This is a genomic window from Stenotrophomonas sp. ZAC14D1_NAIMI4_1 (genome assembly GCF_003086775.1).
GTDB lineage: Bacteria > Pseudomonadota > Gammaproteobacteria > Xanthomonadales > Xanthomonadaceae > Stenotrophomonas.
Genome location: NZ_CP026001.1, coordinates 1486724 through 1715950, shown reverse-complemented (window position 1 = coordinate 1715950; position 229227 = coordinate 1486724). Strand labels below are relative to the sequence as shown.

The following is a 229227-nucleotide window of genomic DNA, read 5'->3' as shown; positions in this document are numbered from 1 at the left end:
TCGTCCATTCCGCCCGCATTTCGGATACCGGCATCAGATCAGGCCTAAGCATACCCTTGGCGACATAGGCAAGGTACTGCTCCTTGTAACTAACTCCCTTTACCAATGGGAACCGCGACCCATCGGTGTAGCCTTTAGTCAAGTTCAGGACCGCTTCCATATAACCTATGAAAAGTCTCTCATCGATGATTGCAAGATCCAAATCAGACTGTCCCGCGACGAAGGCGCGAGCTTTGTGTATGCTAACTCCCAGCTTCGCGGATCCGCACACATGGATACTAGTAATGGGCACAGCCCATTGCTCTGCGACTTCGTTGAGGATCTCATACTGCAGTTCTTCGTTGCCGACAAATGCCTGAGTCGGATACGTTAGAAATACTTTCCTTGCGATTTTGTCGTGGGCGACTCTGCCCGAGAGCCCGAGGTCAATTGCAGCCAGGTGGTCCATCTATCGACAGTGTCCTTGTCTACTCGTAGATGGATACTGCTTCAATGAGTCCACTCAAGCAACCGCCCCGCCAACGGACGCAACTGAAGTCGTGTGCTGACCACCAGCATCGGCCTTTCATGCCAAAGCGCAAGCGATTAGCTCAACTGACGTAATCGCACTTCTATCATGTTTACGTGAGTTTGCCACGTTAGAACAGCTGGCAGAGCGTCAATTTTGGGCCCGAAACACGCGTTTCTCCACCGCGCGAGATATTTCGAGCAAAGAAAAACCCCTGATAAATCAGGGGTTTGATTGGAGGCCTCAAGCGGAATCGAACCGCTGTAAACGGATTTGCAATCCGGTGCATAGCCACTCTGCCATGAGGCCAACGTACCGCGGCCAGGAACGATGCCCCTGACATGACAAAACCCCGCGATGGGGCTTGTCGAAACATGGAGCGGGAAACGAGACTCGAACTCGCGACCTCAACCTTGGCAAGGTTGCGCTCTACCAACTGAGCTATTCCCGCGTAAGCCGCCATGGTACCGGAAATCCGGAACACACACCAGCGATTTCACCTTTCTGACTGCGCGCAAAGCCTTGTGGCCCAACGTGCCCCGCCTTGCCGTGGCGGGAGAAAAACAAGGCCCCTACCGGGGCCCTGTAGAATCTGGAGCGGGAAACGAGACTCGAACTCGCGACCTCAACCTTGGCAAGGTTGCGCTCTACCAACTGAGCTATTCCCGCAGATTCCGTTCGACCTGCGTCGAAGGAGCGCTATTGTGTCCAAATTCCTTCACGCCGTCAACAGTCTTCACACACGGTGATCCGGGCCTGGTGCGGTGGGGTACCCTGCCCCGCCCGGACGCCAGCGCCCATGTTCCTGCACGGCAAGCCTTTGCTGATCTCCCTGCTGCTGCACCTGCTGGTGGCCGCGCTCTATTGGACGCTGATGCCACTGGGCATGACCTGGTACGGCAACCATGTCGGTTTCAGCTCGCACGGCAATGTCGGCCTGGGCCTCGCGCAGTACTACGCGTTCGTGCTGTTCCTCGGCGCGCAGCCGCTGGTCGCCATACTGCGGCCGCTTGCAGCCAAGCTGATGGTGCTGGCCATCCCGCTCGCATTCGCAGGCTGGACGCTGATGCACAACAATCCGCTGCGCATGCTGTACTTCACCGTCGGCCCGGGTGTGCTCGCATTGGCCGCGATCGCCGCCAGCGCACGCTTCGCCGCGCGCGCCACGGCCTGCAGCACGAGCAAGGAGTCCATGCATGATTGATCGCAACACCCGGTGGTACTACCTGGCGGCAGCCACGATCTGGCTGGTGGTGATGGCCGCGCTGATTCATGCCGGCACGCAGACCGACTACTGGATGCAGCGCTGGCTGGAACCCGGCGAAGTGCAGCCCTACCCCATCCGCGCAGTCGCGCTCTTCGCCGTGATGAGCACGGTCGAAATCGCTGTTGTCACGCTGATCGTGCGCCCATGGCGATGGCGTCGGCTCTGGCTGCGCCTGCTGATCGCCTTCGCGCTGCTGCTGGCGTGGTCGTTACCGTTGGCGATGGGCGCGATGCATCAATCCCCGGTCTACGGCACGCACCTGCTGTGGTTGCTGCTGCTGGATCTGAGCCTGTTCCTGGCCCTGTGCGTGGTGTCCTCGATCACCCTCTGGCAGGCGCTTCGCGGCCGCGCTTCCACCGCACCCGAAGCCCCTTCACCGTGAGCGCGGCACGACGCCATGCGGCCACCGCCATAGGCCTGGTACTGGCCGCATGCGCGCTCGCAGCCTGCCTTTCGACCCAGCTGATATCGAACGCAATGATGCTGATGATGGACAGGAGCAACTTCATTCCCGAACCGTCGTCGATCTTCTTCTTCGAACCGTACGTGATCAGTGATGGCTCCTCCAATGCCTGGCTGTACGGCAAGGACCAGACCTACTACTACCACTTCACCTACCGGGCCGACGCCCCGTACGTGTACATCGCACAGAAGAACGCGTGCCGGGGCTTCGACCGCACGGACGTACGCACGTGGTGCAGCGTGCGCACGGGAGCGCCCCGTGCAGCCGCCGGCAAAAAGATCTGACGCAAACGAAAAACGCCCCCTTGCGGGAGCGTTCTTCCTGATCTGGAGCGGGAAACGAGACTCGAACTCGCGACCTCAACCTTGGCAAGGTTGCGCTCTACCAACTGAGCTATTCCCGCAGATTCCGTTCGACCTGCGTCGAAGGAGCGCCATTCTGCCGAGATTGGACGGGACCGTCAACCTCTTTCTCCGCCAAACCTGAACATGGGTCCATCACGGGCGGGCCAGCCCCCTGCCAGGTGTTACGGTATCGCCCCGGAGGGCGAGGCGCGGTGATGCCCGCCCCCCTGTTTTCATTGACCCCCGCCAAGGAGGCCTCGGTCATGCAACCCGATTTCGAGATGTACCAGACACTGCCCGACGGCGGTGCCGCATTGATGGCTCTGGAAGAAGCCGCCGAAGCCCACTATTTCCGTGGCCGTCTCGACGAGGCGCGCACTGGATTCCTGGCGGTGTGGGAACAGTTTCCTGAGAACTGGCAGCAATGGCAGATGCCCGGGCTGTTCGTCACCGATCGCCTGCGCGCCATCGCGTTCCGGCAGGGCGACTACCCGCTGGCACTGGCCTGGAGCGAGCAGGTGCTCAAGGTCGGCTCGCCGAAGTCACACAAGGTGCTCAGCGATGTTGGCGAGGCGCACTACGAGATGGGCGACCTTGAACAGGCCTTCGAATGGTTCGCGCGCGCCGAAGCACGGGGCGGGAACCGGACGTTCAAGGAGATGGAACGCCGGTATGTGACCTTCTACAAGGAAGAAAAGGCGCGGCGCAGCAGGCCTGCAGGCTGAGCGTCCGCAGCATCACGATCATGATCATCATCAGATACACCTACCCTGCCATGCTTGCGCGCAGCAAGAACGCAGACTACCGCCGCCTCGTCACCCAGATGACCGAAGTCCTGATGCGTTTTCTGGTGGACAACGAGCTGCTGCTGGAATCCCCCTACAACGCCGATGGATCGTTGAACGAGACCTTCCAGGTCACGAATGACAACCTCACCGATGACGGCAACCGGCTGTTCCGTGAGTACTTCGCGCGCTGGTCCGACCGCCTGGATCGCGGCGGCGACCCCGAGAACATCAAGTCGCTGGTCAAGGGCCTGGCAAAGATCAGGGCGACACCACCCACCGCCTGAGCGTCGCCCAGCGTGTCAGTCAGCCCGCACCCCGCGCTGGTGGAAGTAGATCTGCTCGGCGACGCGCCGCATCGTTGCCGTGCGCAGCAGCGCGTCGACCGGCCAGTCCTGCTGCAGGTGGTCCATCGCCCAGCGCAGCACGCGCTTGCGGCGGAAGGTGGGTGCCACCCGGCGTGCCACCTGTTCGGCGGGCGGTCCTTTGCCACGCAGGTGCCGGCCGATGGCATCACCGACCGCCCAGCCGTGACGCCACGATGAATGGATGCCGCCGGCCGACAGCGGCGAGACGATGCCGGCCGCATCTCCGGTCAGGACCAGACGGGGGCCGGTGATCGGTCCATCCGGCAGGCCGCAGGGCACCAGCCCGGCGCGGGTGGACGACGGCTTCAAGGACGGCGCGATGCCGACGATGTCGCGCACGTGTTCGATGAAGCCATCGATCTCCGGCACCCGCGCCTGCATCGGCTGATGGCGCAGGGCGAGACCCACCTGTACACCGGCAGGGTTCTGTGCGACCCAACCGATGTAGCCCGGCGCATAGCGCCTGCTGACGAAACAATGCAGCGCATCGCCCCGCGCCAGCTGCAGCCCGTCGAATTCACGCTCGACGCCATGGAGGTGGTCGCGCACCTGGCCCAGGCCGGTGCGCCGGGCCACGCGCGAACGGGCGCCATCGGCACCGACCAGATAGGCACACCGCCCTGCCCCCTCCACCTGCCAGCCATCGCCATCGACTTCGGCCTGGCGGAAGGACTGCTGCAGGCGCAGATCGACACCACTGGCACGCAGCTCGGCAGCGAGCCAGCGCATCAGGTTCGGGGTGTCAGTGGTGAGGAAGTAGTAGCCCGGCGCCTGCAGCTGCACGCTGCGCAGGTTGGGCGCATACAGGCGCACGCGCGCGACGCGCTGCACCAGGTGATCGGGAATGTGGCCCAGCCAGGTCTGTTCCATCGCCTCCTTCACCACGATGCCGGTGGTGTGCAGGCGCTCGCCGGGGTCTGCCTTGCGTTCAAGCACGCAGACGCGAAGACCGTACTGCGCTGCGGCCAATGCACAGGCCGCACCGGCAAAGCTTGCGCCGACGATGACCAGATCGTGGTCGTAGGCGGAGGACATGTGGGGCATCGCAGCATCACCATAGGGGAACGAAGATGCAGCGTGGCCTGCGCGCGTGGCGGGGCCATGGAGTGCCGGTGAAGTGGGGATGAAGCGCTCCACGGCGCGCAACGCACCGGAAGCGCAACGCCCGTTGGCGCGGGCGTTGCACTCGGCAGCTCACTGCGACATCAGGCAACCACGATCCGCAGCGGGTCGGCCGACGCAAGAATCTCCGCACGCTCGCCCGTGGGCGGATAGATCCATTCGGTGTTGATGCGGGTCTTGAGCGCCTTGGCTTCGGCACCGGACAGCACTACCTGTCGGTCCCAACCTTCGGTGTAGACAGCACCCCACGGGCCCAGATCCAGGCAGGTCACGTACTTGGGCTGCGCATAGTCAATCATCGCCTCCCCGAGCAGGTCAGCGGCGGCGTTGTGGCCGGCGGAGCGCCCCAGGTTCATCGCGTGCTGGCAGGACATCATCGCGACGTTGCCGTCGTCGTCGGTGGCAGCATGCGCGCAGTCGCCGGTGGCAAACACCGCGTCGACACCCTTCGCCTTCAGGGTGCGGTCTACGTGCAGGCGACCCACAGCGTCGTGCTGGCCGGGGATCTGCGCGGTCAGCGCGCTGGCACGTGCACCGGCGGTCCAGATGACGGTTGCGGCGTCGATGCGCTCACCGTTTTCCAGCGTCACGCCATCCGCATCCACGCTGGCCACGCCCGAACCCAGCCGCCAGGACACGCCCAGCTCGGTCAGGGCCTGGGTGATGACCGGCCGCGGGCCTTCGCCCAGGTCGGGACCCAACGCATCGGCACGCTCGACCATGATGACGTCCACTGCAGCATCGGCACCCAGCACGTCGCGCAGGCGCGCCGGCATTTCGGCGGCGGTTTCGATGCCGGTGAAGCCTGCGCCTGCAATCACCACCGTGTTGCGCGCCGCGCTCTGCGTGCGCTCGCCGAGGCCCTCCAGGTGCGCCTGCAGGCGCGCTGCATCGGCGATCTGGTCGACGTTGAACGCATGCTGCTGCAGGCCAGGAATCGGCGGGCAGTTCAGGCGGCTGCCGGCAGCAAGCACCAGGCGGTCGTAGTGCAGCGTCTGCGCTGCCGCATCGGCCGCCGCGCCCACCACCTGCACCTGCTGCTTGCCGACGTCGATGTGCTCGACGCGCCCGGCAAGGTAACGGACGCCCACCGCATCGAAGATCGCCTGCAGCGGCGCCTTCATGCGCTCGGGCCCCTTCTCGTACAGGCGCGGGCGCACATGCAGTTCAGGGGACGGTGCAACCAGCACGATCTCAACATCACGGCGCGCGGCCTGGTCGAGAAGACGGGCAGCGGCGAGCGCGCTCCACATGCCGGCAAAGCCAGCGCCGATGACAAGAATGCGTTGGGACACGGAAAGAAATCCTTATGGGAAACGAGGGGTCATGCAGCCCGATGCGCAGGCGGCAGGGGCACGGGGATGTGCTGCGCCGGCGCACCACATAACGCGGATCATATGAGTCCGCGTTATGCCACGCAAGCGCGGTGGCGGCCGCCGTTCAGGACAGCGGGCAACCCCACACGCCCCTTCCACAGGCATAACGCCAATGAAATCAATGCACTGGACGGCGCTCCATGCGCTTGCGGCGGGTAACTCAGGCCTCTATAGTCCGCGTTATATTTTTCTGGACCGCTCCCATGGCCCACATTGGAACGGGCGTCGAGTACGCCCTTCACTGCCTGCTCTGGCTGGTCCCGCCGCTGGAGCAGCGCCCAAGCAGCCGCGACCTTGCCGAACTGCAGGGCGTGCCGGCGGCCTTCATGGCCAAGATCTTCCCCAAGCTGGAAAAGGCCGGCATCGTCGAGTCCACCGGTGGCATCCGCGGTGGTTACCAGTTGGCGCGTGCGCCTGAAGACATCAGCGTGCTGGATGTCGTCGATGCGGTGGAAGGCCAGAAAGCGCTGTTCGACTGCCAGGAAATCCGTGGGCGCTGCGCGCTGTTCGATGGCAGTCCACCGCGCTGGGCCAACCGCGGGGTGTGCGGCATCCATGCGGTGATGATCAATGCGCAGAAGGCCATGCGCGAGGAACTGGCGCGTTCCAGCCTGGCCTCGATTGCCGAAGGCGTGCAGGGCAAAGGGCGGCCGGCAAGCTTTGCAGGCGACGTGCAGGAGTGGTTTGCCGACCGCCAGGTGGCACGCGAAGAAGCACGCATCACCGGCATGCGTTCGCGGACGTCGGCACAGGATGGGGATTGAGGGGCGGCGTAACCGCACAACGAAAAACGCTCCCTTTCGGGAGCGTTTTTCTTGAATCTGGAGCGGGAAACGAGACTCGAACTCGCGACCTCAACCTTGGCAAGGTTGCGCTCTACCAACTGAGCTATTCCCGCTTGGGAGGCGAAATTCTACCTGTTCTGGGAATGGCGTCAAGCGGTTTTTTCAGGGGGCTTCGCGAAGCGACCGACATGTAGTATCCATGCCGGTGTACATCCAGCCGAGGCGCGAACATCAACACCGAACCCACTGAGATCTGGGTCTTCCACGGCGCAGGCGCGCGCTTCGCCGGGGGCGTCTTTGGCAATCGTGAGGCCGGCCTGTCATGGGCGGCCAAGCACGCGCTGACAGGGGTGCTCACCTGCTATCCGTTGAATGAAGGCGCGTACGACTGGGCGCTCCGATCAGGCGCCTTTGCACCCAAGCGCCCAGAGCATCGCGAAGCGCATTTCATTGGCGGATTTACATCCGCATCAATGGACCATGTACACGTCGAAGACGGCATACCCCAGTAGATCCACGCCATGCGTGGATGGGGGCGACCATGGGGTCATAGCCCTTTCCTGTGGAAAGGGATCCGACCCCGGGGTGGCATACCCCAGTAGATCCGCGCCATGCGCGGATGGGAGCGACCATGGGGTCATAGCCCTTTCCTGCGGAAAGGGATCCGCCCCCGGAGCTCAGTTGCCCAGCTTCTTCTGCCGCGAACGCTCGCGCGCGGCGCGCTCGTCTTCGCGCAGGCTCGGCCAGGCGGCATGCAGGTACTGCAGGCCCGACCACAGGGTCAGCACCGCGGCGATGGCCAGGGTCCAGTCGCCGATATGGAACACCGGCGGGCCCATCCAGATGTCGTTGACCGGCACGTTCGGCGCCACCGAATACAGCAGGCACAGCAGCGCGACCATCTGCGCGGTGGTCTTCACCTTGCCGATCATCGCCACGCGCACCTTGGCGCGCTGGCCCAGCTCGGCCATCCACTCGCGCAGCGCCGACACCGCGATTTCGCGGCCGACGATCACCGCCGCCCAGAACGCCATCCACGGCGTCGGGTGGCCCTGCACGATCAGGAACAGCGCCACGGCCACCATCAACTTGTCCGCCACCGGATCGAGGAAGGCGCCGAACGCCGATTCCAGCTTGTACCGCCGCGCGATCCAGCCATCGAGCCAGTCGGTGATGGCGGCCAGGCCGAAGATCGCCGCGGATGCGAAATTGGTCCAGGTGTAGGGCAGGTAGAACACCAGCACCAGCACCGGGATCATCACGATCCGCAACAACGTCAGCCAGGTGGGCAGGGTCAACTTCATGCGGCTTGCTTCTCTCTCTACTCGGCCGGGTCAGGCGTGGCCAACCCGTGCAGGTTAGCGTAGATGCGTGCGGCGAGGGCATCATTGATGCCTTCGACCTTGGCGATTTCCGCTTCACCGGCGGCTTTCAGGCCGACCAGGCCGCCGAAATGCTTGAGCAGGCTGGCACGCCGGCGCGGGCCGATGCCGGGGATGTCTTCCAGCTTGCTGGTCATGCGGGCCTTCTGCCGGCGGCCGCGGTGGCCGGTGATGGCGAAGCGGTGCGCTTCGTCGCGCACCTGCTGGATGAACTGCAGCGCAGGATTGGCCGCGCCCGGACGCAGCTCGCGGCCATCGGGCATCACCAGTGCTTCGTGGCCTGCACGGCGCTCCACGCCCTTGGCCACGCCCACCAGCAGCACCCCTTCCACGCCCAGGTCGGCCAGGGCGGCCTGCGCCTGGGCCAGCTGGCCGGCGCCACCGTCGATCAGCAGCACGTCGGGCAGCACGCCCTGCTCTTCCACCGCACGGCGGAAACGGCGGTCGATGGCCTGGTGCATGGCGGCGTAATCATCGCCGGGCTCGATGCCGCTGATGTTGAAACGGCGGTACTGCGCACGCACCGGGCCGGCGGCATCGAACACCACGCACGAGGCCACGGTGGCTTCGCCCATGGTGTGGCTGATATCGAAGCACTCCACCCGCTTGACCGGCTCGGCCAGGCCCAGCATCTCGCGCAGGGCCTCGCTGCGCGCGTGCTGCGCGTTGCGGCTGTTAAGTTCGGTGGCCAGGGTCAGCTGCGCGTTGCGGCTGGCCAGCTCCAGGTAGCCGGCGCGCTCGCCACGCACGTTCCACTTCAGCTGCACCTTGCGCTCGGCCGAGGCAGAGAGTGCGGCCACCAGCAGGTCGGCGTCGGGAATCTGCCGATCCAGCAGGATCTCGCGCGGCGGCTCGAATTCGATGTAGTACTGCGACACGAACGCGGCCAGTACCTCTTCCGGGCTGTCCTCGCCATTGGTACGCGGGAAGAACGGGCGGGTGCCGAGGTTGCGTCCATCGCGGAAGGCCAGCAGCAGCACGCAGGCCTGCGTGCCCTGCATGGCGACCGCCAGCACGTCCAGGTCGGCGGCGCGGCCATCCACGTACTGGCGGGTCTGCATGCTGCGCAGCGAAGCGATGAGGTCACGCAGGCGCGCGGCCTGCTCGAACTCCAGCGCCTCGCTGGCGCCCTGCATCTGCTCGCCCAGCTCGCGGGTCAGCTCGTCGCTCTTGCCTTCCAGGAACAGCGTGGCGCGGCGCACCGATTCGGCGTATTCCTGTGCCGGTACCAGGTCCACGCAAGGCGCGCTGCAGCGGCCGATCTGGTACTGCAGGCAGGGCCGCGAACGGTTGCGGAAAACGCTGTCCTCGCAGCTGCGCAGCTTGAACAGCTTGTGCATCAGGTTCAGCGTCTCGCGCACCGCGGTAACGCCCGGGTACGGCCCGAAGTAGCGGCCGGGAATGGCGCGCGGGCCGCGGTGCAGGGCGATGCGCGGCCAATCCTCGCGGGTCAGCAGCACATGCGGGTAGGTCTTGTCGTCGCGCAGGGACACGTTGTAGCGCGGCGACAGCGATTTGATCAGCTGGTTTTCCAGCAGCAGCGCCTCGCCTTCCGAGCGCGTGACGGTCACGTCCATGCGCGCGATCTGCGAGAGCATCGACATGATGCGCGCGTTCTTCGGGCTGCCGTTGAAGTAGCTGCCGACGCGGTTGCGCAGCGCGCGCGCCTTGCCCACGTACAGCAGGGTGTCGTCAGCCGCATACATGCGGTAGACGCCGGGTGCGGTGCTCAACTGGGCCGCGAAGGCCTTGCCGTCGAAGGCCGGGGCGGTGACGTCGGTCATTCGCTGATCGGCACTTCGCTGAGCACGCCGCTGTCCGGGTCGAAACGCAGCACGGCGTGCGCGTCGGTCTCGGCAATCCACACCGCACCGGCGCCCACCGCCAGGCCCGCCGGGCCATGCAGGCGGCGCGGCAGGGGCTGGGTGACCAGATCGCCGCCGCCCAGGCGCAGGGTGCGCAGGCGGCCGTTGCCGGTGTCGGCGATCCACAGCACGGGTGCGTCCGGGCTCAACGCGATGGCCTGCGGGTACTGCAGGCTGGCCTGCCCGCGCGGGCCGTCTTCGGCACCGAAGCGCCAGGTGCCCTGCCCGACCAAGGTCTGCACGAGATCGCCACGCAGCTGCACCGCGCGGATCGAGGATCCCAGCGCATCGGCCACGTACAGCACCTGCTGCACCACCGCCAGGCCGGTCGGCTGGGCGAAGGCGGCCATGTGCCCGCTGCCGTCGCGCTCGTCGATGGCGCCGCTGCCGGCACGCCATTGGAGGCTGCGCAGGCCCAGGTGGAAGCTCCACAGCCGGTTGTCGCCGGCCATGGCGATATGCAGCTGGTTGTCGGCGATGGCCAGGCCCACTGGATGGTCCAGCGCCACCTGCCGCGGCTGCGCCACCGGGCCCTCGACGGGCGTGCCGGGGCGGCCATTGCCGCACAGCGTATCGACCTGGCCGGTCGCCAGGTTGATGCGCCGGACCGCGTGGTTGCCGGTGTCGGCCACGTACAGCGACTCGCGCTCGAGCACCAGCCCCTGCGGGCGGTGGAACGCGGCTTCGGCCAGGTTGCCGTCCATGAAATCAGCGGTGCCCAGCCCGAACTGGCGCAGCACGCGCCCGCCGTGGCTGCATTCCAGGATGCGGTGGCGGCCACTGTCGGCGATGTACAGGCGATCACGGTTGACCGCCAGGCCCGCCGGAAAACGCAACGGATGAGGCAGTTCGGGATGCAGTTCGCTGCCGCCCCGCGACGGCGCCGGCGGTGCGCCTTCGCAGAGATCGTTCAAGGCACGCTCCAGCTCACCCGGCGCGCCCAGGCCGACCAGGCGCTGCTGCTCGCGGCCCTGCGCGTCAAGCAGGATGACGGTCGGCCAGGACGTCACGCCAAAGCGGCGCCAGCCATCCCAGTCGGCATCCAGCAGTGCCGGCATCGACAGGCCCTGCCTGCGCAGCAGCTTCAAGGCCGCGCCGGCGTCGCGCTCGAAATCAAAGCGCGGTACGTGCAGTACGAGTGGCTGCAGGCGCCCGGGGTTGCGTGACAGCCATTGGCCGAACTCGGCCAGCCGCTGCATGCTCCAGGCCGATGCGGCATTGACGAACAGCAGCGCGACCGGCCGGCCGCGCAGTTCGGTCAGGGTGCAGGGGGCGGCATTGAGCCAGGTGGCAAACTCGGGCAGGTCCTGGACAGGCTGTGCGTTCATGGTCTGATTATGCCGGAGTCGGCGTCATGCAACAGTCGTGCCACGGCACGCTGCGCCGCCTGGTCGACCATCGCCCAGACCTGCTCGAAATGGTCCTTGCCACCGGTGTATGGATCAGGAATCGCCTGCGCGCCCTGCCCGCCCGACCATGGCAGGTACAGCGACAGGCGCCCGCGCTGGGCGGCCGTGGCCAGCCGCGCGGCGTCGCGCAGGTTGGTTTCGTCGGCGCAGAGGATCCAGTCGAAGCGCTCAAAATCCCCGGGCTGCAGCTGGCGCGCCCGCAGGCCGGCGATGTCCACGCCATGGCCGGCCGCGCAGGCAATGGCGCGGCGATCAGGCGGCTCACCCACATGCCAGTCGCCGGTGCCAGCCGAATCGACCTGCACCCGGCCGGCCAGCGGCGAGGCCTGCAGGCGGGCACGCAGCGCGCCCTCGGCCATCGGCGAGCGGCAGATGTTGCCCAGGCAGACCACCAGCAGGTTCATCGCGCAGCCATGGACTGCAGCAGGGCCTCGGCACGGGCGAGGTCTTCGGGCGTGTCGATGCCCGGCGGGAAGGCTTCGGGCGAGATCGCCACGCTGATCGGGAAACCGGCTTCCAGCACGCGCAGCTGTTCCAGCGCCTCGACCTGCTCGAGCTGGCCCGGCGGCATCGCCGCGAACTGCTGCAGGAAGCCGGCGCGATAGCCATAGATGCCGATGTGGCGCAGCCAGCGATGCCCTTCCGGAAGCGCCTCGCGGCTGCGCGCGAAGCCATCGCGATGCCAGGCGATCGGCGCGCGGCTGAAATACATCGCCTCGTTGCGCACGTTGCGTACCAGCTTGACCACGTTCGGGTCGAACAGCGTGTGGGCATCCTCGACGGTCGTGGCCAGGGTCGACATCGGCGCATCGCCTTCGACCAGCGCCTCGGCCACCGCCCGGATGCCGGCCGCCGGGGCGAACGGCTCATCGCCCTGCAGGTTGACCACCACCGTTTCGTCGCACCAGCCGGCGATGCGCGCGCACTCGGCCAGGCGGTCGGTACCGGACGCGTGGCTGACCGCGGTCATTGCCACGTTCACCTCGGCCAGGCCATCCAGCGCATCGGCGATGCGCGTGTCATCGGTGGCCACCCAGACTTCGCGGGCACCGGCCAGCAGCGCGCGGCGCGCCACGTGCAGCACCAGCGGCTCGCCGCCCAGCAGGCGGAGCGGTTTGCCCGGCAGCCGCGAGGCAGCATAGCGGGCCGGGATGGCAACGACGAATTCAGTCATGCGGGCGGTACTCGGCAGGCGCGATACAGCAGGAATGCGGCCGGCGGCGGGCGATTGCAAGCGCCGCGCGGCCGCTCAGTTCGGGCGCAGCTTGTCCAGGCGGTCGGTCAGCGCCACCCAGAAGGCGGCCGGCAGCTCTGCACGCAGCGGCACCGCGTAGTGCCAGTCATTGCCGAAGGCGCGGCACTTCACCGCATCCTTTTCGGTCATCAGTACCGGCAACTGGCTGCCGAAGGACAGGTCCTGCGGCTGGTAGACCTGGTGGTCGGCGAAGGCATGCGGCACCACCCCGATGCCGCGCGCGCGCAGCATGTCGAAGAAGCGCTGCGGGTTGGCGATGCCGGCCACGGCATGCACGCGCTGGCCGGCGAAGTACGCCAGCGGTCGCGGGCGGCCACCGGGCAGCGGCTGCGCGCTGTCGATGTGCAGGGCCATCGGCCACTGGCCGAAGCCGCAGGCCTGGGCGGCGGTGGCTTCATCGGCCTGGCCGAGGTTGACCACGCGGAAATCACATTCGTCGGCGCGGCTGACCGGCTCGCGCAGCGGCCCTGCGGGGATCATCCGGCCATTGCCGTAGCGGCGCTGCGCATCGATGACTTCGATCTCGATGTCGCGCTGCAGGCGGTAGTGCTGCAGGCCATCATCGCAGACGATGACATCGCAGCCAGCCGCGATCAGTGCCTTGCCGGCAGCCACGCGGTCGCTGTCCACGCGCACCGGCACGCCGGTCTTCCACGCGATCAGCACCGGCTCGTCACCGCCCAGCGCGGTCGGCGTATCGGCCTCGACCCAGCGCGCCTTGTCCGCCTCTTCACGGCCGTAGCCGCGGCTGGCCACGCCCGGCTTCCAGCCGGCCGCGCGCAGGCGCTCGACCAGGGCGATGGTCAGCGGCGTCTTGCCGGTGCCACCGGCGGTGATGTTGCCGACCACGATGACCGGCACCGGCAGCGCATGGCGCTTGAACCAGCCCCTGCGGTACAGGCGCCGGCGCAGGGCGGCCACGCCGGCGTAGACCGGTGCCAGCAGCCGCATCGGCAATGGAACCGGGCTGCCGTCGTACCAGTACGGCGGGGTCTGGGTACCCTTGCCTGCCATCAGTCCTGCCTTTCGCGGAACTGCATGCTGTGCAGGTGCTGGTACAGGCCACCCATCTCCAGCAGTTCCTTGTGGGTGCCACGCTCGACGATGCGGCCGTGGTCCATCACCAGCACCTGGTCGGCGTGTTCGATGGTGGACAGGCGGTGCGCGATCACCAGCGTAGTGCGCTCGGGCATCAGGCGCTGCAGGGCGTCCTGCACCAGGCGTTCGGATTCGTTGTCCAGCGCCGCGGTGGCCTCATCCAGGATCAGGATCGGCGCATCGCGCAGGATCGCGCGGGCGATCGCCAGGCGCTGGCGCTGGCCACCGGACAGCAGCGCACCGTTCTCGCCCACCGGGGTCTGCAGCTGCTGCGGCATGCGTGCGATGAACTCCCAGGCATTGGCCGCCTCGGCCGCCGCACGGATCTGCTCCTCGGTCGCTTCCATGCCATAGGCGATGTTGGCGGCGATGGTGTCGTCGAACAGCATGACCTTCTGCCCGACCATGGCCACCTGGCGGCGCAGGTCAGCCAGTGCGTAGTCGTCCAGGGCCACGCCATCCAGGGTGATGAGGCCGCCGCTGGGCTCGTAGAAGCGCGGCACCAGGCGGATCAGGCTGGTCTTGCCGCTGCCGGAACGACCGACGATGGCGGTGACCGTACCGGGTTTCGCGACGAAGCTGATGTCATCCAGGGCGATGCCACTGTCGGCGCGGTAGCGCAGCATGACGTGCTCGAAGGCCAGCTCACCGCGGGCGCGCTGCAGCGGCGTGCGGCCGGCGTCGCGCTCGACCGGCATGTCGATGATGCCGAACAGGCGCTCGGCGGCGGCCACGCCACGCGAGATCGAGGTCTGCACGCTGGTCAGGCGGCGCAGCGACGGAATGATGGCCATCATCGAGGTCATCAGGCCCATGAACTGGCCAGCGTTGAGCTTGCCGGCCAGCGCTTCGCGGGTGGACACCCAGACGATGACCGCCAGCGCCAGCGCAGCGAGGAACTGGACCACGCTGGAGGCGGCCGCGCGCGTCACTTCGACCTTCATGTTCAGCGCCAGCATGCGGTTGGCCAGGCGCGAATAGCGACTGATCTCGTGCTGCTGGGTGCCGTGCACCTTCACTTCCTGCTGCGCGGCCAGCGACTGCTCGGCGGTCTGCGCCATGGTGCCCATGCCATCCTGGATGCCGCGGCTGATGCGCCGGTAGCGCTTGCCCACATAGGACACGATGGCGCCGATCAGCGGCACCACCAGCAGCATGGCCAGGGTCACCTTGACGCTCATCTGCAGCATCACCACCAGCATGGCGATGATGGTCAGGGTGTCGGCCACCATGGTCTTCAGTGCATCCGCACTGGCCTGGGTGACCTGCTCGGTATCGAAGTTCAGGCGGCTGACCATCACCGGCGTCGCTTCGGTATCGAAGTGCGAGGACGGCAGGTGCAGGTACTTGTCCAGGACCTGCTCGCGCAGGTCACGCACCACGCTGCGGCCGGTCTTGGCCAGCGTGTAGTCGCTGACCCAGGTGGCCAGGCTGCGCATCAGGAACAGGCCGAGGATGGTCAGCGGCAGCACCACGGCGGCGCGCGGCTGCGGGTCGACGAAGCCGTCGTTGACCAGCGGCTCCATCAGCTTGGTGAAGTGGTAGCCGGCCAGGGCCTCGACCACCATCGCGATGACGGCGGCCACCATGAACACCCAGTAGGCCCGGGTGTAGCCGAGCAGGCGTTTGTAGATCGGCCACACCGGCGCGTGATTGGAACTCATGGACGCACCTCTGGCGCTGTTGCGATTGCGATACGGCGGAAGCCGAGCTGGCCCAGCGCATCCTGCGCGGTGACCACGGCCTGGTAGGGAGTGCGCGCGTCGGCGCGCAGCAGCACGGTCTGCTGGCGGTCGCTGCCGGCCACCGACGCGATGGTCTGCTTGACCGACTCCACGTCGGTGCGCAGCACTTCCTGGTCGTTGACGAAGTAGCGGCCATCGGCGTTGATCAGCACGCTGAGCGAACGCGGCGCTTCGTTGGTCTGCTGGTCGCTGGCGGTCGGCAGCTGCACCTGCAGCGTCGAGCGCGCGTCGAATGTGGTTGTGACCACGAAGAAGATGATCAGCACCAGGATGACGTCGATCAGCGGAACCAGATCGATATGCGGCTCATCCTGGGATCGGTCGTTGCCGATGCGCATCGATCAGGCCTTGGCCGTGGCAGGGGCGGCGGCGCGCGGGGCCGGTGCCGGGTTCATCACCCCCGGGCGACCGTCCAGCGTGTCCAGCAACGCGCTGGCTTCCTGTTCCATCTCCACCACGTAGCCGTGGATCCGGCCCTTGAAGAAGCGGTGGAACATCAGCGCCGGGATGGCCACGATCATGCCGGTGGCAGTACACACCAGGGCCTTGCCGATGCCACCGGCCAGCTGGTTCACATCGCCCACGCCGTGGTCGAGGATGCCCAGGAACATCTGGATCATGCCGATGACCGTGCCCAGCAGGCCGAGCAGCGGGCCCGCCGAGGCAATGGTGCCCAGCGCATTGAGGAAGCGCTCCATGCGGTGGACCAGGTGGCGACCGGTGTCCTCGATGCGCTCGCGGATCTGGTCACGCGGGCGGTTGCGGGCTTCCAGCGCGGCGGCCAGCAGCGCGCCCAGCGGCGAATTGGCCCGCAGGGTCTGCAGGTGCGCCGGGTCGAGCTTGCCGCGTGCGGCCCAGTTGCGCACTTCCTGGCCGAGGCCAGGCGGCAGCACCTCATTGCGCCGCAGGGACCAGAAACGCTCCAGGACGATCGCCAAAGCCAGTACGCCCAACAGCAGCAGCGGCACCATCGGCCAGCCACCGGCCTTGACCAGTTCCCACACGTTTCAACCCTCCGGCCCAACGGCCGCTTGTTCGATCGGCGATAGGATAGCAGCCGACCGCGCCCGCCCAGCGGCATCCCACCACCGGGCCGCGTGGATACGCTGTTCACGCACCTGCAGCCCTTGTGCGCCAAGCCATGCGCGGATGGCGCCGGACTCGGCCGTGTTCAGCACCTCCGCCCCCACCGCCTGCCAGCGCAGCACTACGTCACGTTTCGGGTGGCCGAAGCGGTTCTGGTGGCCGGCCGAAACCACCGCCAGCCGGGGCTTCACCGCCGCCACCCAGGCCGCCGTCGAGCTGCCGCCACTGCCATGGTGCGGCACCAGCACCACATCGGCGCGCAGTGCCGCAGGTCCGGCCTGCAGCAGCTGCTGTTCGGCCCGGCGGCCGATATCACCGGGCAGCAGGACCACCCCGTGCGCACTGGCCACCCGCAGCACGCAGCTGGCCTCGTTGTCATGCTCGCTGCCATCGGGCGGCGGGTGCAGCACCTGGAAGTCCACCCCATCCCACTGCCAGCGCAGGCCCTGGGCACAGGGCCGGGCGCCCTCGACCGGGCTGCCCGGCGGGGCCAGCACCTGCAGGCCCGGTAGTGCGCCGCGCAGGGCCGGAAGAGCGCCGGCGTGGTCGAGATGATCGTGGCTGAGCAGCAGCTGCACCGGCGGCGCCTGCCCCAGTGCGCGCACGGCCGGCAGCAGGACGCGCTCCTGGCCCTCGCCGGCGGGTGGCCCGGCGTCGTACCAGAGCGCATGGGTGGCCGTGCGCAGCAGGACCGCCGCGCCCTGCCCCACGTCGTGCACCAGCAGCTCCAGTTCGCCGTGCCGCGGCCCGGGCACGGCCGGCCACAACAGGGGCAGGCACAGCAGCGCGCCCGCCAGGCCCCCTCCGGCGCCACGCGGCAGCAGCCACCAGAACACCCCCGCCAGGGCCGCCGGCAGCGCCCAGCCGGGCGCCTGCGGCAGCCACCACATCGCCTTCGGGTGCTGCGCCACGGGCTGCAGCAGCCCCCAACTGAGATCGAACAACCACGCCGCCGCGCGCCATGGCCACGCGCCCGCCCCCTCATGCAGCGCCTGCAGGCCGGTGCCGAGCAGGGCCAGCGGCACCACCAGCAGGCTCCACCAGGGAATGACCGGCAGGTTCAGCAGTGGCCCCAGCCACGACGTGCCGCCGAACAGCACCACCGCCAGGGGCAGCAACGCCACGCTGGCCACGCCCTGCCCGGCCAGCGCCGCGCGCAGCATGCCGCCGATGCCAGCCGGCGGGCGCTGCGGCAGGCACCACAGCAACCACAGCACACCGCCGAAACTCAGCCAGAACCCTGCCGAAAGCACCGCCAGCGGTGCCGGCAGCAGCATCACCGCCGCCGCCAACGACAGCGCCGGCGCCGTGCCCAGTGGCCGCCGGCTGGCGCGCGCCAGCGCCACGGCAGCGATCATCAGCGCGGTACGCACGGTGGGCAGCTCGCTGCCCGCCAGCAGCGTATAGCCCGCAGCGGCCAATGCAGCGGCGCAGGCGGCGGCCTGTGGGCGCGGCCAGGCACGTGCCAGTGCCGGGCACAGCCACCACAGGCCCGCGCACAACAGGGCGGCAAAACCAGCAACCAGACCGACATGGAAGCCGGAGATCGCGATCAGATGGGTCAGGCCCAGCGCGCGCAGCTGCTCCCAGTCGGTATCGGTCAGGCCACGGGTATCGCCCAGCGCCAGGGCCTGCACGAATCGCGCCGAGGGACTGCCCACCTGCACGGCGATGGCGGCGCTGCAGCGCTCGCGCCATGCGGCCAGGCCGTGCGCGGCACGCAGCTGGCGCGCGCGTCCAGGCGCACGCACGCTGGCGCTGCCGGCCAGGCCCTGCAGCAGCGCGTGGCGCTCGCCATCGAAGCCGCCGGGATTGATCCGCGAGCGCGGCGGCCGCACGCGCAGCGGCAACTCCCAATGCGCGCCGGCACGCAGCGTGCGGCGCAGCGGATCGACGGTCCCCGCACGGCGCGGATCATGCCAGCTGACCTGCAGGCGCCGCCCCTGCAGCGCAGGCGCCCCTTCGGCCTCGGCCACATCGAACAGGAAACGACTGTGGTCGCTGCGCACCTGCGGCAACTCGACGATACGGCCACGCACCAGGACATCCTGCGCCGTCGCCACGGCAGGCACCTGCTGCTGCAGGGCCGCGTGCCCATGGCAGCAGGCCCAGGCCAGGCCGAATACGGCCGCGGCCAGCGCCCGTCCGCGCCATGGCCATGCCCAGCCCGGCAGGGCCAGCAGCACCAGGCTGATGCACAGCCAGCGCGGCGGCAGCGCCGGCAGCAGCACGCATACCAGCGCCCCCAGCACCAGGGCGGCGGCGCAGGCGGGGCCCAGCAGGGGTGCAACCACGGCAACAGTACGCATCGGCGCAGCGTCGCCGTGCGGTGCCAGGCCTGCCTATCAGGCAAGCCCGCGCATTGCTGTGGGCGACCTCAGCGGCGCACGGTGGCGCGGTGGAAGTTGACCCGGAAGCTGGCGCCGCCGCCCACCGCTTCGGCCACGCTGACAGTGCCCCCGTGGTGCTGCACGATTTCCTTGACCAGGTGCAGGCCCAGGCCACTGCCACTGCCGGCAGCGCGCAGGCGGTGGAAAGGTTCGAAGATCGCCTCGCGGTCACCCACCGGCACGCCCGCGCCCTGGTCACTGATCTCCAGCAGGCCCTGCGCGTCCAGGCGCACGCAGATGATGCCGCGGCCGCCACCGTGGACGATGGCGTTGTGCACGAGGTTGGCCATCACCCGGCCCAGTGCCAGGCCATCCCCCTGGATCCACACCGGTTCGTCCGGCGCATCCACTTCGAAGCCGTACCCCGCGCCGACCACCAGCGGCGCCAGCTCGGCCGCCGATTCGCGCACCACGTGGGCCAGGTCCACCCGCTGCAGCGCGCTGACGTTGCGGTCCAGGCGCTGCAGGTCGAGCAGATGCTCGGCAACGTTGCCCAGCCGCGCGACGTCGGTCAGCAGCTGCGATTTCAGTTCGCCCTGCGGCAGCTGCGACAGCCGTGCCTGCACCACCGCGATCGGCACGCGCAGTTCATGCGCGGCATCGGCGAGGAACTTGTCGCGTGCAGCGTAACCCTGCTGCACCTTGTCGATGGCATCGTTGAAGGCCCCCACCAGCGGCGCGACCTCGGTGGACACCAGTTGTTCGTCGAGGCGCGCGCCGGGCTGGCCGATGTCCAGCTCTTTGGCCTGCTGCGCCAGCCTGCGCACACCACGCATTGCACGATGGATGACCGTCGGCATCACCAGCAGGGTGACCACGATCAGTGGCAGGAAGAACCAGAAGCCGATCAGCCGCAGCACCATCAGTGCGCCATCCACCAGCCCGCCCTTGGGTGCGCCACCGGCCATCACGGTGATGCGGCGGCCGTCCTCGTTGCGCACCATCACCCGCGCGACATCCAGATAGGGCGGCACCAGCGATCCGACTTCAGTGGCACCCAGTGCCGGCAGTCGCGCCAGCAGCGGCGCGTGCAGCGCAGGCACCTTGCCACGCTCCAGCCAGAGGCCGCGGTCATCGACGGCCACGAACCACAGGTTGCCACCGGCGCGCTCGTTCAACGCCTGCCAGCGCGGCTCGTCCAGCACCAGGTGCGCGCCCTGGCTGTGCACCGCCTTGGCCACGTCCTCGGCGGTGAACATGTCCATGCCCCAGGATTCCTTGTCACCCCAGGTGAGGATCAGCGCCACCACGGCGAACAACACGGTGAATGCCTGGGCCAGGAACAGGCGCCACGCCAGGCCAAGGGTGATCGAACGGATCTGCCTGGCCATCTCAGGTCTCCGCCAGCAGGTAGCCGACGCCACGGATGACGTGGATCTCCACGCCCGCACCCGCCTGCTGCAGCGCCTTGCGCAGCTTGGAGATATGCGCATCCAGTGCGTTGGACTGGATCTCATCATCGAAGCCGTACACCGCCGCCTCCAGCGCGCTGCGGGTGACCGTTCGCCCCTGCCGCATCGCCAGCGCCTGCAGCACCAGCACCTGCCGCCTCGGCAGGGCCAGCAGCTGGCCGTCCACCTGCGCCTGCAGCGATTCGAAATCGAACTCGAAGTTTCCCAGGCGCAGGCTCGGGGTCACCATCGCCGACGGCCGTCGCGACACCGCGCGGATCCGCGCCATCAGTTCCTCGATCGCCACCGGCTTGACCAGGTAGTCGTCGGCGCCGACATCGAGTCCTTCGACCTTGTCCGACAGCGTGCCCTTGGCGGTCAGCATGATCACCGCCAGGTTCGGCCGCAGCGCACGCGCGGTGGCGACGAAACCGGCGCCATCGCCGTCAGGCAGCTGGCGGTCGAGCAGCAGCAGCTGGTGCACCGGTTCGCGCAGGGCCAGCGCCGCTTCGGCCAGGCTGCCGACCACATCGGCGACCACGCCCTGGCGCTCCAGCCCGGACTGCAGGGCACGGGAGAGGTCGGGATCGTCTTCCACCAGGAGGATGCGCATCGTTGGCTCGGCTACCGGAAACGCTGCCGATGATAGTGCCTGCGGGCACCTCGGAGGCCTTTGCGCGGACATTGCCGGGGCGCAATGTTCCGACAATGTTGTGCCGTCAGGATGCAACGCGGTTCCCTGCAAAGTGCCCCTCGATGCTCCCGATGTCCCGTACCCTGCTGCGCCCCCTGCTGTGCACCGTCGTTCTCTCCACGCCGCTGCTGGCCAAGGCCCAGGAACAGGCACCGGGCGTGCAGGCCGGCATCACCTTCGGCGCGACCACCGGTGCCTATGCGCACTACGATGACAAGCCGCTGGTGGTGCCGGCACTGGCATGGCAGGGCAAGCGCTTCTATGCCAGCCCCGGTTCGCTGGGCATGTACCTGTACAAGGACGAGGGCCTGCGCGTATCGGCGGTGGTCACGCCGTACACGCTGCGCTTCAAGACCGATGACGTGAACGATGCGCAGCTGCGCCGCCTGCACAGCCGGCAGATGTCGGCGATGGCCGGCGTCAGCGCCGAGTACAGCGCCGGCTGGGGCGCACTGTCGGCCAGCGTCAAGCGCGAGGTCAGCGGCCACGGTGGCGGCCTGGAATCGAGCCTGTACTACAGCTATCCCATCCAGGCCGGCCGCTTCACCTGGGTGCCGCGCGTGGGCGTGGTGCACAGCAGTGCGCGCCTGCTCGACTACTACTACGGCATCAGCGACGAGGAAGCGCTGCGGTCGGGCCTGGCCGCCTATGCGCCAGGCAGCGCCACGTCGCCAGGCCTGCAGATCGCGGTGAGCACACCGCTGGGCACGAAATGGCGCGCCACCGGCGTGGTCGCCAGCCAGTGGTTCGGCGATGCGGTCAAGGACAGCCCGATGGCCCGCCGCGGCGCGCAGAACTCCGCTTTCATCTCCCTGATGCGCTCGTTCTGATCGAGCGCGCTGCAACGGACAAGGACACCCCCATGGCCTCCGTTTCCTTCCCCACCGATGCGCACGCGATCCTGCGGGCACCTGACCTGGACAGTGCCGAGCGCGCCTATCTCGGCCTGATGCCGGACCAGGCGCACATCGATGCACTGGTGCGCCACGCCCTCGGCCTGTCGCGCGTGGCCGACGCAGCCCGCGGTTATGCGCTGTCGATGACCCTGGTCGGCCTGCGGCTGCAGGAACTGGAGATGGACGAGCCCTGCGCCACGGCCCATCGCCAGTCGACGCTGCGCAACCTGCGCCAGGTATACGCCGCGGCCTGAGCGTCGCGGCACGACCCACCCGCGCCGCAAGGCCCCTCCCGCGCGGATCAGGCCGCCAGCGCCCGGATTCATCCGCGCTGCCAGCCCTTGGCACGCGCATTTCCCGGCTTCGTCGCATGCCGGTTCCGGTCCGCCTGCCCCGGTGACACGCTGGGCTCCCCTGTCCGGAGCACCGCGCCATGCCGATGCTTGCCCTGCTGCTGTTGCACGCGGTCCTGTCCAGCGTCGGCACCGGCGGCGTGGAGGCCGGCCAGGCGCCTGCCACCGGACTGGCCCCGGCCAGCAAGGACGACCTCTGCCTGCAGCTTCACCTGCGCCAGGACAGCGTGCTGCGCTGGGAACGCGCCGAAGGTGGAAGATCTCACGCACTGGGCATCGCGCACCATGTCGAGGGCCACTGGCAGCTGCGTCATCGCTTCAGTGTCGGCACACCGGCCGCACACTGATCGCCAGCCGCGATTCATCCTGACCGGCACGCCCGGTGACAGCATGGTGCCCTGTCGAAAGGATGCGCCATGAACACCCGGATCGTTGCCCATGCACTGCTGTTGCCTGCCGTCGTGCTGCTTGCGGCCTGCTGCCCGTTCGGCAGCGAGATCCGCACCCGCCCGGTCTACGTGCACCCACAGCTGACGCCTGCCGCATCGCGCTCGCTGGTCGCCGACTGCGATCGCCAGGGCGCGCAGCTGCGCCGCCAGCTGGACGCGGCGGCGCAGCTGCGCGCCCGGCAGGAATGCGCGCTGCCGCAGCCGTTCGCGGACTATCGCTTCGTCAATGCCATGGGCGAAACCGTTTCGCCGGAGCGCGCCAGCGAGGCACGCGTCGCCCACGTCGAGCGCGTCTGCACTGCCGCGCAGGGCAAGGACAGCGCCGCAGCCGTTCGCGGACTATCGCTTCGTCAATGCCATGGGCGAAACCGTTTCGCCGGAGCGCGCCAGCGAGGCACGCGTCGCCCACGTCGAGCGCGTCTGCACTGCCGCGCAGGGCAAGGACAGCGCGCTGGCCGCGCTGTGCCCGGACTGCCGCAGCAAGGCCGAGGAGCGCGTGCGCCAGTGCCGCACGGACAAGGGCCTGGTCCGCAGCGAACGACCGGTGCGGATGTGCAGCATGATCCAGTTCTGAGGGGCGGACGCCATGCAACAAAAAAGCCGACCCATCGGGCCGGCTTTCCTGTTTCCACCGCTTCACCGGCAATGCCGGGAGCCAGGTGGTGGGCGGTACAGGGTTCGAACCTGTGACCCCTACCATGTCAAGGTAGTGCTCTACCGCTGAGCTAACCGCCCATCTTGTTCCTGCCGCCCGAAGGCTGGCCTTGCTACGTAAAAACCCGGCGCCAGGGCCGGGCTTTTCAGGTCACGACAGCCCCTCTGGAAGGGACTTCGTGGTGGGCGGTACAGGGTTCGAACCTGTGACCCCTACCATGTCAAGGTAGTGCTCTACCGCTGAGCTAACCGCCCGTTTTGCTTCTGCATTTCCGCGATTGCGTCGGTGCAGGCCGCGTATATTACGGATGACGACGGGTAAGCGCAACACTTTTGTGAAGATTGCTGCGCTGCCGTGTTCAGCCGAGGCTGGCCTCCTTCAGCTGCCGGATCTGGTCACGCACGCGGGCGGCATCTTCGAACTCCAGGTCCTTGGCGTGCTGGTACATCTGCTGCTCCAGCGCCTTGAGCCGGGTGGCCAGCTGGGCCGGCGACATCGACCGGTAATCGGCCGCATCCTCGGCCACCGCCCTGCCCTTGCCCTTGCCCTTGCGGGACTCCTTCTCGGCCGCATCCGAGCGCGCGCCTTCCAGCACGTCCACGATCGGCCGTGCCACCGAGCGCGGCACGATGCCGTGCTCCTCGTTGTACTCCACCTGCTTGGCACGGCGGCGGTCGGTCTCGTCGATCGCTGCCTGCATCGAGCGGGTGATCTTGTCCGCGTACAGGATGGCCTTGCCGCGCACATTTCGCGCAGCGCGGCCGATGGTCTGGATGAGCGAGCCGGTGGAGCGCAGGAAGCCCTCCTTGTCCGCATCCAGGATCGCCACCAGCGAGACCTCGGGCATGTCCAGGCCCTCGCGCAGCAGGTTGATGCCCACCAGCACGTCGAACTTGCCCAGGCGCAGGTCGCGGATGATCTCCACGCGCTCGACCGTATCCACGTCCGAGTGCAGGTAGCGCACGCGGATGCCATGTTCGGTGAGGTACTCGGTCAGGTTCTCGGCCATGCGCTTGGTCAGCGTGGTGACCAGCACGCGGTCACCGGCCTTGATGCGCTCGTTGGCCTCGCTCATCAGGTCATCGACCTGGGTACCGACCGGGCGGATCTCGACCACCGGGTCGATCAGGCCGGTCGGGCGCACCACCAGTTCGGTGATGTCCTCGCCGGTTTCCCGATACTCGTACGGCCCGGGTGTGGCAGACACGTAGATCGCACGCGGGCAGCGCGCTTCCCACTCCTCGAAGCGCAGCGGACGATTGTCCAGCGCCGACGGCAGGCGGAAACCGAACTCGACCAGGGTCTCCTTGCGCGAGCGGTCGCCCTTGAACATCGCGCCGATCTGCGGAATGGTCACGTGCGATTCGTCGATGACCAGCAGCGCGTCCGGCGGCAGGTAATCGAACAGGGTCGGTGGTGGCTCGCCGGCGTTCTTGCCGGTCAGGTGCCGCGAGTAGTTCTCGATGCCGTTGCAGAATCCAACCTCGGCCATCATCTCGATGTCGAACTGGGTGCGCTGGGCCAGGCGCTGCGCCTCGACCAGCTTGTTTTCCGCGTACAGCTGCTCCAGGCGCTCCTTCAGCTCCACCTTGATGGTCTCCACTGCGGCCAGCACGCGCTCGCGCGTGGTGGCGTAGTGGGTCTTCGGGTAGACGGTGAAGCGCTGCATGTTGCGGATCGTCTCGCCGGTGAGCGGATCGAACATGGTGATCTTCTCGACCTCGCCATCGAACAGTTCGATGCGCAGGGCTTCGCTGTCCGATTCTGCCGGGAACACGTCGATCACCTCGCCACGCACGCGGAACGTACCGCGCTGCAGCTCGTACTCGTTGCGCGTGTACTGCAGCTGGGTCAGGTGGTTGATCAGGTCGCGCTGCTCGATGCGCTCGCCCTTGGACAGGATCAGGCGCAGCGACAGGTAGTCCTCCGGCGCACCCAGGCCGTAGATGGCCGACACGGTGGCCACCACGATCGCATCCGGACGCGACAGCAGCGTCTTGGTCGCCGCCAGGCGCATCTGCTCGATGTGCTCGTTGATCGAACTGTCCTTCTCGATGAAGGTGTCCGACGACGGCACGTAGGCTTCGGGCTGGTAGTAGTCGTAATAGCTGACGAAGTACTCCACCGCGTTGTGCGGGAAGAACGCCTTGAACTCACCGTACAGCTGCGCCGCCAGCGTCTTGTTCGGCGCCATGATCAGCGTCGGCTTCTGCACGTTCTGGATGACGTTGGCGATGGTGTAGGTCTTGCCCGAACCGGTCACGCCCAGCAGCGTCTGCTTGGCGATGCCCGCTTCGAAATTATCGGTCAGCTTCGCGATGGCGTTGGGCTGGTCGCCCGCCGGTGAATACGGCGAGACGAGTTGAAAACTGTCGCTCATGGTATTGCCAGGTCCCGGGAATGATGATTATAGCGGCCGGTTTGGTGACGGCCGGTTGAGGAACCCCCCTGCCCCGCACTGCGCGCGATGCTGATGGCGGGCATGGCAGGCGGAGGTTCAGGCTGAAGCAATGAAGCCCTGCCGCTCCCTGCATTGCCCGCCCCGCCCTGCGTCCGGCTTCCAGCTGTTGGAACTGCTGCTGGTGGTGCTGCTGCTCGCGGTCCTGCTCGCTGTCGTCTGGGGCCCGTGGCAGCGCCTTGCGGCGCGGCTGCGCGCCGATACCCTGCGCGCCGAACTCACCGCCAGCCTGGCGCTTGCGCGCAGCACGGCCATCACCCAGCGCAGGCGGGTGACGGTCTGCGGCTCGCTGGATGGCATGACCTGCAACCCGCAGTGGAGCCATGGCTGGCTGGTACGCACGGAGGATGCCCCGTGGGCTTCGGCCGCGCCGGGCAAGGTGGTGCATGTCCGCGAGCGGCAGCCGGATCGCGTCCACGTCCAATCCAGCCAGTACCGTCCGCACGTGCAGTTTCTTCCGGACGGGCGCAACGCGGGAACCAACCAGTCCCTGGTGCTGTGCGTGGACGGGCGTGAGCACAGCCGCGTGGTCGTCAACGTGACCGGCCGGGTGCGCAGCGAGCGCGCCGGATCACCTGCGGAGTGCTGAACCCGCGGCCGGCCTGCAACGAAAAAAGCCGCGATTTCTCGCGGCTTTTTCGAATCTGGCGCCCGAAGTTGGACTCGAACCAACGACCCCCTGATTAACAGTCAAGTGCTCTAACCGGCTGAGCTATTCGGGCGGGGAGGCGCATTCTAGACGGTCAACGCAGGGGATGCAACACCTTCATTTCACCAGCAGCCGGCCACCTTGCTGGCGATGGGCGTTTTCACGTTGGCCTGGTTGACCGTCAGGGTGCCGCACTTGTCCTTCGCCTGGGTGCCCTGCGGCGTGGCCGTCAGGGTGAACGCACTTTGCGAGGTGCCACTGATCGTCACCGTGTAGTACGCCGTGCCGCCTTCGCGCGGCGACTGGGTGCTGGTCGTGGTGTTGCTGAAACGGAACGCGGTGTAGGTGTTGTTCACCGTGTGCGACCGCTCGGCCATCTGCGCGTACTCCACCAGATCGGCCTTGGCCTGCGCCCGGCGTGACTTCCGCACCTGCTCGGTATAGGACGGGTACGCCACTGCCGCCAGGATGGAGATCACCACGAGGACGACCATCAGCTCGATCAGGGTGAAGCCACGTGACCGCAGGTGCGGGGCGCGTGCGCGGGCGATCACCTGCGTCAGGCTTGAAGACATCAGGACTCTCCGTTACTGGATCTGCCGCCAGGATTGGCGACCGCAGGGATAGGGAATGTACATCGGCGCAGCGCCAGCCACGTTCACGACCATCCAGCAGCCCGCCGTGCCAGGTACCGCAGGCGCAGCGGTGCCATCGTTGGGATTGATCGGTGACTGCAGGCGCGGCACGACCGAGACGCCAACATCCTTCACCGGCGCGGTACCACCCGTATCCAGCGGAATGCCGGCGGTACTGGCCGCCATCGCCTTGCCCGAGATCGCGCCATAGCGCACGCCGGCCAGCGCGCCCACACCGGTACGCGGGTTCAGGCCGAACAGCCAGTTGGTGCCGGAGGTGCTGCAGCCCGTGGCCTGCGTCAGGGGCGCGTAGGTGGGCATGAACAGGATGCCCGATGCCAGCTCCGGGTAGCCGACGAACCGCTCGCCGGCCGGCAGGTCGATGGACCAGCCACGCAAGGTCGTGGGACGGTTACCCGCCGTGAGCGTCCGCGACACGGTGCCATCGGAGGCGGTGATGGTGCTGACCGTGAACGGCGCAAGCGAGGTGCGGGTCAGCGTCGTGGTGATCACGCCACTGGATGTGTCGTTGAACCCGTACAGGCTCTGCACCTGGGAGTTGGATGCCGGCGTGGTGTCGTCGTAGAACGAGAAGCTGCCGGTACCGAGCATCACCAGCACGCCGCCGTTCTCGCCGGATGAGACCTGCAGGCCACCGGTGATCGGCTGCCGATAGGTGGAACCGGATTCAACGTAGGTCCCGGTGGTGAATGCCGGCACGGTAACCGACGTCGCCGTCGAGGTGAGGTCGAATTTCCACACCGCACCCTTCAGGTCGGCGGCATAGACCGTATCGGCGAACCCATCGCGGACGGGCAGCGGCTTGCCCTGGGCGTCGAGCGTTCCGTTGTTGAACCGGTCGACCACGACGATGTTGCCCAGGCCATTGCGGCCGGTGATGACCGGATTGCTGGCCGCCTCGACCGCCTCGATCATGCGCACGCTGCCAGTGCCGATGTCGACCACGAACAGCACGGCCTTGCCGCTGGAGCTAGAGTAACCGTTGCCGAAGACCGCCTTCCAGCTGACTGCGCCAGCGGATGTGCGCACCGGCACGATCACCGGCTTGCCCAGGACGTAACCGATGTTCGCCTTGACGGTGTCATCGCTGCTGAAGTCGTTGATCTCCCACAGGCGGTTGGTGGCGGTGAAGCTGTCGGGCGAGGTCACATCGAGTGCGAACACGCCACGACCACCCGCGCCGGTGGTACCTACCAGGGTGGTGTGCCATGCGCTGCTGTAGTACGTATCACCGACGGCCAGCGGACCATCGACGAAATACTTGTGGACGAAGGTCTGCGCGTTGTCCCGCGGATCGTACGGAAGCAGCAGGTTGCCCATGTGCTGGTACGACGTGGCCGGGATGTAGGCGAAAGTCTCGCGCCCGCCGTTGCCGCCGACCGTGCCCGCACCGTTCATGCCGCCGTCGAAGGCGTGCAGCATGCCGTCGTTGGCGCCTGCATAGACCATGTACCGCTTGTCGGTCCGCTTGGTATTCAGGTACGCGGTATAGCTGGTGTTGTAGGGCTCACCGAGAGCGCGGTAGCCGAAATCGTCGATCGGCGAACTGATGACGGGCGTGGAATTGATGATGTCGCCCAGGGTCGTCGTGCGGTCGCGCAGCTTGCCGCCGTTGCGGACCTCACCCGAGGTTTCACCCAGGAGGTACTTGGCTGCACTGTCGGCCGTGGCGCCGAGCCCCGTCAGGCGCGACTCGGTGCACAGCGACTGCTGCGGGTAGAGGGTATTGGAAAGGCCGCACAGGCCCGCCAGGGAAATGGTCGTGCCACCAAACTTCTTCACCGTGCCGGCGTCGTCGAAGTAGACGTTGCGCGCCGTCGCGGCAGGCAGCTGCGTGCTGGCTTCCCAGATCGGGGTGAAGACCGCGCTGCGGGCGGCATCCACCGTCACCCTGCTCGCCGTCAGCTTGCTGGACCAGTCGGTACCGTTGTTCTTCACGTCGTAGTGCGGAGACACCGTCAGCGAGCCGGTGCCGATGCGTGCGCCGGTCAGTGCGAAGGTGCCCGAGGGCGAGCCACCCGCACTCACCGCTTCCAGCACGCGCCGCATGGCCAGCGTCACGTCATTGGGGGTCTTGGCATTGATGAACTCGCCACGGGTGTTGACGGCAGCGTGCCACAGCTCATCGATGACGCGGCCGTCGTCGCCCTGCAGCGGATCCCCATTGGCATTCCAGTTCGGCGGATTGGCATAGGGATCGTCGGTGGCGGCGGTATTGACGTCGTAGATCAGGCCCTCGGCGCCCAGCGTCACGCCGTAGAAATTCATGTGCAGGTCTTTCTGGCAGTCGAGACGCTTCCAGTCCGGGGTGCTCTTGTTGAGCGTCGCGCACTGGTCCGGAACCGGCACCAGCCCCTGGGCGAAGCCCGTATCCTGACGCAGCGGGGTATTGCTGCCGGCGTAGTAGCTGGCCGCGATGTCGGCAATGGTGCCGCTGTACTGGTCAGCGAACGGCAGCGTCGGCAGCAGCGTGCTGCCTGTCGAGTCGGCATTGCCGTAGCCATCGGCCGAATTGCCGACATTGGTATAGCCATCGGTGAACAGCATGCCGCCGTTCTTCTGGCATGCACGCAGCACCGGCGCACCCGTGCCCGTACGCTTGAACTGCTCACCGAGGTACGCGACAGCCTGTCGGTTGGGCGTACCACCGTTCGGCTTGAGGCCGTAGATCTGGGTGAACAACGACGCACGCTGGGTGGCGACGTCGTACATCGTCACGTCGGTGCGGTTGTTGATGGTGAAGTAACCGACGCGCATGTTCTCCACCCCGCCCATGGCGTGCGAGGAGGAACCGACCATCGCCAGGATGCGGTTGCGGTGGTACTGGAACCAGTTGGCGTAGTTGCGGATCGCGTCGGCGTAACCGCTGTCGTAGTTGCTCGAGCGGATTTCATACCGGCGCATGTCGCAGCCGGGGCCACAGGCGTTGGCGATCACCGGCCGGTTGGTGTCCGCGGTCTTGTAGCCGGCCGGAGCCGGACTGGCGGAGGGGAGGTAGAAGGTGGCCGGGAAGTAGCGGATGGCAACCTGGCAGTCCGCCTGGATGGTGAAGTTGGCCGGCATCTCCACGAACAGACCGAGGGTCGAGAACAGGCCGTCGTTGTTGGAGACATCCACGCGACCCACGCGGCGGGTGGTGTTGCACACCTCGGACGAAGTTGCATAGAACGTCCCCTTGGGGATGACCATGCCCTTCAGGAAGCCGAATGTTTCGGTGTTGACCGCGCGGCCATTGGCCGCTTCCAGGTTGTAGGTCACGTTGTAGGCAGTGCTGAACGAAGTGCCATACGTGCTGCTGCGCGGATCGGCACGCGCCGCCGTGGTGCTGGCAGGCGCCCACAGGTTGGTGGTGGAGGTGTCGGTGGTCGGCAGGCGCCAGGGATCATAGGTGACCGCCGGATTGAAGTAGCCGGCGTTGTAGGTCGGCGAACGTGCGAAGCCGAACACATCCAGCGGCGGGATGGCACGACCCGGCGAGTAGGAGCTGTTGAAGCCCGAATGCGGGAACAGGTAGACGAAGCAATCGGTGGAGGCATTGGCGCAGCCTTCACCCACGTTGTAGAACTGGCCCGCAGAGCTGAAGAAACTGCTGCCGGTCCACTGCATGCGCCCGTCGCCGCCACGGAAGATGCGCTCGAACGTCATCGAGTTCGAGTCGTCCACCGCCATGATGAAGGCCGGCTGCACCGACGCGGTATTGTTCAGCGGCGCCTGCGCCAGCGCGCCCTGTCCCTGGGCGGCGAAAATGTTGTAGACGAAATAGCCACCAACCGCGAGGACGGCCGTTGCGGCTGCAGCGATGAACCTGGAAGTGCGTCGGGACATGCCGGCGGGCCTCAGAGCTTGAAGACGGTATCGATCGCCGCGGTGGACGTGGGGTCCGTCACGGCATCGTTGGCGAAGGTGGTGATCTGGTAGACGGGCGTGACAGGGTCAAGCGGTTCACCCATGGCCAGCGAGCCGCCACCGATGATGCAGGCATCAATACGGCGGACATTCACCGATTCATGCGTCGCCGTGGTCTTGCCGCGCCCCCAGCCAACCGGATCGAAGGCCACGTCGCAGTTCTGCTGGATGTCGGTGCTCACCAGCGGCGCGCCGGTCGGTGCCGTCGTCCGGTTCGCAATGGCTTCGATGGCCTGCTCGCTGCGCCGGGTCATGCCTTCGGCATTCTGGAATGCAACGTTGGTGGCGTAGTAGTTGGACGCCATCCTTTCCTGCATGCCTGCCACCTGCATTCCGGCGATGCCGATCAGGGCCAGCAGGATCAGCATGATCAGCGAGACGTACAGCACCGCGCCACGCTGGCTGCGGGGCATCGGGCGCATTGTGCGCATAGGGGCGCGTGCGTGCATGGCTCAGTTCCCGAAAAGACGGTTGCGCAGGGCGATGGTGGATTCGTAGGTGGTCCGGTACCGCCCATCAGGGGTGGTGGCCGGAGCGAACGAGACGCCCAGCGCCGAGGGGTAGTTCAACGCCGCCGACGGGGCCGGGGCGGTTGTCGAAAGCGGGCTGCGGGCCAGGATGCCCACCTGCACCAGCCCGACCCGGCGCCACTGCGCCGCGCCTGTGGCATCGGCGTCGGACGTCACGCCCGTGGCCGTGACCTGGGTGCTGATGTGGCCCAGTGGCGGGGTCACGCTGGAAATGTTGGTGGTCTGGTCCAGGCCGTACAGCACCTGCAGGTTCTCGATGCCCTCGACCAGCTCCTCCGGGGCAGCATAGTCATTGCCGCCATCGGCCCGGGCCCGCATCAGCGCCGGCTCGCCCGTGGTCGCCGACGTGCCAACGAAATACACCACCGACTCGGCGCGGTAGATCATGGTCTGCCCACTGGGCTGGGTCACGTAGCGCCCCAGGTCGAGCCCGGTCACCTTGACGCTGCCGGCAGCATAGGTGCCCTTGAAAACATCCGCATGGCTGCAGTCGGCAACGCCGAACAGGAGAGGCGTGGCGACGCCATTCTCAGTCAGGCGGTTCCCCAGGGTCGAATCAAAGCCCACCGTGCTGTCCGAGCCCGTTGCAAGCGTGGCGACCGGCACGCCTTCCGGCGCAAGGTAGCGCAGCACCAGCACGTCACTGCCGGCCCGCGGGTTGAGCTTGGTGATCGACGCCGGCAGCTTCTCCGCGCCGCTCCAGGTACCGCCCAAGGTCAGGCTGGTGCCCGGCCCGGTCGAGGTCGCTTCATAGCCCTGCACGCTGACGCTGAAATCCAGGGGGTGGCCCGAGCCCGTCGCAGCGCCGGTACTGACCCGCGGATCGCCCTCTCCCTTGATGAAATGGGCCTGGTCGTTGACGCAACCGAAATGCCCGGCCATGCGGATGTCGCGCTGCAGGAACTCCAGCGCGAAGCGGCCGTTTTCCTGCGCGCGCGCATTGCCTTCGGCCAGCATCGAGGCCGTGCGCGAGGCCACGAAGACCTGGATGACGCCCAGCATCAGCACCAGGCCGATGACCATGGCCACCATCATTTCGATCAGCGACATGCCGGCGATCGCGCGCCGGAAGGGAATGGAGCGGCTCACAGTTGCGACTCCAGGGTGAAGGTGGTCTTGGTGTCGGGATTGCTTGCATCCCAACGCTGGTCACCCCAGCTGATACCCACGGTCACCCGGCCATTGTTGTTGAGCACGGTGGCACTTGCGCCCTCGCCCAGGGCCTGCACGACCTGGCACTGCCAGCGCGCGATGTTCTTGGCCACGGTGACGGCATCACCCGTCGGACGGCTGCACTGCGCGGTTTTCACCGAATCTGCCGCGAACGACGCGCTGGTGTACCAGCCGGACTGGTACCGGTTGCTGCGCATCTGGTCCAGCAGGTCGTACGCGAGGTTGGTGGCCTCGGTACGGTAGTTGGAGCTCTGCACGAAGCGCACGTTCATCGTCTGCAGCATGGCGAAGCCCAGCAGCCCGAAGCCCAGCACCAGGATGGCGATCAGCACTTCCAGCAGGCTGAAACCGGCCTGGCGCCGCGGGAAGGAAGGGAGACGACGGCTCATTGGCAGGCGGCCTTGGTGGAATTGATCTGGCCCGCCGCATTGACGGTCAGGGTACGGCGCAGCACCGCCTTGCCGCATTTGACGGGCTGCATGGTGACCGTCCGGCTGGGGGCGGCGACGAGGCGGCCGCGGTTGTCGAAGGCGATCTCGGCGGCGGGACCGCTGACGGTGACCGAATCGGAGGAGATCGCGACGAAGCGCAGGACGGTCTCGCCGGAGTCGAGGGTGCCATTGCCGTTCACGTCCGACCAGGCGAGCATCCCTGCGCTCCAGGTGCCATCGCAGCTGGAACCGTCGGAGCTGCCGCAGACCCCGCCCCCCCGCTTGTTGCGGACACCCTCGCTGCGTGCAAGCGACAGCAGGCCGGTGACCTCGTTGCCCGCCGAAGCGATGCGGTTGGAGCGGAGCGTGCTCTGGAAGCTTGGCAGCGCCATGGTGCCCAGGATGGCGACCACGGCAAGCGTGACCATCAACTCGACCAGCGTGAAGCCCTTGGACCGGCGTAGTGACATGGAACGCTCCCCAGCGTGTTGGTGGCCACGATGGCGCACCCGGCTGCCGCCGGCAAGCGGCGGCAGGATGAACGGTCAGAACGGGGCGACGGGCGTCAAAGCGTTGACACGCCGCGCCCTTCCGGAGGCCCTTGAGAAGGGCCGGAGCCCCGGAGGGGGGCCCCTCCTGGGGCGGCGTGGCGGGCCGCCCCGACCGGTCAGGCCAGCACCTGGTAGCAGGGCTGGTACTCGCCGGAGATCTTCATCCGGCGCTGCTCGACGAAGGCGCGCAGCAGCGCGTCCAGGGCCTGCATCATGTCCGCGTCGCCATGGATCTGGAACGGCCCGAACTCTTCGATGCGGCGCATGCCGTCTTCCTTCACGTTGCCGGCCACGATGCCGGAGAACGCCCGGCGCAGGTCGGCGGCCAGCGCATGCGGCGCTCGGCCATGGTGCAGGTCCAGCGCGGCCATCGCCTCGTGGGTCGGCACGAACGGCTGCTGGTACTCCCACGGGATCTCGATGGACCAGTTGAAGAAGAACGAATCCTTCTGCGCCAGGCGGTGCTCGCGCACCTGCTTGATGCCGCTGGCCATCTTGCGGGCGACCGCCACCGGGTCACCGATGATGATCTCGTAGCGCTCGGCCGCCGCGTCGCCCAGGGTCAGGCGGATGAACCGGTCGATCTGCTCGAAGTACGGCGCAGCCACGGTCGGGCCGGTCAGGATCAGCGGGAACGGCAGGTCCTTGTTTTCCTCGCGCAGCAGGATGCCGAGCAGGTACAGGATCTCTTCGGCGGTGCCGACGCCACCGGCGAACACGATGATGCCGTGGCCGATGCGGACGAAGGCCTCAAGGCGCTTCTCGATGTCCGGCATGATGACCAGGTGGTTGACGATCGGGTTCGGCGACTCGGCCGCGATGATGCCCGGCTCGGTCAGGCCGATGTAGCGGGTGACCGTCTTGCGCTGCTTGGCATGGGCGATGGTGGCGCCCTTCATCGGGCCCTTCATGGCGCCCGGGCCGCAGCCGGTGCAGATGTCCAGGCCACGCAGGCCCAGCTCGTAACCGACCTGCTTGGTGTACAGGTACTCGTCGCGGCCGATCGAGTGGCCGCCCCAGCAGACCACCAGGTTCGGATCGCCCGGGTTGAGGATGCGTGCGTTGCGCAGCAGGCCGAACACCGCGTTGGTGATGCCTTCCGAGGATTCCAGCTCGGCCGCGTAGGCCGGGCCCATCTCGATGGCCATGTAGGCCAGGTCGCGGACCACGGCGAACAGCAGTTCGGCCACGCCGCGGATGATCTCGCCATCGACGAAGGCCATCGCCGGGGCATTGACCAGGTCGATGCGCACGCCGCGATCCTGCTGCGCCACCTGGATGTCGAAATCAGGGTAGAGATCACGCGCCGCGCGCGGATCGTCCGAAGCACTGCCACTGGTCAGCACCGCCAGCGCACAGCGGCGCAGCAGTTCGTGCATGCCACCACCGGAGGCATCGCGCAGGCGCGCGACCTCGGCCCGCGACAGCACATCCAGCCCACCGCGCGGGTAGATCCGCGCATCCTGCACCGGCAGCGCGCGGGCTGCTTTTTCGTTCGTCGTCATATCCAACTTTTCGCTTCCTTCAAGGTTTCCGACTGTACTGCCGCCCCCTTAAAAAGCAAAACGGCCGGGAAACCCGACCGTTGGATATGTGCTGCCCGCGTTCGCCTTTCCGGGACCGCCAGGCGGCGTATTGCGCCGTGCACGAGAGCGGATGCTACGCCCCTGCCTGCACCGCTGCAAGGACTTTCGCCTGAACGGAAAACGGCCGGGTTTCCCCGGCCGTTTCCTTTTACCGCTTCAAGTACTGACGGATCAGAACTTGTACTTCAGGGTCAGCTGCATCGACCAGCGCGACACGCCGGTGTTGCCCTTGTCGTTGTTGTTTTCCTGGATCTGCGGGTTGTCCGTCGCACCGGTGAACGAGTACACGTACTTGCCGGTGGCCGGATCGATACCGCCGTAGTTGGCAACGCGGCGGGTCGAGTAGAAGCCGTAGTCGTCGATCAGGCCCCACTTCTTGTTGATCAGGTTGCCGACATTCATGATGTCCAGCGCGATCTCACCCTTGTGCTCCTTCATGAAGCCCGGGAATTCCTGGCTGATGCGGACGTCGAAGGAGTTGATCCACTTGGCGCGGTGCTCGTTCGCCGGGACCACGCTGCCACGATAGGCGTCGAGTTCCGGGGTCTTTGCCAGCCAGTCGAAGAAGCTCTTCTCCATGGCCGCATCCTGCACGAAGCGACCGCCGACCACGCTGCCGAACAGCACGTCACCCGGGCCGCTGGGCACGTAGAACAGGTCGTTGGTGGCTGCACCGTCGCCGTTGGCATCGTTGTAGAAGATGTAGCTGTACGGACGGCCCGAGCGACCTTCGTAGAACAGGCCGACGCGGGTGGCGTTGTCACCGAAGAAGTTGTGCTTCCACTCCAGGGTGCCGGTGATGCGGTCCTTGATCGCGTAGCGAGAGTTGTAATCAACGTTCTCGTTGGCGTTGAAGATCAGCGTATTGTTCCAGTTCGAGGTGTTCTGCGAGCTGGACAGCGGGCTGACTTCCTTGGACTGGGTGTAGGTGTAACCCAGCGACCAGCCCCAGTTCTCGGTCAGCGGCTTGGCCAGCGAGAAGGTAGCCTGGCTGCCACGACCCTTGTCGGTGTTGCGCAGGACCAGCACATCGCCCATGTCGCTCGGGCGGTTGGCACGATCAACTGCACCGCTGGTGCCGGTGGTGATGCCGAAGTTCTGGCCATTGCTCATGCGGCCATTGTTCGGGTTGCGGCCCGCAGCGTTCCAGTAGATCGCACGGCCATCCGGGCCGACCGCGGTCTGCGTGCCGACGTCCAGGCGGTCGAAGTAGATGCCGTCCTTGACCTTGGTCAGCAGCAGTTCCGCCGAAGCCACGATGCCGTACCACGGCAGCTCGTGGTCGAACGCCAGGTTGGCCTTCCACACCGACGGCAGGCGGGTGCCCGGCGCGATGATGTCCACGTTCTGACGGGCCGAAGCCGGGCCACCGGCCGGGATGTACGGATTGTTGCCATCCGGGGTGAACGAACCGACCGGCGGGTTGCGCTCGTCGTACTCGACGTAGTTCAGGCCGGTGTTCTGGTAGGCACCTGCCAGCCACACGTTCGGGGCAGCGCCGCCGAACAGGCCCACGCCGCCGCGCAGCTGGGTCGGACGCTCGCTGTCGAAGGTGTAGTTGAAGCCGACACGCGGCTGCACCAGTTCCTTGTCGACCAGCTTGGTGTTGTTGAAGCCGTACAGCTGCTCGATGCGCGGGTTGTACAGGCGCTGGGTGCTGAAGTCAGGCATGTCGACGCGGACGCCGAACATCAGGCTCAGGTTGTAGTTGATCGCCCAGGTATCCTGCACGAACACGCCGGTGTTCTTCAGGGTGAAGTCAGCCGGGATGTCAGCGCGGGTGCCATCGGCACGCGGGGTACGCAGCTGGTAGCGCGAGGCGTTGCCGGCCAGGAAGTCGTTGACGCTGTTGAATTCGTACACGCCGTTGAGGTTACGGCCGTAGAAGTTCATCAGGTCGTTCTTCGAGTAATCGAAGCCGAACTTGACGGTGTGGTCGCCGACATACCAGGTACCGGCACCGAACGCGCTCAGTTCCTTCGACTCGACGATGTTGACGTGGGTGTTCTGCTCGGTACCCACGTACAGCGAGTCATTGCCCGAACGGATACGGATCTGCGGCATGTCGACCAGCGGAACGCGGTTGGCCGAGTAATCCTTGTGCGAGACCTTGAATTCGGTCGAGAAGTTGTCCGACCAGTCGCTGAACAGTTCGCCCATCCAGGTTTCGTATTCGGTCGGCTGCTGGTACCAGAAGTTGCTCAGCGAGATGGCGCTGCTGCTGACCTGCGGGAAGCGAACGACGTTCTGCTCCATCTTGTTGTAGCGCAGGGCCGCACGGTGGTTCTCGTTGATGTTCCAGTCCAGCTTGACCGCGTACTCTTCGATCTCGGTCTTGCTGTTCGGCGCCGACAGGGTGCCCGGGTCATAGCCCAGATTGCCCAGATAGTTCTGGACATCGGTGATCTGCTGCTGGGTGATGGTGCCACGGCCGATCGGGGTGTCGCTCAGGCTGATGCCGGCGGCCGAACGCTCGTACTTTTCATAGTTGGTGAAGAAGAACAGCTTGTCCTTGACGATCGGGCCGCCGAAGGTCATGCCGTAGGTCTTCTCGTCTTCGAAGCCGTTGAAGTCCTGCGTGTCACCTTCCAGGCGCGAGCGGACCATGTCCTTGTCGCGGTAGGAACCGTAGACGGTGCCGTGGAATTCATTGGTACCCGACTTGGTCACGGCATTGATCACCGCACCGGTGCCGCCAGCGATGGTCGTGTCGTAGTTGGCCAGGTCGATGTTGATTTCCTGGATGGCGTCCATCGACACCGGCTGACGCTCGGTCGGCAGGTTGTTGGAGCCCAGGCCGAACGGATCGGAGGCGCTGATGCCGTCGATGCGGATGGCGTTGTAACGGGTGTTCTGGCCACCGGCCGAGATCGCGCCGTCAGCCTTGCTGACCTGCGAGATGCGCGGGTCCAGACGGACGTAGTCCTGGATGTTGCGGTTGGCCGACGGCAGCGCGTCCATCGTTTCGCGGGTGACGTTGGTGCCGGTACCCATCTTGGTGGCGCTGAAGATGTCCAGGCCGCCACCGGTGGCGACGACATTGACGGCGTCCAGGTTGGTGGCAGCTACATCGCCAGCCAGGTTGGCGTTGACGGTGTTGACCTGGTTCAGGTTCAGGAAGACACCTTCTTCGGTCTTGGTGCCTTCACCCGGCTTGTTGATGGTGATGGTGTACGGACCACCCACGCGCAGACCGCGCGCGTTGTAACGACCCGACGCATCGGTGGTGGCACGCGAAACGGTGCCCGACTCGGTGTGGGTGATGGTGACTTCAGCACCGGCCACAGGCTGGCCTGCAGCGGACACGACCTGGCCGCCGACACCGGCGGAGGTGCTCTGGGCGAAGGCGGGAGCGGCAGCAAGTGCAGCCACGAGACCAAGGGTAAGCTTGGACATCCGGAGTGGGTGGGTCATTTTTCGGTAGCCTCGATGCGAGTTGGCGATGGCGGAAAAAAAGCGCATCCAACCAGCCTTGCGGGCGGCTGACTGGACATTTATCTGGGGTTCCCTACCGTGAACGGCAGCTGCCGCAACGGTTAACACTAGATTAACACGCTACGCCTTCATTGTGACGGTTGTGCGACAAACGGCACGGGATCGCAACGAGTTCGTGACGGAACCTTCATTCCGTCTTATCGTCCGCCTAACGCGCGTCAGTAGTGTGACTGGCGTCAAGTACCTGCCCGCGCCAAGCGGCACCGCCGGCGGAAAGCAGCGCAACGGCCGCTGCGGCGGCCTTTTCCGGGCCTTGGGCGGCCGGATCCTGGTCAACTGAATAGGCACGGGCGCGCAGGGCGGTACGCAGCGGGCCCGGATACAGGCCGCTGACCCGGACCGAGGTGCGGCCCAGTTCATCATGCAGGCTGGCGATCAGCCCGCGCAGCCCGTGCTGGGCTACGCCGTAGCCGCCCCAGTAGGCCTGCCCCACCCTTTCAGGCGCGTCGACGGCGAACACCAGGGCCGCGTCGTCCTGCCGTTTCAGCAACGGCAGGCAGGCCTGGGCCAGCCACGCCGGGGCGGTCAGGGTGACGTGCACGGCGCGGGCGAAACTGGCCGGGTCGGCCAGCTCGAAGGGGGTCAGGCCGGGGAAATGCGCGGCACAGACCAGCAGGCCATCCAGCCGCCCCAGCTCGCGCTGCAGGGCCTGGGCCAGTTCGGCATAGTCATCGGGGCCTGCGCCTTCCAGGTCCAGCGGATACAGCAGGGGCTCGGGGCCCACGGCCTGCACCTGGGCATAGACCCGGTCCAGTCGCCGCGGCTTGCGGCCCATCAGCACCACGGTGGCCCCGGCTTCGGCGGCCGCTACGGCTGCGGCACTGCCCAGCCCGCCACCGGCACCGGCGATGAGCACTACGCGGTCCTGCAACGGACGGCCATCGAGCGCCGCATCGGTCGCCGACGTCGATGGCCAGGCACTCATCCCTGCGTGGCCTCTTCGACGATGCGCTTGAGCTCGCCGGCTTCGAACAGCTCCATGACGATGTCGCAGCCGCCGATCAACTCCCCGTTGATGAACAGCTGCGGGAACGTCGGCAGGTTGGAGAAGCGCGGCAGGTTGGCGCGGATCTCCGGTTCCTCCAGCACGTTGACCGTACGCAGGGCGACGGCACCGGCAGCCATCAACGCCTGCACGGCACGGCTGGAAAAGCCGCACATCGGGTATTGCGGGGTGCCCTTCATGAACAGCACGAGCGGGTAACGATCCACCTCGGCCTGGATTTGCTGCATTACCGCCACACCTCACTCCTTGCTTCGCCGGACAAACCGACCGCAGTGGTCGGCTAGACTGCCCACGGTAGCCGCCATTGTAAGCCGATGGAACCGGCTGCCGCCGTCCCCTGGCCACGAACCTGTCCATGCCCGTCGAATTGCCTGCCCTGCCCTACCTTCCCGGCTCCCTGCAGCCGCACCTGTCCGCGCTGACCGTGGAGCTGCACCACGGCCGCCACCATCGCGCCTATGTGGATGCGGTCAATGCCGCCATCGTCGGCACGGAATGGGAAGAAGCGACATTGGAGGACATCGTCCGCCAGGCCCAGGGCAAGCTGTTCGATGCGGCCGCGCAGGCCTGGAACCACAGCTTCTACTGGCAATGCCTGCGCCCGCGTGGCGGCGGCGAGCCGCAGGGCCGGCTGGGCGAACTGGTCAAGCGCCAGTTTGGCGACGGCCAGCGCCTGCGCGAGGAGTTCAACCGCGCGGCGCTGGGCCTGTTCGGTTCCGGCTGGGTCTGGCTGGTGCAGCACCCCGGCGGCCAGCTCGGCATCCAGGCGACCCGCAACGCGGGCACGCCGCTGACCGGCGACAGCACGCCACTGCTGTGCTGTGACGTGTGGGAACACGCTTACTACACCGACCACCAGAATGAGCGCGCGCGCTATCTGGAAGCGTTCTGGCAACTGGTCAACTGGGAATTCGCGGAGAGCCAGCTTCGCTGAGGCGGCTGCCGGCATTGCGGGCCGCCGGGCATGGCCCGGCGCTACCGTAGATGCCCACCTTGGTGGGCGTTGCCGGCCAGCGGCCGGCACTACCGGGGGTGCGTGCCGCCGGGTATCCCGGCGCCGGCATTACCGGGATCAGCCGTTGCGCAACGCGTGCACGGCCGGGGCCACCTGGTCCTGGCGGTCCAGCTCCAGGCCGACCTGCAGCAGTGCATCGGCCAGCGCGTTGGCATCATCGTCGCGCAGGGTCGCATGACCCACCTTGCGGCCATCGCGCGGCTGCTTGCCGTAGTCGTGCCAGTGGCCGCTGGCCTGGCCCAGCACCGGTGCCGCATCGGGCATGGCGCCCAGCCAGTTCAGCATGCAGGCATGGCCGAGCATGCGGGTGCTGCCCAGGGGCAGGCCCAGCACGGCGCGCAGGTGGTTTTCGAACTGCGAGGTCTCGCTGCCTTCGATGGTCCAGTGGCCGGAGTTGTGCACGCGTGGCGCCATCTCGTTGGCCAGCAGCTCGCCATCGCGGCAGAACAGCTCCAGCGCGAACACGCCCACATAGCCCAGATGCTCGGCCACGCGGCGCGCATAACCAATCGCCGCTTCATGCTCGGCGTCGGACAGCACGGCCGGGGCCACGCTAGCCGAGAGCACGCCATCGACATGCCAGTTGCCGGTAACCGGCCAGGCCTGGAAGCTGCCGTCGCGGCCGCGCACGGCGACCACGCTGACTTCGCGCTCGAAGGCGACGAAACCCTCCAGTATCAGGCCGGTGCGCTCAACCTGGGCACCCAGCGCGTCCCATGCCGCGTCGATGTCGGCCTCGCTGCGCAGGCGGAACTGGCCCTTGCCGTCGTAGCCCAGGCGGCGGGTCTTGAGGATGCACGGCAGGCCGAATTCGGCGGCCTTGGCAGCCAGCTCATCGCGGCTGCGGATGTCGGCGAAGGCCGGCAGCGGAATCCCCAGCTGCTGGAACAGCGTCTTCTCGCTCAACCGGTCCTGCGCAACGGCGAGCGCCGACGGCGGCGGATAGACCGGCACCTGTCCGGCCAGCCACTGCGCACTGTCGGCAGGCACGTTCTCGAAATCGAAGGTGACCACGTCGACCTTGGCGGCGAACGCCGCCAGTGCCTCGCGGTCATCGAAGGCGGCCACGGTGAGCGGCGCCAGCGGGCCGCTGCAGGCGTCGGCCGCCGGGTCGTACAGCTCGAAGCGCATCCCCAGCGGTGCACCCGCCAGTACCATCATGCGGGCGAGCTGGCCGCCGCCCAGGATGCCGACGGTCAGGCTCATTGGCGCGGGTCGTCGTGGGCCATGACATCTTCGGTCTGGCGCGTGCGGAACGCTTCCAGCGCCTGGCCGATGGCCGGCTGGTCGCTGGCCAGCATCGCCGCAGCGAACAGCGCTGCATTGGATGCGCCGGCATTGCCGATGGCGAAGGTGGCGACCGGGATGCCGGCCGGCATCTGCACGATCGACAGCAGCGAATCCATGCCGTTGAGGGCCTTGGACTGCACCGGCACGCCCAGCACCGGCACGGCGGTCTTGGCGGCGATCATGCCCGGCAGGTGCGCAGCCCCGCCGGCACCGGCGATGATCGCGCGCAGGCCGCGCGGGCCCGCTTCTTCTGCGTAGCTGAACAACACGTCCGGGGTGCGGTGGGCGGAGACCACCTTCACTTCGAACGGAACACCCAGGGCTTCAAGCTTCTGGGCGGCGTGCTGCATGGTTTCCCAGTCGGAGCGGGAACCCATGACGATGCCGACAAGCGGCGCGATCGGGTTGGGGGTCATTGGCCGTCACCTGCCTTAAAGACGTATTCTAGCCGTCTTCCACGCAAGACGAAGAACCATGGATCGCAAGCTGCTTGACCTGCTGGTGTCGCCGGACACCCGCCAGCCCCTGTCCCTGCTGGATGGCAAGGGCCTGGAAGCCCTCAACAAGGCCATTTCCGCCGGCTCGGTGAACAAGGCCGATGGCAACCCGCTGGCCCAGCCGCTGCGCGAGGCGCTGGTGACCCGCGACCGCAAGCAGGTGTTCCGCGTGGACGACGGCATTCCGGTGCTGCTGGCCGAAGAGGCCATCCCGACCGCGCAGATCGCCGATTTCCCCGCCGCATGACCGCCCTGCCGACGCCGGATGCGGCCCTCGTCGCGGCCGATGTCGCCCGCGCGTTGGCCGAGGACCTGGGCAGCGGTGACGTCACCGCCGCCCTGCTGCCCGACCAGGCCGACAGCGCCTACCTGCTGTGCAAGCAGGATGCGGTGATCGCCGGCCGCCCCTGGTTCGACGCGACGCACCGCGCCCTGGATCCGCAGGTGCGCATCGAATGGCGCGTGGCCGAGGGCGACCGCGTCGCCGCCGGCACCGTGCTGGCCCTGCTGCACGGCCGCAGCCGCAGCCTGGTCAGCGCCGAACGCACCTCGCTCAATTTCCTGCAGACGCTGTCCGGCACCGCCACCACCACCGCCCGCTACGTGGCTGCGGTGGCCGGCACCGGCACGCGCATCCTCGATACACGCAAGACCCTGCCCGGCCTGCGTCTGGCGCAGAAGTACGCCGTGCGCTGCGGTGGCGGCGACAACCACCGCTTCGGCCTGTACGACACGGTGATGCTGAAGGAAAACCACATCCGCGCGGCCGGCTCGCTGCCTGCCGCCGTGGCCGCCGCGCGCCAGCAGTGGCCGTCGCTGCCGCTGGTGGTGGAAGTGGAAGACCTGGACCAGCTGCAGCAGGCACTGGAGGCGGGCTGCGAGCGCATCCTGCTGGACGACTTCGATGCATCGCTGCGCCGCGACGCGGTGCGCATCGCCGCCGGCCGCATTCCTCTGGAAGTGTCCGGCAGCGTCGGCCTGGAGGGGCTGCGCGCGATTGCCGAGGACGGCGTGGACTGCATTTCCATCGGTGGACTGACCAAGCACGTGCAGGCCATCGACCTGTCGCTGAAGCTGGGGCCGCCGCCGGGTTGAGGGTAGATCCGGGGTCAGATCCCTTTTCCGTTGGAAAAGGGATCTGACCCCATGTTCAATTCCGTTCTCACACCCTGCGTTCACGACGTCACTGCGACGCTGCGGCCATCCCCCACAGGAGCCGCGCATGCGCCGGATGCTGTTGCCTGCCTGCCTGCTGCTGGCCGCCGCGCCGCTGTCAGCCGCCGCCGCCGAAGCCTGCGACGTACCTCCGCGCTTCGGCCTGAGCCCGTTGGCCATCTCCATCCGCAACGCCGCCTGCAACGAACACCGGCTGTGGTACCGCCCCTTCATCGATCGCGACGGGCGCGCGGCCAGCCTCAGCGTCACCGAAGCTGAAAGCGAGCACCTGGCCGACAACGGGCTGATCGCCTGGCAACGCGTGGCCAGCTACTGGCGCGACAGCGGCACGCTCAACGCCATGGGCAGCATTCCCGGCGCCAGCAGTTGCCTGGCGCCGCTGGGCACGCGCTACACCGACAGCGACTGCCGCGCCTTCCTCGTGGACAACCCGTGGTCGGCCGCCTTCATTTCCTGGGTGATGACCCGCGCTGGCGTGCCCGGCTTCACCACCTCGCCGCGGCATATCGACTACATCCGCGCCGCCTACCAGGCCGGGCCGTCCGGCGTGCCGTACCGGCTGGTGGACCCGGCCACGGCCAAGCCGGCACCCGGTGACCTGCTGTGCTTCCTGCGCGACCGCAGCAGCACGCTGAGCTACAGCGGGCTGGTGCAGGCACTGGGCAACGGCTCGGTCGGGCACTGGAAATCGCATTGCGAAGTGGTGGTGGCAGCCAACCTCGGCGGCGACCAGACCCTGTACCTGGTGGGTGGCAACGTGATGAACACCGTGGCCATGCGCCTGCTGCAGCTGGACCGCACGGGCCTGATCCAGCTGCCGCCGGCACGCGACCGCAGCAGCACCGGCATCGAGCCCGCCTGCACGCCAGGCCGCGAGGATGAGTGCAGCTTCAACCGCCAGGACTGGGCCGCACTGCTGCAGCTGACGGCACCTGCGTCGCGGGTGGCACCGCCGCCGGTTCCAACGCCGCCGAATGGACAATGAGCGGGGTGGCTTGATCCGCTGCGTGTTCGCCGCCATCTTTGCGGGATCGAACCTGCACGCGTGACGCCATGCCTACCCTGTTGTTGCTGCTGATCGCCGGCGGCATCGTCTACTTCTTCTGGAACGCCGCGCGTTCGGCTGCCGAACGTGCCGTTGAGCTGGGCCGCAATGCGTGCCGCGCCGCCGATGTGCAGTGGCTCGACCAGGCGGTGCACGCCACCGGCATGCGCCTGTCGCGTGGCGAGGATGGCCGGCTCGGCTTCGAGCGCACCTTCAAGTTCGAGTATTCCTACGACGGCATTGATCGCCATGTCGGCCGCATGGTGCTGCGCGGCGACCAGCTGATCTCGTTCACCGGCCCGGGCGCGGCGCGGATCAGCCAGATCCGCGCGGATGTCGAGGAGGCAGAGGACATTTAAGCGGTAAAGGCGTGCCGACCAACGGTCGGCACCCACCCTTGTTTCATGGCGTGCCGACCAACGGTCGGCACCTGCCGTTACTTCACTACGCGCAGGGTCGGGCGACCCTTCGGCGGCGGGCTGGTCGGCGGCCGGTCGTCCGGCGGCGTGTCGCCTGACGGCGTTTCGCCCTCATGCAGCAGCTCGTCGCTGGCCGGTGCCGGCTCGGTGCCCGGAATATCGTCCGGCAGCGCCATGCCCTGCCCGGTCTCGCGCGCGTACACGGCCAGCACCGCGCTGATCGGCACCTGCACCGGATAACTGGTGCCGGAGAAGCGCGCCGAGAAGCTCACCATCTCGTTGTTGATCACCAACTGCACCACCGCGCGCTCGGCGATGTTGAGCACCACCCGGCCATCCTTCACCGCCGAAGGCGGGACCTGGACGCCGGGAACGCCGGCGTCGACCAGGATGTGCGGGGTCAGCTGGTTGTCGTTGATCCATTCCACCAGCGCCCGCAGCAGGTACGGGCGGTGGCTGGTCATGTGGAAGAAGTCGTCGGTCATGCGTGAAGTGTACGCGCCCGACGCCCCTGCCGGGGCGGATCGCCTGCACGCCGGTGGGCATGCAGACGGGATGCGGCCGCCAGGCTCAGCCCGGCAGGTCGCGCAGCTTCTTTTCCTGCTCGGTCAGGCTGCGGACGAAACCGGGGTGGCGGAAGATGCGGTTGCCGTAATCCTCGATGGCCTTGCCATCCTTGGGCAGCGGCACGTCCAGCGACTGCAGGCGCCAGATGATCGGCGCCATGGCGCAGTCCGCCAGGCTCATTTCCGGGTTGAGGAAGAACTTGCTGGCCTTGAACAGCGGCAGCGAGGCGGTCAGCAGCTCCTTCAGCCTCTTGCGGCCGGCCTCGGCCTGGGTCTTGTTGCCCAGCTGGATGGCCTGCACCTGCGGCACCCAGTCGTGTTCGATGCGCAGCATGGCCAGGCGGATGCGCGCACGCGAGAGCGGATCGACCGGCATCAGCGGCGGATGCGGGTAGCGCTCGTCGAGGTACTCGCTGACCACCGAGGCGGCGTACAGCACCAGCTCGCGCTCGACCAGGGTCGGCACCGAGTGGTAGGGGTTGAGGTCGATCAGATCTTCAGGCGGATTCTGCGGGTCGACAGGAACGAAGTCATAGCTGACCCCTTTGGCCGCCAGGACCAGGCGTACCCGGTGGCACAGGACATCATCGTTCGAGGAAAACAGCGTCAGTGTATTGCGCATGCGTACGCTCGCCGCCATCAAAGGCTCTCCCACGACAGGAGACCGCCTGCCGCATCGGCGCCGCCAGCACCGTGCCGGCGGTCGACTCCTCCCCGAGTGTGCAACCGACCATCACAAAAGCCAATAGGCTTTGCGCTGGGGCGGCCGCAGAATCAGTGCACGTCCTTCCAGTATTCCTTCTTCAGCAGGTACAGCAGGAAGGTCAGCAGGGCCAGGAACAGGATCACCCACACGCCCAGCTGCTGGCGCTTAAGTGCGGCCGGTTCACCGGCATATTCAAGGAAGTTGGTGATGTCCCGCACGGCCTGGTCGTACTGCCCGGCATCGACGTTGCCCGGCGATTCCAGGCGCAGGCCGGCGACCGGCGGGTCCATGCCCGGCGCTTCGGCCTTGCCGTGCACCGCGTGCTGCAGGCCCTGCATCTCCCACAGCGGGTTGGGCATGGACGCGTTGGCGAACAGGGCGTTGTTCCAGCCCAGCGGACGGCTGCTGTCCAGGTAGAACGACTTGAGGTAGGTGTAGATCCAGTCGCTGCCGCGTACCCGCGAGATCAGGCTGAGATCCGGCGGCATCTTGCCGAACCATTTCTCGGCCTGTTCCTTGGGCATCGCCACCGGGATCGGGTCACCGATCGCCGAGCCGGTGAAGTTGAGGTTGGCCATCACCTCTTCCTCGCTCAGGCCCAGGTCCTGGGCCATGCGCGAATAGCGCAGGTACTTCAGCGCGTGGCAGCCGGAGCAGTAGTTCATGTACAGCTGCGCGCCGCGCTGCAGCGATGCGCGGTCACCCAGGTCGTTGCCGGCCTGCAGCAGCTTGGTGCCACCCTCGGCGGCGGAGGCCAGGAAACTGCCCAGCATCAGGGTGGCCATCAGGGCCAACCGGACCATCCAGCGATCAGTCATGGGTGGTCACCCTCTCCGGTACCGGCTTGGTCCTGTCCAACCTGGTCCATAGCGGCATGGTGATGAAGAACGCGAAGTACAGGAAGGTCAGCACCCGCCCGACGTAGGTCTCGTGCGCGTCGGTGCCCGGGCCCGAGCCGATCACGCCCAGCCAGACGAAGCACACCGCGAACACCCCCAGCAGCACCTTCGACAGCAGGCCTCGGTAGCGGTAGGACTTGACCCGCGCGCGGTCCAGCCATGGCACCAGGAACAGGATGGCGATGGCCGAGAACATCACCAGCACGCCGCCCAGCTTGTTGGGCACCACGCGCAACATCGCGTAGTACGGCGTGTAGTACCAGACCGGCTTGATGTGCTCGGGCGTCACCAGGCGGTTGGCCTCGGTAAAGTTGTCATGCTCCAGGAACAGGCCACCAAAGGCCGGCGCGAAGAAGATGATGAAGGCCGCAATGATCAGCAGGAAGCCGGCACCGACGCCATCCTTGAGCGTGTAGTACGGGTGGAAGGGAATGCCGTCGGCCGGAGCGTTCGGCGACCAGCGGTTGCCCTTCGGCCCCTTCTTGATCTCCACGCCATCAGGGTTGTTCGACCCCACTTCGTGCAGTGCCCCCAGGTGCAGCACCACCAGCAGCAGCAGCACCAGCGGCAGGGCAATGACGTGCAGGGCGAAGAAGCGGTTGAGCGTGGCGTCACTGGGCAGGTAGTCGCCCATGATCCACTCGGTCAGGCCGTTGCCGATGACCGGTATGGCACCGAACAGCGAGATGATGACCTTCGCGCCCCAGAAGGACATCTGGCCCCACGGCAGCACGTAGCCCATGAAGGCTTCGGCCATCAGCACCAGGTAGATCAGCATGCCGAGGATCCACACCAGCTCGCGCGGTTTCTGGTAACTGCCGTACAGCAGCCCGCGGAACATGTGCAGGTAGACCACGATGAAGAACAGCGAGGCCCCGGTGGAGTGCATGTAGCGGATGAGCCAGCCCCACTCCACGTCCCGCATGATGTATTCGATGGAACCGAACGCCTCGGCGGCGTTGGTCTTGTAGTGCATCGTCAGGAAGATGCCGGTGACGATCTGGTTGACCAGCACCAGCAGCGCCAGGGAACCGAAGTAGTACCAGATGTTGAAGTTCTTCGGCGCGTAGTACTCGCTGACATGCTTGCGGTAGACCGGCATCAGCCCCGGCGCGCGGGCGTTGACCCAGTCGGCCACGCCGCTGGCGGTACGGGCGAGGATATTGGCCATCAGGCTGCCCCCTGCGGATCGACACCGATGATGATGGTGTTGTCGTCCTGGTAATGGTGCGCGGGCACCTTCAGGTTGATCGGCGCCGGCACGTCCTTGAAGACGCGGCCGGACATGTCGAAGCGCGATTTGTGGCAGGGGCAGAAGTAGCCGCCCTTCCACTGCGGGTCGTAGGGCTCGGGCCGGATCTCGGCGACCATTTCAGGCGAACAGCCCAGGTGCGTGCACAGGCCGACCAGCACGGAGATGTCCGGCTTGATCGAGCGCAGCTCGGGGTTCTGCTTGAGCACATAGTCCGGCTGCTGGTCCTTCTCGCCGGACTCGGGGTCCTTGAGACGGCCATCCAGCCCATGCAGTGCATCCAGGATCGCCTTGGACCGTTTGACGATCCAGATCGGCTGGCCACGCCATTCCACGATCAGGCGTTGGCCTTCCTGCAGGGCGCTGATGTCGGCCACCACCGGTGCGCCGGCAAGCTTGGCGCGGGCACTGGGGTTCCAGGATTTGATGAAAGGAACTGCGGTGAATCCGACGCCGACGGCGCCCACCACGGCTGTGGTGGCAGAAAGAAAACGCCGACGTCCGGTGTTGACTGGATCGTGTACCCCATCGTTGGCCATCCGGCACTCCGATATTGATTAGGTAGCTTTAAGGCTGCCAGCGGATCCGGTGGGGGCCAGAGCCGCATTGAATCATGGGCGAGTGTAGCGGAACCGTCTCGCGCCACACAACGCATTGCAACAATCTTTGTAAAGCGTGCCGACTGACAGTCGGCACCTACCGACAGTCGGCACCTACTGCTTGCTCAATTCGGTGCGGTAACGATCGGCCAACTGGCCGACGCGGCGCACGTAGTACTGGGTTTCACTGTAAGGCGGTACGCCACCGTGGCGGTCGACCGCGCCTTCGCCGGCGTTGTAGCCCGCCGCGGCCAGGGTCAGATCGCCATTGAAGCGCTTCAACAACCATGCAAGATACTGCACGCCGCCACGGATGTTCTGGCTGGCGTCGTAGGAATCACTGACCCCGAAGCGTGCGGCGGTCGGTGGCATCAACTGCATCAGGCCCTGCGCGCCGGCGCGGCTGAGCGCGGTCGGGTTGTAGGCCGACTCGGCATGGATGATCGCGCGCACGATCGCTTCTTCCACGCCGAACTCGCGCGCAGCCGAGGAGATCTCGGTCTGGAACGCGGTGGTGTTGAGGCGCACGCTGCCGAAGTCCACGCGCGGGTTGACCCCGCAGGCGTAGCAGCGCTCCATGAAGCTGTAGCGGATGGTGCGCACCGGGCCAAGGTTGGCCACCTGGGTGGGGCGCGCACTGGTGTAGTGGCGCACCCCGTCCTGCATGTACGAATAGACCTGGCCACTGACCATGCGGCCACCGCGCGGCGTGGCAGCGGCCTTGGCTGCGGGTGCAGCGGCGGGCGTGGCGGCGACGACGGGGCTGGCAGCGCTGGCGGCTACCGCGACCGGATTGCGCTCGGCACTGGCCACCTGGGTCGGGGCCGGGGCCGTGCTGGCGGTCTGCACGGGCGCGGCGGCCGGTACCGCGCGCGGCGCAGCCGGGCGGCGGGTATCGCGGGTGTAGCTGATGCTGCTGCAGCGCGCGCCGGGCACGCGCTTGCTGACATAGCTGGTGACGCCGTCGGCGCCCTGGCACTTGAACAGGGTGCCGGCGCTGGCCGGCGCAGCGGTCAGCGCAGCGATGATGATCGCCGTTGTCCCCAGTATCCCCTTCATGGCGGCGAGTGTCCCAGCTTCGCCCGGGCTTGCCAAGCGGCCCCGCTCAGTCCGTGACCGCCGGCACAGCCAGCAGCTGGCCCAGCCCGGCCAGGCGCTGGGCAAGTTCATCCCGCAGTTCCGGCGGGGAGGTCCACAGGGCCAGCGGCAGCCGGTCCAGGCTGAGGATCTGGGCCAGCATCATGCCGCGGCTCTCGGCCCCCATCCGCAGCAGGCAATGGTCGACGCCATCGGGCTCCAGCACCCCGCACCAGGGCGGAATGCGACCCTCCAGCTCGGCCTGGCTGCCCGCCAGGCGAAGGATGGCCTGCAGGATGAAAGGCGCCTGGCTGACCGCCTGCCGGACCATCACATCCGGCGGGGCCGGGGTGCGCCGATGCAGGCCCGGCTGCGGTTGCGGCTGCACCGCGCCCATCCGGTCCACGCGCAGGGTGCGCCAGTCCTCACGCACCAGATCCCACGCCAGCAGGTACCAGCGCCGGCCGTAATTGACCAGGTGCTGGGCCTCGACCTGGCGCTGGGTCACCACGTCCTGCGCGCTGCGGTATTCAAAGGCCAGCCGTGCCGCCTGCCGGCAGTGCTGTGCCAGCCGCCCGAGCAGGCGCGCATCGGTGGCCGGCAGGTCGGACAGGGTGGCGGTGGCCGCGTGCACCTCGCCGGCCTGCTGGCGACGCCGTGCCGGTACCAACGGGTCGAGCTTGGACAGCAGGCCACGCGCGGTGTCGTCGATGCCGGACACGGTGGCCGAGGCGGCCCGCAGGGCGATGGCCAGAGTGGTCGCCTCGTCCTCGTCCAGCAGCATCGGCAGGACCGGCGCACCGGCGCCAAGCCGGTAGCCACCCCCTACCCCGGCCGAGGCCTGGACCGGATAGCCGAGCTCGCGCAGGCGTTCGATGTCGCGACGGATGCTGCGCCGGTCCACGCCCATGCGCTCGGCCAGCTCGGCCCCGGACCAGTGCCGGCGGGCCTGCAGCAGGGCGATCAGTCGCAGCAGTCGGTGGGCGGTATGGCGCATGCGGAATCGAGGACAGAAGTCGTCCGCGATTGTGCCCCAGCATGGCCTCCCGGTTCACCACCCCTCGCAAGGAGCCCTGCCATGACCGCACGCCAGATCACCCTCTACCACGCCGCCCGTTCACGCTCGAGCGGCGCCGTCGCCCTGCTCGAAGCCCTGGACGCCGACTACCGCCTGCAGGTGCTGGATCTGAAGGCTGGCGCCAACCTGGCCCCGGCCTACCTGGCCATCAACCCGATGGGCAAGGTGCCGGCCATCATCCACAACGGCGCGCTGGTGACCGAACAGGTGGCCATCTACCTGTACCTGGCCGACCTGTACCCGGAAGCCGGGCTGGCGCCGCCGATCGGTGACGGGCAGCGCGGGCCCTACCTGCGCTGGATGGCCTTCTACGGTGCCTGCTTCGAGCCGGCCATGACCGACAAGGCCATGCATCGCGAGCCGCCGCCGCGGATGATGTCGCCCTACAACGATGCCGAGACCGTGCTGCAGGTGATCGAGGCGCAGCTGGCGCAGGGGCCGTACCTGCTTGGCGAGACCCTGAGCGCGGCCGACATCCTGTGGGGCAATGCGCTGGGCTGGATGCGCGAGTTCGGACTGGTGCAGCCGGCCCCGGCCACCGCGACCTACATCGACCGGATGAGCACGCTGGCCGCGTTCGACCGGTCCCGCCAGATCGACGCGGAGCTGGTGGCGGCGTAAGGGTAGCCGAGCGTGGGCTCGGCTCTACAGGAGCACGGCGGGCGGCGCGGGATGCGGGTAGAATTGCCCGCTTTCCCGCCACCCGAATGGATTAAGCGCCATGACCGGGACGCCAGACGTCTTCCCGCCCGCCCCGGGCGGTACCCCGCTCGTTGCCCTGCCCGCCGGTCCGCGCAAGCCCGACCAGGTGAAAGGCAAGCTGTACATCAAGACCCACGGTTGCCAGATGAACGAGTACGACTCGGCCAAGATGGCCGACGTGCTTGCCGCCAGCGATGGCCTGGAACTGACCGAGACCCCGGACGACGCCGACGTCATCCTGGTCAACACCTGCTCCATCCGCGAGAAGGCGCAGGAAAAGGTGTTCAGCCAGCTCGGCGTGTGGAAGAGCCTGAAGAACAAGGGCCGTGAAGTCATCATCGGCGTGGGCGGCTGCGTGGCCTCGCAGGAAGGCGAAGCGATCATCAAGCGCGCGCCGTTCGTGGACCTGGTGTTCGGCCCGCAGACCCTGCACCGCCTGCCGGAACTGATCCGCGCCCGCCGCGAGCAGAAGCGCCCGCAGGTGGACATCAGCTTCCCCGAGATCGAGAAGTTCGACCGCCTGCCGGAACCGCGCGCCGAAGGCGCCTCGGCGTTCGTCTCGATCATGGAAGGCTGCTCCAAGTACTGCTCGTTCTGCGTGGTGCCCTACACCCGCGGCACCGAAGTCAGCCGCCCCTTCGAGGACGTGGTGGTGGAAGTGGCGCAGCTTGCCGCGCAGGGCGTGCGCGAGATCAACCTGCTCGGGCAGAACGTCAACGCTTACCGCGGTCCCTACGGTGATGGCGAGTTCGCCGACCTGGGCCTGCTGATCCGCACCATCGCCGAGATCGACGGCGTGGGCCGCATCCGCTTCACCACCTCGCATCCGCTGGAGTTCAGCGATTCACTGATCGACGCGTTCCGCGATGTGCCGCAGCTGGCCAACTTCCTGCACCTGCCGGTACAGGCCGGCAGCGACCGGGTGCTGTCGGCGATGAAGCGCGGCTACACCGCGCTGGAATTCAAGTCGAAGATCCGCAAGCTGCGTGCGGTACGCCCGGACATCTCGATCAGCTCGGACTTCATCGTCGGCTTCCCCGGCGAGACCGATGCCGATTTCGAGAAGACCATGAAGCTGATCGAGGATATCGGCTTCGATCACAGCTTCTCCTTCATCTATTCGCGTCGCCCGGGCACCCCGGCCGCCGACCTGGAGGACACGATCAGTGATGCGGAGAAGCATGCGCGCCTGTCGCGCCTGCAGGAACGCATCAACGCGCATGCGGCCGGCATCTCTGAAAAGATGGTCGGCACCGTGCAGACCGTGCTGGTGGAAGGCCCCTCGCGCAAGAACCCGAATGAGCTGACCGGCAAGACCGAGAACATGCGTTCGGTGAACTTCCCGGCGCCGGCGCGCCTGATCGGCCAGTTCGTGGACGTGGTGATCACCGAGGCACTGACCAATTCGCTGCGAGCACGCGTGGTGGCGGAGTAAGGCGTGCCGGCCAATGGCCGGCCCTGCCGGTCGGATCCCTGCAGGGGCGCCGACCTCGCCAGCATGGAAGGCGTGGTGATTTTTTCACCACGTCATGCAGAGCCTTTTGGTACAAGGCTCTGCGCCACCTATCCACAGGTTGATTGGGCTTCGTTCCACAGCGGATGTGGAGAAGCTGGGGTGTTAGAGCGGGAACAGCCGCGCCGCTACTGCATCCGGTCAGGCAAGCGAAATGATGCCCTCGCAGAGTCCCCATCCCCCTCCTACCCCCCTGGAAAGCCGAGCTTCGCGGTACCAAAGCCGTACTTGGTTTCCATCAGCTTCTTCACCGGGCCCATGCCCTCCACGATCATCTTGCCGTCAGGCGTGCCACACCGCGTGCCCACCTGCGTCCTGCCGTACTGCAGCTCGGCTTCACGACTGCGCTTGGGCCGAGGATCGGGCTCCCACCAGGGGAAATGGGCGTAGGGCTTGTTGGTCGAGACTTCGTAGCGCCAGCACACGAACGAGAGGGTCTCTTTGCCGGCCGCGTCGTAGTCATACACGCGGTAAGAGCTGTAGCCATTGGTGAGCGGCGTGAGCTTCAGCACGCCCTTTCCTGCGTAGGTGCGAAGGTTCTCGGTGTAGCCATCAGCAGGGACCGGGCCGGACAGGATCACCCGGGTGAGCTTGCCGCTTGCGTCGTAGTTTTCCTGCCGATTCAGATCCAGCGTGCGCCATTGGCGTTCGCGGGGATGCTTGGCACCTGGGGAGAAAATTTCGAAAATTCTCTGTCCAGATTGATGCTGGTAATTGCGCACACGCGTGTAGCCAACAATGCCACTGAACTGGTCGCCCGCTGCTCTCAAAGGAACAGCCTCAGCCGGAAACGTATAGCGAAGCTCCTGATTGTGACCGGAGGCTCTCTGCGAAAAAATCGGCGTCATGTCGAACGCCGCAATGGCCGCCGAGTAGCTCTTCAATCGGACCAACCCATGCTCCTCGTTGGAGTCGAAGTGAACTTCCCGGACAGTGTGATCAGCGCCTCCCTCCTTCAAGTAAACCACCCCCTGCCCGGTCCAAGCGCCACTGCGCTCGTCGCCGCCCGCAGGCAGAGTTCCCGTCGTGTCCTTCCCCGCAGAAAGGGTCTTTGGCCTGCGCATATCCACAACTTCAACGCTCCCATCAGGATAGTAGTTGTACCCAGTGACCTGAGACGGCACCTCCTCCATGCTGAGATCCGAGCATTGAAAGGCGGGGTTCAACGATGCTTCCGCCCCCGGCGAGCCAGAAACCATGATCACGCGACCAGCGTTGTCATAACGAACACAGGCCTCTACGGCATTCAGTCGATAGAAGTCCCTGATGCTTCCCTCCCATCCTCCTTGGAACATCGGCCGGGTCAACCGGACCTCTCCCAGCCTTCCACTTGAATTGTAAAAATACGCACGAACTTCATCGAGATAGAAGTAGGGAAAGATCCGCTTCAGAACAGGGTTATCTGGTGACAGCTCATTCCCTGCGGGAGAGGTAGCATGTGCGCCTCCTGTCGTCCTCTTTGCCCAGCTCTCAGTCCGACAGACACGCTTACCACCCTTATCATCTGACTCAAGATAGATGACCTGCCCACCATCCCCATCGAATCCTCTGTTATGAAGGAGAGAGACTCCCGGTACGATTTCCGGAAAACTCACCCTCTTTTTTTCATTAACACTTGGAAGACGATAAGTGACCTTCTCGGCGCTCGATGGCAATAGCCGCATTTCCATTCCGGCTTCAGCCGCCACCAAAGGAGCTTCGGCATCGTTACAAGCAGCACTGACAGATGCGCTGACGGCGAGCATGCCGACTACGAGTAACGTTGCAGAGATACACACGCTTTCACGCGTTAAGCCTTTCATTCCTGTCCTTTTGGCAAATTACCATCGGCGTACCCGATATTGGACCCACTGGCACAGCGCGGCGATATCAGCTCAATTCCCCGGCACAGTCCATGCCACGCAACCGCGTGATCTGTAAGGGGATGCCGACACCCCTCACGAGCTCTGGACAGACTTCTCGCCTTACTCGCCCGGAAAGCCGAGCTTCGTGGTCCCAAAGCCATACTTGGCTTCCATCAGCTTCTTCACCGGGCCCATGCCCTCCACGATCATCTTGCCGTCGGGCGTGCCGCACCGCGTGCCCACCTGCGTCCTGCCGTACTGCAGTTCTGCTTCACGACTACGCTTGGGGCGGGGGTCGGACTCCCACCAGGGGAAATGGGCGTAGGGCTTGTTGGTCGAGACTTCGTAGCGCCAGCAGACGAACGAGAGTGACTCCTTGCCGGTGGCGTCATAGTCGTACACGCGGTAGGAGCTGTAGCCGCTGGTGAGAGGCGTAAGCTTCAAAACGCCCTTTTCTGCGTAGGCGCGCAGGTTTTCGGTGTAGGCGTCAGCAGGGGTCGGGCCGGACAGGATCACCCGGGTGAGCTTGCCGCTTGTGTCGTAGTTTTCCTGGCGTTTCAGATCCAGCGTGCGCCACTGGCGTTCCCGAGGGTGCTTTGCGCCCGGAGCAAAAATCTCGAAGATGCGCTGTCCGGTGCGGTGGAAATACTCACGAACACGCGTATATGCGGTTACGCCGTCAAATTGCCCCTTCAGCACATCTGGCGATACACGCTCTCCAGGGAAGGTGTAGTTCAACTCCCTACCTTCATCCCGACTGCGTTGCTCAAAGACGGGCGTCGCGTCGGATGACGCGATGGCAAAGGATTCACTCTGTATACCAGTAAGCCCTCGCTTATCGCTCATCTGAAACGATGCACCAACGCGGCGGTGGACGTTGCCATCATTGAAGTAAAAATCTCCTTGCGCGTACCAGGCACCATCCGTGACCTCGGTTCCAAAACCGACATCTTCTTGCCCCGCGCCCTCCCCAGGCTTGCGCGTAGCCATCTTGGTCATATCCGAAGCCAAGAATCCATCAGCTCGATAGGCGAAATACCTAGTAACCTTCTTTACAGGCCCATCGCGAAGCTGCGAACACTGAAAGCCCGGACTACCTGAAACACCCGTCTCAGAGCTTTCATTTGCCACTTCAATTCTGCCTTCCTTATCATAGAGCGCACAAAAAATTGTGCTACCACGCGCATTCGCATCAATCTTTCGACTGGATACAAGTAGACCAGACGGATCATAGTGAATGGTGCGAACTTGCCGAAGTTCGAAGTACGGGAGAATCCGCTGGATTGCAGGAAGCGAGCTCGCATCATCGCTACTCACCTTTTGTACTCTTCGCTTCCACTCCTCCACCCGGCAGAGCCTCGGCCCTTGAGGGCCCGGCTCTAGATAGAAGATCGTTCCACCTTCGGAACTGAAAGGCTTGTTCTCCAGTCTTGTGACCTCCGGATAGACGCCAATGCGGATGAATGGTGCGACCTCGTTCGCTCGACTCAGACTTATGTGGAATCGATCAATGGGTTCCGGACTGAAGCGGATCTCTACACTTCTATCCGGCGACGCACTCAGGTCGCCATTCATCGGCACACAGTCAGCAAAGGCGGCGCTTGCGCAGGATACTGCACCGAAAAAGGCCATGACTCTGGGGACAGTATATCTATTCAAACCTGCTCTCCATGTCCTTCGTCGACACTTTGTCTCGCCAGCATCGTACCTCCTCGCAGGTCAGTCCCGAGGGGCAGCGCTGCGATGATCTCGTTAGGCATTGTTGCGGCGGGGTCATCCATGCCGTTGCCCCACAAAAGCGGCATCGCCACCCAAAAGCCTCTGACGCGTGACTCGCCCGCCTTCAGCGCCTCCACAGCTTTTCCCACATTGTGCCGTCCCACCGCGCTGGTCACATAGTCGTTCACGACACTATGTTCCTGCATGAAGTCTGGCTGCAGGTCAGGTGGTTGTGCATACAACATGCGCTTGACATGTCCCTTGTCACTCAGACCCGCAGACGGAAACCCTCCGAATACGGCATCGTACCGCCGAAACGAATCGCGAGGGACGTTGGTAAAAACGCGCTCGTACGTGGTCGCGTTGGAATCCGCTCGCACCCTAATCCCCTTCCACGTAGCGGGACTCGCCGGGTTCTCGATCCTGATACTGGGGCTCTGAATATCGAACCAAGGCAGATACAATGCCGCAGATTCAACAGCGCTGTAGGGCTTATCCTTCTTTTCCGGCAACGGTTGGATTTCCTCCCCCAGGAACTTCCTCCAAAGCTTCATCCGCAGATCCCGCGCAAACTTCCGGGTTATCACCTTTACGCCATTACCCAGGTCCAGCGACTGGGCCGCACCATCCACGATCACCGCGGCGATCTCGGTATCGCCCGTGCCCAGCAGGCTGCGGTCGTTGCAGTTCGCACTTCCAATGATGGCCACGGCGTCGTCCACGATCAGCAGCTTGGAGTGTACGTAACACTATCCAGCTTCAGTCCGAGTTCCTTGCACCCCTTCTTCTCCAGTGCGTGCAGTGCCGTACCCGAAGATCGGGTGATCTGCACGCTGACGTTCCCGGCCTTGCCCGGTCGGGCCAGGTCGCCAAACAGTGCCTGCATGCCGCCCATGGACTGCAGCCACTGATCACTCAAGGGCGTCAGTTCCATCCCGCGCGCCAGCGTGGTCTGCTCCGACAGGCCGGCGACTGGCACGAGGTCGGGATAGAAGACTCGCCCTACTCGCCCGGCAACCCCAGCTTGGTCGTCCCAAAGCCGTACTTGGTTTCCATCAGCTTCTTCACCGGGCCCATGCCCTCCACAATCATCTTGCCGTCAGGCGTGCCGCACCGCGTGCCCACCTGCGTCCTGCCGTACTGCAGCTCGGCTTCACGACTGCGCTTGGGCCGAGGATCGGGCTCCCACCAGGGGAAATGGGCGTAGGGCTTGTTGGTCGAGACTTCGTAGCGCCAGCACACGAACGAGAGGGTCTCTTTGCCGGCCGCGTCGTAGTCGTACACGCGGTAAGAGCTGTAGCCGCTGGTGAGAGGCGTAAGCTTCAAACCGCCCTTCTCGGCGTAGGCGCGCAGGCTTTCGGTGTAGGCGTCACCAGAGACAGGGCCGGACAGAATCACGCGCGTGAGTTTGCCCTTTGCGTCGTAGTTTTCCTGCCGATTCAGATCCAGCGTGCGCCATTGGCGTTCGCGGGGATGCTTGGCACCGGGGGAGAAAATTTCGAAAATTTTCTGTCCAGATTGATGCTCGTACCCGCGGACACGCGTATAACGAGTCAGACCGACAAGCAGGCCCTCCATCACTTCAGGAGGCACGCGCTCACGAGTGAAGGTATAACTCAGCTCTCTACTGCCATCCTTGCTACGCCGCTCAAAAAGCGGCGTAGCATCAGACGGCACGATTTCAAAATTGGAGCCATGAAGTTGAGTGACACCACGCGCATCACTCATCTGGAAAACCAATGAGTCGTACCCGACTCCATTCCCGCGGTTAACGTAGTACAGCTCCCCATACCCCTGCCACGCGCCGTCATCTGCGGCGTCCGCGCTCTGCGTCTCCTCCGGATTCGCCTCTCCCTTGGCAGGAACCAATGACTTCGAAAGCTTCCGCTCCAGCGCACCATCGCCGCGATACTGAAAGTACTCTGTAGCGCTCAGTGATGGTCCATTCCGAAGCTCACTGCATTCAAAGTCACGGCCGAGTGACACTGTGTGGTTGTCGGTTGAAGTTGCAACCTCAACCCTCCCCGCTGCGTCATAGAGTGCGCAGAATTGAGTTTCAGCATTGCCATCGGCATCGACAGACGTCACCGCAGTGATGCGCCCGACACTGTCGTAAACAAAATTTCTTTCACGCTCAACCTTGAAGTACGGGTAGATTCCCCTCACGACCTTCGGGACGCTAACGGGAACGTCCTTTCTGATGGCAGCTCTCCGCACCCATTTCTCTTCTCGAAACACTCGAAGCCCGCCGCGCCCGTCGGGTTCCAGGTAGACAACAGATCCGCCATCTTTACCGAAAGGCCGGTTCTCAAGTTCAGCTGACGGCGTGACGGAAATCGGCACATTCGCAGCGATCACCGTAGGCCTCTCTCCGGAGATTCTTACGACGTTTCGTGACTCAGGCGAAAACCGTACTTGATAGCCGTTCGGCAATGAACTCGACTCATTCCCGGCATCACCAGCCTCAGCTACAACGGGGGCGAGGATCAGGGGGATCATCCAAAGGCGACTCATGCTTCTACCCCTTGATCGGGCGACGAACTTCTGCCACTGGATGCGAGGTAAGACCCAGTCGAAATCGAAATCGGAGCAGCCGCAATGAGTTCTTTGGGCATCGCCGCCGCAGGGTCATCCATTCCATGCCCCCACAGAAGAGGCATCGAAACCCAGAACCCGTGCAGATTCTTTTGATCTTTCATGAAAGCCATGGCTTTCGCGACATTGTGACGACCGACGCTCAGGGTTACCCCGTCAACCATTTCGCTAGGTTCGATCATGAACTCTGGCTGCAGATCCGGCGGTTGCCCATAGAGGCGCCGCAGTTGATGGCCTTTTTCATTGAACCCAGCAGCGGGAAACATATTGAACACCGCATCATAACGTGCCATGGAATCGTCCGGAGTATTAGAGAACACCCGACGGTAGGCAATCATGTTCAAGTCTGCGATCTTCCTAATTTCCTGCCACGTGGACGAGGCAGCTGGGCGCAACACGAAGGATTCCGGGGGCATCTTCTGAAATGGCGGGTAATAGGGCCGTGTGGCGTTCGATTCAGCATACCCGCGAAGCTTCCCGTCATTGAGCGAAATTTCCTCTCCCAGGAACTTCCTCCAAAGCTTCATCCGCAGATCCCGCGCAAACTTCCGGGTTATCACCTTTACGCCATTACCCAGGTCCATCGACTGGGCCGCACCATCCACGATCACCGCGGCGATCTCGGTATCGCCCGTGCCCAGCAGACTCCGGTCGTTGCAGTTCGCACTTCCAATGATGGCCACGGCGTCGTCCACGATCAGCAGCTTGGAGTGTACGTAACACTATCCAGCTTCAGCCCGAGCTCCTTGCCCCCCCCCCTTCTTCTCCAGTGCGTGCAGTGCCGCACCCGAAGATCGCACGATCTGCACGCTGACGTTCCCGGCCTTGCCCGGACGGGTCAGGTCGCCAAACAGTTCCTGCATGCCGCCCATGGACTGCAGCCACTGATCACTCAAGGGCGTCAGTTCCATCCCGCGCGCCAGCGTGGTCTGCTCCGACAGGCTGGCACCTGTCACGAGTTCGGGATAGAAGACTCGCCCTACTCGCCCGGCAACCCCAGCTTGGTCGTCCCAAAGGCGTACTTGGTTTCCATCAGCTTCTTCACCGGGCCCATTCCCTCCACAATCATCTTGCCGTCCGGCGTGCCGCAGCGTGTGCCCACCTGCGTCCTGGCGTACTGCAGCTCGGCTTCACGACTGCGCTTGGGGCGGGGGTCCGCTTCCCACCAGGGAAAATGGGCGTAAGGCTTGTTGGTCGAGACTTCGTAGCGCCAGCAGACGAACGAGAGTGACTCCTTGCCGGTGGCGTCATAGTCGTACACGCGGTAGGAGCTGTATCCGTTGGTGAGCGGCGTGAGCTTCAGCACGCCCTTTTCTGCGTAGGCGCGAAGGTTCTCGGTGTAGCCTTCGTCACCAGAGACCGGGCCGGACAGAATCACCCGCGCAAGCTTGCCATTTGCGTCGTAGTTCTCCTGACGATTCAGATCCAGCCTGCGCCACTGGCGTTCGCTCGGATGCTTTGCCTGCGGTCCGAATACTTCGAAAATCCTGCTATCCGAACGGTGCAGATACTCACGCACACGGGTATAGCCTGTGACTCCTTCAAAGTACCCCTTGGCGACCTCTGGAGGAACACGCTCACCCGGGAACGTGTACCGCACCTCCTGCGACACGCTCCGACTGCGCTCTGCGAAAACTGGAGTGGCGTCAGATGGAACCAGCGTAGCGGAAGGGCTTTGCACCCCTACAAGCCCTCGCTTTTCGCTGCCATAGAAGCGAATGCCAACGATCCGTTTCAGTTCAGCATCGTCGACATTGACGAAGCCCCCCACAGTCCAGGCACCGTCGGTCGCCTCCGTTCCAAGGCCGATGTCCTCGCGGTAGGGATCCTCACCTGGCTTACGGGTGGCCTGCTTGACTACATCGGAAGCGCGCAATCCATCCGGCCGATAAGTGAAGTACCGAGTGGTAACGCGGGATGGCATATCTCGGAGCTGCGAACACTGGAACTCTGGCTTATCCGAGACAATCAACCCAGAACTCTCATTTGCCACTTCTATGCGACCCTTTTCGTCGTAGAGTGCACAGAATGTTGTGACCCTACGCCCTTTCGCATCAACATTCTGAATCGAAGTCAATCCACCAGCCAAGTCATAATGGAGCTCATAGCTCCTGTTCAGCTCGAAATAGGGATACACCGGCCTCACCGCAGGATGCAGGCTCTCAGGCGGCACCTGCCCAATCAATTTGGATTCCCGCCTCTTCCACTCTTCAACGCGGCACAGCCGTTGCCCTTGAGCGCTTTCTTCCAAGTAATAAACAGCACCACCATTCGAGTTGAACGGCTGATTGTGCAGCTCACCGAGGTTTGGTTCGACACTGATCCGTACGTAGGGGGCAACTTTGTTCGCGCGACTAAGGCTGGCGCCTACCGCATCCACCTCGTCTGATGGGCTTGGCCTGAACTTGATCACCATCCCACCATCCTGAAACCGGAGGCCCTTCTCATTTGACGAACCGCAGTCTGCAAGCGCGGTTTGCACTCCACACAGGCCTCCCAAGGCCACCATCGCCCTCAACAGTAGATGCCCACTCATACCTGCTCTCCGTGCCCCCAAGAACCATGTCGACCCGAGTACGCTAGTTCAGTTGACCGATTTCCCTCAATAGGTACGACCGCGATGATCTCGTTCGGCATCGCTGCAGCCGGATCATCCATCTCACTCCCCCAGAGGAGTGGCATGGTCACCCAGAAGCCCTGAATCCCGCGGCGCGTTTGGGTACCTCTGAGAAAATCCGTCGCCTTACGCACGTCATGCCGCCCCACTGCACCGGTCACGTAGTCGTTCACAACACTTGGCTCCTGCATGAAATCTGGCTGCAGATCTGCCGGCTGCGCATAGAGCATGCGCCTCACGTGCCCTTTGTCACTAAGACCGGCCGCCGGGAATCCATGAAACACAGAGTCGTAGCGAGGGAATGAGTCGCGAGGGACATTCGTGAAGACACGCTGATAAGCTTCCGAATTGGCATCCGCAAGCTCCCTGATTCCCGTCCAAGTTCTGGTACTTGCCGGTTTGTCGACCTCCAGGGTTGGAACTTTTTCGCTGAACCAAGGGTAGTAGTCTTCGGTTGCATTAGAAAAGACGAATTGCTCCCCCCCCCTTCTCAGGCTTCGTCTCAAGCGCCTGCCCCAGGAACTTCCTCCAAAGCTTCATCCGCAGATCCCGCGCAAACTTCCGGGTTATCACCTTTACGCCATTACCCAGGTCCAGCGACTGGGCCGCACCATCCACGATCACCGCGGCGATCTCGGTATCGCCCGTGCCCAGCAGGCTGCGGTCGTTGCAGTTCGCACTTCCAATGATGGCCACGGCGTCGTCCACGATCAGCAGCTTGGAGTGTACGTAACACTGCTCGGTCACCACATACAAGGGGGTGGCCTGGTCCGCGCCGATCGTATGCGGCGCGTAGTGGTTCTTGTGGTTGGTGTCAGCAAGCACCCCGTAACTTCTCAGGTTCATTACCGACAGGTACTCCTTCCACCGACCTGCCTTCACCTCCGCCTGCAGGTCGGCCTCTTCCACGCTCACCTCGCGGATGTCCTTGTCGCGTGCGATCAGCGAACGGCAGATGCGGCGGATGAGGCTGTCGTCGCCGCGCAGCAGCGTCTGCTGCACCCAGTACTGCTGCTTCAGCACGGCACCATCGAACAGGCTGCCCTCCGGATGCACGGGCAACGTGATGTAGACGTGGAACCCCTGCCTGGCCACGATGGCGCGGCGGATGCGCGCGGCGATGGCCGCCACCAAGGGGTTGCTGGCCGCTGACTTCACGCCCTGCTTCCGCGTGACCATGTTCTGGACCACGCCGGCCTTTCCAAGAGGACCACTCATGCCCACGCCCTTGTCGACGTAGCCTGCCTTTTTCTTCTCGGCCTCGGTCATTTCCCGGCGCTCGCCCCCCTTGATCGCGGTCTCCACCGCACTTCCTGGCCCGGCGTCGGCCCATCCGCAGTCGGAAATCAGGAACTGCGTCTCCAGGTAGACGAAGGCACTGGCCGAGGCGATGCAGTTGACCATCGCATCAAGGATGGAATGCATCGGCTGGTCGCGCTCCCAGTAGGGTTGCAGGCAACTGGCATCATCCAGCTTCAGGCCGAGCTCCTTGCACCCCTTCTTCTCCAGGGCGTGCAGTGCCGTACCCGAAGATCGCACGATCTGCACGCTGACATTCCCGGCCTTGCCCGGTCGGGTCAGGTCGCCAAACAGTTCCTGCATGCCGCCCATGGACTGCAGCCACTGATCACTCAAGGGCGTCAGTTCCATCCCGCGCGCCAGCGTGGTCTGCTCGGGTACATCCGACCCGACCAGGCCATTGGCACCCCGGATTCCCCAGTTCAAGCTTTCGCGCACCACCGTACCGATCTCGCGATCACCGCGTTGGTTCTGCCAGACCATGGCATTCCAGCGGTGCATGAAGTTGCGGCAGATATCGAACACCGCCGGCCCCTGCAGCCGCGCGTGCACGTCCTGCCATGGCATGCGTGGCTGGCGCCCGCTGTCGAGCAGCCGCTGGATGCGATCCACCGGCTCGTTGATCCACTTCACCAGCGATTCCCAGGCCTGCTTCGCCTTGACGATCTTGCTCTCGATCTCGGCATATTTGGCTTCCGCGTCCTTGACCAGCGAGGCGGGATCGCGCACATATCCCACAACGGTGGTGGCCGTGTTGACCGGGCCCAGAATGGCGTCCTTGAACGCGGCCTTGCGCTCATCGAACCATTCACCGAATTTCTTCGCCTGGATCGTGGCGAAAGCTTCCGCGGCACGCGCGGCAGCCGCAGCTGCCTCGCCGACATTGAGCTTGACCGCCTCGTCGGCGGCCCTGTTGGAAGCGGCAGTGACCTCGGCATACTCCTTCTCGATTTCTGTCAGCCAGTCCTTGATGGCAAGAAAGGTCTTGGCGACCGTACGCTGCACCTTTGTTGCTTCTTCCATGCCTGGGATGACCCATTCTGCGAGCTTGCGGATGCCCTCGCGTTCCAGCGCCTCCGGCACACCCAGCTTGTCCGCGTAGTCCTGCAGTTCGGCCAGCGCAGCGCCGGCGTCCCACTGCGCCTTCATCCGGTCCAGCGCGATGGCCAGGCCCGGCACGTATGCCTGGGCAAAGCCGGGGCGGACACGGCCGGCCGCATCCGGGCTGGTATCGGGCTTGTCCAGGGTCAGGTCCTGCTCAGCCCTGGTCATGCCGCGGAACTTGCTCAGGCAGTTGTTGTAGTGGTCATTGAGCACATGCAGCCTGGGGTCGCAGACCACGTCGAAGTTGCCGTCGTCCCAGCGGCCATGGGCGATGTCCAGGCCGCCGACGAAGCCGATGTGCCCATCCACGACCAGGATCTTCTGGTGGTGCGAGAAGGCGATATTGAAGGCATCGGTGCGGCCGGTGGCCGGGTTGTGCAGGCCGACCTGCACCTGCCCCGGCGTGTTGGCATCCTGCATCTTGTACAAGGCCGTACGCGCCTCGTTTTCGTGCGTATAGGCCGCCGCCTCGACACTGTCGTAGAGCAGTACCCGCACATCCACGCCGCGCTGGTTGATGGCGTCGAACAACAGTTCACTGAGGCGACTGGCGTGGGCGCCTCCGCGTTCGTCCATCTCGGTGTCGAAATTCATCTGCCAGTCGGCGATGAAGATGAATTTCTGCGCATTGCGGATGGCGTCCGCCATTGCCTTCATCGCCGAACGCCCGTCGGTGAACGAATCGACCTTGTTGCCTCGCCGGACGGGCGCGAACTGGCGATCGGGCGGTGCGTAGTAATCACCGCTGGTGGTGCCCTTCTGCCCGTCCAGGCAGGTCAGGGCGGTATGCGGGACGCTGCCCAGTGTGGTGCCATCTGCCATGACTAGATCTCCTTGCGCTGGGCCGGATCGGCGTCGATATGCGACTGGAACTCGTACTCGGCGCGCTGCCGGTAGGCGTACAGGGCCGCATCGTCGGGCAGGTCGGCCAGCGTCTTGCCGTAGTTGATCGCCTCGAGCGTGTCCATCGTGGCGCGCACGCCGGGCGAGCTGCTGTACGGCCGCGGTCGCTGAAGTGGAATGACGTCGATGCCATGCACCAGGAACAGGCGCCCCGGGAACCGGCCAGCGTCGTTCCAGATTTTCGCGCACAGTGCATCGTCCAGGCTCACATCACCCTGCGCATCCGCTTCGCCCTCGGCAAGCGTCTCGGCCCAGCTTTCCGGCACCAGCGCGCCGTCACGCAGTTCAGCGTCCAGGGCCTTCCGGGTGCGCACGATCTTCCAGGCCTGGCCTGCCAGTGGCAGGCCCTGGGGCCCTGGGATGTCCTGCAGCCGGAAGGCCAACTTTGGAATCTGTTCGCTGAGCGCGCTGGTGGGCATGTCCGGCAGGGGATACGTCAGCTGTGCCGGGCCTACGAACGACTTCTGCCCCGCATGGACGGTCACGGTGCCGGGACAGTTGACCACCAGATTGCCGCCTTCCAGGGTGAGGCTGGCGCCACCGGCCGTGGCGATGTGCAGGGTGCGCGGCGCGGCCAGTTCCAGCGCCCCTTGCGCACTGGCAGCACGTTGCGAGGCACGCGAGATGAGGTTGACCCGATCTGACTGGGCCCGGATGTCCAGCATGGCCTGTCCGGCCACGATGCTCAGCGCCGCATCGCCTGCAAAGCTGCGGCTGCCGGCAGCCAGCATGCCGATTGCCTGCCGCGCATGCAGGCGCGCATGGCCCGCCACGCTGGCGTCGCTGTGCTGGCCACTGGCCAGCGCCACATGCTGTGCACTGCTCCAGTGCAGGGACTGACCGGCGACCATGGCAAGGCCGGCATGGCCGTGCAGCGCCAGAGTGGGCGCATCGGTATGTGGCACCTTGGCGGCTGAAGGCTCTCCCGCGCCATCCGCGCAGGCCTGTGCATAGGTCTGGCCGGAAACGCTGGCACGGGCGACACGCTGCAGGCCGGCCAGACCCGCGCTGTCGTCGGGTGGCGCGTGGCTGGCCAGGCCAACCGTGCCGTGCGTGGCGCTCGTTGCATGGCTGACCTGGGCGAGGGTGGCAGCCTGCTGCAGCAACGCACCGGCCGCGACCACCTCCCCGGCTGGCGACGACGCGCCATGGGGCCTGGCAGTCAGCCACACGCCACGCTCCGCGCGCAGCGTGCCCCACGCATCTGTACGCAGTTCCAGCCCCTCACCGCGCAGTGAGCCGCGATGGTTGTCGGCCGTGTGCAGCAGATGGCCAAGATTCAATTCACTGCTGGCCTGGCTGCTGGCCAGCTGCAGGCGCAGCTGTGCATCGGAATCGTCGAACACCAGGCGGTTGTAGCCGGTGCCGGACCACTCGCGCGACTGGATGCCCCACAACGCCCCGGCGTGACGGTGCTGCCCCTCACCTGGCGCCATCGCATGCCAGGCCGGCGCGTGACCGCCCGCAGCATTGCCCTGCGCGCTGGCGCCGGTGTCGGTAGCTCGCCCGAACAGCCCGGTATCACCGGTCCCCGCTGCCGTACCGGCGGGGGTGGGTACGATGCCTGCGTCGCCGCGACCGTTGTAGAGCGCGCCGAGCACCAGCGGCCGGTCGATGTCACCTTCGATGAAGCCGACCAGCACCTCCTGGCCGACACGCGGCAGGAACTGCGACCCGACACCCGGCCCGGCATAGCGCTGCGCCACGCGCATCCAGCATGTGGCGTCCGCATCGGCAGCCCCTTGCAGATGCAGGCGCACGCGGACCCGGCCCTGGCTGTCTGCATGCAGGTCCGCATCGTCGCGGCCGCCACCGCTGATGACCGTGGCCGACTGGTAGCCCGGTGCAAGCGGGCGCGGATTGAGGCGCTCCCCCGTGCCATCGGGCAGCACGGGCCGCCACGGTTTCTGCTGGTCGACGGCGCGGAACCGATTGACGCAGCCGGTGGCGGAGGCGGCGTCCAACGGAGCACCCGGCAGCGCATGGCTGGCATCACGCCAGGCGGCGGGTGCCTCGGCGCGCGACGGTGCAGACGCCGTGGTCAGTGGCGATGGATTGCACCCGTGGTGCAGCACTTCGATCGGCAGGATCACCGGCGCGGAACCCGAGCCGGAGCCCAGGACGCGGATGAAGCGACCGGCCTGCAGGCTGCGGATACTCCCCGCCCCCACCCAACCGGCCAGGCCCGCTTCATGCGCCTCAGCCGCGCGGCGGGCCCGGCGCTGCCCGTCATCTGCCTGGGCGAAGGCATGGGCGCCGACGGGCTCGTAGATCTCGCGCGGACTGCTGCCTGCGCCCTGCAATGGCAGCTGGACATGGCGCACCACCGGCCCCTGATAGTCGCTGGTGGAAAGGGACAGGCGGTTGCTGCCCAACAGACGGTGCGGACCCAGCTGCTGCAGCGTGTCCGTTGCCTCGGTGCCGTCGTTGCGATGGAAGCGGATGCCGCCATCGCGGGCCGACTGTGGGTTTTCCGGCTGCACGGTGCTGTCGAACGACATCACCAGGGTCAGTCCGTCGCCGCTGTCACCGTCGAAGGCGCAGGCAATTCCCTCTTCGGCGAGCAGGCGCAGCACGAATGCCAGATCCGGCTCCCGGTACTGCACGCAGTAGCTGCGCACGGGCGCGGTGGCCAGGGCAGCCACGGCATCGTCGCTCCAGCGCCAACGGGCCAGATCGCCATGGCCGCCGAGCACGTCCTCGACGATGTCGCGCACGGGGCGCTCCTGGTACACCCGGCTGTGCCGGGCATGACCCAGAAACCACGTCCATGGCACAAGATGCAGGCGGTAGCGGGCCAGCCCGCCGTCGCTGCCGAGCAGGCAGGCCTCGGCAACATGCCCCCAGCGGTGATGGTCCTGCCCGTCGTCGAGGCGGGTGAGCAGCGCCCCGCTTCGGCCCAGCCAGGTGCCAAGCGGCAGGTTGGCATCCGGGTGCAGCACATCCACCCAGTAATCGAATCCGCTGGCCAGGTGTTCATGGCCCCACCACTGTTCGACGAACAACGGCGGCAGACCCTCGGCCTGCAGGCGGTGCAGCTGTTGATCGGGCTCCAGCCCGACCAGCGAAGCAAGCGCGGAATGCGCACGTGAAGCGTCCATGACTTCTCCTGTGCCAGGCGCTCCTGCGCTGGCGATGGCCTGCTGCCACCTTCCACGCGGACCTGACCAGGCCCGGCCGCCGACTTCCCTTGGCGGTCGCGTCTGACCCGGCGCCCTGCGCCGATCCTCGCGGAAGACCCTGTTCCATTGGGACTCTGGGCCGATATTCATCCCCGGACCGGCCGGCGTCAAGTTCCCGTCACATCCGCCAACGCCGGTCATGACGGTTTTTTCACCACCGGCTCATGAGGCTTGTGGCACAAGCGATACAGGCGTCTATCCACAGGTTTCCTGCGGCCCGGTCCACACAGGGTGTGGAAAACGCCCGACGCTGGCCGTGCGGCCCTGCCGCGCGCTACCCTTGCTGCTTGAATCCACTGTGGTGCAAGGCTTCCGCCCTACCCGATCAATGAAAAGCATCGAGCATCGAGATTTCACCCTGTCGCCGGAAGACAACGAGCGACTGGCCAACCTGTGCGGCCCCTTTGATGGGCATTTGCGACAGATCGAGCTGAAGCTCGGTGTGGAGATCGCCAACCGCGGCTTCGTGTTCCGCATCAGCGGGTCGGACGAGGCGATCATCGAGGCGCAGAAGCTGATCGAAGCGCTGTATGTCGAAGCCGCCGAAACCACCTTTGACAGCCACGCCATCCACCTGCGCCTGGCGCAGGCCAATGTCGAGCAGATCGCCGAGCGTTCCTACGAAGCGCAGGATGTGGCGATCAAGGTCAAGCGCGGCACCGTGCGCGGCCGCGGCGCCAACCAGGGCCGCTACCTGCACCAGATCGCGACCCACGACATCAACTTCGGCATCGGCCCGGCCGGTACCGGCAAGACCTTCCTGGCCGTGGCCAGCGCCGTCGAGGCTCTCAACGAGTCACGCGTGCAGCGGCTGATCCTGGTGCGCCCGGCGGTGGAAGCCGGCGAGAAGCTGGGCTTCCTGCCCGGCGACCTGAGCCAGAAGGTCGACCCCTACCTGCGCCCGCTATACGACGCCCTGTACGAAATGATGGGCGTGGAGAAGGTGGTCAAGCTGCTGGAAAAGAACGTCATCGAGATCGCACCGCTGGCCTATATGCGCGGCCGCACGCTCAACGACGCGTTCGTGATCCTGGACGAGGCGCAGAACACCACCATCGAACAGATGAAGATGTTCCTGACCCGCCTGGGCTACGGCTCCACTGCAGTGGTCACCGGCGACCTGACCCAGACCGACCTGCCCAAGCACGTGAAGTCGGGCCTGCGCGATGCCATCGACGTGCTGCGCGATGTGGAGGGCGTGACGTTCACGTTCTTCGAAGCACGCGACGTGGTCCGCCACCCGCTGGTGGCGCGCATCGTCAATGCCTACGACCGCCGCGACCTGCATCAGCTCAAGCCGGGCGCCGAATAACCGTACGCTGCCGTCGCGAGGCGGCCCGGGCTCCGCTGGAAGGTACCGAAAGGATGAGGATCGACTACGACGCCGACGACTGGACGTCGCAGTAGGACGCCACACGCGCGATACTGTCGCCTCTCAGATCTGAATGCCGGAATTGTCATGACCAAGGGCCCCGTCCGCCTCGATGTCGCCATCAGCTACGCCCTGCCCCGCGCCGGGCTGCCGGCGGCGGTGAGCTTCCGCAAATGGGTGGCCGCGGCCCTGAAGGGCCGTATCCGCGAGGCCGACCTGGCCATCCGCGTGGTCGATGCCAAGGAAGGCCAGTCGCTGAACCGGCATTACCGTGGCAAGGATTACGCCACCAACGTGCTCAGCTTCCCGGCCGATGTGCCCGAAGGCCTGCCCAAGGGCGTGAAGTTCCCGCTGCTGGGCGACCTGGTGATCTGCGCGCCGGTGGTCGCCCGCGAGGCCGACGAGCAGGGCAAGGCCCTGAACGCCCACTACGCGCACCTGACCGTGCACGGCGTGCTGCACCTGCTCGGCTGGGACCACGAGGACGACAAGGAAGCCGAGGCGATGGAACAGCTCGAGCGCGAGATCCTGGCCGAGCTCGGTATCGAAGACCCCTACGCCGGCGAGCGCTGAGCCGCGTACGGCGCTATCCTGCAGCTGCAACCTCCCCGGAGACACGGACGATGATGGGTGACATGGGGCCGATGCTGGCCAAAACGGCGATCTTTGCCCTGCTGCTGGTCGTGGCCGCCAACCTGCTGCACCGCCTCAGCGCCCGCCACCCTGATGGCCGGCATTGGCTGCTGCGCACGCTGGCCGTGCTGTCGCCGTCCAGCCTGCTGGCCGCGCTGGCGGTAGGCGTGGTTGGCCCGCACCTGCTGGAGGGCCCTGGGCCGGTGAGCAGCAACGGCACGCTGTGGATGGCGTCGATGGTTCTGATCCTGATCGGCGCGTTCTCCGCGCCGGTGTGCTGGCGCGTGGTCCTGCAGAAGCGCCTGGGGCGCGACAGCAGCAGCCTGCCGTTCTTCCATGCAAGCCGTGCGCAGCTGTGGGCGCTGTTCGTACTGGCCGCGGTGTACATGAGCGTCATCCCCCGTTCGGTCGCTGAAGTGCCGGACTGGCTGCTGGAATCGGGCCCCCTGCAGCTTGCATTGCGTGCGGTGCTGCAATTGGTGCACGTGGCACTGTTCTCGGCGATGCTGACCCTGCCGGTGATGGCGCTGCGCGCCGTGGCCCGCCGTTCGCTGGGGCGCATGCGGTCCCTGTTGGGCCGTACCTCGCAGGGCTGAGCATGCCCCCCCCGGGTGCGCCCCGGCCTGTCCGGTCGCGGGCGCGCCCCACCGCCGCTACCATGTCCGGGCACCCTTCATCGCGGATCCCATGCCTGTGCTGCTGCGTACTGCCCTGCCCCTGCTGCTTGCCTCTTTCGCCTCCACCGCATCGGCCGCCCCGCTGGACCTGCCGGCCCTGATCGAATGCCGCCAGGGCGTGGCCGAGCATGCCGCGCTGGCGCCGCTGCTGGCCGACCCGCTGAAGGCCGTGGCCCAGGGCCTGCAGCCGCTTCCGCAGGGCAACCAGTTCATGAGCGAATTCCGCCTGGCCAACCCCATCACCGTGTTCGGCCAGCAGACCGAACGGGTGGCCCTGGCCGGCGCCAGCGTGATGGCCGTGCTGGACCAGGCCGACCCGCACCCGCTGGCCAAGCGCCTGGAACTGGAAACCGGCTACGACCAGGACGGCAAGTTCATGGCCGGCCGCGAGGTGGTCAGCCGCGACGTGACCAACCCCAGGACCGGCGAGGCCCAGATCGAATCGATCATCCTCAGCGTGTCGACGGTGGCCAGCCACCCCGGCAAGACCCTGGCCGGCTGTACCTACAGCCTGGATCTGCCGGCCGAGGACGAGGTTCCGGCCGCCGCCGCCGGCGGTCACTGAAAGGCCCCAACATCCTGCTAGACTTGGGACAACGCCCGGCTTGCCGGGTGCCCTTTTTCCAGAGATGTCAGAAGACGACAGTAGTAGCTCCTCCCTGGAGCCCCATGAAAAGAAGCGCGGCTGGCTTGAACGCCTGACCTCCGCCTTCTCCGGCGAACCCCATACCCGCGACGAGCTGGTCGCTGTCCTGCACACCGCGCAGGAGGAGGGTCTGATCGCCGCCGATACCCTGAAGATGATGGAAGGCGCCATTTCGGTGGCCGAGCTGACCGTGGGCGACGTGATGATCTCGCGCTCGCAGATGGTCTCTCTGCCGGTCGAGGCGCCGTTCCTGGACCTGATGAAACAGGTCGTCGAATCGGGCCACTCACGCTTCCCGGTGCACGGCGAGAACAAGGACGACATCCTTGGCATCCTGCTGGCCAAGGACCTGCTGCGCGGCGTGGTAGCCGACAACGGGCCGGCCAACGTGCGCGAGCTGCTGCGCCCGGCGGTGCTGATCCCCGAGGCGAAGAAGCTCAACGTGCTGCTGAAGGAGTTCCGCCTGTCGCGCAACCACATGGCCATGGTGGTGGACGAGTACGGCGGTGTCGCCGGCCTGGTCACCATCGAGGACGTGCTGGAACAGATCGTCGGCGAGATCGACGACGAGCATGACGAGGCCGAGGACCAGTCGGCGCAGATCGCCATCCAGGCCGACGGCCGCTACGTGGTCGATGCACTGACCGCGATCGGTGATTTCAACGAGCGTTTCGGCGCCACGTTCTCCGACGAGGACTACGACACCATCGGCGGCCTGGTGACCGAAGCGATCGGCCACCTGCCGGAGGTGGGCGACGAACTGGCGCTGGACCGCTTCATGTTCCGCGTGGCGCGTGCCGATGCGCGCCGGGTGCAGGCCTTCCATGTGACGGTGCTGCCGCCGGACGAGCAGGACGACGCTTGAAGCGCTGGGGCCCGTTCTCGCCAATGCGCCTGACCGCGCGCCTGACCCTGTGGCTGGCACTGTGCGTGCTGGCCATGGCCCTGCCGCAGGCCGCCTTCGCACAGGCGGCTTCGGCCGCCCCGGCGGCCGACGTCGCCAGCCCGCAGGAGGCACCGGCGCCGCGCATCGGCGTGGTGACCATGCAGCCGGGCACGGTGTTCTTCGAGCGCTTCGGCCACGACGCCATCGTGGTCCTCGACCCGGTCAGCGGCGAGGCGATCTCGTACAACTTCGGTTATTTCGATCCGTCCGAGGATGATTTCATCAGCCGCTTCGCACGCGGCGACATGATGTATTACCTGGTGGCGCTGCCGCTGCAGCAGGACCTGTCGTACTACGACGAGACCGGCCGCGGCGCCAGCGTGCAGTGGCTGGACCTGCGCCCGGACCAGGCCCGTGCCCTGGCTGCCGGCCTGGCCGAACGGGCGAAGCCGGAAAACGCGCGCTACCACTACGACTACTACACCGCCAACTGCGCCACGATGGTGCGCGACACCTTGAACGAAGCACTGGATGGCGGCCTGCATGCGCAGCTGTCCGGGCGTTCGCGCGGCAACACCTACCGCAGCGAATCGGTGCGCCTGGCCTCGCCGGCACCGTGGATGTGGCTGGGCTTCGACGTCGGCCTCGGGCCCTTCGCCGACCAGCCGCTGTCGCGCTGGCAGGAGGCCTTCGTGCCGATGCGCCTGGCCGATGCGCTGCGCCAGGTGCGCAACAGCGATGGCCGGCCACTGGTGCAGAGCGAGCAGGAGCTGCTGCCGCACCGCATCGCGGCCGAACCGAAGGAATTCGCCCGGCGCTGGTGGCCGTGGCTGCTGTGCGGGCTGGTGATCGCCGCCGGCGTGCTGGCCCTGCGCAGCCGCCCGCGCCTGCTGGCCGGGCTGGCCCTGCCGTTCTGGCTGCTGTGTGCGCTGTTCGGCGGCGTGCTGGTGTTCCTGTGGGGCTTCAGCATCCACTACGCCGCGTGGGCCAACCGCAACCTGCTGCTGCTCTCGCCGCTGGCGGTGCTGCTGCTGCCGGGCGCCATCGCCCTGCTGCGCCGGCGCGTGCCCGGGCGCATGTTCAGCATCGTCCTGTGGCTGCTGGCCGCGCAGTCGGTGGCCGCCCTCGTGCTGCACTGGCTGAGCCTGCAGGCGCAGTACAACGTGCAGTGGATCGTGCTGCTGCTGCCGGTGCACGTGGCACTGGCCTGGGTGCTGGCGCGTCGTCCTCACTTGTCCGAAACACCCCGCTGACGCAGGATGGCGGGCATGTCATTGCCCGCCTCCGCTTCCGCCCCCGCATCGAACAACCCCGCCTGCGTCATCAACTGCGTCCACTACGATGACCAGGGCAAGCGCCACGACATCAGCCTGGATGCCATCAGCGACGTAATCGCCAGTGGCAACGGTTTCGTCTGGGTCGGCCTGTTCGACCCCAACGACGACGTGCTGCTGAAACTGCAGGAAGAATTCTGCCTGCACGACCTGGCCATCGAGGACGCGCGCAACGCGCACCAGCGGCCCAAGGCCGAGGCCTACGGCAACTCGCTGTTCGTGGTGATGACCACCGCGCAGATGGTCGACGAGCGCATCCAGTATGGCGAAACGCACGCCTTCCTCGGGCCACGCTTCCTGGTGACGGTACGCCACGGTGCATCGCTGTCGTATGCACCGGTGCGCGCGCGGGTGGAACGCGAACCGCAGCTGCTGAAGATGGGCGCATCCTACTGCCTGTACGCGGTGGCCGATTTCGTGGTGGATAACTACCTGCCGATCACCACCCGCTTCCGCGACACGCTGGACCTGCTGGAGAAGGACATCTTCGCCGAGACCTACAAGCGCAGCACAGTGACGCGCCTGTACGAACTCAAGCGCGAACTGAACAAGATGCGCATGGCGGTGGCCCCCCTGCAGGACGTGCTGGCGCAGCTGCGCCGCTACCAGGGCGAGCTGATTCCCGACGAAGTGAAGCTGTACGTGCGTGACGTGCACGACCACGCCGCGCGCATCAGCGATGTGATCGACACGCTGCGCGAGATGCTGGGCACGGCCCTGAGCGTGAACCTGTCGCTGGTGACGCTGGCACAGGGTGAGACGGTAAAGCGACTGGGTGCGTGGGCCGCACTGCTGGCCGCGCCGACGCTGATCACCAGCTGGTACGGCATGAATTTCAGCCACATGCCCGAGCTCAACCAGCCGTGGTCCTACCCGTTGATGATCGTCGGCGTGGCCGCGGTATGCGTGGGGTTGTACCGGTTGTTCAAGCGCGCCAGATGGCTGTAGGGCGTATCGACCAACGGTCGATACCTACCGGACCGGCGGGCAATGCCGGCCAGCGGCCGGCACCACCGTTTGGGATCAGGCCACGTAGACGGTCTTGATGTTCATGAACTCATGGATGCCGTGGTCGGCCAGTTCGCGGCCGAAGCCCGACTCCTTGCTGCCGCCGAACGGCAGGCGCGCATCACTCTTGACGATGGCGTTGACGAATGCCGCGCCGCATTCCATGCGCTGGGCGAAGCGCTCGCCGCGCACCACGTCGGCGGTCCACACGCTACCGCCCAGGCCGAAGCGGGTGTCGTTGGCCACGCGCAGGGCCTCGGCTTCGTCCTTGACCCGGATCACCGCGGCCACCGGCCCGAACAGTTCCTCGTCGTAGGCCGGCATGCCCGGCCCGACCTGGTCGAGCACCGTGGCCGGGTAGCCCGCGTGGGTGCCGGCGATCGGTTCGCCGCCCACCCGCACGCGCGCGCCCTTGGCCACGCTGGCCTGTACCTGCTTGTGCAGTTCATCGCGCAGGTCGGCACGGGCCATCGGCGCCAGCGTGGTGCCGTGCTCGTTCGGATCACCGTACTGGCGCTGGCCGGCGGCCTCGACGAAGCGGTCGGTGAAGGCATCGGCCACGGCATCGACCACGATGAAGCGCTTGGCCGCGATGCAGGTCTGCCCGCTGTTGTCGAAGCGCGACTTCACTGCGGCGGCGACGGTCTTGTCCAGGTCGGCATCGTCGAGCACGACGAAGGCATCGCTGCCGCCCAGCTCCATCACCGATTTCTTCAGCTGGCTGCCGGCGTTGGAGGCAATCGAACGCCCTGCCCGCTCGCTGCCGGTCAGGGTCACCGCCTTCACCCGCGCATCGCGCAGCACGTCGGCCGCCTGGTCGTTGTTGATATGCAGCACATCGAACACACCCGCCGGCAGGCCACCGTCACGGCACACTGCCAGGATCAGGTCGGCGCACTGCGGCACGTTGCTGGCGTGCTTGAGCAGGGCGACGTTGCCGGCCATGAAGGCCGGGGCGAGGAAACGGAACACCTGCCAGATCGGGAAATTCCACGGCATCACCGCGAACACGCAGCCGATCGGCTCATAGCGCACATAGCTGCGCTGCGCCTCGGTGTCGATGATCTGCGGCTTCAGGTAATCGGCAGCGTGGCCGGCATAGAACTCGCAGGCGGCCGCGCATTTGTCGACCTCGGCCAGCGCCTCGGCCTTCAGCTTGCCCATTTCGCCGGTCATCGCCTGCTGCAGGTCGTCGCGGCGTGCGCGCAGCTGGGCGGCGATGCTTTTGAGGATGGCGCCGCGATCCTGCAGCGAGCGCTCGGCCCACGCCGGGAACGCTCCGGCAGCGGCCTGCAGGCGCTGCTCGATGTCGGCCGCGCCGAGCAGTTCATGGCGGTAGGTGACCAGGCCGGTGGCCGGGTTGACGATTTCGACGGTCATGGGGGATCTCCATCAAGCAGATCCCCAGTGTGCGCCCGATCCCGTGAGCCGGGTGTTGCCGCCGCATGGCGGCGGCGTGCGGGCCTCAGCCGTTGTCCTGGCGGGCCAGCTGCAGGTCGCGCTGGCGGCGCTTTTCGGCACGCGCGTTGATGTACCAGCCGATCACCGCGGCCACCGACACCGCCGACACCAGCAGGGTTGCCAGCGCGTTGATCTTCGGGCTGATGCCCATGCGCACCGAAGCGAACACCTTCATCGGCAACGTGGTCGAACCCGGGGTGGCGACGAAGCTGGCGACCACCACGTCATCCAGCGACAGGGTGAAGGCCAGCAGCCAGCCTGCCACCAGCGCCGGGGCGATGATCGGCAGGGTGATGCGGCCGAACACCGTCAGCCGGCTGGCGCCGAGATCCATCGCCGCTTCTTCCAGCGAGAGATCCATTTCCTGCAGGCGCGAGGACACCACCACGGTGACGAAGCACAGGGTGAAGGTGACGTGGGCGATCCAGATGGTGGCCAGGCCGCGCGCGGGGAAGCCGGGAATGGCGCCCATCGAGGCCAGCAGGGCCATCAGCGAGAAGCCCAGGATCACATCGGGCATGACCAGTGGCGCGGTGACCAGCGCACCGAACACCTGCTTGCCACGGAAGCGGCGGAAGCGGGTCATCACCATCGCCGCCAGCGTACCCAGCACCGTGGCGGTGCAGGCGGTCCAGAACGCCACGACCAGGCTGGTCCACATCGCATCCATCAGCGCGCGGTCGGCGAACAGATCGCTGTAGGCGCGGGTGGAGAACCCGGCCCAGACCATCGCCAGCCGCGAGCTGTTGAACGAATAGAACATCAACAGCAGGATCGGCAGGTACAGGAAGGCGAAGCCGAGCACCAGCACGCCCAGGCCCAGGCCCTTTGCGCTACGCGGGCTCATGCCTGCTTCCCTTCCAGCAGGCGCTGCTGGGACCGGTTGAACCAGAGGATGGGGACCAGCAGCAGCAGGATCATCGCCACCGCCATGGCCGAGGCGCCCGGCCAGTTGCGGTTGTTGAAGAACTCGTTCCACAGTTGGCGGCCGACCATCAGCGTTTCCGAGCCACCGAGCATTTCCGGGATCACGAATTCACCCACCGCCGGGATCATCACCAGCATGCAGCCGGCGATGATGCCGGCCTTGGACAACGGCAGGGTGATGCGCAGAAAGGCCTGCCAGGGCTTGGCGCCGAGATCGTAGGCCGCTTCCAGCAGGCGGTTGTCATGCTTGACCAGGTTGGCGTACAGCGGCAGCACCATGAAGGGCAGATAGCAGTAGACGATGCCGATGTAGGCCGCGGTCGGGGTGTCGATCAGCTGCAGCTTGGGCAGGCCCATGCTGGTCATCAGCGATTGCAGGCCGGTGAACTGCAGGAACTGGTCGAGCAGGCCGTTGCGGTCCAGGATCGCCTTCCACGCATACACGCGGATCAGGAACGAGGTCCACGACGGCAGCACCACCAGCATCATCGCCACGTTGCGCGCGGCCGGCGACAGGCGCGCGATGGCATAGGCCATCGGGTAGCCGATGAGCAGGGTGAGGAAGGTGGAGATGGCCGCGATCTTGATCGAGCTGAGGAATGCCTGGGCGTAGATCGAATCGCGGAACAGCGCCAGGTAGTTCTCGAGGTTGAGCTTCAGCGAGAACGCGCCATCGACGTACTGCAGCAGCCAGGTGTACGGCGGCGAGCCGACCCGGCTGTGCGAGAAGCTGATCATCAGCACGATCAGGAACGGCACCGCGAAGAACAGCAGCAGCCACAGGTAGGGAATGCCGATGACCGTGGCACGCGTGCCCGGCAGCCAGCGCTTCAGGCCCGCCGCGCTCATGAGGTCAGCACCACGCCGTCGTTGTCACGCCAGTGCACCCACACCTGGTCGCCCCAGGTCAGGCCATCACTGGCCCAGCGCTGCGAGTTGGCGAAGTTGGCCAGCACCTTGGCACCACTGGGCAGGCGCACGTGGTAGACCGAATGGCTGCCGAAATAGGCGATGTCCTCGATCACGCCCTGCGCCTTGTTGGTCGGCGCGTCCGGCTCGTCCTTGCCGATCATCACCTTTTCCGGGCGCAGCGCGAACGCGACCGGCTGCCCTTCGTAGCAGGTGATGCCGTGGGCGATGTAGACCGGCGCCGGGAACAGCGGCGAGCGCACGGTCACGTACTCGGGCAGGTCCTCGTCGATGACACCTTCAAACAGGTTGACCGAGCCGATGAAGCCGGCAACGAAACGGTTGGCGGGCTGCTCGTAGACCTCATCGGGCTTGCCGACCTGCTGGATCCAGCCGGCATCCATCACCGCGATGCGGGTGGCCATGGTCATGGCCTCTTCCTGGTCGTGGGTGACCATCACGCAGGTCACGCCGGAGGATTCGATGATGCTGACCAGTTCCAGCTGCATCTGCGAGCGCAGCTTCTTGTCCAGCGCGCCCATCGGTTCGTCCAGCAGCAGCAGCTTCGGCCCCTTGGCCAGCGACCGTGCCAGCGCCACGCGCTGCTGCTGGCCGCCGGACAGCTGGTGCGGCTTGCGCTTGCCCAGGTGCGCCATCTGCACCAGGTCCAGCATCTCGCCTACGCGACGGCTGATCGCATCCTTGGCCAGGCCATCCTGCTTCAGGCCGAAGGCGATGTTCTGCTCGACCGTCATGTGCGGGAACAGGGCGTAGGACTGGAACATCATGTTGACCGGCCGCTGGTACGGCGGCAGCGCGTCCAGGCGCTGGCCATCGAGGGTGATGCTGCCCTTGGTGGGCGTCTCGAAGCCGCCCAGGCAGCGCAGCAGGGTCGATTTGCCGCTGCCCGAGCCACCGAGCAGGGCAAAGATCTCGCCCTTGCGCACGTCCAGGTTGACGTCGTCGACGGCGACGAAACCGTCGAATTCCTTGCGCAGGTCACGAATGGAAAGATAGCCGGGCGCACCGTTCGCATCGACGACGGCGGCTTCCGGCTGGGCTTCAACGGGCATGGGGGCTCCGGGAGCGGGCGGTGGACAGCGGCGGCCATTCTACCGGCCGGGGGGCGCAAATGCGTGCCGACCAACGGTCGGCACCTACCGGGCCGGAGGGCCGTGGGGGCATGGCCCGGCGGAACGCATCACCGCGCGGCCACCGGCGGGGCGTCCTGCCAGCCCAGGCCCAGGCTCTTCTGCAGGCCCACGTAGCGCACCAGCAGCTGCAGGCGCGCCTGGGCGGCGGCATCCTGCGCCTGCAGGCGCTGGCGCTGCACGTCCAGCAGATCGATCTGCGAGGTGGCGCCCGCCTGCCGGCGCTGGTTCATCAGCGCCAGCGAGCGGTCCGCCGAGGCCTCGGCACGGACGCTGGCCTGCAGCTGCTGGCGGGCGGCACCGAAGCGTGCCAAGGCGGTGTTGGCGTCCTGCAGCGCAGCCAGCACCGTGCCTTCGTAGGCCGCCAGCCGCGCCTCGTTGCCGGCCCGGGCCTGGGCCACGCGCGCCTTGTTCACCCCGAAATCGAACAGCGACCAGCGCAGGAAGGGGGCGACGATGGTGGCCGCCGAATCCGGCCCCAGATCGGACACCGACGTGGCCCCGGCACCGATGGTGCCCAGCAGGGTCACCTGCGGGAAGTAGGCCGAGATCGCCTGGCCGATCTGCGCCGAGGAGGCCGCCAGCTCGCGCTCGGCCTTGCGTACATCCGGACGTCGCTGGATAAGCGCACCGGCATCATCCACCGGCACGCTGGCCGGCAGCGCCGGCAGCGCCTGGTCCGCGGCCAGCCGCGCATCCAGCGCGCCCGGCTCGCGGCCGACCATCAGGGCCAGCACATCGCGGGCCTCATCCGCCTGCGCCTGCAGCGGTGGCAGCGCGGCCTGCTGCTGTTGCAGCTGGGCCTGCGCACGTTCGACCTGCAGGTCCGAATCGGCCCCGCGCTGGCGGCGCTGGCGGGTCAGCTGCAGGCTGTCATCGGCCGCGCGCAGGTTGTCCTCGGCCAGCGCGATGCGCTCGCGGCTGCTGCGGTAGCCCAGGTAGACCTGCGCCAGCTCGGCCGCCAACTGCACCTGCGCATCGGCCAGCGCCGCCGCATTGGCCTCGGCTTCGGCGGCGGCCTGTTCGGCCGCGCGGCGACGGCGGCCGAACAGATCCAGCTCCCAGCTGGCATCGAAGCCGGCCACGTACAGCTCGGTATCCAGATCGATATCGGCAAACTGCTGGCGCAGCTGCGCCGCCTCCTGCGGGCGACCGTTGGCCTCGGCCACGCCCGCGATGTTCTCGCCGAGGCCACGCACGCTGTTTTCCAGGGAATCAGGCACCTTGACGTTGGCATAGCCCGCGGCCGCGCCCACGCTGGGCAGCTGCTCGGCGCGGCGCTGGCGCTGCAGCGCGCGCGAGGCCAGCAACTTGGCCTGCGCCGCGCGCAGGTTGGGGCTGTTGCGCAGCGCCTCGTCCACCAGCTGGTCCAGCAGCGGATCGTTCAGTGCGCGCCACCACTGGCTGGGCGGCGTGGCCGGCTGCACATCGGCCTGCGCGGCGCGTGGCAGCCGTGCCTGCGCGGTCGCGTTGCCAGCCACGTCCGGCTTCACGTAATCCGGCCCGAGCATGCAACCGGCCAGCAGCAGCGGCAGCGTGGCCGGCCACAGCCGGTGCAGGCGAAGGGAAGCGGTGAGCGTCGTCGAAGTCATCAGTGCATCGCCAATGGAACGCCCTTGGGCAGGGGCTTGAGCAGGAAAACCAGTGGCAGGGTCGCCACCACGATCAGGCCGAAGATCCAGAACAGGTCGTTGTAGGCCATCACCATCGCCTGCAGCTGCACGGTCTGCGCCAGCACCGCCATTGCCTGCGTCGCGTCGCCCAGCTGCTGGCCATAGGCGTGCAGCGCATCCTGGGCGATGGTCGAGTTGGCGGTGACGCTGCTGCCGATCGCATCGATGTGCAGGGTGGCGCGGCGTTCCTGGAAGGTGGAAATGATGGCCAGCCCGATCGAGCCGCCGAGGTTGCGCGCGGCGTTGAACAGGCCCGAGGCATCGCTGGTGTATTCGCGCGGCACCGAGGTGATGGCCGCCTGGTTCAGGGCCATCATCGCCAGCGCCAGGCCGCAGCCCTGCAGCAGCTGGCCGATGACGAAGTGCGGGCCGATGCTGTCCGGCGTCAGCCCCAGGTTGACGAAGCAGGCGGCGGCGAAGCACAGCATGCCGCCGAACACCATGATGCGTACGTCCACCGTTTCCAGCATCTTCGGCATCAACGGCATCAGCAGGATCGTTGGCAGGCCCGCCAGCAGCAGCACGTAGCCGGCCTGCTCGGTATTGTAGCCGGCGATGATCGCCAGGAACTGCGGGATCATGTACATGACCCCGAACAGGATCATGCCCACCGCCATCACCATCACGAACACCGCGCCGAAACTGCGCTGGAACAGGATGTTGAGGCGGATGACCGGCGCCTTGCTGGTGAACTGGGAAAGCGCCAGCAGGGCGAAACCCAGCAGCGAGACGAGGCTGAGCACCACGATCATGGTCGATTCGAACCAGCGCTCGCGCTGGCCGTCTTCCAGCACCACAGTGAGCGCGGACAGGCCGGCGGTCATGCCGAGGATGCCCAGCCAGTCGGCGCGCAGCAGCCCGCCCCAGTTCGATTTCTCATGCGGCAGGCCGAGCAGCAGCAGCGCGACCAGGCCGGCGCAGATCGGCACGTTGATGAAAAACGCGTAGTGCCAGCTGACGTTCTCGGTCAGCCAGCCGCCCAGCAGCGGGCCGATCACGGGCCCGAGAATGACGGTCATGCCGAACAGCGCGGTGCCCAGCGGCTGCTGCTTCGGTGGCAGCCGCGTGCCGACGATGGTCAGCGCGGTGGGAATCAGCGCGCCGCCGGCAAAGCCCTGCCCTACCCGCCCGGCGATCATCATCGGCAGCGAATCGGCCAGGCCGCACATCACCGAGAACGCGGTGAACAGCGTGGCGCAGATCAGCAGGAAGGTGCGCAGGCCCAGCGTGCGCACGAACCAGCCGGTCAGCGGAATCATCACGATTTCCGAGACCAGGAAAGCGGTGGAGATCCAGGTGCCCTCGGTGCCGCTGGCGCCGACCTCGCCCTGGATGGTGGGCAGCGCCGCGTTGACGATGGAGATATCCAGCGTGGCCATGAACGAGCCGATGGTGCCGGCCGCCACGGCCAGCCACGCACCGGCATCGGCCTTGCCTCCGGCGGCGGGCGCTGCGGGGGCGGTGGTGGCGTTCATCGCGCCGGTGCGGCCGTGGCCTCGGCCTCATCGCGGGTGCGCTCGCGCGCGTCCTTGGCATTGCGCGTATCGACCGTCACTTCCACCGACATGCCCGGCACCAGCACCTTGCGCGCCTCGGCTCCGGCATCGACACGGATGCGTACCGGCACGCGCTGCACGACCTTGGTGAAGTTGCCGGTGGCGTTCTGCGGCGGCAGCAGCGCGAACTGCGAGCCGGTACCCGGCGAGATGCTTTCCACCGTGCCGTGCAGGGTGGTGCCCGGCAGCGCATCGACCTTGATCTCGGCGGGCTGTCCGGCGCGCATCAATCCCACCTGGGTTTCCTTGAAATTCGCGCTGAGGTACAGCGATTCGACCGGCACGATGGTCATGGTGCGGGTGCCGGCAGCGACGAACTGGCCCACCTGTACGGTCTTGTTGCCGACGCGCCCGTCGATGCGCGCGCGCAGCTCGGTGTCCTCGAAGGCGACGCGTGCCTGCGCGGCATCAGCCTGCGCCTGCTTCAGTCCGGCCTGGGCCTGTTCCAGCTGCGCCTGGCTGGCCTCGATCTGGCTCTGTGCGCCCTGGATCTGCGCCCTGGCAGCGTCGTACTGGGCCTGGGCGCGCTCGACATCGTGGCGCAGGCTTTCCACATGCTCGTGAGTGTCGGCGCCACTGGCGGCCAGCGGGGTGAAGCGGGCCAGCTCGGCCTTGCCGAAACGCAGCGAGGCCGTGGCGGCGGTGAGCTGGGTGCGTGCCTGCAGCAGGCTGGACTGCTGGCCCTGCACGCCGGCGGCGGCGGCGGCGATATCGGCTTCGCGCACGGCGATCACCGCCTCGGCCTGGTCCAGGGTGGCGCGGTAAGTGCGCGGGTCGATGCGCAGCAGCGGTTCGCCGGCCTTGACCCACTGGTTGTCCTGCACCAGCACTTCGGTGACGTAGCCGTTGATGCGCGGTGCGACGGCGACGGCGTCGGCCTGCAGGTAGGCGTTGTTGGTGTCCTGCAGGTAGCGGCCGACCAGCAGGTGGTAGACGAGCCAGGCGACCAGCGCGATGACCACGACGATGCCGATGAGGGCCAGGGTCCAGCGGACCTTGGGGTTCTTCAGCGGCGAAGGCTTGTCCTCTTGGGTGGAGGCGTCTTCGTCGGTGGGGGCGTCGGTGCGCTGGGGGTGGTCGGTCATTGTCTCGTCGTGGCTGTGGTCGGTGCCATACGGGACGGTAGGGGAAGGGGTGCGGAGGTGAGGTGAAAGCGTTTGTCGCTTGCCGGCGATTAGTTCCCGGTTGGCAGGGTGCAGAGCAGAGGCAAAGGCAAAAAAAAACGGAGGCCGTTGGCCTCCGTTTTTCTGCTTGGTGGAGGCCGACCGTTGGTCGGCCCTACCAGAAAGCGTGCCGACCAACGGTCGGCACCTACTTGCCTGTCTTCACTTCGGTCCACAGGCGGGTGTAGAGCTTGTCGGTTTCCGGGGTGTTGATCGAGTAGGTGAACATCTTCTCGGCCACGTCGGCCGGCGGGTAGATGGTCGGGTCGGTGCGGATCGCTTCGTCCACCAGCGGGGTCGCGGTCGGCACCGGGTTGGCGTAGTGGATGAAGTTGGTGTTGGCCGCGGCGACCTTCGGTTCCAGCAGGTAGTTGATGAATTTGTAGGCCGCTTCCGGATGCTTGGCGTCCTTCGGGATCGCCAGCATGTCGAACCACTGCGGTGCGCCTTCCTTCGGGATCGAGTAGGCCACGTGCACGCCGTTGCTCGCTTCCTCGGCGCGGTCGCGGGCCTGGATGATGTCACCCGACCAGCCCACCACCAGGCAGGTGCCGCCGTTGGCCAGCGAACCCACGTACTGCGAGGAGTGGAAGTTCTGCACGTACGGACGGATCGACTTCAGCAGGTCGGCGGCCTTCTGCAGCTCGGCCGGGTCGCCGCTGTGCGGGTCCAGGCCCAGGTAATGCAGGGCGATCGGGATCATGTCGGCCGGCGTGTCCAGGATGGTCACGCCGCAGTCCTTCATCTTCGCGATGTTTTCCGGCTTGAAAATCAGGTCCCAGCTGTTGGCGATGTCGGCGCTGCCGCCGAAACGCTCCTTCAGCATGTCCACGTTGTAGCCGATGCCGGTGGTGCCGATCATGTACGGCACGCCGTACTTGTTGTCCGGGTCCTGGGTGGCGATGCGCTTCATCACCGACGGGTCCAGGTTGGCCAGGTTCGGGATCTTGCTCTTGTCCAGCGGCAGGAACACGCCGGCCTGGATCTGGCGGCCGAAGAAGTTCAGCGTCGGCACCACCACGTCGTAGCCGCTGTTGCCGGCCAGCAGCTTGGTCTCGACCATCTCGTCGCTGTCGAACACATCGTAGGTCACCTTGATCCCGCTCTCCTTCTCGAAGGTCGGGATGGTGTCCTCGGCAATGTAATCGCTGTAGTTGTAGACGTTCAGGACCTGGCTGTCCTGCGCGCCACCGTTGCCACCGCCACAGGCGGCAAGCATGGCGGAGGCCAGGCCGAGCGTGAGGATACGCAGCTTCATCGGGTGCTCCAGAATGCGGAATGGGGGGAGGCCGGCGGGGCCGGCGACGGGTGCCAGCCTACCCCCCGGCGGCTCATTCATCAATTGCAGCCCTTCACACGTTCAACAGCAGGAACTCACGCTCCCAGGAGCTGATGACGCGGAAGAAGGTCTCGTATTCCTTGCGCTTGACCGAGATATAGGCCCGGCAGAAGCGTTCGCCCAGCAGGGCCTGCAGTTCGGCGCACTGTTCCAGCCCATCCAGCGCCTCGCCCAGCGAGCGCGGCAGGTTGTAGCCCAGCTCCTTGGCGCTGCCGGTCACCGGGGCGTCCGGGGCCAGCCGCTCGCGGATGCCCAGCAGCCCGCAGGCCAGGGTCGCGGCCATCGCCAGGTAGGGATTGGCATCGGAGCCGGCGAAGCGGCTTTCCACCCGCATGTTCTCCGGCGTGTCCAGCGGCACGCGCAGCCCGCAGGTACGGTTGTCGTAGCCCCAGTGCACGTTGCTCGGCGAGACCTCGCCGAACACCAGGCGCCGGTAGGAATTGACGTTCGGCGCGAAGAAGGCCATCGCCTGCGGCACGTACTTCTGCAGCCCGCCCAGGTAATGGCCAAAGACCGGGCTGAACTCGCCCTCGCCATGGGTCTCGCCGGTGAACACGTTGCTGCCGTCGCTCACCCGCACCAGGCTCTGGTGGATGTGCATGGCGCTGCCCGGCTCGTTCTCCATCGGCTTGGCCAGGAAGGTGGCGTACACACCGTGGCGCATCGCTGCCTCGCGCATGGTGCGCTTGAACAGGAACACCTGGTCGGCCAGGTCCATCGCATCGGCGTGGGTGAAGTTCACTTCCAGCTGCGCCGCACCGGATTCGTGGATCAGCGTGTCCACGTCCAGCTTCATCGCATCGGCGTAGTCGTACATCAGGTCGAGGATGGGATCGAACTCGTTGACCGCATCGATCGAGTACGACTGCCGCGCCGTCTCCGGGCGCCCGGAACGACCAGCCGGCGGCAGCAGCGGGAAATCCGGGTCGGTGTTCTTCTGTACCAGGAAGAATTCCAGCTCCGGCGCCACCACCGGGCGCAGGCCCAGTTCGGCGTACGCGGCCAGCACGCGGCGCAGGACGTTGCGCGGGGCCAGCTCATGCGGCTCGCCGGTCTTGGTGTAGCAGTCATGGATGACCTGCGCGGTGGCATCGGCCGCCCACGGCACCATGCGCACCGTGTCCGGGTCGGGCCGCAGCATCATGTCCGAGTCCGACGGCGAGGTCAGGTCGTAGTAATCGTCGGGGAATTCGCCGGTGACCGTGGTCGCGAAGATGCCTTCGGGCAGGCGCGTGCCGTAGTCGTGCGAGAACTTGTCGGCGGGAATGATCTTGCCGCGCGCGTTGCCGGTGATGTCCGGCACCAGGCATTCGACCTCGGTGATGCGCCGCTCCTTCAGCCAGCGCAGCAGGCTGCTTTCCTGCGGTGCGGGGGGCGTGGCCGTCTTGCGCGGGCGAGGTCGGGAACTCATCGGGAATCCAGTCGGTTCTGTTGGTACTGCCGGCAAGCTTGGCCGAAAGCACGGAAAATAGCGTGATAGAACGGCGCCTGCATGACACGCCACTCCGGGTGCCACTGTACGCCGAGCACGAAGCAATGGTCGTTGCTGCGTGCAGCTTCAACGAGGCCATCATCGGCCCACGCCTCCACCTGCAGGCCATCGGCCAGCCGCGCGATGCCCTGACCATGCACGGAATTGACCTGTGCCCGCTCGCTGCCCTGCCACTGTGCGAGCCAGCCACCCCGGGCCAGGCTGACGGCGTGCGCCGGGCCATACTGCACCTCGACCGGCGCCTGCGGGTCCTCGCGATGGTCGGACAGCCCGGGCACTGCATGTACCTGCGGATGCAGGCTGCCGCCCAGTGCCACGTTCAATTCCTGGAAACCGCGGCAGATCGCCAGCACCGGCAGGTCCCGCGCCAGCGCGGCCTGTAGCAGGGCAAAGGCGTTGCCATCGCGCGCGGGGTCGTGCAGGTTGCCCGGCCAGCTGCGGCCGCCTTCATAGTGCTGCGGTTCGATATTGCTGACCGCCCCGGTCAACAGCAGGCCATCCAGCCCCTGCAGCCAGTCGTCGGCCGGCAGCGGCGGCTGCAGGCTGGGCAGCACCAGCGGAGTGACCGCCGCCGCATCGACCAGCGCGCGCACGTACTTTTCCCCAGCCACCGCGAAATGGTGATGGCCGAGCACGGTGCTGTCGGTGGGCAGGCCCACCCAGGGCAGGCGGCGCATGGGGAAACTCCTTGGCGTGGAGCCAAAATACCCGTCGGCGCGCGCAGGCGGCAAGTCATCGCCGTCACACCCCGGCGCGCGCGTATCGGCCAGACTATGCGGGTGAACAGTGATCGCCCTCCCCCGCCCTGTCCCTGCATCGCGCGCCCGCGAGGCCTGCCGTGAGCGCGGATTTCCCGCCCAGCTGGTACGCCAGCAGCCTGCCCGAGCCGGCCCCGCTGCCGCCATTGCGCGGAGAGGTGCAGGCCGACGTGGCCGTGCTCGGCGCCGGTTACACCGGCCTGACCGCCGCACTGGAGCTGGCCCAGCGCGGCTACCGCGTGGTGCTGCTGGAAGCGCAGCGCATCGGCTGGGGAGCGTCGGGACGCAACGGCGGCCAGGCGCTGGTGGGCTACGGCTGCGAGGTGGATGAGCTGGAACGCCAGCTCGGCCGCGACGACGCCCGCCACCTGTTCGACTGGTCGCGCGAGGCGGTGCAGTCGATGCGCCAGCGCATCGCGCGGCACGGCATCGACTGCCACTGGGTGGAAGGCCATGCCAGCGTGGCGATCCGTGCGCGCCACGAACGCGACCTGCGCGCCGGCTGCGAACACCTGCAGCGCCATTACGACTATCCGATGCAGTGGTGGGAGCGCGACGTCCTGCACGCGCAGCTGGACAGCCCGCGTTACCGCGCCGCGATGTTCGACCCGCTCAGCGCGCACCTGCATCCGCTGGCCTACGCCCGCGGCCTGGCCGATGCCGCCCGCGCGGCCGGCGTGGCCATCCACGAACACTCACCGGTCACCCGCGTGCAGCGCGGCGCGCAGGCCACCCTGCATACCGTGCAGGGCAGCGTACGTGCCGCGCACCTGGTGGTGGCTGGCAACGCCTTGCTGCAGGGGCTGCTGCCGGAACTGGAGTGCCGCGTCATGCCGGTCGGCACCTACATCGGCGCCAGCGCGCCGCTGGGCGCCGAGCGCGCGCGGCAGCTGATCCGCAACGACATGGCGGTGGCCGACACCGCCTGGGCCCTGGATTACTTCCGCCTCAGCCATGACCACCGCCTGCTGTTCGGTGGCCGTGCCAGCTATTCGGCGCTGCCGCCGCCGGGGCTGCGCGGGGTGATGCAGCGGCGCATGCACGAAGTCTTCCCGCAGCTGGCCGACGTGGCCCTGGAGCAGGTCTGGGGCGGTTATGTGGACATCACCCGCAACCGTGCGCCGCACTGGGGCCGGCTGGACGGCAACCTTTATTTTGCCCAGGGTTTCTCCGGGCACGGCGTGGCCGCCGCCGGCCTGGCGGGCGAAGTGATCGCTGCCGCCATCGACGGCCAGAGCGCACGCCTGGATGTGTTCCAGCGCCTGCAGCACGCGCCGTTCCCGGGCGGCCGGCTGCTGCGCATGCCGCTGCTGGTGGCGGCGATGTCCTGGTACAAGCTGCGCGACGCACTGTGGTAGCACGGCCGCGGCCGGATTATCCCGGCACACGCACCAATCAGAACGACCTCATTATCAAAGGGCTGCCGCGTTCCCGCTGAAAGGTGATTCAGGTAAATCACACCATTGGTGTGATGACTTTCTCACTTGTGGAATTCAGGCGTGCGGCGATTGCATATTCGGACGCCTGCCGATACCGTCGGTCCAACCGGGGCCCGCGGCGAATGGAAGCTGACAGGGTACGTAGACAGGAAGGGGAAGTACGATTGAACTGGTGGAATGAAGGCCTGCAGTTGAAGTTGCGCATCCATCCGGCAGGTCTTGCCCTGGCTGCGCTGTATGCGATTGCATGCTGGGGCGCACGGCAGCTTTCCCTTGACCAGTTCTACCTTCCTGCGGGGGTCCGCGTCGCGGCGGTTCTTCTTTGCCCCCCGCGGCTATGGCCTTATCTGCTGCTGGGCGAGTACGCCTATTTCGCGCAGATGCGCGTGCCCATGATCGATAAGTATGGACCGGCCTGGGTAGTGCTGGGCTCGACCTTGCTGATGCCCGCCGTCATGCTGATCGTGCATCTGCACAGAAAGTTCATGACCTCCAGCAGGAACACGTGGCTTATCTCCGTTGCCGCCTCATGTGCCGTAGCGGTCACGTCACTCAACCTGGTGCTGGCACACCTGCTATGGCCGGTGCCTCCGGCGATGCCCGTACTGGCGAGCATCGCACGTCTTGTGGTCGGCGATTTCATCGGCATCCTCACTCTCGCGCCTCTGGCACTGCTGTGGATACGCCGAAGCACACATCCTGCTTGGACACGGGGCTTCGCCCTTCAGGCAGGGGCGGCGCTTACCGTGATGACCGTGCTGGGACTCTACGCGGCACAGCTGCCATTGGACGAGGTGAATGCCAAAACGTCCATGCAGTTGATGATGGTGATACCCGTGGTGGTGATGACCTGCCTGTATGGCTGGCGTGGTGCTGCCATCGGCGTTCCATCCCTCAACCTGATCATTGGGCTTTCCACTCCCGGCCCTTACACCGGCGCCTTTGATTCAGCCGCTTTCGCAACCCAGCAGGTCATGGCCACCACCGGTGTTGCATTGCTGGTGCTGGGATCGCGCATCTCCCATTACTATCACCGTTCCCGGCTGGGTGAAGTCGGCGAACGAGATGCGCTCAAGCACGCGCGCAATTCTCTTGTCGCAAGCGAGCTGGACCTTCGCGAACGTGCACGACACCTCAGGAAGTTGGGCGATGGGATTGATACCTCGCTTGATGAAGTCGCGAACTGGCTGAGCGCGCAGGGACATCCAACTGTCGCAAACAGCCTGTTACACATGGCTTCGGTCCATTCACGACAGTTCCGCGAACAGACAAGCATGGTGTATCCCGCAGCGCTGGAACATCTGGGTCTATACGTTGCCCTTCAGGCAGGCGGCGTTCGCGAAGCCTGGGACCTGAGCAATCGAGTCCTGCGTCCGCGCCTTCTCGGTGACCCTTGCCAGCTCAGCACTGGCCTGCAGCTGGCCGCCTACCGCGCTCTCAATGACGCGGTTTCGTTGCTGCTCAACCATGAAACCGGACAGATCCAGGTTCGTGCGCGGTGCGGCGGTGTCGGCTCACGTCGCGGCATACTGATGTCCGTCGCACTGCTGGACGGCTACCGCGCGTTGTCAGCGGAAACCCGCGAGGCGGCCATCGAACGTTTGGCGGGCCGCGCGATGGCGTATGGCGGCTCGGTGCAGTCGCAACGCAACCGGATCAGAATTGCGTTGATCGAGACAGGAGCACCGGCGCCTCTTCCTTCGTTTCATCCGGCAGATCGTAGTGCCTCCTTCGACGGGGAACACTCTCAGACCCGGGCCTGAAAACAGGGCGGCGCCGTGAAGTCCGGCGCCGCCCCGCCTGAATCATCTGAAGCTCATGGAGCTTCCACCGACCAGACCACCTCATCGCCACTCCGGTAACGGACCAGCGAGAAGTCGCTTGACTGGTAGATCTGCGAGCGAACGGCTCCGGCGGGCACGCCGATACGCTGTTCGGGCAGCGACACCTTCGCCGAATTGCTCCCAGCGGGAAGCACGAAGTAGGTGCCACCGGCGTTGCCGATGATCAACTGCACGTTCCCCGTCAGGTCATTGACCTGCAGGTACATGACACCGTCGCGCTGGAATCCATACAGCAACCACGCCGGATCCTGACTCAGGTTGACAGCCAGCGGCGCGGACTGTCCCAGCCCGGCAGTCGCCAGCGGCTTTCCGTGAAAATCCGACGGGCCTCCAGCATAAGCGGGCGCTACGGCAAGCAACATGATTCCACTAGCTGCACCAGAACGTAGGAATCGCACAATGACCTCCAGGTCGAAGTTGATGTCGGGAACCTCAGCGCGATACTAACCGCTTCGCGGCAGGCGTATGGCACCTGACGGAAACTTGCACCCCATTTCCCTAAAGTTTCTTCCGCAACCGCCGCTATCCATCCCGAGCGCCCCTCCCTCACGTGAGCCTCCGCACCATGCCCGTCCTCCCGCAGGTCGTTGTCGATGGCGACCTGGCCGACCCCCTTCCGCAGCGGATCCTGCTGGTGGAGAACTCACGCGCGTTCACTGGAATGCTGCGCGAAGCCATTGAACAGCGCCTGGAACTGCCGGTGGTGGTGGCCTCCACCCTGGCCGAGGCGGGCCGCCTGCTGAGCGACGAAGGCGGCTGGTTCCTGGTCCTGACCGGGCTGGTGCTGGCCGACGGTGACCGCGATGCGGTCGTCGAGTTCTTCCTCAAGCGCGACCTGCCCACCGTGGTGGTCAGCAGCGTGTACGACGAAGACCTGCGCAAGCGCGTGCTGCAGCAGCAGATCATCGATTACGTGCTGAAGAACACGCCCGGCAGCGTCGACTACCTGGTGTGGCTGGTGCAGCGGCTCGAACGCAACCGTCGCATCGCCGCGCTGGTGGTGGATGATTCACCGTCGGCCCGCGGCTACGCCGCCGCACTGCTGCGCATGTACGGCCATGAAGTGTTCGAGGCCGCCGACGGCGCCGAAGGCCTTGCGGCCATCGAGGCACACCCGGCGATCCGCCTGGCCGTGGTCGACCAGGAAATGCCGGGCATGCAGGGCGTGGAATTCACCCGCCGCCTGCGTACCCTGCGTTCGCGCGACAAGGTGGCGGTGATCGGCATCTCCGGCAACACCGACGCCTCGCTGATCCCGCGCTTCCTGAAGAACGGCGCCAACGATTTCCTGCGGAAACCTTTTTCGCGCGAGGAGTTCTTCTGCCGCGTGTCGCAGAACGTCGACCAGCTGGAGCTGATCGGCACCCTGCAGGACCTGGCCACCCGCGATTTCCTCACCGGCCTGCCCAACCGCCGCTGCTTCCTGGAGCAGAGCCAGCGCCAGCTGCCGCAGCTGCAGCTGCATGGCCAGTGCGTGGCGGTGGCGATGATCGACATCGACCACTTCAAGCACATCAACGACACCCATGGCCATGAGGCCGGCGACGATGCGCTGCGCGCGGTGGCACGTGCGGTGGGTGACCACGCACGCAGCCAGGACCTGATCGCACGCTTCGGCGGCGAAGAGTTCTGCCTGCTGGTGCCGGAGATGGAGCAGGATGAAGCCATCGTCTACTTCGAGGAGCTGCGCCAGCGCATCGCCGCGCTGGAAGTGGACATCGGCACCGCCACCCTGCGCATGACCGTCAGCATCGGCCTGTGCTGCCTGCGCCCGCAGCGCGATGCGCTGCACCGGCTGATCTCCGAAGCCGACCGCCAGCTCTACCTGGCCAAGGCCGCCGGCCGCAACCGGGTCAGCTGCACCACCGTGGCCAGCCCGCTGCGCCCACGCGAAGCGGCGATGGCCGGCGCGCTTTGATCCAGATCAACGCCGCCTGAGCGCGGCCGCCCTACAGTCGGCCCCGACATGAAAATGAAGGGGAGCCGGGGATGGCACTACTGGTATGGCAGGACGATCTGAACATCGGCATCGATGTGATCGATCAGCAACATCGGCGCATCGTGGAGATGCTCAACCATCTGCACGTGGCGCAGGCCGGGCTGCAGACGGCGGTGGTGGCCGAGGTGATCGACGAAGTGGTGGACTACACCATGTCCCACTTCGCGTTCGAGGAAGAGTTGATGGAGGAAGCGGGCTACCCGTTCTGTGCCGCGCACAAGCGCGTGCATGAAATCTTCATCAAGCGCGTGGCCGAGTACCGGCTGCGCTTCAAGGCCGGCGAGGACATCACCGACGAGCTGCGGACGATGCTCTCGCGCTGGCTGTTCAACCATATCCGCGGCGATGACCAGGCCTACGCCGAGCAGGTCAAGGCGCACCTGAACCAGTTCGCACGCGAGCACCAGAGCGGCGGCTGGCTGGGCCGTACGCTCAAGCGTGTCTTTGGTTGAGCTGGGCGCGCCGCTGCAGCGCCAGCAGTGCGCACAACGTGGCCACCGCGGTCAGGCACAGGTAGTAGCCGACCGCGACCAGGCCGAAGCGTTCGGCCAGCCACGTGGCCAGGTAAGGCGCCGGGGCCGCGCCCAGGATGCCGGCCAGATTGAACGACAGTGAGGCGCCGGTGTAGCGCACTTCCACCGGGTAGATCTCGGCCAGGAAGGTCCCGCACGGGCCGTAGGTCAGGCCCATCAGGAACAGGCCCAGGCACAGGAAGGTAAACACCAGCCATGGGCTGTGCGCCTGGAACAGCGGCGCGAACAGCACGCCGAAGCCGAGAATCAGCAGGCTGGCGAACACCATCGTGCGGCGTGTGCCCCAGCGGTCGCCGTAGCGCGCCGACAGCGGGATGCCCGCCGCGAAGAACAGCATCGCGCCCATCTGCATCAGCAGGAACTGCTCGCGGCTGTAGCCCAGCACTGCCGTACCGTGGCCCAGGCTGAACACCGTCATCAGGTAGAACAGCACGAAGGTGGCGAACGCACCCAGCGTGCCCAGCAGCATGGGCAGCCAGTGGTCACGCAGCACCGTCCACATCGGCAACCGCACCGGTGCCTTGCGCTCCAGCGCCTGCTGGAAATCGGGGGTCTCGTGGATGTTCAGGCGCACCCACAGGCCCAGGCCGACCAGCAGTGCGCTGGCCACGAACGGAATGCGCCAGCCCCACTGCAGGAAATCCTGCTGGCCCAGGCAGCGGCCCAGCAGCAGGAAGATGCCGGCCGACAGCAGGAAGCCCAACGGCGCGCCCAGCTGCGGGAACATGCCGTACCAGGCGCGCTTGCCCGGCGGCGCGTTCTCGGTGGCCAGCAGCACCGCCCCACCCCATTCCCCACCCAGGCCCAGCCCCTGCCCGAAGCGGCACAGTGCCAGCAGTGCCGGCGCCCACAGCCCGATCTGCGCATGCGTGGGCAGCAGGCCGATGGCCACGGTGGACAGGCCCATGGTCAGCAGCGCCGCCACCAGCGTGGCCTTGCGGCCGATGCGGTCGCCGAAGTGGCCGAATACCGCCGAGCCCACCGGGCGCGCGATGAAGGCCACCGCGAACGTCGCCAGCGATTGCAGCAGGGCCGCCTTGTCGCTGCTTTCCGGGAAGAACAGGTGCGGGAACACCAGCACCGCCGCGGTGGCGTAGATGTAGAAATCGAAGAACTCGATGGTGGTGCCGATGAGGCTGGCCAGCAGGACACGGCTGGGGGAATTCACGGGCGGCGCAGCAGCGGTGATCGAGGACATCGGCAAGGCGTGGAAGGTGGATCGACCGATTCTGCCACGCGCGGGCGGCCGGACGGGACGATGGTTACAGGCGACACCGATGCCAACGGAATTTTTCCGTGCAATGGTTACGCTGCGCCACCGGTCCCTGCATGGATGCTTGCCGATGGCCCCTGTGGTTGCGTTGCGCTGGTCCGACTCACCGCAGCTGCCGCGCACGGTGGCCTGCCTGTTCGTGGTGCTGCTGCATGCCCTGCTGGGCGCGTGGCTGTGGCAGGGCAGCCATCCCGGCACGGCGCCCGGCAATGATGAACGGATCAGCCTGCGTTGGCTGCCGGCGTTGCTGCAGCCGCCCTCGCCGCGCGGCGTGCCCACCGAGGTATCGGCGGCACCGACGCCTGCCCGCCCCGCGCGGCGGCTTGCGCCTGTACCGCTGCCGCCGGCAGATGTGGAAAGCGGCAGCACGCCGACACAGGCACCTCTCCTGCTGGGCCTGCCGGCCGGCAGCATCGATGGCGGTGATGGCATCACGGCGGCGGGCGTGGCGCCACGCCTGACCGGCCGCCGCGAGGTGCACCCGGCCTTTGCGCCGCGACGGAACTACTTCCGCATCCGCAGGACGATGACGCCCGAGCAGATCGTGCACGGCGTGGCACAGCTGCTGGGCCTGTGGCCGCCGGGGTATATCGTCGACCCTTGCCAGCTGGGGAAGCAGGACATGGACTATTTCCAGGGTGCGGTGGAGGAGATGGACCGGCAGGCGCTGCGTGATGCGGTGCTGGTGGTGAGCGCGCGGTGCCCGTAGAGTCGAGCTTGCTCGACTGCCTTTCGAGCAGCGCAGCCGAGCATGGCTCGGCTCTACAGAAGATCGAACGGCAGCCGAGCATGGCTATGCCGGTCGTCCTGACCGGCACCCTCCGGGCCGTCGCCATGGGCGACGTTGGCAGCGGCTCCTGCCGCTGCCTTCGGCTCTACAGGAAGCCGGCAGCGCCGGGCCATGCCCGGCGGCGCGACGCTACAACTGGATCCAGGTCGCCTTGATCTCGCTGTACTTGTCGAACGCGTGCAGCGATTTGTCGCGACCATTGCCCGACTGCTTGTAGCCACCAAACGGCGCGGTCATGTCACCGCCATCCCAGCCGTTCACCCACACGCTGCCCGCGCGCAGCTGCCGCGATACGCGGTGCGCGCGGCCCAGGTCGCGCGTCCACAGGCCGGCCGCCAGCCCGTATCGGCTGTCGTTGGCCAACCGCACCGCCTCGGCTTCGCTGTCAAAGCCAAGCACCGCCAGCACCGGTCCGAACACTTCTTCGCGGGCCAGCGCCTGCTCCGGCCGCACCTGGTCGAACACGGTGGGCTGCACATAGCAGCCACCCGCTTCCACCTCGGCGCGCTGCCCGCCCAGCAGCAGGCGTGCGCCGTCGCCTTCGGCGCGGGCAATATCGGCCAACACCTTGTCCATGTGCGCGGCATCGACCAGCGCCCCCATCGGCGCATCGGCGTCCAGCGGATGGCGCGGTTGCATGCGCCGGCCATAGGCCACCACCTGGTGTACGAAATCGTCACGGATCGAACGCTCCACCAGCAGCCGCGAACCGGCCGTGCAGACCTCGCCCTGGTTGAAGAAGATGCCCTGCGCCACGCCCTTGGCTGCCGCATCCAGATCCGGCGCATCGGCGAACACCAGGTGCGGGCTCTTGCCGCCGCACTCGAGCCACACCCGCTTCAGGTTGGAACGGCCGGCGTACTGCAGCAGCCTGGCGCCGGTGGCGGTGGAGCCGGTGAAGGCCAGCACGTCCACGTCCATGTGCAACGCCAGCGGTTCGCCCACATACATGCCCTGCCCGGGCAGCACGTTGAGCACGCCGTCGGGCAATCCGGCTTCGGCGGCCAGTGCCGCCAGCCGCAGCGCGCTCAGCGGTGAGCGCTCCGACGGCTTGAGCACCACCGAATTGCCCATCGCCAGCGCCGGCGCAATCTTCCAGCAGGCCATCAGCAGCGGGAAATTCCACGGCACGATGGCCGCCACCACGCCAGCCGGCTCGCGACTGACCAGGCCCAGTTCGTGCGGGCCGGTCGGCGCGATATCGCCATACAGCTTGTCCACTGCCTCGGCGGTCCAGCGCAGGCAACGCACCACGCCGGGCAGGTCGACGCGCCGCGCATCGCGCACCGGCTTGCCCATGTCCAGGGTTTCCAGCAGGGCCAGTTCATCGGCATGGTGTTCCACCAGCGCGGCCAGTGCCAGCAGCACGCGCTTGCGCTGCGCCGGGCTGGCCTGCGACCAGTGGCCGGCATCGAAGGCACGACGCGCCCCTGCCACCGCGCGCTCCACGTCCTGCGCATCGCAGTCGGCCACCTGGCCGAGCACGCGGCCATCAATGGGACTGATGCAGTCGAAACGGGCGCCGCTGGCCGCGTCCACGTAGCGGCCATCGATGAAGGCCTGCGTGGGAATGGCCAGCTGGCCAGCCAGCGCCTGCCAGTGGGTGCGGTCGGGGAAGTCAGCCATGTCCGGCTCCAGGCAGCAATTGCCCCGTTTATACCGCCGCGGCCGTGATGCGGCCGTCCTCCTGCGGCACTGTCACCGCGATGACGCGGCTGCGCTACAGTCGCTGCATCGGAACCGACGGAGGCGGCATGAAGAACCCCGCGATCGACCCGCATGCGCTGGCCACCCAGCGTCCCGATTCACTGGACGCGTACTGGATGCCGTTCACCGCCAACCGCCAGTACAAGGGCGCCCCCCGCATGCTGGTGCGCGCCGAGGGCATGCACTACGAGGACATCGACGGGCGCAGCATCCTCGACGGCGCCGCCGGCCTGTGGTGCTGCAACGCCGGCCACGCGCGCCCGCGCATCGTCCAGGCCATCGCCGAACAGGCGGCCACCCTGGATTATTCGCCTGCCTTCCAGATGGGCTCACCACCGGCTTTTGCCCTGGCCCAGCGGCTGGCCGCACTGGCCCCGGCCGGGCTCAACCATGTGTTTTTCACCAGCTCCGGCTCGGAGGCGGTGGATACCGCGATGAAGATCGTGCTGGCCCACCATCGCCTGCGTGGCGAGGGCCAGCGGACCCGCTTCATCAGCCGCGAGAAGGCCTACCACGGGGTGGGTTTCGGCGGCATGGCGCTGGGCGGGTTGCCCAACAACCGCAGGCAGTTCGGCCTGCAGCTGGGCGGCGTGGACTTCCTGCGCCACACCCTGGACCTGGAGCGCAACGCGTTCAGCAAGGGCCTGCCGCGCCACGGCGCCGAGCTGGCCGACGACCTCGAGCGGCTGATCGCCCTGCACGATGCGTCGACCATTGCCGCCGTGTTCGTCGAGCCGGTGGCCGGCTCGGCCGGGGTGATCCTGCCCGCTCCCGGCTACCTGCAGCGGCTGCGCGAGATCTGCGACCAGCACGGCATCCTGCTGGTGTTCGACGAGGTCATCACCGGCTTCGGCCGGGTGGGCATGCCCTTCGCCGCACAGCGCTTCGGGGTCACCCCGGACCTGCTGACCTTCGCCAAGGGCGTCAGCAACGGCGCCGTGCCGCTGGGCGGGGTGCTGGTGGGTGATGCCGTGCATGCCAGCTTCATGCAGGGCCCGGCGCAGGCCATCGAGCTGTTCCATGGCTATACCTATTCCGGCCACCCGCTGGCCTGCGCGGCGGCCCTGGCCACCCTGGACATCCACGCCGAAGAACGCTTGTTCGAGCGCGCCATCGAGCTGGGCGAGTACTGGCAGGAGCGCCTGCATGCCCTGCAGGGGCTTTCCAACGTGGTGGACATCCGCAACTTCGGCCTGGTCGGCGCGGTCGAGCTGGCGCCGCGCAGGGATGCCGCCGGTGCCCGTGGCTACGAGGTGTACCGGCGCTGCTTCCACGACGGGCGGCTGCTGGTGCGCTGCACCGGTGACATCATTGCCCTGTCGCCGCCGCTGATCGTGGACAAGGCACAGATCGACCAGATCACCGGCACCCTGGGCGAGATGATCCGGGCCACCGCCTGAGGCCGGGCCGGCAGCGGCGAGCGGGTACAATGGTCGGTTCCGCTCCTGACTGTTGCCGTGCCCATGGACATCGTCGTCAAAGAAGAACTGAAGGCCTACATCGACCCGCTGACCGCGGACGAACACGACGCGCTGGAGCGCAGCATCCTGGCCGAGGGCTGCCGCGATGCGCTGGTGCTGTGGGGCGATGTGCTGGTGGACGGCCACAACCGCTTCGGCATCTGCCAGAAGCACGGCCTGCCCTTCAACACCGTGCAGAACACCCGCTTCCAGAGCATGGAAGACGTGCACCTGTGGATGATCGAGCAGCACCTGGGCCGCCGCAGCGTCTCCGACTTCCAGCGCGGCGTGCTGGCCCTGCGCAAGCGCGACATCCTGTCTGCGCGCAAGCAGGTGGAACAGGCGCAGCTGCAGCGTGAGAGCGACGGTACCGCCGATCCGGCCGACGACGCGGGCGAAGACAGCCCGCCGTGGGAACCGGCACCGAAGGTCAGCCGCGCCGAACTGGCCCGCGAAGCCAAGCTGAGCACCAGCCAGGTGGGCATGATCGAGCGTATCCACGCCCAGGCCGCGGCCGAGGTGGTGGAAGCGGTGAAGGCCGGCGTGATCTCGATCAGCGCCGCCGCCGCCGTGGCCGACCTGCCGGAAGAAGAGCAGCGTGCGGCTGCCGCCGGTGGCAAGGATGAACTGAAGCAGGCCGCCAAGCGCGTGCGCGATTCCAAGCGCAAGCCGCGCGCACCCAAGCCTGAAGCTGCCGAGATGGATTTCGAGGAGCCGAGCGAGGATGAGGTCGCCAGCCGCGATGCCGAGGTGCTGTCCGCACTGGAGCAGCTGGGCGAGGACGCCCCGGCGCTGCGTCGCCGCGTGGTGGCCCTGACCCGCGAGAATGACACCCTGCGCGCGCAGCTGGCCGCGCTGCGCAGGCAGCTCGAAACCCAGTAACCGGTAGTGCCGGCCGCTGGCCGGCAACGCCGATACGGCTTCACCGCCCATGGAATGCCGGCCAGCGGCCGGCACTACCGGACGCTCATGCGGTGCCGGTTAGACTCTCCCCATGACGTCTGCCATCGATCCGCGCCGCGCGCAGCTGCGCCGCCTGAAAGCCATTGCCCTCGGCCTGCTGGTGTTGATGCTGGCCGGGTTTGCGGTCAGCCACTGGCAAGGCGAACGCGGCGCCTGGGCCTGGGTGTCGGCCTTCTGCGAGGCCGCTGCGGTCGGCGCGCTGGCCGACTGGTTCGCGGTGGTGGCGCTGTTCCGGCGGCCGATGGGCCTGCCCATTCCGCATACCGCGATCATCCCGCGCAGCAAGGAACGCATCGGCGACAGCCTGGCCGTGTTCGTGCGTGACCAGTTCCTCGAGCCCGGCGTGCTGCTGGCCAAGCTGCAGGTGTTCGATCCGGCCAGCCGCCTCGGCAGCTGGCTGGCCGATCCGGCGCGTTCGCGCATGCTGGCCGACATGGCACGCGGCTGGGCGTTGCAGGCATTGGATTTCTTCGACGAAGGCGCCGTGCGCCGGCAGCTGCATAGTTTCGTGGTACAGCAGTTGCGGCAGTGGAATGCAGCGTCCACCGCCGGCGAACTGCTGGCCCTGCTGACCGCCGATGGCCGCCACCAGCGCGTGCTGGACGAGGGCCTGCAGCGGCTGGGCCGCTGGCTCGAGCAGCCGGAAGTGAAGGAGCGCGCCTCGCAGTTGATCGTGCGCTACATCCAGCGCGAGTGGCCGACGCTGTCGAGCACGGTGAACTGGGTGAAGCCGATCGACGAGATCGGTGACAGCCTGGCCGCGCGGCTGGCGCGGGCGGTGCTGGAGGAACTGCAGCAGGTGCTGGCCGAACCGCAGCATCCGTTGCGGCAGGATTACGAGACCTGGTTGGGCAACTACGTGCAGCGCCTGCGCGAAGACCCGGCGCTGGCCGAACGCATCGAGCAGCTGAAGCAGGAAATGATCGACCACCCGGCCCTGCAGGAGTACGTGCAGGGGCTGTGGGCGCGCATCCATGCCAGCCTGCGCGCTGACCTGCAGCGCGAGGATTCGGCGCTGGTCGGCCACCTGCAGCGCAGCCTGGCGTCGCTGGGTGCGACGCTGCAGGCCGATCCGGCGCTGCGCGATGCCCTCAACCAGCATCTTCTGGAGGGCGCGCAACGACTGACCGAGCGCCTGCGCGAGGGCGTGACCACGCATATCGCGCAGACGGTGAAGGGCTGGGACGAGCGGCACCTGGTGGAGCAGCTGGAGCTGAGCGTGGGGCGTGACCTGCAGTTCATCCGGTTCAACGGCACGCTGGTGGGTGGGTTGATCGGGCTGCTGCTGCATGCGGCGACGGTGGTGTTCAGGTTCTGATGATTGCTTGGCAGGGCTGCGCCCTGCACCCGCAGAGGCAACGTCAACGTCAAAAGCCTGCATTCCGTGGGTTGGCGGGGTGGGTCCGGTTGAGGGGGACGCCGTAAACCCATCCCTGGGGGCTTGGTCGCGGCATCCATGCCGCTCACACCCCCTCAACCGGACCCACCCCGCCTTCGACAGTTTCCCGCGAGCTGTTGGAACCTGCTGCTGATGGTGGGTGCCGACCGTTGGTCGGCACGGGGCCGGATGGTTGGTGGGTCCCGACCGTTGGTCGGCACGGGGCCGGATCCCGTTGTTGCGCGACCGGGGTCACACTCCTTATGCTCCCGCGCCATGCGGGCCAGGGTGGCCCGTGGGGGGATCCATGCGAAGGATATGGGTGTTGCTGCCGCTGCTGGCGGCGGCCGCTGATGCGTGCGCGCAGCGTGTGTACAAGTGCAACGACGGTGGCCGTACCGTCTACCAGACCGTGCCGTGCCCGAGTGGGCAGGACACGGGCGTGACGCGGCCGATCGTGCGTGATCCCAAGCTGAGCTGGCAGGAATCGGAACGGGTGGACCGCGAGCTGCGCGATGCGCGTCGCCAGCTGCAGGCCAATGCTGGCCGCAGTGCGCCGCAGGGCACTGGCGCCGTGATCGAGGCCGCCAGCAACGCCGAGGCCTGCGACAAGGCCCGCACGCGCCGGGAAATGGCCGAGTGGTTCGGCACGCGCACGCCGCAACGGCAACTCAACGACGAGGTCACCCGCGCCTGCGCATCGCGCTGAAGGCTGGGGCACCTGCCCCGGCCAGGCCACGCTTGATTAACGAAATGCGAATGCCTATCATTTACCGATCGGTTGTACGCTCAGCCACCTGGCGCCCCCACCGCGCTTCCGCCCGTGTACATCCCCGGCTCCTCGTGCGCCGACGGTCCAGGCCGTCAGCGCGTGGCGATGGGAGATGCCTCGGGTCGCGCGATTCCGCGCAGGCGCCCGCACGCATGGATTCCATCGCTGATGTTTTTCTCCTGCATGGAATCGCACTGTATGGCCCGATCGAACATCCCCGCCGTTTCACCCTTGGCGCTGGCCCTGGCCACGCTGTTGTGTGCCCCGCTGGCCCACGCCGATGCACCGTCCGCTGCCGATGCGCGCACGCTGGACACGGTGAAGGTGACCGCCGACGGCGAGATCCAGAACGGCTACACGGTGAAGAACACCCGCAGCGCGACCAAGCTGGACCTGTCGCTGCGCGAGACGCCGCAGTCGGTCACCGTCATCACCCGCCAGCGGCTGGATGACATGGGCCTGTTCTCGCTGTCCGATGTGATGGGCCAGGTGACCGGCGTGCACGTGGCAGTCACCGACAGCGAGCGCATCAACTATGTGTCGCGCGGCTACAACATCACCAATTTCCAGATCGACGGCATGCTCAATACCTTCGGTGGGTCGATCAAGACCAATACCGACAACGTGATCTACGAGCGCATCGAAGTGATCCGCGGTGCCACCGGCCTGACCACCGGTGCCGGCGATCCCTCGGGCACCATCAGCATGGTGCGCAAGCGCCCCACCGACACGTTCCAGATGGGCGCCAACCTGACGCTGGGCCGCTGGGGCAACCAGCGCCTGGAAGCCGACCTGGGCGGCCCGATCGCCTGGGACGGCCGCATCCGCGCGCGCGTGGTCGCCGCCAAGCAGCAGAGCGATTCGTTCCGCGATGTCTACAAGCTCGACAAGGATGTGTTCTACGGCATCGTCCAGGCCGACCTGACCGACAGCACGCTGTTCGAAGTGGGCTATGAGTATCAGTCGCCGCACACCACCGGCGTGACCTGGGGCGTGGTGCCGTACTGGGGCCCGGATGGGACGCCGGCCAACCTGCCGCGCTCGACCAACCTGTCTGCGTCCTGGAGCAGCTGGCCGATCGTGGAAAAGACCACCTTCGCGCGGTTGGAACAGCAGCTGGGCAGCCACTGGTCAGTGAAGGCCGCGATCAGCCGTGCCAAGCGCAACACCGATGGCGCGGTCTGGTATGGCGCGCAGGGCTACCCGCGTGCCGATGGCACCGGCGTGCTCGCCTACATCGGCAACTTCGTGGAAGACAGCACGATGGATGTGGTGGACGTCAACGCCACCGGCAGCTTCGACCTGTTCGGCCACACCCAGGAAGTGGTGTTCGGCGCAGGCCAGTCGGTTCGCAAGGGCGAGTATCCCTCGGCCTCCATCGATCCGTACCCCGCCAGTTACGCCCAGGTTCCCGACTGGCGCCACTGGACCGGCGATGTCGCGCCGCTGTCGGTGACCCGCCCGGGCTACCTCGGTTCGCAGGATGAGCTGCGCCAGCAGGCGGCCTACGTGGCCACCCGCCTGCGCCTGGCCGACCCGCTGCTGGTCGTGGCCGGCGTCCGCTACGGCAACTGGGAAACCAAGACCTGGCGCTACAGCTACGACAGCAGCGGCAACCGCACGGGGACCACGCGTACCGGCTACAAGCCCAAGGACCAGACCACGCCGTACGCCGGCGTGGTGTACGACTTCAACCGCGTGCTCAGCGCGTATGCCAGCTACACCGACATCTTTTCGCCGCAGAACTATCGCGACAGGAACGGCAGCTACCTGGAGCCGGTGGTCGGCAAGATGTACGAAGGCGGCCTGAAGGCCGAGTTCTTCGGCGGCCTGCTGAACGCCTCGGCGGCGATCTTCGAAGGCGAGAAGGACAACGTGGCCGAGGTCGATGATTCGGTGCCGCCGAATTCGCTTCCGGACGGCACCCAGGCCTACCGCTCCACCGGCAAGGGCAACAAGGTGCACGGCTGGGAAGTGGAAGCACAGGGCAGCCTGGGTGAAAGCTGGAACCTGTCGACCGGCTTCGCCCATGCCGTCAGCCGCAGCCAGGCCGGTGTGCTGCAGAACACCCCTACCCCGCAGGACACCTTCCGCCTCAACGCCAGCTGGCGCCCGGGCGGCATTGATGGCCGCTTCTGGCTGGGCGGCGGTGCCACCTGGCAGAGCCGCATCTGGCGCACCAGCACCAAGGCCGATGGCAGCAGGGCCGACATCACCCAGGACGCGTTCTACCTGCTGAACCTGGCCGGCGGCTACCGCTTCAACGAGAACTTCAGCGCCCAGCTCAACATCAGCAACCTGCTGGACAAGAAGTATTACAACAACGTCGGTTTCTACAACGGCGTGTACTGGGGTGAACCGCGCAACGTCAGCGTGACGCTGCGCTGGAAGCTCTGATGCCCTGATGGATGGCGCCGGTTCTGCGACCGGCGCCCGGCCACGGATGGCCACCCCCGGCGCACTTCGGTGCGCCGGCCTTTCTTCCTACGAACCTGCAGGACCGCCGTGGACCGCTCGCCCGAACTTGCCAGCTCCCGCCTCAGCACCTTCTTTGCCAGCGAACGCTGGGGAGTGCTGTCCCGTTCCCTGGCCGCGATCTTCGGTGGCTACGCGCTGGCCTCGATGACCAGCGTGTTCTGTGCCATGGCCCTGCCCGCCGCGCGTGGCCAGGCCGTGCTGACCGGCATGCTGCTGGCCATCGTGGTGGCCGCCTGCGCTGCACTGTGGGCCTTCGCCACCCGCAGTGCGCTGCGCGCCTGGGTCGGCATCCTCTGCCCCACCCTGCTGCTGGCTGCCGCATCGCGCCTGCTGGGGGCCTGGGCATGAAGAACGGATTCCGCCAATCAATGGCCTGGCTGCACACCTGGACCGGCCTGCTGGTCGGCTGGCTGCTGCTGCTGATCTTCATGGCCGGCACCGCCAGCTACTACCGCGAAGAGATCAGCCGCTGGATGCGCCCGGAGCTGCCCAGCGCCAAGGTCAGCACCGACGTGGCCGCGCAGCGCGCGATCGACTTCCTGCAGGACAAGGCCGGCAATGCCGAGATGTGGTACGTGACGCTGCCGCAGCCGCGCAACCCGGCCATGAGCACGTTCTGGCGCGTACCGGCCGACCAGGCCGACCCCTCCAAGGGCCGTCGCGGTGCGTTCGGCGATGCCACCCTGGACCCCAACACCGGCGGCGAACTGAAGGCGCGCGACACCCGTGGCGGTGACTTCTTCTACCGCCTGCATTTCGACCTGCACTACATCCCGGTGTACTGGGCACGCTACCTGGTGGGCTTCTGCGCGATGTTCATGCTGGTGGCGATCATCACCGGTGTCATCACCCACAAGAAAATCTTCAAGGACTTCTTCACCTTCCGCAAGGACAAGGGCCTGCGTTCGTGGCTGGATTTCCACAACGTCAGCGCGGTGATGGCCCTGCCCTACCACGCGATGATCACCTACACCGGCATCGTCACCCTGATGATCATGTACCTGCCGTGGGGCGTGAAAGTGGCCTACCCGCAGGACGAGGACAAGTTCTTTGCCGAGGCCTTCGGTGGCATGCCCGAAGTGAGCGCACCGGCCGAGGGCCGCGCGGCGCCGCTGCCGATTGCGCAGCTGCTGGACAGCGCGCGCGCGCACTGGAAGGGCGTGGAGGTGGCCGGCTTCACCGTGACCAACCCGGGCGCCGCCAACGCGGTCATCGACATCCGGCAGCGCGACGGCAAGCGCCTGTCCACCGACACCCCGGCGCTGCGCTATGACATGGCCAGCGGCGCCCTGCTGGAAGAGAGCCCGCCCTCCGGCGGCGCCACCGCGACCCGCGGCGTGATGTACGGCCTGCACCTGGCCCGCTTCGCCGATTGGGGCCTGCGCGCGTTGTTCTTCCTGTCCGGCCTGACCGGCTGCCTGATGGTGGCCAGCGGCGTGGTGCTGTGGGCGGTGAAGGAACGGCCCAAGCATGCCAAGAGCGGGCGCATCGGTTTCGGCCTGCGCCTGGTGGATGCGCTCAACATCGGTGCCGTGGCCGGCCTGCCGATCGCGTTTGCCGCGTACTTCTGGGGCAACCGCCTGCTGCCGCTGGAGATGGCCGAGCGCTCGAACGCCGAGGCCAACGTGTTCTTCTACGCCTGGGGCGCGGCCCTGCTGGCCGCCTTCCTCTGGCCCAAGCGGATGATGTGGGCGTGGCAGTTGTATATCGGCGCGGCCGCGTTCGCGCTGGTGCCGGTGGTCAATGCCCTGACCACCCACGCGCACCTGGGCGTGACGCTGGTCAACGGTGACTGGGTGCTGGCCGGCTTTGACCTGTCGATGCTGGCCTTCGGCGCAATGCTGGCGATGTGCGGCTGGCGCATGCAGCGCTGGACGCCGCCGCTGAGCGCGGCCGAGAAGAAGAAGCGCGCGGCTGCCGCCGCTGCAGCAGCCAAGCCATCGGCTGCGCCTGCGGCAACCGAAGCGGAGGCCAGCGCATGATGCTGCTGGCCCTGACACTGTCCTTCTCCGCGTTCACCGCGCTGTCGCTGGCGATGGAAAAGCACCAGCAGGACCTGCATGGCAAGGCGGCGGCCACGCCGGCACGGCGCACGCAGTGGCGCGTGCTGGGCTGGGCCCTGCTGACGGTCGCGTTCGCGCTGTGCGTGGTCGACCACGGTTGGGCGATGGGTCCGGTGCTGTGGCTGGGTGCGCTGACCCTGGCCGGCGTGCCGCTGGCGTTCGGCCTGTACCCGTACCGCCCGGCGTGGATCGCACCGCTGGCGGTTGTGCTGCCGGTAGCCGGGCTGGTCGTGGCGTTGCTGTAACCGGGTCGCGGGGTCGGATCCCTTGCGCACGGCGCAAGGGCTCTGACCCCATGCACGATGCCGGCCTACAATTCCCTGCATGGAATCAACTGCGCTGCTGCAACGGATCGCTGGAATCCGCTTCTTTTCCCGCCTGGGCGAGACACTGCCCGCGACTGCGGGGGTTGCGTCCGTTGGGTCATTGGCCGAAGCGCTGCAGACCATGGAGACTGATGACTTCGAGTGGATGCCCAGCGTGTTGGGCGACCCGGATCCGTTCCATGGCGCACTGCCGCGCCCCGCCGAGCTGGCCGAACCCCGCCGCGAACTCAACCGCACCCTGATGCGCGTGCTGTCCGCCTTCGATCTGCCGGCCCTGCGCTGCGGTGCACATGACCTGCATCTGGTTGCGCGCGATACGGCGATGTTCGCCGCGCGGCAGCGATTGCTGGAAGTACACCTCGGCCTGCCGGCGCACTGGGAACCGGTGATCGCGCTGTACGAACAGGGGCATTGGCCGTTGGCCCATGCCCCGGGTCGGTTGCTGGTGTTGTAGGGCCATCCACGCATGGCGTGGATCTACCAGCTCCGCGCACGCCGGGCATGGCCCGGCGCTACCGGTCAGCCCAGCCGCTTCAACTCCCACGCGCGGTGGATGCGGGCGTTGCGCTCGAAGTCCGGGCCGATGGTGCGTGCGGTGATCTCGCGGCACTGGGCGAACTCGGCGATGGCGTTCTCTTCCAGCTTGAAGCGGCGGAAGTTGTTGGAGAAGTACAGCACGCCGCCCGGCGCCAGGCGCGCCACGGCGGCACGCAGCATCTTCAGCTGCTCGCGCTGTACGTCGAAGTCGTCGGCGCGGGCCGAGTTCGAGAACGTCGGCGGATCGCAGAAGATCACGTCGTACTGGCCGCGGTCGCCTTCCAGCCACGCCATCGCATCGGCCTGCACCAGCAGATGCTGGTTGCCGCCCTGCCCGTTCAACGCCAGGTTGTCGTAGCACCACTGCAGGTAGGTGGCCGACAGGTCGACGCTGGTGGTGCTGGCCGCACCGGCCACCGCCGCCTGCACGCTGGCCACGCCGGTGTAGCAGAACAGGTTGAGGAAGCGCTTGCCACGTACCTGCTCGGCCATCATCCGGCGCAACGGGCGGTGGTCGAGGAACAGGCCGGTGTCGAGGTAATCGAACAGGTTCACCTGCAGCAGCGCGTTGTTTTCGCGCACCACGATGAATTCGTCGCGCTGTTCGAAGCGGCCGTACTTGCTGCCGCCCTTGCCGCGCTCGCGCGACTTCATCGAGACCTGCTCCGGCGGCACGCCGAACACTTCACGCGCGGCCGCCAGCAGTTCGTTGCGGCGGCGGCGCACGTCGTTTTCCGGGATCGCGGCCGGCGCGGCGTATTCCTGCACGTGCAGGAAGGTGCGGCGCTGGCCACCGTCTTCTTCATAGACGTCGATGGCCGCCGCATATTCCGGCAGGTCGGCATCGTAGGCGCGGAAGCAGGTGATGTCCTCGCGCGCGCGCCAGCTCTTGAACTTCTTCAGGTTCTTGCGCAGGCGGTTGGCCACCATCTGCGCGCCTTCGCTCAGCTCGCGCGGCTGCGCCGGATCGCGGCCCGGCACGGCGATCGGGTCGCAGACGATCAGCGCGCACTCCAGCGCGCCGTTGAACATCTGGTACTTCTTGCCCGCGCGCAGGCCGGTGGCGAAGGCCAGTTCATCGTTGCCGCACAGCAGGCTGGCGCGCCACTGCGGCACGGCCTTCTGCAGGGCATTGCCCAGCGCGCGGTACAGCGCCGGATCGGCGGCCAGGCGCTCGTCGTACGGCGGGTTGCAGACCACCGCACCGATCTCCTGTTCCGGCGCGGCCAGGTCGGCCACGTCGGCGCTGGTGAAGCGGATGGCGTGGGCCACGCCGGCCACTTCCGCGTTCTCGCGGGCGGCCTGGATCGCGGTCGGGTCGATGTCGCTGCCGTGGATGACCGGCTTCAGCGCGGCAAGGCCAGCGGCTTCGCGATCACGTGCTTCGCTCTGGATCGCCTTCCAGGCGGCCTTGTCGAAGCCCAGCCAGCGGCTCGGCGGCAGGCTGCCGTGGCGCATCAGGCCCGGGGCGACGTCGGCGGCCATCAGCGCGCCTTCGATCAGCAGCGTGCCGCTGCCGCACATCGGGTCCAGCAGGCCACCACCGGCGGCGTGCAGGCGCGGCCACTGCGCGCGCATCAGCAGCGCGGCGGCCAGGTTTTCCTTCAGCGGCGCCTCGTGGGCGGCACCGCGCCAGCCACGGCGGTGCAGCGGGCCACCGCCAAGGTCGATCGACAGCGAGGCACGGCCCTTGCGCAGCGACAGGTTCACGCGCACGTCGGGCAGGTCGGTGTTGACCGAGGGGCGTTCCAGGCCCTCGTCACGCATGCGGTCGACGATGGCGTCCTTGATCCGCTGCGCCGCGAAGCGGGCATGGGTGATCTTGTCGCCGGACACGTGCGCGTCCACCGCCAGGGTCATTTCCGGCTTGATGTGCTCGTGCCACGGCAGGGCACGCACGCCGTCGTACAGGGCCTGCTCGTCCGGGCACTCGAATTCGTCGATCGGCCACAGCACGCGGCTGGCCAGGCGCGACCACATCACGATCCGCAGTGCCTGCTCCAGCTCGCCGTCGGCATTGACGCCGGCAATGGTGGCGGTGGCCTTGCCAAGGCCCAGGGCCGACAGTTCATCGGCAAGCAGGTATTCCAGGCCCTTGGCGCAGGAGACGAAGAATTTCACGGGATCGGTTCGCAGGTGGTCGGGCGCGGCATGGGTGCCGGGCCAGTCGGAAAGGAGGGCCGTAGTCACGGCCGGCAGGCCCGCGCCGGGGGCGGCGGGGCTGCCATTGTAGACAAAGCGGGCGGGCGCGCCGTGCGCCCGGGCTTCACAGCTGGCGCAGCAGGCGCTCGAAGGCCTGCGCGGAGGCCTCCACATGGCGTTCCAGGCGGTGGCCGTCGTCCACCAGCAGCAGCTGTGCCGAGCGCGCCTGCGCCCAGGCGATGACCCCGGCGGCAGGCACCACTTCGTCATGCCAGGCCTGGACCACGGTGGTCGGCACGGCGGCGGCGTCCAGCGCCGGCATCGGGCCCATGGTGGTGGGCGGCACCATCAGGAACAGGCCGGCCACCGGCACCTGCAGCGAGGCGATGCCGGAAATGTAGGCCCCCAGGCTGGACCCGGCGAGCACCACCGGCCCCTGCGCGGCGGCAGCGGCAGCGCGCTCGACCAGCCGCTGCAGGCGGGTGCGCACGTCGCCGACGCGGCTGATCTCGCTCATCGCGTCCAGGTCGGTGTAGTCGGGGCGCTCATGGGTCCAGCCCAGGCGCTGCGCGACTTCGGCCAGTGCGGTGACCTTGGTGGCCTCCGGGCCGCTCTCGAAGCCGTGGGACAGGATGCAGTGGCCGCGGCTCATGCATGCGCTCCCAGGGAGCGGTTCAACGTCGATCGGGAAGGCAGGTTCATCCTGCAATGCTAGCATCGCCGGATGCCCACCCCGCTCCTGCCCGGCCTGCAGCTGCAGCCCCTGCCCTACCACGACCGCCTGCCCCTGCGTGACGCCGACAGCCTGCGGATGGTGGTGATCCACTGCACCGAGCTGCCCGACCTGGCAATGGCCCGCGAATACGGCGAGCGCGTGCTGTACGACAGCGGCGCCGGCAACAGCGGCCACTTCTACATCGACCGCGACGGCAGCGTGGTGCAGTACGTGGCACCGGAGCGCATCGCCCACCACGTGCGCGGCATGAACGCCGATACGGTGGGCATCGAGCTGGTCAACACCGGCCGCTACCCGCACTGGTTCGACAGCCGCCACCAGGCGATGGACGAGCCGTACACGGAGGCGCAGCTGCTGGCGCTGGAGGCGCTGCTGCTGGCGCTGGTGGCGCGCTACCCCTCGCTGCAGCGGATTGCCGGGCACGACCAGCTGGACCTGGAACAGGTGGCGGCCAGTGATGATGCGGCGCTGATGGTGGCGCGCAAGCGGGATCCGGGGCCGTTGTTCCCGTGGGCGCGGGTGCTGGCGAAGGTGCCGTTGCAACCGGTGGGGTGAGGGTTTGCAGGGCTGCGCCCTGCACCTGCCGGATCAACGTCAACGTCAAAAGCTGGCTATCCGTGGGATGGCGGGGTGGGTCCGGTTGAGGGGGACGCCGTAAACCCCCAGGCCGGCCCAGCCGCTGGCGGCTGTGCGTTCGGGCGCTTGCGAAGCAGTGCTTCGCAAGCAAAGCGCCCTCACCCATGGGGGCTTGGTCGCGGCATCCATGCCGCTCACACCCCCTCAACCGGCCCCACCCCGCCTTCGACAGTTTCCTGCGGGCTGTTGGAAACTGCTGCTGATGGTGGGTGCCGACTGATGGTGGGTGCCGACTGATGGTGGGTGCCGACCGTTGGTCGGCACGGCATCGGACCCTCATCCACGCGTGGCGTGGATCTACTGGCATCTATCTATCGGAGCGGCGCTCTGCTCTGGTGGGTGCCGACCGTTGGTCGGCACGGGGTCGATTCAATCGGAGCTTTCAGGCGCCGGTCGCCACCGGGCGGGTGCTGTCGCTGACCCAGCCGCTCCAGGAATCGGCATAGATGCGGGCGCCGCTCAGGCCGGCGCTTTCCATGGCCAGCAGCAGGTGGCAGGCGGTCACGCCCGAACCGCACATCAGCACGACACGCTGCGGGTCCTGGTTGCCGATCACGCCCTGCAGTTCTGCACGCAGTTCCTGCGGGTCGCGCAGGTGGCCGTCGAGAACGTTCAGGGCGAACGGGCGGTTGACCGCGCCGGGAACGTGGCCGGCCACCGGGTCCAGCGGCTCCACTTCGCCACGGAACCGCTCGCCGGCGCGAGCGTCGACCAGCCAGCCGGGGGCGTGCTTGAGGCGCGCGGCGATCTCGTCGGCGGAGGCCACCTGGGTGGTGTCGAAACGGCCCGGATATGGCGGCTGCGCGGGCACCTCGCTGTGGCCGGTGGCCAGTGCATGGCCGGCGGTCTGCCAGGCGGCGATGCCGCCGTCGAGCACGGCCACGCGGGTGTGGCCGATCAGGCGCAGCAGCCACCACAGGCGTGCGGCGGCCATGCTGCCGTCGCTGCCGTCGTAGACCACCACCTGCGTGTCCTGGCCGATGCCCCACTGGCCCACGCGCGCGGCAAACGCGTCACTGTCGGGCAGCGGATGGCGGCCATGGCCGCTGCGGCGCAGGTCGGAAAGATCCTGGTTGAGATCGGCATGTACCGCGCCCGGGATATGCCCGGCTGCGTACTGCCCTGCCCCGGCCTGCGGATCGGCCAGGGCCGCGCGGGCATCCACCACGCGCACGGCCGTGCTGGCGGTGGCGCGCGCATCAACCACGCGCACGCCTTCGCCCAGGGCGGCGGCCAGCGTGGCGACATCGACCAGGGTGGTCCACGGCGGATTGATCGGCTTCATTGCACTTGCTCCAGGCGGCGACGCAGGTTGTAGAGGATGGCCGCGGTGGCGCCCCAGATGCGCTGGCCAGGCCAGCCGTATTCCAGGACATGGCGCACGCGGCCGCGATGGTTGATTTCGACCTGGCGCAGGTTGTCAGCGGCCATCAGGTAATCCAGCGGCACCTCGAACACTTCGGCCACTTCACTGGGCTGCGGCACCGGCACGAAATCCGGATCGACCACCGCCACCACCGGGGTTACCCGGTAGCCGGTGATGGTGACGAAAGGATCGAGATAGCCCAGCGCCTGCACCTGGCCCGGTGCCAGCGCGATTTCTTCCTGGCTCTCGCGCAGTGCGGCGGCGAGCGCGTCGCGGTCGTCGGGTTCGGTGCGGCCGCCGGGAAAGCCGACCTGGCCACCGTGGGTGCGCAGGGTTTCGGTGCGGCGGGTGAGGATGACCTGGGCGCCACCGGCACGCGGCACGATACCGGCCAGCACGGCGGCTTCCACCGGCGGGCCGGGCGGCAGCAGGTCACTCAGTTCGCTGCGGTTCCAGCCGTCGCCCTGCGGCGGTTCGGCCAGCGGATGCAGCGCGCGCAGCAGGCGCTCATGGTCGGCCAGTGAGCCACGCAGCGATTGCTGCAGTTGTTCGCGCAGGGGTTGCACGCGGTGCAGGATGCGGCTGCGTTCGCGATCGCTCATCGACGACCACCCTGCGATTTCATCGATATGCCGCCCGCACCCGGCGCACAGCCGGTTGTGATCCAGCTTGCACACGCCAATGCAGGGGCTTGCAACAACACGCGCCGGTTCTTCCGAAGTTTGCACCCTGCAACAGTAGCGCGAATGGCTGCGGTTGGGGACGATCACGACACGCGGATGGGCGGTAGAGTCGACTGTCAGTCGACGATCGCGCGCAGCGCGGTAAGAGCAGTCGACCAACGGTCGACTCTACCGGGTTGGCGCACGCGTCCCGCAGCGGAAACAGAAACGCGCCGGTGGAAGCCACCGGCGCGTTGTCTGCACTGCTTCGCTTTTTACTTGACGCTGACCAGCTTGACTTCGAACTGCACCGCCACGTTCGGCGGGAAGCCGGTACGCGGGTCGGCACCGTAAGCCTGGTCCGGCGGCAGGGTGATTTCCCACTTCGAGCCAGCCGGCATCTGCAGCAGGGTCTCGCGCATGGCCTTCATCTCGACTTCGCTGACCTTGATCGACGGAATCTGCTGGGCCGGGCGGGCTTCAGCCGGGCGCTGGCCGAACGGATACGGACCGGCCACTTCCAGCTGCACGGTGTTGGCCTGGGTCGGCTTGGCACCCTTGCCGGCTTCGATCACGCGGTACTGCACGCCGCTCGGCAGGGACTGCACGCCCGCCTTGGACTTGTTGGCCGCAATAAACTGGTCGCTCTTGGTCTTGTTTTCGGCAGCAGCCTTTTCGTACTCGGCCTTGGCGGCCTGGGCACGGCCCTGCTCGCGCTTCTGGAACGCTTCAACGGCCGGCTTCAGCTGATCGGCGGTGATCGCCGGCTGCTTCTTGGCGTAGGCGTCCTGCAGGCCCTTCACCACCGAGTTGATGTCCAGCTGCTCACCACGGGCGGTCAGCTCAGCCAGGTTGTTGCCGTAGTCGTAACCGAAGTAGTAGCTCAGCTTGCCCTTTTCGGACGAGACGTCCTGGGCGAAGGCATTGCCCGTCAGGGCCAGGGCCGCGACGGCGACCGCGATAGAACGCAACTTCATCAAACAGTTCTCCAGGGGTGGTAACTCAGGGACGTTCTGCGCCGCCCTGAGGCGACGGGTTAGGATACCGGCCACAACGTGTAACCGCTACTGACCACGCAGGCTTTGACCCGCCTGCGTTTCAAGAGTTCAATCTCACTTTTTTTTAACGTTCCAGGAGCTTTCCGTGGCCTCAGCCCCCGCCGACCACCCCGTCGCCGTGACCGATGACGGTGCCATCCGCACCCTCACCGTGCAGCGCCCGGAAAAGCTCAATGCCCTCAACGCGGCCACCCTGCAGGCCCTGGCCGAGGCGTTCAGCGCCGCGGCGGCCGACCCGGACGTCCGCGTGGTGGTGTTGACCGGCGCCGGCCCCAAGGCCTTCGTGGCCGGCGCCGACATCGCCGAAATGAACACCCTCAGCGCGGTTCAGGGACGTGATTTTTCCCTGCTGGGCCAGGCCCTGATGCGGCAGATCGAGCGCATGCCCAAGCCGGTCATAGCCCGCGTCAACGGTTTCGCCCTGGGCGGCGGGCTGGAGCTGGCCATGGCCTGCCACCTGCGCATCGCGGCCGATACCGTCAAGGTCGGCCAACCGGAGATCAACCTGGGGCTGATCCCGGGCTTCGGCGGCAGCCAGCGCCTGCTGCGCCTGTGCGGCCGCGCGGCCACCCTGGAACTGTGCCTGCTGGGCGCGCCAATCGACGCCGGGCGCGCCCTCGCGCTGGGCATCGTCAACCAGGTGGTGCCGGCAGCCGAACTGGACAACCGCGTGCAGGACGTCGCCAGGCAGCTGGCCCGCTCTGCACCGCTGGCCCTGCGTGGCCTGCTGGACGCCGTGCACGTGGGCGGCGAATGCAGCCTGGAAGCGGGCCTGGAGTACGAAAGCGCGCAGTTCGGCCTGCTGTTCGCCACCGAAGACATGCGCGAAGGCACCAGCGCGTTCCTGCAGCGTCGCCCGCCGGCCTTCCAGAACCGCTGACCCCATGGCATCCCGACCCAACCCCGCGCAGCTGTTTGCCCGGGTCCAGGCAGACGATCTCGATGGCGCCCTGCAGGCCGGCCTGATGGACTACGTCGCCGGCGAGGCCGACGCACGCCTGGTACCCGGCCACCCGGAACTTCCGCAGCGCCTGCTGCAGGTACAGCACGACCTGCAGAACGCCTGGGCCGCGCGTGAGCGCTATCGTGCGCGCGCCGTGCGCCTGGCGCGCCGCGAAGCCGAACGTGATGCACGTCGCACACCAGCCCCGGCACCGGATGTGAAACCTGCGCTGCCCGCTGCGGCGGCCGCGATCCTCGCCCGGGCCAAGGCCCGCGCCGCAGGCAAGGAACAGTAATGGCCACTGCAAAGAAGACCACGCGCACACCCGCGCGTCGTGGCGGCGTGATGCCGCGCGCGGACGTGGTGGAAATGTTCACCCGCCTGCGCGAACTCAACCCGCACCCGAAGACGGAACTGGAATACAGCTCGCCGTTCGAGCTGCTGGTGGCCGTGGCACTGTCGGCGCAGGCCACGGACGTGGGCGTCAACAAAGCGACGCGGCGGCTGTTCCCGGTGGCCAATACACCGGCCAAGATCCTCGCGCTCGGCGAGGACGGCCTGAAGAAATACATCGCCACCATCGGCCTGTTCAACGCGAAGGCGAAGAACGTGATCGCCACGTGCGCGATCCTGCTGGAGAAGTACGACGGCGAAGTGCCGCGCGATCGCGAAGCGCTGGAAGCCCTGCCCGGGGTCGGCCGCAAGACGGCCAACGTGGTGCTCAACACCGCGTTCGGCGAACCGGTGATGGCAGTCGATACGCACATCTTCCGCGTGGCCAACCGCACCGGGCTGGCGCCGGGCAAAAACGTGCGCGAAGTGGAGGACCGCCTGGTCAAGGCGATCCCGGCCGGGTTCCTGCTCGATGCGCATCACTGGCTGATCCTGCACGGGCGTTACGTGTGCAAGGCGCGCAAGCCGGATTGCCCGGGGTGCGTGATTGCCGACCTGTGCCGGTTCAAGGAAAAGACCGCCGCGTAGGGCGCACGACAGGCATCCACGCGTGGCGTGGATCTACTGCAATCCGTGCGCAACCGCAGCGTCACATGCAAGCGTTTACATCGTCAGCCCCTGACGCGACGGGGCCTGCGGCGGATGCCTGCCGCGCGCGAACTGTCACATTTACGCAATCTTTACCTTTTAGCCTGCGCGCATCTTCCCACCTGCCTGCAAGGCTCCTCTCCATGAAACTGCATCACCAACTCCTGACGGTGGCCGTGGCTGCTGCGCTGTACGTGCCGGCTGCTCACGCTGAAGTCGCCATCGATGTGATCGGCGGTTCGGAAATCACCTTCGAAGGCCTGGTCCAGGCCGACGGCAACTGGTTCGACAATGACGTCGTGGACCTCAACGGCGGTGACGCCGGCAATGGCAAGGACAGCGAATTCGAACTGCGTCGCGCCGAGCTGGTGCTGAAGGGTAAGGGCCCGGGCAACGTGGAGTGGGTGGTCGGCTATGACGCCAAGGCCGACAAGTTCCTCGACACCAACGTGAAGTACAAGCTGCTGGGCAACGCCAACCACTTCATCCAGGCCGGCCAGTTCAAGCAGCCCAACAGCCTGGAAGAGCTGTCCAGCACCAAGAACAACGACTTCATCTCCAAGGCCGCGGTCACCAACACCTACGCGGTCGCCCGCCGCCTCGGTGGCGCCTACAGCTACGGCCAGGACAACTGGTCGGTCACCGCCAGCGCGTTCGGCCGCGAACTGACCCGCAACCTGGCCCACGGCAGCGGCTACGGCGCACGCGGCACCTTCGCCCCGATCAACGAGAAGGGCCAGGTCCTGCACTTCGGCCTGAGCTACGTCGACTACGACGCCGACGCCGACACCCTGCGCGTGCGTGCCCGCCCGAACGCCGACCTGGCCACCGCCCGCCTGGTCGACAGCGGCAACCTGACCGACACCGACCGCGTCAGCACCCTCGGCGCTGAAGCCATGTACTTCCAGGGCCCGTTCAAGGCCCAGGCCGAGTACTACAGCAGCAAGGCCAAGCGCTACGACCACGACAACTACACCAGCGATGGCTACTACGTCAGCGGCGTGTGGAACGTGACGGGCGAAACCTGGAGCTACAAGGGCGGCACCCCGGGCACCGGCCTGCCGAACAATCCGGCCGGCGGCCAGTGGCAGCTGGGCGTGCGTTACGACCACATGGACCTGAACGACGGCAACCTGGCGGCCAACCCGGTCGCTGGTCGTCCGCCGATCGTCGATGGCGTGCTGGGCGGCAAGATGGACATCTGGACCGTCGGCGCCAACTGGTACTGGCGTTCGAACTTCAAGTTCATGGTCAACTACGTGATGGTGGACAGCAAGAAGTACAGCTCCACCGCCCGCGGCTTCGTCAACGACGATCCGAACATCCTGGAAGCCCGCGCGCAGTTCTTCTGGTAAGACCTGAAGCACGCGTTGCAACGAAGGCACGGCTCCGGCCGTGCCTTCGTCGTTGTGCGGCCCGCCGCCCTACCACCCGAGCGGCGACGCCTGCGCAGCACCGGCGCCCGGGCAGTGCCCCCGGCTGCCGCCAGGCTCCCTTTCCGACCGTGTCCCGAAGGGCCTGCAGGCTCTCTGGCGCGGGTTCCGAGACATTCATGACGGCTGTCACGGTTGCGTCATATGACAGACGCGGGCGTGTCACGTAACCGTTATGGAATGTGCACCGAAACGTTGGGCAGCCGCCCATCGACCACCCCAGGAGTCTCTCCCGTGATCCACGCCTTCAAGTCGCGCGCCGCTGTCGCCATCCTGGCTGCATCGTCCGTGTTTGCCGCCAACGCCGCCGATGTCACCGGCGCGGGCGCTTCGTTCATCTACCCGGTCATGTCCAAGTGGTCGGCGGACTACAGCACCGCGACCGGCAAGAAGGTCAACTACCAGTCCATCGGTTCCGGTGGTGGTATCGCCCAGATCAAGGCGGCGACCGTGGACTTCGGTTCGTCCGATGCCCCGCTGAAGCCGGAAGAGCTGGCTGCTGCCGGCCTGGCCCAGTTCCCGTCGGTCATCGGCGGCGTGGTGCCGGTCATCAACGTGGCCGGCGTCGCCCCGGGCGCGCTGAAGCTGGACGGCCCGACCCTGGCCAACATCTTCCTGGGCAAGATCAAGACCTGGAACGACCCGGCCATCGCTGCCCTGAACAGCGGCCTGACCCTGCCGAACGCCAAGATCACCATCGTCCACCGTTCGGACGGTTCGGGCACCACCTTCAACTTCGTCAACTACCTGTCCAAGGTCAGCCCGGAGTGGAAGACCAAGGTCGGTGAAGGCACCTCGGTCCAGTGGCCGGCCGGCATCGGCGGCAAGGGCAACGAAGGCGTCGCTGCCTACGTGAAGCAGATCAAGGGCGGCATCGGCTACGTCGAACTGTCCTACGCACTGCAGAACAAGATGTCCTACGCGGCGATGAAGAATGCTGCCGGCAAGATCGTGCAGCCGTCGGACGCCTCGTTCTCGGCCGCAGCCGCCAGCGCTGACTGGGCCAATGCCAAGGACTTCTACCTGGTCATGACCAACGCCCCGGGCGAGCAGGCGTGGCCGATCACCGCCACCAACTTCATCCTGGTGCGCAAGCAGCCGAAGAACGTGGCCGGCGCCAAGGCGACCCAGGAGTTCTTCCGCTGGATCTACAAGAACGGTGATGCGCAGGCCAAGCAGCTGGACTACGTGCCGCTGCCGGACACCCTGGTCAAGCAGATCGAGACCTACTGGACCCAGAACCTGAAGTACTGAGCAAGGCGTTCCCCCGCAGGAACGGGGATCGGCGGGTCCTCTCTCCCCCGCCGATCCCAACCGGGCGCTGGACCTTCGGGTCTGGCGCCTTTCTTTTTTGGGGGGCCTGGCCCGGCCCCTGCCCTTGTAGAGCCGAGCCCATGCTCGGCTGCTTTTCGCCTTTGTAGAGTCGAGCCATGCTCGACTATGGCCCGCCAGCCGAGCATGGGCTCGGCTCTACAAGGGCCCGCCGCGCGCATTCCAGCGCCCCGGACGGCGCCGGGCAGCCCCGCCACGGGGCCGCTGACCCCGTGAAACCCTTGTCAGAACGTGATGTCCGACACCTCTGTCATGGACGTCATACGGCTGTAACAAAAACATCATTTCATAGCCGCATCCGCCGACGACGTCGGCTCTTCCCCGCTATGGAGTGAACATGAAACTGCACTCGGCCGGCCTCGCCGCCCTTTCCCTGGCCATCGCCCTGGGCCTGTCGGCCTGCGGTGGCGACAAGCAGGCTGCGCAGCAGCCGGCTGCCGACGCAGCCGCCGCCCCGGCCGCTGCCGGCGACAAGGTGACCGCCGAGGTCTCCGGCGCCGGCGCTTCCTTCATCTTCCCGCTGGTGTCCAAGTGGTCGGCCGACTACAACACCGCCACCGGCGCCAAGATCAACTACCAGTCGATCGGTTCGGGCGGCGGTATCGCCCAGATCAAGGCCGGCACCGTTGATTTCGGTTCCTCGGACAAGCCGCTGAGCAGCGACGAGCTGGCCCAGGCCGGCCTGGCCCAGTTCCCGTCGGCCATCGGCGGCGTGGTGCCGGTCGTCAACATCGAAGGCCTGGAAGCCGGCAAGCTGCGCCTGACCGGCGCCCTGCTCGCCGACATCTTCCTGGGCAAGGTCAAGACCTGGAACGACCCGGCCATCGCCGCGGCCAACCCGGGCGTGACCCTGCCGGACGGCAAGATCACCATCGTCCACCGTTCGGACGGTTCGGGCACCACCTTCAACTTCTCCAACTACCTGTCCAAGGTCAGCCCGGAGTGGAAGACCAAGGTCGGCGAAGGCACCTCGGTGCAGTGGCCGGACGGCGTCGGTGGCAAGGGCAACGAAGGCGTTGCCTCCTACGTGAAGCAGATCAAGGGCTCCATCGGCTACGTCGAGCTGGCCTACGCCCTGCAGAACGCCATGCCGTACACCGCCCTGCAGAACGCCGCAGGCACCTGGGTGCAGCCGAACGCTGAAACCTTCGCCGCCGCTGCTGCCAGCGCCGACTGGGCCAGCGCCAAGGACTTCAACCTGGTCATCACCAACGCCCCGGGCGAGCAGGCGTGGCCGATCACCGCCACCAACTTCATGCTGATGCAGAAGAAGCCGAAGGATGCCAAGCGCAACCAGGACACCCTGGCCTTCTTCAAGTGGGCCTTCGAAAACGGCCAGACCCAGGCCAACGAGCTGCACTACGTGCCGCTGCCGGCCGAACTGACCAAGCAGATCGAGGCCTACTGGGGCACCGAGCTGAAGTGATGGACCCGACGGTGCCCGCCCCGCGCGGGCGCCGTCACTTCCACGTCGTGCCGCCCCCTTTCCTGGCCCTGCCGTCCCCATGAATGCCATCGCCCAGCCTGTAGCAGCCCCGTCCACGCGCGATGCGCGTGATGCCCGCAACGACAAACTGTTCCGATGGGTGCTGGTCGGCACCGTCATCTTCGTCCTGATCGCCCTGGCCTGCGCCGCGCTGTCCATGCTGTGGGGCGGCCGCCATGCCCTGCAGATGCAGGGCCTGAGCTTCTTCTTCTCCTCCGACTGGAATCCGGTCGAAAACAAGTTCGGCGCCCTCGCCCCGATCTACGGCACCCTGGTCACCGCGTTCATCGCGATGGTCATCGCCGTGCCGGTCAGCTTCGGCATCGCCTTCTTCCTCACCGAAGTCGCGCCGCGCTGGCTGCGTGGCCCGGTCGGTACCGCCATCGAACTGCTGGCAGGCATTCCCTCGATCATCTACGGCATGTGGGGCCTGTTCGTGCTGGTGCCGGTGATGACCGAGTACGTCACCCCGTTCCTCAACGAAACCCTGGGCGAATGGCCGATCATCGGGCCGATGTTCCAGGGCCCGCCGCTGGGCATCGGCATGCTCACCGCCGGTTTCGTGCTGGCCATCATGGTCATCCCGTTCATCTCCTCGGTGATGCGCGAAGTGTTCCTGACCGTGCCGACCCGCCTGAAGGAATCGGCCTACGCGCTGGGTTCGACCAAGTGGGAAGTGAGCTGGGACATCGTCCTGCCCTACACCCGCTCGGCCGTCATCGGCGGCGTCTTCCTCGGCCTCGGCCGTGCGCTGGGCGAAACCATGGCCGTGGCCTTCGTGATCGGCAACAGCGTGCGCCTGTCGCCGTCGCTGCTGGAACCGGGCACCACCATCGCCGCGCTGATCGCCAACGATTTCGGCGAGGCCACTGAAACCTACCGCTCGGCGCTGCTGCTGCTCGGCTTCGTCCTGTTCATCGTCACCTTCGTCGTGCTGGCCATCGCCCGCCTGATGCTGATGCGCCTGTCCCGCAAGGAGGGCAACTGATGTCCACCACCGCTGACTCCCTGTACCTGCGCCGCCGCATCGGCAACGTCATTGCCATCGCGCTGTCCTGCGCCACCGCCCTGTTCGGCCTGTTCTTCCTGGGCTGGATCCTGTTCACCCTGGCCGCCAAGGGCCTGGCCGGCATCAACCTGGATCTGTTCACCAAGATGACGCCGCCGCCGATGCAGGAAGGCGGCCTGGCCAATGCCTTCTTCGGCAGCGCGGTGATGTGTGCGCTGGCGATCGGCATCGGCACCCCGCTGGGCGTGCTGGCCGGTACCTGGCTGGCCGAGTACGGCAATGCCCGCAAGGCCGGCACCGTGGTCCGCTTCGTCAACGACATCCTGCTGTCGGCGCCGTCCATCGTGCTGGGCCTGTTCGTCTACACCCTGTACGTGATGCAGACCGGCGGCAACTTCTCCGCCTTCGCAGGTGCGCTGTCGCTGGCCTTCATCGTGCTGCCGGTGGTGGTGCGCACCACCGACGAGATGCTGCGCCTGGTGCCTTCGCAGATGCGCGAAGCCGCCCTGTCGCTCGGCATCCCGCAGTGGAAGGTGATCGTGCAGGTGCTGTACCGCAGTGCGTCGGCCGGCATCATCACCGGCATCCTGCTGGCGCTGGCCCGCATTTCCGGTGAAACCGCCCCGCTGCTGTTCACCGCCTTCGGCAACCAGTACTGGAACAACAACATCTTCCAGCCGATGGCCTCGGTGCCGGTGGTGATGAACCAGTTCGCCGGCAGCCCGTATGAATCCTGGCAGGTGCTGGCCTGGGCCGGTGCCCTGGTGCTGACTGTCTTCGTGTTGCTGGTCAGCCTTGCCGCTCGTGGCATCCTGCTGCGCAACCGTATCTCCCATGACTGACCTTTCCGTGGATAACGCCATGAACGACCTCTCCAACGCCGTGCCCATGCAGCGCATCGCGGTGCCGGCCTCGCACGAGAACCTGCACGCGCCGTCGCCGGTCAAGCTGGCCGCGCGTGGTCTGGACTTCTACTACGACAAGTTCCACGCCCTGAAGGGCATCAACCTGGAGATTCCGGAAAAGCGCGTGACCGCGCTGATCGGTCCTTCCGGTTGCGGCAAGTCGACCCTGCTGCGCATCTTCAACCGCATCTACGCGCTGTACCCGAAGCTGGAAGCGCGTGGCGAGGTGCTGCTGGACGGCGAGAACATCCTTTCGCCCAAGTACCCGATGAACCGCCTGCGCAGCAAGGTGGGCATGGTGTTCCAGAAGCCGGTTCCGTTCCCGATGACCATCTTCGAGAACGTGGCTTACGGCATCCGCCACCACGAGAAGCTGAGCAAGGCCGACATGGCCGACCGCGTCGAGCAGGCCCTGCGCCAGGGCGCGCTGTGGGACGAAGTGAAGGACAAGCTGGGCCAGAGCGCACTGGGCCTGTCCGGTGGCCAGCAGCAGCGTCTCTGCATCGCCCGTGCCGTGGCCCTGCGCCCGTCGGTGCTGCTGCTGGACGAGCCGACCTCGGCGCTGGACCCGATCTCGACCAGCCGCATCGAGCAGCTGGTGGAAGAGCTCAAGCACGAGTACACCATCGTCATCGTCACCCACAACATGCAGCAGGCTGCGCGCGTGTCCGACTACACCGCCTTCATGTACCTGGGCGACCTGATCGAGCACGACCGTACCGAAGTGATCTTCTCGCAGCCCTCGCAGCGGCAGACCGAGGACTACATCACCGGTCGCTTCGGCTGATCGGTGTCGTCCCCTCGCCACATGTCCCAGCCAGGCGTGGCCTGGCTCTACCCGGATTGCAGACCATGAATCTTCCCAACGACCACATCGTCAAGAGCTACGACGAAGAGCAGCAGCGCCTGGTGGCCGAAATCGTGCGCATGGGCGAGATGGCTGTCGCCCAGCTGGAGGCGTCGATGGACGTCATCGAGAAGCGCGACGAGAACGCCGCCCACCGCATCATCGCCAACGATGAAGCCATCGACCAGCTGGAGCAGCAGATCAGCCACGACGTGATGCGCCTGGCCCTGCGTGGCCCGATGGCCCGCGACCTGCGCGAGATCCTGGCCGGCCTGCGCATTCCGGCCGACATCGAACGCATCGGTGACTACGCCGCCAACGTCGCCAAGCGCTCCATCGCGCTGGGCAAGGTGCCGCCGCTGCCGCAGATCCAGGGCCTGCGCGCCCTCGGCCGCCTGGCCGCGCAGCAGGTGCGCCGCGCCATCGCCGCCTACCGCGACAACGACGCCGAAGCCGCCATCGCCCTGCGCCAGGACGACGCCCGCCTGGACGCGCAGTACACCGCGCTGTTCCGCGAGCTGCTGACCTACATGATGGAAGACCCGCGCAACATCACCCCGTGCACCCACCTGCTGTTCATGGCCAAGAACCTGGAGCGCGTGGGCGACCACGCCACCAACATCGCCGAGAACGTGTGGTTCCTGGTGCACGGCGAGCAGCCGCTGCCGCCGCGCGAGAAGCGCGACGAGACGTCCAGCACCGACCACGTCTGATACTGCGCTGCAACAGCGCAAGCGCGTCCGGAGGCCCCTGTCGGCATGACAGGGGCCTTTTTTGTACGCGCGATCCGGGCATTCATCCACGCATGGCGTGGATCTACTGGATATGCGGCAATCCTCACGCCAGCAGTAGATCCACGCCATGCGTGGATGCCGTGCGCGGCCCCCCCCTTCCCGCCTGCGGCAATCCTCACGAAAATTTGAGGTCTCGGCGAGGATTCCTTGAGTAGGATCGCTGCACCATCGTTTCACCCCGGGCGCCCGCCCACCACCCAAGGAGTACGACCGATGAGCAGTTCCAACAAGACCCTGTCCCTGCTGACCGCCACCGCCCTGGCTGCAGGGCTGGGCGTGACTGCCAGTGCTTCGGCCCTGAGCATGACCGACCTTGCCCAGGGCTACCTGGTGGCTGGCCAGGCGGCCAAGGCCGGCGATGCCAAGGCAACCGACGCCAAGGCCGGTGACGCCGCCAAGCATGCCGAGGGCAAGTGTGGTGCCGACGGCAAGAGCGCCGAAGGCAAGTGCGGCGCCGACAAGGGCAAGGCCAAGGCCGGCGCGGGCGCCGATGCCAAGGCAAAGACCGCCGGCGACAAGAAGGCCGCCGAAGGCAAGTGTGGCGAAGGCAAGTGCGGTGCCAAGCACTGACGCTGCCGCCAGCGTCGTTTCCCCGCGGCTGCCGCTTCCAGCGGCGGCCGTCGGGCTGGGCCTGCGGCGGGCACTGCTGCAGGACCTGCACGACGCGCCGGCCGGCGATTTCGATTTCCTGGAGTGCGCGCCGGAAAACTGGATCAACGTCGGCGGTCCGGCCGGCGATGCCCTGGACGAACTGGCCCGGCGCCATCCGCTGAGCTGCCACGGCCTGTCGCTGTCGCTGGGCGGCAGCGCACCGCTGGATACCCAGCTGCTGCAGCAGGTCGGCCGCTTCCTCGAGCGCTACCGCGTGCCGCTGTACAGCGAGCACCTGAGCTACTGCAGCGACGAAGGCCAGCTCTACGATCTGCTGCCGATTCCGTTCACCGATGAAGCGGTGCGCCACACCGCCGCCCGCATCGCCCGCGTGCAGGACCTGCTCGGCCGCCGCATCGCAGTGGAGAACGTGTCGTACTACCTGGCGCCGCAGCCGGCGATGGACGAACTTGCCTTCACCAACGCGGTGCTTGCCGAGGCCGACTGCGACCTGCTGCTGGACGTCAACAACGTGTACGTCAATGCCTGCAATCACGGCTACGATGCCGACACCTTCATCGCCGGGCTGCCGGCCCAGCGCATCGTCTGCCTGCACGTGGCCGGCCACCTGGACGAGGCACCGGACCTGAAGATCGATACCCACGGCAGCCCGGTGATCGACCCCGTGTGGGCGCTGCTGGAACGCAGCTACGACCGCTTCGGCCCGCGCCCCACACTGCTCGAACGCGATTTCAACTTCCCGCCCTATGCCGAGCTGCAGGGCGAACTGCGTACCATCCGCCGCCTGCAGGCCACGTTGCGCGAGGCTGCCCATGGCTGATGCACCCGAGCGCCTGCGCGCGCAGCAGCACGCCTTCACTGCGCACCTGCGCGACCCGCAACAGGTGCCGGCCCCGGCCGACCTGGACCCGCGGCGGGTGGCGGTCTACCAGCGGCTGCTGTTCAACAACCTGCTGGGGCTGCTCGGCACGGGGTTCCCGGTCTGCGTGCGCCTGCTCGGCGAACCTGCGTGGGCCGACCTGGTGCGCCATTACTTCGCCCACCATCGCGCACGCGCGCCGCTGTTCACCGCCGTGGCGGCCGAGTTCGTGCAATGGCTGCAGGCACAGCCCGAGCTGCCGCACCCGGCGCTGGCCGAGCTTGCCCACTATGAGTGGGTGGAAACCGACCTGTACCAGCGCGCGGCCCAGCCGCTGCCACCGGCACCCGGCGTCGACCCGCTGCAGGCCCCGCTGCGCTGCTCACCGCTGGCCTGGCCGCTGCTGTACGCGTGGCCGGTACACCGCCTGGGCGCCGACGATGCACCGGCCACCCCGCCCGCCGAACCCACCGCCCTGCTGGTCCGCCGCGATGCCGATGGCGTGGTGCGCTTCGCCCAGCTCAGCCCGCTGGCCGCGCACCTGCTGATCCTGATCGACGAAGCACCCGGCGCCAGCGGCCAGCAGCAGTTGCAGCAGCTGGCCACCCTGCACCACCTCGACGCCGACGCATTGGCCGAACCTGGCACCCAGCTGCTGCAGCAGTTCCTCCAGGCCGGCGTGATCGGCCCGCTGCCCGCCGTGGCCTGATACCCCCCAACGAGGAGTTCCCCCCTGATGAACACCCTGCCCCTGGCCGCCGTGCGCGGCCAGCTGGATCGCTGCGGCCCGTGGCTGGCCCCCCTGGGCCTGCGCCTGCTGCTGGCCTGGGAATACTTCGAGTCCGGTCGCGAAAAGCTGCAGGGCCAGAATTGGTTTGCCGAACTGCAGGGCGCGTTCCCGTTTCCGTTCGACCAGTTGCCGGCCAGCGTGAACTGGCAGCTGGCGACCTGGTTCGAACTGGTCGGCGCGGCCTGCCTGCTGTTCGGCCTGGGCACGCGTTTCGCGGCTGCCAGCCTGCTGGTACTGACCGTGGTGGCCACGTATGCGGTGCATTGGCCCATGCATTGGGATTCGCTGGGTGAACTGGCGATGGGCTATGCGATCAGCGACCAGGGGTTTGGCAATTTCAAGCTGCCGGCGTTGTTCATGGCGATGCTGCTGCCGTTGCTGTTCAACGGCGCCGGGCGCCTGAGCGTGGACGCGTGGGTGGCCCGTTACACGCCGATACGCACCGAAACTGCGGAATAGCCCGATTTAATCGCCTATTCATAAAAAAAATCCGATGCTGGATCCGTGGCCTTGATGACCACGTCCCTCCCCCGGAGTCGCCCCATGAAGCGTCTGATTGTTGCCACCCTTTCCCTGGCCCTGCTGGCCACCGCCGTCTCGCCCGCGATGGCGGCTCCGTATGGCGCCGGTGGGCGCGACGACCATCACGGCCACAAGGACCGCCACGACGACCGCCGCGATCCGCCCCGTCGCGGCCACAGGCTGGCCCACGACCACCGGGGCGAGTACGTGCGCGATTACCGCCGCCATGGCCTGCATGCCCCCGCCCGCGGCCAGGAATGGCGCAAGGTCGATGGCCGTTACGTGCTGGTTGCCGTGGCCACCGGCATCATCGCCGACGTGGTGCTGGCGCGCCGCTGATCCCCGTTCAGCGCCCCGGCCATGCAAGCCATGGCCGGGCGCTCAGGGTCGCTCTGCTAGAATCCGCGCATGAATGACCCCACCCCCGCAGCTGAAGCCGTCCCTGTTTCCGTAGTTCCGATGGCGCAGCGCGCGATGTCGCAACGCTTCCGCGGCTTCCTGCCGGTGGTGGTGGACGTGGAAACCGGCGGTTTCGACAGCCAGCGCAACGCGCTGCTGGAAATCGCCGCGGTGCCGATCGAGATGGACGAGAACGGCCTGCTCTACCCGGGCCAGACCGCCAGCGCCCACGTGGTGCCCGCCGAAGGGCTGGAGATCGACCCGAAATCGCTGGAAGTGACCGGCATCATCCTCGACCACCCGTTCCGGCTGGCCAAGGAAGAAAAAGCCGCGCTGGACCACATCTTCACCCCGGTGCGCGCGGCGATGAAGAAGTACGGCTGCCAGCGCGCGATCCTGGTCGGGCACAACGCCCATTTCGACCTGGGGTTCGTCAATGCGGCAGTGGCACGCACCGGCCACAAGCGCAACCCGTTCCACCCCTTCAGCGTGTTCGACACCGTCACCCTGGCGGGTATCGCCTACGGGCAGACGGTGCTGGCGCGTGCGGCCAATGCCGCAGGGCTGGGCTGGGATGCCAACGAGGCACACAGCGCGGTGTACGACACCGAGCAGACCGCGCGGCTGTTCTGCACCATCGCCAACGCCTGGCCGCGGTAGAACCACGCCGTGCGTGGGTGAAACGCATCGGCCGTGCGGACCAACGGTCCGTACCCACCATTCAATCTGGGTCCGCACCCACCCTCCAACCTGCCCGGTAGATCCACGCCCTGCGTGGATAGGCATCAACCGATGCTGGTGCGGTCGCGGCCATCGCTCTTGGCGCGGTACAGCGCGCGGTCGGCGCGCTGGTACAGCAGCGCCGGGGTGCGGTCGTCGGCCGCCAGTTCCACCAGGCCCGCGCTGAAGGTCACCCGCAGGCCCTTCACCCCGGCCCAGTCCGGATGGTCATGGAACAGGCCGCGCAGGCGCGCGCAGACCTGGGCTGCTTCTTCCAGCCGCGTATCGTTGAGCAGCAGCGCGAACTCTTCGCCGCCGGTACGCGCCGGCAGGTCCGAATCGCGACACGCCGCGGCGATCACTTCCGCCACTTCCTTCAGCACCAGGTCGCCGATGCTGTGGCTGTAGGTGTCGTTGACGTCCTTGAAGTGGTCGATATCCAGCACCACCAGGCTCAGCGGGTGGCCGCTGCGCTGCGAGCGGGCGAAGTCACGCGCCAGCGTCTCGTCGAAGCCACGGCGGTTGGCCAGGCCGGTCAGCGCATCCTCGCGGGCCTGCCGTTCGAACGCTTCGGCCTGCCGTGCCAGGCGCTCGGCCAGCTCGGTCTTCTCCTGGTTCAGTGCCTGCAGGTGCACGGTCTGCGCCTGCAGGTCGAAGGTCGCCTCATCCACGCGGCGCGCCAGGCGCAGGTTGTTGGCCTTGTACTGCTGCAGCAGGAACCGGTACAGCGCCACCAGCGCGCCCAGCAGCAGCAGCCCGATCATCGCCTGCACGCTGTGCCGCTGCCACCAGAACGGTTCGACGGTGAAACTCCACACCGCCTCCTGCTGGCCCCAGGCACCGCCGGGGTGCGAGGCCGCCACGTGCAGGGTGTAGTCGCCCGGTGGCAGGCCGACGAACTCGACGCTGCGCTGCGGGCCGCGCTCGACCCAGCTGGTATCCAGCCCGTCCAGGCGCGTGCGGTAGCGGATGCGGTCGGACATCAGGTAGCTGAGGCCGACGAAGCTCACTGCCAGCCGGCGCCCGCCGGGAATCAGGTTGCGCTCGGGGCCTTCCCAGTGCACCTGCGCGCCATCGACCTGCACGTTCTCGATCGCCGCCGGCGGTGCCGGGCGCTCGCGGAAGCGCTGCAGGCGCTGCGGGTCCACCGTGCTCAGGCCACCGGCAGTCACCACCCAGAAGGTGCCGTCCTGGCGCAGGATCGCCGAGGGCGCCGAGCTGCCGTTGGCCTGTGCGTTGGCCATCCCGTCGATCTCGTTGTAGCGCTCCACCGTCACCCGCGGCGCGCGGCCGTCAGCCACCGCGTTCAAGGTCGCCATGTCGGTGCGCAGCACGCCCCGGTTGCTGCTGATCCACACATTGCCCAGCCGGTCGGGCACCAGCTGGAACACCGCATCGACCGGCATGCCCTGCTCCAGGCCGACCCGCGACAGGCGGTTCCTGTACCAGCGGTACAGCCCGCGGTCGCTGCTGATCCACATCGCTTCGCCGATCTGGTGGAAGCCGAACACACTGCGGCCGCCGCCCATCGGTGCCAGATCGATGGACTGCACATGGTCGCCGCGCAGCACGCGGATGCCCTCGATGGTGCCGATCCACAGGTTGCCCTGGTGGTCGTGTTCCAGCGCGGTGATCAGGCCGTTGGGCATGCCCGGCGTGTTCGCCACCCGCACGCGGTCGCCATCGATGCGCACCACGCCCTTCTGGGTGCCGGCCCAGACCACACCGGACGGATCGACGCTGATCGCACGGATGTTGCCACCCGGCATGCCATCGGCCGCATCGTAGTTGTGGCGCAGGCTGCCATCGGCGCGCAGGCGGTAGACGCCGTCGCCGAAGGTGCCCACCCAGAGGTCGCCGCCGGGGTCCTGGGCCAGGCTGAGCACCGACGCCGCCTTGCCGCCACGGTTGTGCAAGACCATCGGCCGGAAGCGGCCGTCGGCGGTCTGCTGGTCCAGGCCGCTGGCGCTGCCCACCCACAGCCGGCGATCGCGGTCCTCGAACACGGTGCGCACGTAGTCACCGCTCAGCCCATCGCGTTCGGTGTAGCTGCTGAACAGCGTTTCGCGCAGGCGGTACAGGCCGCCGTTGGCGCCGACCCAGATGCTGCCTTCGGCATCCTCGCGCAGGCTCACCACGCGCCCGCCGGGCAGGTTCAGGCCGGCCGGCAGGCGTTCCAGGCCGTGGCTGGATATACGCAGCAGGCCCTGGTTCTCGGTACCCAGCCAGATATCGCCGTGGCGGTCCTGCAGCATCGCGGTCATGTGCAGCTGGCCCGGCAGGCTGTGGACCAGCACCAGGCGGTCATCCTCGACCCGGTACAGGCGCTCGCCGGCCACGATCCACAACGCGCCATCGGGTGCGCGATAGGGCCAGGTCAGGCCCTTGCCCACGCCCCATCCGGCCGGTGCACGCTTGAGTTCGCCATCGTTGTCGCGCAGGACCAGGCCATCGAGGGTGCCGATCCAGACCCGGTCCTGGGCATCGACCACCAGCTTGGTGAAGCTCATCGCCAGCGGCAGGTCCGGCGGCGGCGGCTGGTAGACGATGCCGGTTTCGGGCGTCAGGTACGCGATGCCCTTGCCTTCGTACAGCAGCCACAGGCGCCCCTGGCTGTCCATCTGCATCGACTGGATCAGCACTTCCGGGGTGTTGGCCTCGTGCTCCCAGACCCGCCACTGGCCAGCGCTGCTGCGGTAGGTCACGTTGCCACGCGAATCCGTGATCCACAGCCCGCCCTGGCGGTCCACCAGCAGGGCACCGATGCCATTGTCGCGCAGCCCGGGCCGCGTGCTGCGGTCGAACACGGTGAAATCCAGGCCGTTGTAGCGCACCAGGCCTTCCCAGGTGGCAAACCACAGGTGGCCTTCGGGGGTCTGGGCGATGTCACGCAGCGAGTTGTGCGGCAGGCCGTTGCGCGACGTCCACACGTCGATGGCGTAATCGCGCAGCGGCGGTGCGGCGGTCTGCGCCGCCAGCGGCGAGGCCAGCCACAGCAACAGCCACAGCACACCGAGCCGCAGCAGGCGACCGATGTGATGTTCCGGGTGGCGCCCCGCCAGGCGCCTGCCAGCCCCCTGCCCGCCCATTACTGCAGCGGCGGCGGCCAGGTGCGGTTGCCGCGCACGGCAACAGGCAGGAACAGGAACAACCGGGCGGCACGGGGCCGCGCGCCGGTGCGAACAGGCTGGCTCATCGCGTGAACTGTGGGGAGATGGGGCGAATGATAGGCCAAACACCCCTCCCGGCGTCACCGCAGCGTGAAAGCCAGGCCCTGGTTCGGGGTCAGGGCCCGGCCGCTGCCATCAGCGCGCGGCCACCGGGCTGCCCGCCGGCCACTGCACCACCGCTTCCAGGCCGCCCTCGGGCCGGTTGCGCAGCCACAGGCGTGCGCCGTCCTTCTCGGCCAGCGCGCGGGCGATGGTCAGGCCCAGGCCGGCGCCACCGGTCTGCCGCGAGCGCGAGGTTTCCACCCGCACGAACGGGTCGAACACAGCTTCGAGCTGGTCATCGGCCAGGCCCGGGCCATCGTCGGCCACGACCACGGTGATCGCACCGCCGCTGCGGTCCACCCGCACCCGCACGCACTCGGCGTACATCACCGCGTTGTCCACCAGGTTGGAGAACAGCCGATGCATGGCCAGCGGCCGCAGCATCAGCACCGCGCCGCTGCCACCTTCAAAGGCCACGTCGGCACCCGCTTCGGCGGTGTCCTCGACGATGCTTTCCAGCAGCGAATCCAGATCGAGCGCAGCGCGCTGTTCAGCGCTTTCGGCGCTGCGCGCCAGTTCCAGGCCTTCGCGCACCAGCGCCTGCATCGCCGCCAGGTCGCCGATCAGGCGCTCACGCAGGATCTCGTCGGTCACGTTTTCCAGGCGCAGGCGCAGCCGGGTGAGCGGGGTCTGCAGGTCATGGGTGATCGCCGCCAGCATCTGCGTGCGTTCGGCCAGGTGCCGCTGCAGACGATGCTGCATGGCATTGAAGGCCTCGGCGGCGCGCTGCACTTCGCGCGGACCGCGCAGGGGCAGCGGATCGCGCTGCAGGTCGTCACCCAGTTCTTCGGCGGCCGAAGCCAGTTCCTGCAGCGGCGCACTGGCCATGCGCGAAACGATATAGGCCAGCACCGCGATGGCCAGCACCAGCAGGGTCAGGAACAGCGGGTCCACGGCCAGCACGCCGTTGTGCGCCACCGCCGGCGAATCCAGCGCCAGCTTCAGCGCGGTGCCATCGCTGAGGACCACGTCCACGGCGCGGCACTTGGGCGGAATGAAGGATGGATCGCGTTCGCGCGGCGGGCGGCGGTGGCCCGGCGGCGGCGGCGGCAGCAGTTCCTGCAGCTTGGGGATGCACGAGCGGAACGAGGTGAAGTGCACGTGCGCCCGTGCCACCGGTCCGGGACGGTCATCCAGCACTTCCATCAGCGCGGTGTCGATGCGGCCCACGCGCGCACCGGACGGCAACGCGCGCACGCTCGGCCCGCCCATCTCCAGCAGGCGATCGCGCAGTTCCGGGTTGCCGTCGAGCAGGTTGACGTAGCCCTGCAGCCGGTCGGCAATGCGGTTCAGGTTCTGCCGTTCGAAATCCTGCTGGCGCTTGGACGTGGCCAGCATGGTCGCGCCGATCGCGGCCACCGCCATGCCCAGCAGCAGGATCACGAACAGCCGCCCCACCATCGAGGACAGGAAGTGGCGCAGGCGCTTCATCACGGCTTATTCCAGGTTGACGGCCGAGGCCAGCACATAGCCTTCGTTGCGCACGGTCTTGATCAGCCCATCGGGGCCGCCATCGTCGGCCAGCTTGTTGCGCAGCCGGCTGACCTGCAGGTCGATCGCCCGGTCCTGCGCTTCGTAGTTGCGGCCACTGCTGAGCGCGACCAGCTGCTCGCGCGAAAGCACCTTGTTGGCGTGCGCGATGAACACCCGCAGCAGGCGGAACTCGGCGCCGGACAGCACCACCACGCGGCCATCGGGGTCCACCAGGTGGCGGTGTTCCAGATCGAAGATCCAGCGCGAGAAGCGTGCGCGGCGCACGGCCAGCGGTTCCAGGTTGGCCGGCAGCGCCTCGGTCCGGCGCAGCACGTTGCGGATGCGCGCCAGCAGCTCGCGCGGCTCGAACGGCTTGGCCAGGTAATCGTCGGCGCCCATTTCCAGGCCGAGCACGCGGTCGATCGGCTCGGCACGCGCGGTGAGCATGATCACCGGCGTGTTCGAGCGCGCGCGCAGGTCACGGCACAGGGTCAGGCCATCCTCGCGCGGCAGGTTGAGGTCGAGCACGATCAGGTCCACGTGCTCGCGTTCCAGCAGCTGTCGCATGCTGGTGCCATCGGCCGCGGTGCTGACCAGGTAGCCGGCGCGGCCGAGCTGTTCGGCCAGCAGGGTGCGGATGTCATTGTCGTCGTCGACGATCAACAGGCGATGCATCGGGTTTTCGGTCTCCATGTCGCGATTTTCCCGTGTCGGGAGCTGAACCGCATCCTGTCCGGTGCGTACCACTGTATCGACGCCGGGGCGGGATACCTGCAGTTACGCGTTTTGGCCGCCAGTGTTACACATGGACACACCTCGAGGATTGAGCCAGCCCGCGCCCGATCTTCACAATGCCCAGCAATGCCGCTGCGGCGGCCTGCCTGAGTGAAGCCCGCACGTGATCTCCCGCCTGTTGCCCGCGACCCGCCGGGGTCGTCTGATCGTGATTGTCCTGCTTGTGGTGATTGCTGCCGCGTGCGCCTGGTGGCTGCTGCGCAAGCCCGCCGCCCCGGCCCTGGCCACCAGCCCGGTCAGCCGCGGCGACATCGAACAGACGGTGGAAGCCACCGGCGTGATCGACGCCTACAAGCTGGTCAGCGTCGGCGCGCAGGCTTCGGGCCAGATCAAGTCGCTGAAGGTGCAGCTGGGCGATACGGTGAAGGAAGGCGACCTGATCGCCGAGATCGACGCCACCACCCAGCAGAACCAGGTGCTCAACGCGCAGGCCTCGCTGGACCAGGTGATCGCCCAGCGCGCCGTGCAGCAGGCCAGCCTGCGCCAGGCCGAGCTGGACTTCGCCCGGCAGAAGGAGATGCTGGCCGCCGAGGCCACCTCGAAGCAGGAATACGATGCCGCCGAGGCGACGCTGAAGACCGCCCGTGCCCAGTTGCAGTCCTACGAGGCGCAGATCAAGGGCCGCGAAACCGAGCTGGGCACCGCCCGTGCCAACCTGGCCTACACCCGCATCACTGCGCCGATGGACGGCACCGTGGTGGCGGTGGTGGCCGAGGAAGGCCGCACGGTGAACGCCAACCAGACCGCGCCGACCATCGTCATGCTGGCGCGCCTGGACGTGGTCACCGTCAATGCCGAGGTGTCCGAGGCCGACGTGGTCAAGATCAAGGCCGGCATGCCGGTGTACTTCACCACCCTGGGCGACCCGGACCGCAAGTACCACGCCACGCTGCGCCAGATCAATCCGGCGCCGTCGTCCATCGCCAACGAAAGCTCGTCCAGTTCCAGCAGTTCCTCCAGCTCCAGTTCCAGCAGCGCGGTCTACTACAACGCACTGTTCGACGTGGAAAACCCGGATGGCACCCTGCGCATCGACATGACCGCGCAGGTCTCGGTGCTGCTGCAGCAGGCCAAGGGCGCGCTGCTGGTGCCGGCCGTGGCGCTGGGCCCGAAGACCCGTGACGGCGAGCGCGTGGTGCGCGTGGTCGACGCGCAGGGCCAGCCGCAGCCGCGCAAGGTCAAAGTCGGCATCAACAACGGCGCCTCCGCGCAGATCCTGTCCGGGCTGAAGGAGGGCGAGCGCGTGGTGGTCGGCGAAGGCGGTGCGGCCGCGTCCAGCAGCGGCACCGGCAACCGCGGCGGTGGTGCCATGCGCATGGGCGGGCCCGGTGGCATGGGCCCGCGCCGATGAGCACGACGGCGCCCCTGCTGCGCCTGCGTGACCTGCGCCGCGAATTCCCGGCGGGCGACGATGTCATCGCCGTGCTGCGCGACGTCAACCTGGACATCCATGCCGGTGAGATGGTGGCCATCGTCGGCCAGTCCGGCTCGGGCAAGTCCACGCTGATGAACATCCTCGGCTGCCTGGACCGCCCCACCCGCGGCAGCTACCAGGTGGCCGGCCGCGAGACCGGCAAGATGGAACCGGACGAGCTGGCCGAGCTGCGCCGCGGGCATTTCGGTTTCATCTTCCAGCGCTACCACCTGCTGGGCGACCTCGATGCGCGCGGCAACGTGGAAGTGCCGGCGGTGTATGCCGGCAGCCCCGGGCCGACCCGCAATGCGCGCGCCGAGCAGCTGCTGCAGCGGCTGGGCCTGGGCGACCGCATGCACCACAAGCCGGGCCAGCTGTCCGGCGGCCAGCAGCAGCGCGTGTCCATCGCCCGTGCCCTGATGAACGGCGGCGAGGTGATCCTGGCCGACGAGCCGACCGGTGCGCTGGACACCCGCTCCGGCGAGGAAGTGATGGGCATCCTCGGCGAGCTGCATGCTGAAGGCCACACCATCATCCTCGTCACCCACGACATGAGCGTGGCCGAACACGCCCAGCGAATCATCGAAATCCGCGACGGCGAGATCATCGCCGACCGCGCCAACCCGAAGGCGCCCAGCTACCGCGCGCAGCGCCAGCCAAGCACCGACGTGGCCCATGGCAGCAGCTGGCGCGCGGCGCGCGACCGCTTCACCGAAGCGTTCCGGATGGCACTGCTGGCGATGAACGCACACCGCCTGCGCACCTTCCTGACCATGCTCGGCATCATCATCGGCATCGCCTCGGTGGTCTCGGTGGTGGCGCTGGGCAACGGCTCGCAGCAGCAGATCCTGCAGAACATCAGCGCGCTGGGCACCAACACGATCGACGTCTATCCCGGCCGCGGCTTCGGTGACATGCGCTCGGCGCGCGTGCAGACGCTCAAAGCCAGCGACGCCGATGCATTGTCAAAGCAGAGCTACGTGGACAGCGCCACGCCCAGCGTGTCGACCTCGGTCACGGCGCGCTACCGCAACCAGTCGGCCACCGCCCAGGTCAGCGGCGTGGGCGAGCAGTACTTCCGGGTGAAGGGCGTGACCCTGCTCGCGGGCAGTTTCTTCGACAGCGATTCGGTGCGTGGCCTGGCCCAGGAAGGCGTGATCGATGAGAACACGAAGACCCAGTTCTTCCCTGACAGCGATCCGATCGGCGAGGTGATCCTGCTCGGCAACGTGCCGGTACGCGTGGTCGGCGTGGCCAAGAAGCAGAGCTTCGGTTTCGGCGGCAGCACCAGCCTGGGCGTATTCGTGCCCTACACCACGGTGATGTCGCGCATGCTGGGGCAGAGCCATGTCTCCAGCATCACCGTGCGCGTCAACGATGAAACACCGATGGATGCGGCGCAGGAGGCCATCACCCGCCTCCTGACCCTGCGCCACGGCACCGAGGATTTCTTCCTCAGCAACAGTGCCGAGATCCGCGAGACCATCGAGCAGACCACGCGCACGATGACCCTGCTGATCGGCGCCATCGCCGCCATCGCGCTGCTGGTCGGCGGCATCGGCGTGATGAACATCATGCTGGTGTCGGTGACCGAGCGTACCCGCGAGATCGGCGTGCGCATGGCGGTGGGGGCGCGGCAGAGTGACATCCGCCAGCAGTTCCTGATCGAAGCCGTGCTGGTCTGCCTGATCGGTGGCGTGCTCGGCATCGGCCTGGCCCTGCTGGTGGGCGCGCTGATCGGCCACTTCTCCAGCAACTTCCAGGTGGTGTTCTCGACCGCCTCGATCATCGCCGCGTTTGCCTGCTCGACCCTGATCGGCGTGGCGTTTGGATTCCTGCCGGCACGCAATGCCGCCCAGCTCGACCCGGTGGAGGCCCTGGCCCGCGAATGAAGATGATGACCCGACTGACCTCCCCTGCCCCCTCGCGCCTGCTGCTGGCTGGCGCCGTGCTGCTCGCCCTGTCCGGCTGCGCCTCGGTGGTCCGCTATCCCACTGCGGACCCCGCCGTGGCCACGACCTATGGCCGTGGCGATGCCACCCTCAATGCGCCGGCCGACGACCCGCGCAGCGGCCTGGATACCCCGGGCCGCGATATCCGCCAGGACACCTGGTGGACCGGCTTCGGCGATGAGCGCCTGGATCGCCTTGTCGCGCAGGCCCTGGCCGCCAACAGCGACCTCGGTGCGGCCGGCCTGGCCGTGCAGCGTGCCCGCCTGCAGGCCGGCCTGGCCAGCAACGCCCTGTTGCCGCAGCCGTCCTCGTCCGGCGTCAGTGCCAGCGGCAGCCGCCCCACCGACCAGGCCGCCGACTGGAGCCGCGGCTATTCCACCGGCGTGTCGCTGTCGTGGGAGGTGGACCTGTGGGGCCGCCTGCGCACCGAGCGCGACATCGCCCGCTGGGAAGCCCAGGCCAGCGAGGAAGACCGGCAGAACACCGCCCTGCTGGTGATCGGCGACACGATCAGCCAGTACTGGTCGCTGGCCTACCTCAACCAGTCGATCGCCAGTGGCGAAGCCAACCTGCAGCGGCTGGAGCGTACCCGCGACCTGGTGCAGGCCCGCTTCGACGCCGGTGCGGTATCGCGGCTGGAAGTGCGCCAGGCGCTGCAGAACCTGGAATCGCAGCGTTCGGCGCAGAGCGCGCTGGAACAGCAGCGGGTGGAAGTCCGCAACGCATTGACCGTGCTGCTGGATGGCACGCCGTGGCCACAGCAGGACGAGCCGCAGGACCTGCAGGCCGCGCGCAGCCCGGGCATCGACGAAGGCCTGCCGGCCGATCTGCTCGGCCGCCGCCCCGACCTGCGCGCGGCCGAACTGCGCCTGCGCAACAGCCTGAAGACCATCAAGGTGACCGCTACCCAGTACTACCCGGCGCTGAGCCTGACCGGCAGCCTCGGCTCCAGTGCGACCTCGCTGGGGGATGTGCTGCGCAACCCGGTGGCCACGCTCGGCGCCGACCTGTCGCTGCCCTTCCTCAACCTGCAGCGTGCGCAGCTGGACACCGACATCGCCGGCACCGCCTACCAGATCGCCGCGACCAACTTCCGCAAGACGCTGTACACCGCGCTTTCGGAAGTGGACAACGCACTCTCCGCGCGTGAGCAGCTGGCCCGCCAGGTGGCGTCCTCGCAGGCGTCCTATGACCAGGCGGTGGAAGTGGAGCGCGCGCAGGAAGTGCGTTACCGCGTGGGCGCCACCGACCTGCGCACCTGGCTGGAAGCGCAGCAGACCCGCCGCGATGCCGAGCTGTCACTTGCCCGCGTGCGGCAGAGCCAGCTGAGCAACGACGTGACCCTGTTCAAGGCCCTGGGTGGCAGCGCGGGGTGAGGCAATGCGGGGCTGCGCCCCGCACCCGCCGAAGCAACGGCAACGTCAACGTCAACGTCAAAAGCTGGCTCCCTGTGGGATGGCGGGGTGGGTCCGGTGGCAGGGGACGCCGTGAACCCATCCCTGGGGGCTTGGTCGCGGCTTGCTCGTGTGCGCTGTCCTGCGCACACGGCAAGACCGGGGTTGGGCGTCCTGCCCAACCCGCCCGAGGCATGCCTCGGGCCCATGCCGCTCACACCCCTGCCACCGGACCCACCCCGCCCTCGACAGACTTCCGCGATCTGTCGGAATCTGCTGCTGATGGTGGGTGCCGACCGTTGGTCGGCACGGGCCCTGACCCTGGTTCTGCTCTGGTAGGTGTCGACCTTGGTCGACACGATCCTTCCGATCACAAGAAGCGGTCAGACCCCTTTTCCCGCAGGAAAGGGATCTGACCCCGATCACGTCGTGCCGGCCGATCAACCGCGCTGGCGCACGGCCTCGAACGCACGAGCTGTCGGAATCTGCTGCTGATGGTGGGTGCCGACCGTTGGTCGGCACGGGCCCTGGCCCTGGTTCTGCCCTGGTAGGTGTCGACCTTGGTCGACACGATCCCTTCCGTAGAGCTGAGCACACAAAAAAGGGTCAGACCCCTTTTCCCGCAGGAAAGGGATCTGACCCCGATCACGTCGTGCCGGCCGATCAACCGCGCTGGCGCACGGCCTCGAACCCGCGAGCTGTCGGAATCTCCTGCTGGTGGTGGGTGCCGACCGTTGGTCGGCACGGGCCCTGACCCTGGTTCTGCCCTTGTGGGTGTCGACCTTGGTCGACACGATCCTTCCGATAAAAAAAGGGTCAGATCCCTTCTCCTGTTGGGGAGGGATCTGACCCCGATCACGACAGCCGAGCGTGGGCTCGGCTCTACAGAAGCTGCCGGCCGATCAACCGCGCTGGCGCACGGCCTCGAACAGGCTGACGCCCGCGGCGACGGAGACGTTCAGGCTCTCGATCTCGCCCGGCATCGGGATCTTGACCAGGCCATCGCAGTTCTCGCGGGTCAGGCGGCGCAGGCCATCGGCTTCACCGCCCAGCACCAGCGCGATGTTGCCCTTCAGGTCCAGCTGGTACAGCGAAGCGGTGGCCTCACCGGCCAGGCCGTAGATCCAGACGCCCTGCTTCTGCAGGTCCTTCAGGCAACGCGACAGGTTGGTCACCGCCACCACGGGGATGAGGTCGGCGGCGCCGGCCGAGGTCTTGCGCACAGTCGCATTGACCGTGGCCGACTTGTCCTTGGGAATGATCACGGCGGTGGCACCGGCCGCGGCGGCCGAGCGCAGGCAGGCGCCCAGGTTGTGCGGGTCCTGCACCTCGTCCAGCACCAGCAGCAGGGCCTTGCCCTCGGCGGCGGTGACCAGGCCTTCCAGCTCGTTCTCGCTGTAGGTGCGGGCGGCGGCATAGCGCGCGGCCACGCCCTGGTGGCGCACCGAGCCGCCGACACCGTCCAGCGCCTGGCTGTTGACCTTGCGCACGTCGATGCCCTTGCGGCGGGCGTTTTCCTCGATTTCGACCAGGCGCGGGTTCTTCGCACCGGCCTCGACCAGCACTTCGCGCACGTTGTCAGCGTCGTTCTCGATGGAGGAGGCGACGGCGTTGACGCCGACGATCCACTGGCTGTTCTTGCTCATGCGGGGGCCGAACCGGAAAGGGGGTGGCTATGGTAGAGCATCGGCGTCGGCCGCGCTGCGCGCTCGCCGGCCATGGCCCCTTGGTTGGTGGGTGCGGACCGTTGGTCCGCACGCCTTCGCCGGGCCTGGCCCGGCGCTACCCGCCGTTCATCCTTCGGCTGAACGGCTGCGCGCCGGCCAATGCGGGGTGTCGTGGTCGGGGTGCTGGTGGGACACGACCGTGGCCAGGAACTCGAGCGCCTCCACATCCTCCTCGGTACGGGTGCCGGGCAGCTGGCCCAGGCCGTCCACGAACGGCAGCTTGCGCTCCATGCCGTACTGCCGGGTGGGCGGCAGGCGCTCGGGTTCGTCGAAGGCACCGGCGGCCACGGCCATGCCGTCCGGGGCCTCGTAGGTCAGCGGGGTGCCGCAGTCGCCGCAGAAACCGCGCCTGACCACGTTGGAGGACTGGAAATAGCGCGGCTGGCCACGGGTCCAGCTGAACTGCACGCCGCGCACCGAAACCAAGGGCGCGTAGTACCCGCCGAAGGCCTTCTGGCACATCCGGCAGTGGCAGATCGAGCTGTCGGTGAGGGCGCCACGCGCCTCGAAGCGAATGGCGCCGCACTGGCAGCCGCCGTGGTATTCGGGTTGGCCTTGCATAGTGCTTTCCTCCGAAACGTCGTGCCAACCAACGGTTGGCACCTACCGGGTGAGGAATCTGCCAACCAACGGTTGGCACCTACCGGGTGAGGAATCTGCCAACCAACGGTTGGCACCTACCGGATGAGGAATCTGCCAACCAACGGTTGGCACCTACCGGATGAGGTGGGTGCCGACCGTTGGTCGGCACGCCTTTCAATACTGCTTCTTTTCGCGCTTGGCCGGCTTGCCCCGTTCCGGCAGCGGCGGCAGGCCATCGCCCTCGTCCTCTCCCTTGTGCTCGACCAGGCGGAAGTCGATCTTGCGCTCTTCCATGCTGGCCTTCAGCACCAGGATGCGCACGCGGTCGCCCAGCCGGTAGCTGCCGCCGCGGCGTTCGCCGGTCAGCGTCTTGCGGGTGGCGTCGAACTTGTAATAGTCCTGCGGCAGCTGGGTCACGTGGACCAGGCCCTGCACCTTGGAATCATCCAGCTCCACGAACAGGCCGAAGCTGGTCACGCCGCTGATCACGCCGTCGAACTGGCCACCGACATGCTTCTCCATCCATGCCGCGCGGTAGCGCTCGTCGACCTCGCGCTCGGCCTCGTCGGCGCGACGCTCGCGCTCGGAACACTGCAGCGCCAGCGCAGCCATCTCGCGGGCGTTGTAGGTGAACTTGTCCAGCGGCTTGCCGGACAGCGCGTGCTTGATCGCACGGTGTACCAGCAGGTCGGGATAACGACGGATCGGCGAAGTGAAGTGCGCGTACGCCTCCAGCGCCAGGCCGAAGTGACCGTGGTTGTCCGGGCTGTAGACCGCCAGGCTCTGGCTGCGCAGCAGCACCGATTCCAGCAGCGTGGCATCGGGACGGTCGCGGATCTTCTTCAGCAGCTTGGTGTAGTCGCCCGGGCGCACCTTCGACCACGGCGGCAGGCTCAGCTTGAACTCCTTGAGGAATTCCAGCAGGTCGGCGAACTTGGTCTCCGGCGGCTTCTCGTGGACGCGGTACGGGGCCGGCACATGGCGCGACAGCAGATACTTGGCCGCCTCCACGTTGGCCGCGATCATGCATTCCTCGATCAGCTTGTGCGCATCGTTGCGCACCAGCATGCCGGCCTGGGTCACTTCGCCACGGTTGTCCAGCACGAAGCGCACTTCGCTGCTTTCAAACTCGATGGCGCCGCGCTTGGCACGCGCCTTGGACAGCACCTTGTAAAGCTGGTGCAGGCGCTGCACCTGCGGCAGCAGCCCGCCCATCCACGCCTTGGTATCGGCATCATCCTCGCCCACCGCCTTCCACACCTGGGTGTAGGTCAGGCGCGCGTGCGAGTTCATCACCGCTTCGTAGAAGCGCGAATGGCTGACCACGCCGTCGCGGTCGATCTGCATGTCGCAGACGAAGCACATGCGGTCGACCTTGGGCATCAGCGAGCAGATGCCGTTGGACAGGGTCTCCGGCAGCATCGGCACCACGAAGCCCGGGAAATACACCGATGTGGCGCGCTTCTGCGCTTCCTCGTCCAGCGGCGTGCCCGGGCGCACGTAGTTGGAGACATCGGCAATGGCCACTACCAGGCGGAAGCCATCGGCATTCGGTTCGCAGTACACCGCGTCATCGAAGTCCTTGGCATCCTCGCCGTCGATGGTCACCAGCGGTGTGCTGCGCAGGTCGACGCGGTCGCCGATCATCGCCGGCTCGACCACCATCGGCACCGAGGCGGCCTCGTCCAGCACCTCCTGCGGGAACTCGAACGGCAGTTCGTGGCCGTGGATGGCGGTCTCCACCACCAGCGACGCCGTCAGCTTGTCGCCGAGTACCGCGATGATGCGACCGATCGGCGGGCGGCGGCTGTCCGGTGCCTGGGTCAGTTCGCAGACAACCAGCTGGCCATCGCGCGCGCCACCGGTCTGGTCCGGCGGCACCTGCACGTTGCGCTGGATGCGCTTGTCATCGGGCACCACGTAATTGATGCCCATTTCAATGCTGAAGCGGCCGATCAGGCGGGTCATGCCGCGCTCGAGCACCCGGGCGATGCTGCCTTCGCGGCGGCCACGGTGATCGATGCCGGTCACGCGGGCCAGCACCTTGTCGCCGTGCATCACCTTGCGCATTTCATAAGGCGGCAGGAACAGATCGTCGCCACCCTCGACCGGGCGCAGGAAGCCGAACCCTTCCGGGTTGGCGATCACCACGCCGGTGACGAGGTTCAAGGTCTGGATCGGCGCGAAACCACCACGGCGGTTCTGCACCAGCTGGCCATCACGGACCATCGCGCCCAGCCGGCGCGACAGCGCCTCGGCACGGTCGGCCGCGGTCAGGCCCAGGCGCGCGCCCAATTCCTCGGCGGTCTGCGGCCCTTCGCAGCGTTCCAGCAGGGCCAGGATGGCCTCGCGGCTGGCGATGGGCTGTTCGTACTTCTCGGCTTCGCGGGCGGCATAGGGATCGTCGATCACCTTGCCGGTGGGCGGCAGCTTGCGGCCCGGGGCCGGGCCCGGTGCGGCGGCATCCGTGCCGCGACCCTTGCGGCCGCGCGGCGGTGCACCGCCTTCATTCAATTCGGGGAACCAGCCCGGCAACGGCTTGCCCGGCTTGGTGGTGCGGGCTGCGCCCGCCTTGGCGCCCTTGGTCGGGGCCTGGCTGCGGGACTTGCTCCCGCCCTTGCTTGGTTTTTTGGTAGTCATCGCCCTACATGGTAGCCGTTGCGGGCGTGCACAGCGGGTCAGAGGCGGCTTTGGAAGCACCGCGTGAAATATTTGTTGGAAGTCGTTGACAGCCTGCGGATTCATCTTCACAATTGCGCCTCTGGAACGCCCAGGTGGCGGAATTGGTAGACGCACTAGTTTCAGGTACTAGCGGGTAAAACCGTGGAGGTTCGAGTCCTCTCCTGGGCACCAACGAAAAAACTCCTCGCTTCGGCGGGGATTTTTTTTGCCTGTCATCCAGCAACAGGGGTCGAATCCCTTTCCAGAGGAAAGGCTCTGACCCCAGAGCGGGATTGTTATCGAGAAGTGTTGACACCCCGGTAACAACACCCCATAATCTCGCTCCTCGACGCCCAGGTGGCGGAATTGGTAGACGCACTAGCTTCAGGTGCTAGCGGGGGCAACTTCGTGGAGGTTCGAGTCCTCTCCTGGGCACCATGTCGAGAAAGAAAACAACCCGCGCAAGCGGGTTTTTTCTTGCCTGCAATCCAGGATGCGTAGCGCCGGGCCATGCCCGGCGAACGTAATCAGAACAACGGCCGCAGCACCAGCTCCAGCCCGAGCAGCAGCAGGAACCCAAGGAAGCACGCGCGGAACACCCGTGCACTGATGCGCTGCCGGATCACCTGCCCCAGCCACATCCCCAGCAATGCCGGCAGCACCGCCAACGCACTCAGCCCCAGCTGCTGCACGCCAAAGGCACCGTGGATCACCAAGCCGGTGGTCAACGAAATGGTCGACACGGTGAACGCCAGGCCCAGCGCCTGCACCAGCTCCTCGCGCTGCATGCCCAGCGACTGCAGGTACGGCACCGCCGGCATCACGAACACGCCGGTGGCGCCGGTCACCACGCCCGATATCGCACCCACCAGCGGCCCCAGCCAGCGCTCGCGCCGCTGCGGCACGCGGAACACCGGTGCCAGCAGCGCGTACAGCGCGTACACCACCAGCGCCACGCCCAGTGCAACGCGCGACCAGGTGCGATCCACCCGCACCAGCAGCGCGGCCGAACCCAGCGTCACCACCACCACCGCCAGCATCATCGGCCACAGCCGCCGCACGGTATGCCCCAGCGAAGGGCCGGACAGCAGCTGCCAGGCATTGGTGACGAAGGTGGGGATGAACAGCATCGACGCCGCCGCCACCGGTGACAGCGCGCCACCGAGCAACCCCATCGCCACCGTCGGCAGGCCCATGCCGGTCACGCCCTTGACCACGCCGGCCAGCACGAACACCACCACCAGCAACCCATAGAAGTACAAAGTCTCGTTCATGCCGCCATTGGAGCGGGCGCCGTGCGGGCGCACAATGCGGTCTTCCCGCCCCTGCCTTCGGACCAGCCGAAGGTAGCCCCGACCGGAGCACCCCACATGCGGATGGACATCGCCGATCTGCGCCTGTTCCTGGCCGTGGCTGACGCCGGCAGCATCACCGCTGGCGCCGCCCAGGCCAATCTTGCACTGGGCTCGGCCAGCGAGCGCCTGCGCGCGATCGAGGCGGACGCCGGTACCGCACTGCTGAACCGGCATCCACGCGGCGTCAGCCTGACCGAGGCCGGCGCTGCCCTCGCCCACCACGCGCGGCTGATCCTGCAGCAGCAGGCGCAGCTGCGCGGCGAGATGGAAGCCTTCGCCCAGGGTGCGCGCGGCACCCTGCACCTGTATGCCAACACTGCGGCACTGACCAACTACCTGCCCTCGCGGCTTGCGCCCTGGCTGGCACAGCGCCCGCGCCTGCACGTGGAGCTGCACGAACGCACCAGCACCGAGGTCGTGCGCGCACTCAGCGCCGGCCAGGCCGAAGCGGGCATCATCAGCGACGCGGTGCCTGCCGAGGGCCTGCAACGGCACGTCGTGTCCGAAGATCCGCTGGTGATGCTGCTGCCTGCCGACCACCGCTTCGCTGCCCGGCGCTCGCTCGACTTCGTCGATGTGCTGGGCGAGACCTTCGTCGCGCTGGCCGATGGCAACGCGCTGCAGACCTACGTGGAAGAACTCGCGGGCGAGGCAGGCCGACGCCTGGACGTGCGCATCCGCATGAAGACCTTCGAAGGCCTGTGCACGATGGTGGGCCACGGCATCGGCGTCGGCATCGTGCCGCGCACGATCGCACGGCAGCATCGGCGCAGCACGCAGACGGTGTGCGTGCCACTTGCAGATGCGTGGGCGCAGCGCCGCCTGTGCGCCTGCTTCGCCGATTGGACGCGCCTGTCGCCAGCGATGCGCAGCCTGCTGCAACACCTCGGCGTACCGCCGCAGAAAAAAGCGTGAAATGTTGTTGACACATCCTCAGTCGCTCCCCATAATTCGTCTCCTGAGTCGCCCAGGTGGCGGAATTGGTAGACGCACTAGCTTCAGGTGCTAGCGGGGGCAACTTCGTGGAGGTTCGAGTCCTCTCCTGGGCACCATGACTCAGCAAATGATCAAACCCGCGAAAGCGGGTTTTTTCATGTCCGGCGTTCGGGCATACCCACGCAACGCGTGCATGTATCGCGATGGCGCCGCAGACAAAAACCCCGCCTTCCGGCGGGGTTTTGTTTTTCCATCAACACCGATCGATCAATGCCCGCCGGCGGAGGCCGCGCCTGCACCCGCACCGAACGGCGGCTTGGCCAGCCACAGGAACGCGATGATCGCCAGGAACGTCCAGCCCAGCAGGTAGAAGATGTCGTTGAACGCCATCTGCGATGCCTGGTGGTTGATCATGTTGTTGAGCACCGCCGCGCCATGCTGCAGGTCACCCTGCCCCATCGCGGCCACCTGGTCCTGCATGCCCGGCTGGTAGGCCGAGATGTGCTCGGTCAGGTCGGCGTGGTGCACCTGGGTACGACGTGCCCACAGCCAGGTGGTCAGCGATGCCGCGAAACTGCCGCCCAGCGTACGCAGGAACGTGGCCAGGCCCGAGCCGGCGGCGATCTCGCGGCCGTCCAGGTCCGACAGCAGGATCTGCAGCACCGGCATGAAGAACAGCGCGACACCAATACCCATGATCAGCTGCACGCCGGCCACGTGCGCGTAGTCCACCTGCAGGTTGAAGTCCGAGCGCATGAAGCTGGTGAAGGACAGGAACACGAAGGCGAACGAGGCGATCATGCGCATGTCGAAGCGCGAGGCGTACTTGCCCACGAACGGCGTCATGATCACCGGCAGGATGCCGATCGGCGCCGTCGCCAGGCCCGCCCAGATGGCGGTGTAGCCCATGTCACGCTGCAGCCACTGCGGTATCAGCAGCGACACGCTGAAGAACGCCGCATAGGCCACCACCATCGCCAGCGTACCGGCGCGGAAGTTGCGGTGGCGGAACAGCTTCAGGTCGACGATGGGATCCTTGTCGGTCAGTTCCCAGATCAGGAACACCGTCAGCGCCACCACCGCCACGCAGGCCAGCACCACGATCTTCATCGAGGAGAACCAGTCTTCGTCGTTGCCCAGGTCGAGCACCAGCTGCAGCGCGCCCACGCCGATCACCAGGGTGATCAGGCCGACGTAGTCCATCTTCGGCTTTTCAATCTGCTCCGGGCGCCCCTTCAGCTGGTTGCCCACCACCAGCGCGGCGAAGATGCCCAGCGGCACGTTGATCAGGAAGATCCATTCCCAGCTGTAGTTGTCGGTGATCCAGCCACCGAGGATGGGCCCGCAGATCGGCGCCACCACGGTGATCATCGCCAGCAGCGCCAGCGCCTGCCCACGTTTCTCGCGTGGATAGATCGACACCAGCAGCGACTGGGTGATCGGGTACATCGGCCCGGCCACGAAGCCCTGCAGTGCACGCGACAGCACCAGCATGCCCATGCTCTGGGCCAGGCCACACAGCAGCGAGGTGATGACGAAGGCCAGGGTGGCCCAGATGAACAGCTTGCGTTCGCCGAAGCGACGGCTGAGCCAGCCGGTCAGCGGCAGCGCGATGGCCGTGCTGACCGCGAACGAGGTGATGACCCAGGTCGCCTGCTGCGAACTGGCGCCGAGGTTGCCGGCGATGGTCGGCAGCGAGACGTTGGCGATGGTGGTGTCGAGCACCTGCATGAACGAGGCCATCGCCAGGCCGACGGTGCACAGGGCCACGCTGGGCGGCAGGAACCCGGAGGCCGCACCCGGCGCCGCCGGTGCGCCCGGAGTGCCGGGCGCCGCTGGAGCTTGTGCGGACATGTCGACCTCAGCCCGCGTTGGCCTGCTGCGGCAGGTTGCCTTCGATGATCGTGTGGATCACCTCATCGGCATCATGCAGCTGCTTGGCATACACATCGGTGTCGAACACCGTGCCCTTGGCGGCGGCGGTCGGCAGCACTTCGCCCTTCTGGTCGCGCAGGCTCACTTCAGCCTTCATCGACAGGCCGATGCGCAGCGGGTGTTCGGCCAGCTGCTTGGCATCGATGGCGATGCGCACCGGCACGCGCTGCACGATCTTGATCCAGTTGCCGCTGGCGTTCTGCGCCGGCAGCAGCGAGAACGCCGAACCGGTGCCCAGGCCCAGGCTTTCGATGCGGCCCTTGTACTTCACGTCACCGGCATACAGGTCCGACTTCAGCTCCACTTCCTGGCCCAGGCGCATGTGGCGCAGCTGGGTTTCCTTGAAGTTGGCTTCCACCCACATCTGCTCGGTCGGCACCACGGCCATCAGGGCATTGCCCGGCTGCACGCGCTGGCCGACCTGCACCGAACGACGGGCGACGAAACCGGTGACCGGCGCGACGATGCCGGCGCGGGCATTGTTGAGGAAGGCCTGGCGCAGCTGCGCGGCAGCGGCCAGCACGTCCGGCTGGGTCGCGATGACGGTGTCATCGACCAGCGCGCGGTTGCGCTCGACGGTCTCGCGCGAACCGGCCACGGCGGCTTCGGCTGCGGCCAGCTCGTCGCGGGCGTGGGCCAGTTCTTCGTTGGAAATGGCGCCGGTGGCGGCCAGGTCCTTGCGGCGGGCGAAATCTTCGCGCACGCGCTTCAGGCTGACCTGGCGGGCGTTCAGGTCAGCCTGCGCGCCCTCCACGCTGCGGTACAGGCCGCGGGTCTGGCGCACGGTCTTGGCCAGGTTGGCTTCGGCCTGCTGCAGGGCGACGGAGGTGTCGGCCGGGTCCAGCTGCACCAGCAGCTGGCCGCGCTCGACGCGCATGCCGTCATCAACGTTGATGGCAACCACGGTGCCGGCCACCAGCGGGGTGATCTGCACCTGGTTGCCCTGCACGTAGGCATCGTCGGTTTCTTCGAACCAACGGCCGAACATGAAGTACCACAGCGCCAGTGCGGCAAGCAGCAGCACGACGATGACGAACAGGCCGCGCAGCAGGTTGCCGCGGCGGTTGGAGGCGGCCGGGGCCGCGGTGTCTTGGGTCTGGCTCATGGCGTGGGTCTTCAGGAATGCGAGGAATCGGAATGGGAGGCGATCGGTGCGGCGTCGGCGTCACTGGGCTGGAAACCACCGCCCAATGCCTTGCTCAGGCGCACCGAGGTCTGCACCTGCTGCGACTGCAGGCCGGCCAGCTGCTGCTGCGACTGCAGCAGGATGGACTGCGCGCTGAGCACGTCCAGGTAGCTGCCGATGCCGGCGCGGTAGCGCTGCTGGGCCAGGCCGAAGGCGGCGCGGGAGGTATCCACCGCCTGCTGCTGTGCCTGCGCCTGCTGGGCCAGCGAACGCACCGCGTTGACCTGGTCGGCCACGTCGCGCAGCGCGTCCAGCACGGCCTGGTTGTAGTTGGCCACCGCCAGGTCGTACTGCGCGTCAGTGTTGTCCAGGTTGGCGCGCAGCTTGCCGCCTTCGAAGATCGGCAGGCTCAGTGCCGGGCCGATGTAGGCGAAGGTGGAGCTGCTCTTCAGCAGGTCGCCCACGTTCGGGGCGACCACGCCGGCCAGCGCGGTCAGGTTGAAGCTCGGATAGAACTTCGTCTTGGCGACCTTGATCTGCTTCTCGGCCGCTTCCACGCGCCAGCGCGCTGCAACGATGTCCGGGCGACGGCCCAGCAGTTCGCTGGGCAGCACGCCCGGCAGCTGCAGGGCCAGCGGGTTCAGCGCCTGCGGGCGTTCGATCGACAGGCCGCGGTCCGGACCCTTGCCGACCAGCGCGGCCAGCGCGGTGCGGGCGGCGTCGATGCGCTGCTGCGCGGCCAGCAGCTGCTGCTGCGCGGCCGGCACGCGGGCTTCGGCCTGGCGCACCTGCAGGTCGCTGTCGATGCCGGCGCTGCGGCGCTGGCGGGTCAGTTCCAGCGACTTCTGCGAACGCGCCAGTTCCTCCTCGGCCACGTCGTTGAGCTGCCAGGCATAGGCCAGCTCGGCGTAGGCCTGGGCAATGCCGGTGGACAGGTTCAGGCGCGCGGCCTGGGCGTCCACGGTGGCGGCATGGGCGCCATCGACGGCAGCTTCCCAGGCGGCGCGCTTGCCGCCCCACAGGTCGATGCCGTAGCTGAAATCGAAGGCGACCTGGCTGCTGCCGCCATAGCGGCCGCCCAGCTCGTCACCCAGCATCGATTCGGGCAGGCGCAGGCCGGTGTAGCCGCCGGACAGGGACAGGCTGGGCAGGCGGTCGGCACGCGCCGTACCTACCTGCGACTGTGCCTGGCGCAGGCGCGCGTCGGCCGCGTCCAGGCTGGGGTGGCCGGCCAGGCCTTCGCTGATGAGGGCGTCGAGCTGGGCGTCGCCCAGTGCCTTCCACCAGTCCTGGGCCGGGAAGCCGGTGGCGCTCAGGTCGCTGTCGGCCAGGGTGCGCTCGCTGTGCAGGCTGTCCACGTCGAGCACGTGGCCCTGCGGGTTCAGGCCACGGCTGCTGGCGCAGGCGGCCAGGGCCAGGGCCAGCGCTGAAACCAGCAGCGCGCGCCCGGACCGGCGGAGAGTGGGATGCGGGATCGGGTTCATGGGGTCGTCAGGGAATCGCGGATTCGGGTCAGGAGGGACAACAGCAGCGTGCGTTCGTCGGCGGACAGGTCGCGCAGGGCGAAGTCCATCACCGCGTCGCCGCGCTTCTGCAGCCGCGCCCACAGGGCACGGCCTTCATCGGTCAGAACGATCTGCAGGGCCCGCCGGTCCTGGCTGTGCGGCTCGCGGCGCACGCATCCCAGGGCTTCCAGCTTGTCCAGCAGGCGGGTCACCGCGCTGGGCACCTGGTCGATGGCCTGGGCCAGTTCGTTGGCGGTGCACGGGGCCATGCGGGCCAGCAGCTTCAGGCCGATGTAATGGGTGAAGCCGATGCCGAGGTCTTCTTCGGCCATGGAGGCGTCGAGCTGGCGGACCAGGCCGTCGCGCACCTGGCGCAGCAGCAGGCCGAAGCTGGGGGGGTTGGAGGACGGACAGATCATGGGGGAGCATTTTCTTCCAAAAAAAATATTTCTCAATGGAAATATTCGATCTGGCATCGAATGCTGTGTTGCAGCAACGGGCTCGATCAGTGAAGGCGCTACCTTAATGGCGCCCGGAACTGGCCCGGTAGTACAATCCAGCCAATGAATGTCACATTCCAGCCACCCCCGCCGGTCGTGACGGCAGGTGAACCGGGCCCGCCCACCCTCCTCCGCGAGGTCGCGATGGACTGGTTCGAGCGCAACGATGGCCCGCCGGTCATCGGTTTCCGCTTCGACAGCCCGCAGGGCCTGGCCCGTGAAGTGGACTGGCACCACCACGCCCGGGCGCAGCTGATCTACGTCGAACGCGGCCTGCTGACCACCCGCACCTCGCACGGCACCTGGTCGCTGGCACCGGGTTCGGCCGGTTGGATGCCGCCGCTGGAACCGCATACGGTCAGCCTGGACGGGCCGATGCGCGGCTGGGGCATGGCCCTGGCGGCGCCGGCCTGCGCCGGGCTGCCCTCCGACCCCTGCGTGCTCGGCCTGTCCAAGCTGGCCCAGGCGGTGGCCGAGCGCATCTGCGAATGGCCGCTGGACTACGTCCTCAGCGACGACCGCGAGCACATCCTCAGCGTCATGCGCGACGAGATCCGCACCGCGCCGCGCCAGCGCATGCACCTGCCGATGCCGCGCGACCGCCGCCTGCTGAAGATCGCCTCGCAACTGCTGGCCGAGCCCTCCGACGAGCGCAGCCTGGCCGAATGGGCGCACTGGGCCGGCCTGTCGCCGCGCAGCCTGACCCGCCACTTCCGCGACGAGACCACCCTCAGCTTCGCCCAGTGGCGGCAACAGGCCCGCCTGGCCGAGGCGCTGCGCCAGCTCAGCGAGGGCCGCAGCGTGGCCGACATCGCCCACGCGCTGGGCTTCAGCAGCGCCAGCGCCTTCGTCACCGTGTTCCGCCGCCACTTCGGCCTGCCGCCCGGACGCTACCTGGCGCGGGTCGGCCATGGCCTCGAACCGGGGCTGGATCCGGCGCGTGGCTTGGCATCCCCCGCCGCATCCGGATAATCAGTGCATTGAGAGCGCCGACCGCCGTCTTCGCCTCCCGACATAGGTAACAACGCCGCATGACCGAACCTGCCCGCCCCGTATTCCACGGTTTCGAACAACTGCCGCTGCGCGAGTACGCCGAACGCGCCTACCTCGACTATTCGATGTACGTGGTGCTCGACCGTGCCCTGCCGTTCATCGGCGACGGCCTGAAGCCGGTGCAGCGCCGCATCATCTATTCGATGAGCGAGCTGGGCCTGAATGCCGCGTCCAAGCCGAAGAAGTCCGCGCGCACCGTCGGTGACGTGATCGGTAAATACCACCCGCATGGCGACAGCGCGTGCTACGAGGCGCTGGTGCTGATGGCGCAGCCGTTCTCCTACCGCTACCCGCTGATCGAGGGCCAGGGCAACTTCGGCTCCAGCGACGACCCGAAGTCGTTCGCGGCGATGCGCTACACCGAATCCAAGCTGACCCCGATCGCCGAAGTGCTGCTGGGCGAACTGGGCCAGGGCACCACCGACTGGGCGCCGAACTTCGACGGCACCCTGCAGGAACCGACCTGGATGCCGGCGCGCCTGCCGCACCTGCTGCTGAACGGCACCACCGGCATCGCCGTGGGCATGGCCACCGACGTGCCGCCGCACAACCTCAACGAGATCGTCAGCGCGCTGCTGCACCTGCTGGACGATCCCGATGCCAGCGTGCGCGACCTGTGCGAGCACGTGAAGGGCCCGGACTACCCGTCGACCGCCGAGATCATCACCCCGGCCAACGACCTGCGCACGATGTACGAGACCGGCAACGGCAGCGTGCGTGCGCGTGCGACCTTCACCAAGGAAGCGAACAACGTGGTGGTCACCGCGCTGCCGTTCCAGGTGTCGCCGTCGAAGGTGATCGAGCAGATCGCCGCGCAGATGCGCGCCAAGAAGCTGCCGTGGCTGGAAGACGTGCGCGATGAATCCGACCACGCCAACCCGGTGCGCGTGGTGCTGGTGCCGCGCTCCAACCGCGTCGACGCCGACCAGCTGATGGGCCACCTGTTCGCCACCACGGACATGGAGCGCAGCTACCGCGTCAACCTCAACGTGATCGGGCTGGACGGCCGTCCGCAGGTGAAGAACCTGAAGATGCTGCTCAGCGAATGGCTGGCGTTCCGCAGCACCACCGTCACCCGCCGCCTGCAGCACCGCCTGCAGAAGGTCGAGCGCCGCCTGCACCTGTTGGAAGGCCTGCTGGTGGCCTTCCTCAACCTGGACGAGGTGATCCACATCATCCGTACCGAGGACGAACCGAAGGCGGCGTTGATCGCGCGCTTCGGCCTGTCCGAAGACCAGGCCGAGTACATCCTGGAAACCAAGCTGAAGCAGCTGGCCCGCCTGGAGGAGATGAAGATCCGCGGCGAGCAGGACGAGCTGGCCAAGGAGCGCGAGAAGATCCTCGGCATCCTCGACAGCAAGGCCAAGCTGAAGAAGCTGATCCGCGACGAACTGACCGCTGACGCCAAGAAGTTCGGCGACGCACGCCGTTCGCCGCTGGTGCAGCGCCAGGCCGCGCAGGCCATCGACGAGACCGAGCTGGTGCCCAGTGAGCCGATGACCGTCGTGCTGTCGGAGAAGGGCTGGATCCGCGCGGCCAAGGGCCACGACATCGATGCGTCCACCCTGTCCTACCGCGATGGTGATGCCCTGCAGGGTTCGGTGCGCGCGCGCAGCACCCAGCAGGTCGCCTTCCTGGACAGCGAAGGCCGCGCCTACTCGACGCCGGTGCACACCCTGCCCTCGGCACGTGGCAATGGTGAACCGCTGACCGGCCGCTTCTCGCCGGCACCGGGCACCAGCTTCGTCACCCTGGCCAGCGCCGAGCCGGATGCCCGCTTCGTGCTGGCCTCCAGCCACGGCTACGGCTTCGTCACCCGCTTCGAGAACCTGATCGGCCGCAACAAGGCCGGCAAGGCGATGCTGAACCTGTCGTCCGGTTCCTCGGTGCTGACCCCGTCGGCCGTGGCCAACGTGGCCACCGACCGCATCGTGGCGGTGACCAGCTCGGGCAACCTGCTGGCGATCGCCGCCAACGACCTGCCGGAACTGGACAAGGGCAAGGGCAACAAGATCATCGAGATCCCCAAGGCCAAGCTCGCCACCGAGCGGGTGGTGGCGATCGTGGCGATCAGCCCGGGCCAGACCCTGCAGGTCCGCAGCGGCCAGCGCACGATGGGCCTGAAGTTCAACGAGCTCGACGCCTACCTCGGCGCCCGCGCCACCCGCGGCCACCTGCTGCCGCGCGGCTGGCAGAAGGTCGAAGGGTTGTCGGTGGAATGACCGGTAGTGCCGGCCGCTGGCCGGCAACTGCTGCCGGAAATCAGCAACGCCAGACACGGAAAAGCCGGGGGTTCCCCGGCTTTTTCGTTTGTCGGCTGGCGGGCGGTGGAGCAGCTGGCGGGCGAAGGCTGGCTGGCGGTGCTCCGGTGCTGGCGGGCGACGTTGCTTTGTGCGCCTGGTAGAGCCGACTGTTAGTCGGCTGCCCTGCAAAAGCAGCCGACTAACAGTCGGCTCTACCGGGAAGCGCGGCGCCGGCTCAGTGCGCCGGGGCGCCGTTGCCGTCGATCTTGCTCAGCTGGTACAGCTCCAGGCCGATGCGCTTGATCAGGCCCAGCTGCTGCTCCAGCCACCAGGCGTGGTCTTCCTCGGTGTCCTTCAACTGCGCCAGCAGCATGTCGCGGCTCACGTAGTCGCCCTTCTCCTCGCACAGCTTCATGCCGGCGGCGAGATTGTTCCGAACGGCGTATTCAGTATCGAGATCCTTCTGCAGCATCTCTTCCACCGTCTTGCCCGGCTCGGTGGCATGCGGGCGCATGTCCGGGTCGCCGCCCAGGAACAGGATGCGGCGCAGCAGCGCGTCGGCGTGCTGGGTTTCTTCTTCCATCTCGTGGTTCAGGCGTTCGTACAGCGCGAACAGGCCCTGGTCCTCGTAGCGGCGGGAATGGATGAAGTACTGGTCACGGGCAGCAAGCTCGCCGCGCAGCAGTTCCTTCAGGCAGGCGATGACGTCCGGGTTGCCTTTCATGGGGGTGCTCCTGTGGATCGATGCGGCATAGGGTGCCGCATTTCAAAATACGGTGATCTAATCGGAATCAGTCGCAGTTGCGCCTGCGGCTACAATCCCCCCTCGAGTGCCGTAAGGACCTGCAATGCGACGTACCTGGCGTTGGATACTGGCAGTGCTCATCGCCATCGTGCTGGTCACCGCACTGGTCCTGTGGCTGCTGCTGCGCGGCAGCCTGGCCGAGCTGGAAGGCGAACAGGCCCTGCCCGGGCTGGCCGCGCCGGTCAGCGTCGAGCGTGACGCGCTGGGCGTGGTCACCATCACCGCCGGCAGCCAGGCCGATGCCATGCGCGCGCTCGGCCACGTGCATGCGCAGGAACGCTATTTCGAAATGGACCTGATGCGCCGCAGTGCCGCAGGTGAACTGTCGGCGCTGTTCGGGCCTGTAGCCATCGACGCCGACAAGCGCATGCGCGTGCACCGGCTGCGCGCGCGCACCGAGGCGCACCTGGACGAGGCACTGGGCGACAACCCGCAGGCCGTGCGCGCCTACGTGGACGGTGTCAACGCAGGCCTGGCCGATCTGTCGGTGCGGCCCTGGGCCTACCTGCTGCTGCGGCAGTCGCCCGCGCCCTGGCGGGCCAGCGACAGCGTGCTGGCCGGGCTGGCCATGTATGCCGACCTGCAGGACCCGGACAACCAGAACGAACTGGCGCTGGCGCGCATCCGTGACGTGGTGCCGCCGGCCCTGCACGCACTGCTGGCCCATGATGGCAGCAGCTGGGACGCGCCGCTGCAGGGCGAGCCGCGCGGTGATACACAGCTGCCCGATGCCGCGCAGCTGGACCTGCGCTCGCTGGCCGCCGCACCCGCGGCGCCTGCCGCCGAGGCCGATGCGGTCGGCAGCAACAACTTCGCCGTGGCCGGTGCGCTCACCGCCGATGGCCGCGCCATCATTGCCGACGACATGCACCTGGCCCTGCGCGCACCCAGCCTGTGGTTCCGCGTACGCCTGCGCTACCCGGACCCGAAGGCACCCGGCGGCCAGGTCGACGTCAGTGGCTTCTCGCTGCCCGGCGTACCGGCGGTCATCGTGGGCAGCAACGGGCATGTCGCCTGGGGCTTCACCAACAGCTACATCGACACCGCCGACTTCCGCCGTGAACCGGCCAATGCGGCGGTGACGGTGCACGAAGAACGCATTGCGGTAGCAGGCCAGGGCGACGTCGTGTTGCCGGTGCGCGAAACCGCCTGGGGGCCGATCCTGCACACCCATGCCGACGGCAGCGGCGACGCCCTGCGCTGGGTCGCCCACCTGCCCGGCGCGGTGCGCATGGATTTCGCGGACATGGCCCGCGCCGGCGACCTCGACCAGGCACTGGCAACGGCCGATCACGCGGGCATTCCCGCGCAGAACCTGGTGATCGGCGACCGCAGCGGGCGCATCGCCTGGCGGCTGGTCGGTGCGCGCCCGGACCGTGGCCCCGGCTGCGTGCCGCAGGGCTTCAACACTGCGCAGAACAGCGCGGATTGCGCGCCGTGGCCGATCCGCAGCGATGCCGCACCGGCCCTGGTCGATCCACCGGGGCAACGCCTGTGGACCGCCAACAGCCGCGTGGTCGACGATGCCACCCTGGCCGTGGTCGGCAATGCCGGCTATGACCTGGGCGCGCGCGGCCAGCAGATCCGTAACCTGCTGGCCACCCAGGACCGCTTCGACGAGCACGACCTGCTGGCGATCCAGCTGGACGACCGTGCGGTGTTCCTGCAGCGCTGGTGGGCCCTGCTGCAGCAAACCGCCGAGCACAGCAACGACCCCTCATTGAAGCGCCTGGCTGCCGCCAGCGAACACTGGGACGTGCGCGCCTCGACCAATTCAACCAGCTACCGCATCGTGCGCGGTTTCCGCGGCGACGTGCTGGATGCCATCGAGAGCGCGCTGCTGGCACCTGCCAAAGCCCGGCTGGGCGACGACTACCTGCCGCCGCGGCTTGCGCAGCTGGAAGGCGTGGTCTGGCCGATGCTGGAACAGCGCCCGGCCAACCTGCTGCCGCCGGGCGTGGACAGCTGGGATGCGCTGCTGGCCAAGGCCGCGCGCACGCTCGAAGCCGACCTTGAGAAGCAGGGGCCGCTGCAGCAGCGCACCTGGGGCGAGCGCAATGTCGCCGACATCTGCCACCCGGTCTCGCGTGCCCTGCCCGCCTTCACCCGCCGCTGGCTGTGCATGCCCGCCGATCAGCTGCCCGGTGACCGCGACATGCCGCGCGTGCAGGGGCCGAGCTTCGGCGCTTCGCAGCGCATGGTGGTCTCGCCGGGCCACGAAGCCGACGGCATCGTGCACATGCCCGGCGGCCAGAGTGGCCACCCGCGGTCGCCCTATTGGGGCGCCGGCCACGAAGACTGGGTGCATGGCCGCCCCACCCCGTTCCTGCCGGGACCGGCGCAGCACGTGATGAAGCTGGTCCCAGCGCGCTGACGTCATGTCCAACGGTAGCGCCGGGCCATGCCCGGCGACGCACTATCCATCCGCGCTGCGCGCTCGCCGGGCATGGCCCGGCGCTACCTGGTCAGGCCTTGCGGCGCTCGATCAGGTTCAACAGCGGGCCGGTCATCGCCGTGGTCACCAGCGCCATGATCACCAGCACCGCGAACAGGCGGTCGCCGAGCAGGCCCAGCTCATAGCCCAGGTTGAGCACGATCAGCTCCATCAGGCCACGGGTGTTCATCAACGCCCCCAGGCGCCAGGCCTCGCGGTTCTCCATGCCGGTGCTGCGCGCGGCACTCCAGGTGCCCAGCAGCTTGCCAGCGGTCGCCACCACGATCACCACCGCGCACAGCAGCAGATCGCTGGTCTGCAACGCATCGGCGCGCATGCGCAGGCCGGTCATGGCGAAGAACAGCGGCAGCAGCAGGGTCGCGGCGAAGGGTTCGACCCTGGCCACCAGCAGGTCGCGCAGCTGCGTGTTGGAGGACACGGCCACGCCGGCAGCGAACGCGCCGAACAGCGCGTGGATGCCCAGCACCTCGGTGACCAGCGCACTGGCCAGCGACAGCAGCAGGATGCCCAGCAGCCAGCGGCCCTCACGGCCCGGCGCGATCTGCTGGCGGGCAAACCACGGCTTGACCGCGCCCAGCATCAGCGCGATGAACAGCACCACGCAGACCAGGTTGATGCTGGCCGACAGCCAGCCGGTGGCCTGTGCAGCGGCGACGATCAGCGCCAGCATGCACCACGCCGTGGCATCGCCCAGCGCCGCACAGGCGATGGACGTCTGCCCCAGCGGCGTCTGCGTGATGCCGCGGTCGGCGAGGATGCGCAGCAGCACCGGGAAGGCGGTGATGCTCATGGAAATGCCGACGAACAGCGCAAAGGCCGTGAAGCCGACGCCCTGCGGTCCATGTTCGGGATAGAGCCAGATGGCCAGCCCCACGCCCAGCACGAACGGCAGGGCGATGCCGGCATGGCTGACAGTGAAGGCGAATTTGCGACGGCCGCGCAGCGCGCCGAGGTCGAGTTCGGCACCCGCCACCAGCAGGAACATCAGCACGCCCAGCTGGCTGAGCATGCCCAGCGGCCCCAGCGACGCAGCCGGGAACAAGGCACCATGCAGCTGTGGCAGCAGGCTGCCCAGCACCAACGGGCCCATCATCAGGCCGGCCGCCATTTCGCCGATCACCGCCGGCTGGCCAAAATACTTCAGCAGCGCGCCCGCGCCCTTGGCCACCAGCAGCAGCACCAGCAGCTGCAGCAGGAACAGGCCCAGCGGCGAGGACAGGTGGTGGGCCCAATCACTGCCGACGACGGCCTCGGCCTTGGCCGCAACCGACGGCACGCCCGGCCCGGCATAACGCGCCAGCGCCAGGCCGATCGCCAGCGGAACCGCCGCCCACGCCAGGTAACGCCAACCCCATTTCATCGGCGGCACGCTGCCCCCGGTCTGTACGTCCATGAACATTCCCCAATGTGCAGGGGGCCGATGATACGTCCTTCTTCGCGCGCCCGCCGGGCATGGCCCGGCGCTACCGGGGAAGGTAGCGCCAGGCCGTGTCCGGCGGAATCATTCTGCGGCAGCGCCGGGCCGTGCCCGGCGCAATCATCAGGCCAGGGCCTGCTCGTGGACGCCGGCGATGGCGCGGCCGGACGGGTCGGCGGCGGCGGCGAAGCTGGCATCCCAGGCGATGGCGGCCGGCGATGAACAGGCGATCGACTTGCCGCCCGGCACGGTTTCCGCCGCGGCACGGCTCGGGAAGAACTGCTCGAACAGGTGGCGGTAGTAGTACGCCTCCTTGGTCTGCGGCGGGTTGTGCGGGAAGCGCTTGTCAGCCGCCGCCAGCACGCGGTCGCTCACCTGCGCCTCGGCGTGCGCCTTCAGGCCATCGATCCAGCCGTAGCCGACGCCATCGCTGAACTGCTCCTTCTGCCGCCACAGGATGCTGTCAGGCAGGTAGCCATCGAAGGCTTCGCGCAGCACCGCCTTTTCGATACGGCGGCCGCCGAAACCGGCGCCGACCATCTTGTGCGCGGCGTCGAAGCGCATCGCCACATCGAGGAACTCGCGGTCGAGGAACGGCACGCGCGGCTCCACGCCCCAGGCCATCATCGACTTGTTGGCGCGCAGGCAGTCGTAGTTGTGCAGGGCATCGAGCTTGCGTACCAGCTCCTGGTGGAATTCGCGCGCATCCGGTGCCTTGTGGAAATACAGGTAGCCACCGAAGATCTCGTCGCTGCCCTCACCGGACAGCACCATCTTCACCCCCATTGCCTTGATGCGGCGGGCCAGCAGGAACATCGGTGTCGATGCACGAATGGTGGTGACGTCGTAGGTTTCGATGTGGCGGATCACTTCGGGCAGCACGTCCAGGCCTTCCTCGAAGCTGTACTCGAAGCCGTGGTGGACGGTGCCCAGTGCTTCGGCGGCGATGGCGGCAGCGGCCAGGTCCGGCGAACCTTTCAGGCCGATCGCGAAGGAATGCAGGCGCGGCCACCAGGCCTCGCTCTGCCCGCCATCCTCGATGCGGCGGCGTGCGTAGCGGGCGGCCACGGCGGCCACCAGCGAGGAATCGAGGCCACCGGACAGCAGCACGCCGTAGGGCACGTCGCTCATCAACTGGCGCTCGACGGCCTGTTCGAACGCCTGACGCAGCTCGGCCAGGTCGGCCTGACGGCCTTCCACGTCGGCATAGTCGCGCCACGGCTGCTGGTAGTAGCGCACCAGTTCACCGCTGGCGCTGTCGTAGTAATGGCCCGGCGGGAACTGTGCGACGTCGGCGCAGGAATCGACCAGTGCCTTCATTTCCGAGGCCACGCGCAGGCGCCCCTGCGCATCGTGGCCCCAGTACAGCGGCACCACGCCGATCGGGTCGCGAGCGACCAGCACGCGGCCAGCATCACGGTCCCACAGGGCGAAGGCGAAGATGCCGTTGAGCTGTTCCAGCCACTGCGCAGGCGCACCGCCCTGGCGGTACAGGGCGTTGATCACTTCGCAGTCCGAACCGGTCTGGAAGTCGTACGCGGTGGCCAGCGTGGCCTTCAGGGCCTGGTGGTTGTAGATCTCGCCATTGACCGCGAGGGCCAGCTGGCCGTCGGCCGACAGCAGCGGCTGCGAGCCGCCGGCCGGGTCGACGATGGCCAGGCGCTCGTGGACCAGCAGCGCGCCTTCGTCCAGGTACACGCCGCTCCAGTCCGGGCCGCGGTGGCGCTGCCGCTGCGACAGTTCCAGCGCGTGGCGGCGCAGGGCGGGAAGATCGTCACCGGCCTGCAGGCCGAAGATTCCGAAGATCGAACACATGGGTGGCGCTCCTGTTGTGGGGGATTACACGGCGGGAAGGTGTTCGACCGGCCAACCAGGCCCGGGAGGGCTGCGCCCGGGCACAAAAAAACCCGCATCGGCCGATGCGGGTTTTCTGGTGTCCGGGCGTATGTTGCTGTCTATCTACCCAGGGCGCAGTCCCGCATCGGCCGCGCACGATTGCGCGCACGGTTATTCCCGCGCAGATTATTGCGGTTGGTAGTGTTGACGGCGGTGGCCAGGCGGATCGACATGGCACCGACCGTAACGCGGTTTCCAGAGCCGTGCAACAGTTGCGTTGGCAACCACAGGAGCCGTGCCGACCAACGGTCGGCACCCACCTGGGCGGGATTGCGGGGTTACGCCAGCAGGCGCTGCACCAGCCGCTGGTACAGCCCCGGCAGGGCGTCCAGCTCGTCCACGCGCACGTTCTCGTCCACCTGGTGGATGCTGGCGTTGACCGGCCCCACTTCGATGCACTGCGCACCCAGCGGTGCGATGAAGCGCGCATCGGACGTGCCGCCCCCGGTGCTCTCTTCCGGCGCACGGCCGATGTGCTCGGCCAGCACCGCACGCGCGGCCGCACGCAGCGGGCCTTCCGGGGTGTAGAACGGCTCGCCGCTGCGGTGCCACTTCAGCCCGTACTGCAGGCCATGCCGGTCCAGCAACGCGGTGATCTCCGCTTCCAGCTTCGGCGCATCCCAGTGCGGGTTGTAGCGGATGTTGAAATCCACCTCCAGTTCGCCGGGGATCACGTTGTTGGCGCCGGTGCCGGCGTGGATGTTGGAAATCTGCAGGCTGGTCGGCGGGAAGCTTTCATAGCCCTCGTCCCAGCGCCGCGCACTCAGTTCGGCCAGCGCGGGCGCCGCCTGGTGGATCGGATTGCGCGCCTTCTCCGGGTAGGCCACGTGGCCCTGCACGCCCTGCACGCGCAGCTTGGCCGACAGGCTGCCACGACGGCCGACACGCAGCAGGTCGCCCAGCGTCGCCGTCGACGAGGGCTCGCCGGTGATGCACCAGTCGATGCGCTGGCCGCGCTCGGCAAACAGGCGCGCGACGTGGCGCACGCCATCGATGGCATCGCCTTCCTCGTCGCTGGTGAGCAGCACGGCCAGCGTGCCGGCATGGTCCGGGTGGGCGGCAACAAACTGCTCGGCAGCGATGACGAAGGCCGCCACGCTGCCCTTCATGTCCGCGGCGCCGCGGCCGTACAGCACGCCGTCGCGGATTTCCGGGGTGAACGGATCACTCTGCCACGCCTCGCGCGGGCCCGGCGGCACCACGTCGGTGTGGCCCAGCAGCACCAGCACTGGCGCACCGCTGCCGTGGGTCGCCCACAGGTTGTCGACCTCGCCCAGGCGCAGGTGCTCGCACTGGAAGCCTGCCTGCTGCAGGCGCGCGGACAGCAGCGCCTGGCAGCCCGCATCATCCGGCGTCACCGACGGCCGCGCGATCAGCTCGCAGGCCAGGTCAAGGACGGCGCTCACGTGCCACCCACGCCGAAGCGGGCCTTGAAGCCGTTGTCACTGAAGCCCTGGCTGACCGTACCGTCGGCGGTCACCACCACAGGGCGCTTGATCAGCTGTGGGTACTCGCGCAGCAGCAGCTTCCACTCGGCATCCGAGTCGGCAGCCTTGCGGTTGTCCGGCAGCTGCCGCCACGTGGTGGAGGACTTGTTGACCATCGCGCCCAGGCCGCCCAGCTGCGCGGCCCACTCCAGCAGGGTCTCCGGGCTGGGCTTGTTGTCGCGGTAGTCGACGAAGGTGTAAGGCACGCCGAAGCGGTCCAGCCACTTGGTCGCCTTCTTGCAGGTATCGCAGTTCTTCAAACCGTAGACAGTGGTGCTCATGGCCATCTGTGATGCAGGAAAACAGGTGGCCAGAATCTCACAAGAGGCGCTCGGACACGACCCGGAACGGCACCGTCGGCAGGCGGAATGCCAGGCCTTCGGCCAGGTCCACGCCCATCGCCTGCAGCCGCGGGCAGTGCTGCCCGCCCTGCAGCTGCAGCGGTTGCAGCCGGGCGATAGCCACCGGCAGATCGATGCGGGTACTGGCCCAGCGCTGGTCGCAGGTGCGGGCGATGGCTTCGTCCTGGCAGGCCAGGAAGCGCAGCAGGGCCGCGTGGCCACCAAAGGCCGCGGGCCACGCCGGATGATTCCAGCCGTCGGCCGCGCACCACTGCAGGTGCAGGGCTGGGGCACTGCCCTGCCCGCCTTCGATCAGGGTGTGCCCACCGCCATCGGCACGCACCGCATGCTCAAAGCGCGTGGACAGATGCGGCTGCATGGCATCGCTGAACGCGCGCGCGCCGGCCACGAAGGCCAGCTGGTCCATCACGTTGCGGTCGAACAGCACCACCGGCGTGCCCTGCGGGTCGTCGTCGCGGCGCAGGTACCAGCGCCAGTTGCTCTGCCGGGGCGAAGGCATCAACGCACGCAGCGGGCCGGCCGCACGCGGGCCGAAGTGGCCATGGCGATAGCTGAGGATGGTGTACGGGGTACGCCCTTCATGCACGACGTAATGGTGGCCCGGGGGTGGCAGCGGCGCGTGCCGCACGTCCACCCACCAGCTGGCGTAGACCACGTCGCGCACATCGCTGGCCAGCGCAGGCATGGGCCAGCGCCGCGACAGCGCGCGGCGCAGCCGGGTCCACTGCGGGGCATGCAACAGGCGCGGCAGCATCCGCCCAAACGCAGTGTCGGACGGATGCCGGTAGATCGCGGACTGCGCCAGGTCTTCCAGCGCAGTCACCTTCAGTCGGCCAGGCCGCGCAGCAGGTCGTTGACGCTGGTCTTGCTGCGGGTCTTCGCATCGACCTGCTTGACGATCACCGCGCAGTACAGCGAATGGGTGCCGTCCTTGCTCGGCAGCGAGCCGGACACCACCACGCTGTACGGCGGGATGTAGCCGTAGGTGATCTCGCCGGTGGCGCGGTTGTAGATGCGGGTGCTCTGGCTGAGGAACACGCCCATGCCGATCACACTGTGGTGGCCGACGACCACGCCTTCCACCACTTCCGAACGCGCACCGATGAAGCAGTGGTCTTCGATGATGGTCGGGCTGGCCTGCAGCGGCTCGAGCACGCCGCCGATGCCGGCGCCGCCGGACAGGTGGCAGTGCTGGCCGATCTGCGCGCAGGAACCGACGGTGGCCCAGGTGTCGACCATGGTGCCTTCGCCCACGTAAGCGCCGATGTTGGTGAAGCTCGGCATCAGCACCACGTCCTTGCCGAAGTACGTGCCGCGGCGGGCGATCGCGCCCGGCACCACGCGCACGCCACCACGGCGGAACTTCGCTTCGTCATAGCCGGCAAAGCGCGATTCGACCTTGTCCCAGAACGGCGCCGGGCGCGCATCGACCACGGCCATGTCGTTGACGCGGAAATACAGCAGCACCGCTTTCTTCAGCCACTCGTTGACCTTCCAGCCACCGTGGCCATCCGGCTCGGCGACACGGAATTCACCGGTTTCCAGGCCATCGATCACGCGGTTGACCAGCGGCCGGGTGGAACCTTCCAGCTCATGCAGGGTCAGCGTGGCGCGGCGCTCGAAGGCGCTCTCGATGCCGAACTTCAGTTCTTCCACGCCCGGCACCGGCGGCTTGCGCAGCGACTTGCGGGCGATGGTTTCGGCGCGGGCGACTTCGGCGCTCTTGGCCGGGGCCTTCTTCGCGGCCGGCTTCTTCGCAACGGCAGCCTTCTTCACCGGCGCCTTGGCCGGGGCGGCCTTCTTCGGTGCAGCAGTCTTTTTCGCCGCTGCGCTCTTGGCGGTCGCAGCAGTCTTCTTCACAGGCTTGGTGGCCATCAGGTGGGGTCTCCGGCGTTTCGATCAGGGTCCAGGCAGGCCAGCATCGCGTCATGCAGCTGCTGCCGGGCGGGTTCGGTCAGGGGGAGGTCGTGTTCGTCACTGATCACGAAGGTGTCTTCGGCGCGTTCGCCGAACGTGGCAATGCGCGCGTCATGCACGCGCAGGCCCTGGTTGCGCAGCACGAACGCCACGTCGGCCAGCAGGCCGGGGCGGTCGGGCGCGACCAGGGCAAAACGGGTCGCGCCGGGCTCATCGCGGAACTCGATGCGCGGGGCGAAACGGAAGTGGCGCAGCTGCCGTGGCACCACCCGCCGCGACGGGCGCAGTCGGGTCAGGTCGCCACTCAGCGCTTCGCGCAACGCAGCTTCCAGGTTGGCACTGCTGCCATCGGCGAAGGTATCGGCCGGGCTCACTTCGAAGGTATCGAAAATGGTGTCGGACGGGCCGTCCAGCACGCGTGCGCGATGGATGCCGTAGCCCTTGCGGTCCAGGGTCATCACGATCGCCGCGAACAGGCCATCACGGTCCGGCGAGTGCACGAACACTTCCAGTGCCGGGTCGTCCACGCTGATCCGGCGCACCTTCACCAGGGTGTGGCCCTGCTTGATCGGCACCAGTGCCGAGGCCTGCCAGGCCAGCTGCTCCGGGCGCAGGCGCATGAACCCTTCGTCGGGCATCACCGCGAACTGGCGGTCGATGGTGGCATCGTCGTAGCCCTGCTCGCGCACCAGCGCGCGCACGCTGTCGCGCGCCTCGGCCACGCGCTCGGCGGGCGGCACCGGGTGTTCCAGGCCCTCGCGCAGCGCGCGCCGGGTGGCGAAGTACAGGTCGGCCAGCAGCCGGTCCTTCCACGCGTTCCACAGCTTGGGGCTGGTGCCGGCGATGTCGGCGCAGGTCAGCAGGTACAGGTAGTCGAGGCGATCACGGCTGCCGACCAGGGTGGCGAAGCGATGGATCACCACCGGATCGGCGATGTCCTGCTTCTGCGCGGTCACCGACATGCGCAGGTGCTGCTCCACCAGCCAGGCCACCAGCTCGGTATCGGTGCCGCTCAGTGCATGGGCGTGGCAGAACGCGCGCGCGTCCACCGCGCCCAGCTCGGAATGGTCGCCGCCGCGGCCCTTGGCGATGTCGTGGAACAGGCCCGCCAGCAGCAACAGCTCGGGCTTGCGCAGGCGCGGCCAGACTTCGTGGGCGATCGAGAAACGTTCATCGGCACGGCTGCTGGCGAACAGCCCGATGTTGCGCAGGACCATCAGCGTGTGCTGGTCGACCGTGTAGACATGGAACAGGTCGAACTGCATGCGCCCGCTGACCTGGGCGAAGGCGGGAATCCACTGCCCGAGCACGCCCAGCCGCGCCATGCGCGAAAGCGTGTCGACCGGGCGCTGGCCACGCAGCAGGGCCATGAACTGCTCGCGTGCATTGGCGTCGGCGCGGTCGTAGGCCGGCAGCAGCGGCAGCGCCTCGGCCAGCGCGCGTGCGGTGAGCGAATGCAGGCCACGCACCTGCGGGTTGTTGGCCCAGCCAGCGAACAGGGCGAAAACCTGGCCGACATCACCGCACGGCCACTCCGCATCGTTGGCGGCCAGGTAGCCACGGCGCAGCGAAAAGCCCACGGTGAGGGGTTCAGGCTGTGCCTCGCCGTCGAACTGTTCCTCGAAACGCTGCAGCAGGCGGTCGCTGATCCGGCGCACCACCAGGGCGGCGCGGTAGAACCCCTGCATCATCTTCTCGACGCCCAGGTTCTCGGCGTCGTCTTCGAAGCCCAGGCGCGCGGCCAGGGTCTTCTGGTAATCAAAGCGCAGGCGTTCTTCCGGGCGCCGCGCCACCAGGTGCAGGCCGAAACGCAGGCGTGCCAGCACCGCGCGCTCGCGCTTCAGCGCGGCCGCTTCATCGGCGCCCAGGTGGCCCAGCCCGACCAGTGCTTCCAGGTCACGCACGCCGAAGGCGCGCAGCGCCATCCAGCCCAGGGTGTTGAGATCGCGCAGGCCACCGGGGCCGTCCTTCAGGTCCGGCTCCAGGTTGTCGGCGGTATCGCCGAAGCGCTGGTGGCGGTTGCGCAGCTCTTCCAGCTTGGCCAGGAAGAACGTGCGCGCCGGCCACAGCTCGCGGTCATCGATGGCCCCGCGCAGCGCGCGCCGCGCGGCCTCGTCGGCCACGATCGGGCGCGCTTCGATCAGTGCGGTCAGCACGGTCTGGTCGGCGGCCGCCTCGCGGCACTGCGCCGCCGAACGCACGGCATGGCTGACCGCCAGGCCGCAGTCCCACAGCAGCGCGAACAGGCGCGAAAGCCCGGCTTCATGGGCCAGCTGCGCCGGCGCATCGCCGAACACCAGCAGGTCGATGTCCGAGCGCGGGAACAGTTCGCCACGCCCGTAGCCACCCACCGCGAACACCGACAGGCCGCTGCCGGCCGGCACGCAGCGCTGCCAGGCCAGCCGGATCAGGTGGTCGGCCGCGCGTGCGCGCAGCGCGATCAAGCGCTCGATGTTGTCGCCCTGGTCGAAGCGGCGGTACAGGCGCGCATCGGCCTGCTGCAGCGCCTGCCGTGCGGCAGACGCCCATTCGGGATCGTCGAGCGAATCGGCCGGCGCGTCCAGCAGTGAACCCGCCGGCAGCATCGTCAGGAGACCTGCGATTCGCCCGGCGACAGGGTCAGCACGTCCACGCCGGTCTCGGTGACCGCGATCATGTGCTCCCACTGCGCCGACAGCTTGCGGTCCTTGGTCACCACGGTCCAGCCATCCGGCAGCACCTTGTTGTAGCGGGTGCCCTCGTTGATCATCGGCTCGATGGTGAAGGTCATGCCCGGCTGCAGCACCAGGCCCTGGCCCGGGCGGCCGTAATGCACCACCTGCGGCTCATCGTGGTAGACCTTGCCGATGCCGTGGCCGCAGTACTCGCGCACCACGCTGAAACGCTCGCCTTCGGCATAGCTCTGGATGGCATGGCCGATGTCGCCCAGGGTGGCACCCGGACGCACCGCGCGGATGCCGCGCCACATGGCTTCGTAGGTGGCTTCCACCAGGCGGCGGGCCATCACCGACGGCGTGCCGACGAAGTACATGCGGCTGGTGTCGCCGTGCCAGCCGTCCTTGATGACGGTGACGTCGATGTTGATGATGTCGCCATCCTTGAGCACCTTCCCTTCGCTGGGGATGCCGTGGCAGATGACATTGTTGACCGAGGTGCACACGCTCTTGGGGAAGCCGCGGTAGCCGACGTTGGCCGGCGTGGCGCCCTGCACGTTCACGATGTGGTCGTGGCAGATGCGGTCCAGCTCCTCGGTGGTGACACCGGGCTTGACGTGGGGGGTGACGATGTCGAGCACTTCGCTGGCCAGGCGGCCGGCGATGCGCATCGCCTCGATTTCCTGCGGGGTTTTCAGATTCACGCTCATGGCACCCATTATCGCCGATCCGGCCACAATCTGAACGAACGCCACCCAACTGGGCGCATCGACGATGCACGGATCCGGCAAGGAGCCCGGAAACGTGACCCGCCCCACGCTTTGTCCGACGCAATTATCACTGAATACAGACACTTACCCGCCCTAGGCTGAACAGGACCGTCGTCAACGCGGTGCAGAACGTGCCGCTCCGACCTGTCCAACAGACCCTCGGGTCAGGGAGGCTGTACATGCGATCTGCACTGCGTTCCCCCATCACCTGGGCCGCGGCCCTGCTCCTGGCCGGCCCCGCATCGGCGGCCGACACCACGACATTCAATGTCCTGCTGACCATCAACAAGGCCTGCACCATCACCGCTGCCGCCGCGACCAACGTCAACTTCGGCAACGCAGACGCCAGTTCGACCACGCCGCTCAACGCCCAGGGCACGCTGACCGCCCAGTGCAGCGTGACCACCCCCTACACGATCGCGCTCAATGCCGGCCTCAACGCGGGGACCGCAGCCGACGTGACCACGCGGCGCATGCGCAATACCGATACCGGCGTGACCGCCAACAACTTCGTCGGCTACCAGCTGTACCAGGATGCTGGCCACAGCGTGGTCTGGGGCTCCACCACCGGCACCAACACCCAGGCAGGCACCGGCACGGGCGCCAACCAGGTCTACCAGGTCTACGGCCAGGTGGCCAACCCGAGCGTCAACAACGCCGCGCCGGGCGCCTACCAGGACACCATCACCGCCACGATCACCTATTGAGGTGGCGCTGATGGTGCTGCGTACCGACCGCTGGCTGCGAACGCTGGCGTGGATTGCTTTGGCCCTGCCCTTGAGCCCTTGCCTGGCCGCCAGCCTGCAGGTATCCCCGACCCAGTTCGAGCTGCGGCCGGAGCAGAAGGCCGAGGCCCTGTGGATCAGCAACAGCGGCACCGAAACGGTGCAGGTGCAGGTCCGCGTCTTCCAGTGGCAGCAGGCCGACGGCCGTGACCAGTTGACGCCCACGCAGGCGCTGCTGCCCAGCCCGCCGATGCAGGCCCTGGCTGCCGGCCAGCGCCAGCTGATCCGGCTTGTGCGGGCCGAAGAAGGCGCGCCCGCCACGCAGCAGGCATACCGCGTGATCGTCGATGAAATACCGGCGTATGACCCCACGCGGCAAGGCATGCAGTTCGTCCTGCGCTATTCGATACCCGTCGTGGTGCAGCCGGCCGGCAAGCCGCCCGAACCGCTGCTGTCCGCGCGGCTGGTGGAAGCCGGCGCCGCGCAGGCGCAGCTGGAGGTCAGCAACAGCGGCCAGGGGCAGGCCCAGATTGCCGATCTCGGCCTGGTCGTGCGCGGCCACAGGACACCGGTGATGGATGGGCTGGTGGGATACGTACTGCCCGGCCAGACCATGCGCTGGCCGCTGCAGCAGCCCCCTGCGCAACTGCAGGGCGGCACCTTCAGCGCGAGGATCAACGGTGGCTCGGAGCCGATTCCATTGCCCGCCACGCCGCCGGCTCGCTGAGGCCTGCGTGCTGGCCTGCTGCAGCGGCATGGCGTCGCTTTCAGGGCAGGCCCTGGCGCGCGAGGTGGGCGCCGAGGCGATGGACGTCGCTGCCGACGCGTTGCTGCCGCCCCCGACACCACTGACCGCCAGCCAGGCGCTGTACCTGGAGACCACCTTGAACCAGGCCCCGCGCGGGCTGCTGCGTTTCGATGAACTGGGCGGACGGTTGCAGGCCCCCGCCGCGACCCTGCGCCAGCTCGGCTTCCCCGTGCAGGGCGACAGCCCGGTCTACCTGGACCAGCTCGCCGGCGTGGTCGTGCACTACGACGCCGGCCTGCAGATCCTGGACCTGCAGGTTCCGCTGCAGCTGCTGCAGCTGCCCACCGCCCAGCTGGGGCGCAGCGCGCAGGGCACCCCGGCCGCGCAGTCCTCTCCGGGCATGGCGTTGAACTACGACCTGTATGCCAGCCACAGCGACGGGCTGGGCAACCTGAGCCTCAATACCGATCTGCGCCTGTTCGGCGTCGGCCGCGGCAGCCTGCGCAGCACCGGCCTGATGCGCACCTACCAGCTGCCCGGCGAAGGCTGGCAGCACCAGTCGGTGCGGCTGGACACAAGCTGGCGCCTGGACCTTCCCGACCAGGCACTCAGCCTGACCGTGGGCGATTTCTACAGCGGATTCCTGGAATGGTCGCGTCCTGCGCGCATGGCCGGCATCCAGATCGGGCGCAATTACGGGCTGCAGCCGTACCGGGTGCTCACCCCCACCCCGTCGTTCCTCGGCGAAGCTGTCGTCCCATCCAACGTCGAGCTGTATGTCGATGGCCTGCGCCAGTACGGCGGCCAGGTTCCCGTGGGGCCGTTCCAGCTGGCCACGCAGCCGGGCATCAGCGGCACCGGCACCGCGCAGGTGGTGGTCACCGATGCCTTCGGCCGCATGCAGACCCTGGACTTTTCGTTCTACGGCACGCAGCAGCTGCTGGCCGCCGGCCTGTCCGACTGGTCCGCTGGCATCGGCCGGCTGCGGCGTGATTTCGGCATCCACTCGTTCCGCTACGACAGCGACACGGTCGCCAGCGCCACCCTGCGCCGCGGCATCAGCAACCAGTTCACCCTCGAAGCACATGCCGAAGGCGGTGGCGGTGTCCTCAATGCAGGCCTGGGCGGTGCATGGCTGCTGGGCAGGGCCGGCGTTCTGAGTGCGAACTGGAGCGAGAGCCGGGATGACCAGCGCCGGGGCCGGCAGTACGGGATGGGCTACAACTGGAACAACCGCCGGTTCAACGTGAACCTGGCCAGCCGCCGCACATCCGGCGACTACCGCGACCTGGGCAGCCTGCAGGACAGCCTGCCGCCGCGCATCAGCGAGCAGGCCAGCTTCGGCGTGGACCTGCAGCGGCTGGGCACGGTGAGCCTGAGCTACCTGCGGCTTGACCAGGCCGTGCCGGTGCTGGATGCACCGCAACCGGCGCCCGGCCCCGGCCTGCCCTATACCCGCACCCGCTACCTGAGCCTGTTCTGGTCGCGCAGCTTCGGCCGCTGGAATGCCTACCTGTCGGCCACCCAGGACATCGACCAGCGGCAGAACCGCAGCATCTACCTGTCGCTGGGCACCCGCCTGGGCGAGGACAGGCAGGCCACCCTCGCGGTGCAGCGCAATGGCGACGTCGATCGCGCCAGCGCCGAAGTGATGCGGCCGGTACCCGGCGATGGCAGCCGCAGCGGCCCGGGCTGGCGCCTGCAGGCCCGCGATGACGGCGGCCTGGCGGAAATCGGCGCGCTGGGCAGCCACGGTCGCTACTCGGCCGGGCTTTCCCGCGATGCAGGCCAGACCTTCGCCTACGGCAACGCCAGCGGCAGCCTGGTGTGGATGGCGGGCAGCGTATTTGCCGCCCGCGAAGTACCCGATGCATTCGCGGTGGTGTCCACCGGTCGCCCCGGCATTCCGGTGATGCTGGAAAACCGCCCGGTTGGCGTGACCAACCGGAACGGGCTGCTGCTGGTCACGCCACTGCTGTCCTGGCAGCGCAACCGGCTGGGCATCGATACCCTCGACCTTCCTGCCGACATGCGCGCCGAGCGTGTCGAGACCTTCGCCACGCCGCGCCAGGGCGCTGGCATGCGGGTGGATTTCAAACTGGTACACAGCCGCGGCGCACTGCTGACCCTGCTCGACGAAGCAGGCCAGCCGCTGCCGCTGGGCGCGCGGATCAGCGGTACGGGCGTGACCCCGACGGTGGTCGGCCACGATGGCCAGGCCTGGGTCGAGTTCAGCGGCGAGCCGCCACGGCTGCTGATCGAAAGCGAGCGCGGGCGCTGCCATGCGCAGATGCCGGCCAGCACCTCGCGCCGCTCGCCGCCGCTGCGCTGCCTGCCGGAGCCTGCGCCGTGAACCGGGTGCTGCTGCTGTTGCTGTTGTGCGGGCTGGCCATGCTGGCACTGCCCGCGCGTGCGGCCACCACCTGCACGCTGTCCAGCCCGACGCTGGCCTTCGGCGCCGTCTCCAATGGGCTGGTCGATACCAGCACGACCTTCAGCGTGACGTGCACCACCGGCGCGGTCGCATTGCTCGCCAACGCGCGGGTGACGTTCTGCCTGGGGCTGCCCGCCGGCACCGGTGGAACCAGCATCGCCCCTTGGCGCACCCTGGCCAACAGCTTTGGTGACCGGTTGAACTACCAGATCTACAGCGACCCCTCGCGAACCATCGCGATCGGCAGCGGCGCGGCGACCAGCCCGACATGGGTGAGCTGGCAGATGCAGTATCCGGTGCCACTGCTGGGCGGCTCGGGCACCGCATCATTCACGCTGTACGGGCGCTACCCGGCCAACCAGGTGCTGTCATCAGGCGCGTTCACCAGCGCCCTGGCCGCGACCTTCCAGTACGCGTACAACGAGCCGCTGCTGGGTACGCCCAACTACCCCGCGACCTGCCTGCTGCAGCCTCCGGCGGCCACCGGCAATTCAAACCTGCAGGCGGCGGCGATGACCCTCACCGCCACGGCGACGGTCAACCCGGCGTGCGGGGCCTATGTCACCGCGCCGATGGATTTCGGCGTGAACACCGGCACGGTCGCCACCAACATCGACCGCACGGCCATCTTCAGCCTGACCTGCGTCAACCGCAGCCCGTTCCAGATCGGGCTGGACAACGGCACCCACGCCGATGGCGCCGGCAACCGGCGAATGCGGGTCGGCAGCAGCGGCGCCCTGCTGCCCTACGAGCTGTACCGCGACCCGGCGCGCACCCAGCGCTGGGGCAATGTGCTGAATACCTCCACGGCCAGCGGCACCGGCACCGGCGCCGCGCAGAACCTGACCATCTATGGCCGGGTGCCCCCCGCGCCAGGCACCGCGACGCCGCCAGGCAGCTACTCGGACACCATCACGGTCACCATCACCTACTGAGGCGGTGCGGCAGGCTTCAGACCGGGGCAGTGCCGCCGATATCGACTGCATTGCCCTGGTGCCGCCCATGTCCTCCCTGCGCCTGATCTGCCTGGCCTGTGCCGCCCTGCCCGTTTTTGCCGCGGCAGCCAGCGACATTCCCCTGCCCGACGCTGCGGCGGCTGAACCCGCTCCCGCGCAGGCCGGTGTCGGGGTGACCCTGCAGATCCGCGCACCCGGCACGGCGCAGGCACCGCTGCAGCGCAGCGACTCGGCCGGGGGCCGTGCCGAGCAGATCCGGGCCCTCAGCCCACCCGCACAGGAAGGCGATGCGGCGCTTGGCCTCGTGACGATTACCTACTGATGGGGCAGGTCGTGCTGCGGGCGCTGCTGTGCGGGCTGCTGGCCGCCCCTGCCCATGCCCTGGAACTGTCGCGCAGCGGCGTTGAAATCCCGGCCGGAACCAGCCACGACGCGCTGTGGGTGACCAACGACGAGGCCACCGAATGGACCGGCCACGCCACCGTCTACCGCTGGAACCAGCCTGGCCAGGGGGACACCCTGGACCCGGCGGATGATCTTGCGGTCAGCCCCGCGCGGCTGCACATCCTGCCTGGCCAGCGGCAACGGCTGCGGATCGTGCGGCTGGGGCCGGCACCTGAACGGGACGAACGTGCGTACCGGCTGCTGATCGCGCCCCAGCCGGGAACCGCCCCCGGCCGCGCCGAGCGCCATTCGCTGCCGGTCTTCCTGCAGCCGGCGGCATCGGCGCGCCCGCTGCCTCTGCAGGCCGCCCTGCTGGCAGGGTCCGGGCAACCGCCGCGGCTGTGGCTCTACAATGGCGGCACCCTGCACGCGCGCCTGGCCGACCTGACGTTCATCGACGCCCAGGGGCACAGCGCCCCCGTGCTGCCGGGGCTGGCCGGCTACGTGCTGGCCGGCAGCGGGCGCAGCTGGCCGCTGCCGCCCCGCGACGGGGGCTATGCCGGCGGCGGATTCCGCGCCCGACTGGCCGATGGCAGCGAAGCCGTGCTCACGCCCGCCCCTGCCATTGCACCGCCGGCACTCTCCGGACTATAATCCGCCGGATGTTCTGCCGCCCCGTGCGCGGAACGCCGTCCACGCCGTACGTCATCGGCGAATCCACACCTGCTGCCCCCATCCGTGCCGGGGTGCTCCGCAAGGAGTTCGGCCACGGAGGCAACAGGGAAGCCCAACCCCGGAACCATCAGCGCTTCCACGCGTCCCGCATACCTATCCCGCGGGCGGAATCGCCGGTTCCCCATCAGGAGTTTTGCAATGCCCCAGGTCACCATGCGTCAGATGCTGGAAGCCGGCGTCCACTTCGGCCACCAGACCCGCTACTGGAACCCCAAGATGGCTCCGTACATCTTCGGCGCCCGCGGCAAGATCCACATCATCAACCTGGAAAAGACCGTCCCGCTGTTCAACGACGCGATGAACTTCATCTCGTCGGTTGCCCAGAAGCGCGGCACCGTCCTGTTCCTGGGCACCAAGCGCAGCGCCCGCGAAACCATCCGTGAAGAAGCCGAGCGTTGCGGCATGCCGTTCATGAACCAGCGTTGGCTGGGCGGCACCCTGACCAACTTCCGTACCGTCAAGCAGTCGGTTGCCCGCCTGAAGGAACTGGAAGCCGGTGAAACCGACGGCACCTTCGAGAAGCTGGTCAAGCACGAAGTGCTGGGCCTGCGTCGCGAGCGCGACAAGCTGGAAGCCTCGCTGGGCGGCATCAAGGACATGAACCGCCTGCCGGACGCCATCTTCGTGATCGACATCGGCCACGAAGACATCGCGATCAAGGAAGCCAAGAAGCTGGGCATCCCGGTCATCGCCGTGGTCGACACCAACTACAACCCGGAACTGGTCGACTACGCGATCCCGGGCAACGACGACGCCATCCGCGCTGTGCAGCTGTACGCCCGCGCCGCTGCCGACGCCGTGCTGGAAGGCAAGGCTGCCGCTCCGCACGCTGCTTCGGTGCGTGAAGAAGACTTCGCCGACGCCGCTGCTGCTGAAGAAGGCAAGCCGGCTCGCCGCGCACCGGCCAAGAAGGCCGCTGCTGACAAGGGCGAAGCCCAGGCCTGATCCAGGCCCCCGGTGGGCGCCCAGCGCCCACCTGTCCTGACCGCTGCCAATGGCGCGGCGACCGGACACTGTCACACGGGCCGGCCAACATGCCGGCCCTACCCCTTTCTTTCGTGAGGTAATCCCGTGGAAATCACTGCTTCCCTGGTCAAGGAACTGCGCGAGCGCACTGGCGCCGGCATGATGGAATGCAAGAAGGCGCTGACCGAAGCCGGCGGCGACATCAACGCCGCTGCTGAAGCCCTGCGCAAGTCGGGCGCCGCCAAGGCCGACAAGAAGGCTGACCGCGTGGCCGCCGAAGGCCGTCTGGGCCTGGCCCAGGACGGCGGCAAGGCCGTGCTGGTCGAGATCAACTCGGAAACCGACTTCGTTGCCAACGACGTCAACTTCAAGAACTTCGTCGATTCCGTCGCCGCTGCCGCCCTGGCATCGGGCGCCGTTGACGCCGAAGCCCTGAAGACCGCCAAGCTGGCCTCCGGCGAGACCGTCGAAGAAGCCCGCGCCACCGCGATCCAGAAGCTGGGTGAAAACATCCAGATCCGTCGCCTGGTCAAGGTCGACACCACCGGCAACGTCGGTGCCTACGTCCACACCAACGGCAAGGTCGGCGTGCTGGTTGACCTGATCGGCGGCGACGTCGAACTGGCCCGCGGCCTGGCCATGCACGTGGCTGCGCTGAAGCCGCCGCACAACAAGGCTGCCGACGTGCCGGCCGAGTTCGTGGAAAAGGAAAAGGAAATCGAACTGGCCAAGATGTCCGAGAAGGACAAGTCCAAGCCGGCCGACATCCTGGAAAAGATCATCAGCGGCAAGATCAACAAGATCGTCAGCGAAGTGACCCTGTACGGCCAGACCTACGTGCTGGGCGACACCACCGTCGAGCAGGTGGTCAAGGCCGCCGGCGCCGACGTGGCCGGCTTCCAGCTGCTGGTCGTTGGCGAAGGCATCGAGAAGGTGGTTGAAGACTACGCCGCCGAAGTTGCCAAGGCGATGCAGGTCTGATTCCAGCCCACCGGCTGCGAAACGACCAGAAGGAGCCGCGGGAAACCGCGGCTCTTTTTTTGTGCCTACAGGTGCGCACCGTTGGTGCACCCACCCTCTCCCCCCGGTGGGTGCGCACCACTTCCCCCCGTGGGTGCGCACCGTTGGTGCGCACACCTTCTCCCCCTGTGGGTGCGTACCGTTGGTGCGCACATCCCAAACAAGGATCTTTGCGTTATCGCCCATTCAAGCCGATACTCGGCATAGGGGAATACGCAATCACATAACAGGAACAGAAGTCGCAGACTGTGATGCATTCCTAGGTATTCTTGTCCTAATGGAATTGAACGATCCGACATGCCTCCTGAGCTGACTGCTGCCCTGGCGTTGTGCCGCAACCTGCCCTCGCCCCCCGGTATTGCCCTGCGCATCATCGAACTGGCCCAGGACCCGGAAGCGGACATCGCCACCGCCGCCGACATCATCGCCATCGACATGGCGCTGAGCGCTCGCATGCTGCGCATCGCCAATTCGCCGCTGTACGCCAGCCGGCGCCGCATCGAGAACCTCGGCCAGGCCCTGACCATGCTCGGGCTCAACGCCACGATCAGCCTCGCCCTGGGCTTCACCGTGACCCAGGGCCTGACCGGTGGCAGCGGCGCCGACCACGACCTGCGCCAGCGCGCCTGGAAGCGCAGCATCCTCAGCGCCCTGGCCGCCAGCCAGCTGGGCCAGGCCCGCGGCCTGCGCCGGCTGGAAGAACTGATGCTGGCCGGCCTGCTGCAGGACATGGGCGTGCTGTGCCTGGCCCAGGCCGAATCGGAGCGTTACCTGCCGCTGCTGCGCGAAGCCGGTGACAACCTGGACCTGATCGCCCGCGAGCGCGAGGAACTGGGCTGCACCCACGCCGACGTCGGCGCCTGGGTGGCCGAACAGTGGGGCCTGCCGCGCTACCTGGTGGACAGCATCCGCCTGAGCGAGTCCGAGCCTGCCACCGACAATGCGTTCCAGGCCTGCGTGCAGCTGTCCGGCGCGGTCGCCGACATCTGGCTGGACGCGGATGCCGACGCCGCCCGCGAACGCGCCCTGCACGAGGTCCACGAGCGCCTGCAGCTGGACAGCGCCCGCTTCGACCAGGTGCTCGCCCGCATCAGCGACGCGCTGCCGGACATCGCCAGCCTGTTCGAGACCGGCCTGAGCTCGCCGTCGCGCGTGCGCGAGCTGATCGACCACGCACAGGAGCTGACCACGCTGCGCAACCTGCGTGAGATGCAGGATGCCGAACAGGCGCGCCGCCGTGCCGACGAATTCGAGGCACGGGCCAAGCGCCTGGCCGACCAGGCCCACCGCGACGCCCTGACCGGCGTGCTCAACCGCCGCCAGCTGGAAACCGTGCTCGACCAGGAGTTCCAGCGCGCCGGCCGGCATGGCTGGCCGCTGTCGGTGGCCTTCATCGACCTGGACGATTTCAAGAAGATCAACGACGCCCACGGCCACCTGACCGGCGACGAAGTGCTGCGCGTGTTCGCCAACAAGCTGCAGGGCCAGCTGCGCAACAGCGACACCGTCGCCCGCTTCGGCGGCGAGGAGTTCGTGGCGCTGCTGCCCAACACCAGCGAAGCGGTCGCCCTGGACGTGATCCGCCGGGTGCTGGCCAACATCGTCTCCACCCCGATGGTCGAACTGGAGAGCGGGCCACTGTTTGTGACGTTCTCCGCCGGCGTAGCCACCCAGGGCGGTTACGAGCGCTTTGCGGGCGTGCAGGACCTGCTGCGCGCCGCCGATGACGTGCTGTACCGCTCCAAGAACCTGGGCCGTAACCGTGTCATCGCACGCTCTCCCGGCGAACTGGGGCATGATGAGCTGTCTGCCACGGCGGGCGCCGAACTGGGCTGAACCCGCCGCCCCGGCTGAACGGGGCGGTGAAGCTTTCTGCGCCGCAGTGCACAAAATGCTTTGGCCGCGCGCCGCATGCGCGTAGAATCCCCCGCGATTTCCACGCTCACGAGGTCCATATGTCCAAGCTCGCCTATCGCCGCATCCTTCTGAAACTGTCCGGGGAGGCGCTGATGGGAGATGAGGACTACGGCATCGACCCGAAGATCATCAACCGCCTGGCCCGTGAAGTGATCGAGGCCCAGCAGGCGGGCGCCGAAGTGGCGCTGGTGATCGGCGGCGGCAACATCTTCCGCGGCGCCGGCCTGGCCGCAGGCGGCATGGATCGCGTCACCGGCGACCAGATGGGCATGCTGGCCACGGTCATCAACGCCCTGGCCATGCAGGACGCGCTGGAGAAGCTGGGCGCCAAGGCCCGCGTGATGAGCGCCATCAAGATCAACGACGTGTGCGAGGACTACATCCGCCGCCGCGCCATCCGCCACCTGGAAAAGGGCCGTCTGGTGATCTTCGCCGCCGGCGTCGGCAGCCCGTTCTTCACCACCGACTCGGGCGCGGCCCTGCGTGCGATCGAGATCGGCGCGGACCTGCTGCTGAAGGCCACCAAGGTCGATGGCGTGTACGACAAGGACCCGAACAAGCACAGCGATGCGGTCCGCTTCGACAGCCTGAGCTACGACGAAGTGATCCGCCGCGGCCTGGAAGTGATGGATACGGCCGCCTTCGCGCTGGCCCGCGACAGCGACCTGCCGATGCGCGTGTTCGACATGGGCCAGCCGGGCGAGCTGCTGAAGATCCTCGGCGGCGCCAACATCGGCACCCTGGTCCAGGGCCGCGACCCGGCCTGAGCCTGAGCGCCAGACGTGCTCCGGGCCGATTCAGGCCCGGCAGCGTCCCGTATTCGCCTATAATCGCCCGATTCCAGTTACATCCAGGACCCGGGCGATGCTCAACGACATCAAGAACAACGCGCAGACGCGCATGGCCAAGAGCATCGACGCTCTGAAGCACACCCTCACCTCGATCCGCACCGGGCGTGCCACTCCCGCCCTGCTGGACCGCGTTACGGTCAATGCCTACGGCAACGCCAGCACCCCGCTGAACCAGGTCGCGTCGATCTCCAACGCCGATGCCCACTCGCTGCTGGTCACGCCCTTCGACAAGAGCATGATCAAGGAAATCGAGAAGGGCCTGTACAACCACGAGTTCACCCCGAACACGCTGGGCGCCGCCATCCGCATCAACATGCCGCCGCCGACCGAAGAGCGCCGCAAGGAACTGGCCAAGCAGGTGCAGAAGGAAGGCGAAGGCGCCAAGATCGCCGTGCGCAACATCCGCCAGGATGCCAACAAGGAAATCGCCAAGCTGGTCAAGGACAAGGCCATCAGCGAAGACGAGAAGAAGCGCGGCGAAGACGACATCCAGAAGCTGACTGACACCAGCATCAAGGACGTCGACAAAGTCGTCGCCGACAAGGAAAAGGAACTGTTGTCGGTCTGAAGTCGATGCCTTCAGTCCCGCCTCCCTTGCCGGCCGCCCTGCCCCGCCACCTTGCCATCATCATGGATGGCAACGGGCGCTGGGCACAGCAGCGCCGCCGTCCGCGCGTGATCGGCCACCGTGCCGGCGCGCGCGCGGTCAACCGTACCATCGACCGTTGCCTTGAACTGGGCATTCCGGCACTGACCCTGTTCGCGTTCTCCAGCGAGAACTGGGGCCGCCCGCAGGAAGAAGTCGATGCCCTGATGAAGCTGTTCCTCGGCGCGCTCGACCGTGAAGTGGACGAGCTGCACCGTCGTGGCGTGCGCGTGCGCTTCATCGGCGAGCGCGACCGCTTCGGTGCAGGGCTGGTCAGCCGCATGCAGCTGGCCGAACAGCGCACCGCCGACAACACCACCCTGACCCTGTCGATCGCCGCCAGTTACGGCGGGCGCCAGGACATCGCCCGCGCCGCCCGTGCGCTGGCGGCGGAAGTGGCCGCCGGGCGCCTGCTTCCCGAGCAGATCGACGAATCGCTGCTGGGCCGCCAGGTCGCCCTGGCCGACCTGCCGCCGCCGGACCTGTTCATCCGTACCGGTGGCGATACCCGCATCAGCAACTTCCTGCTGTGGCAGCTGGCGTATACCGAGCTGTGGTTCACCGAGGCACTGTGGCCGGACTTCGATTCCGCGCAGCTGCAGCAGGCGCTGGACGCCTACGCCAATCGTGAACGCCGCTTCGGCCTGACCAGCGCCCAGATCGCCGCCCTGGCCACCGAGACGCCCAGCCCATGACCAAGACCCGAGTCCTCGCCGCGCTGATCATGGCGCCGGTGGCCATTGCCGCGATCCTGCTGCTGCCCACCCAATGGCTGGCTGCGGCCGCCGCCGCCGTGTTCCTGATCGGCCTGTGGGAATGGCTGAAGCTGGCCGGCATCGAAGACACCCTGGCCCGTACCGTGCTGCTGGTGCTGAACCTGCTGCTGATGGTGCTGATGGTGTGGGCCGATGGCAGCTCGCTGGTGCTGTTCCAGTTGGCCACCCTGGTCGGCGTGGCCTGGTGGCTGGCCGCCCTGGTCTGGCTGCGCTTCTTCACCTTCGGCGCGCAGCCGGGCAGCCCGGCACGCATCCTCAAGCTGCTGGCCGGCACCCTGGCCATCGTGCCGGCATGGGCGTCGCTGGTGCTGATCCATGCCGGCGGCGATCCGCCGGGCCACCTGGGCCACCTGTGGCTGCTGGCCGCGCTGGCGCTGGTCTGGGCCGCCGATTCGGGCGCCTATTTCGCCGGCCGCCACTTCGGCAAGCACAAGCTGGCCCCGCGCATCAGCCCCAACAAGACCTGGGAAGGCCTGTTCGGTGGCCTGCTGGCCGGTGTCGCCGTGGCCGTGGGCCTGGGCCTGCTCGCCGGCGTGGATGTCGCGCACCTGCCGGGCCTGCTGGTCACCTCGGTGGTGGCCGTGTTCGCCTCGGTGCTGGGCGACCTCTACGAAAGCCTGATCAAGCGCCACGCCGGCGCCAAGGATTCGGGCCACCTCATTCCTGGCCACGGCGGCGTGCTGGACCGCGTCGACGGCGTGCTGGCCGCCCTGCCGGTGTTCGCGCTGGGCAAGGAAATCTTCGGATTCTGACCATGGATGCTGCTGCAGACCTGCGCCGGGTCGCCGTATTCGGCGCCACCGGCTCGATTGGTGCCTCCACGCTGGACGTGATCGCACGCCACCCGCAGCGCTACCAGGCCACGGTGCTGGCCGCCGGCCGCCAGGTGCAGGCCCTGCTGGCGCTGTGCCGCCAGCATCGCCCCGCCCATGCCGTCATCGCCGATGACAGCCTGTACGCCGAACTGCGCGACGGCCTGCGCGACGCTGGCCTGGCCACCGAAGCCCACGCCGGCGCTGCCGCGCTGGACCAGCTCGCGGCCAGCGATGCCTGTGACACCGTGGTTGCCGCCATCGTCGGTGCCGCCGGCCTGTCCTCGACCCTGGCCGCTGCCGCCGCCGGCAAGCGCATCCTGCTGGCCAACAAGGAATCGCTGGTGCTGGCCGGCGAGCTGCTGACCCGCACCGCCGAACGCGGCGGCGCCGAGATCATCCCGATCGACAGCGAGCACAGCGCCATCTTCCAGTGCCTGCGCTCGCGCGATGCCAGCCTGGACGGGGCCGGCGTGCGCCGGATCCTGCTGACCGCCTCCGGTGGCCCGTTCCGTGGCCGCAGCCGCGCCGAACTGGAGCAGGTGACCCCGGCCCAGGCCGTTGCCCACCCGAAGTGGTCGATGGGCCCGAAGATCTCGGTCGATTCGGCGACGTTGATGAACAAGGGCCTGGAAGTGATCGAGGCGCACCACCTGTTCAAGGTGCCCGGCGAGCGCATCGAGGTGCTGGTCCATCCGCAGAGCCTGGTCCATTCGCTGGTCGAGTTCGTCGACGGCTCGACCCTGGCCCAGCTGGGCCTGCCGGACATGCGCACCACCCTGGCCGTCGGCCTGGGCTGGCCGCAGCGCATCGAATCGGGCGTATCCGGGCTGGACCTGCTGGCCCAGGGCCGGCTCGATTTCGAAGCGCCCGATACCGAGGCCTTCCCCTGCCTGGCCCTGGCCTGGCAGGCGATGCAGGCCGGCGGCACTGCTCCGGCGGTGCTGAATGCCGCCAATGAAGAGGCGGTTTCAGCGTTTCTTCAGGGCAGGATCGGTTTCCTGAGTATTCCCGCGCTGGTTGCTAACGCTCTTTCAACACTGCCGACCGAAGCAGCCGATACACTGGAGGGCCTGTTGTCCGCCGACCAGCGGGCCCGCCAGTTGACCCTGAACGCCATCGACGCCGCCTGAACGCCACGCCCATACCGCATGACGCCGCTGCCATTGCCCGCCACCGTGAGCCTGCATGACTGACTTCATCGGATCGGTCTGGTGGATGATCGTCAGCCTCGGGCTGCTGGTCACCTTCCACGAGTTCGGGCACTACGCCGTGGGCCGCCTCTGCGGGGTCAAGGTGCTGCGCTTCTCGGTCGGCTTCGGCCGCCCGCTGTGGTCGCGCCGCGACAAGCACGGCACCGAGTTCGCCATCGCCGCTCTGCCGCTGGGCGGCTATGTGAAGTTCCTCGACGAGCGCGAGGTGGAGGTACACCCGCACGAGCGGGGTCAGGCCTTCAACCACAAGACGGTCTGGCAGCGCATCGCCATTGTCGCCGCCGGGCCGATCGCCAACCTGCTGCTGTGCATCCTGCTGCTGTGGGCGATGTTCGTGATCGGCAAGCAGGATTATTCGGCCACCATCGGCCGCACCACCGGCATCGCCGCCAGCGCCGGCCTGTCCAGCGGCGACCGTGTGCTGCGCGTGGACGACCGCGACGTGGTCACCCTGGGCGATGCCAGCATGGCCCTGACCGCCGCAGCGATGGACCGGCGTGACGTCACCCTCGAAGTGCTGGACAGCAGTGACCAGGTGCGCAACCGCACCCTGCCGCTGTCGCAACTGCCGGCCGGCTTCGATGAACGCCGCGTGCCCAGCCTGGCGGGCCTGCAGTGGCAGGCCGCGCTGCAGCCGGCGCAGGTGGACAGCCTGACGGCCGATTCGGCCGTGGCCGGCCTGCTGCAGGCGGGCGACGTGATCGTGGCCATCGACGGCCAGCGCATCGACGGGGCCGACCAGGTCAGCCCGCAGATCCAGGAACTGGGCCGCCGTGGCGGGCCCGGCATGATCGAAGTGCTGCGCGGGGGCGAGCGCCTGGCGCTGGAAGTGACCCCGCGCCAGGGCAAGGACGGCCAGGGCAAGCCGGTCTGGCAGATCGGCGTGGGCTTCTCAGGCGCCTTCAGCCCCGCCTATGACACCCTGATGCGCTACGGCCCGCTCGATGCGGTGACCGTGGCCGTGCGTGAAACCGGCCGCCTGGCCTCCGATTCGCTGGGCATGATGGCCCGCATCGTCACCGGCAAGGCCTCGCTGCAGAACGTTTCCGGCCCGGTCACCATCGCCCGCGTGGCCAATGTTTCGGCCAAGCGCGGCCTCGACTGGTTCCTGCAGTTCCTCGCGCTGCTGTCGCTGAGCCTGTGCATCATCAACCTGCTGCCGATTCCCATCTTGGACGGCGGGCACCTGCTGTATTACCTTATCGAGTTGGTCAAGGGCAGCCCGCTGAGCGAGCGTGCCATCGCCGCGGGTCAGTACATCGGCCTGGCGTTGCTGGCCGGGTTGATGGGGCTGGCGTTCTACAACGACATCCTCGGCCTGGCCACGCGATGAACTTTTCCACGTTTTTGGCGTCTACAGCGCCGGCACCCCGTACCAATGAAATCGACCTTCCTACCGGACGTGACATGACGCGACTCCCCAATCGCCGCCTGCTGGCCCTCGCCCTCGCCGCCGTCACCGGCGCTCCCGCCCTGGCCCAGGCAGCCGAGCCCTTCACTGTCAGCGACATCCGCGTCGACGGCCTGCAGCGCATCAGCTCGGGTACGGTGTTCACCTACCTGCCGGTGGAACGTGGCGAGACGGTCACCGACAGCAAGGTCGGCGAGACCATCCGCGCCCTCTACAAGACCGGCTTCTTCGAAGACGTGCAGCTGGACCGCCAGGGCAACATCCTGGTCGTGACCGTCAAGGAACGGCCGGCTATCAACAAGCTGACCGTCACCGGCAACAAGGACATCAAGTCCGACCAGCTGCTGAAGGGCCTGTCCGACATCGGCCTGACCGAAGGCGGCACCTTCGACCGCCTGAGCCTGGACCGCGTGACGCAGGAACTGCGCCGCCAGTACAACGATCGTGGCAAGTACAACGTCGAGATCACCCCGACGGTGAGCCCGCTGGACCGCAACCGCGTGGACATCGCCATCGCGATCAAGGAAGGCAAGGCCGCCAAGATCCAGCACGTCAATCTGGTCGGTACCGAAAAGTACGACAGCAAGGACATCCTGGAAATCTGGGAATCCAAGGAGCACAACTGGGCGTCGTGGTACCGCCGCGATGACCAGTACTCCAAGGAAAAGCTGTCCGGCGACCTGGAAAAGCTCAACTCCTGGTACCTGGACCGCGGCTACGTCGATTTCAGCATCGACTCGACCCAGGTCTCGATCAGCCCGGACAAGCGCGACATGTTCGTGACGGCCGGCGTGACCGAAGGCAACCAGTACAAGATCTCCGACATCAAGGTCAGCGGCGACACCATCCTCCCGCAGGAAGATGTCGAGCGCATGGTCGTGCAGCGCGCCGGCGACACGTTCTCGCGTGCGCTGCTGGAGTTCAGCTCCGACGCGATCACCAATTCGCTGTCCAACATCGGCTACGCGTTCGCCAAGGTGAACCCGATCCCGACCACCAACCGTGCCGAGCAGACGGTCGCGGTGAACATGCAGGTCGTCCCCGGCCCGCGCGTGTCGGTGCGCCGCATCATCTTCAAGGGCAACACCCGCACCTCCGACGAAGTGATGCGTCGCGAAATGCGCCAGTTCGAGAACACCTGGTACTCGCAGGCGGCGATCGATCGTTCCAAGATCCGCCTGCAGCGCCTGGGCTACTTCGAATCGGTGGACGTTGAAACCCCGCCGGTCAGTGGCAGCAACGACCAGGTCGACGTGGTGTACAACGTCAAGGAAACCACGTCGGGCAGCTTCGTGTTCGGCCTGGGCTACTCGCAGTCCTACGGCATGACCACCTCGGTGCAGCTGTCGCAGAACAACTTCCTCGGCGGCGGCAACCGCGTGTCGGTCGAAGCCTCGCGCAGCAGCTACCTGCAGCGTTACGGCTTCAGCTACACCAACCCGTACTTCACCGATGACGGCGTGTCGCTGGGCTACAACCTGTCCTGGCGCGAACTGGATTACTCCGACTTCAACACCGCGCAGTACAACAGCACCAATGGTTCTGCGCAGGTGGTGTTCGGCGTGCCGCTGACCGAGACCGACAGTGTCTCGCTGATGTTCGGCATCGACAGCAACCAGATCACGACCTACCGGAACGCGACGCCGCAGTCGATCATCGACTACATCGATGCTCTGGGCACGAAGACGTTCCATGCGTGGCGCAGCGAGCTGGGCTGGGCGCGCGATTCGCGCAACGACTACTTCATGCCGACCCGTGGTACGTACCAGCGCATCGGCCTGGAAACCACCCTGCCGGGCTCGACCGTCGAGTACTTCAAGCTGAACTACCAGATCAGCAAGTATTGGCCGATCATGCCCTCGCTGGTGATCAACACGCGTGCTGAAATCGGCTACGGCGACAGCTACGGCAAGGACCAGATCCGCGACCTGTGCTGGACCGCGCCGACCGAAGCCAACCCGAACCCGACGCAGACCGTCGACTGCAACCCGAGCTCCTCGGACTACGTGAAGACGGTCAAGGCCTCCGGCCTGCCCTTCTACGAGAACTTCTACGCTGGCGGCACCAACTCGGTGCGCGGCTTCGAGGACAACACCCTTGGCCCGCGTTCGGAAGCGATCAATGGTTACTCGAACGGCCAGCCGCTGGGTGGTTCGCTGAAGACCGTCGGGTCGGTGGAAGCCTATTTCCCGCGCCTGTTCGACAGCCCGTCGGCACGCGTGTCGGCCTTCGTGGACTTCGGCAACGTCTACAACGGCGTGGATAACTTCAAGGCCAACGAACTGCGCGTGTCCACCGGTGTGGCCCTGCTGTGGCGCGCCCCGGTCGGCCCGATCTCGATCAGCTACGCGTTCCCGCTGAAGAAGAAGGACGGCGACGAAATCGAGCGCCTGCAGTTCACCTTCGGTGGGCAGTTCTAAGGAGCGAAGCTCCTCAGAACCGCGCCACCTCCGGTGAACTGCCCCCGCATTTCACCTATCCCCCGCGCCGTTGGCGCGCCCCCCTTAACAGAAGGGGGGCTCTCCACCAGACGGGTTACGAAACGCCGGGCTCTGCCCGGCGTTTTTGTTTTCGCTGCCGCGTTCACACGCGGTGAGCCGAGCATGGCTCGGCAATCCATGCTTCCGGATACTTGCCCCGCATCAACAGGTCCAGAGAGCAAACGGAGTTATTCAGAGGCAGAGATCGGAATCTTCCGGCTGCTGGCTTCGGCCCGGCTTCATACGGGAAACTTCTACAAGCACGGGGCGCCATGCCTGCCATTAGCGCACGCTTCCCACGCGAGCACCCCATGTCGCGTTTGCCACGCCTTGCATACTAGACCAGCCATTTTTAAATGCGATCACAAGGAAGAAGTGGCTTGAAAGCGACGCATCTGAGCGATTATCAGCTCACCTGCGCACTGAGCCACACAAAGCGTGCCCGATCCTAGATAGCCTTTCTCGGCGAGCAAGAGGCTCGCGACTTTATAAAAGGAGTTGTCGGTGAGAACGAGTATTCTGGGCTTTTCATTGCTCGTCATAATTGGTAGCACCTTCGCTACCCATGCGAAAGAGCAAGATGTGGCAGCGCTGGCGAACTCGGCCGTCCAGATGGACCCGAGCCTCTTTGTCCCCCCTGGCGTCACTTTGGCTGAGCTTCATCGGCTTCACAACGCCAGATTGCACACTCACACCTCTCGCTTGAATATGGGGCACAACTGGGAGGACGACGGTTGGCGTATAGAAGGCACGCTAGGCTTTATTTCTCGAACCCCCTTCGAGAATAGCGCTCTGATATGGGAATGCTGGGGACCAAGTCCCTACGACCTATTCACTTCAAGAGACAGCAATTGTGAGGGACAGAATGTTCCTCCTGGCCAAGGGGCCGTAGGCCACATTTCAACTGTCCAGATCGCCGGGACCGTGCCACTTTACCGTTGCGTGCACATTTGGCAGAAGAAATTGCGCCATTACGACACTCTCCGCCAGGATTGCGATGGCAATGCGGAAGCAACGAATGATGGCCCGTTAGGCTACGTGTTCATGTGACCCCAGCGCCGCCCATCTCTTTACGTAGATGGGCGGCACTCAGAGATTGGGCAGCTTTGCGCGCCCAGCTACCACGGATTTACCACCTGCCTGAAGGCTGTCCACGTTGGCAGTCGGACACAATCAAACGGGTGTGCCCCAGAGATCGGTCAACAGCGAGCCCATCGCGAAGGATAAACCACCGATCCGCGGTCCGAGGCAAGCCTCGGGCCTGTAGGGAGGGATGTCCAATACCCGTCTTCCCGCTCGATCGAGACAGTGCATTCGAGCAAGCGGCGGCCAAGGCTACATGGACGTACTTGCGCCGTCCCCCGCTGGCCCTGCCCGTCCAACCCTGCCACGGGCCTTATCCTGCAAGCCACGAGGGCCCCTGCCGTTGGCCGTGGAACCGCCCCGCATGACCGGACTGGCGTCACACGTTAAACTCCCGCCGTGAATACTCCTACCTACACCGCCCAGCAACTCGCCGATCAGTTCGGCCTGCAGGTCCATGGCGACCCCGCCACCGCCATCCGTGGCGTGGCTACCCTCGCCCATGCCGGTGCCGGCCAGCTGACCTTCCTCGCCAACCCGCGCTACCGCGCCCAGCTGGCCGACAGCCAGGCCTCGCTGGTGGTCCTGCGTGCCGAGGACGCCGAAGCCGCCCCCGGCGCCGCGCTCGTCGCCAAGGATCCCTACACCACCTTCGCCAAGATCGCCGCGCTGTTCGACGTCGCACCCGTGCGTGAGCCGGGCATCCACCCCAGCGCGGTCATCGACCCGCAGGCCCAGGTGGCCGCCAGCGCCCACATTGGCCCGTTCGTCACCATTGGTGCGCGCAGCGTGGTCGGCGAGAACTGCATCATCGGCGCCGGCAGCATCATCGGCGAAGACTGCACCCTGGACACCGGCTGCGAGCTGATTGCCCGCGTCACCCTGGTCACCCGCGTGAAGCTCGGCAAGCGCGTGCGCATCCATCCCGGTGCCGTGCTCGGCGCCGATGGCTTCGGCCTGGCGATGGATGCCGGCAAGTGGATCAAGGTGCCGCAGCTGGGCGGCGTCCGCATCGGCGATGACTGCGAGATCGGCGCCAATACCTGCGTCGACCGTGGTGCGCTGGAAGACACCGTGCTGGCCGAAGACGTCCGCCTCGACAACCTGGTGCAGATCGCGCACAACGTGCAGATCGGCGCCCATTCGGCCATCGCTGGCTGCACCGGCATCGCCGGCAGCGCCAAGATCGGCCGTTACTGCCTGCTCGGCGGCGCCGTCGGCGTCGTCGGCCATCTGGAAATCTGCGACAAGGTCGTGATCACCGGTAAATCGGTGGTCCGCAACTCCATCACCGAACCGGGCGAATACTCGTCCGGGACGCCCCTGACCGACAACCGCACGTGGCGCAAGAACGCCGCGCGCTTCAAGCAGCTCGATGCACTGGCCCGTCGCATCCTGTCTGTGAGCAAGGAGAAAGAATGAGCCAGCCCCAGACCCTGCCGGACATGGCGCAGATCCAGACGCTGCTGCCGCACCGCTACCCGTTCCTGCTGGTCGACAAGGTTCTGTCGATCGACTACGAGGCCCGCAAGATCGTCGCCACCAAGAACGTCAGCATCAACGAGCCGTTCTTCCAGGGCCACTTCCCCAACCAGCCGATCATGCCGGGCGTGCTGATCATCGAAGCCATGGCCCAGGCCGGCGGCGTGCTGACCCAGCTCACCCTGGGCCGCGATTCGCAGTCCAAGCTGTTCTACATGGTCAAGGTCGACAAGGCCCGCTTCACCAAGCAGGTGGTGCCGGGCGACGTGCTGGAAATGCACGTCGAGATCAAGCGCGTGATCCGCAACATGGCCGTGTATGACTGCGTGGCCAAGGTCGACGGCGAAGTCGTCGCCTGCGCCGAGGTGCTGTGCGCCGGCACCCGCGACTGACCCTGTACGGAGGACCGAGATGACCGATAGCGCTCCCCTGATCCATCCCACCGCCGTGATCGATCCGTCGGCACGACTGGCCGACGACGTCCGCGTGGGCGCGTTCACGATCATCGGGCCCGACGTCGAAATCGGCGCCGGCACCGAGGTCGGTCCGCATTGCAGCATCCATGGCCCGACCCGGATCGGCCGCGACAACCGTTTCATCGGCCACGTCGCGGTCGGCGGCGAGCCGCAGGACAAGAAGTTCGCCGGTGAACGCACCGAGCTGGTGATCGGCGACCGCAACGTGTTCCGCGAATTCGTCACCCTCAACCGCGGTACCGGCGGCGGCGGTGGCATCACCACCATCGGCAACGACAACTGGATGCTGGCCTACACGCACGTGGCGCATGACTGCCACGTCGGCGATTTCTGCGTGTTCTCCAACAACACCACCCTGGCCGGGCATGTCACCGTCGGCGACTACGTGATCATCAGCGGCTTCGCCGGTGCCCACCAGTTCTGCCGCATCGGTGCCCACGCCTTCCTCGGCATGGGCGCGCTGACCAACGGCGATGTGCCGCCGTTCACCATGGTCGGCACCGATTCGCTGGGCCGCCCGCGCGGCATCAACAGCGAAGGCCTCAAGCGCCGTGGCTTCGATGCCGAACGCATCACCGCCATCAAGCGTGCCTACCGCACCCTGTACGTGGCAGGCCTGCCGCTGGCAGAAGCCAAGCAGCAGCTGGCCGAGCAGGCACAGGCCAGCGATGACGTCCGCTCCATGCTGGACTTCATCGAGCACACCGAGAGGCACCTGCTGCGATGAGCGCCACGACCGGCCAGGCGCCGGCCGGCGCCGCCGTCATCCCGCTGGCCTCGATGGCCGGCAGCGTGCCTGCGCAGCGGGTGCTCAGCGAGCGCCCGTTGCGGATTGCGCTGGTGGCGGGCGAAGCCTCCGGCGACCTGCTCGGCGCGGGCCTGGTGCGTGAGCTGAAGGCGCGTTTCCCGCATGCCGAGTTCGCCGGCATCGGCGGCGACGCGATGCGCAATGCGGGCTGCCAGACCTGGCACGATGCCAGCGAGCTGGCGGTGATGGGCCTGACCGAAGTCCTGCGCCACCTGCCGCGCCTTCTCAAGCTGCGCTCGGCGTTCCGCGAGCGGGCACTGGCGTGGCAGCCGGATGTCTTCATCGGCATCGATGCGCCGGATTTCAACCTGGGCATCGAGCGCTGGCTGAAGCAGCGCGGCATCCCCACCGTGCACTACGTCAGCCCCTCGGTCTGGGCCTGGCGCGAGAAGCGCGCGGAGAAGATCGGCAGCAGTGCCGACCTGGTGCTGTGCCTGTTCCCGATGGAACCGCCCATCTATGCCAAACACGGCATCGACGCGCGGTTTGTCGGCCATCCGATGGCCGATGACATTCCGCTGCACGGTGACCGCGATGCGGCCCGTGCCGCGCTCGGCCTGCCCGCCTCAGCCAAGGTGCTGGCGGTGCTGCCGGGCAGCCGCCTGGGCGAGATCTCACGCCTGGGCGAACCGTTCTTCGAGGCGGCCTGGCAGGTCTCCGAACGCATCCCTGGCCTGCACGTGGTGGTGCCGGCGGCCAACGCCGCCTGCCGCCGCCTGATCGAGGAACAGCTGTCACGCTCGGCGCTGCCGGTGGCGTACTCGCATGTCCTCGATGGCCAGGCGCGCACGGCGATGATCGCCGCCGACGTGGTGGTGCTGGCCTCCGGCACGGCCACGCTGGAAGCGATGCTGGTGAAGCGGCCGATGGTGGTCGGCTACCGGGTCAACGAGCTGACCTACCGCCTGGTGAAGGCGCTGGGGCTGATCAAGGTCGACCGCTTCGCCCTGCCCAACATCCTCGCTGCGCAGGATCTTGCCCCGGAACTGATGCAGCACGACTGCACGCCGGACAAGCTGGCCGCGGCCATCCAGCAGTGGTTCGACCACCCGCAGCGCAGCGCCGACCTGCAGGGCACCTACGAGCGCCTGCACGAGCGCCTGCGCCGCAATGCCTCGGCGCGCGCCGCCGATGCGGTGGGCGAGCTGCTGGTCAGCAAGCAGGAAACCGCATGAGCCGTCGCGCGGCCGCTGCGGCCAGCCTGGCCCTGTTCGATGGCGCGGCGGTGGTCGAGCCCGAACGCCTGGTGGCCGGCGTGGACGAAGCCGGCCGTGGCCCGCTGGCCGGCCCGGTGGCCGTGGCCGCGGTGGTGTTCGACCCGTCGCGGCCGCGCATCAACGGCCTGGACGATTCCAAGCAGCTGACCGCCGCGCGCCGCGAGCAGCTGCACGACCGCATCATCGAACGGGCCCTGGCCTGGAAGGTGGTGCTGGTGGACGTGAACGCCATCGACCGCCTGAACATCTACCAGGCCACCCTGCAGGGCATGCGCGACGTGGTGGCCGCCGTGGCCCACGTGGCCGGCTTCGCCCGCATCGATGGCAACGTCGTGCCCAAAGGCCTGGTGCTGCCGGCACAGGCGCTGGTGGGCGGTGATGGCATCGACCGCGCGATCATGGCGGCCTCGATCCTGGCCAAGGTCTCGCGGGACCGCTACATGCAGGAACTGCACGTGCGGCACCCGCAGTACGGCTTCGACCAGCACAAGGGCTATGGCACCCCCGCCCACCTGGCCGCGCTGCGCAGCCACGGCCCCTGCGACGAGCACCGCCGCAGCTTCGCGCCGGTGCGTGAATGCCTGGAAGCGCCGCAGGTTGTGGCGGCCGAGATCGCGATTGCCTGAACAACGGCCGCCGGGCATGGCCCGGCGCTACACTGAACGCGTGACCGCGCCCGGCGGATCCGCGCAATCGCCGCACCGTCAAGTCCTTGTCGCCACCCCCTGCCCTCGTTACCCTGACCGGGCACTCCAGCGCTTCCCGACCCCGGTGACGATTTCCCCGTCAGCACCCGGGGCCCGCGCGCTCCAACCTGGTCCGGCATGTCCAACTCCCGCTTCGTACATCTCCACGTCCACACCGAGTTCTCGCTGGCGGACTCGACCATCCGCGTGCCGGCCAAGCCGGACCAGGCCGACCCGAAGAAGGCCAAGCAGGCCAATCTGCTGTCGCGCTCGGTCGAACTCGGCCTGCCCGCGCTGGCGGTGACCGACCTCAACAACCTGTTCGCCCTGGTCAAGTTCTACAAGGCCGCCGAAGGCGTGGGCATCAAGCCCATCGCCGGCGCCGACGTGATGATCGCCGAGGAAGGCCAGGACCCGTGGCGGATGACCCTGCTGTGCCGCGACCGCGAGGGCTACCTGAGCCTGTCGCGGCTGCTGACCCGCGCCTGGATGGAAGGCCACCGGCCCGAAGGCGGCGTGGCGATCCACCCGGACTGGCTGAAGGCCGGCAATGCCAACCTGTTCGCGCTGGCCGGCCGTGACAGCCTGGCCGGCCGCCTGGCGCTGGACGGCAAGCACGACCTCGCCGAGCAGCAGCTGGCCGACTGGCAGCGCGCGTTCGGCGATGGCCTGCACCTGGAACTGACCCGCACCGGCCGCGAAGGCGAGGAAACCTTCAACCGCTTCGCGCTGATGGCCGCCGGCCAGCGCGGCCTGCCGGTGGTGGCCAGCAACGACGTGCGCTTCCTGGCGCCGACCGATTTCAGCGCGCACGAAGCGCGCGTGTGCATTTCCACCGGCCGCGTGCTGGACGATCCCAAGCGCCCGCGCGAGTACAGCGACCAGCAGTACCTGAAGTCGGCCGAGGAGATGTGCGCGCTGTTCGCCGACATCCCCGATGCCATCGACAACACGCTGGCGCTGGCCGAGCGCTGCAACATCGAGATGCGGCTGGGCACCTACTTCCTGCCCAACTACCCGGTGCCCGACGACGAGACCCTGGACACCTGGATCCAGAAGATGTCGCGCGACGGCCTGGAAGAGCGCCTGGAGAAGAATCCGCTGGCGCCGGGCAAGACCCGCGAGGAGTACTTCGAACGCCTGGAGTTCGAACTCAACACCATCATCAAGATGGGCTTCCCGGGCTACTTCCTGATCGTTGCCGACTTCATCCAGTGGGGCAAGAACCAGGGCATCCCGATCGGCCCCGGCCGTGGTTCGGGTGCCGGTTCGCTGGTGGCGTGGGCGCTGAAGATCACCGACCTGGACCCGCTGCCGTACAACCTGCTGTTCGAGCGGTTCCTGAACCCGGAACGCGTGTCGATGCCCGACTTCGACATCGACTTCTGCATGGACCGCCGCGATGAAGTGATCGACTACGTCGCGCGCAAGTACGGGCGCGAGCGCGTCAGCCAGATCATCACCTACGGCACCATGGCGGCCAAGGCCGTGGTGCGCGACTCCGGCCGCGTGCTGGGCTTCCCGTACGGCCTGGTGGACGGCGTCTCCAAGCTGATCCCGAACATCCTGGGCATCCACCTGAAGGATGCGCTGGGCAAGGGCAAGGAAGGCCCGAGCTCGGAAATGGCCTCGGCCGAACTGATCCAGCGCTACGAGACCGAGGACGATGTCCGTGACCTGATCGACCTGGCGCTGCAGCTGGAAGACCTGACCCGCAACGCCGGCAAGCACGCCGGTGGCGTGGTGATCGGGCCCGAGCCGCTGAGCGAGTTCTGCCCGCTGTACGCCGAACACGACGAGAACGGCCTGGGCAAGAACCCGGTCACCCAATTCGACAAGAACGACGTGGAAGAAGTCGGCCTGGTGAAGTTCGACTTCCTCGGCCTGCGCACGCTGACGATCATCGACTGGGCGGTGAAGGCGATCAACAAGCGCCATGAGCGCGCCGGCATCCCGCCGGTGGATATCGCCGCGATCCCGCTGGACGATGCGCCCACCTACAAGGACATCTTCGCCAACGGCAACACCGGTGCGGTGTTCCAGTTCGAATCCTCGGGCATGCGCCGCCTGCTGAAGGACGCGCGCCCCGACCGCTTCGAAGACCTCATCGCGCTGGTGTCGCTGTACCGACCCGGCCCGATGGACCTGATTCCCTCCTTCAACGCGCGTAAGCACGGCCAGGAAGAAATCATCTATCCCGACCCGCGCACCGAAGCGATCCTGAAGGACACCTACGGCATCATGGTGTACCAGGAGCAGGTGATGCAGATGGCGCAGATCGTCGGCGGCTACTCGCTGGGCGGCGCCGACCTGCTGCGCCGTGCGATGGGCAAGAAGGTGCCGGCCGAAATGGCCAAGCACCGCGAAATCTTCCGCGAAGGTGCGGCCAAGGATGGCGTCGACGAGGCCAAGGCCGACGCGATCTTCGACCTGATGGAGAAGTTCGCCGGCTACGGCTTCAACAAGTCCCACGCTGCCGCCTACGCACTGGTCAGCTACCAGACCGCCTGGCTCAAGCGCCATTACCCGGCCGAGTTCATGGCAGCCACGCTGTCCTCGGACATGGACAACACCGACAAGGTGGTCGGCTTCCTGGACGAGGTGCGCAACCTCGGCCTGACCGTGCTGCCGCCGAAGGTGAACCAGTCCGCCTTCATGTTCGAAGCGGCAACGCCGGACACCATCCAGTACGGCCTGGGCGCGATCAAGGGTGTCGGCCAGGGTGCCTGCGAAGCGGTCGTGGACGAACGCCTGAAGGGCGGCCAGTACAAGGATCTGCTCGACTTCTGCACCCGCATCGGTTCGGCCAAGCTCAACCGGCGCACGCTGGAAGCGATGATCAACTGCGGCGCGCTGGACGAGCTAGGCCACAACCGCGCCTCGTTGATGCTGCAGCTGCCGGAAGTGATCAAGGCCACCGAGCAGATGGCGCGCGAGCGTGCCTCGGGCCAGAACTCGCTGTTCGGCGGCCCCGACCCGAGCACGGCGACCATCCAGCTGGACCTGGTCGAAGCCGAGGAATGGCCGCTGCTGCAGCGCCTGAACGGCGAGCGCGACACGCTCGGCTTCTACCTCAGCGGCCACCCGTTCGATCCGTGGCGCGACGATGTGCGCGACCTGGTCGGCAACGACCTGGGCTCGGTCGAGAAGATCTGGAGTTCCAGCAACAGCGGTGGCGGTGGTGGCAACGGCGGTGAAAAGCGCTGGCGCCCGGAAGTGCCGACCGTGCTGGCCGGCCAGGTGGTCGGCGTGCGCCGCAAGGGCGAAAGCCAGATCTTCATCCAGCTCGAGGACGGGCGCGGCCGCGTCGAGTGCAGCGCGTTCTCCGATGCCATGGCCGAGTTCGGCCACCTGATGACCAAGGACCGCATCCTGGTGGTCAAGGGCGGCCTGCGCGAGGACGAGTTCAACGGCGGCTATGCGCTGCGCATCCGCCAGTGCTGGGATTTCGACGAGGTCTGCGCCAACTACGCCACGCGCCTGTCGCTGCGTCTGGACCTGCGCCAGCAGCGGCCGGTCTGGGAACGCGTCAATGCGGTGCTCGACCGCCACCGCCCCGGGCGCACGCCGCTGCGCCTGGACCTGCTGCTGAAGGGCCCGCAGGGCGGCGTGGCCGGCATGCTCGATGTCTCCGGGCAGAGCGCGGTGCGCATCGACTCCAAGCTGATGGAGGCGCTGCGCGCCGACCCGGCCGTGCGCACGCTGAAAGTGCGCTACAGCCCGCCGTGGGCCAACTGAGGCTGGCCCACGCCCCGGGCTGACTGGCGCCCCCTGCCCGGCTGGGGTACCGTCGCCTTCCAGACGAAGGCGTACGGGCCATTGCTGCGCATTCGGCTAGAATTCCCCTCTTCTTTACACGACGGCTTCCGATGAATCCGAACTACCTCGACTTCGAGCAACCCATCGCCGACCTGGAAGCCAAGATCCAGGAACTGCGCAACGCCAGTGCCGGACCGGCGGTCAATGTCGAGGCCGAGGTTCAAGCCCTGCAGGACAAGCTGCGCCTGCGCACCGCGCAGATCTTCCGCAACCTGACCTCCTGGCAGGTGCTGCAGCTGGCCCGCCACCCGTCGCGCCCGTACACCGCCGATTACCTGCGCATCATCTTCGATGAGTTCCAGGAACTGGCCGGTGACCGCGCCTTCGCCGACGACAAGGCCATCATGGGTGGCCTGGCCCGCATCAACGGCCGTTCGGTGATGGTGATCGGCCACCAGAAGGGCCGCGACACCAAGGAAAAGATCAAGCGCAACTTCGGCATGCCCAAGCCGGAGGGCTATCGCAAGGCCCTGCGCCTGATGAAGATGGCCGAACGTTTCGGCCTGCCGGTGCTGACCCTGATCGACACCGCCGGCGCCTGGCCGGGCATCGACGCCGAATCGCGCGGCCAGTCCGAAGCGATCGCCCGCAACCTGATGGAGATGGCCGAGCTGAAGGTGCCGGTGATCTGCACGGTGATCGGCGAAGGCGGCTCCGGCGGCGCGCTGGCGCTGGGCGTGGGCGACCGCACCGTGATGCTGGAATACGCGGTGTACTCGACCATCACCCCGGAAGGCTGCGCCTCGATCCTGTGGAAGGATGCCGGCAAGGCCAAGGACGCTGCCGAGCAGCTGGGCCTGACCGCGCCGCGCCTGAAGAGCCTGGGCCTGGTCGACAAGGTGGTGCGTGAGCCGACCGGCGGCGCCCACCGCAACCCGACCCAGATGGCCAAGCGCCTGAAGGCCGTGCTGCTGAACGAGCTGGAAGCACTGGACGGCCTGTCCACCGAGCAGCTGCTGGAGCGCCGCTACACGCGCCTGCGCAGCTACGGCACCTACGAAGCCGCATAAGCCCGGTAGTGCCGGCCGCTGGCCAAACCTGGTAGTGCCGGCCGCTGGCAAAACCCGGTAGTGCCGGCCGCTGGCCGGCAACATGCAGGCGATTGCAGAAACGAAAGAGCCGGGCAGATGCCCGGCTCTCTTCGTTTGCGCGTTGACGGCATCCACGCCTCAGAACGGCTTGGCCAGCACCAGCCAGACAATCGGGATGAAGGCCAGCAACGGAATCTCGTTGATCCAGCGCAGCGCGCGCGAGGACGGCAGCGTGCGGCCCTTGGCCACGCCCTTCAGCAGGCGCCCTGTCCAGATGAAATACACCAGCAGCAGCACCACCAGGCCCAGCTTGGCGTGCAGCCAGCCGGCGCCACCGGGCGCGACCATGGTCGGGAAATCCGGGATGACCTTGTAGCCCAGCCACAGCACCAGGCCCAGCACGAAGGCCAGCCCGAACATCGAATGGCCGAAACGGTACAGGCGCAGGCCCATCAGCTGCAGGCGCTCGCCCACCGCCGGCTGGCCTGCGGTCTCGGCCAGGTTCACCAGGATGCGCGGCAGGTAGAACACGGTTGCCATCCACGCCACCACGAACACGATGTGGAAGGTCTTGACCCAGTAGTAGCTCTGCATGCGCTCGCTCCGGCGGCTGGCGGTGATGGGCGCCCATTGTCGCAGTAGAGCCACCCCGTGGGTGGCTGCCGCGGCCAATTGCCGCATCACGGCCGCGACGCCGTACGATAGGCGCCGTTTTCACCCTCTACGTGCCCTGCCCCATGGACAAGACCTACGACGCCGCCTACTTCCAACGCTGGTACCGCCGGGCCGATATCGGCGGCAGCGCCCGCCTGGCGCGCAAGGTCGCCCTGGCCGTGGCCACCGCCGAGTACTACCTGGAGCGGCCGGTGCGCAGCGTGCTCGACATCGGCTGCGGCGAAGGCGCCTGGCGCGCGCCGCTGCTGAAGCTGCGTCCGAAGGTCCAATACCTCGGCTTCGACAGCAGCGAGTACGCTGTGCGCCGTTACGGACGCACCCGCAACCTGCACATGGCCAGCTTCGGCGATTTCGCCTGGCTGCGGCCCTGTGCCCCGGTCGACCTGCTGGTGTGCTCGGACGTGATGCACTACGTGCCCGACCGCGAACTGCGCGCTGGCCTGGCCGGCGTGGGCGAGCTGACCGCCGGGGTGGCCTTCCTGGAGACCTTCGCCGCCGAGGATGCGTTCGACGGCGACCACGAGGGCTTCCAGGCCCGGCCGGCGCGCTGGTACCGCCGCGAGCTGGCCCGCCAGGGCCTGCAGGCCATCGGTTCACACCTGTGGCTGGGCCCGGGCCTGGCCAGCGAGGCCGCCGCGCTGGAAAAGATGTGAATCCGGATTCATTATTTTTGCCCCACTTAACCTGTGGGACGCCCGGATGGGATATGCTGCGCGGCAACATATGACCATACATATTCGGTCGTCATGCTCTATCAACTACACGAACTGACCCGCAACCTGCTCGCCCCCTGGGTGCACCAGGCCCAGGCCAACGCCAAGTTCTTCGCCAACCAGGGCCACTGGTGGTCGCAGATGCCGGGCGCTGATCGCCTGGCGGCGGTCAATGAACTCTTCCATCGCATCGGCAAGGATTACGAGAAGCCCGAATGGGGCATCAACGAAATCGACGTCGAAGGCGAGCGCGTGCCGATCGTCGTGCACGAGGAAGTGAGCAAGCCGTTCTGCAAGCTGCTGCGCTTCAAGCGCCACAGCAACGAAGCCGACCAGCTGCACACGATGCTCAACCAGCCGTTCGTGCTGGTGGTGGCGCCCCTGTCGGGCCACCACGCCACGCTGCTGCGCGATACCGTGCGCACGCTGCTGCGCGACCACCGCGTGTACGTCACCGACTGGGTGGATGCGCGCATGGTGCCGGCCAGCGAAGGTGAGTTCGGGCTGGACGACTACATCGCCTACATCCAGGAATTCATCCGCCACCTCGGCGTGGAGCGCCTGCATGTGGTGAGCGTGTGCCAGCCGACAGTGCCGGTGCTGGCCGCGGTTTCGCTGATGGCCAGCCGTGGCGAGCCGACCCCGCGCTCGCTGGTGATGATGGGTGGCCCGATCGATGCGCGCTGCAGCCCGACCGCAGTGAACAACCTGGCCACGCAGAACCCGCTGTCGTGGTTCGAGAACAACGTCATCCACACCGTGCCGGCCAGCTACCCTGGCGCCGGCCGCCGCGTGTACCCGGGCTTCCTGCAGCACGCCGGCTTCCTGTCGATGAACCCCAGCCGCCACTTCAGTTCGCACTGGGATTTCTACACCGACCTGGTCAAGGGCGACCTGGAAGACGCCGACGCGCACCGCACGTTCTACGACGAATACAACGCGGTGCTGGACATGCCGGCCAAGTACTACCTCGACACCATTTCGGTGGTGTTCCAGGACTTCCTGCTGCCGCGTGGCGAGTGGGTGGTCAATGGCGAGAACGTCGACCCGTCGGCCATCCGCGATACCGCGCTGCTGAGCATCGAAGGCGAGCTGGATGACATCGCCGGCCTCGGCCAGACCGAAGCCGCGCAGGCGCTGTGCACCGGCATCGCGGCCGACCGCCGCGAGCATTTCATCGTCGAAGGCGCCGGCCACTACGGCATCTTCAGCGGCCGCCGCTGGCGCGAAGTGGTGTACCCGAAGGTGCGCGATTTCTTCGCCGCCCATGCCGAGGCACCGGCTGCCAAGGCCACGAAGAAGAAGAGCAACGTCACCCCGTTGCGGCGCAAGGCGGGTTGATTCCCCGCCCGGGGTCGGATCCCTTTCCAACGGAAAGGGCTCTGACCCCAGCGCGATCAAACCCGGGGTCAGAGCCCTGTTCGGCGAACAGGGATCCGACCCCAGGCTCTTACAGCCGCACCAGCAGGTGCTTGGCCAGCAGACCGTGCAGCTTGCCGATGCCGCGGGCCAGGTGCATCGTCAGCAGCAGCAGCAGCGCGCCCACCACGGCCAGCACCGGGGTTGCAGCCAGCGGCAACACGTTGGTGCCGTCGATGTAGATGCTCGGCACGCTCAGGTCGAGCAGCGCCGCCACCGGCGACCAGATGAAGGCCAGCGACACCGACAGCAGGGTGACCGCAATCGTGAAGTAGACCACGCCCAGCGGCAGCATCAGCAGGAAGTACAGCAGCGTCAGCCAGGTGCGGCCGTCGGTGAACATGTCGCCGATGCGCTGCAGCCACGTGCGGCTGCGGTCGGTGTAGCGCGGCCGGCGCGGCATGCGCTCGCCCAGCAGCGCTTCCACCAGGCGCCCTTCCAGCAGGGCCAGCCCACGCACCGAGCCGAAGAACAGCACCGTCAGCGGTATGCCGATGATCAGGATCAGCAGGCCCAGCGACAGCGACAGGCCGGTCACCACCCAGGTGAAGAAGAAGGTGCCCGTGGCCAGCGACAGCAGCATGTAGAACAGTGCGCCGTAGGTGTGCGGATCCATCACCACGCCGAAGAAGCGTGCCGCCAGCGAACGCTGCACCGGTGCGGGCGTCGGCGCGGCCGGTGCCACGCCGCTGGCTTCGGCTGCGGCGCGCAGCACCGGGCTGGTGTCGGCACGCGGCGTGCGCAGCGCGCGGTTCACGGTCACCTCGGTTTCGCGATAGATCTCCGCCACTTCCGCCGGTGCGCCGTAGCTGCTGGCGACATCGGCGATCACCTCGGCTTCGCTGCGGCCCGGCTGTGCGGCCAGTTCGGAACGCAGGTATTCCTCGGCGTCGTACAAGGCGTCCTGCACCATCGCCGCGTCGGCGCCCTGCAGCGCCGCACGCAGCTGCGCCAGGTACTGGGTGATCGTGGTGGGCAGGCCAGTGCCTGCCAGGTTCTGCTCGTTCATTGCGGTACCCCCTCCAACACGGAATCGACGGAATCGCGGGTGGCCTGCCAGGCCTGGCGCCACTGCGCCAGCACCTCGTGGCCACGTTCATTGATGCGGTAGTAGCGGCGCGGTGGCCCGCTGCTGGACGGCTCGACATGGCTCTCGAGCAGGCCGGCACCCTCCAGGTTGCGCAGCACCGGGTACAGCGCGCTCTGCTTGCCGCTCAGCACGCCCTCACCCACGCGCTCCAGCTCCTTGGCGATGAGGTACCCGTACAGCGGCTCCCCCGCCCGGGCCAGCACCGCCAGCAGGGCCAGCGACACCGTTCCGGCACTGAGCTCCTTCTGGAACTTCTTCAGGTGGACGTCGTCTTCGGTCATGACCGGCCCTCCACTATGTTGGAGTCAACAGTAGTGTGAAGTCCGGTATAGCGAATGTGTCGTTAGTCACCCTGCCGTGCGGCGAGGGAGTCAGGCCCGCCGCACCGCTGCCAGAACCTGGACGGCCACGGCCTCGGGCAAAGCGTGCCTGCCCTCTTCAAGGCGGCTGACCAGGGCCTGCCGCCGGGAGGCCCCCAGCGGCGAGTACTGCCCGCTCACCCGAAGCCAGTCATGCACGAGCCGCAGGTGCCATGCACGTTCATCCTCGCGTTGCGGCACCGCATCCAGCAGCAGGTCGAGGTGCTGCCACAGGGGCAGCTTCGTCAGCTGCGCAAGCAGGCCCGCCTGTGCCATCGGCGAAGGACCGTCATGACAGAACGCGAGCAGGCGTGCCGGGTCCAGCTCTGCCGCCCATAGGGCGGTGGCGCTGGCCAGCAGCGCATTCACGGCCCGTCCCCGCACTTCCAGCGCCTCGCGCAGCACCGCCAGGCTGGCACCGCCCTCGGCCCGCACCCAGCCGCGCAGGCAGGAACGCTGATGCCGCGGCGACACCCGGGGCAACAGGGCGCGCAGTGCAGGCACATCCTCCGCCTCGGCGTGGTCGGCCAGCGCTTCCAGTGCTTCGCGCCATCGCCCGCGTCGGCCGTGCTTGAGTTCGTCGCGCCACAGCGCGATGGCCGGCGTGGCCTGCCGCTGCTCGAGCAGCCACGCCGCCAACCGGCGCACGCCACGCGAACGGTCGAATGCCGCGGCTTCGATGTATTCATCCATGCCGGCCACTTCGCGCTCGACCAGCGCACGCAGCGCGGCGCTACGCACCCTGGTTGATGGGGCGGACAAGGCCAGCGCGCACTGCGCGTCGATCTCATCGGGCTCAGCGTGCTGCAGAAGATCGACAAGTGCCAGGTGCGAGACGTGCGGATCACTGTCCCGCAGCGCGCGTGCGCGCAAGGCCGCCCGGTCCGGATGACTGTGCAGGGCTACGGCGTAGGCCGCCAGCCGGGTGCGTGCGTCTGGATGGCCCAGCAGTCCTTCGAGCACTGCGCGGTTGGAGGGCGATGACAACCATGCGAACAGGGTGCCCTCGAGCCACGCCCGGTCAACGCGCTGCGCAGCGCGCAGGCGCACGGCCACCGGCCAGGCCGCCAGCACATGCGGCACCGCGCACTGCGCGAGCAGGTCGATCACCACGTCCTGGGCCACCGCCCGCACTTCGGCCACCCAGTCATTGCAGCGGAGCAAGGCACAGGACAGCGTCAGATGGCTGGGCACCGAGCGCATCACCTGCAACGCGGCCTCGCGCGTTCGGCCATTGCCATCGGATCCGGCAAGGAAGAGTGCTGCCGTCTGCACACCCACCGGCACTGCTGCACAGGCCTGCAGACAGGCGAGCAGGCCATCATCATTGGCAGCCCACCAACTGCGCCGACGCCCATCAAGATCGAACAGCCCCAGTGGCGACAAGGTCTGCAACCAATGCACACGATCCACGCCCTCATCGACGAATCCCTTCAGGATCTGCTCGATCATCGCGCGCAGTGCGGCCTCAGGCGCGTCCGGATGCGGTATCAACATCATCTGCTTCCACCAGGGAGAATGACCATCGTGCAGGACGCACACGGCCAGGGCCAGCACGCCACCGTGGCGCAGGCGCGTACTCTCGCGCAGAATCGAGGCCTCGTTCATGTTCCGGGGTTTCCATGTCGCACCGCTGTCGCCTTGCCCTGACCGCCCTCGCCCTCGCCTGCCTGCTGCCAGCCCTGGCCAGCGCGGCCACGCCGTACCGCAGCCCGCAGCAGATCCTCGATGCGTCGGCGGCCAGCGACTGGCGCACGCCGGACCCGGCCAACCTGCTGTACATGGACCTGCCGGCCGGGCGGGTCATCATCGAGCTGGCGCCGCAGTTTGCTCCGCGCCATGTGGCCAACATCCAGACCTTCGCCCATGAGCACTTCTGGGATGGCACCAGCATCTACCGCTCGCAGGACAATTTCGTGGTGCAGTTCGGCGATGCCGACGCCGATGACGCGGCCAAGGCCAAGCCGTTCGGCAGCGCCGCGCGCAAGTTGCCGGCCGAATTCGAGCGCGCCAGCGCCGGCCTGAAGGTGGGCGTGCTGCCCGACCGCGATGGCTGGGCGGCGCAGACCGGTTTCGTCGATGGCTTCCCGGTGGGCCAGGATCCGCAGGCCGGCAAGGCCTGGCTGGCGCACTGCTACGGCATGCTGGGCGCGGGGCGCAGCAACGAGGAAGACAGCAGCATCGGTGCCGAACTGTACGTGGTGACTGGGCAATCGCCGCGCCAGCTGGACCGCAACATCACCCTGGTCGGCCGCGTGCTGAAGGGCATGGAACTGCTCAGCGCGATCCCGCGCGGGCCGGCGCCGATGGGCTTCTATGAAGACCCGAAGCTGCGCACGCCGATCGTCTCGATCCGCCGGGCGAGCGATGTGCCGGCTGCAGAGCGCACGCCGATCCAGGTGCTGCGCACCGATTCGAAGACCTTCGCCGATACGGTGGAAGCACGCCGCAACCGCGTGGATGACTTCTACAAGCGCCCGGCCGGGCATATCGACCTGTGCAATATTCCGGTGCCGGTGCGGTAGCACATCGAATTTTCTCAGTTGACGCGTGCTGAAGGCGCTTCATCTTTCATGGGCGTCACTTTTCTTTGCCCGCGCACCGCGCTGCAGGAGCAGCGCGGAACGGCGAAGCCGGCCCGAAGGGGGGCGCGCATGGATGTGCGCCATCAAGAAAAGTAACCAAAAGAAACGCGCCGCCGTCCGCGAGCCGGCGCTGCGCGCCGGTTCCCTGCGCTCCTCGGTCCGTCGAGGGACGGCGCGGAACTCGCTGCGCTCAGACACCCGCGCCTCTTCGCCCTCGCCGGACCTGCGGTGCTCGGCTCGCTCCAAGGCGGACCCAGATCAAAATCCACAGCCGCGAGCGCAAGCATTGAAGACGCGGCCGGGCAGCGCCCGGCACGACCCGTGCGTCGGTGCGCTCAGCCCTTCTGGCTGACGGCCACGCTGCCGAGGATCAGGCCGCCGGCAATCAGCATCTGCAGGGTCACCGGTTCGTCGAGGAACAGCCACGCGAATGCGGCGCCGAACAGCGGAATCAGGTAGGTCACCGTCGACGCACGCGAAGGACCGATGCGGCCGATCAGGCGGTAGAACATCAGGAAGGCCAGGCCGGTGCACGCCACACCCAGCGCGATCGCTGCGCCCCAGGCCTTGCCCGGAATCGCGGCCTGCGGCCAGTGCGTCACCGCCATCGGCAGCATCCACAGCGAGGCACAGCCCAGCGTTGCCGCCGCCGCTGCAGCCGATGGCAGGCCGGTCATGTGCCGCTTCACCAGGTTCACGCCGAGGCCATACAGCAGCGAGGCGGCCGCGCCGGCCAGCACCGCCATGCCGATGCTCAGGCCGGACACTTTGGCCGTGGCCAGCACCACCACACCGGCAAACCCGACCAGCAGCGCGCTGGCACGGCGCACGCCGATCTTCTCGCCGAAGAACAGGAAGGCGATCAACGCGGCAAACAGGACTGTCATCGCGTTGCAGATGGCGCCGATGGCCGCCGGCGCCTGCTCGGCCGAATAGGCGAACAGCACGAATGGCAGCGCCGAGTTGATCAGGCCGATCGGCGCCAGCCACAGCCAGCGGCGCGGCGGGAACTGCGCGCGGGCACGCCACAGGAACGGCATCAGTACCAGCGCGCCCAGCACCAGCCGCACCTCCACCAGCGCGAATGGGCCGAACGAGGGCACGGCCACGCGCATGAACAGGAACGAGCAGCCCCAGATCGCACCCAGCAGGGTCAGCTCCAACGGGGTGCGCCAATCGCGCTCAGCCACCTGCGGTACCGCGTTCATGCCCTGCCTCCGTCCTGCGCCTGCGCTGTGTCTGGGCCGACAGGATCATCCGCAGACGCCTGCTGCACAAGCGCGTAGTATCGCTGCCAGCCACAAATATGGTTTGAGGCTCGACATGCAGCTACGCCCTTCCCTGCTCCCCGCTCTGGCCGTGTTCGCGGTGGCCGCGCGCCACCAGAACTTCGCACAGGCCGCCCAGGAGCTGCACCTGACTGCCAGCGCGGTCAGCCACCACGTGCGCCGCCTGGAGGAGGTGCTGGAGGTTCGCCTGTTCCTGCGCCATGCGCGCGGGGTGCGCCTGACCGCCGAGGGCCGGCAGCTGGCCGACGCCGCCAGTGCCGCATTCACCGATGTCGCCGCCGTTGCCCACCACCTGCAGCCGGATGCGGACAGCGTGCCGCTGCGCATCACCACCCTGCGCTCGCTGTCGTACTGCTGGCTGCTGCCACGCCTGCCGCGCTTCACCCAGGCGCACCCGCACATCCGCATCGAACTGCACACCGGCAGCGGCCTGGACCGCTACGACGAGAACGGGCCGGAGGTCGGCATCCGCTACGGGCTGGGCCAGTGGCCGGGCCTGCATGCGCAGCACCTGATGGACGACAGCCTGTTCCCGGTGGCCTCGCCGGCCCTGCCTGGCGTGGAAGCCCTGCAGGACCCCGCGCGCATCGCCGAGCTGCCCCTGTTGACCGATCTCTCGCCGCAGGGCTGGCGCGACTGGTTCCGCCATGCCGGCGTGCGGCCGCCCTCGCCCTTGCCGCCGATGCACACCTTCGCCGACAGCACCGATGCGATGCGCGCGGCGGTGTACGGCATGGGCGCGGTGCTGGCGCGTACCCACGTCGCCCAGCCCTACCTGCAGCGCTATGAAGTGGTGCGCCTGCCCGGCCCGGCCCTGAAGGCGCGCTACGCCTACTACGTGGTGCATGCCGAAGCGCAGCCGCCCAGCCCGGCCGCGCGCGTGTTCATCGACTGGCTGCTGGCCCAGGCGCAGGACGAGCGCACGCCCATCCCCGCCCTGCCCGACAGCCTGCTGGGGCGCCCGCCCACGGCCGGCTGACTGCGCCCTCACCCGGTCTTTTCCCTTCGCTGGCTAGGCTGCAGGCAACCCCACTCTGTGTACCCGCCATGCCAATGCTGCGACTGCGCATCACCGGAACCGAAGACGACGCCCGCGCCATCAGCGACCTGCTGCTGGGCCTGGAAGGCATCGAACATGTCGAAGAAACCGACGACCTGATGCCGCACATGGACGACGATGATTCCAGCTCGGCCGGCCTGTCCGATGACATCGGCCCGGGCATCCACGAACTGGAAGTGGAAGTCGGCAACGAAAGCACCGCGCAGAAGGTGCGCGATGCGGTGCAGGAACTGGCGCTGGAACTGGACGTGTTCGTCGAGTACGAGACCGACGAGGGCTGAGGGCTCGCCGGGCCTGGCCCGGCGTTACCCGTTGCCGGCGCTTACGCCTTGCGGCGCCGCCTGCGCCACAGTGCCAGCCCCACCCAGCCCAGCAGCCACAGCACCACGCCCACGGGCACCAGTGCCGCAACAGCGCGGATGACGAAGGCCACGCTGCTGGTGAACACGCCGCCGAAGTCGCGTACCGCGGCGCCGATCTCGCTGCGCCCGGTTTCGCCTGACGGCGGTTCCAGCTGCACGGTCACCAGCTGGGTATCGATGCGGCGGCGCTGCTGTGCGGCTTCGCGGTTGGCGGCTTCCAGGCCGGCCTCGATTTCCGACATGCGCTGCGAGATGGCCAGCAGGTCGGCCACCTTGACGTCGGCCCGCTGCTGCATCACCGACAGCTTTTCGTATTCGCGCTGCAGGCGGTCCTGCGTGCGGCGGGTGTCGGCCACCTGCTCGGCAAGGTCTTCCGCATCGGTGGACCGGTTGGCAACGTGCCCGTCGCGGCCGGCCAGTGCAATGAACGGCCCCACCCCGTCGGGCGCGAGACGGACGCGGATGCGCGCCTCGTGACGCAGCACGTCGGGGCGTGGCGTGTAATCGCCTTCGCTCATCTCCAGCAGCGTGCAGTCACCAAACTGGGCCTTCTGGCAGGACTCCGCCAGGGCCTGCAGGCGCGGGCCGATGCGTTCGCCGTCCAGTTCAACGCGGACCTCGTGGGTGTAGGCCAGGAACTGACCCTCGCCCTGCTTGATCGCGGCCATGGGTGCGGGCGCGCCACCACCGGGTACGCGCTCCTTGTTGGCGCAGCTGGTGCCTCCCAGGACCACCAGTGCCAACAGCGCGATCATCGCGCCCCGCCCGGGGAAAACGCTTCTTCCTTGAACCTGCATCTCGTTGCCCTCCTGGGGCGTGGGATTCCTGCCAGCGCCCATGGTAATCCTATGGCAGGGGGACAAAGCGCCCCGCGCGCCCTATGCTCGGGGATTGATCCCAGTACAGGAACGCCGATGCGCCCGCATCTCCTTGCCCTTGCCCTGGTCGCTGCCCTGGCCGGTTGCCAGCCGGCCGACGCCCCGACCAACGGTTCCACCCCGGCCGCCAGCCAGCAGGCCGGCGACGCCGCGGTCGATGCCGCCTTCGCCGACCTGTCCAAGCGTGCGCTGGACACCTGGATGCAGCTGTCCCCGGTCAGCGCCACGCAGATCGGCGACCACCGCTATGACAGCGAGATCGACGACCTGAGCGCGGCCGGCCAGCAGAAGACCGTGGACGCGTACAAGGGCCTGCTCGCCGAGCTGGACAAGATCGACGTGGCCAAGCTGGGCCGCGAGAACCAGGTCGACGCGGCGATCCTGCGCAACCAGCTGCAGTCGGAAATCTGGAACAGCGAGGTGCTGCAGTCCGGCAAGTGGGACCCGCAGCTCTACAACGGCCTGGCCGGCAGCGCCCTGTACGGCCTGATGGCCCGTGAGTTCGCACCGCTGTCCGACCGCCTGAAGTCGGCCACCGCGCGCATGGAAAAGCTGCCGGCGATCTTCGCCCAGGCCCGCGAGAACCTCGACCCGGCACGCGTGCCGAAGATCCACGCCGAGACGGTGGCCAAGCAGAACAAGGGCATCCTCAGCATCGTCGATACCTTCATCACCCCGCATATCGGCGAACTGCCGCAGGCCGACCAGCAACGCCTGCAGGCGGCCATCGACGGCCTGAAGAAGGCAGTGGACGAACAGCAGGCCTGGCTGGACAAGACCCTGGTGCCGAACGCCAAGGGTGACTTCCGCATCGGTGCGGAAAAGTACGACCAAAAGCTGAAGTTCGCGCTGAATTCCTCGCTGTCGCGCCAGGAGATCGGCGAGCGTGCACGCGCCGAACTCAAGCGCGTGCGCGAGGACATGTATGGCATCGCGCAGACCGTGCTGAAGGACAAGCCGGGCGCACCGGAGATGCCGGCGCAGCCGACCGACGAGCAGCAGCAGAAGGCCATCGAGGCCGCGCTGGAGCTGGCGTACGCCGACAAGCCGGCGCGCGACAAGGTGGTGGACGATGCCAAGGCCGCGCTGGAGCAGTCCACCGCGTTCGTGCGCGAACACGACCTGATGACCCTGCCCGATGCGCCGGTGGACATCATCCTGATGCCCGAATTCCAGCGCGGCGTGGCCGTGGCCTACTGCGATTCGCCGGGCCCGCTGGACAAGAACCTGAAGACCTTCTACGCCGTCTCGCCGATTCCGGACGACTGGAGCGACAAGCAGGTCGATTCGTTCCTGCGTGAGTACAACTCGCGCATGATCCACCTGCTGAGCATCCACGAAGGCACGCCGGGTCATTACCTGGAAGGCTGGCACTCGGCCAAGTTCCCGTCGACCCTGCGTGCGGTGCTGCGTTCGGGCCTGTTCGCCGAAGGCTGGGCGGTCTACACCGAGCGCATGATGCAGGAGCAGGGTTACCTCGACAACGACCCGCTGTTCCACCTGGTGCAGCTGAAGTTCTACCTGCGCACGATCTCCAACGCGATCCTCGACCAGGGCGTGCACGTGGACAACTGGGATCGCGAGAAGGCGATGCATCTGATGACCCACGACGCGTTCCAGCAGGAAAGCGAAGCCTCGGGCAAGTGGGTGCGCGCGCAGCTGACCTCGGCGCAGCTGCCGACCTACTTCGTCGGTGCACAGGAACACTTCGACACCCGCAAGGCGATGCAGGACAAGCTGGGCGACAAGTTCAACCTGAAGGCCTACCACGACCAGATGCTGTCCTACGGCGCGCCGCCGGTGCGCTTCGCACGGCAGCTGATGCTGGACCAGCCGATCGAGTGAGTTGGAAGGTGGGTGCGGACCGTTGGTCCGCACTGCGGATAGGTTCATCCACGCATGGCGTGGATCTACTGCCCCCCATCCACGCATGGCGTGGATGGCATTCAATCCACCGCGCGATGCAGCAGGCGCTTGAACTGCACGTCACTGCATCCGTCCTGCCCACATCCGGGCAGCGCCAGCTCCACCCGTCCGGGCGGCTGTGCATCACTCAACGGCAGCGCATCACGCAACTGCGTGCGGGTGGGATAGACATACACCAGCCGGTAGCGCGCTTCGCCGCTGTGCACGCGCCAGCGCTCGAACTGCAGCAGGCCGCCGATCGGCGTCTTCTCAAGCTGGCCCGGCAGCGTGTAATCCGCGGCACCCAATGCCGCCAGCACGGCGCCGATGTTGGAATCGTGGCCGACCAGCAGACTCACCTTCGGCGACTGCGGATCGGCGAACAGGCCATCAATGTGCGACAGCAGCGGAGCGGCCACGTCGCGTGCCACCTCCGGGGTGCCGAACAGGATGTCCTGGTAGCCGTTGCGGACCCGCGCCAGGGCCTGCCACTGGGCGTCGCCGTGCAGGCGGCCCCAACCTGCCGGTGTTCCGCTGTCGTTCTGGTAATCCTGCATCAGCAGCGCATCGACCATGCCGTTGGCCAGCGCCAATGAACCGGAGGCCCCCGGCTCCCTGCCCGCTTCGACGCGGAAACGGCTGTCGCCGGCCTGCAGCGCGCACGGGCTGCGCCCGGCACAGGCCGGCGAGGATGCATGTTCCACCACGCCCTCGACGACCTGCAGGTCCGGGCCCAGCCGTGCCTGCGATTCGGCCTTCTGCATGGCCCGCAGCGCGCGGCGCTGGAAGCCGGCGTCGTCGCGGTGGATCACCGGGTCGAACAGCGGGTCCATCGTGCCCAGCGGCCTGCGCTGTTGCACCGTGACGTGGCAGCCAGGAAACGCCCCGGCAACGAAGAACTGCGCGGTGGCCTGGGTGCGCTGCAGGCTGTTGGCCAGCGCGTGGAAATCGCCCTCCTGCGGGCAACCCGTTGCCGGCAGTACCTGCTGCTGGCGCAGCCATTGGCCAAGGTAGCGGCCCAGGTAGACCTCCAGCACACCGCCCTTGGTGCTCAGCTCGCCGGCGGCAACGTCCCAGGTGGCCCACGCGTGTGGCGTGGCATCGGCCAGCGCGCCCGAAGAGACCAGCGGTGCGCGCAGGTTGTGGCGGCTGAGCAGGACGACCTGCTCGAGGGCTTCGCCTTGCACGGGGGCTGGCGCGGCGGCCGCGGTTGAACTGACCAGAGCAAGCGCGAGCAGCACAGGATGTAGCGGGTGGATCATGCAGGTCTCCGGAAACACACTGGGGTCAGAGCCCTTTCCTACGGAAAGGGCTCCGACCCCGATCCCATCATTGGTCGGCAGCCACGAACCCACCGGTCTGCCGCGCCCACAGGCGCGCGTACAGCCCACCGGCGGCGATCAGTTCGGCATGGGTGCCGGTTTCGGCGATGCGGCCCTGGTCCATCACCACCAGGCGGTCCATGCGCGCGATGGTCGACAGGCGGTGCGCGATGGCGATGACCGTCTTGCCGCCCATCAGCTCGTCCAGGCTGTCCTGGATCGCCGCTTCCACTTCCGAATCCAGCGCCGAGGTAGCTTCGTCCAGCACCAGGATCGGCGCGTCCTTCAGCAGCACGCGGGCAATGGCGATGCGCTGGCGCTGGCCACCGGACAGCTTCACGCCGCGCTCGCCGACATGCGCGTCATAGCCACGGCGCCCCTGCCCGTCCACCAGCGTGTCGATGAAGGCTTCGGCACGTGCCTTGGCCACGGCCGCGCGCAGCTGCTCATCGGTCGCGTCGGGGCGGCCGTACAGCAGGTTGTCGCGGATCGAGCGATGCAGCAGCGAGGTGTCCTGGGTGACCACGCCGATCTGCTGGCGCAGGCTTTCCTGGGTAACGCGGGCGATGTCCTGGCCGTCGATCAGGATGCGTCCGCTTTCCAGGTCATAGAGGCGCAGCAGGATGTTGACCAGGGTCGACTTGCCGGCACCGGACGGACCGACCAGGCCGATCTTCTCGCCGGGCTTCACCACGAGGTCCAGCCCGGCGATCACCCCGCCCTTCTTGCCGTAGTGGAAGTGGATGTCCTGGAAATGCACGCCACCGTGGGCCACCTGCAGCGGCGCGGCGTCTTCGCGGTCCTGCACGGTCAGCGGCTGGGCGATGGTGGTGATGCCATCCTGCACCGTGCCGATGTCCTCGAAGATGCCGTTGATGGTCCACATGATCCAGCCGGACATGTTGTGGATGCGGATGACCAGGCCGGTGGCCAGGGTGATCGCGCCCACCGTGATGTGCCCGCCGTTCCACAGCCACAGCGCCAGGCCGCAGGTACCGGCAATCAGGAAGCCGTTGACGATGGCGATGGTCAGGTCCATGCCGGTGGTGATGCGGGTCTGCGCGCGGTGCTTGACCGCCAGCTCCTGGATCGACTCGGCCACGTAGGTCTGCTCGCGCCCGCCGTGGGCGAACAGCTTCAGCGTGGGGATGTTGGTGTAACCATCGACGATGCGGCCCATCGCCTTGGAACGTGCCTCCGACGCAATCCAGGCCCGTTCCTTCGCGCGCGGCACGAAGTAGGCCAGGATCACCGCGTAGGCCAGCAGCCACAGGATCAGCGGCACCATCAGGCGCCAGTCCGCCTGCGCGAACAGGTAGAGCGCGGTACCGGTGTAGACCACGATGTACCAGAGCGAATCGACCATCTGCACGGCCGATTCGCGCAGCGAGGTACCGGTCTGCATCACCCGGTTGGCGACGCTGCCGGCAAAGTCGTTCTGGAAGAAGCTCAGGCTCTGCCGCACCACGTAGTTGTGCATCAGCCAGCGCGAGCGGTTGCTCAGGCCGGGCACGATGGCCTGGTTGACCAGCAGGTTGTGCAGGCCGACCAGGATCGGCCGCGCGATGACCGTGATGAACAGCATCCAGCCCAGTTCGTTGGCATGGCGCTGGAAGAAGCCGGCACCGGGCTGCTCGGCGACCATGTCGACGATGCGGCCCAGGTAATCGAACATCGCCACTTCCACCAGCGCCAGCAGCAGGCCGGCGATGAGGGTGGCCAGCAGCACCGGCCACACCGGGCGCAGGTAGTGCAGGTAGAACGGCAGCACTTTCTGCGGCGGCATGCGGCCGTCCACGGGCGGGAACACCGGAATCAGGGATTCAAACCAACGAAACATCACATTCCCTCGCCAGATCAGCGCGGGGATTATCCCATGGCCGGTGTGTTCCTGGCGTTCGCCGGGCATGGCCCGGCGCTACCGTTACGGGCTGACCGGGGTGAACAGCAGGTCCTGGAAGTCGAAGCTGAAATCGGTCAGGTCCGAGATCGGCTGCATGCGCACTTCGCGCACCTTGCCGTCCGGGTCCAGGCTGAAGTTGACGAACGCATCGGCGTTGAGCGAGCGGTCATCCCAGCGCACGATGAACGTATCGTGCTGCCAGTGCTCCAGGCGGCCGCTCAACTGCGCCGTTTTGGCAAAACGCAGGCGCAGGCCCTTGCCCTCTGCAGACACCACCATGTCGCCATACCAGCGGTCGCGGTACGTGGCGGCATAGCGCGCCAGCGGCAGCGACGGCGTGCTGCCCTTGGCGCGTTCGGCCTGGTGCTTGGCCCAGGCTTCATCCGCCTTGTCCTGCCCCTTGGCCACGCCCTTGGCATAGGCGTCCACCCAATCGTGCTTTTCGCCGCCCAGGTAGGCATCGAGCACGCTCAGGGTGATGGCATTGAATGCCGCGCCCGCTTCCTGGTTGGTCAGCACCACCACGCCCAGCTTGTGCCCCGGCACCAGGGTCAGGCGCGAAACCATGCCCGGCCAGCCACCGGTGTGCCAGACCAGCTTCTGCCCGCGGTAGTCGCTCAGGCTCCAGCCCTCGCCGTAACCGGCGAAGTTGGCGCGCGCCGGCTCCAGCTCGGGCACGCTCGGCGCGGCAATGGCCTGCGGCGTGATCATCTGCCACATTTCTTTCTGGGTCTTGGCACTGAACAGCGGCGTACCGTCGGCCAGCGTGCCCTCGGCCAGCTGCACCTGCATCCAGCGCGCCATGTCATGTGCGCTGGAATAGATGCCGCCGGCACCAGCGTTGTTCGACCAGGTCAGCGGCGCGACGGTGCGCAGGTCCTTGAAATCGTACTTGGCGTGGCCGATCGCCGCGTTGTCACCGGCCTGCAGGTGGTCGGCGTTGTAGCGCGTGCCGGCCATGCCCACCTTGTCGAAGATGCGCGTCTGCAGGAACTGCTGGTAGCTCATGCCCGACACCTTCTCGATGACCTGCTGGGCCACCGCATAGAGGATGTTGTCGTAGGCATATCGCTCGCGGAAACCACCCTTCAGCGGCACCTGGCCGAGCCGCTGCACCACCTCGGCATTGCTGTAGGACGTGGTCGGCCAGAACAGCAGGTCGCCGGCCCCCAGGCTCAGGCCGCTGCGGTGCGAAAGCAGGTCGCGCAGGGTCATCTGCCCGGTCACGAACGGGTCGGACATGCGGAACGACGGCAGGTGGTCGATCACCTTGTCGTCCATCTTCAGCTTGCCGTCCTCGGCCAGCAGGTTCAGCGAGGTGGCGGTGAACGCCTTGGTGTTGGAGGCGATGGCGAACAGGGTGTCGGCCTGCACGGGCGCCGGCTTGCCCAGCTCACGCACGCCCCAGCCGCGTTCCAGCACCACCTTGCCGTCCTTGACCACGGCCACGGCCACGCCGGGCACGTCGAACTGCGCGCGCACGCGCTCGACGGTCGCATCCAGGTCCTGCAGCTGCGCCGGGGTCGGCGCGGTCTCAGCCGCATGTGCCATCGTCGCGCAGGCCAGCAGCACGGCGCCTCCAATCCAGTTGTTCATCCAGCACCATCTCCGAACGGGGGTTGCGGCCGTGTGCAGGCCATCACCGGGGTTTCGCGCGATGGTAACGGCCAGCGGCCGATCCTGCCCTGTGCCATAGGAGGGGTGTCATGGCCCACAGCGATCCATCCAGCACCGGTTCCACCATCATTCCGTGCCTGCGCTACCGCAACGCGCTGGCCGCCATCGACTGGCTGCAGCGCGCGTTCGGCTTCCATGCACAGGCGGTGTACGCCGAAGGCGAAACGGTCTTCCACGCGCAGCTGGTGTTCGGCCAGGGCATGGTCATGCTCGGCTCGGCCAGCAGCAGCGGTGAATGGTCGAAGCTGGCGGTGATGCCCGATGAGGTCGATGGGCGGCAGACGCAGAGCGCGTGCGTCATCGTTCCCGATGCCGACGCCCACTACGCGCGGGCCAAGGCCGCCGGCGCGCGCATCGTCATCGACATCGCCGACCAGGACTACGGCGGCAGGGGCTACGCCTGCGCCGACCCGGAAGGCTACGTGTGGTGGTTCGGCAGCTACGATCCCTGGCGCGCGGACCACGGCCAGTGACACCCGCAGCGATCCGCTGCGGCATTGGCGGCTGGGTGTTTCCGGCGTGGCGCGGCGGGGTGTTCTACCCCGACGGCCTGCCGCAGCGCGAAGAGCTGGCCCACGCCAGCCACGCGCTGCGCTGCATCGAGATCAACGGCACCTTCTACCGCACGCCCACCGAAGCGCAGTGCGCGCAGTGGGCTGCACAGACGCCGGACGGTTTCCGCTTTTCGATGAAGGCGCCGCGCTACCTCGTGCAGCGCCGCGATCTGTCGTCCACCGTCGAAGCGGCCGCACCCTTCCTGCAGGCCGCGCTGGCACTGGGTGACCGGCTGGGCCCGCTGCTGTGGCAGTTCGACCCCAGGCACCCGGCCGACGCGGAGGCATTGCAAGCACTGATGGCTGCACTGCCGCAAACCCTGCAGGGCGTGCCGCTGCAGCACGCGCTGGAAGTGCGCAACGCGCAGGTGCACGGGCCGGAGCTGGTGGCCGCCGCGCGCCGCCATGGCGTGGCCCTGGTGATCGAAGACAGCGACGAGGCACCGTTGCACGGGGATGTCAGCGCTGGCTTCGTCTACGCGCGCATCAAGCGCAGTCAGGCGCGCCTGCGCGAAGGCCTGCCACGCCCGCAGCAGCAGCGCTGGGCAGACCGCGCGCAGCGGTGGTCACGCGGCGAACCCGTGGACGACCTGCCCTGCCTGGCCGAGCCCGCCGTGCCACAGCCACGCGAGGTCTACCTGCTGTGCATCGGCGCGGGCAAGGCACGCAACCCGGCGGCGGCGATGGCCCTGCAGCGGCTCAGCGACGGCGCCAGCGATCCAGCGCCCACAGCAGGCTCCAGCCCAGCACGAACACGCCGGCAACCCGCAGCACGTTGAGCGCGAATGCCGCTGCACCGATCCGTTGCCATTCCAGGAACGGGTACGGCGCCTGGCCGAGCAGGGCGGCCACCGCCATCGCCCAGCCCAGGTAGGCCACCGGCACCAGCAGCACCCTGCCGAGCGCGCGCCAGCGCAGGTGCCCGTGCGGCAACAGCAGCAGCCAGCCACCCAGGTACAGCAGCGGCACCGCGTAGTGCAGGCCCATGTCGACCCACCATTGCAGGCCGGTGGGCTGCCACAGCCCCTGCAGGGCCACCGCATAGACCAGGCCGGTCACGCCGATGCACAGCGCCAGCACCGCCGCCGGGGTCGCCCGCAGCGCTCGTCCCGACGCCAGACACAGGCAGCCCACGCACACCGCCAGGTTGCTGAGGATGGTGAAGTAGCCGAAGAAGCGCAGGGTCGCCGCGGCAATGCCCGCGCTGCCGCCGGGGCCGGTGACCAGCAACAGGTACTGCAGCAGCAGTGACGCGGCGGCGACCAGCGCGGTCAGCGCGGCCCAACCCCGCAGCAGCGAACGGTCGGCAGGCATGCACGGGCTCCAGGGACAGGATGCAGCGGGCAGGCCACCGCCATCGCCGGCCGCCCTGCGCTTGCCGCACAATACACGGATGACGACCCCCGACACCCGCAAAGCGCTCTGGCAGATCCATTTCTGTGTCCTGTTGTGGGGCGTCACCGCCATCCTCGGCAAGCTGATCACCCTGCCGGCGCTGCCGCTGGTGTGGTGGCGCATGCTGCTGGTGGTGGCCATGCTGGCCCTGCTGCCGCGGGTCTGGCGCGGGCTGCGCACCCTGCCGCTGCGGCTGGTGGCCGGTTATGCCGGCATCGGTGCGCTGGTCGCCCTGCACTGGCTGACGTTCTATGGCGCGGTGAAGCTGGCCAATGCCTCGGTGGCCGCCACCTGCATCGCACTGGCGCCGGTGTTCACCTCCATCATCGAACCGTGGGTGGCCAAGCGGCCCTTCCAGGTACGCGAGCTGGCCTTCGGCCTGGCGGTGCTGCCGGGCGTGGCCCTGGTGGTCGGCGGCGTGCCCGATGGCATGCGCCTGGGCGTGCTGGTCGGCGCACTGTCGGCGCTGCTGGTGGCGGTGTTCGGCTCGCTCAACAAGCGCATGGTCAGCCATGCCGATCCGCTGACGGTGACCGCGCTGGAACTGGGCGCCGGCACGCTCACCCTCACCCTGCTGGCGCCGGTGCTGCCGTACCTGCTGCCGGCGCTGGCCAGCCCCCTGTGGGTGGTGCCCGACCTGCACGATGGCATCCTGCTGCTGGTGCTGGCGGGCGCCTGCACGCTGCTGCCGTTCGCCCTGGCGCTGGTCGCGCTGCGCCATCTGAGCGCCTACACCGTGCAGCTGGTGACCAACCTGGAGCCGGTCTATGCCGTGCTGCTGGCGGTGGTGCTGCTGCGTGAGCAGCATGAAGTGACGCCGTGGTTCTACCTGGGCGTGGCGATCATCGTCGGTGCGGTGTTCCTGCATCCGCTGCTGAACCGCCGCAAGCCGGTGCAGCATCCGGAGATCCTGGGCACGGCCGAGGCGCGCAACATCGCCGAGTAAGGCGCTTTTTTAGAGTCGAGCCATGCTCGACTGTTCTCCGCGAGAATCAGCCAAGCATGGCTCGGCTCTACAGAAGGGCAGAAGCAGTCGAGCAAGCTCGACTCTACGGCGCCAGCTCCACCCGGTCGCGGCCGTTGGCCTTGGCGCGGTACAGCGCCGCGTCGGCGCGCGCGAGGGTCTGGTCGGTGGTTTCGCCGGCCTGGTGCTGGGCCACGCCGATGCTGACCGTCACCGGGAAGCCCAGCGGCAGGTCGGCCACCGCCATGCGCAGGAACTCGCATTGCAGCTCGGCGGTGCGCAGGTCCACGTCCGGCATCAGTGCCACGAATTCCTCGCCGCCATAGCGCGCGGCCAGGCCGCGCCCGGCGAAGTGCGAACGCAGCAGCACGCCCAGTTCGGCCAGTACCCGGTCGCCGGTGGCATGGCCCTGGAAATCGTTGATGTGCTTGAAGTGGTCGATGTCCACCAGGGCCACGCAGGTCTGCCGCGGCTGGCCATCGGCGCTGGCCACCGCGTCCTGCAGGGCAGCGGCCATCGCGCGCCGGTTCGGCAGCCCGGTCAGCGCATCGGTGCGGCTCTGTTCGGTCAGGTCGGCGTTCTGCGCCAGCAGCACGTCGTGGTACTCCGACAGCAGGCGCTCGTAGTCATCGCGCTGCACCATGTGGCTCTGGATATCCAGCGCGAAGCGGCGCAGTTCCATCACCAGCATGACCTGGCGTGACAGCGCGGCCAGCGCCTCGGCCTTGTCCGGGGCCAGGTGCTGCGGGGTGGGATCGAACACGCACAGCGTGCCCAGCGGCAGGCCGTCGCTGCTGATCAGCGGCGCACCGGCGTAGAAACGCACGTGCGGATCGCCGGTCACCACCGGGTTGTCGTGGAAGCGGATGTCCTGCTGCGCATCCTCCACCACCATGAGCTCGCGCGGCTGCAGGATGGCGTGGCCGCACATCGATTCGCTGCGCAGGTTCTCGGTGGCATCGATGCCCTGGATCGACTTGAACCACTGCCGTTCAACGTCGATCAGGGTGACGGCGGCCATCGACGTGCCGCATACCGCCTTGGCGATGACCACCAGGTCATCGAAGGACTTCTCGCGCTCCGAATCGAGGATGCGGTAGCGGTACAGCGCGTCCAGGCGCTGGGCCTCGTTGGCAGGCTTGTCGGGCTTGATCATGCAGCGTCATGTTCCGGCAGGTCACTGCCGAGTCTAGCCGATGATGCAGCCCGCCAGCCGAGCATGGGCCCGGCTCTACAGGTGTCGGTTACCAGTCCTGCTGCTTGGGCAGCAGCCCGCGCAGTTCCTGCTCGGTCAGGTTGCGCCACTGGCCCGGCTTCAGCGCACCGATCTTGATGTTGTCGATGCGCACGCGGCGCAGCTGGGTGACGCGGTAATCGAACGCGGCGGCCATCAGGCGGATCTGCCGGTTCAGGCCCTGCTCCAGGGTGATGCGGAAGCCGAACTTGGCGATGCGCGAGGTGCGGCACGGCAGGGTCATCTGGTCGTGGACGCGCACGCCGCGGGCCATGCCGCGCAGGAATTCATCGGTGACCGGCTTGTTGACCGCCACCAGGTACTCCTTCTGGTGGCCGTTCTCGGCACGCAGGATCTGGTTGACGATGTCGCCGTTGCTGGTCATCAGGATCAGGCCCTCGGAATCCTTGTCCAGGCGGCCGATCGGGAAGATGCGCTGCTCGTGGCCGACGAAGTCGACGATGTTGCCCTTGACCGAGCTTTCGGTGGTGCAGGTCACGCCCACCGGCTTGTTCAGCACGATGTAGACGTGGCGGCGGGCGCCGGGCTTGCGGGCCACGCGCACCTGCAGCGGCTGGCCGTCGACCAGGACGGTATCGCCCTCGCCGACGACGGCGCCGGTACCGCCGGGGTGGCCGTTGACGGTGACCCGGCGGGCGGCGATCAGGCGATCGGCCTCGCGGCGGGAGCAGAAGCCGGTTTCGGCGATGTATTTGTTGAGTCGGGTGGTCATGGCCCCATTATCGGCCATCCCCGCCCCGCCCGGGTCACGCCGGCAGCAATGGATCGACGGTTTCGCCGTCGAAGACCCGGTTGCGGCCGCTGCGCTTGGCCACGTACATGGCATGGTCGGCCCGCCGCAGCAGCGCGGCCAGGTCGTCCTCGCCCGGGCGCCACTGCGCCAGGCCGATGCTGGCGGTCACCTCCAGGCCCGGCACCTGCAGGTCCTGGCAGAGCTGGGTGATGCGCTGGCGCAGCTGCTCCAGGCGGGCGGCGGCCGCGTCGCGCGGCATGCCCGGCAGCAGCAGCAGGAACTCCTCCCCGCCCATGCGCACCACTTCGTCCTGGTTGCGCACGGCCGCGCGCAGGGCCTGGGCCACGGCCACCAGCACCTGGTCCCCGACCGCATGGCCGTGGCGGTCGTTGATGTCCTTGAACAGATCAATGTCGAGGAAGCCGATCACCAGCGGGCCGCCGTCGCGCTGCACCCGTTCCAGCTGCTGGGCGAGCTGCTGCAGGCCGGCGCGGCGGTTGGGCAGGCCGGTCAGCATGTCCGTCTCGGCCAGCTGGCGCATCTCGTCCCGCTGCTGGCGCAGCCGGCCCAGGCGCAGGTTGAGCGCGTAAGCGGCCATCATCAGCAGCCAGGTGACCGCCAGCTGCAGTGCCTCCACGCGGTACTCGAACAGCCATTGCGCGCGGGTCGCATCGGCCACCACCAGCACCAGCATCGGCGACAGCGACGCCAGCCCGGCCACGGCCCAGGCGTCCCCGCGCAGGCGCGCCCACACGCCCATGGCCAGCGACAGCAGGCAGCCACCGATGAAGCAGGCCTGCAGCACCCGCGCTACCGGCGCCAGGGTCTCCCGCTGCAGCCAGGGCACCATCACGGCCACGCCCATCAGCCCCCACAGCAGCAGCTGCTGGGCCAGGCGCGAGCGTGGCAGCACGCGGTCACCGCCGTTGAGCCGCCACAGCGCCGGCAACACCAGCGCCAGGGTGGCCGCGGTCAGCGACAGCAACCACCACGGGCCGCGCTGGCCGACCGGCAACCACGGTTCGGGGTAGCCACTGAGGCCGCCGAGGATGGACTGCCACAGCACCAGCACCACGGTGGCGGCGATGTAGAACAGGAAACTGCGATCACGCGTCGTCAGGTAAGCCATCAGCGCCGACAGTGCCAGGGCGATGGCCACCGCGATGCAGGCCGCGCGCACCAGCAGGCGCGCGGTGTCGTTCTGCTGCACGGGGCTGGGCGCGCCCAGCAGCAGCGTCGGCACCCAGCGTGCCTTCAATGGCCTCTGCCAGGACACCACGAACGGTTCATGGCTGCCGGCCGGCGGCACGGCGACCATGCCGATGCCGGCGCGGAAGCGCGAGTCGCGGGTCCGCGCGTCGTGCATGTTGCCGCAGATCTCGCGGTCGCCGTGCTTGAGGCGCACTTCGCCGGCAAACACGTTGAACACATCCAGCGCCTGCGGCTCGCCGGACCACCCTCCGGGCGGCGCTTCGACGGTGACCTGCTGGCGATCGCCGGACAGCATCTGCGGCGTGCAGGCACGATGGGGGGTGGGTTCATCGGTGGCGGCACCGACCAGCAGGTAATCGCGGCCGTTCTCGACCGTGCGCGCATGGCCGAGCCAGGGTGCGGCGAGCACCATCAGCAGGACGACCAGCACCGCCCCCGTTCCGTAACGCCACTGCCTGCCGACCACGCTACATCCTGTTTCTGCTCACGCCCGCGCCCGCTGCGCGTCGCCCCTGGCGGGCATTATCGCAGCGGAATGCGCCAGGAATGTGTAGGCCAATGGTGGTAGGTGGGGGGTGTTGGTTGGCAGGGCTTGCAGCCCTGCACCTGCCGAAGCAACAGCAAAAGCTTGCTATCCGTGGGTTGGCGGGGTGGGTCCGGTTGAGGGGGACGCCGTAAATACGTCCATGTCGGCTTGGTCGCGGCATCCATGCCGCTCACACCCCCTCAACCGGACCCACCCCGCCTTCGACAGTTTCCCGCGATCTGTCAGAACCTGCTGCTGTTGGTGGTGGGTGCCGACCGTTGGTCGGCACGGTAGATCCACGCCATGCGTGGATGAATTCATCCGATATTCAATGGAAAAATCGTGCCGACCAACGGTCGGCACCCACCAAAAGCAGCTGGCACCAACAGCAGCGGCCAACTGTCAGAGGCGGGGCGGTGTGGGTGGGCAGGACCGTTGGCGCCATGGATGGCGCCATCGAGCCCCCATGGACGGGTTTACGGCGTGTCCTGCCCACCCACACCTCCCCGCCATCCCACGGAACGCCAGCTTTTGACGTTGACGTTGCCCTGGCTTGAAGCAGGTGCAGGGCTGCAAGCCCTGCCGAACACCCCCTACCCCTGCGGGCCCGGGGTACCCACCAGACGCACCGGCCGCTGGTTGGCCAGCGTCAACCGCTCCAGCGGCTGCGGCCGCTCGATGGCGTAGCCCTGCAACCCATCCACGCCCATGTCGGCCAGCGTCTGCGCCACCTCCGCCGTCTCCACCCACTCGGCCACCACCTCCATCTGCAGCTCGCGACCCAGCTCGCTGATCGCGCGCACCGTCGCCCGGCTCACCGCGTCGGTGTCCATGTCACGCACGAACGCACCGTCGATCTTCAGGATGTCCGCCGGCAGCTGCCGCAGGTAGCCGAACGAGGACAGGCCCGAGCCGAAGTCATCCAGCGCCATGCGGCAGCCGCGTGCCTTCACCGCATCGATGAACGCACGCGCCTGGGTCAGGTTGCTGATCGCTGCCGTCTCGGTCACTTCGAAGCAGAGCTTGGCCGCCAGCGCGCGGTTGCGCTCCAGCAGGTCGCAGACGAAGGCCAGGAAGCTCGGCTCGGCGATCGACTGCGCCGACACGTTGACGTTGCACAGGCCCAGCTGGCGCACGTGCGCCGTGCACACCTGCAGGTGGCGGAACAGCAGGCCAAGCACGTGGCGATCCAGCGCCACGGCCATGCCATAGCGCTCCACCGCCGGCATGAACTGCCCCGGCATGTGCAACGCACCGTCGGCATCGCGCATGCGTACCAGCACCTCGTAATGCAGGTAGCCCGGATCGCCGACCTTGGCGATGCGCTGGGCATACAGCAGCATGCGGTTCTCGGCCATCGCCCGGCTTACCCGCTGCAGGCGCTCGGCTTCATGGCGGCGTTCGTCCAGCGCCAGGCGGTCCTCGTTGAAACAGTGGACGCGGTTGCGGCCGGCCTGCTTGGCGGCATAGCACGCGCTGTCGGCCGCGCTCATCAGCCAGTTCACGTCCGGTGCGTCGGCAGTCACTTCCACCACGCCGATGCTGCAGCTCAGCTGCGGGCTGCCTTCGCTGATCGGGAACGTTGCCTGGCCCAGGTTGCGGATCAGCCGCTGCAGCACGCGCTTGGCCTCGTCCTGGCTGGCGCGGCCGAGGAAGACCGCGAATTCGTCCGCACCCAGCCGCCCCACCCAGTCGCCATCGCGTACCGCGCCCACCAGGTATTCGGCGAACCCGCGCAGCATCTGGTCACCGGCGGCGTGGCCGAAGCTGTCGTTGACCAGCTTGAAGTGGTCCAGGTTGATGTAGCAGAGCGCATGCGTGCCGCCCTCGGAACGGACCTGCAGCAGCGCCCGTTCCAGCAGCCGCTCGATCTCACGGCGGTTGATCAGGCCAGTAAGCGGATCGTGGCTGGCATGGTGCTCGATCTCGCGGGCCAGCGCATGGTTCTGGCTGACATCCTCGATGATCGAAAACACCGACAGCCGGCCGCCGGCGCTGCGCACGCCGGTACCGCTCCAGCGGCCCCAGACCAGGCTGCCGTCGCGGCGGCGGAAGCGCAGTTCGCCCGGCCGCAGCTGACGGTCCCAGTTGATCCGCCCTTCATCGTCCAGCACCAGTTCGCCTTCCATCAGCAGGTCGCCCAGGGCCATCTGCTGCAGCACATCGCGCCGGTAGTCGAGGATGTCCGCCATGGCCTGGTTGGCCTCCATCACACGCCCGGCCGCATCGAGTTTCAGCATGCCCACGTTGGCCTGGTAGAAGGCAGCGCGGAATCGGCTCTCATGCTCGGTCAGGTCCTTGCCGACGCGCCGCGCCAGGGCCACCGCCATCAGGGTGATGGCCAGCACCGAGAAGCCGCCGACGATCAGCGTGGCAATGCGCACCGTATGCGCCATGCGCAGCAGGGCCTGGGAGAACGCTTCGGCCTGCGACTGCAGCTGCAGGTCCACGTCGTGCACGCGCTGCATGTAGCGGTCACGCACGCTGGGCTGCTGCAGCGCTTCCGGCGGCACCTTCTCCAGTTCTTCGATCAGCGCCTGCATGGCCAGCAGGTGCGCGTCGGTCTGCCGCCACAGGCGGGTGGCTTCGCGGAACTCGCCGAGGTCGCGTGCGTACCGGAAGGAAAAGATCAGCCGCGACACATCCGAACGCGCATTGCCGCCGCGCAGGAAACCCTCGCGCGCCTGCGCCTCGTCCGGTTGCGGCTGCTCCAGCGCCAACCGCGCATGCAGATCGCCCAGCGGCACCTGCAGGGCGCGCCGGGCGTCCTCCAGGTCGTGCGCCGACCCCCGCGCCAGATAGCGGCTGAGCGCAGCGGTGGCATCCTGCTGGCCGCGCGACCAGTGCCCCTGGCCCGCAATCCAGGCGGTGGACGCCGCCTGCAGTTCCTGGATCAAGGCGGACAGGCCGACCAGTCCGATCGCCATGCCCGTCAACAATGCGAACCGCAGCCCCAGCCCACGGGTCATCGGCACCCGGTGCTGATGCTGCTCCTTGCCACCTCTACCCATCCCGGATCCCCCCGAATGTGCCGTGACAGCCTCCTTGTCCAACTATGCCAGCCTATGGACGGCCATGTGTGGACCATGCGAAACCGGGCGCGACGGCCTGGGGGGCGGGCGGGTTTGAACCGATTCAATTCCCCCGCTTCCGTTTCGGGCAGCGGAAACGAGCAACGCCAGCCCGGAGGCTGGCGTTGTTCTGGCACATCACTGGGGATCAGTAGCTGCGCGGGCCGCGCGGCTTGAAGCCGTCACGACGCGGCGGGCGGCTGTCGCGGTCACCGCCGCGGTCGCCACCATGGCCACCCGGGCCACCCGGACCACCACGACGCGGGCCACCCGGACCACCCGGACCGCCCGGGCCACGCTTGTCGAAGCGCGGCTTGAACGGACGCGGGGCGGGGTTGGTGTCTTCACCCGGGGCCAGCGCACGCATCTGCAGCTGCTGGCCGGACACCCAGACCTTCTGCAGGTGCGACAGGACGTCCGACGGCATCTGCGCCGGCAGGTCCAGCAGCGAGAAGTCGTCGTGGATGTCGATGCGGCCGATGAAGCGGCTTTCCAGGCCGGCTTCGTTGGCGATGGCGCCGACGATGTTGGCCGGCTTCACGCCATGCTGGTGGCCCACCGAGATGCGGTAGGTCTCCATGCCCTGCTCCGGCGCACCGCGCGGCGGAACGTCACGGCGCGGGCGCTGCTCGAAGCCACCCTCGCCGTCTTCACGGCGCTGGCCACGTTCGAAGCGCGGGCCACGCTCGTTGCGGTCAAAGCGATCACCACGCTCCGGACGGTCGCCACGATCAAAACGCTCACGCGGCGCACGCTCTTCACGCGGGGCACGCACCGGCGGCTGCAGCAGGAACGGGGTGTCACCCTGCAGCATCTTGGCCAGGGCAGCAGCCACTTCGATGGCCGGCACGTTCTGCTCGCTCTCGAAGCGTTCCAGCAGCTGGCGGTAGAAGTCCAGGCCACCGGCACCGAGGGTTTCGCTGATGCGCGAGGTGAACTTGTTGATGCGGGTGTCGTTGACCGCTTCCACGCTCGGCAGCTGCATTTCTTCGATCGGCTGGCGGGTGGCGCGCTCGATCTGGCGCAGCATGCCCTTCTCGCGCGGGGTGGCGAACAGGATCGCCTCGCCGCTGCGGCCGGCACGGCCGGTACGGCCGATGCGGTGCACGTAGCTTTCGGTGTCGTACGGGATGTCGTAGTTCAGCACGTGGCTGATGCGCTCCACGTCCAGGCCACGGGCAGCCACGTCGGTGGCCACCAGGATGTCCAGCTTGCCTTCCTTCAGCATGGCAATGGTGCGCTCACGCTGGGCCTGCTGCATGTCACCGTTGATGGCGGCAGCGGCCAGGCCACGGGCCTGCAGCTTGCTGGCCAGTTCCTCGGTGCCGGCCTTGGTACGCGCGAAGATGATCATCGCGTCGAACGGCTCGACTTCCAGGATGCGGGTCAGCGCGTCCAGCTTGTGCATGCCGCTCACCCACCAGTAACGCTGGCGGATGTTGGCCGAGGTGGTGGTCTTGGCCTGGATGGTGACTTCGACCGGATCCTGCAGGTAGGTCTGCGCGATGCGGCGGATCTGCGGCGGCATGGTGGCCGAGAACAGGGCCACCTGGCGCTGCTCCGGCAGCTTCTTCAGCACGGCTTCGACGTCGTCGATGAAGCCCATGCGCAGCATTTCGTCGGCTTCGTCCAGCACCAGGGTCTTCAGCTCGGACAGGTCCAGGGTGCTGCGGTCCAGGTGGTCGATCACGCGGCCGGGGGTACCGACCACGATGTGCACGCCGCGGCGCAGGGCCGACAGCTGCTGGCCGTACGGCTGGCCGCCGTACACCGGCAGCACGCGGAAGCCCGGGATCTTCGACGAATAGGACTGGAACGCCTCGGCGACCTGGATGGCCAGTTCGCGGGTCGGCGCCAGGATCAGGGCCTGGGGCTTGATCTGCTGCAGGTCGATGTTGGACAGTACCGGCAGTGCGAACGCTGCGGTCTTGCCGGTACCGGTCTGGGCCTGGCCCAGCACGTCGCGGCCTTCCAGCATCGCCGGGATGGTGGCAGCCTGGATCGGCGACGGGGTTTCGTAGCCGATGGCGGTGACCGCCTGCATCACGGGCTCGGACAGGCCGAGCTGCGCGAACTGCAGCTGCGCTTGGGAATCTTGGGACATGGGGAACTCCAAAGGCACGGCCATCTGCATGGCAGTGCGATAAAAAAGGGATGGTCCGCGCTTTGGGCGCCCTTCTTATCGCGTGCCCTGGCGCTGCTCGGTCGGAGGAGATTTCACTCACTCAGAGCGGAATGATACCGCACTCTTCCTGAACCATGCGTACAGGAAACCATTCGCATCCCCTTCCGGGCCGCGCTGGCGCACAATACGCGCCCTTCCCGACCCCTCTCCAGGACATCCACACCATGCAGATCCTCGAATTCGACCTCGACGGCGACTACGTCGAGCTCAAGCAGCTGCTCAAGCTGGCCGACCTGGTCACCAGCGGCGGCGAGGCCAAGATGGTCATCAGCGAGGGCCGGGTCCTGGTCGACGGCGAAGTCGAGCTGCGCAAGGCCTGCAAGATCCGCGCAGGCCAGGTGGTTGAATTCGCCGACAGCCAGATCCGCGTGCTGGCCGCCAGCTGAGCCTGGGGGCCAGGCCCGTTCAGGCCACCCGCTGGGTGAGGTGCGAGGCGATCAGCTGCCGGAACGGCGCCACGCCCTGCGCCACCCGCAGCCCGGCCGCCCGCAGCAGGCGTGCCGGCCGGCGGTCGTCGGTGTACAGGCTGGCAATGGCGTTGGTGGCCTCGTACAGCGGCCGCGACGCCAGACGGTGGCCGCGCTGGTACGTGGCCAGCATGCCGGCCGCGGCGATGTCCGCGCCCCGCCGTTGCTGCGCCAGGATGCCCTGCGCCAACCGCTGTGCGCTGGCCAGGCCCAGGTTGAACCCATGCGCGGTGACCGGGTGCATGCCCACTGCGGCATCACCGATCAGCGCACAACGCTCGCCGACAAAGCGGTGTGCGTACACCCCCACCAGCGGATAGGCCTGCGGCGTGGCCACCGGCTGCATCTGCCCCAGACGGTGCTCGAAGCACGCGGTGATGGCCTCGCCGAAGCCCACCTCGTCCATCGCCAGCAGTTCCTCGATCTGCCGCGGCGGCAACGTGATGACCGCCGACGCCCGGCCTTCGTTGAGCGGCAGCAGCGCCATCGTGCGGCCATAGCCGAACCACTCCCACGCAGTGTGGTGGTGATCGCGCTCGACCTGCATGCGGCAGACCAGCATCGACTTGCCGAAGTCGCGCATCTGCGCACCGATGCCGAGCATGCGGCGGGTAGTGGAAAAACGGCTGTCGGCGGCGACCAGCAGGCGGGCATGCAGCTCGCTGCCGTCATCCAGCTTGACCACGTGGCCCTGCGCGTCGGCCTGCACGGCCAGCACCTTGCGCCCATCGAACAGTTCCAGACCGTCCTGGCCCTGCACTGCCTCCCAGGCCGCACGGCGGATCAGGTGGTTGGGCACCAGCCAGCCCAGCGGCTGGCCATCAACCTGGCCACTGGCGAAGGTCAGCGCGAACGGCGAACCGCCGTTCATCACCCGCGCATCGCGCAGCTCGGCAATCTCGGCGTCGGGCAGGCGCTGCCACAGGCCCAGCTGTTCCAGGCTTTGCCGGGAGGCATGGGTCAGGGCGATCTCGCGGCCGTCGAAGGCGGCCTGCGCCAGCGCCTGCCGCGGCTGCACCTCGACCAGCCCGACCTGCAGGCCACTGCCGGCCAGCGCACGCGCGAAGCACAGGCCCGCCGGGCCGGCACCGACCACCACCACGTCCATCCTGCGCATCCGCGCCTCCTGCCGTTGATCCAGTCGCGCCCAGCATAGCGCCAGGCGCATGACTGGCCTTGATCTGGATCAGGCCCGCGCGCGTATCACAGCAGTGCGAACACCAGCTTGAGCACCGCCACGATCGAGACCACCCAGACCAGGCTGCGCACGTAAGGCACGCCGGCGGCATACAGCGGCAGGTAGACCACGCGCGCCCAGAAATAGACCTGCGCCGCCAGCACCGTGGTATCCGTGCTGCGCCCGGCCACCACCACCGCGATCGCGGCGGCGGCGAAGAACGGGAACGTCTCGAAGAAATTGGCCTGCGCCCGTTTCAGCCTTCCCGCCAGCGGGCTCAGTGGCACGTCGGGCGCATCGCGCGCCGACGCGTTCCACTTCATCCCGCGCTCGCGCGTGACCACGGCCGATGCCGCGAAGATGTGCACAAAGCCCAGCAGCATCGCCCACGCCAGCAGTGTCAGCTCGGTGGCCATCGAGGTTCTCCGTCAGGGCGCGGACGCGCGCAGGCTGTAACCGGCCAGGCGCCAGGTCTGGTCTTCGTCGAAGCGGAACGACACCAGTTCGCGCACCGGCTGCGTGCTGTTGGCGAAACGGGTCGGGAAGCTGACATTGATGTACAGCCCCTCCGGCACCGCAGCCCCGGCGGCGTACTTGACCCGGGTGATGGTGGGTTGGCCGCGTCCGTTCATCGTGCCCAGGCGCGTGCGGTCGGCCGCAAGCTGGCTGACGAACGCCGCCTTGGGCACCGCGCGGCGGGCCACGGCGGAAGCGCCATCCCACAACTCGCCGGCACGGTTGCTGTCGACCAGTTGCGCAGCCATCAGTGCCGCAGCGCTCATGTCGGCATCCTGCTTCTGCACCTGTGCCTGCTGCGCAGCGGTGAGGACCGGCGCAGCCGTGGCCGGCTTGGCGGCTGCCGCTGCAGCAGGTGCCGGGCGCGCCGGAGCCGGAGCGGGCGTGGCCGGCGCGGGGGCCTGCGCCAGCGCGGTCATCGGCAGCAGGGACAACAGCAGGAACTTCGGCAAACGCACGCGCTTCATGGACACCGCCGGTTCTAGGGTAAGAACCGCAGTCTACTTCAGCCCGGTGAGAACGCTGTCAGCGCGCGGGTGTGCTGGCTTCCACCGTCGCGGCATCGCCCTGCGCGGCCGGTGCGGCACCCTCGCCCGCCGGCTGCTCGGCCACCGGCGGCTTCTCCGGCGGCGCCGGCGGCATGGTCGCCACGTCGATTTCCGAGAGCGGGCTTTCTTCCGGGCACACCTCATCGGGGAAACCGAAGCGCTGCTTCAGCGCCTGGCCGCAGCTGTTGATCGATTCCATGTCCGCGCCTTCGCGCTTGCACTGCTGGTCGAAGGCCACCAGGAAGGCATCCTTGCGCTGCACGAAATCATCGCCGCAGGCGCGCATCTGCTTGATCCGCTCCAGGTCGTCCTGCACCGCATTGGTGCCGTCCAGCCCGTACTGGCGCAGCTCGTCGGGGGTGAGCAGGCGCAGGCTGCGGTTGGGCACGGTCATCATCAGGTCGGCCACGCCCACCGCAACGCCGTTGCGCTGCAGGTAATCCTTCACGTTGTCGTAGACCTCGTGCAGCTCGCGGTTGAGCTCCGCGCGCGAGGTGGCCTTGGAGCTGATGCGCATCATCCGGTGGATGCCGACCTTGCCCGACAGCAACCGGTTGTCGCCCGCCGCCAGCACGAACACACAGGCGCTGTGGCAGATGGAGCCCTCGCGCACCCAGATGGTCCAGCCCGATTCACCGATGCTGTCGCCGGCCACGATGGCCGACTCGACTTGGCCACCACTGGAATCCAGATCGAGGATGCGCTTGTGGATCTTCAGCGCGTCGGCCACCACGGCCAGCCGCCACATCATTTCGGCGAAACCGGGGTTGATCTTGCCCTGGTAGCGCACGCGCAGCAGCCCGCGCTCGACGCAGGGCTGCAGCGCCTGCTGGACCTGCTCGCGCTGCAGGCCTTCCAGTTCGATACCATCGCCGCCGTCAGCGGCATAGTCGGTGCCACAGCTGACCCAGGCCTTGCCGTTCTCCAGCTGCGCCTGCGGCCACGGCCGATCGGCACGGCT

The 229227-nt window shown here is 67.4% G+C and carries 196 protein-coding genes, 11 tRNA genes and 2 pseudogenes (2 of these 209 only partly in view); 99 read left to right on the top strand and 110 right to left on the bottom strand.

Annotated features, from left to right (window positions below; translation table 11 throughout):
* From C1927_RS07940 to C1927_RS07925, 4 genes are all read right to left on the bottom strand, one after another.
* Nucleotides 1-448, bottom strand: the 5' portion of a protein-coding gene (locus C1927_RS07940; protein ID WP_108746367.1) for a hypothetical protein. The gene continues 140 nt to the left of window position 1, outside the view; the window shows 448 of its 588 coding nt (coding positions 1-448); its start codon is at nt 446-448; the stop codon falls past the left edge of the window.
* Nucleotides 449-743: 295 nt separating this feature from the next.
* Nucleotides 744-817: transfer RNA gene (locus C1927_RS07935), tRNA-Cys, on the bottom strand.
* Between the two features lie 66 nt (nt 818-883).
* A tRNA-Gly gene (locus C1927_RS07930) sits at nt 884-959 on the bottom strand.
* Between the two features lie 142 nt (nt 960-1101).
* Nucleotides 1102-1177, bottom strand: a tRNA-Gly gene (locus tag C1927_RS07925).
* Nucleotides 1178-1307: 130 nt separating this feature from the next.
* Between C1927_RS07925 and C1927_RS07920 the strand changes: the two genes are divergently transcribed.
* From C1927_RS07920 to C1927_RS07910, 3 genes are all read left to right on the top strand, one after another.
* On the top strand, nt 1308-1712 hold the full coding sequence (locus tag C1927_RS07920) for a hypothetical protein (RefSeq protein WP_108746366.1): 405 nt from the start codon (nt 1308-1310) through the stop codon (nt 1710-1712).
* A complete protein-coding gene (locus tag C1927_RS07915) occupies nt 1705-2157 on the top strand; it encodes a hypothetical protein (protein WP_108746365.1) in 453 nt (150 codons plus the stop codon). Before C1927_RS07920 ends, C1927_RS07915 begins: the two co-directional genes overlap by 8 nt.
* Before the next feature lie 107 nt (nt 2158-2264).
* Complete coding sequence (locus C1927_RS07910) at nt 2265-2522, top strand: hypothetical protein (protein ID WP_254051552.1); 258 nt, start codon at nt 2265-2267, stop codon at nt 2520-2522.
* A 43-nt stretch (nt 2523-2565) separates the two neighbouring features.
* On the opposite strand, the gene C1927_RS07905 is transcribed toward C1927_RS07910, so the two are convergent.
* Nucleotides 2566-2641 (bottom strand) — tRNA-Gly (locus C1927_RS07905).
* A gap of 204 nt (nt 2642-2845) precedes the next feature.
* On the opposite strand from C1927_RS07905, the gene C1927_RS07900 reads away from it, so the two are divergent.
* Nucleotides 2846-3307 carry a hypothetical protein gene (locus tag C1927_RS07900; protein WP_108746363.1) on the top strand — a complete coding sequence of 154 codons (462 nt, stop codon included), beginning with the start codon at nt 2846-2848 and terminating at the stop codon, nt 3305-3307.
* Nucleotides 3308-3327: 20 nt separating this feature from the next.
* On the top strand, nt 3328-3654 hold the full coding sequence (locus C1927_RS07895; RefSeq protein ID WP_108746362.1) for a hypothetical protein: 327 nt from the start codon (nt 3328-3330) through the stop codon (nt 3652-3654).
* 15 nt (nt 3655-3669) lie between these two features.
* Here C1927_RS07895 and C1927_RS07890 read toward each other — a convergent pair whose 3' ends face one another.
* Both C1927_RS07890 and C1927_RS07885 read right to left on the bottom strand, forming a co-directional pair.
* Nucleotides 3670-4779, bottom strand: a complete 1110-nt coding sequence (locus tag C1927_RS07890) for an NAD(P)/FAD-dependent oxidoreductase (RefSeq protein ID WP_108746361.1) — start codon at nt 4777-4779, stop codon at nt 3670-3672.
* Nucleotides 4780-4940: 161 nt separating this feature from the next.
* On the bottom strand, nt 4941-6152 hold the full coding sequence (locus tag C1927_RS07885; protein WP_108746360.1) for an NAD(P)/FAD-dependent oxidoreductase: 1212 nt from the start codon (nt 6150-6152) through the stop codon (nt 4941-4943).
* Nucleotides 6153-6436: 284 nt separating this feature from the next.
* Between C1927_RS07885 and C1927_RS07880 the strand changes: the two genes are divergently transcribed.
* Nucleotides 6437-6997 (top strand): Rrf2 family transcriptional regulator, encoded by a 561-nt coding sequence (locus C1927_RS07880; protein WP_108746359.1) that lies wholly within the window; start codon nt 6437-6439, stop codon nt 6995-6997.
* 58 nt (nt 6998-7055) lie between these two features.
* Here C1927_RS07880 and C1927_RS07875 read toward each other — a convergent pair.
* The 13 genes from C1927_RS07875 to C1927_RS07810 form a co-directional block, all read right to left on the bottom strand.
* Nucleotides 7056-7131, bottom strand: a tRNA-Gly gene (locus C1927_RS07875).
* A gap of 564 nt (nt 7132-7695) precedes the next feature.
* Nucleotides 7696-8322, bottom strand: coding sequence for a CDP-diacylglycerol--glycerol-3-phosphate 3-phosphatidyltransferase (gene pgsA / locus C1927_RS07865; RefSeq protein ID WP_079221387.1), 627 nt, complete (start codon nt 8320-8322; stop codon nt 7696-7698).
* Nucleotides 8323-8339: 17 nt separating this feature from the next.
* A complete protein-coding gene (gene uvrC / locus C1927_RS07860; RefSeq protein WP_079221386.1) occupies nt 8340-10184 on the bottom strand; it encodes an excinuclease ABC subunit UvrC in 1845 nt (614 codons plus the stop codon).
* A complete protein-coding gene (locus tag C1927_RS07855) occupies nt 10181-11593 on the bottom strand; it encodes a hypothetical protein (protein WP_079221385.1) in 1413 nt (470 codons plus the stop codon). Before C1927_RS07855 ends, uvrC begins: the two co-directional genes overlap by 4 nt.
* Complete coding sequence (locus C1927_RS07850) at nt 11590-12078, bottom strand: low molecular weight protein-tyrosine-phosphatase (RefSeq protein ID WP_108746357.1); 489 nt, start codon at nt 12076-12078, stop codon at nt 11590-11592. Before C1927_RS07850 ends, C1927_RS07855 begins: the two co-directional genes overlap by 4 nt.
* Nucleotides 12075-12848, bottom strand: a complete 774-nt coding sequence (gene kdsB / locus C1927_RS07845) for a 3-deoxy-manno-octulosonate cytidylyltransferase (RefSeq protein ID WP_079221383.1) — start codon at nt 12846-12848, stop codon at nt 12075-12077. The genes C1927_RS07850 and kdsB overlap by 4 nt, the downstream gene beginning before the upstream one ends.
* A gap of 75 nt (nt 12849-12923) precedes the next feature.
* Entirely contained in the window at nt 12924-13943 is a 1020-nt protein-coding gene (gene lpxK, locus C1927_RS07840; RefSeq protein ID WP_108746356.1) for a tetraacyldisaccharide 4'-kinase, read from the bottom strand.
* On the bottom strand, nt 13943-15691 hold the full coding sequence (gene msbA, locus C1927_RS07835; protein WP_079221381.1) for a lipid A export permease/ATP-binding protein MsbA: 1749 nt from the start codon (nt 15689-15691) through the stop codon (nt 13943-13945). Before msbA ends, lpxK begins: the two co-directional genes overlap by 1 nt.
* A complete protein-coding gene (locus C1927_RS07830; protein ID WP_079221380.1) occupies nt 15688-16110 on the bottom strand; it encodes a biopolymer transporter ExbD in 423 nt (140 codons plus the stop codon). Before C1927_RS07830 ends, msbA begins: the two co-directional genes overlap by 4 nt.
* A 3-nt stretch (nt 16111-16113) precedes the next feature.
* The gene (locus tag C1927_RS07825) at nt 16114-16776 is read right to left on the bottom strand and encodes a MotA/TolQ/ExbB proton channel family protein (protein WP_108746355.1); all 663 of its coding nucleotides are present in this window, start codon (nt 16774-16776) and stop codon (nt 16114-16116) included.
* A 3-nt stretch (nt 16777-16779) separates the two neighbouring features.
* Nucleotides 16780-19167 carry a DNA internalization-related competence protein ComEC/Rec2 gene (locus C1927_RS07820; RefSeq protein WP_108746354.1) on the bottom strand — a complete coding sequence of 796 codons (2388 nt, stop codon included), beginning with the start codon at nt 19165-19167 and terminating at the stop codon, nt 16780-16782.
* A 68-nt stretch (nt 19168-19235) separates the two neighbouring features.
* Nucleotides 19236-20579, bottom strand: coding sequence for a HAMP domain-containing sensor histidine kinase (locus C1927_RS07815; RefSeq protein WP_108746353.1), 1344 nt, complete (start codon nt 20577-20579; stop codon nt 19236-19238).
* A 1-nt stretch (nt 20580) separates the two neighbouring features.
* A complete protein-coding gene (locus C1927_RS07810) occupies nt 20581-21252 on the bottom strand; it encodes a response regulator transcription factor (RefSeq protein WP_079221376.1) in 672 nt (223 codons plus the stop codon).
* A gap of 143 nt (nt 21253-21395) precedes the next feature.
* Between C1927_RS07810 and C1927_RS07805 the strand changes: the two genes are divergently transcribed.
* From C1927_RS07805 to C1927_RS07790, 4 genes are all read left to right on the top strand, one after another.
* Nucleotides 21396-22163: a MipA/OmpV family protein gene (locus C1927_RS07805; RefSeq protein ID WP_079221375.1), complete on the top strand. Its 768-nt coding sequence runs from the start codon at nt 21396-21398 to the stop codon at nt 22161-22163.
* Nucleotides 22164-22195: 32 nt separating this feature from the next.
* Entirely contained in the window at nt 22196-22483 is a 288-nt protein-coding gene (locus C1927_RS07800; RefSeq protein WP_079221374.1) for a hypothetical protein, read from the top strand.
* Between the two features lie 179 nt (nt 22484-22662).
* Nucleotides 22663-22929, top strand: coding sequence for a hypothetical protein (locus tag C1927_RS07795; protein WP_108746352.1), 267 nt, complete (start codon nt 22663-22665; stop codon nt 22927-22929).
* Nucleotides 22930-23389: 460 nt separating this feature from the next.
* The gene (locus tag C1927_RS07790) at nt 23390-23605 is read left to right on the top strand and encodes a hypothetical protein (protein WP_108746351.1); all 216 of its coding nucleotides are present in this window, start codon (nt 23390-23392) and stop codon (nt 23603-23605) included.
* 86 nt (nt 23606-23691) lie between these two features.
* On the opposite strand, the gene C1927_RS07785 is transcribed toward C1927_RS07790, so the two are convergent.
* The 3 genes from C1927_RS07785 to uvrB form a co-directional block, all read right to left on the bottom strand.
* Nucleotides 23692-23766 (bottom strand) — tRNA-Val (locus tag C1927_RS07785).
* Nucleotides 23767-23865: 99 nt separating this feature from the next.
* Nucleotides 23866-23940 (bottom strand) — tRNA-Val (locus C1927_RS07780).
* Between the two features lie 104 nt (nt 23941-24044).
* Nucleotides 24045-26066 (bottom strand): excinuclease ABC subunit UvrB, encoded by a 2022-nt coding sequence (gene uvrB / locus C1927_RS07775; protein WP_079221371.1) that lies wholly within the window; start codon nt 26064-26066, stop codon nt 24045-24047.
* A gap of 130 nt (nt 26067-26196) precedes the next feature.
* Here uvrB and C1927_RS07770 point away from each other — a divergent pair, with 130 nt between their 5' ends.
* Nucleotides 26197-26733, top strand: coding sequence for a GspH/FimT family protein (locus tag C1927_RS07770; RefSeq protein ID WP_079221370.1), 537 nt, complete (start codon nt 26197-26199; stop codon nt 26731-26733).
* 56 nt (nt 26734-26789) lie between these two features.
* On the opposite strand, the gene C1927_RS07765 is transcribed toward C1927_RS07770, so the two are convergent.
* From C1927_RS07765 to grxD, 11 genes are all read right to left on the bottom strand, one after another.
* Nucleotides 26790-26866, bottom strand: a tRNA-Asn gene (locus C1927_RS07765).
* A gap of 49 nt (nt 26867-26915) precedes the next feature.
* Complete coding sequence (locus C1927_RS07760; RefSeq protein ID WP_079221369.1) at nt 26916-27368, bottom strand: type IV pilin protein; 453 nt, start codon at nt 27366-27368, stop codon at nt 26916-26918.
* Nucleotides 27369-27380: 12 nt separating this feature from the next.
* On the bottom strand, nt 27381-31274 hold the full coding sequence (locus C1927_RS07755; RefSeq protein WP_079221368.1) for a PilC/PilY family type IV pilus protein: 3894 nt from the start codon (nt 31272-31274) through the stop codon (nt 27381-27383).
* An 11-nt stretch (nt 31275-31285) separates the two neighbouring features.
* Nucleotides 31286-31804, bottom strand: a complete 519-nt coding sequence (locus C1927_RS07750; protein ID WP_079221367.1) for a PilX N-terminal domain-containing pilus assembly protein — start codon at nt 31802-31804, stop codon at nt 31286-31288.
* Between the two features lie 3 nt (nt 31805-31807).
* Nucleotides 31808-32974 carry a PilW family protein gene (locus tag C1927_RS07745; RefSeq protein WP_079221366.1) on the bottom strand — a complete coding sequence of 389 codons (1167 nt, stop codon included), beginning with the start codon at nt 32972-32974 and terminating at the stop codon, nt 31808-31810.
* Nucleotides 32971-33447 carry a type IV pilus modification protein PilV gene (pilV, locus tag C1927_RS07740; protein WP_079221365.1) on the bottom strand — a complete coding sequence of 159 codons (477 nt, stop codon included), beginning with the start codon at nt 33445-33447 and terminating at the stop codon, nt 32971-32973. Before pilV ends, C1927_RS07745 begins: the two co-directional genes overlap by 4 nt.
* Nucleotides 33444-33959, bottom strand: a complete 516-nt coding sequence (locus tag C1927_RS07735) for a Tfp pilus assembly protein FimT/FimU (protein WP_079221364.1) — start codon at nt 33957-33959, stop codon at nt 33444-33446. The genes pilV and C1927_RS07735 overlap by 4 nt, the downstream gene beginning before the upstream one ends.
* Nucleotides 33960-34156: 197 nt before the next feature.
* Nucleotides 34157-35545, bottom strand: coding sequence for a nucleotide 5'-monophosphate nucleosidase PpnN (ppnN, locus tag C1927_RS07730; protein WP_079221363.1), 1389 nt, complete (start codon nt 35543-35545; stop codon nt 34157-34159).
* Nucleotides 35546-35797: 252 nt separating this feature from the next.
* A complete protein-coding gene (locus C1927_RS07725; protein ID WP_108746349.1) occupies nt 35798-39040 on the bottom strand; it encodes a TonB-dependent receptor in 3243 nt (1080 codons plus the stop codon).
* A 229-nt stretch (nt 39041-39269) separates the two neighbouring features.
* Nucleotides 39270-40046 (bottom strand): SDR family NAD(P)-dependent oxidoreductase, encoded by a 777-nt coding sequence (locus C1927_RS07720; RefSeq protein WP_108746348.1) that lies wholly within the window; start codon nt 40044-40046, stop codon nt 39270-39272.
* Nucleotides 40043-40363 (bottom strand): Grx4 family monothiol glutaredoxin, encoded by a 321-nt coding sequence (gene grxD, locus C1927_RS07715; protein ID WP_079221360.1) that lies wholly within the window; start codon nt 40361-40363, stop codon nt 40043-40045. Before grxD ends, C1927_RS07720 begins: the two co-directional genes overlap by 4 nt.
* Before the next feature lie 119 nt (nt 40364-40482).
* Between grxD and C1927_RS07710 the strand changes: the two genes are divergently transcribed.
* Complete coding sequence (locus C1927_RS07710; RefSeq protein ID WP_108746347.1) at nt 40483-41061, top strand: superoxide dismutase; 579 nt, start codon at nt 40483-40485, stop codon at nt 41059-41061.
* A 138-nt stretch (nt 41062-41199) separates the two neighbouring features.
* On the opposite strand, the gene C1927_RS07705 is transcribed toward C1927_RS07710, so the two are convergent.
* On the bottom strand, nt 41200-42348 hold the full coding sequence (locus C1927_RS07705) for a 5-(carboxyamino)imidazole ribonucleotide synthase (protein ID WP_108746346.1): 1149 nt from the start codon (nt 42346-42348) through the stop codon (nt 41200-41202).
* The gene (gene purE / locus C1927_RS07700) at nt 42345-42848 is read right to left on the bottom strand and encodes a 5-(carboxyamino)imidazole ribonucleotide mutase (protein WP_079221357.1); all 504 of its coding nucleotides are present in this window, start codon (nt 42846-42848) and stop codon (nt 42345-42347) included. Before purE ends, C1927_RS07705 begins: the two co-directional genes overlap by 4 nt.
* Before the next feature lie 58 nt (nt 42849-42906).
* Here purE and C1927_RS07695 point away from each other — a divergent pair, with 58 nt between their 5' ends.
* The 4 genes from C1927_RS07695 (at nt 42907) to C1927_RS07680 (ending at nt 45509) form a co-directional block, all read left to right on the top strand.
* Nucleotides 42907-43176, top strand: a complete 270-nt coding sequence (locus tag C1927_RS07695) for a Trm112 family protein (RefSeq protein WP_108746345.1) — start codon at nt 42907-42909, stop codon at nt 43174-43176.
* Nucleotides 43173-44024, top strand: a complete 852-nt coding sequence (gene nadC, locus C1927_RS07690) for a carboxylating nicotinate-nucleotide diphosphorylase (protein ID WP_108746344.1) — start codon at nt 43173-43175, stop codon at nt 44022-44024. The genes C1927_RS07695 and nadC overlap by 4 nt, the downstream gene beginning before the upstream one ends.
* A 127-nt stretch (nt 44025-44151) precedes the next feature.
* The gene (locus C1927_RS07685; RefSeq protein WP_108746343.1) at nt 44152-45090 is read left to right on the top strand and encodes a DUF2272 domain-containing protein; all 939 of its coding nucleotides are present in this window, start codon (nt 44152-44154) and stop codon (nt 45088-45090) included.
* 68 nt (nt 45091-45158) lie between these two features.
* Complete coding sequence (locus tag C1927_RS07680; RefSeq protein WP_108746342.1) at nt 45159-45509, top strand: DUF3301 domain-containing protein; 351 nt, start codon at nt 45159-45161, stop codon at nt 45507-45509.
* A gap of 77 nt (nt 45510-45586) precedes the next feature.
* Here C1927_RS07680 and C1927_RS07675 read toward each other — a convergent pair whose 3' ends face one another.
* From C1927_RS07675 to C1927_RS07645, 7 genes are all read right to left on the bottom strand, one after another.
* On the bottom strand, nt 45587-46054 hold the full coding sequence (locus tag C1927_RS07675) for a ClpXP protease specificity-enhancing factor (protein WP_079221352.1): 468 nt from the start codon (nt 46052-46054) through the stop codon (nt 45587-45589).
* An 85-nt stretch (nt 46055-46139) separates the two neighbouring features.
* Entirely contained in the window at nt 46140-46775 is a 636-nt protein-coding gene (locus C1927_RS07670; protein ID WP_079221351.1) for a glutathione S-transferase N-terminal domain-containing protein, read from the bottom strand.
* Between the two features lie 134 nt (nt 46776-46909).
* Nucleotides 46910-47659 carry a cytochrome c1 gene (locus C1927_RS07665; protein ID WP_108746341.1) on the bottom strand — a complete coding sequence of 250 codons (750 nt, stop codon included), beginning with the start codon at nt 47657-47659 and terminating at the stop codon, nt 46910-46912.
* Nucleotides 47652-48911: a cytochrome bc complex cytochrome b subunit gene (locus C1927_RS07660; RefSeq protein ID WP_079221349.1), complete on the bottom strand. Its 1260-nt coding sequence runs from the start codon at nt 48909-48911 to the stop codon at nt 47652-47654. The genes C1927_RS07665 and C1927_RS07660 overlap by 8 nt, the downstream gene beginning before the upstream one ends.
* Entirely contained in the window at nt 48911-49531 is a 621-nt protein-coding gene (gene petA, locus C1927_RS07655; protein ID WP_004151998.1) for a ubiquinol-cytochrome c reductase iron-sulfur subunit, read from the bottom strand. The genes C1927_RS07660 and petA overlap by 1 nt, the downstream gene beginning before the upstream one ends.
* A gap of 174 nt (nt 49532-49705) precedes the next feature.
* Nucleotides 49706-50650: a lytic transglycosylase domain-containing protein gene (locus C1927_RS07650; RefSeq protein WP_079221348.1), complete on the bottom strand. Its 945-nt coding sequence runs from the start codon at nt 50648-50650 to the stop codon at nt 49706-49708.
* Between the two features lie 46 nt (nt 50651-50696).
* Nucleotides 50697-51665 (bottom strand): WYL domain-containing protein, encoded by a 969-nt coding sequence (locus tag C1927_RS07645; protein WP_079221347.1) that lies wholly within the window; start codon nt 51663-51665, stop codon nt 50697-50699.
* 81 nt (nt 51666-51746) lie between these two features.
* Between C1927_RS07645 and C1927_RS07640 the strand changes: the two genes are divergently transcribed.
* Together C1927_RS07640 and miaB are read left to right on the top strand one after the other, a co-directional pair.
* On the top strand, nt 51747-52367 hold the full coding sequence (locus C1927_RS07640; RefSeq protein ID WP_108746340.1) for a glutathione S-transferase family protein: 621 nt from the start codon (nt 51747-51749) through the stop codon (nt 52365-52367).
* 100 nt (nt 52368-52467) lie between these two features.
* Nucleotides 52468-53883, top strand: coding sequence for a tRNA (N6-isopentenyl adenosine(37)-C2)-methylthiotransferase MiaB (gene miaB / locus C1927_RS07635; RefSeq protein ID WP_108746339.1), 1416 nt, complete (start codon nt 52468-52470; stop codon nt 53881-53883).
* A gap of 263 nt (nt 53884-54146) precedes the next feature.
* Here miaB and C1927_RS21375 read toward each other — a convergent pair whose 3' ends face one another.
* The 10 genes and pseudogenes from C1927_RS21375 to C1927_RS07575 all read right to left on the bottom strand — a co-directional run bounded on the left by C1927_RS21375 (nt 54147) and on the right by C1927_RS07575 (nt 69314).
* Nucleotides 54147-55706, bottom strand: a complete 1560-nt coding sequence (locus tag C1927_RS21375) for a hypothetical protein (protein WP_159095323.1) — start codon at nt 55704-55706, stop codon at nt 54147-54149.
* A 219-nt stretch (nt 55707-55925) separates the two neighbouring features.
* Nucleotides 55926-57380: a hypothetical protein gene (locus C1927_RS21370; RefSeq protein ID WP_159095322.1), complete on the bottom strand. Its 1455-nt coding sequence runs from the start codon at nt 57378-57380 to the stop codon at nt 55926-55928.
* 80 nt (nt 57381-57460) lie between these two features.
* On the bottom strand, nt 57461-58246 hold the full coding sequence (locus tag C1927_RS21805; protein WP_301553988.1) for a hypothetical protein: 786 nt from the start codon (nt 58244-58246) through the stop codon (nt 57461-57463).
* 2 nt (nt 58247-58248) lie between these two features.
* On the bottom strand, nt 58249-58458 hold the full coding sequence (locus C1927_RS07610; protein WP_108746334.1) for a hypothetical protein: 210 nt from the start codon (nt 58456-58458) through the stop codon (nt 58249-58251).
* 68 nt (nt 58459-58526) lie between these two features.
* Nucleotides 58527-60023, bottom strand: coding sequence for a hypothetical protein (locus C1927_RS21365; RefSeq protein ID WP_159095321.1), 1497 nt, complete (start codon nt 60021-60023; stop codon nt 58527-58529).
* Between the two features lie 11 nt (nt 60024-60034).
* A pseudogene (locus C1927_RS07600) lies at nt 60035-60826 on the bottom strand (phospholipase); the annotation flags it as partial.
* 15 nt (nt 60827-60841) lie between these two features.
* Nucleotides 60842-61030 (bottom strand): hypothetical protein, encoded by a 189-nt coding sequence (locus tag C1927_RS07595; protein ID WP_108746331.1) that lies wholly within the window; start codon nt 61028-61030, stop codon nt 60842-60844.
* Nucleotides 61031-61098: 68 nt separating this feature from the next.
* Complete coding sequence (locus C1927_RS21360) at nt 61099-62535, bottom strand: hypothetical protein (RefSeq protein ID WP_159095320.1); 1437 nt, start codon at nt 62533-62535, stop codon at nt 61099-61101.
* Nucleotides 62536-63195: 660 nt separating this feature from the next.
* Nucleotides 63196-65559 (bottom strand): phospholipase D-like domain-containing protein, encoded by a 2364-nt coding sequence (locus C1927_RS07580; RefSeq protein ID WP_254051584.1) that lies wholly within the window; start codon nt 65557-65559, stop codon nt 63196-63198.
* 404 nt (nt 65560-65963) lie between these two features.
* Nucleotides 65964-69314: a type VI secretion system Vgr family protein gene (locus tag C1927_RS07575; RefSeq protein ID WP_254051550.1), complete on the bottom strand. Its 3351-nt coding sequence runs from the start codon at nt 69312-69314 to the stop codon at nt 65964-65966.
* A gap of 238 nt (nt 69315-69552) precedes the next feature.
* Between C1927_RS07575 and C1927_RS07570 the strand changes: the two genes are divergently transcribed.
* From C1927_RS07570 to C1927_RS07540, 7 genes are all read left to right on the top strand, one after another.
* Entirely contained in the window at nt 69553-70536 is a 984-nt protein-coding gene (locus tag C1927_RS07570; protein WP_079221337.1) for a PhoH family protein, read from the top strand.
* Between the two features lie 147 nt (nt 70537-70683).
* A complete protein-coding gene (gene ybeY / locus C1927_RS07565) occupies nt 70684-71169 on the top strand; it encodes an rRNA maturation RNase YbeY (protein WP_079221336.1) in 486 nt (161 codons plus the stop codon).
* Nucleotides 71170-71219: 50 nt separating this feature from the next.
* Nucleotides 71220-71825, top strand: a complete 606-nt coding sequence (locus C1927_RS07560; RefSeq protein ID WP_237772026.1) for a hypothetical protein — start codon at nt 71220-71222, stop codon at nt 71823-71825.
* A gap of 91 nt (nt 71826-71916) precedes the next feature.
* Nucleotides 71917-72471, top strand: coding sequence for a hypothetical protein (locus C1927_RS07555; protein ID WP_079221334.1), 555 nt, complete (start codon nt 71917-71919; stop codon nt 72469-72471).
* A gap of 64 nt (nt 72472-72535) precedes the next feature.
* The gene (locus tag C1927_RS07550) at nt 72536-73417 is read left to right on the top strand and encodes a transporter associated domain-containing protein (protein ID WP_079221333.1); all 882 of its coding nucleotides are present in this window, start codon (nt 72536-72538) and stop codon (nt 73415-73417) included.
* 23 nt (nt 73418-73440) lie between these two features.
* Entirely contained in the window at nt 73441-74691 is a 1251-nt protein-coding gene (locus C1927_RS07545) for a DUF4105 domain-containing protein (protein WP_079221332.1), read from the top strand.
* Nucleotides 74692-74697: 6 nt separating this feature from the next.
* The gene (locus C1927_RS07540) at nt 74698-75720 is read left to right on the top strand and encodes a magnesium and cobalt transport protein CorA (protein ID WP_079221331.1); all 1023 of its coding nucleotides are present in this window, start codon (nt 74698-74700) and stop codon (nt 75718-75720) included.
* Between the two features lie 75 nt (nt 75721-75795).
* Here the strand turns inward: C1927_RS07540 and C1927_RS07535 are convergent, their stop codons facing one another.
* The 10 genes from C1927_RS07535 to C1927_RS07490 all read right to left on the bottom strand — a co-directional run bounded on the left by C1927_RS07535 (nt 75796) and on the right by C1927_RS07490 (nt 88128).
* A complete protein-coding gene (locus C1927_RS07535; RefSeq protein ID WP_079221330.1) occupies nt 75796-77160 on the bottom strand; it encodes an NAD-dependent succinate-semialdehyde dehydrogenase in 1365 nt (454 codons plus the stop codon).
* 85 nt (nt 77161-77245) lie between these two features.
* A complete protein-coding gene (locus tag C1927_RS07530) occupies nt 77246-78088 on the bottom strand; it encodes an ABC transporter permease subunit (protein WP_079221329.1) in 843 nt (280 codons plus the stop codon).
* Nucleotides 78085-79017, bottom strand: a complete 933-nt coding sequence (locus C1927_RS07525; RefSeq protein WP_079221328.1) for an ABC transporter permease subunit — start codon at nt 79015-79017, stop codon at nt 78085-78087. The genes C1927_RS07530 and C1927_RS07525 overlap by 4 nt, the downstream gene beginning before the upstream one ends.
* Nucleotides 79014-80150, bottom strand: a complete 1137-nt coding sequence (gene potA / locus C1927_RS07520) for a polyamine ABC transporter ATP-binding protein (protein WP_079221327.1) — start codon at nt 80148-80150, stop codon at nt 79014-79016. The genes C1927_RS07525 and potA overlap by 4 nt, the downstream gene beginning before the upstream one ends.
* Before the next feature lie 128 nt (nt 80151-80278).
* On the bottom strand, nt 80279-81820 hold the full coding sequence (locus tag C1927_RS07515; RefSeq protein WP_079221326.1) for an efflux transporter outer membrane subunit: 1542 nt from the start codon (nt 81818-81820) through the stop codon (nt 80279-80281).
* Complete coding sequence (locus tag C1927_RS07510; protein WP_079221325.1) at nt 81820-83376, bottom strand: DHA2 family efflux MFS transporter permease subunit; 1557 nt, start codon at nt 83374-83376, stop codon at nt 81820-81822. The genes C1927_RS07515 and C1927_RS07510 overlap by 1 nt, the downstream gene beginning before the upstream one ends.
* Nucleotides 83373-84542 (bottom strand): HlyD family secretion protein, encoded by a 1170-nt coding sequence (locus tag C1927_RS07505; protein ID WP_108746328.1) that lies wholly within the window; start codon nt 84540-84542, stop codon nt 83373-83375. Before C1927_RS07505 ends, C1927_RS07510 begins: the two co-directional genes overlap by 4 nt.
* A 226-nt stretch (nt 84543-84768) precedes the next feature.
* Nucleotides 84769-85878: a polyamine ABC transporter substrate-binding protein gene (locus tag C1927_RS07500; protein ID WP_079221323.1), complete on the bottom strand. Its 1110-nt coding sequence runs from the start codon at nt 85876-85878 to the stop codon at nt 84769-84771.
* Between the two features lie 94 nt (nt 85879-85972).
* Complete coding sequence (locus C1927_RS07495) at nt 85973-87370, bottom strand: glutamine synthetase family protein (protein ID WP_079221322.1); 1398 nt, start codon at nt 87368-87370, stop codon at nt 85973-85975.
* Entirely contained in the window at nt 87367-88128 is a 762-nt protein-coding gene (locus C1927_RS07490) for a gamma-glutamyl-gamma-aminobutyrate hydrolase family protein (protein WP_108746327.1), read from the bottom strand. Before C1927_RS07490 ends, C1927_RS07495 begins: the two co-directional genes overlap by 4 nt.
* Nucleotides 88129-88289: 161 nt before the next feature.
* Here C1927_RS07490 and C1927_RS07485 point away from each other — a divergent pair, with 161 nt between their 5' ends.
* Nucleotides 88290-89567 carry an FAD-binding oxidoreductase gene (locus tag C1927_RS07485; protein WP_108746326.1) on the top strand — a complete coding sequence of 426 codons (1278 nt, stop codon included), beginning with the start codon at nt 88290-88292 and terminating at the stop codon, nt 89565-89567.
* A 203-nt stretch (nt 89568-89770) separates the two neighbouring features.
* Nucleotides 89771-91411 carry an MASE1 domain-containing protein gene (locus C1927_RS07480; RefSeq protein WP_108746325.1) on the top strand — a complete coding sequence of 547 codons (1641 nt, stop codon included), beginning with the start codon at nt 89771-89773 and terminating at the stop codon, nt 91409-91411.
* A gap of 53 nt (nt 91412-91464) precedes the next feature.
* Here C1927_RS07480 and C1927_RS07475 read toward each other — a convergent pair whose 3' ends face one another.
* On the bottom strand, nt 91465-91854 hold the full coding sequence (locus tag C1927_RS07475) for a hypothetical protein (RefSeq protein ID WP_254051549.1): 390 nt from the start codon (nt 91852-91854) through the stop codon (nt 91465-91467).
* Between the two features lie 203 nt (nt 91855-92057).
* Here C1927_RS07475 and C1927_RS07470 point away from each other — a divergent pair, with 203 nt between their 5' ends.
* Nucleotides 92058-93410: a diguanylate cyclase gene (locus C1927_RS07470; RefSeq protein WP_108746323.1), complete on the top strand. Its 1353-nt coding sequence runs from the start codon at nt 92058-92060 to the stop codon at nt 93408-93410.
* 71 nt (nt 93411-93481) lie between these two features.
* Complete coding sequence (locus tag C1927_RS07465) at nt 93482-93943, top strand: bacteriohemerythrin (protein ID WP_079221317.1); 462 nt, start codon at nt 93482-93484, stop codon at nt 93941-93943.
* On the opposite strand, the gene C1927_RS07460 is transcribed toward C1927_RS07465, so the two are convergent.
* Nucleotides 93924-95222: an MFS transporter gene (locus C1927_RS07460; protein WP_079221316.1), complete on the bottom strand. Its 1299-nt coding sequence runs from the start codon at nt 95220-95222 to the stop codon at nt 93924-93926. The two genes, C1927_RS07465 and C1927_RS07460, sit on opposite strands and share 20 nt — an antisense overlap.
* Before the next feature lie 145 nt (nt 95223-95367).
* Between C1927_RS07460 and C1927_RS07455 the strand changes: the two genes are divergently transcribed.
* Complete coding sequence (locus tag C1927_RS07455; protein ID WP_108746322.1) at nt 95368-96006, top strand: hypothetical protein; 639 nt, start codon at nt 95368-95370, stop codon at nt 96004-96006.
* Nucleotides 96007-96216: 210 nt separating this feature from the next.
* On the opposite strand, the gene C1927_RS07450 is transcribed toward C1927_RS07455, so the two are convergent.
* Nucleotides 96217-97713: an aldehyde dehydrogenase gene (locus C1927_RS07450; protein ID WP_079221314.1), complete on the bottom strand. Its 1497-nt coding sequence runs from the start codon at nt 97711-97713 to the stop codon at nt 96217-96219.
* A gap of 128 nt (nt 97714-97841) precedes the next feature.
* On the opposite strand from C1927_RS07450, the gene C1927_RS07445 reads away from it, so the two are divergent.
* The 9 genes from C1927_RS07445 (at nt 97842) to C1927_RS07405 (ending at nt 107688) form a co-directional block, all read left to right on the top strand.
* On the top strand, nt 97842-99194 hold the full coding sequence (locus C1927_RS07445; RefSeq protein WP_079221313.1) for an aspartate aminotransferase family protein: 1353 nt from the start codon (nt 97842-97844) through the stop codon (nt 99192-99194).
* 63 nt (nt 99195-99257) lie between these two features.
* Complete coding sequence (locus C1927_RS07440) at nt 99258-100136, top strand: plasmid replication/partition related protein (protein WP_079221312.1); 879 nt, start codon at nt 99258-99260, stop codon at nt 100134-100136.
* Between the two features lie 112 nt (nt 100137-100248).
* A complete protein-coding gene (locus tag C1927_RS07435) occupies nt 100249-101535 on the top strand; it encodes a DUF445 family protein (RefSeq protein ID WP_108746321.1) in 1287 nt (428 codons plus the stop codon).
* 385 nt (nt 101536-101920) lie between these two features.
* Nucleotides 101921-102304, top strand: a complete 384-nt coding sequence (locus C1927_RS07430) for a DUF4124 domain-containing protein (RefSeq protein ID WP_159095319.1) — start codon at nt 101921-101923, stop codon at nt 102302-102304.
* Nucleotides 102305-102565: 261 nt separating this feature from the next.
* Nucleotides 102566-104764, top strand: a complete 2199-nt coding sequence (locus tag C1927_RS07425; protein WP_108746319.1) for a TonB-dependent siderophore receptor — start codon at nt 102566-102568, stop codon at nt 104762-104764.
* Nucleotides 104765-104872: 108 nt separating this feature from the next.
* Nucleotides 104873-105193: a DUF3649 domain-containing protein gene (locus C1927_RS07420; protein WP_079221308.1), complete on the top strand. Its 321-nt coding sequence runs from the start codon at nt 104873-104875 to the stop codon at nt 105191-105193.
* Entirely contained in the window at nt 105190-106827 is a 1638-nt protein-coding gene (locus C1927_RS07415; RefSeq protein ID WP_079221307.1) for a PepSY-associated TM helix domain-containing protein, read from the top strand. The genes C1927_RS07420 and C1927_RS07415 overlap by 4 nt, the downstream gene beginning before the upstream one ends.
* Entirely contained in the window at nt 106824-107153 is a 330-nt protein-coding gene (locus tag C1927_RS07410) for a DUF3325 domain-containing protein (protein WP_079221306.1), read from the top strand. Before C1927_RS07415 ends, C1927_RS07410 begins: the two co-directional genes overlap by 4 nt.
* Nucleotides 107154-107355: 202 nt before the next feature.
* Nucleotides 107356-107688: a hypothetical protein gene (locus tag C1927_RS07405; protein WP_254051548.1), complete on the top strand. Its 333-nt coding sequence runs from the start codon at nt 107356-107358 to the stop codon at nt 107686-107688.
* A 65-nt stretch (nt 107689-107753) separates the two neighbouring features.
* Here C1927_RS07405 and rlmKL read toward each other — a convergent pair whose 3' ends face one another.
* Both rlmKL and C1927_RS07395 read right to left on the bottom strand, forming a co-directional pair.
* Nucleotides 107754-109892, bottom strand: a complete 2139-nt coding sequence (rlmKL, locus tag C1927_RS07400; protein WP_108746317.1) for a bifunctional 23S rRNA (guanine(2069)-N(7))-methyltransferase RlmK/23S rRNA (guanine(2445)-N(2))-methyltransferase RlmL — start codon at nt 109890-109892, stop codon at nt 107754-107756.
* A gap of 145 nt (nt 109893-110037) precedes the next feature.
* Entirely contained in the window at nt 110038-110565 is a 528-nt protein-coding gene (locus C1927_RS07395; protein ID WP_079221303.1) for a hypothetical protein, read from the bottom strand.
* Between the two features lie 72 nt (nt 110566-110637).
* On the opposite strand from C1927_RS07395, the gene C1927_RS07390 reads away from it, so the two are divergent.
* On the top strand, nt 110638-111204 hold the full coding sequence (locus C1927_RS07390) for an N-acetylmuramoyl-L-alanine amidase (protein WP_079221302.1): 567 nt from the start codon (nt 110638-110640) through the stop codon (nt 111202-111204).
* A gap of 463 nt (nt 111205-111667) precedes the next feature.
* Here C1927_RS07390 and C1927_RS07385 read toward each other — a convergent pair whose 3' ends face one another.
* From C1927_RS07385 to C1927_RS07375, 3 genes are all read right to left on the bottom strand, one after another.
* A complete protein-coding gene (locus tag C1927_RS07385) occupies nt 111668-112570 on the bottom strand; it encodes a sulfurtransferase (protein ID WP_079221301.1) in 903 nt (300 codons plus the stop codon).
* Nucleotides 112567-113379 carry a CoA pyrophosphatase gene (locus C1927_RS07380; protein ID WP_079225168.1) on the bottom strand — a complete coding sequence of 271 codons (813 nt, stop codon included), beginning with the start codon at nt 113377-113379 and terminating at the stop codon, nt 112567-112569. Before C1927_RS07380 ends, C1927_RS07385 begins: the two co-directional genes overlap by 4 nt.
* 209 nt (nt 113380-113588) lie before the next feature.
* Nucleotides 113589-114290 carry an FKBP-type peptidyl-prolyl cis-trans isomerase N-terminal domain-containing protein gene (locus C1927_RS07375; protein ID WP_079221300.1) on the bottom strand — a complete coding sequence of 234 codons (702 nt, stop codon included), beginning with the start codon at nt 114288-114290 and terminating at the stop codon, nt 113589-113591.
* 166 nt (nt 114291-114456) lie between these two features.
* On the opposite strand from C1927_RS07375, the gene C1927_RS07370 reads away from it, so the two are divergent.
* The 16 genes from C1927_RS07370 (at nt 114457) to rnt (ending at nt 128003) form a co-directional block, all read left to right on the top strand.
* Entirely contained in the window at nt 114457-115251 is a 795-nt protein-coding gene (locus tag C1927_RS07370) for an enoyl-CoA hydratase-related protein (protein ID WP_079221299.1), read from the top strand.
* A 4-nt stretch (nt 115252-115255) separates the two neighbouring features.
* Entirely contained in the window at nt 115256-115609 is a 354-nt protein-coding gene (locus C1927_RS07365) for a hypothetical protein (RefSeq protein WP_079221298.1), read from the top strand.
* Nucleotides 115609-116295, top strand: coding sequence for an endonuclease III (nth, locus tag C1927_RS07360; RefSeq protein WP_079221297.1), 687 nt, complete (start codon nt 115609-115611; stop codon nt 116293-116295). The genes C1927_RS07365 and nth overlap by 1 nt, the downstream gene beginning before the upstream one ends.
* A 203-nt stretch (nt 116296-116498) precedes the next feature.
* Complete coding sequence (locus tag C1927_RS07355; RefSeq protein WP_079221296.1) at nt 116499-117710, top strand: OprO/OprP family phosphate-selective porin; 1212 nt, start codon at nt 116499-116501, stop codon at nt 117708-117710.
* A gap of 312 nt (nt 117711-118022) precedes the next feature.
* On the top strand, nt 118023-119042 hold the full coding sequence (gene pstS / locus C1927_RS07350) for a phosphate ABC transporter substrate-binding protein PstS (protein ID WP_079221295.1): 1020 nt from the start codon (nt 118023-118025) through the stop codon (nt 119040-119042).
* 415 nt (nt 119043-119457) lie between these two features.
* Nucleotides 119458-120546, top strand: coding sequence for a phosphate ABC transporter substrate-binding protein PstS (gene pstS / locus C1927_RS07345; protein WP_079221294.1), 1089 nt, complete (start codon nt 119458-119460; stop codon nt 120544-120546).
* A 79-nt stretch (nt 120547-120625) separates the two neighbouring features.
* Nucleotides 120626-121594 carry a phosphate ABC transporter permease subunit PstC gene (gene pstC, locus C1927_RS07340; RefSeq protein ID WP_079221293.1) on the top strand — a complete coding sequence of 323 codons (969 nt, stop codon included), beginning with the start codon at nt 120626-120628 and terminating at the stop codon, nt 121592-121594.
* Nucleotides 121594-122457, top strand: coding sequence for a phosphate ABC transporter permease PstA (pstA, locus tag C1927_RS07335; protein WP_079221292.1), 864 nt, complete (start codon nt 121594-121596; stop codon nt 122455-122457). The genes pstC and pstA overlap by 1 nt, the downstream gene beginning before the upstream one ends.
* Nucleotides 122458-122476: 19 nt before the next feature.
* Nucleotides 122477-123307 (top strand): phosphate ABC transporter ATP-binding protein PstB, encoded by an 831-nt coding sequence (pstB, locus tag C1927_RS07330; RefSeq protein ID WP_079221291.1) that lies wholly within the window; start codon nt 122477-122479, stop codon nt 123305-123307.
* Nucleotides 123308-123372: 65 nt separating this feature from the next.
* The gene (gene phoU, locus C1927_RS07325) at nt 123373-124080 is read left to right on the top strand and encodes a phosphate signaling complex protein PhoU (RefSeq protein ID WP_079221290.1); all 708 of its coding nucleotides are present in this window, start codon (nt 123373-123375) and stop codon (nt 124078-124080) included.
* Between the two features lie 294 nt (nt 124081-124374).
* A complete protein-coding gene (locus tag C1927_RS07320; RefSeq protein ID WP_108746316.1) occupies nt 124375-124731 on the top strand; it encodes a hypothetical protein in 357 nt (118 codons plus the stop codon).
* A complete protein-coding gene (locus C1927_RS07315; protein WP_108746315.1) occupies nt 124718-125593 on the top strand; it encodes a DUF692 domain-containing protein in 876 nt (291 codons plus the stop codon). Before C1927_RS07320 ends, C1927_RS07315 begins: the two co-directional genes overlap by 14 nt.
* Nucleotides 125586-126341: a putative DNA-binding domain-containing protein gene (locus C1927_RS07310; RefSeq protein WP_108746314.1), complete on the top strand. Its 756-nt coding sequence runs from the start codon at nt 125586-125588 to the stop codon at nt 126339-126341. Before C1927_RS07315 ends, C1927_RS07310 begins: the two co-directional genes overlap by 8 nt.
* Nucleotides 126342-126368: 27 nt before the next feature.
* A complete protein-coding gene (locus tag C1927_RS07305) occupies nt 126369-126881 on the top strand; it encodes a DoxX family protein (RefSeq protein ID WP_108746313.1) in 513 nt (170 codons plus the stop codon).
* Nucleotides 126882-126965: 84 nt separating this feature from the next.
* Complete coding sequence (locus C1927_RS07300; RefSeq protein WP_079221285.1) at nt 126966-127283, top strand: RcnB family protein; 318 nt, start codon at nt 126966-126968, stop codon at nt 127281-127283.
* A gap of 135 nt (nt 127284-127418) precedes the next feature.
* The gene (gene rnt, locus C1927_RS07295) at nt 127419-128003 is read left to right on the top strand and encodes a ribonuclease T (RefSeq protein ID WP_012510544.1); all 585 of its coding nucleotides are present in this window, start codon (nt 127419-127421) and stop codon (nt 128001-128003) included.
* A gap of 125 nt (nt 128004-128128) precedes the next feature.
* Here the strand turns inward: rnt and C1927_RS07290 are convergent, their stop codons facing one another.
* From C1927_RS07290 to C1927_RS07280, 3 genes are all read right to left on the bottom strand, one after another.
* Nucleotides 128129-131086: a ligand-binding sensor domain-containing diguanylate cyclase gene (locus tag C1927_RS07290; protein WP_108747794.1), complete on the bottom strand. Its 2958-nt coding sequence runs from the start codon at nt 131084-131086 to the stop codon at nt 128129-128131.
* 282 nt (nt 131087-131368) lie between these two features.
* Nucleotides 131369-132766 (bottom strand): ATP-binding protein, encoded by a 1398-nt coding sequence (locus C1927_RS07285; RefSeq protein ID WP_108746312.1) that lies wholly within the window; start codon nt 132764-132766, stop codon nt 131369-131371.
* A 6-nt stretch (nt 132767-132772) separates the two neighbouring features.
* Nucleotides 132773-133501, bottom strand: a complete 729-nt coding sequence (locus C1927_RS07280) for a response regulator (RefSeq protein WP_079221281.1) — start codon at nt 133499-133501, stop codon at nt 132773-132775.
* A gap of 205 nt (nt 133502-133706) precedes the next feature.
* On the opposite strand from C1927_RS07280, the gene C1927_RS07275 reads away from it, so the two are divergent.
* Genes C1927_RS07275 through C1927_RS07265 form a run of 3 tightly spaced genes read left to right on the top strand, consistent with a single transcriptional unit; the run spans nt 133707 to nt 138345 of the window.
* Complete coding sequence (locus tag C1927_RS07275) at nt 133707-134954, top strand: efflux RND transporter periplasmic adaptor subunit (RefSeq protein ID WP_108746311.1); 1248 nt, start codon at nt 133707-133709, stop codon at nt 134952-134954.
* Complete coding sequence (locus C1927_RS07270) at nt 134951-136909, top strand: MacB family efflux pump subunit (RefSeq protein ID WP_108746310.1); 1959 nt, start codon at nt 134951-134953, stop codon at nt 136907-136909. The genes C1927_RS07275 and C1927_RS07270 overlap by 4 nt, the downstream gene beginning before the upstream one ends.
* Entirely contained in the window at nt 136906-138345 is a 1440-nt protein-coding gene (locus C1927_RS07265; RefSeq protein ID WP_108746309.1) for a TolC family protein, read from the top strand. Before C1927_RS07270 ends, C1927_RS07265 begins: the two co-directional genes overlap by 4 nt.
* Nucleotides 138346-139265: 920 nt before the next feature.
* On the opposite strand, the gene rlmB is transcribed toward C1927_RS07265, so the two are convergent.
* From rlmB to rnr, 3 genes are all read right to left on the bottom strand, one after another.
* Nucleotides 139266-140009: a 23S rRNA (guanosine(2251)-2'-O)-methyltransferase RlmB gene (gene rlmB, locus C1927_RS07260; protein ID WP_079221277.1), complete on the bottom strand. Its 744-nt coding sequence runs from the start codon at nt 140007-140009 to the stop codon at nt 139266-139268.
* A 147-nt stretch (nt 140010-140156) separates the two neighbouring features.
* On the bottom strand, nt 140157-140651 hold the full coding sequence (locus tag C1927_RS07255; RefSeq protein WP_108746308.1) for a GFA family protein: 495 nt from the start codon (nt 140649-140651) through the stop codon (nt 140157-140159).
* 195 nt (nt 140652-140846) lie between these two features.
* The gene (rnr, locus tag C1927_RS07250) at nt 140847-143312 is read right to left on the bottom strand and encodes a ribonuclease R (RefSeq protein WP_108746307.1); all 2466 of its coding nucleotides are present in this window, start codon (nt 143310-143312) and stop codon (nt 140847-140849) included.
* Between the two features lie 128 nt (nt 143313-143440).
* On the opposite strand from rnr, the gene C1927_RS07245 reads away from it, so the two are divergent.
* Both C1927_RS07245 and C1927_RS07240 read left to right on the top strand, forming a co-directional pair.
* A tRNA-Leu gene (locus tag C1927_RS07245) sits at nt 143441-143525 on the top strand.
* Nucleotides 143526-143684: 159 nt separating this feature from the next.
* Nucleotides 143685-143771 (top strand) — tRNA-Leu (locus C1927_RS07240).
* Nucleotides 143772-143860: 89 nt separating this feature from the next.
* On the opposite strand, the gene C1927_RS07235 is transcribed toward C1927_RS07240, so the two are convergent.
* Nucleotides 143861-144607: a sulfite exporter TauE/SafE family protein gene (locus tag C1927_RS07235; protein WP_079225166.1), complete on the bottom strand. Its 747-nt coding sequence runs from the start codon at nt 144605-144607 to the stop codon at nt 143861-143863.
* Nucleotides 144608-144703: 96 nt separating this feature from the next.
* Here C1927_RS07235 and C1927_RS07230 point away from each other — a divergent pair, with 96 nt between their 5' ends.
* Both C1927_RS07230 and C1927_RS07225 read left to right on the top strand, forming a co-directional pair.
* A complete protein-coding gene (locus tag C1927_RS07230) occupies nt 144704-145603 on the top strand; it encodes a LysR family transcriptional regulator (RefSeq protein WP_108746306.1) in 900 nt (299 codons plus the stop codon).
* Nucleotides 145604-145653: 50 nt separating this feature from the next.
* Nucleotides 145654-145740 (top strand) — tRNA-Leu (locus C1927_RS07225).
* 151 nt (nt 145741-145891) lie between these two features.
* On the opposite strand, the gene emrB is transcribed toward C1927_RS07225, so the two are convergent.
* From emrB to C1927_RS07205, 4 genes are read right to left on the bottom strand one after another with little or no spacing between them, the layout of a single operon-like run.
* A complete protein-coding gene (gene emrB / locus C1927_RS07220; protein WP_079221273.1) occupies nt 145892-147478 on the bottom strand; it encodes a multidrug efflux MFS transporter permease subunit EmrB in 1587 nt (528 codons plus the stop codon).
* A 7-nt stretch (nt 147479-147485) separates the two neighbouring features.
* Nucleotides 147486-148664, bottom strand: coding sequence for a multidrug efflux MFS transporter periplasmic adaptor subunit EmrA (gene emrA, locus C1927_RS07215; RefSeq protein WP_079221272.1), 1179 nt, complete (start codon nt 148662-148664; stop codon nt 147486-147488).
* 11 nt (nt 148665-148675) lie between these two features.
* Entirely contained in the window at nt 148676-150169 is a 1494-nt protein-coding gene (gene emrC, locus C1927_RS07210; RefSeq protein ID WP_108746305.1) for a multidrug efflux transporter outer membrane subunit EmrC, read from the bottom strand.
* The gene (locus C1927_RS07205; protein WP_108746304.1) at nt 150166-150609 is read right to left on the bottom strand and encodes a MarR family transcriptional regulator; all 444 of its coding nucleotides are present in this window, start codon (nt 150607-150609) and stop codon (nt 150166-150168) included. Before C1927_RS07205 ends, emrC begins: the two co-directional genes overlap by 4 nt.
* A 225-nt stretch (nt 150610-150834) precedes the next feature.
* Here C1927_RS07205 and C1927_RS07200 point away from each other — a divergent pair, with 225 nt between their 5' ends.
* Nucleotides 150835-151662: a helix-turn-helix transcriptional regulator gene (locus tag C1927_RS07200; protein WP_164073423.1), complete on the top strand. Its 828-nt coding sequence runs from the start codon at nt 150835-150837 to the stop codon at nt 151660-151662.
* A gap of 59 nt (nt 151663-151721) precedes the next feature.
* Nucleotides 151722-153965, top strand: coding sequence for a DNA topoisomerase IV subunit A (gene parC, locus C1927_RS07195; RefSeq protein WP_079221268.1), 2244 nt, complete (start codon nt 151722-151724; stop codon nt 153963-153965).
* A gap of 256 nt (nt 153966-154221) precedes the next feature.
* Here the strand turns inward: parC and bfr are convergent, their stop codons facing one another.
* A complete protein-coding gene (gene bfr, locus C1927_RS07190; protein WP_004151115.1) occupies nt 154222-154710 on the bottom strand; it encodes a bacterioferritin in 489 nt (162 codons plus the stop codon).
* A gap of 124 nt (nt 154711-154834) precedes the next feature.
* Between bfr and C1927_RS07185 the strand changes: the two genes are divergently transcribed.
* Complete coding sequence (locus C1927_RS07185; RefSeq protein WP_108746302.1) at nt 154835-157165, top strand: penicillin acylase family protein; 2331 nt, start codon at nt 154835-154837, stop codon at nt 157163-157165.
* A 91-nt stretch (nt 157166-157256) separates the two neighbouring features.
* Here C1927_RS07185 and C1927_RS07180 read toward each other — a convergent pair whose 3' ends face one another.
* The 8 genes from C1927_RS07180 to map form a co-directional block, all read right to left on the bottom strand.
* A complete protein-coding gene (locus C1927_RS07180) occupies nt 157257-158645 on the bottom strand; it encodes a cation:proton antiporter (protein ID WP_108746301.1) in 1389 nt (462 codons plus the stop codon).
* A gap of 141 nt (nt 158646-158786) precedes the next feature.
* Nucleotides 158787-160478 carry an asparagine synthase B gene (asnB, locus tag C1927_RS07175; RefSeq protein ID WP_108746300.1) on the bottom strand — a complete coding sequence of 564 codons (1692 nt, stop codon included), beginning with the start codon at nt 160476-160478 and terminating at the stop codon, nt 158787-158789.
* Nucleotides 160479-160837: 359 nt separating this feature from the next.
* Nucleotides 160838-161965, bottom strand: a complete 1128-nt coding sequence (gene dapE / locus C1927_RS07170) for a succinyl-diaminopimelate desuccinylase (RefSeq protein ID WP_108746299.1) — start codon at nt 161963-161965, stop codon at nt 160838-160840.
* Complete coding sequence (locus tag C1927_RS07165; RefSeq protein ID WP_174208677.1) at nt 161962-162333, bottom strand: arsenate reductase; 372 nt, start codon at nt 162331-162333, stop codon at nt 161962-161964. Before C1927_RS07165 ends, dapE begins: the two co-directional genes overlap by 4 nt.
* A gap of 31 nt (nt 162334-162364) precedes the next feature.
* On the bottom strand, nt 162365-163231 hold the full coding sequence (locus C1927_RS07160; RefSeq protein ID WP_108746298.1) for a hypothetical protein: 867 nt from the start codon (nt 163229-163231) through the stop codon (nt 162365-162367).
* 2 nt (nt 163232-163233) lie between these two features.
* On the bottom strand, nt 163234-164283 hold the full coding sequence (gene dapD / locus C1927_RS07155) for a 2,3,4,5-tetrahydropyridine-2,6-dicarboxylate N-succinyltransferase (protein WP_079221262.1): 1050 nt from the start codon (nt 164281-164283) through the stop codon (nt 163234-163236).
* On the bottom strand, nt 164283-166910 hold the full coding sequence (locus C1927_RS07150) for a [protein-PII] uridylyltransferase (protein WP_079221261.1): 2628 nt from the start codon (nt 166908-166910) through the stop codon (nt 164283-164285). The genes dapD and C1927_RS07150 overlap by 1 nt, the downstream gene beginning before the upstream one ends.
* A 2-nt stretch (nt 166911-166912) precedes the next feature.
* Nucleotides 166913-167689, bottom strand: coding sequence for a type I methionyl aminopeptidase (gene map / locus C1927_RS07145; protein WP_108747792.1), 777 nt, complete (start codon nt 167687-167689; stop codon nt 166913-166915).
* A gap of 239 nt (nt 167690-167928) precedes the next feature.
* Between map and C1927_RS07140 the strand changes: the two genes are divergently transcribed.
* The 23 genes and pseudogenes from C1927_RS07140 to C1927_RS07030 all read left to right on the top strand — a co-directional run bounded on the left by C1927_RS07140 (nt 167929) and on the right by C1927_RS07030 (nt 196405).
* Entirely contained in the window at nt 167929-168456 is a 528-nt protein-coding gene (locus C1927_RS07140) for a spore coat U domain-containing protein (protein WP_108746297.1), read from the top strand.
* Nucleotides 168457-168466: 10 nt separating this feature from the next.
* The gene (locus C1927_RS07135) at nt 168467-169201 is read left to right on the top strand and encodes a molecular chaperone (RefSeq protein WP_108747790.1); all 735 of its coding nucleotides are present in this window, start codon (nt 168467-168469) and stop codon (nt 169199-169201) included.
* 28 nt (nt 169202-169229) lie between these two features.
* Nucleotides 169230-171575: a fimbria/pilus outer membrane usher protein gene (locus C1927_RS07130; protein ID WP_108747791.1), complete on the top strand. Its 2346-nt coding sequence runs from the start codon at nt 169230-169232 to the stop codon at nt 171573-171575.
* The gene (locus C1927_RS07125) at nt 171572-172591 is read left to right on the top strand and encodes a spore coat U domain-containing protein (protein ID WP_254051546.1); all 1020 of its coding nucleotides are present in this window, start codon (nt 171572-171574) and stop codon (nt 172589-172591) included. Before C1927_RS07130 ends, C1927_RS07125 begins: the two co-directional genes overlap by 4 nt.
* Before the next feature lie 67 nt (nt 172592-172658).
* On the top strand, nt 172659-172934 hold the full coding sequence (locus C1927_RS07120) for a hypothetical protein (protein ID WP_159095318.1): 276 nt from the start codon (nt 172659-172661) through the stop codon (nt 172932-172934).
* Nucleotides 172934-173650, top strand: coding sequence for a fimbria/pilus periplasmic chaperone (locus C1927_RS07115; RefSeq protein WP_254051545.1), 717 nt, complete (start codon nt 172934-172936; stop codon nt 173648-173650). The genes C1927_RS07120 and C1927_RS07115 overlap by 1 nt, the downstream gene beginning before the upstream one ends.
* Nucleotides 173651-173869: 219 nt before the next feature.
* On the top strand, nt 173870-174676 hold the full coding sequence (rpsB, locus tag C1927_RS07110; protein WP_079221259.1) for a 30S ribosomal protein S2: 807 nt from the start codon (nt 173870-173872) through the stop codon (nt 174674-174676).
* A gap of 126 nt (nt 174677-174802) precedes the next feature.
* Nucleotides 174803-175678 carry a translation elongation factor Ts gene (gene tsf / locus C1927_RS07105; RefSeq protein ID WP_079221258.1) on the top strand — a complete coding sequence of 292 codons (876 nt, stop codon included), beginning with the start codon at nt 174803-174805 and terminating at the stop codon, nt 175676-175678.
* Nucleotides 175679-176014: 336 nt separating this feature from the next.
* Nucleotides 176015-177553, top strand: a complete 1539-nt coding sequence (locus tag C1927_RS07100; protein ID WP_079221257.1) for a GGDEF domain-containing protein — start codon at nt 176015-176017, stop codon at nt 177551-177553.
* Nucleotides 177554-177672: 119 nt separating this feature from the next.
* Nucleotides 177673-178401, top strand: coding sequence for a UMP kinase (pyrH, locus tag C1927_RS07095; RefSeq protein WP_079221256.1), 729 nt, complete (start codon nt 177673-177675; stop codon nt 178399-178401).
* 97 nt (nt 178402-178498) lie between these two features.
* Nucleotides 178499-179053: a ribosome recycling factor gene (gene frr, locus C1927_RS07090; protein ID WP_079221255.1), complete on the top strand. Its 555-nt coding sequence runs from the start codon at nt 178499-178501 to the stop codon at nt 179051-179053.
* Between the two features lie 5 nt (nt 179054-179058).
* On the top strand, nt 179059-179826 hold the full coding sequence (gene uppS / locus C1927_RS07085; protein WP_079221254.1) for a polyprenyl diphosphate synthase: 768 nt from the start codon (nt 179059-179061) through the stop codon (nt 179824-179826).
* Entirely contained in the window at nt 179823-180659 is an 837-nt protein-coding gene (locus tag C1927_RS07080; protein ID WP_108746295.1) for a phosphatidate cytidylyltransferase, read from the top strand. The genes uppS and C1927_RS07080 overlap by 4 nt, the downstream gene beginning before the upstream one ends.
* A 2-nt stretch (nt 180660-180661) precedes the next feature.
* Nucleotides 180662-181852: a 1-deoxy-D-xylulose-5-phosphate reductoisomerase gene (locus C1927_RS07075; RefSeq protein WP_108746294.1), complete on the top strand. Its 1191-nt coding sequence runs from the start codon at nt 180662-180664 to the stop codon at nt 181850-181852.
* Nucleotides 181853-181907: 55 nt separating this feature from the next.
* Nucleotides 181908-183266, top strand: a complete 1359-nt coding sequence (gene rseP / locus C1927_RS07070) for an RIP metalloprotease RseP (protein WP_108746293.1) — start codon at nt 181908-181910, stop codon at nt 183264-183266.
* 74 nt (nt 183267-183340) lie between these two features.
* On the top strand, nt 183341-185764 hold the full coding sequence (gene bamA / locus C1927_RS07065) for an outer membrane protein assembly factor BamA (RefSeq protein ID WP_108746292.1): 2424 nt from the start codon (nt 183341-183343) through the stop codon (nt 185762-185764).
* Between the two features lie 1542 nt (nt 185765-187306).
* A complete protein-coding gene (gene lpxD, locus C1927_RS07060) occupies nt 187307-188329 on the top strand; it encodes a UDP-3-O-(3-hydroxymyristoyl)glucosamine N-acyltransferase (protein WP_079221249.1) in 1023 nt (340 codons plus the stop codon).
* Nucleotides 188326-188781 (top strand): 3-hydroxyacyl-ACP dehydratase FabZ, encoded by a 456-nt coding sequence (gene fabZ / locus C1927_RS07055; protein WP_079221248.1) that lies wholly within the window; start codon nt 188326-188328, stop codon nt 188779-188781. The genes lpxD and fabZ overlap by 4 nt, the downstream gene beginning before the upstream one ends.
* A gap of 19 nt (nt 188782-188800) precedes the next feature.
* On the top strand, nt 188801-189592 hold the full coding sequence (gene lpxA / locus C1927_RS07050; protein ID WP_079221247.1) for an acyl-ACP--UDP-N-acetylglucosamine O-acyltransferase: 792 nt from the start codon (nt 188801-188803) through the stop codon (nt 189590-189592).
* A 92-nt stretch (nt 189593-189684) separates the two neighbouring features.
* A pseudogene (gene lpxB, locus C1927_RS07045) lies at nt 189685-190848 on the top strand (lipid-A-disaccharide synthase); the annotation flags it as partial.
* Nucleotides 190845-191516 (top strand): ribonuclease HII, encoded by a 672-nt coding sequence (locus C1927_RS07040; protein ID WP_108746291.1) that lies wholly within the window; start codon nt 190845-190847, stop codon nt 191514-191516. The pseudogene lpxB and the gene C1927_RS07040, both read left to right, overlap by 4 nt.
* 198 nt (nt 191517-191714) lie before the next feature.
* Nucleotides 191715-195314 (top strand): DNA polymerase III subunit alpha, encoded by a 3600-nt coding sequence (gene dnaE / locus C1927_RS07035; protein WP_108746290.1) that lies wholly within the window; start codon nt 191715-191717, stop codon nt 195312-195314.
* A 131-nt stretch (nt 195315-195445) separates the two neighbouring features.
* Complete coding sequence (locus C1927_RS07030) at nt 195446-196405, top strand: acetyl-CoA carboxylase carboxyltransferase subunit alpha (protein ID WP_108746289.1); 960 nt, start codon at nt 195446-195448, stop codon at nt 196403-196405.
* 159 nt (nt 196406-196564) lie between these two features.
* On the opposite strand, the gene C1927_RS07025 is transcribed toward C1927_RS07030, so the two are convergent.
* On the bottom strand, nt 196565-197020 hold the full coding sequence (locus C1927_RS07025; RefSeq protein ID WP_079221242.1) for a CopD family protein: 456 nt from the start codon (nt 197018-197020) through the stop codon (nt 196565-196567).
* A 143-nt stretch (nt 197021-197163) separates the two neighbouring features.
* On the opposite strand from C1927_RS07025, the gene C1927_RS07020 reads away from it, so the two are divergent.
* Nucleotides 197164-197754: a class I SAM-dependent methyltransferase gene (locus tag C1927_RS07020; protein WP_079221241.1), complete on the top strand. Its 591-nt coding sequence runs from the start codon at nt 197164-197166 to the stop codon at nt 197752-197754.
* A 93-nt stretch (nt 197755-197847) separates the two neighbouring features.
* Nucleotides 197848-199155 carry a polyhydroxyalkanoate depolymerase gene (gene phaZ, locus C1927_RS07015; RefSeq protein ID WP_108746288.1) on the top strand — a complete coding sequence of 436 codons (1308 nt, stop codon included), beginning with the start codon at nt 197848-197850 and terminating at the stop codon, nt 199153-199155.
* A gap of 109 nt (nt 199156-199264) precedes the next feature.
* On the opposite strand, the gene C1927_RS07010 is transcribed toward phaZ, so the two are convergent.
* From C1927_RS07010 to C1927_RS07000, 3 genes are all read right to left on the bottom strand, one after another.
* On the bottom strand, nt 199265-200242 hold the full coding sequence (locus tag C1927_RS07010; protein WP_108746287.1) for a sensor domain-containing protein: 978 nt from the start codon (nt 200240-200242) through the stop codon (nt 199265-199267).
* On the bottom strand, nt 200239-200604 hold the full coding sequence (locus tag C1927_RS07005; protein WP_079221238.1) for a PadR family transcriptional regulator: 366 nt from the start codon (nt 200602-200604) through the stop codon (nt 200239-200241). Before C1927_RS07005 ends, C1927_RS07010 begins: the two co-directional genes overlap by 4 nt.
* 90 nt (nt 200605-200694) lie before the next feature.
* Nucleotides 200695-202290, bottom strand: coding sequence for a hypothetical protein (locus C1927_RS07000; protein WP_108746286.1), 1596 nt, complete (start codon nt 202288-202290; stop codon nt 200695-200697).
* Between the two features lie 14 nt (nt 202291-202304).
* Here C1927_RS07000 and C1927_RS06995 point away from each other — a divergent pair, with 14 nt between their 5' ends.
* Nucleotides 202305-203207, top strand: a complete 903-nt coding sequence (locus tag C1927_RS06995) for a peptidylprolyl isomerase (RefSeq protein WP_108746285.1) — start codon at nt 202305-202307, stop codon at nt 203205-203207.
* Nucleotides 203208-203602: 395 nt separating this feature from the next.
* Here C1927_RS06995 and C1927_RS06990 read toward each other — a convergent pair whose 3' ends face one another.
* Nucleotides 203603-204475 carry a DMT family transporter gene (locus C1927_RS06990; protein WP_108746284.1) on the bottom strand — a complete coding sequence of 291 codons (873 nt, stop codon included), beginning with the start codon at nt 204473-204475 and terminating at the stop codon, nt 203603-203605.
* Nucleotides 204476-204590: 115 nt separating this feature from the next.
* Here C1927_RS06990 and C1927_RS06985 point away from each other — a divergent pair, with 115 nt between their 5' ends.
* Together C1927_RS06985 and C1927_RS06980 are read left to right on the top strand one after the other, a co-directional pair.
* A complete protein-coding gene (locus tag C1927_RS06985; protein WP_108746283.1) occupies nt 204591-205535 on the top strand; it encodes a LysR substrate-binding domain-containing protein in 945 nt (314 codons plus the stop codon).
* Nucleotides 205536-205603: 68 nt separating this feature from the next.
* Nucleotides 205604-205897 (top strand): hypothetical protein, encoded by a 294-nt coding sequence (locus C1927_RS06980; RefSeq protein ID WP_079221233.1) that lies wholly within the window; start codon nt 205604-205606, stop codon nt 205895-205897.
* Nucleotides 205898-205938: 41 nt separating this feature from the next.
* On the opposite strand, the gene C1927_RS06975 is transcribed toward C1927_RS06980, so the two are convergent.
* Nucleotides 205939-206733, bottom strand: a complete 795-nt coding sequence (locus C1927_RS06975; protein WP_108746282.1) for a DUF4349 domain-containing protein — start codon at nt 206731-206733, stop codon at nt 205939-205941.
* A 159-nt stretch (nt 206734-206892) separates the two neighbouring features.
* Here C1927_RS06975 and C1927_RS06970 point away from each other — a divergent pair, with 159 nt between their 5' ends.
* Complete coding sequence (locus C1927_RS06970; RefSeq protein WP_108746281.1) at nt 206893-208701, top strand: DUF885 domain-containing protein; 1809 nt, start codon at nt 206893-206895, stop codon at nt 208699-208701.
* A gap of 101 nt (nt 208702-208802) precedes the next feature.
* Here C1927_RS06970 and agp read toward each other — a convergent pair whose 3' ends face one another.
* The 3 genes from agp to C1927_RS06955 form a co-directional block, all read right to left on the bottom strand.
* Nucleotides 208803-210023 (bottom strand): bifunctional glucose-1-phosphatase/inositol phosphatase, encoded by a 1221-nt coding sequence (gene agp / locus C1927_RS06965; RefSeq protein WP_108746280.1) that lies wholly within the window; start codon nt 210021-210023, stop codon nt 208803-208805.
* Between the two features lie 67 nt (nt 210024-210090).
* On the bottom strand, nt 210091-211923 hold the full coding sequence (gene smrA, locus C1927_RS06960; RefSeq protein ID WP_108746279.1) for a multidrug efflux ABC transporter SmrA: 1833 nt from the start codon (nt 211921-211923) through the stop codon (nt 210091-210093).
* Between the two features lie 84 nt (nt 211924-212007).
* Entirely contained in the window at nt 212008-213582 is a 1575-nt protein-coding gene (locus tag C1927_RS06955; RefSeq protein WP_079221228.1) for a serine hydrolase, read from the bottom strand.
* A gap of 110 nt (nt 213583-213692) precedes the next feature.
* Here C1927_RS06955 and C1927_RS06950 point away from each other — a divergent pair, with 110 nt between their 5' ends.
* Together C1927_RS06950 and C1927_RS06945 are read left to right on the top strand one after the other, a co-directional pair.
* On the top strand, nt 213693-214136 hold the full coding sequence (locus C1927_RS06950) for a VOC family protein (protein ID WP_108746278.1): 444 nt from the start codon (nt 213693-213695) through the stop codon (nt 214134-214136).
* Nucleotides 214133-214996, top strand: a complete 864-nt coding sequence (locus C1927_RS06945) for a DUF72 domain-containing protein (protein WP_108746277.1) — start codon at nt 214133-214135, stop codon at nt 214994-214996. The genes C1927_RS06950 and C1927_RS06945 overlap by 4 nt, the downstream gene beginning before the upstream one ends.
* On the opposite strand, the gene C1927_RS06940 is transcribed toward C1927_RS06945, so the two are convergent.
* A complete protein-coding gene (locus C1927_RS06940) occupies nt 214917-215531 on the bottom strand; it encodes a Pr6Pr family membrane protein (protein WP_108746276.1) in 615 nt (204 codons plus the stop codon). The genes C1927_RS06945 and C1927_RS06940 overlap by 80 nt on opposite strands.
* Nucleotides 215532-215610: 79 nt before the next feature.
* On the opposite strand from C1927_RS06940, the gene C1927_RS06935 reads away from it, so the two are divergent.
* On the top strand, nt 215611-216558 hold the full coding sequence (locus tag C1927_RS06935; RefSeq protein ID WP_108746275.1) for a DMT family transporter: 948 nt from the start codon (nt 215611-215613) through the stop codon (nt 216556-216558).
* A 103-nt stretch (nt 216559-216661) separates the two neighbouring features.
* Here the strand turns inward: C1927_RS06935 and C1927_RS06930 are convergent, their stop codons facing one another.
* The 5 genes from C1927_RS06930 to C1927_RS06910 all read right to left on the bottom strand — a co-directional run bounded on the left by C1927_RS06930 (nt 216662) and on the right by C1927_RS06910 (nt 225477).
* A complete protein-coding gene (locus C1927_RS06930; protein ID WP_079221223.1) occupies nt 216662-217732 on the bottom strand; it encodes a sensor domain-containing diguanylate cyclase in 1071 nt (356 codons plus the stop codon).
* Between the two features lie 88 nt (nt 217733-217820).
* Complete coding sequence (locus C1927_RS06925) at nt 217821-218543, bottom strand: pseudouridine synthase (protein WP_079221222.1); 723 nt, start codon at nt 218541-218543, stop codon at nt 217821-217823.
* 34 nt (nt 218544-218577) lie between these two features.
* Nucleotides 218578-220242: a diguanylate cyclase gene (locus tag C1927_RS06920; RefSeq protein ID WP_108746274.1), complete on the bottom strand. Its 1665-nt coding sequence runs from the start codon at nt 220240-220242 to the stop codon at nt 218578-218580.
* Nucleotides 220243-220895: 653 nt separating this feature from the next.
* On the bottom strand, nt 220896-223313 hold the full coding sequence (locus C1927_RS06915) for an EAL domain-containing protein (RefSeq protein WP_108746273.1): 2418 nt from the start codon (nt 223311-223313) through the stop codon (nt 220896-220898).
* Nucleotides 223314-223521: 208 nt separating this feature from the next.
* Nucleotides 223522-225477: a DEAD/DEAH box helicase gene (locus C1927_RS06910; protein WP_108746272.1), complete on the bottom strand. Its 1956-nt coding sequence runs from the start codon at nt 225475-225477 to the stop codon at nt 223522-223524.
* 245 nt (nt 225478-225722) lie between these two features.
* Between C1927_RS06910 and C1927_RS06905 the strand changes: the two genes are divergently transcribed.
* Complete coding sequence (locus tag C1927_RS06905; protein ID WP_108746271.1) at nt 225723-225944, top strand: RNA-binding S4 domain-containing protein; 222 nt, start codon at nt 225723-225725, stop codon at nt 225942-225944.
* A gap of 19 nt (nt 225945-225963) precedes the next feature.
* Here the strand turns inward: C1927_RS06905 and ubiM are convergent, their stop codons facing one another.
* The 4 genes from ubiM to C1927_RS06885 all read right to left on the bottom strand — a co-directional run.
* Nucleotides 225964-227142 carry a 5-demethoxyubiquinol-8 5-hydroxylase UbiM gene (ubiM, locus tag C1927_RS06900; protein WP_108746270.1) on the bottom strand — a complete coding sequence of 393 codons (1179 nt, stop codon included), beginning with the start codon at nt 227140-227142 and terminating at the stop codon, nt 225964-225966.
* 86 nt (nt 227143-227228) lie between these two features.
* Nucleotides 227229-227618, bottom strand: coding sequence for an MAPEG family protein (locus tag C1927_RS06895; RefSeq protein ID WP_079221217.1), 390 nt, complete (start codon nt 227616-227618; stop codon nt 227229-227231).
* A gap of 12 nt (nt 227619-227630) precedes the next feature.
* Nucleotides 227631-228185 (bottom strand): DUF4019 domain-containing protein, encoded by a 555-nt coding sequence (locus C1927_RS06890; protein WP_079221216.1) that lies wholly within the window; start codon nt 228183-228185, stop codon nt 227631-227633.
* A gap of 58 nt (nt 228186-228243) precedes the next feature.
* Nucleotides 228244-229227: the 3' portion of a hypothetical protein gene (locus C1927_RS06885; protein WP_079221215.1), read on the bottom strand. Its footprint extends 183 nt past the window's final position; only the last 984 of its 1167 coding nucleotides appear in the window; the start codon falls outside the window, past its right edge; it ends in the stop codon at nt 228244-228246.

Bases quoted from the DNA above. Each gene is read 5' to 3' on its own strand.
- C1927_RS07880 (WP_108746359.1), top strand. From the start codon at position 6,437: ATGGCCCACATTGGAACGGGCGTCGAGTACGCCCTTCACTGCCTGCTC.
- pilV (WP_079221365.1), bottom strand. From the start codon at position 33,447: ATGAGCCGTCGTCTCCCTTCCTTCCCGCGGCGCCAGGCCGGTTTCAGC.
- nth (WP_079221297.1), top strand. From the start codon at position 115,609: ATGGCCACTGCAAAGAAGACCACGCGCACACCCGCGCGTCGTGGCGGC.
- C1927_RS07445 (WP_079221313.1), top strand. From the start codon at position 97,842: ATGAAGAACCCCGCGATCGACCCGCATGCGCTGGCCACCCAGCGTCCC.
- C1927_RS07180 (WP_108746301.1), bottom strand. From the start codon at position 158,645: ATGTTCATGGACGTACAGACCGGGGGCAGCGTGCCGCCGATGAAATGG.
- C1927_RS07405 (WP_254051548.1), top strand. From the start codon at position 107,356: ATGGAGACTGATGACTTCGAGTGGATGCCCAGCGTGTTGGGCGACCCG.
- phoU (WP_079221290.1), top strand. From the start codon at position 123,373: ATGAATCTTCCCAACGACCACATCGTCAAGAGCTACGACGAAGAGCAG.
- C1927_RS07355 (WP_079221296.1), top strand. From the start codon at position 116,499: ATGAAACTGCATCACCAACTCCTGACGGTGGCCGTGGCTGCTGCGCTG.
- C1927_RS07575 (WP_254051550.1), bottom strand. From the start codon at position 69,314: ATGAATATCGGCCCAGAGTCCCAATGGAACAGGGTCTTCCGCGAGGAT.
- C1927_RS07460 (WP_079221316.1), bottom strand. From the start codon at position 95,222: ATGTCCTCGATCACCGCTGCTGCGCCGCCCGTGAATTCCCCCAGCCGT.
- C1927_RS07800 (WP_079221374.1), top strand. From the start codon at position 22,196: ATGGCCTCCGTTTCCTTCCCCACCGATGCGCACGCGATCCTGCGGGCA.
- C1927_RS06990 (WP_108746284.1), bottom strand. From the start codon at position 204,475: ATGAACGCGGTACCGCAGGTGGCTGAGCGCGATTGGCGCACCCCGTTG.
- C1927_RS07390 (WP_079221302.1), top strand. From the start codon at position 110,638: ATGCCCACCCCGCTCCTGCCCGGCCTGCAGCTGCAGCCCCTGCCCTAC.
- C1927_RS06915 (WP_108746273.1), bottom strand. From the start codon at position 223,313: ATGGGTAGAGGTGGCAAGGAGCAGCATCAGCACCGGGTGCCGATGACC.
- C1927_RS07500 (WP_079221323.1), bottom strand. From the start codon at position 85,878: ATGAAGCTGCGTATCCTCACGCTCGGCCTGGCCTCCGCCATGCTTGCC.
- C1927_RS07530 (WP_079221329.1), bottom strand. From the start codon at position 78,088: ATGAGCCCGCGTAGCGCAAAGGGCCTGGGCCTGGGCGTGCTGGTGCTC.
- msbA (WP_079221381.1), bottom strand. From the start codon at position 15,691: ATGAGTTCCAATCACGCGCCGGTGTGGCCGATCTACAAACGCCTGCTC.
- C1927_RS07850 (WP_108746357.1), bottom strand. From the start codon at position 12,078: ATGAACCTGCTGGTGGTCTGCCTGGGCAACATCTGCCGCTCGCCGATG.
- emrC (WP_108746305.1), bottom strand. From the start codon at position 150,169: ATGAACCCGATCCCGCATCCCACTCTCCGCCGGTCCGGGCGCGCGCTG.
- C1927_RS07900 (WP_108746363.1), top strand. From the start codon at position 2,846: ATGCAACCCGATTTCGAGATGTACCAGACACTGCCCGACGGCGGTGCC.
- C1927_RS07750 (WP_079221367.1), bottom strand. From the start codon at position 31,804: ATGCACGCACGCGCCCCTATGCGCACAATGCGCCCGATGCCCCGCAGC.
- C1927_RS07120 (WP_159095318.1), top strand. From the start codon at position 172,659: ATGTCCTCCCTGCGCCTGATCTGCCTGGCCTGTGCCGCCCTGCCCGTT.
- ubiM (WP_108746270.1), bottom strand. From the start codon at position 227,142: ATGCGCAGGATGGACGTGGTGGTGGTCGGTGCCGGCCCGGCGGGCCTG.
- C1927_RS07280 (WP_079221281.1), bottom strand. From the start codon at position 133,501: ATGGAGACCGAAAACCCGATGCATCGCCTGTTGATCGTCGACGACGAC.
- C1927_RS06930 (WP_079221223.1), bottom strand. From the start codon at position 217,732: ATGATCAAGCCCGACAAGCCTGCCAACGAGGCCCAGCGCCTGGACGCG.
- C1927_RS07270 (WP_108746310.1), top strand. From the start codon at position 134,951: ATGAGCACGACGGCGCCCCTGCTGCGCCTGCGTGACCTGCGCCGCGAA.
- C1927_RS07385 (WP_079221301.1), bottom strand. From the start codon at position 112,570: ATGAAGCCGATCAATCCGCCGTGGACCACCCTGGTCGATGTCGCCACG.
- C1927_RS07150 (WP_079221261.1), bottom strand. From the start codon at position 166,910: ATGCTGCCGGCGGGTTCACTGCTGGACGCGCCGGCCGATTCGCTCGAC.
- C1927_RS07770 (WP_079221370.1), top strand. From the start codon at position 26,197: ATGAAGCCCTGCCGCTCCCTGCATTGCCCGCCCCGCCCTGCGTCCGGC.
- C1927_RS07310 (WP_108746314.1), top strand. From the start codon at position 125,586: ATGGCTGATGCACCCGAGCGCCTGCGCGCGCAGCAGCACGCCTTCACT.
- dapD (WP_079221262.1), bottom strand. From the start codon at position 164,283: ATGGCCACCAAGCCTGTGAAGAAGACTGCTGCGACCGCCAAGAGCGCA.
- C1927_RS07100 (WP_079221257.1), top strand. From the start codon at position 176,015: ATGCCTCCTGAGCTGACTGCTGCCCTGGCGTTGTGCCGCAACCTGCCC.
- C1927_RS07640 (WP_108746340.1), top strand. From the start codon at position 51,747: ATGACCGCACGCCAGATCACCCTCTACCACGCCGCCCGTTCACGCTCG.
- C1927_RS07030 (WP_108746289.1), top strand. From the start codon at position 195,446: ATGAATCCGAACTACCTCGACTTCGAGCAACCCATCGCCGACCTGGAA.
- pgsA (WP_079221387.1), bottom strand. From the start codon at position 8,322: ATGAAGTTGACCCTGCCCACCTGGCTGACGTTGTTGCGGATCGTGATG.
- C1927_RS07440 (WP_079221312.1), top strand. From the start codon at position 99,258: ATGGACATCGTCGTCAAAGAAGAACTGAAGGCCTACATCGACCCGCTG.
- C1927_RS07535 (WP_079221330.1), bottom strand. From the start codon at position 77,160: ATGACCGTCGAAATCGTCAACCCGGCCACCGGCCTGGTCACCTACCGC.
- C1927_RS07910 (WP_254051552.1), top strand. From the start codon at position 2,265: ATGGACAGGAGCAACTTCATTCCCGAACCGTCGTCGATCTTCTTCTTC.
- C1927_RS07205 (WP_108746304.1), bottom strand. From the start codon at position 150,609: ATGATCTGTCCGTCCTCCAACCCCCCCAGCTTCGGCCTGCTGCTGCGC.
- C1927_RS06985 (WP_108746283.1), top strand. From the start codon at position 204,591: ATGCAGCTACGCCCTTCCCTGCTCCCCGCTCTGGCCGTGTTCGCGGTG.
- C1927_RS07545 (WP_079221332.1), top strand. From the start codon at position 73,441: ATGCGCCTGACCGCGCGCCTGACCCTGTGGCTGGCACTGTGCGTGCTG.
- C1927_RS07435 (WP_108746321.1), top strand. From the start codon at position 100,249: ATGACGTCTGCCATCGATCCGCGCCGCGCGCAGCTGCGCCGCCTGAAA.
- pstS (WP_079221294.1), top strand. From the start codon at position 119,458: ATGAAACTGCACTCGGCCGGCCTCGCCGCCCTTTCCCTGGCCATCGCC.
- uvrC (WP_079221386.1), bottom strand. From the start codon at position 10,184: ATGACCGACGTCACCGCCCCGGCCTTCGACGGCAAGGCCTTCGCGGCC.
- C1927_RS07795 (WP_108746352.1), top strand. From the start codon at position 22,663: ATGCCGATGCTTGCCCTGCTGCTGTTGCACGCGGTCCTGTCCAGCGTC.
- parC (WP_079221268.1), top strand. From the start codon at position 151,722: ATGACCGAACCTGCCCGCCCCGTATTCCACGGTTTCGAACAACTGCCG.
- C1927_RS07005 (WP_079221238.1), bottom strand. From the start codon at position 200,604: ATGACCGAAGACGACGTCCACCTGAAGAAGTTCCAGAAGGAGCTCAGT.
- C1927_RS07665 (WP_108746341.1), bottom strand. From the start codon at position 47,659: ATGACTGATCGCTGGATGGTCCGGTTGGCCCTGATGGCCACCCTGATG.
- C1927_RS07915 (WP_108746365.1), top strand. From the start codon at position 1,705: ATGATTGATCGCAACACCCGGTGGTACTACCTGGCGGCAGCCACGATC.
- rlmB (WP_079221277.1), bottom strand. From the start codon at position 140,009: ATGAGCAAGAACAGCCAGTGGATCGTCGGCGTCAACGCCGTCGCCTCC.
- C1927_RS07890 (WP_108746361.1), bottom strand. From the start codon at position 4,779: ATGCCCCACATGTCCTCCGCCTACGACCACGATCTGGTCATCGTCGGC.
- C1927_RS06975 (WP_108746282.1), bottom strand. From the start codon at position 206,733: ATGATCGCGCTGTTGGCACTGGTGGTCCTGGGAGGCACCAGCTGCGCC.
- uvrB (WP_079221371.1), bottom strand. From the start codon at position 26,066: ATGAGCGACAGTTTTCAACTCGTCTCGCCGTATTCACCGGCGGGCGAC.
- C1927_RS07425 (WP_108746319.1), top strand. From the start codon at position 102,566: ATGGCCCGATCGAACATCCCCGCCGTTTCACCCTTGGCGCTGGCCCTG.
- C1927_RS07135 (WP_108747790.1), top strand. From the start codon at position 168,467: ATGGTGCTGCGTACCGACCGCTGGCTGCGAACGCTGGCGTGGATTGCT.
- C1927_RS07790 (WP_108746351.1), top strand. From the start codon at position 23,390: ATGGGCGAAACCGTTTCGCCGGAGCGCGCCAGCGAGGCACGCGTCGCC.
- C1927_RS07560 (WP_237772026.1), top strand. From the start codon at position 71,220: ATGATGGGTGACATGGGGCCGATGCTGGCCAAAACGGCGATCTTTGCC.
- ybeY (WP_079221336.1), top strand. From the start codon at position 70,684: ATGACCAAGGGCCCCGTCCGCCTCGATGTCGCCATCAGCTACGCCCTG.
- C1927_RS06995 (WP_108746285.1), top strand. From the start codon at position 202,305: ATGTCGCACCGCTGTCGCCTTGCCCTGACCGCCCTCGCCCTCGCCTGC.
- emrA (WP_079221272.1), bottom strand. From the start codon at position 148,664: ATGAGCCAGACCCAAGACACCGCGGCCCCGGCCGCCTCCAACCGCCGC.
- C1927_RS07495 (WP_079221322.1), bottom strand. From the start codon at position 87,370: ATGAGTTCCCGACCTCGCCCGCGCAAGACGGCCACGCCCCCCGCACCG.
- C1927_RS07020 (WP_079221241.1), top strand. From the start codon at position 197,164: ATGGACAAGACCTACGACGCCGCCTACTTCCAACGCTGGTACCGCCGG.
- smrA (WP_108746279.1), bottom strand. From the start codon at position 211,923: ATGTTTCGTTGGTTTGAATCCCTGATTCCGGTGTTCCCGCCCGTGGAC.
- C1927_RS07670 (WP_079221351.1), bottom strand. From the start codon at position 46,775: ATGGCGGCGAGCGTACGCATGCGCAATACACTGACGCTGTTTTCCTCG.
- C1927_RS07480 (WP_108746325.1), top strand. From the start codon at position 89,771: ATGGAAGCTGACAGGGTACGTAGACAGGAAGGGGAAGTACGATTGAAC.
- bamA (WP_108746292.1), top strand. From the start codon at position 183,341: ATGACGCGACTCCCCAATCGCCGCCTGCTGGCCCTCGCCCTCGCCGCC.
- rpsB (WP_079221259.1), top strand. From the start codon at position 173,870: ATGCCCCAGGTCACCATGCGTCAGATGCTGGAAGCCGGCGTCCACTTC.
- C1927_RS06910 (WP_108746272.1), bottom strand. From the start codon at position 225,477: ATGTCCCAAGATTCCCAAGCGCAGCTGCAGTTCGCGCAGCTCGGCCTG.
- C1927_RS07720 (WP_108746348.1), bottom strand. From the start codon at position 40,046: ATGAGTGCCTGGCCATCGACGTCGGCGACCGATGCGGCGCTCGATGGC.
- C1927_RS07165 (WP_174208677.1), bottom strand. From the start codon at position 162,333: ATGGCCATGAGCACCACTGTCTACGGTTTGAAGAACTGCGATACCTGC.
- C1927_RS07455 (WP_108746322.1), top strand. From the start codon at position 95,368: ATGGCCCCTGTGGTTGCGTTGCGCTGGTCCGACTCACCGCAGCTGCCG.
- rnt (WP_012510544.1), top strand. From the start codon at position 127,419: ATGTCGCAACGCTTCCGCGGCTTCCTGCCGGTGGTGGTGGACGTGGAA.
- C1927_RS07025 (WP_079221242.1), bottom strand. From the start codon at position 197,020: ATGCAGAGCTACTACTGGGTCAAGACCTTCCACATCGTGTTCGTGGTG.
- C1927_RS07510 (WP_079221325.1), bottom strand. From the start codon at position 83,376: ATGAACGCCACCACCGCCCCCGCAGCGCCCGCCGCCGGAGGCAAGGCC.
- C1927_RS07490 (WP_108746327.1), bottom strand. From the start codon at position 88,128: ATGCGCCGCCTGCCCTGGGTGGGCCTGCCCACCGACAGCACCGTGCTC.
- agp (WP_108746280.1), bottom strand. From the start codon at position 210,023: ATGATCCACCCGCTACATCCTGTGCTGCTCGCGCTTGCTCTGGTCAGT.
- C1927_RS07695 (WP_108746345.1), top strand. From the start codon at position 42,907: ATGGATCGCAAGCTGCTTGACCTGCTGGTGTCGCCGGACACCCGCCAG.
- C1927_RS07185 (WP_108746302.1), top strand. From the start codon at position 154,835: ATGCGACGTACCTGGCGTTGGATACTGGCAGTGCTCATCGCCATCGTG.
- C1927_RS07550 (WP_079221333.1), top strand. From the start codon at position 72,536: ATGTCAGAAGACGACAGTAGTAGCTCCTCCCTGGAGCCCCATGAAAAG.
- phaZ (WP_108746288.1), top strand. From the start codon at position 197,848: ATGCTCTATCAACTACACGAACTGACCCGCAACCTGCTCGCCCCCTGG.
- C1927_RS07855 (WP_079221385.1), bottom strand. From the start codon at position 11,593: ATGAACGCACAGCCTGTCCAGGACCTGCCCGAGTTTGCCACCTGGCTC.
- C1927_RS07010 (WP_108746287.1), bottom strand. From the start codon at position 200,242: ATGAACGAGCAGAACCTGGCAGGCACTGGCCTGCCCACCACGATCACC.
- C1927_RS07470 (WP_108746323.1), top strand. From the start codon at position 92,058: ATGCCCGTCCTCCCGCAGGTCGTTGTCGATGGCGACCTGGCCGACCCC.
- C1927_RS07645 (WP_079221347.1), bottom strand. From the start codon at position 51,665: ATGCGCCATACCGCCCACCGACTGCTGCGACTGATCGCCCTGCTGCAG.
- C1927_RS07285 (WP_108746312.1), bottom strand. From the start codon at position 132,766: ATGAAGCGCCTGCGCCACTTCCTGTCCTCGATGGTGGGGCGGCTGTTC.
- C1927_RS07920 (WP_108746366.1), top strand. From the start codon at position 1,308: ATGTTCCTGCACGGCAAGCCTTTGCTGATCTCCCTGCTGCTGCACCTG.
- C1927_RS07040 (WP_108746291.1), top strand. From the start codon at position 190,845: ATGAGCCGTCGCGCGGCCGCTGCGGCCAGCCTGGCCCTGTTCGATGGC.
- C1927_RS07540 (WP_079221331.1), top strand. From the start codon at position 74,698: ATGGCGGGCATGTCATTGCCCGCCTCCGCTTCCGCCCCCGCATCGAAC.
- rseP (WP_108746293.1), top strand. From the start codon at position 181,908: ATGACTGACTTCATCGGATCGGTCTGGTGGATGATCGTCAGCCTCGGG.
- C1927_RS07710 (WP_108746347.1), top strand. From the start codon at position 40,483: ATGCCCGTCGAATTGCCTGCCCTGCCCTACCTTCCCGGCTCCCTGCAG.
- pyrH (WP_079221256.1), top strand. From the start codon at position 177,673: ATGTCCAAGCTCGCCTATCGCCGCATCCTTCTGAAACTGTCCGGGGAG.
- C1927_RS07610 (WP_108746334.1), bottom strand. From the start codon at position 58,458: ATGGAACTGACGCCCTTGAGTGATCAGTGGCTGCAGTCCATGGGCGGC.
- C1927_RS07595 (WP_108746331.1), bottom strand. From the start codon at position 61,030: ATGGAACTGACGCCCTTGAGTGATCAGTGGCTGCAGTCCATGGGCGGC.
- rnr (WP_108746307.1), bottom strand. From the start codon at position 143,312: ATGACTACCAAAAAACCAAGCAAGGGCGGGAGCAAGTCCCGCAGCCAG.
- C1927_RS06970 (WP_108746281.1), top strand. From the start codon at position 206,893: ATGCGCCCGCATCTCCTTGCCCTTGCCCTGGTCGCTGCCCTGGCCGGT.
- C1927_RS07265 (WP_108746309.1), top strand. From the start codon at position 136,906: ATGAAGATGATGACCCGACTGACCTCCCCTGCCCCCTCGCGCCTGCTG.
- C1927_RS07140 (WP_108746297.1), top strand. From the start codon at position 167,929: ATGCGATCTGCACTGCGTTCCCCCATCACCTGGGCCGCGGCCCTGCTC.
- C1927_RS07410 (WP_079221306.1), top strand. From the start codon at position 106,824: ATGATGCTGCTGGCCCTGACACTGTCCTTCTCCGCGTTCACCGCGCTG.
- miaB (WP_108746339.1), top strand. From the start codon at position 52,468: ATGACCGGGACGCCAGACGTCTTCCCGCCCGCCCCGGGCGGTACCCCG.
- C1927_RS07305 (WP_108746313.1), top strand. From the start codon at position 126,369: ATGAACACCCTGCCCCTGGCCGCCGTGCGCGGCCAGCTGGATCGCTGC.
- C1927_RS06925 (WP_079221222.1), bottom strand. From the start codon at position 218,543: ATGACCACCCGACTCAACAAATACATCGCCGAAACCGGCTTCTGCTCC.
- map (WP_108747792.1), bottom strand. From the start codon at position 167,689: ATGAGCGTGAATCTGAAAACCCCGCAGGAAATCGAGGCGATGCGCATC.
- C1927_RS07395 (WP_079221303.1), bottom strand. From the start codon at position 110,565: ATGAGCCGCGGCCACTGCATCCTGTCCCACGGCTTCGAGAGCGGCCCG.
- C1927_RS07000 (WP_108746286.1), bottom strand. From the start codon at position 202,290: ATGAACGAGGCCTCGATTCTGCGCGAGAGTACGCGCCTGCGCCACGGT.
- pstC (WP_079221293.1), top strand. From the start codon at position 120,626: ATGAATGCCATCGCCCAGCCTGTAGCAGCCCCGTCCACGCGCGATGCG.
- C1927_RS07515 (WP_079221326.1), bottom strand. From the start codon at position 81,820: ATGACTTCGACGACGCTCACCGCTTCCCTTCGCCTGCACCGGCTGTGG.
- C1927_RS07505 (WP_108746328.1), bottom strand. From the start codon at position 84,542: ATGACCGACCACCCCCAGCGCACCGACGCCCCCACCGACGAAGACGCC.
- C1927_RS07805 (WP_079221375.1), top strand. From the start codon at position 21,396: ATGCTCCCGATGTCCCGTACCCTGCTGCGCCCCCTGCTGTGCACCGTC.
- kdsB (WP_079221383.1), bottom strand. From the start codon at position 12,848: ATGACTGAATTCGTCGTTGCCATCCCGGCCCGCTATGCTGCCTCGCGG.
- nadC (WP_108746344.1), top strand. From the start codon at position 43,173: ATGACCGCCCTGCCGACGCCGGATGCGGCCCTCGTCGCGGCCGATGTC.
- emrB (WP_079221273.1), bottom strand. From the start codon at position 147,478: ATGTCCGCACAAGCTCCAGCGGCGCCCGGCACTCCGGGCGCACCGGCG.
- frr (WP_079221255.1), top strand. From the start codon at position 178,499: ATGCTCAACGACATCAAGAACAACGCGCAGACGCGCATGGCCAAGAGC.
- C1927_RS07415 (WP_079221307.1), top strand. From the start codon at position 105,190: ATGAAGAACGGATTCCGCCAATCAATGGCCTGGCTGCACACCTGGACC.
- C1927_RS07255 (WP_108746308.1), bottom strand. From the start codon at position 140,651: ATGCAAGGCCAACCCGAATACCACGGCGGCTGCCAGTGCGGCGCCATT.
- C1927_RS21360 (WP_159095320.1), bottom strand. From the start codon at position 62,535: ATGGTGATCAAGTTCAGGCCAAGCCCATCAGACGAGGTGGATGCGGTA.
- C1927_RS07320 (WP_108746316.1), top strand. From the start codon at position 124,375: ATGAGCAGTTCCAACAAGACCCTGTCCCTGCTGACCGCCACCGCCCTG.
- C1927_RS07755 (WP_079221368.1), bottom strand. From the start codon at position 31,274: ATGTCCCGACGCACTTCCAGGTTCATCGCTGCAGCCGCAACGGCCGTC.
- C1927_RS07235 (WP_079225166.1), bottom strand. From the start codon at position 144,607: ATGAACGAGACTTTGTACTTCTATGGGTTGCTGGTGGTGGTGTTCGTG.
- C1927_RS07365 (WP_079221298.1), top strand. From the start codon at position 115,256: ATGGCATCCCGACCCAACCCCGCGCAGCTGTTTGCCCGGGTCCAGGCA.
- C1927_RS07660 (WP_079221349.1), bottom strand. From the start codon at position 48,911: ATGGCCAATATCCTCGCCCGTACCGCCAGCGGCGTGGCCGACTGGGTC.
- C1927_RS07080 (WP_108746295.1), top strand. From the start codon at position 179,823: ATGACCAAGACCCGAGTCCTCGCCGCGCTGATCATGGCGCCGGTGGCC.
- C1927_RS07725 (WP_108746349.1), bottom strand. From the start codon at position 39,040: ATGACCCACCCACTCCGGATGTCCAAGCTTACCCTTGGTCTCGTGGCT.
- C1927_RS06935 (WP_108746275.1), top strand. From the start codon at position 215,611: ATGACGACCCCCGACACCCGCAAAGCGCTCTGGCAGATCCATTTCTGT.
- C1927_RS07375 (WP_079221300.1), bottom strand. From the start codon at position 114,290: ATGAAGTTGCGTTCTATCGCGGTCGCCGTCGCGGCCCTGGCCCTGACG.
- C1927_RS07130 (WP_108747791.1), top strand. From the start codon at position 169,230: ATGGCGTCGCTTTCAGGGCAGGCCCTGGCGCGCGAGGTGGGCGCCGAG.
- purE (WP_079221357.1), bottom strand. From the start codon at position 42,848: ATGACCCCCAACCCGATCGCGCCGCTTGTCGGCATCGTCATGGGTTCC.
- C1927_RS07830 (WP_079221380.1), bottom strand. From the start codon at position 16,110: ATGCGCATCGGCAACGACCGATCCCAGGATGAGCCGCATATCGATCTG.
- pstB (WP_079221291.1), top strand. From the start codon at position 122,477: ATGAACGACCTCTCCAACGCCGTGCCCATGCAGCGCATCGCGGTGCCG.
- C1927_RS07680 (WP_108746342.1), top strand. From the start codon at position 45,159: ATGCCTACCCTGTTGTTGCTGCTGATCGCCGGCGGCATCGTCTACTTC.
- potA (WP_079221327.1), bottom strand. From the start codon at position 80,150: ATGCCCGTTGAAGCCCAGCCGGAAGCCGCCGTCGTCGATGCGAACGGT.
- C1927_RS07675 (WP_079221352.1), bottom strand. From the start codon at position 46,054: ATGACCGACGACTTCTTCCACATGACCAGCCACCGCCCGTACCTGCTG.
- C1927_RS07895 (WP_108746362.1), top strand. From the start codon at position 3,328: ATGATCATCATCAGATACACCTACCCTGCCATGCTTGCGCGCAGCAAG.
- C1927_RS07115 (WP_254051545.1), top strand. From the start codon at position 172,934: ATGGGGCAGGTCGTGCTGCGGGCGCTGCTGTGCGGGCTGCTGGCCGCC.
- asnB (WP_108746300.1), bottom strand. From the start codon at position 160,478: ATGTGTTCGATCTTCGGAATCTTCGGCCTGCAGGCCGGTGACGATCTT.
- C1927_RS07525 (WP_079221328.1), bottom strand. From the start codon at position 79,017: ATGAGCGCGGCGGGCCTGAAGCGCTGGCTGCCGGGCACGCGTGCCACG.
- C1927_RS07685 (WP_108746343.1), top strand. From the start codon at position 44,152: ATGCGCCGGATGCTGTTGCCTGCCTGCCTGCTGCTGGCCGCCGCGCCG.
- C1927_RS07580 (WP_254051584.1), bottom strand. From the start codon at position 65,559: ATGCAGGATGCCAACACGCCGGGGCAGGTGCAGGTCGGCCTGCACAAC.
- C1927_RS06890 (WP_079221216.1), bottom strand. From the start codon at position 228,185: ATGAAGCGCGTGCGTTTGCCGAAGTTCCTGCTGTTGTCCCTGCTGCCG.
- bfr (WP_004151115.1), bottom strand. From the start codon at position 154,710: ATGAAAGGCAACCCGGACGTCATCGCCTGCCTGAAGGAACTGCTGCGC.
- C1927_RS07760 (WP_079221369.1), bottom strand. From the start codon at position 27,368: ATGTCTTCAAGCCTGACGCAGGTGATCGCCCGCGCACGCGCCCCGCAC.
- C1927_RS07075 (WP_108746294.1), top strand. From the start codon at position 180,662: ATGGATGCTGCTGCAGACCTGCGCCGGGTCGCCGTATTCGGCGCCACC.
- fabZ (WP_079221248.1), top strand. From the start codon at position 188,326: ATGAGCCAGCCCCAGACCCTGCCGGACATGGCGCAGATCCAGACGCTG.
- uppS (WP_079221254.1), top strand. From the start codon at position 179,059: ATGCCTTCAGTCCCGCCTCCCTTGCCGGCCGCCCTGCCCCGCCACCTT.
- lpxK (WP_108746356.1), bottom strand. From the start codon at position 13,943: ATGGCAGGCAAGGGTACCCAGACCCCGCCGTACTGGTACGACGGCAGC.
- C1927_RS07475 (WP_254051549.1), bottom strand. From the start codon at position 91,854: ATGTTGCTTGCCGTAGCGCCCGCTTATGCTGGAGGCCCGTCGGATTTT.
- C1927_RS21370 (WP_159095322.1), bottom strand. From the start codon at position 57,380: ATGAATGGCGACCTGAGTGCGTCGCCGGATAGAAGTGTAGAGATCCGC.
- C1927_RS06955 (WP_079221228.1), bottom strand. From the start codon at position 213,582: ATGAACAACTGGATTGGAGGCGCCGTGCTGCTGGCCTGCGCGACGATG.
- C1927_RS06980 (WP_079221233.1), top strand. From the start codon at position 205,604: ATGCCAATGCTGCGACTGCGCATCACCGGAACCGAAGACGACGCCCGC.
- C1927_RS07650 (WP_079221348.1), bottom strand. From the start codon at position 50,650: ATGAAGGGGATACTGGGGACAACGGCGATCATCATCGCTGCGCTGACC.
- C1927_RS06950 (WP_108746278.1), top strand. From the start codon at position 213,693: ATGGCCCACAGCGATCCATCCAGCACCGGTTCCACCATCATTCCGTGC.
- C1927_RS07230 (WP_108746306.1), top strand. From the start codon at position 144,704: ATGCGGATGGACATCGCCGATCTGCGCCTGTTCCTGGCCGTGGCTGAC.
- C1927_RS06895 (WP_079221217.1), bottom strand. From the start codon at position 227,618: ATGGCCACCGAGCTGACACTGCTGGCGTGGGCGATGCTGCTGGGCTTT.
- C1927_RS06940 (WP_108746276.1), bottom strand. From the start codon at position 215,531: ATGCCTGCCGACCGTTCGCTGCTGCGGGGTTGGGCCGCGCTGACCGCG.
- C1927_RS06905 (WP_108746271.1), top strand. From the start codon at position 225,723: ATGCAGATCCTCGAATTCGACCTCGACGGCGACTACGTCGAGCTCAAG.
- C1927_RS07735 (WP_079221364.1), bottom strand. From the start codon at position 33,959: ATGTCACTACGCCGGTCCAAGGGCTTCACGCTGGTCGAGTTGATGGTC.
- lpxA (WP_079221247.1), top strand. From the start codon at position 188,801: ATGACCGATAGCGCTCCCCTGATCCATCCCACCGCCGTGATCGATCCG.
- C1927_RS07465 (WP_079221317.1), top strand. From the start codon at position 93,482: ATGGCACTACTGGTATGGCAGGACGATCTGAACATCGGCATCGATGTG.
- C1927_RS07200 (WP_164073423.1), top strand. From the start codon at position 150,835: ATGGACTGGTTCGAGCGCAACGATGGCCCGCCGGTCATCGGTTTCCGC.
- C1927_RS07570 (WP_079221337.1), top strand. From the start codon at position 69,553: ATGAAAAGCATCGAGCATCGAGATTTCACCCTGTCGCCGGAAGACAAC.
- C1927_RS21365 (WP_159095321.1), bottom strand. From the start codon at position 60,023: ATGATCCCCCTGATCCTCGCCCCCGTTGTAGCTGAGGCTGGTGATGCC.
- dnaE (WP_108746290.1), top strand. From the start codon at position 191,715: ATGTCCAACTCCCGCTTCGTACATCTCCACGTCCACACCGAGTTCTCG.
- C1927_RS07450 (WP_079221314.1), bottom strand. From the start codon at position 97,713: ATGGCTGACTTCCCCGACCGCACCCACTGGCAGGCGCTGGCTGGCCAG.
- C1927_RS07810 (WP_079221376.1), bottom strand. From the start codon at position 21,252: ATGCGCATCCTCCTGGTGGAAGACGATCCCGACCTCTCCCGTGCCCTG.
- C1927_RS07815 (WP_108746353.1), bottom strand. From the start codon at position 20,579: ATGGCCAGGCAGATCCGTTCGATCACCCTTGGCCTGGCGTGGCGCCTG.
- petA (WP_004151998.1), bottom strand. From the start codon at position 49,531: ATGGCCAACGATGGGGTACACGATCCAGTCAACACCGGACGTCGGCGT.
- C1927_RS07555 (WP_079221334.1), top strand. From the start codon at position 71,917: ATGCCTGTGCTGCTGCGTACTGCCCTGCCCCTGCTGCTTGCCTCTTTC.
- C1927_RS07705 (WP_108746346.1), bottom strand. From the start codon at position 42,348: ATGAGCCTGACCGTCGGCATCCTGGGCGGCGGCCAGCTCGCCCGCATG.
- C1927_RS07820 (WP_108746354.1), bottom strand. From the start codon at position 19,167: ATGCGTACTGTTGCCGTGGTTGCACCCCTGCTGGGCCCCGCCTGCGCC.
- C1927_RS21375 (WP_159095323.1), bottom strand. From the start codon at position 55,706: ATGCTCGCCGTCAGCGCATCTGTCAGTGCTGCTTGTAACGATGCCGAA.
- C1927_RS07300 (WP_079221285.1), top strand. From the start codon at position 126,966: ATGAAGCGTCTGATTGTTGCCACCCTTTCCCTGGCCCTGCTGGCCACC.
- pstA (WP_079221292.1), top strand. From the start codon at position 121,594: ATGTCCACCACCGCTGACTCCCTGTACCTGCGCCGCCGCATCGGCAAC.
- ppnN (WP_079221363.1), bottom strand. From the start codon at position 35,545: ATGACGACGAACGAAAAAGCAGCCCGCGCGCTGCCGGTGCAGGATGCG.